This window comes from Clostridium sp. LIBA-8841 (assembly GCF_057782475.1).
On sequence record NZ_CM173488.1, the window covers coordinates 1,059,729 to 1,290,414 of the forward strand.

Below are 230,686 nucleotides of genomic sequence, written 5' to 3' on the forward strand. Positions count from 1 at the left end.
TCCTTAATTAATCCTAATTCAGGAAGATTATCAGAAAAAATTTTATAAAATTCTAAAAAGTGAGTATATTCATCACTTTCAGTAAGAATAAACTTCTGCTTGTCTATATATTCATAAGCCTTAGAAAAGGCTTCTTTTTGTCTAGATTTTTTTATAGAATCAAATTTATGTCTGTCCACGTATTTGAAAAAGTTAGGTGTTATAAACCAATGACCAGTAGAAGACTGGTTCAAAACTCTACCTGAATCAAATAAAATTGCTTTAATTTTTGTTTTATTTAAATTACTCATACGTAAACCTCTCCTTATAATGTCTCATATAGGTAATAAGCATATTTATTATAATTTAATGTTTTATAAAAATTTGAGTAGTTCTAGTCCTTTAGTTAATAAGTATGTTTATTACATTTAAACAACCTTATATGGGTAAAAGAAGTGTTGATTTTTTAGTTTAGAATAGGGTCATATACTTATCTCTAAACAGTAAGGAAAGATTCTGTAAATTTCAGATCTTAGGGAAAATAATCTTAAATTTATGACTAAAAAATCAACACTTTTATAGGAATAGATTAAGAAATAAATGTTCTTAATAACTTTGTTATTATGGTAATATAGGTATTTATTTATTACAATATTTATATATGAATATAAAACTTACTTGAAAAGTTTATGATATTAAGTTGAATGAAATTCAATTAGGTATATTTTTGTGCGAATTATTAAGCATACAATAGCTTTAATAAAAGAGAAAAGAAAGTTTAGTGGAATAATAAATTTTTGGAGGGATGCATTTGAAAAAGGAATTAGATGAAATTAAAAAAATAGAAGAAGATATTGAAGTTAAAATAGAATCCATAAAAAATGAAGATAGAGAAGAAAAGCATGACATTAATAAGGTTAAGGTTTTAAAAAACACTATATATGATAAAACTTCAAAAGTTTTTGTTTATAATTTAAAGAAACTTATTCAACTGGAAGGAACTCAAAAGAGATTAGCAAAGAAAATAGGTGTTTCAGAGGATTTACTTTCAAAATACAAATCTGGAGAGGCTTTTCCGTCAATAGAAACCTTAATGTATATATGTAAAATATATGATTTGAGTTTAGATAAATTTTTAAATAGAACTTTAACTGCAATGGATATTGATAATTTAGAAAATAATCAGGGGATTGATGAAGAAATATTTGAGAAAATATATTATGCATATTTCTTAATAACTAACATAGGAAAAGAAGGGGGAATTCATGAAGGAAGAATTGAGTTTAGAAATGAAGAGGTAATATTTAAAATCCTTTCTATGGGAGAAGTAGTTAAATCCTTTAAAGGAAGCTACATAATTTCAGAAAAACTAATATTTTTTAATTTGCAAAGCAAACATGATGGTATAGCTTATATAAATATGATAAAACCAAACTTAAATAAAAATAAATATATTGGTGGATTAGCTTTAATGATGTTACCATCAGATGCAAATAGCAAACCTTGTGTTCAAAAAATCTTGATTAGCAAAACGAGAATAGATAGAGAAGAGCATAAAGGAGAATTAAAGAACTTTTTAAAGTTCCCTGAAAAGAGTAAGGAACTTGGTAATATAAAAATTTCTCAATGGGAAGATGAAGAGGTTTATGATTTTATAAGTAATTATTAGAGAATATAAATTTTTCTATATAACTAATAAAGGATGAAATGAATTAAGTGAATTTACAAGTTATAGTAGTGAACTGTAAAATCACTTTTTTATAAGAAAGGAGAAGCTACTGGATAAATAAAGATATATCTATTTTATATTCAGTAGCGTTAATATGATATGAAAAAATGGAATAATGGTGCAAAAGATAAAAAGTTTATAGCCTCATATAGTGGAGGGAAAGATAGTACATTAGCTTTATATAAAGCAATGCAAGAAGGAACAGCCGTAGGTATTATTGTAATGATGGAGGAAGATGGAGAGAGATCAAGAGCTCATAGTCTTTTTCCATCTGTGCTTAAGGCACAAGCAGAAGCAATTGGACTACCTCTTTTTACAGCAGCTACAAATTGGAAAAACTATGAAAAAGTTTTTGTGGAAAAATTAAAAGAAGCAAAAGATTTAGGTGCAGAGGTACTTGTAACAGGAGATATTGATGTGCCAGAAGAGGAGTGTTGGCATGAAATAGTTACTAGTGGTGTAGGTCTTGAACTTGGTATGCCTCTTTGGAGAAAAAGTCATAAGGAAGTAGTTGAAGAATTCATTAATTTAGGATTTGTAACTAAGATTGTTACCATTAATCTAAATAAAGGAATGAGGAAAGAAGATTTAGGAAGAACTCTTACTTTTGATTATATGAGAGAGTTAGAGAAAAGAGGAATTGATCCTTGCGGTGAGGCTGGAGAATTTCATACTACGGTTATAGCAGGACCACTTTTTAAAGAGGAATTAAGAGTTAAACATGGAGAAATCATATCAGATGGAGATTATATGTACTTAACTTTGGAATTAGAAGAAGATATATAAATAGCATCTTAGATTGTAATAAAAAAGTAAAGTGCTCTAACACTCTACTTTATAAAATTTTAGTTTTATTAGGTAACTGGTATAATTAAATTTTTAGTTTATAAAAATAGTAGCCTTCCAATTGGGAGAGGAGGCTACTATTTTTTTATATAGTGGTTAGTTTAGTGTTATTTAATAACAAAAGCATCTTTTTTTAGAAGTTAAAAAATCTACAAATTTCTGCTCATAATAATTTAATTTATAATTTTTTCTAAATACAATATAATACTTAAAAGGCATGTCTATATTTTCTAAACTAATTTTCTTAAATGAACCACATCTTAATTCATGAGTTATTGATATTTCAGGCAAGAAAGAGTACCCTTGTCCAAAAGCAATAGAGGATTTTATTGACTGAGGGGAATTAAGAGATAAAACAGAATTTAAGTTATCAATATTAATTCCATTGTCTTTTAATATAGTTTCTAATAGTAGTCTATTTGCAGAACCTTCCTCTCTTACTATTAAAGGTAATTTATAAAGCTCATCAATATTAAGAGATTTAATAGTAGTATCCTTTCCACCAACTAAAACAAGTTTATCTGGCATTAAAGGTAGTATTTCAAAATCATTATTAGGATTAGGCTTACCTTGTATAATTCCCATATTTGTTTCATGATTAGATAGTTTTTTTAGAATATTTGAAGTATTATCTATTTCCATAGAAATATCAGTATTATAATGTATTTCTTTGAATGTATATATACTGCAAGGCATAACATGCTCACCTAAACTTTTACAACAAGAAATAATTAATTTAGATTTAACATTTTTTAATTCATTTAATTTCTTTTGTAAATTATCCTCTATAGATAGCATAGAATCAGCAAATTCAAAGATAATTTCTCCAGCTTCAGTTAGACTTACTCCAGTGTTACTTCTATTCAACAATTTAAAGTTAGTTTCATTTTCAAGTTTTTGAATTTGCATACTAACACCAGGTTGAGTTAAATGCAATTGTTTTGCAGCTTTAGAGATACTATTGCATTTAACTGTGGTATAAAAGGAACGAAGATACGTCAAATTCATATTCTCACATCCTAAATATTATTTTAAGTAGCTAATTTATAGACTATATAGTAATAAATCTATTTTATGTATAAAATTAATTTTACATGAAAACAATTTACTTTTAAATATGTATAGGTATATAAAAATAATAACAATATTTTAATATTAAAAGAAGTTTGTTTATTAAATAATGTATATAACAAACTGTTATTATACATAACATAGTTTTATTATGTGTGATGATGTTTTGTGTGATATTATTACTACGATGTCTTGATTAAGTATATTTTTTTAAGATAAAAATTTAACAATTTAAATTATAAGTTATTTGTTAGGGAAAGGTTGGAAAATAATAATGGGTAAAAAGATAGTTATTGTTGGCGGCGTTGCAGGGGGAGCTTCAACAGCAGCAAGGCTTAGAAGATTAGATGAAAATAGTGAAATAATAATGTTTGAAAGAGGACCACACGTTTCATTTTCAAATTGCTGCTTACCATATCATTTAAGTGGAAAAGTTGCAAATCATGAGGATTTAGTTCTTATGATTCCTGAAAAATTTTATAGTCAATACAGAATTGATGCAAGGATTTATACAGAAGTAACTTCAATTAATAGAAAAGCTAAAGAAGTAACTGTAAGAAATGTTGTAAGTGGAAAAGAATACACTGAAAGCTATGATAAGTTGGTTCTTTCACCAGGTGCGAAGGCTATAGTACCACCGATTAAAGGTGTTGAAAATGTAAACATATTCACAGTGAGAAATGTTGTTGATATAGCAAAATTAAATTCTTTTATAAAAGATAGTAGTAGCAAGAATATATCGGTAATAGGTGGAGGCTTTATTGGTGTTGAAGTTGCTGAAAACTTAAGTGAAGCTGGATATAATGTAACATTAATTGAAGCAATGGATCAAATAATGAAACCTTTTGACTATGATATGGTTCAAGTTTTGCATAAGGAAATATATGATAAAGGCATAAACCTAATTGTTGGAGACAAGGTAAGCTCTTTTGAAAAAGATACTGTAGTATTAGAATCAGGAGAGAAAATAACTTCAGATGCTGTAGTTATGGCAATAGGTGTTACTCCAGAAACTGATTTAGCAAGAGAGGCTGGATTAGAAATAGGGACAACTGGTGCAATAAAAGTTAATCAAAATTACTTGACAAATGATATGGATATATATGCGGTTGGAGATGCTGTTGAAGTTTATAATGCATTAACTAACTCAATAACAAAATTACCATTAGCAGGACCAGCTCAAAAGCAAGCAAGAGCTGTTGCAGATCATATCCATGGAAGATCATCAAGAAATAGTGGATATATTGGATCATCATGTATTAAAGTATTTGATTATAATGGAGCTTCAACAGGATTAACAGAAAGTCAGATAAAAGCTTTAAATTTAAATTTAAACTATGAAGTTGTAAGAGTTATACCTCAAGATAAGGTAGGATTAATGCCAGGTAGTGAGCCGTTACACTTTAAATTAATATTTGAAGTTCCAACAGGAAGAATTTTAGGAGCACAATCAATTGGTAAAGGAAATGCAGATAAGAGAATAGATATAATAGCAACATTAATAAAAATGGGTGGAACTGTAGAAGATTTAAAAGATTTAGAACTTTGCTATGCACCACCATTTGGAACAGCTAAGGACGTTGTAAATCATGCTGCATTAGTTGCTTCAAATCTTTTAGAAGGAGCATTTAAACAAGTTTATGTACATGAAGTGAGAGATTTAGTGGAAAATGGAGCATATATAATTGACGTTAGGGAAGTTGATGAATATAAAGTGGGTCATATTAAAGGAGCTAAAAACATTCCACTAAGTGAAATAAGAGATAGATTAGATGAAATACCAACTGACATACCAGTTTACTTACATTGTAGAAGTGCTCAAAGAAGTTACAATGCATGCTTAGCATTACAACATTTAGGATTTAATAATATCTACAATGTATCTGGTGGATTTATGGGAATAAGCTTCTATGAATATTATAATGATAAGGTTAATGATAGAGAGCCTATAGTTACAGAATATAACTTTAATTAAATTTATAAAAAATCTATGGTGTTTTAGTAAAAACAAATAAAACACCATAGCTGAAATAATAATATTAAATAGTGTTTGCTAATTAAAAGAAATTAATGGGGGAAATTTAAATGAAAAAGTATACGGAATATATTATTGGATTTGTGCTACTTGCTGCAATTTTAATGATAGGAAAGATTAATCTTGGTAGTCCAATGTTATTTTTTAGACTACTAGCAGGTTTAGGATTAGGTTATGCTCTTACAAGATCACTTTTTGGATTTGCAGGAGGGGTAAATAGAAGTTATAGAGCAGGATCTACAAAATTAATGAGAAAATTGATGATATTATTTGTAGGAACTGCAATAGTAAGTGTTTGCTTTTTTATAGGACAAGATCCAACACAATATGATTTATGGGTTAATCCTATCAATTTAGGACTTATACTAGGTGGAATAATATTTGGTTTTGGTATGGCATTTTCTAGTTGTTGTGCATCGGGGGTTCTTACTGATGTAGTAACAGGATTACCACGTGCTTTAATAACTCTAATATTCTTTGGAATGGGTGTATATGTAGGATTCCCACTTCAAAGTATTGATTGGATAAAGAATTCACTAATATCAACTGAGACATTTGCTAATGGAGTATTTTTACCAGACTTATTTAAATGGGACGGATTAGAAGGATATTTAGGAGCAATAATAGTAACAATTGTTTTTGCAGGTATAGCAATTTGGGTTGCGAAAATATATGAAGAAAAAAGAAAAGCTCAAAATACTTATTTGGGCGTAGATACAGAAATTCTTCAAGAAAAAATTCATGAAGACAAAGAGCCATTTAAATTATTTAGCCACAATACTTATGAAAAGTTATTTGTAAGACCATGGACTCTTGGAATGGGAGCAGTTGTAATTGGAGGTATATTCACATTATTAATGGGTGTAACTAAAGCTGGATGGGGAGCATCTACTCCTTATGGATTCTGGTTTGGTAGATTACTTGTAGCATTTGGAGTTTCTCCAGAAAGTGTAGCTAGTTTTGCTGGTAAACCAATAGAAATGTTTACGGCACCATTTTTCTCAAATGGAATGAATGTACAAAACATTGGTATAATATTAGGAACACTTGTTGCATTACTTTTGGCAGGAAGTTTTACTGCGACTTTTAAGGCGGGATTATCAATAAGTGGAAAAGAAGCTTTAATATATATTGTTGGTGGTTTTGCTATGGGATTTGGAACAAGATTATCAAATGGTTGTAATGTAGGAGCTCTTTATACACCAATAGCTAACCTATCTTTATCAGGTTGGATATTCTTTGTTTTCTTAGTAGTAGGTGGAATTTTAGGAAATATCGTTTATAAAAAGCTATTAATGAATAAGAGCTGCAATTATAATTATCAAGAATCTAAGTAGTTTGAAAAAGCTATAATTGGTTAATTTAAAACAAAAACTAATTATAGCTTTTTTCTTTTAGAAAATTTTATTTTTTATATTTAATTAGATTAGTTAAGAATGGAGATAATTATGAGAGAAAATAAATTGAGTAAAATAGATATATTTTCAATAGTATTAGGTGCAATAATAGGCTGGGGTTCTTTTATGTTGCCTGGAACAAAATTTTTAAAAGAATCAGGAGTAGTAAATACATTTTTAGGACTTGCACTTGGTGTTATATGTATAATAATCATTGAAAAAAACTATTTAATAATGATGAAAACTCATGATGAAGAAGGTGGAGAATTTTCTTATACATATAATAATTTAGGTAAGAAACATGGTTTTATTGTGGGGTGGTTTTTAACACTTGCGTATTTTACAATGATTCCGTTAAATGCCACTGCCTTTCCACTTGTAATCAAAAAGATATTTGGTGGGGTTTTAGAGTTTGGCTATTTATATAATATTGCTGGATATGATGTTTACTTAGGAGAAATATTAATGTCCAGTATAATAATAATTGCATTTGCTTCATTAAATTTAAAGGGGATAAAGAAAACAAGTAAAGTTCAAAATGTAATAATTTTTAGTTTAATATTAATGATATTAGTTGTTGGAGTAGGAATGTTAATTAAAGGAGATAGAACTAATTTTGTTAAGACATATATTGAAACATACTCCTTTGACTTAAGCCAAGTATTAAAAGTATTTGCAATAACACCTTTTGCATTTATAGGATTTGATGCCATTCCACAATTAAGTAGGGAATTAAATTTTTCTAAGAAAAAAGCATCAAGAGTTGCAATTGTTTCTCTAGTAATAGGAGCATTAATTTATAATGTATTGAATATTATAACAGCCTTAGCTTATTCACCTGAACAAGCAAGTGGTTTAGAGTGGGCAGCGGGAAGTGCAGTATTAAGTACATTAGGCAAGGGCGCTTTCTTATTATTGATTATAGCTTTAACTGCGGCAGTATGGAGTGGAATAAATGGTTTTATGATTTGTAGTTCAAAATTATTGGGATCTATAGCTAATTATAAAATACTTCCTTCGAAAATTGGTGAGGTAAACAATAATGGAGTTTTTGGAAATGCCATAATCTTTATAACAATAGTTAGCTTAATAGCACCTTGGTTTGGTAGAGAAGCAATAATTTGGATAGTAGATATGTCATCATTAGGGGCTTCAGTTGCATATCTTTATGTGTCTTTAATAGGGATAAAAAAAGCTGAAAATAAAAAGAATAAAATAATAGCAATAATAGGTGTAGTTATAAGTATAATATTTGTCATGTTATTACTTTTACCAATTTCGCCAGCAGCATTAACTAAAGAATCTATAATAGCCTTAATAATATGGTGCATAGTAGGAAGTATCGCGTATTATAGGATTCAACATAAAAAAACAATAGATTTTATTGAAATGTACAATAAGTCAGTGTAAGAGAGAAATTAAAATTTATTTTGATACTAGACATGAAAAGGTGTATTCAAATTTATGGATACATCTTTTGAATATTATGGATAATTTTATTATTGTAATTTATGAAAAATTATATTTTAAGAATAATTTTCTTTTGTTTTATACTTTAAGGAATTATTTTAGCCAACCTAATTTTAGTTAACCTTAAAAACTAGTGGTTTACTAAATGAATTTTTAGTCATTATATTTCAGTTTTAGTTTATTTAAAGTAGTATATATTAAATTCAGAATTAGAATTACTCTTTTAAGTATTTATAATATGATTATAGTTAAATTGAAATAAAATCATGTTCTAAAATTAATAAACAAAAGGATAAAAAGGTTACCAATTATACTATTATGTAATATTATATAGTATAAAAATATGTAAACAAAGGGGTAATTAAAATGAAAAACGATAATGCTGAACGCAAAACCAGAACCTTTAATGTTACAGTACTATCTATACCAATTGTATATGATTTTTTTGGTGACCATGATAAAAATGGATTGATGTATATATTAAAAGAGCATAAGAAGGAGGTAAAAAGGAAAGCTTTAGAAAATTTCTATAGAAAAGATGAAAAGGGAGATCCACTCCCACAACCCACAGAGGAAGTTCAGCCTCTTACAATAAGAGCAAATGTTGGAGATACTATAAAAATAAAGTTTAAGCATAATGAACCAAGAAGATTATCAATTCATATGCAAGGGCTTAAGTACAAAAGTATATTATCTGATGGTGCTAGGGTAGGTTACAATGATGATTCCACAGTTGGCCCTGGTGAAGAGATAACTTATGAATGGTACGCAGATAGAGAAGGTATATTCTACTTTAGTGATATGGGCGATACTAGATTCAGTGAAAAAGGAACTAATATACACGGTTTATTTGGAGCACTTATAGTAGAAACTAAGGGATCATGGTGGACAGATCCTGTAGATGGAAATGAACTAAAAAGTGGTATATTTGCTGATATACACAATCCGAATAAGCCAGACTTTAGAGAATATGCAGTATATTTTCACGATGAACTTGAAATGGTAAATAGATTTGGAGGCCAAATAATAGATCCTCATACTAAGCAACCAATGGGGGTAACTGCTATAAGTTACAGATCAGAACCTATGGTAAATAGAGCTGGTTTTATACCAGAGAAAGATAAAGGTTTCAAGTATTGCAATCCTTGTGATTCCGATGATAATATTAATGAAATAGATATAGCACATCATACCGGGCATATTGTAGATGGAGAAGATGTTTCTATGAGTTCTTGGACTTACGGTGATCCAGCAACTTTTATACCAAGAGCATATAAAGGAGATCCTTCCAAGTTTAGACTTATACACGGAGGTGTAAAGGAAACACATGTATTCCATCTTCACACACATCAATGGAGATTAGAGCCAGATAATCCAGATTCAACAATAATAGATTCTATATCAATAAGTCCTCAAGAAAGTTACACCCTAGATATGTTACACGGAGCAGGAAGTTTAGCTGGATCTATAGGAGATCATATATGGCACTGCCATTTATATCCTCACTTCCATGAAGGAATGTGGAGTTTATGGAGAGTATTTGATAGATTAGAAACAGGTAAAGATGTAGTACTTGAAAATGGGGATATTATACCTGCACGATATCCGGATGGAACTATTATAAAAGAGTTAAAGCCACTTCCTGATAGAAAACCACCTCTTAAAAAAGACGCATGTCATCCAGGATATCCGAATTTCATAGATGGAAAATTTAAGGAGAGACCAAAGCAACCACCTCTAGGAATACTAAATCAAGAGAGTGGAAATAAAATATGTCCAACTCCTATGGAGCGAGCTAACTTTACAGAAAATTTTGATAGAGGAGCTTTATATACTCAACCTTGTCCAGATAAAAAAGATAATTGTTCATGTAAAAAAGCAGATGTTGTATTTGAACTATTTTTATTAGAAGCAAAATTAGTATATAACAATGCTGGTTGGAATGACCCATATGGAAGATTTTATGTTACAAAGGAACAAATAGAAAGATATACAGGATGCAAGGTAACAAATGAAAATAAAGAAAAGTTAGCTAAGAAATATGTAGATGGAGTAGAAAGTAGATGTATTGATGTAGAACCATTAGTCATAAGAGCTAATAAGGGTGATTGTATAGAAGTTAGAACTACTAATTTTTTACCAGAAACATTGCCAGAAACAGAATTCCAACTAAAAACTTTAACTGATAATGCAGGATTTCATATACACTTAGTTAAATTTGACGTTACCGCTTCAGACGGTGGTGCAAATGGATACAATTATATTAATTCTGTTTTTTATGGAGAAACCTTAGTAGAAAGATACTATGCTAATGAAGAATTAAATGCTTGTTTTTTCCATGATCATTTTAATCCAAATTCACATCAACAACATGGAGTTTTTGCAGCTCTTATAATAGAGCCGGAAGGATCAAAATATTATGATCCTAAAACAGGTAAACCACTAAAATATGGAACAAAAGCAGTGATAAAAACTCCTTCAGGTAGAACTTTTAGAGAGTTCGGATTATTTGTTCATGATTTTGCATTACTATTTGATAAGAAAGGAAATCCATTAAACAAACCTCCATTCCCAGGATCACATGATGACCCAGGTGTTATGGGTATAAATTATAAATGTGAGCCATTAAGAGAAAGACTAAAAGGGAAAAAGCTAAATGATGATGATTCAGCTTATGTATTTAGTTCTAGAATTCATGAAGATCCAGTAACACCAATATTAGAAACCTATCCTGGAGAAGAAATTGTAATAAGATTATTAGATGGAGCCCAAGAAGAACAACATGCATTTAATATAAATGGAATGAAATGGAGAAAAGAAATAACAGATAAAAAGTCACCATTAGTTCAAGCTCAAACAATGGGAATATCAGAGGCATTTAATATAAGAATAACAGATGACTATAAAGCAGGAGATTATATTTACTATTTTGGAGGTCAAGATGATCTTTGGCTAGGATTATGGGGAATAATAAGGGTTTACAAAAAGAAAACTGAAAAATTAATTCCTATAAGCTATTCAGAGGATTGTTATAATGAAATAGATTACTGCAAAGGTAAAAAAGTAAGAGAGTTTCATATAGCAGCTATACAAAAAGATATCAAATATAATAATTTTGGAGATCATGATCCTGATGGATTATTATTTGTACCATATGAGTACAAGGATGATATAATAAGTGGTAAAATAGAACCAACTCCATTGATATTAAGAGCTAAAAAGGGTGAATGTATAAAAGTAAAATTAACTAATTGCTTTACTGAACCAATACCATATTACGATTTTCCAGGAGTACCAGTTGATAAAGAAGTTACACCATCTATGAGAGTAGGAATTAGCCCACAATTCTTAAGATTTAATCCAATAACTAATAGTGGTATAAATGTAGGATACAACAATATAGAACAAACTGTAAGACCTGGAGATAGTAAAACTTATTTATGGTATGCTGATGAAGAATACGGAACTTGCTTATTATCATCTTTTACAGATATAAGAAATCACAGATATCATGGTTTATTTGGAGCAATAATAATAGAACCAGAAGGATCAAAAATAGAGAGTGACAATATTTATGGAGAGCAAGTAACTATAGCTGAATCTAAGAGAAAAAAATTTAGAGAATTTGTAATTTTTATGCACAATGGAATAAGACTTTTAGATGAAGAGGGTAAGTTAATAATGACTAATCAAGAAGTTGAAGGTGGGGAAGAAGGAGAAGAACCTGAACCAGTAGATTTTGAAGATAGAGGTGAAAAAGGATTTAACTATAGATCAGAAAGATTCTTCAATAGATTACAGGGTGGACATGTTATAGCAGATGTATTTAGTTCTGATGTTCACAAAGATCCAGCTACACCAATATTTGAAGCTTCACCAGGGGAAAGAGTTATTATAAGACTTCTAATGCCAGGAGATAAACCTAGAAATACTTGCTTTGTACTTCATGGTCATAAATGGAAAGCACAACCAAGTGACCCATTCTCAAATATTATATCAGCTCAAGGAGCTATGAGTGTAGGAAATGTATTTAATATAGAACTATTAAATGGAGCATCTACTATACCAGGGGATTATCTATATAGATCAGGTATTATAAGATGGGATATAGAATCCGGTATGTGGGGAATTTTTAGAATTAAAGATAAAGACGATGACAAAGATAATAAAGACAATGATAATGACAAATATAGTAAAGATAAAGACAATGATAATGATATGAATACACCATAAGTAAATAAGGTTTTTACTAAAATAAAATTATAATGAGATACTCATAGAATTTTTATTCTATGGGTATCTTTATATTTTAATAGTAAGTAATATTTTTTATTATATCTAAAAGTAAAATTTTACTTTAGAAATTTATCATAATTATGTAGAATATATACAAAGAATAAAATGGAAAATATATTTATAAGTAAATAGTGTTATGTTATTAACCATTTTTAAATTATAAATATAAATGAAAAATAATGTGTTTAATACATATATTATAAATAAACTTTAGTGTAGCAGAGGAAGAAAGCCATGGATGAATTATTTATTTCTTTAGACAGTATTGATATTTTAGCTTGGGTTTGCGAAAACAATAACTTAGTTTTTGTAAATAAAACTTTTAAGAAAGTTTTAAACATTAAAAATATAGAAGAAATTGATAAAAATTGTACAGAAGATGTTAAAAAAATATTTGATGTTGGATTAAATGAGAAAAGTAAATATTTTAAGGAGTTTAACATAAACAATGAAAATTACTCTAGAATATTGATTAACGTAAAAAAGGGTGTTTTTATTGGAATGCTTATTAAAAATATAAATAATAGTTATAACAGCAATAAAGTTGGACTATTTAAATTATTAATAGATAGTATTCCAGAAATTGTTTTTTTTAAGGATATAGATTTAAATTATACTATTATAAATGAAGAGTGTAGAAAATTTTATAATAGTAGAGGTATTAATAATATAATTGGTAAAACAGATTTAGACTTTCCTTTAGATAGAGAATTTTTAGAAACATGTAATAACCATGATAAATTTGTTTTAGAAACAAAGAAGCCTTTATATATTGATGAAAAGGTACCTATACCAAATAGCGATAAGTTTGCAGTTTATCAGACAATAAAAACTCCTGTCATAGATAAAGAAGGAAAAGTGCATGGCTTATTAGGTTCGGTTAGAGATATTTCAAGTCAAAAAGAAATAGAGGAAGAATTAAGAAGGTTAAATAAAGAGTTAGAGGAAAGAAATAAAATTGATCCACTGACTGGAGTTTATAATAAGGAGTACTTAAGGTCAATAAAATTAGAATACTCAGAAAGAGAAAAAATAATAACTGCTATAATGATTGATATAGATTTCTTTAAATTATACAATGATAACTATGGGCATATACGAGGTGATAATGTAATATTACAAATTTCTAATGCTATAAAAAAGACTTTAAGTAAAGATTTAGTCTTTAGATATGGCGGAGAGGAATTTCTTATAATATCAACTAGGAGTAAGAAGTATATTATTAATGATGTTGAACTTCTTATGAAAAATATTTATGACATGAATATCTCTCATAATTATTCTAAAGCTTTAGATAGAGTAACCATAAGTTTAGGAATTGCTACTGAGATGGTTAAATCAATTGAAGATATGGAAAATTTAATAGAGAATGCAGATATTAAGCTTTATGAATCTAAAAAAAAGGGTAGAAATACTTATAGTATTTAAATATTAAGTTAGAAGCAGACTAATCCTAAAAGTTTATAATATATTATTTGAAAATTATCAACTGTTCATACAAAAAACAGTAGGTAATTTTGTTTTTTACGCAAAATTAGCTACTGTCCTTATAAATTCACTATTTTATGTTATTAACATCCTTTAAAAGTTTTTCAAGTTTAGACCTTGATGTAATTCTCTCATTGCACTGTTCACTATCTAAGCAAATATCAAAACCGATACTTCTATAAGTGCCTTGTTCTGGATTAGATGTTTTACAAACAGCAGATACAAAAGCTACTTCAGAATTAGTGCCTATATGATTACATAGGGTACAAATATGATTATTATTTGAATTATAGCTAGGTATTTTACATGATATACCAGAAAGTTTGCCATTTAAATTATAGGCTATAAATAATTTACGACTTCCTTCATCAATCCAACCTAAATATACTTTTTTTGAACTTTCAAAGTCTAAGTCAGGAATCTTTAGTTTCTTTTCTTTTCTAAATAACTTAGTAAGTTGAGTGCTTTTTACTGGTGCCATTCCATATACATATTCACTTAAATCTTCTAGATATTTATCAATATGTAGTGGATCAGTTATTTTATTAATATCAATTAAGTTTCTTTCTTCATCAGATATATCAATAAATCTATTTAATATTTTTTCATTTATATATGCTTTATTTGTTTCTATAATATTAGGGTCAACACAGTTTATTAAAGTACCATGTAAATCAGTTGTACATTTTCTTATAAAATTAAAATCTTCTTTCTTTATAAAAGGTTTCATTAAAACATACCTCCTTTTCAAAATAAAAAATGATTATTATCACTCAGATTAGAGTAATAATAATCATCTATATTTAAAACATAATATATTCATAATCATATTGTCTTTAAAGCTTGTTTTAAATTTAGATGTTATCACTTTGACTAATGCTTTAATGAAATAATAACATCTTTTAAAATAAGGGTTCAATCTAATAATTAATTCTGTAATGATTATGAGCATAATTTCTTTTTATCACTTATAATTCTTCTTATACTTTTCTCTGAAAGAAAGTACTCTTTCGCGAGAGTATTTATGGAGATTCCATCTTTATACTTCTTAAAAATCTCAGTGTTTCTAGCATTAAGACTTTCTCTTATGCCACTATTTTCTCCCCAAGCCTTTTGATTTTCATCTTTTCTTGGAATATAAAGATACTTTCCATCTACATATTTTTGTAGTATTTCAATGATTTCCTCTGGTAACACATCCTGTGCTTTTACATATTTCATTTTCCTTGCTCCTTTACCTTACGTAATAGTATTAAAGCAAAGAATACTAAAAAAGCTATGTGTTACAGAACCTAAATAATATTCAGCTAACTTAATATCTTAGGCTCCAAACAAAGCATAGCTTACTTTTGGTAATCTTTGCAAGGAGCAAGATAGTTTGTAGCTGAATGTATCATGTACTTTCAAGAAAAACACCTCCTTTATTTAATGTGTATTATATCATAATTAATGTAATTTTGAATATATGATTTAGAGGTCATTGTTAAAACTATATTATTTATTTAGACAAGTACTTATATTGTTATATAACTATAAATATCTAGGTGAATAATTAGTATTTTATTTTATATTTTGGAAATTAGAGTAGTAACTAAAAAGTGCCTAATTGCAGGTAAAAAGCTAATTATATAAAATAAAGACAAGTTAAGAACAAGAATAATTCATTAAGGAGAGTTGTTACATGAACGAAAGATATGATATAGCAATAATAGGAAGTGGACCAGCTGGATTATCAGCAGCACTTAATGCACAAATAAGAAAGAAATCATTTATTATTTTTGGTACTAAAAACTTTAGTCCAAAGATCGGAAGAGCACCAAAGGTAAATAATTATTTAGGATTACCTAATGCAAATGGACAAAAGTTAGCAGAAGCTTTTAGAGAACATATTAATACAAATGGAATTGAAATAACTGAAGAAAGAGTTAATACAGTTTATTCTATGGGTGATTATTTCAGCATTATGGCTAAGGACAATGTTTATGAGGCCAAGTCTATAATAATAGCAACTGGAGTAGAGTTTTCAAAGCCATTAGAGGGAGAATTAGAATTCTTAGGTAAGGGAGTTGGATATTGTGCTACATGTGATGCTCCTTTATATAAAGGAAAAACAGTTGTTATAGTATCATCGAATGAAGAGGGAGAACAGGAAGCAAACTTTGTAAGTGAAATAGCATCAAAGGTTTATTATGTTCCTTTATATAAAAATGATTATAAATTAAATGATGAAATAACAATAGTTAATGAAAGACCTATAAAAATTACAGGTAATAATAGTGTAGAAAAAATAGTTTTTAAAGAGAGTGAAATTGAAACAGATGGAGTATTTTTATTAAAGGATGCAATCCCACCTGCTCAGTTGGTTCCTGGACTTCAAGAAGAAGAGGGACATATAAAATGTGATAGATTAATGAAAACTAATATTCCAGGATGCTTTGCAGCTGGTGATTGTGTTGGTAAGCCATATCAGTATATAAAATCCGCTGGTGAAGGTAATATTGCATCTTTAAGTGCAGTTTCATATTTAGACGGAAGAAAGTAAGAAAGATTTAAAAAGGTTAGTTAATCAACAATGTGGTAACTAAAAAGTGCCTGATTGTTAAAAAAATATAGATTGATATAATAAAAACAAGTTAAGAAAAGAAAGTTTTTTGGAGGTATTACAAATGGTAAAACATATAAATGAAAATCAATTTGAAAATGAAGTATTAAAAGAAGAGGGGATTGTTGTAGTAGATTTCTTTGCAACTTGGTGCGGACCTTGTAAGATGTTAGCTCCAGTGTTAGATGAAGTCCAAGGTGAAATGAAAAATGTAAAAATAGTTAAAATAGATATAGATGAAAATTCAGATAAAGCAGCAGAATATGGTGTTAAGAATATACCAACAATAAAAATATTCAAAAATGGAGAAGAAGTTACTACAAATGTAGGTTTCTTACCTAAAGAATCATTAAAAGAAATGATAGAGAAGACATTATAATTAGCCTCTGTTTTAGGTGAATGTTGATTTAAAAGGTAGTCAATTAAAAAATAATTAGTTTAGTTATTAAATAGATGGCTTTGTTTTAGTATGGTGTTAATTTTTGATAGATATGAAATTAACAAAGAGCTAATTCAAGGCCATATATAATGTGTAAGGATATTGATAAAAATACATAAAATTTACATAGATATTATGTAAATTTAATATAGGATATTTAAGGAATTTAGGAGGTTAAGATGTATAAAGTAGATAATGATACGTATAATTGTCCAGTGGAAGCATTGTCAAACATTTTGGGTAGAAAATGGGTTGCTGAGATAGTATGGAGCATTAAAGAGGAAAAAGTAAGATTTGGAGAATTACAAAGATTATTAGACGGATGTAGTAAAAAGATGTTAAGTCAACAGTTAGATTTACTAATTGAGAATAACATTATAATTAATGATAAAAAAACTAGCAATAACATAGTTGAATCAACCTATTATTTAAGTAAATCAGGATTATCATTATTACCTATTTTAGAAGTAATGATAAATTGGGGAAATTTAAATCTTTCTTGTGAAGGGTAGTTGTTTAAATAGTATTAAATAGTGGCTTGAAAGATTCTTTTATTTAGTACTATTTTTAGTTTTTTGAAAGAAAAGTTAGCAATTTAAAAATAGCTTTAATCTGATATAAAGTTAAAATTTATAAATAATTATTAAGGGGGAAAAGGTTTAGTGGAAAATATCAATTTCTTTATTGTTTTCGTGGAGGGAATTCTATCGATTTTCTCACCATGTATATTGCCAATACTACCGATATATTTGAGTATGTTATCTAATAGCAGTGTAGAAGATATGAGAGATTCTAAGTTTAAGAGCAGTATTTTAATAAAAAATACAATATTCTTTACTTTAGGAATTTCTACTACATTTTTTATATTAGGATCATCAATAAATGCTTTAGGTTCCTTTTTTAACGCTAATAAGAATATCATAATGATTTTAGGTGGAGTCATAATATTATTTATGGGATTATTTTATTTAGGAATAATAAAATTAAATCTACTAAATAGAGAAAAAAGATTAAATTTTGAATATAAGTCTATGTCTCCAGCATCAGCATTTATATTAGGATTTACATTTAGCTTTGGATGGACACCATGTATTGGACCTATATTGGCATCAGTACTTGTTATGGCATCAAGTTCACAAAATTTTGTAATATCTAATTTACTGATATTAACTTATACAATTGGTTTTATATTGCCATTTATAATAGCATCATTATTCTATAGCAAATTATTTAAAAAGTTTGATAGTATAAAGAAACATATGGATTTAATTAAGAAGGTAAGTGGTATTTTCATTATAATAGCTGGATTAATTATGCTTATAGGTGGAGTTAGAAATGTAAATAAAGAAGCAAAAATTTATAATGAAAATCAGACAACAAAGGCTGAAAGTACCAATGAAAACAAGGATGAAAGCAACAATGAGAACAAAAAAGGTGAGAGTGAGCAGCAGAAAATAGCTCCAATAGATTTTACTTTATATGATCAATATGGAAATAAACATACACTTAGTGAGTATAAGGGAAAGACTGTATTTATAAATTTCTGGGCAACATGGTGTCCACCATGTAGAGGAGAGATGCCACATATAGAGGAACTTTACAAAGAGTATAATAAAAATCAAGATGATGTAGTTATCCTTGGAGTAGCATCTCCTAATGTAGGAAGAGAAGGATCAGAGAATTATATAAAAGATTTCTTATCAAAAGAAGGTTATAGTTTCCCTGTTGTATTTGATGAAAATGGTTCTATGGTTTATCAATATGGTATAAATGCGTTTCCATCAACATTTATAATAAACAAAGAAGGATATATAACTAAATATATACCTGGTGCGATGAATAAAGAAACTATGAAAAATCTTATTGAAAGTGAGAGATAAAAAGAAATTTACTGAAATTTATGTTGGATTATGGTAATTATAATCAACATATTAAATAAAAATCTTAAAAAATGGCCAATATAATTGATTTAATTAAACAAAGAAAAAATATAGTAAGAAAAATTAAAGAATATTTAGTCAATTAAATCTTAAACTAAGAAACCATGTAGGAAAACATCCTACATGGTTTTTTAGTGTATGAAAACTATTTGCTATGCAAATATGCTCGGAAAAGCTTTAATTAATAATTTTATGATAAATGTTAACAAATAAGAAAATATTAAATAACTTATTTTCATTTAGAAGGAAAAAGGAGCTTATGCGAAAAATATTATATGGTATGTCGAAATAAATAGAGTGTATTTTAAAATTTGGCTTTGCTTTAGATGAATGTTGATTTTTAGCTAGTCCTTTAGTTCTATTTAAAAATCAACACTAGTTTAAAACATAGTTCAAAAATTAAATAATTCTCTAAATAAATAGGAAATGAAAGAGGTAGGAATGAGAATATTACTAGTTGAAGATGATTTAAAACTACAAAAATATATATGTGAATATTTAGAAGTATATGATTTTGAAGTAAGTACAATACAAGACTTTGATTATGTTATGGAAACAGTTCAGGAAGTAAGTCCAGATTTAATACTATTAGATATAAATTTACCTAAATTTGATGGATTTTATTTTTTAAGATTAATAAGGAAAGAGTATAAAACTCCAGTAATAATTCTTTCTGCAAGAAGTGATGAAGGTGAACAAATAAGAGGAATGGAATTTGGAGCAGATGATTATGTTACAAAACCCTTTGTAATAGGAATATTAGTTGCTAAAATAAATGCTTTATTAAGGAGAAACAAGGAATACAATCAAGAGAGTTTTAAAGAAGAAGAGGAAGGTTTGTCATTAATGCATGATAGTATGAAATTAAAATATAATGACGAAGTCCTTGAATTAACAAAAAATGAATATAGGATTTTAAATATATTATTAAAAAATAAAGGTAAAGTAGTAACAAGAGAAGAAATGCTAGAAGCACTTTGGGATGATATGACTTTTGTGGATGATAACACATTGACAGTTAATATGACTAGAGTTAAAAAGAAGCTTAGTGATTTAGCAATAAATGATGTTATTGTAACGAAACGAGGTGTAGGCTATGTGTTTAATGGACTTGATAATTAAAGTAGCCAAGAATAAGTCAAGAGATTTGATGATTTTAATAATAAATACATCTGTCATTATATTATTTTATTATTTATTATTTGAAAATAGTGAAGTCATATATCCATTAATCTTAAGTTTGTTTGTAATAGGAATATATTTTGTTATAGAAGTAATTCAATATATTAGATTTAAAAAAATTTTATCAGATAGTCAAAGAAGTCCAGATTACAATAATACTAATTTAAGTGCAAGTGAAGAAGAAATATTAAATGTAATAAAAGAAATACATAAGGATTATCTAGATAAAATATATTCTTTGAAACAAGAAGTAAATAATAGAGAAATTTTATTTTCACAGTGGATTCATAATATGAAAACATCAATAACAGTAATAGATTTAGCTTGTGATAAAAGTAGTATTAGTGGAGAAAACAATCAATGCATTTTAGATATAAGTGAAGAAAATAAGCTTTTAAAGAAAAACTTAGAAGAATGTTTAAATGTATTGAGGATAGATGAGTTTTCAAGAGATTATATTACTAATAGTTATAATTTGAAGGAATTGACAATTAATTGTGTTAATTCAAAGAAAAGAGATTTTATATATAAGGGTGTATTTCCGAAAGTGGATATAGATGAAAATATCTATGTCTATACTGATAAAAAGTGGTGCTCTTATATGATAGAGCAAATATTATCCAATGCAATAAAATATTCAAAGGATAAAGAGTCAAAAGGCATAGAGATATCATCAGTTATTAGAGCGGAAGAAAGTGAATTAATAATTAAGGATTATGGAATAGGTATAGAAGAAGAGGCATTAAATAGAATATTTGATCCTTTTTATACTGGAGAAAACGGTAGAAAGGAAAGAATGGCTACAGGCATAGGATTGTATATGGTTAAATTAATCTCTAATAAACTTGGTCATAAGATAAAAATAGAATCAGAGGTTAGAGAAGGAACTACTGTAAGGATAATATTTATGAACAATAAAAGTTAATAATTTACCTTTCAAAAATGTAAGGTTATGTAAGGTGAATCCATTAGAAAACTTTGGATTTCCTTTTATAATAAGGATATAAGTTAAGAGTTAGTTTTAAGATATATTGATTTTTAGCTAACTCTTCAGACTTACTTAAAAGAGAATTTAAGAAGAGAGGTAAATATATATGGAAATTTTAAGGGTAAATAATTTAACTAAGGTTTATAGTTCATACAAAGGAGCAAAAGAAGTTAATGCTTTAAAGGGATTAAATTTAACTGTAAATAGGGGAGAGTTTGTTGGAATAATGGGACCTAGTGGTAGTGGGAAAACAACATTATTAAATATACTTTCAGGAGTTGATAAGGCGACATCAGGAAAGATTGTTATTAAAGATAATGATATAAGCAAGTTTAAGAAAGATAAATTAGCTTTATTTAGAAGAAAAAATGTAGGATATATATTTCAAGATTTTAATCTTTTAGACAGCTTAACATTAGAAGAGAATATTGCACTACCTTTAATATTGGATAAAAAAAATCCAAAGGAAATGGAAAAAAGTGTAGATGAGCTTATGAAGTTCTTTCATATTGAGGAATTAAAGAAAAAATATCCATACCATATTTCAGGTGGACAAAAGCAAAGGGTTGCAGCTGCAAGAGCTTTAATAAATAATCCAGCTATAATATTTGCAGACGAACCAACAGGAAATTTAGATTCAAGATCAGCTAATAGCATAATGGAAACCATAAAGAAAATGAATGAAGAAATTGAAAGCACAGTTTTAATGGTAACTCATGATCCTTTTGCAGCATCTTTTTGTAAGAGAATTATATTTATTAAAGATGGAACTATAAAAATGGAAATTACATCTGATGGAAACAGGCGAAAGTTTTTTGATAAGATTTTAGAAGTACAAAGTGTTATAGGAGGAGAGAACTAATGAAATTTTCTTCTATAATACAAAAAAACTTTATGCATAACTTAACAAAATATATATCATTTTATTTTGTTAATGCCTTAATTATAGCAATGCTTTTTATGTATGGAAGCTTAATTTTCAATGATGCTATTATAGCTGAGATAGGTAAGAGTTCATTATATGAAACGGTTAATATGGCATTATTAGGAGTAGTTTTATTTTCTATAGTTTTTATTACTTATACAAACATGTCATTTCTTAAAAATAGGGGTAAGGAATTTGGAATGTACTTAACTTTAGGAATGACAACAAAAGATTTAAGTAAATTAGTGTTTATAGAGAATTTGGGTATAATGATAGCTTCATTAATTACGGGAGTATTAAGTGGTGCGTTATTTTCAAAGCTATTTTATATGGGATTAAATAAAGTTTTAGTAGGAACTGATATTCCATTTATATTAAACTATAAAAGTTTTTTACTTAGCATAGGTATTTTTTCAATAATATTTATAGGTAACTTTATCTTCAATATGCTTTATATAAGAAGAGTATCTATAATAGATGCTATAAAATCCTCAAAGAAAAAGGAAGTTGGAAAGTCAAATATATTAGTTGGAATTCTATCATTAATAGTATTTGCTATAGCTGCCTATTGTTTACCAAAGACATTATTAAAAGAAATGTTTAAAGAACAATCATTTATGATAGGAGTATTTGTATTTTTAACTTTAATATGTCCATATATGATAATAGGATCTCTTATTGGGGTTATTAAAGTTGTATTTTCAAAGTTTCCTAAATTATATAATAATAACTTACTGGTATTATCAAATTTATCACATAGATTTTTAGGATATAAGAATTTAATATATATGCTTTCCTTATTAATAGCAGGATCAATGTTCTTTGTAGGGTTTAGTTATTCAGTTTATTCTTCAACAAGAGATATGGTAGATTTAGAAAATCCTTATGACATTATGTTTATTGAAACTGAAAAGTATAATAAGGTTTCAAAAGAAAAAATTGAAGAGGCTATAGCTAGCAATAAGGGAGAAGTAGAAAATTATAAAGTTTTAGAATATATTGAAGCGCCTATGTTCAGAGCGGAAGAAGAAAATCAAATCTCTCTTTATGATGATAACCAAAGTATTATAAGTGAAACAAATTATAACAAACACATGGGAACTAATATTGATGTAAAGCCTGGTGAAGTAATATATGCAACTGTATATAACGAAACCATGAATTATACTCCACAAACAGTTACTTTTAGTTTAATGAATGAAAATGAATTAGAGAAGGTTAGAGAGGTTTCTGAATTAAACGGATATATATTATCAACAGAAGAGTTTAAAAGTTTATCTCAAAGTAATATTAATTTAGAATTTAATGGTGAAAAAATAAAGTGTGAAAAGGGAGTGCCTTTTACTAATATTAGACATTCTAACTATTATGGATCTGGAAAAGCCTATATAGTTGATGATAAAGAATATGAGATATTAGAGTCAAAGGTATCAAAAGAAGATTTTAAGAAATTTCATTTAATGAATGTAAAAAACGGAGACAAGGAATTTCAAGGGGTAATTAAATATTTAAAAGATGAGAATGGGTTAGATGATTCTTATTGGAATCAAGGAGACTTATGGGGAAAATATGAAAAGGGTGAAAGAGGAGAAAGAGAAGCATATAGACCAATCTATAAAGAAGAAATAGTAAGAATGAGATTAGATGAGAATGGTATGATGCTATTTACGATGATATTCATAGGAATTTTATTTGTAATAGCTAATGGTATAGTTTTATATTACAAAGTCTTATCAGATATTGGAGAAGAAAAAGAGAGAATCACTTCATTAAATAGAATAGGAGTTCTTTCTAAGGAGATAAAATCAATTATAAGCAAAGAGCTTGCAATAACTTTCTTTATGCCAATAATATTTGGAGGAGGATTAGGTTTATATTACTTATATGTAATGAATTCTAACACTGAGATTGTTTGGTTGCTTATGAAAAAGTGTTCATTAGTATTAATTATAATATGTATTTTACAATTAGTATTTTATTTTATCAGTAGAAGAAGATTTATAAAGGAATTAAATGTTTGGATGTAAATATTATTTTAAAAAGAACTATACCTTAAATTAGGTATGGTTCTTTTAGTATTAGTAGTGATTTTATCCATTAAATGACTAATTACTACATAATTCTAAATAACTTTACAAAATATAAGAACAAATATAGTGAATGTTTTCATAACATATAGTAAGAGATTTTTTAGCGGAATTTCTTAAATATATAGTATGTAGGAGATATTTAAAATGGGTTATCAAAATTATAAGTGTCAAAGAGATTATAATGACTGTAGAGATGATAATGACTGGAGAGATAATAACGAATGTTGTGTGAAATGTTGTATGAGATGTTGTAATGAAGAAAGACAGACACATGTTCATGAATTTGAACAAAGTGTTAAATTAGCAGAAGAAGGCGATGATAGACATAACCATCGTACTGCAGGAGTTACAGGTGAGGTTATACCAATACATGGTGGAAAAAACCATGTTCACAAAATTAACACTAGGACAGACTTCCTTGATCATTTTCACCAAATATGTGTTTTAACTGGTCCTGCAATTAGAATACCAGGTACTAATAAGCATGTCCATTTGGTGTGTGGAAGAACTAGTTGTAATGATGGTCATTTTCATCAGTTTCTTTTCACTACTCAAATTGAAGCACCTTTAGTATAAACTTCATTAAAATATATAAATATTTATTATGTCTAAAAATATGATTGTTTATTTTATAAGGTTATATTAAGGTTAATAATAAAGATTACTGAGGATTATGTAATTTATTACATAATCCTCCCTAAATATACTTAGTATTTATTAGTTATTTAAATTTTTCAGGAAACTGCTTTATTATTCCATCAGTAAGTATATCTGCAAACTTAATCATGTGATCTTCACCTTGGTCAAAGGCTGTAATGTCTGCATTCCAATCTTTATTTAATCTAGCTACAACTTGAGTTGCAATAAAATCCAAATGTTCATGGAGCATATCTTTTAGAGTTTTATTTGAATAGTTTGGATTAGCGGAACTTAAAAAATCAGCTATTTGGTCAGCATTTTCATACCATAACTTATTATATTTTTCAAAATCAGCTTCATTTCCACTTTTAGCGGCACCAACAACTTGTTCGGCAAGTTTTATATGTTCTCTCAATAGAGTGGCAAGTTTATTTCCAGCTTCTTCTCCATAGTAAGGCTTAATTGAATTTCCAATATCATCTTGGTTTTTAAAAAGTCTTTCTGATACAGCACTGCTATCTTCAAGTGAAGCTAAGGCACTTACAATATCACTTCTAGTCCATAGAACATGATCTATCCAAAGTCTTCTTTCTGCCATTCTTAAATCACAAGTAGCTTTGTTATAAGGTATATCTTTACATTCTTTATTTTCTAAAGCCTGAACTTTAACTGGTGCTAAGATTAAAGAAAATAAAAATAATGGGAATAATAAATTTTTAAAAAGTTTCTTCATTAATACATACTCCTTTATTCAGTTTATTTCGATTTTATTTTGTTCAAGGTAGTATATATATATACATAAGTAGTATTTATTTTATTTAAATAGAAACCATAGTTTTATAATATTCATTAAGTATTGTAAAAAGAAAAATAACTTAAATTGCGAAAACATAGAAATTGAAAAATTAGAAGAGATAATTGAAAATAAGTAATAGTTTTGATTTAAACTAAAGAAATAAAAAAAGAAATCCTTAACTTAGGATTTCTTTTTTTTATATAAAGTGAAAATTCCCTTGGTAGCAATTGCTATTATTCCTATAAAAATAAATAAATAACCAATAGGTATTAAAAAGAAGTATGGTTCATAAAGAAATCCATCTGGTAATACTGTACTTGGTGCTAAAGAAGAACCTATAAAGCAAAATATTCCTAAAATAAATGGTAAGATATAAAATAATTTTTTCATTGATAAAATCTCCTTTCAATTTATAACTATATAATAAATCACAATCGAAGATAAATCAACAAAATTTTATTGTTTTTCGATAAAAATATATTATTAATAATAATTGAGCATAAGTTAAACGTTGATGTGGTTATAATGATATAGTATAATTAGATGCAAAAAAATATGTTTGGAGTAAATATTATGTCATTAGAAAAGATGTTTGAAAAAGAACTTATTAAGAAATGTGAAATAGCAGAAAAAGAGTGTGCTTGCACTCAAAAGAGACTTTTATTAACAATAGAAAAGTTTGGTGGAGTAAGAACAGTTCAAGAGATTTTACGTAAAGGTAGGGTTTCAGATGGATTTGATAAATTACAAAAGGCAAACCGTTTAGATCTTACAATGGAAGCTACTATTGTTGAAAGTAAGTATAGTGAACTTTTTACAGACGATGAAGTAAATAGTTGTCACGAGCTACTTTGTGAATATGGATATTATAAATAAAGGCTCTTTAGGTTGGTGTTAATTTAAAATAGCGCCTAAATAAAAAAAGAGACCGCATAAAAACTTATTAATAAAACTTATAAAATAACTACAATGTAGCTAACGTTCCATTGTATAAGTTCAAGAATCTAAAACAAAATTTAGACTTTCACTTAAAATTCAGTAATTCTCTGAATGTATTTATAAGTTCTATTAAGTTATTTGGTGCGGTCTTTTTTGTTTATTAAAAGCTTTGAATATTTACTTGGTTTATACCATTAATTATTTGAACAAGTTCACTAGGAGACTCGGGTAAACTATTTTCTAACCAAGTTTCAATAATTGAAATACAACCTCCAACAGAATATCTCATATAGTAGTTAGCAATTGTCTTATTAGTTAGACTAGGATTATTAATTATTTGCCCTATATCTATTTGATTTGCAATATTTAAAATACGATTCAATATGCTACTGTCTCTTTGATTACAAAATAGCACTTTACATAAATCTTTATTTTCTTTAATTAATTCAAGTACTTTAAGAAGTAATAAACTATTATATTCTTCTACTGGAATTTCTTTTATGTATCTTAAAATTTGATCAAATAATTCATCTTCCATAGACTGAAGTAAATCAAAAGCATCTTTGTAATGAGTATAGAATGTTCCTCTATTAATATCTGCTTTTTTGCATATATCAGTAACAGTAACTTGATGGATTTCTTTAGTTTTAAGTAATTCTATTAAACTTTCCTTAATCACTTTTTTTGTATATAAAGTTCTACGATTTCCCTTAACACCTGCCATATTATAAATCTCCTTTTAATTTATATATTTTAAGAAGTTGTTTGTCTTAAGATAAAAATCAACACTCACTTAGAATATAGTTTGGATAATTTAATGTTAAATGTTATTAAATGAACAAATTAACCTGTAATGTGTATTTAATAACGTTAAGAATTTATGTGATTATTGTTAATAAATCCTTCTTAATTTATACTATTTATTGTAATATTAAATGAACAAAGTGTCTATTTAATAACTTTAAGTATATAGTAATTTTTTAAAAATGCAATAGATAGTTATTGGAGGTATAAGATGGCATATATAGATGTAATTGATGTATATAAAAGATATAAAATTGGAGAAAACACCGTTGTAGCTAATAATGGCATTAACTTTTCTATTAATAAAGGAGAGTTTGTTGTTATTTTAGGACCAAGTGGTGCAGGAAAATCGACTACACTTAACATTCTAGGCGGAATGGATAGCTGTGATGAAGGTAAAATAGTTATTGATGAAACTGATATATCTAAATTTAGTAATAGAGAACTTACTAAGTATAGAAGATATGACGTTGGTTTTGTATTTCAGTTTTACAACTTAGTACAAAACTTAACTGCAAAAGAGAATGTAGAACTTGCCACTCAAATTTCAAATAATGCATTAGATGTAGATAAAACTTTAGAGATAGTAGGGCTTGGACATAGAAAAGATAACTTCCCAGCACAATTATCTGGTGGAGAACAACAAAGAGTTTCTATTGCTAGAGCCATTGCAAAAAATCCAAAACTTTTACTTTGTGATGAGCCAACAGGTGCCTTAGATTATAGTACAGGTAAGCAAATTTTAAAAATACTACAAGACACATGTAGAAAAATAGGAACTACAGTTATAATAATAACTCATAACTCAGCAATAGCACCTATGGCTGATAAGGTTATTAAGATTAATGATGCAAAAGTGAGAAGTGTTGAGGTTAATCCTAATCCAATCTCAGTTGAGGAAATAGAATGGTAGGAGTGAATTGTTTTAGATGAAGGCATATAAAAAATCTATAGTAAGAGAAATTCTATCATCAAAAGCCAGATTCTTTTCTATAATGGTAATTATCTTTTTAGGTGTTGCCTTTTATTCTGGAATAAAATCAGCAGGTCCAGACATGAATAGAACTATAAATAGTTTCTATAGTAGTCAAAATCTTATGGATAGTAAGATTGTATCAACCTTAGGATTAACTGATAAAGATTTAAATCTACTTAAGAATAATGACAAAATATTAGATTATTATGGTACTCATAGCATAGATGCCAATCTTACTAACATGAGTAATGTAGTTAGATTCATGGAGTATGATGGAAAAAGTAATATAAATAACTTTGTTGTTTTAGAAGGTAGATTACCAGAAAAAAGTGGTGAAATAGCTTTAGATGAAAGAGCATTTAAGTTAAATAAGGACTTAAAAATCGGTGATGAGTTTGTAATTGACACTGATGAAGATACAATGAAGAACTTTAAGGAGAATAAGTTTAAAATTGTTGGAATTGTAAAAAGCCCAATGTATATTGAAAAAGAGTCAAGGGGAGCAACCCCTGTTGGAAAAGGAACTATTGATTATTTTGGAGTATTAAATAGCTCTGACATAAAAATGAATGCTTATACTGAAATATATGTAAGATTTAAGAATGTACAAGGTCTTGATGCTTATGGAAATGAGTATAAAAATTTAATGGAAGAAAACAATAATTACCTTGAAGATTTATATTCTAATAGAGGAGTAGAAAGAGTTGAAGAAATAAAAGCAGAGGCTCAAAAGGAATTTGACAAGGCTTATGAAGAGTTAAATGAGAATGAAAACTTGCTTTTAGATAAAGAAAAAGAATTACAAGATGGAAAAGCACAGTTAGCTGAAGGGAAAAAACAATATAATGAGAAAAAGTTAGAGTTTGAAAATGGAATTAAATCTGGAGAAGCAAATATTCTAACTGGTGAAAAGAAAATTGAAGAAGGGCAAGCTGAGATTAACAAACAAAAAGCCAATATTCAAGAGGGAGAAAGTCAGTTAAATAAGGCTAAGGATACCATTGATAATAGTAGACAAGAATTTTTAAATCAGGGAATTAATCCAGATGAAAGTACAAGTGAATTACAAGGTAAGGTAGAAAATCTAAAAAAACTATCTGGAACAATGACTTTACTTTCTAGTGATATAAAAAATACAGTTAAAAACCTTCCAGAAAATGAACCAATACCTGCTGAGAAAATTCAGTATTGGAAAGGGATAATAGCTAACTTAGGATCAAGTGAGTTAAGTGGAGCATTAGAAGGATTAGAAAAGAATCCTGAAAACAAAAATATTGCTATGGGAATTGCTGCTTCCTTAGATGAAAGTGTTAAATCAATTAATGATAATACTTCAAAATTACAAGTATTATTAGGTGGAATCACTAAATATCAAGAGGGAAAATCACAGTATGAGAATCAATTAGCAGTATTTAATGCTGGAAAAACTAAGCTTGAAGAAGCTCAAAAGCAATTAGATAATAGTAGAGCTGAATTAGCTAAGGGAAAAAAATCTCTTGAAGAGGGAAAAGTTACAGGAGACAGAGAGCTTAATAAGGCAAAGACTAAGTTAGATGAATCAGAAGCTAAGCTAGCAGAGGGTGAAAAAGCCATAGCTGAAAATAAAGAAAAGCTAGCTGAGGGAAGAAAAGAAATTGAAGAAAAAGAAAAGTCAACTTTAAGTGATTTAGGTGAATGTAACTATTATGTATTTGATAGAACTGACAATCCAGGATATTCAGGATATAAGGATTCAATTAATAGTTTAGATAGCATTGCATCAGTGTTACCAGTATTTTTCTTTATAGTAGCAGTCTTAATTTGTTTAACAACAATGACAAGGATGGTAGAAGAAAAGAGAATAGAAATAGGTACTATGAAGGCTTTAGGATATGGTGATTTTAAAATATCTTTAAAATTTGTAATATATGCAGCATTAGCAAGTATATTAGGATGCATACTAGGAATATTAGTTGGAAGTAATATTTTACCGAATATAATTAGTAGTGCTTATGAAAGTGTATATAACTTACCAAAAGTAACTACATATTACTATCCATCTTATATAATTCAGGCCTTAGTAATATCAATACTATGCACAGTTGGAGCAGCCTTATTTGTTGTAAGAGTTGAATTAAAAAACAAACCATCTAACCTTATGAGATCAAAGGCTCCAAAGTTAGGTAAGAAGATATTAATAGAAAGAATTACACCATTATGGAAAAGATTGAACTTCAATCAAAAAGTAACTCTTAGAAATCTTTTCAGATATAAACAGCGTATGCTTATGACTATCTTTGGTATTGCTGGATGTATGGCACTTCTTGTTACTGGATTTGGACTTAAGGATTCAAATAGTGGAATGGTAGAAAAACAATTTGATAAGTTATGGAAGTATGAAACTATGGTAGTCTTTGGGGATAATCCTACTGAGGCAGAGATTCAAAAGTATAACGATACTTTAAAAGAATTACCTGGATATGAAAGTAACTTAAGAATGCACCAAGAGTCAGTAACCTTTAGTAAGGAAGGCATGAATAAGCAAACAGTTAGTCTTTACGTACCACAAAATAAAGATGAATTAGATCAGTTTATAGTGCTAAATGATAGGGTTTCAGGTGAAAAATATGAGGTGCCAAATGAGGGCGTTGTAATAAATGAAAAGTTAGGAAAACTTTTAGGAGTATCTGTAGGAGATACAATAACATTTAAGGATGATGATAACAACCCTCATGAGGTTAAAGTAGAAGCAATAGCAGAAAATTACCTTATGCATTCAATGTATATGTCACCATCATATTATGAAAAAGTATTTGGAAAGAAACCTGTATATAACACAGATCTTTTAAACTTTGATAAAGATAAAATGAATAAAGATGAAATCTCTTCAAAACTTATGGAATGTGAAGATGTTGTAAATGTAACAATGACATCACAAATAGAAAAGACAACAGAAGAGTCAGCAGCTAACATGAACGTAGTAATGTTAGTAATAATCTTATCAGCAGGATGTCTAGCTTTTGTAGTACTATACAATCTAAACAATATAAATGTATCAGAGCGTATAAGAGAACTATCAACAATAAAAGTTCTTGGATTCTTTGATGATGAAGTAACAATGTATATATTAAGAGAGAATATAATATTAACCTTATTAGGAATACTGGCAGGTTCAGCCCTAGGAAAGATGCTACATGCCTTTATAATAAGAACATCAGAAACTGATACAATGATGATGTACCCTAAGATATTTATAACTAGTTATATATTTTCAGCGTTAATAACTATACTTTTCACAGTGATAGTTATGATACTTATGCATGTTAAGTTAAGAAAAGTTAATATGATTGATGCATTGAAGTCAAATGAATAAGGATTTAGTAAGTCATAAGCTATCTAGCTTATGGCTTATTTTTATTTAAGAATAATTTATTAGATCGAATAATTTAATTAATAGTAATAAAATATTAATTAAAGATATTAGAGTAAAGTATAAAGAAAAGGATGGAAGAGGTATGAGTGGTTATATAGATATACAAGGCAAAAAATATCTTTATAAAGTTGATTATAAAGGTAATGAAATATTGAGAAATAGTTTTAATGAGTTGGCTGAAAAAACATTTGGTATTAATTTTGAAAAGTGGTATAAAGAAGGCTATTGGAGTGAAAGTTATATACCATATTCTTTAGTTTACAATAACAAAGTTGTTGCTAATGTTTCTGTAAGTATTATGGACGTAATGATTCAAGGAAATGAGAAAAGATATATACAAATAGGAACCGTTATGACAGATGAGGAATTTAGGAATAAGGGATTAAGTAGATTTCTTATGGAGAAAATCATAGAAGAATGGGAAGATAAATGTGATTGCATACATCTTTATGCAAATGATAGTGTTCTTGATTTTTATCCTAAGTTTGGATTTGAAAAGTATAATGAGTATCAATATTCAATAAATAGGGTTAAAGAAAAATCAAAAGAAAAGGTAAGAAAACTAAATATAAATGATACAAGTGATAAAGATATTTTTACTGAGATTATTAATAATAGAATTTCTATATCCAAGCTTCATGTTAAAAATAATAGTTTTCTAATAATGTTTTATTGTTTAGATTTCATGAAAGAAAATATATACTATATTGAGAATTTTAATACTGTTGTTATATGTGAATATGATAAAGATGTATTATATGTGCAAGAAATATTTTCAACACAAGAAATAGATTTAGATAAGGTTATTAATATGTTAATGAAAGAAGAAACTAAGAAAATAGTTTTAGGATTTACCCCTAATAATACAGCTTGTTATGAAGAGAACTTAGTAAATGAAGAGGATACTACATTATTTATAAGAGCTAAAAAAGAAGCTCCATTTAAAACAGAAAAGTTGATGTTTCCAATATTATCACATGCATAATAAGAAAGGTATAGATTAAATTCTATACCTTTCTTATTTATGTTTAGTTGATATTTTTACGATAAGTGTTAACAAATAAGAAATATTAAACAAATTATTGTTACTCAAAAGGAAAAATGAGTACTATAAAGAAATATTATGTAGACATAGAGATTAACATAAAATAAATTCTAATGGTAGATAGGAGAAGTTATGAGAGATGTAAAGATAGAAGTAAATAAAAATCTTGAACTAATGAATATAATTCTACTTACAAGCAGATATAAGGAAATTTTAAGTGAAAAGTTTGGTTTTAATGTGGATTTTGTAGATCACTCTAATGAAAAGTATATAAGGGATATAAAAGATTACTTTCAAAAATACTCTAATCATGAGATTTATAAAAAGTTAGAAGAAATGATTCAGAAAGGTTTTTTCTTGGGAAGACCTATGGTATTTTCTTTGGCTTTAGATGATGAAAAAGAGTCAGAATTTAAGTATGAATTGAGTGATTTCAATATAGAAATGAGTGGGGGAAAAGATAACTTAGAAGAGTTTAGAGTTTTATTTAATTCTTTTAAAGAAACTACAAAATTTGATGAGTTTTTTTCTAGAATTGAAGACTACTATAAAGATGATTTAGAATACTTTAGAAGTATTTTAGAAAAATATCATTTTATTAAGAAAATAGAAGAATTTACAGGAAAGAAAAATACTAACTATAATTTTGTTATGAGTAATTTATCTAAATATAACTTTGGTTTAGATTTAAAAAAGGATGAAGAAAAGTATATAAATGTTGTATTCAATTTAAGTATTTGGTTAGGAGATACGATTTTTGTTTCTAATGATTATGATATATGTAATCTGATTTTTCATGAGTTAAGTCATCCTATAGTAAATCCCCTAACTGAGAAAAACTTAGAATTAGTGAATGAACATAAAGGAGTATATGAAGAACTTGAAAAATATAAATCTACATTCTGTGGTTATGGTGATTGGGAAGAGTGTGTAAATGAACATATAGTACGAGCCATAGCAATACATTTAAGCAAAAAATACTTTAAGGATGATTTCACTAATAAAAGAATTGAATATGATTATAACTTAGGATATAGGTATATTAAAGGTATGATTAAAAAGTTAGATTATTATGAAGAAAATAAGAGCCAATACAAATCAATAGAAAGCTTTTACTCAGAGTTATTAAAAGCTTTTTTAGAATAATTAACAATGATTCGTATCATACTAAAATGAGTTTTTTATAAAGTTATTAGTATTACTGGAGTAGTAGCTATTTATTTCAGAAAGTACAGGACCATAAGCAATACTTAAGTATTAAGGAAATTAGATTCAATAAATATAATTATAATTGATAATTAGTAAAATATATAAGTAAAGAAGTATTCTAATCAGTGTATTAAATCTGGATATTTCAATATAGAAAGTATTGTTAACAATGAAACTGTACTTAAAATAAGGTAAAGATAATGTAGTTAAAGACAAAATATTGTTTTAATTTCAATTATTTATAAAAAATAATTGAAAAAAGGTTGCAATTAATTAAATACTATGTTATTATAAAATAGTAGCAGAGTTGCTAACAAAAAAGTTTCATTTAGGTAAATAGTTTCTCAAAAATTAGAGATTATTATATCAATTTAGAATCTTTAATTTTAGGAGGAATGTTTATGTCAGATAAAACATTAAAATGCAGAGATTGTGGAAGTGAATTTGTATTTTCAGTAGGAGAACAAGAATTCTACAAAGAAAAAGGATTTGAAAATGAGCCAACAAGATGTATATCTTGTAGAAGAGCTAAGAAAGAGCAAAATAGAAGATAATTTTAGGTTGTTATAGGTTGTAGTTTAAACTACAACCTTTTTTAGTATAAAAAAATAAAATAACTATTGTAAAAACCTTACTTATAATACGGAGAACCGTATCATAAGTAAATGAGGTTTATAGTCTTAACTATTGATATTACTTGGTTAAGACTATTTTTATGTATGAAAATAACGTGTCATAAGTAACAGGAAATAATTAGTGTTAAGAGTGGTTCTTATAGTAGTTAATTAAATGTGTATTATATAATTTAGATAAGATTATTAGTATATTAAGATTATAGAATATTGGAGTTGTTATTAAGAAAAAATATAATATTAATATATAGACTTAATGAATAGAAAATATTTATATATTTAGGAAAGAAATTAGAATTTGACGGAGGTAAAGTCATATGAAGAAATTCAACTCGTTTATGCTGTTTGGCATTTTTCTTTTGCTGTATGCTCTTCTGTGTTCTTATGCATTGATTTTCAAGTATGTTTCACCATTAGAACTGTTCAGCTCAAACAGAGAGTATATTCGAAGCGCTAATGTAATACCATTTCACACTATATACAGCTATTTGTCAGGTATGCTGAACGTTCCTCCAATTGTTGTTGTAAGTAATATACTTGGAAATATCATATTGTTTGTCCCTCTAGGAATTTATTTACAGTTATTAAAGAAAAATAAAAAAATATGGATAAGCATAATGATTGTATTCTTAATTGCCTTGTTTGTTGAAATGTTTCAGCTTATTTTGGGACTTGGTGCTGCTGATATTGATGATGTTATTCTTAATTGTTTAGGTGGCTTAATTGGAATATTAATATATATAGGGTTGTGTAAATTCTTAAAAGATGAGGAAAAAGTTCGTACAGTTATTGTATTGTTAGGGTTTATTGTTATTTTAATTCCGATTTTGGTTACAACTATATTGGGTTTTCGGTTTCGATTAGGTTAATATTTTTTATGAAATATGTTTTGACCAAAATAAGTATAATGTAAGGTTATAGATTTTAGTTTAGATAATAGATAAATATAATTAGAACATTAAGAAACATCACTTACTACTATTACGGAGAACCATATCACAAGTACGGATATATTTTATATAAAAAATATTTAAGATAGTCTTAGCGGTCTAATACACGAGATATTTGAAGGAGAATATTTGAATGGAATTAAAACTACGTAAAGCTAAAGAAAATGAAGCAACATTTTTACAAAATTTTGCAAAAGATATTATCAATAAAAATTATAGAACTTTTCTTGGAGATGATGCAGTAGACTACTTTATTGAAAGTGGAGCATCAGATGAGTATATGTTAGAAAACATAAATGATACAATAGTAGCTTTATTGCAAGATCAGATTGTTGGAATATGTATATGTAAGGAAAATCTCATTGATTTAATAATGGTTCATAGTGAAATGCATAGACAAGGAATTGGAAGTGATTTTATGAATAGAATTAGTGAGGAACTTTTAAAAACATATGATAAAATTTACTTGGAAAGCTTTGAAAATAATTTGAAGGCAAATAGTTTTTACTATAAGAATGGGTGGAATAAAGATAAAATTATATTTGATGAAGAAGTTGGAGCTAATAAAATATATTATTCTAAATATTAAAGAGGTTTTATTAATATTGATATTATCATAAAGAGGAATTTCAAGATATTTAAAGATTTTTTAGAATAATAAATGTTAAAGCGTATCTGATGAGAACTAAAATAAGTAAAAAGAATAATTAAAGGCCAAAAATAACTAACTTTTTAGATGAAGAAGATATAAATGAAAGAATCATTGAAAAGGTACAAGCTTACAAAGGTGATGGTCATAATTCCATAGGAATAATAACAAAAAATATTGAAGAAGCACATAGAGTATACAATCATTTAAGGAATAAAATTGACGTTAAAATGATTGTAAATGAGGATGATGAATATATTAATGATATTTTAGTTATTCCAGCATACCTTGCTAAGGGGTTAGAGTTTGATGTAGTTATGATATATAATGCTAGTGACTTAATGTATAAGGATGAAGATGATAGATTGCTGCTCTATACAGCGTGCACAAGAGCACTTCATATTTTGGATGTATTTCACTTAGGAAATATATCACCATTATTAAAATATTAAGCTATTATTAGGGGGAAATATGGGAAACTTAGTTTTTAAGGAAGATTTTATTCCAAGAGATAAAGATATATTATATTTATATAATGATGTTGGGTGGAGTTCATATACTAAAGATATAGATACATTAATGAAATCAATTGAAAATTCATTAAAAGTAATAACCGTTTGGGACAAGGCTTTATTAGTAGCTCTAATAAGGGTTGTAGGAGACGGACATTCCATAATTTATATTCAAGATATTTTAGTATTACGAAAGTATCAAAATAAGGGAATAGGAAAAATATTGGTAGAAATTATTCTAGATAAATATAAAAATACTAGGCAAAAAGTACTTTTAACAGATAAGCAGATAAGACTATTTCATTTTATAAAAAGGTTGGGTTCTCTATGTCAGAAGAATTTGGATGTGTGGCATTTGTAAAATTCAGTAAGTAAATTCTTTTTCATAACAAGTCCGTTTCATTAAAGACTAAATTATATCAATATACTTATTTGATTATTTTGTAACAAATATTAACAAAGAAAAAATGATGAAGTGATATAGAAGGAAAAGAGTTGTAATAAAGAAATTATATATATAGATATTAATATAAAATAAGTGTAAATGTAAAAAGAATAATATAAATGCTCTTGAACTTAGTTAATAAATATTATTTCTGAATTATAAAATAGGGGGCTAAAATGTATACAATTGGGCAAGTTGCAAAGTTTTTGGGGATATCACGGGATACTTTAAAGTTTTATGAAGAGAAAAATCTAATTAATCCAATGCAAGATGAAGAGAATGGATATAGGAAATATAATGTTATTGATATTAATGAAGTAATAACAATTAATTTTTATAGAGATATAGATATAGAAGTTAAAAAGATACAAGAAATTAAAAAAAGTGAGAGCTTAGATACAATAGAATCTATATTAGATGAGAAACAACAAAAGCTTAAAGAAGAAATAGAGTATAAGCAAGTACTTCTAAAACGTATAGAGGGTATTAAAGAAAATTTTGAATCTATAAAAACAAGCTTAAATAACATGAATATCAGAGAAATGAAGCCAATAGTAATAACAAGTGAAATAAATATGAAAAAGGACGTTGCAGAGACTTATGGTGAAATATTAAATAAATATGATTATTCTATAAGATTAAAAAAAGCTGTAAGTTTATCTGGAATTTCAAGAATAGTTTATTTTAATAATGAAGCGATAACAAAAGAGAGATATGTTTTCTATGAGAGAGTGTATGAGAATGTAGATGAGACAAGAGAAGTTATTTCTTATCCAAAGTGTTTATATATAGTAATAGCAATTCCTATAAACCATGAAGAAAGCACAGATAATATAGATGAAAAGATGGGAGCTGCTATTTTTGAAACGGCTAATGAACTTGGATATAAAGCTAAAGGAGTAGCTTTTATAAATTTATTATTTAATGGATATAAAGATAAAGGAAACATTCAATATTTAGAAGTATATGCACCAGTTGAGTAAAAGTGGATTTATGCCACTTTTATTTTTTTGAAAAAACTATTGACCTAGGAGTTACCCCTACCTTTAAACTAAAAAATGTAAAAAGAAATATTCAAATTAATATAAGGAGATAGTTATTGATGAATATATTAGAGGTTAATGGTTTAAAGAAAAAATATGATGATAAATATGTAGTTAAAGGGATTTCATTTGAACTAAAAGATGGAGAGATATTAGGTTTCTTAGGACCTAATGGAGTGGGAAAAAGTACAACAATAAATATTATTTCAACAGCATTAAGAGCTACTGATGGGCAGATAAAGTTTATGGATAAAGATATATTAGAGAATAAATTAACTTATAAATCTGCAATGGGAATTGTGCCTCAAAGCTTAGCTATATTTGAAAATATAAGTGCAATTGAAAATGTAAAATATTTTGCAAGTTTTTATGGGTTAAAAGGAAAAGAATTAAGAAAAAAATCAGAAGAAGCATTAGGTATGGTAGGCCTTTTAGATAGGGCAAAGGATTTACCAAAAACTTATTCTGGAGGTATGAAAAGAAGGTTAAATATAGCCTGTGCCTTAGCTCATGAACCAAAGATTTTAATTTTAGATGAACCTACAGTTGGGATTGATCCACAATCAAGAAATCATATTTTAGAGTCAATTAAGAAGTTAAGGGAAAAAGGAACAACTATTATATATACAACTCACTACATGGAAGAGGTTGAAGCCATATGTGACAGAGTTCTTATTATGGACGAAGGAGTAATAATAGCTGAAGGAACCTTAGATGAGTTAAAAAACAATATAGAAGAAGGTATTGTTTATAGTATATCTGGAGATGAAATTGAAAATATAGAAAAAACAATATTTGATTCAATGGAAGGAATAAATAATGTTGAAGTGAAGGAGTCATTATTAATAAGCACCATGAAGGATTCTAATAACCTAGATAAAATAATACTAAAGCTTATTGAAGAAAATGTAAAAATTAAAAGTATATCAACAGAAGAAGAAAGTTTAGAAACTGTATTTCTAAAATTAACAGGAAAATCTTTAAGAGATTAGGTGAATGATATGAATATGGTAAATATGATAAAATTTCAACTAAAATTGATATGTAGAAAACAAGTAATGTTTATGACATTTTTTATATATCCAGTATTATTAACAGCAATTATAGGATATTTAACCCAAGGTAGTTTTGGTGGAGGCTTATCATCTTATGAATATTATTCAATAGGAATGATGATATTTATATTTACAAGTTCAGGACTTGCTAGTTCATATAATTTCTTTGATGGAGATGTAAAAGCAGGAAATGTAAGAACTATGTTTACTCCAGTTAAGAATCTAGAAATATATCTTTCACAAATAATAAGTGGAACAATTTATTCTTCTTTTGCTGTTATAACAACAATGATAATTTTTAATCTTTTATTTGGAGTAGATTATAGCGGAAATGAAGTTTTAATATGTGTTTCATTTATAATACTTTCTTTTATGTCAAATGCATTAGGAATGTTTCTATGCACAGTGATGAATAGTATTGGATTAGTAAATGTTGTTTTTAATATAGTACAATCTGTTTTATGTGTAATTGGTGGAGCATTTTTCTCTTTAGAAGCTTTAGGGGAAGTACCTGCTATGATATCAAGAATATCACCAGTAAAGTGGCTTATGGATGGACTTCTAAATAGTATGTATGACAATAATAATTTTCTTCTTTTTATAATAATGGGAGTTAATATTCTTCTATCAATAATATTAATTGGAGTGCTATCTAGAACTTTTAAAATTGATAAATATTTATAATGGGGTAATGGGTATGAGAAATATTTTATTAATAGCAAAAAATAATTTATATAGATTTACAAAAGAGAAGGTAATGATGATAATGGTAATTATAGTAATGCCAATAATAATTTGCTTAGGGGTGTATTTTAGTAGTACAAATGATATAAAAGGTAAAATAGCTGTTGTAGGAGCTACTATAGAAGAAAAAGAGATAATAGAAGCTAATATGAATGATAATGAAAAAGTGAAAATAGAGTTTATGAAGAACTCTCCAAGTAAAACTGATCTTATAAAAGGAGTTTATTTAGCAGAGATAAACTTTGATTCAGATGAACCTAATGTAATATCTTATGGAAAAGAAGAAATAAGAAAGACTTTAGAAGTAGGATTAAATGGAGAGGTTTATGAGAAAGTAGATGATAGAACAACAGTTCAAGGAAAGGTAATTGGATTTCTAATAATGTTTCTATTTATGGGAGCTACTACAATGATAATGGACTTTTTCTTAAGTGATAGAGAAAATGGCACTTACACTAGAGTATTAAGTGGAAAAATATCTTACTTTGAATATATTGGTGGACAAATATTATACTCTATAATAATTTTAAGTATTTCAAGTACAATTTGGTCAGTTTTAATATTGAAGGTTTTAAATGTGAATTTAGATATAAGTTATTCATTATTTATGTTTTTAGTATTATTAGTTGGAATATTAAGTAGTAGCCTTGGAATGTTTATAGCCACAATTTTTAAAGATAGAGTATCAGCATCAATGGGTGGATCAATAATAGTTATGATAACTTGTCTTTTAGGAGGATGTTTAGTAAATATTGATAACACGAATAAGGTTATGGGATTTATAAGAAATGTTTTACCTCAAAAAAGAATGATAGATTTAGCTAATAACTTTAATAATGGAGATTTAATCTTTGTAATTTGCTCTATATTGATTTTTATTTTAATAAGTGTAATCTTAGGAAAAAGACAATATGAAAATGGGACTTTTAAATAATGTAAATTAATCTTCTTGACTTTACCCTTACAGGAATGTGTATGATTAAATAAAAATAGCAATTAGATTTTAAAGGCTTTAATTCTAGCAAATCTTTTTCAGTTATATCAACAAAATATTCCATAACACATAACCCCCTTATACAGTTATTTAATTATATAAATATTTTTCCAATAAAGGTTTTAAAAGAAGATTGTTTTAAAAATTTTTAACAATATAAAATAATTTAAACCTCTTATTAAAGATTAAGTATGAAATAGATAATGGTTCCATAAAAAATATTGGCAAAGAGCGAAATTGACAATTTAAAAATTAAAATTCTATAATAAATATAAAACATTGTTAAGGTAAGAGGTATAATTTATTATGGGAAAATTAAAAGTTGGAATGGTGGGACTTGGAGGAATAGCTCAAAAAGCATATCTTCCAATATTATCAAAAACTGAAAAGTTTGAATTTGTAGGAGCATTTACTCCAAATAAAGAAAAAAGAAATCGTATTTGTAATGAGTATAGAATAAAAGAGTTTGAGTCTATAAAGGATTTAGCTAAAGAGTGTGATTCTGCATTTGTTCACACATCAACTGAATCACATTATGATGTTGTTAAGGAACTTTTGGAACTAGGATTACACGTTTATGTTGATAAGCCATTAGCATCTACAGTAAAAGAGGGAGAAAAGCTTATAGAATTAAGCAAGATTAAAAACTTAAAACTTATGGTTGGTTTTAATAGAAGATTTGCGCCTATGTACAAGCAAATAAAAGATGAAGCTGGTGATATTATTTCAATTAATATTTGTAAACATGCATCAAACTCTATTAGAGACACACATTTTAGTGAAACTTTAATAGATGATTATATACATGCCATAGATACTGCTATATGGTTAGCAGATGGAAATGTTGAAATAAGTTATGATGAATTATTAGTAAATGATAATAAAAGCTTAATTTTTGCTAATCATAAATTAAAAAGTAAAAGTTTTTCAATATCAACTTCAATGAATAGATTTGCAGGAACTAAGCTAGAGCAAGTAGAGATGCTTTCTTTAGGAAAAATTCAAAGGGTTAAAAATCTTAATGTTTTAGAAGTTGAGTGTAACAATAATATAACAACAACTACTAGTGGAGCATGGGTTAACATTTTAAAACAAAAAGGATTTGAGGATATAGTTAATCACTTTGTTGATTGTGTTGAAAATGATTTAGAGCCTATTACTAGCGGGGAAGAAGCTTTAAAGGCTCAAAGACTTTTAGAACATATAATTAATTTATATTAAAAGATAAAAATATTTAAAAGCTATTTAGAAAATAGATTAAAATGCTTAAAAAGATACAAATAAAAATTTATATATCGTTAGTAATATTAAATATACTAGCTAATACAGCTAGTATATATTTTTTTATAAAAAGTTAAAATTAAGGTTCTAGTTTAGGAAAGTGTTGATTTTTAATTAAATTTTTAGACGTAACTTAAAAAATAAAGTAAAGAATAATTGTATTATTTTCTAAATTATGGTATGTTAATGTTATTAAGTAAAGAAGAGGTGTTGAAATGATTAAGTAATCTATTTTTGAAGGACATAGTAGAATTTTTACGTATATTGTATACGTTTTATTGTGTTGCCAAATTTAGATTATATCATGGATATGCTTAATTTAAAATTATAGTATATTTTATTTGTGTACGTCTAAAAATCATTTGGCAACAGATGGTTTTTTATTTTTGTATAAATATTTATACAAATAAAAAATATTATCTTTATTATTAAGTTAACTGTTGAAAGGTGATGATAGTATGAAAAACAACATGATAATTGAGTTAGTTGAAAATAAAATTAAGAGTATGAAGGAATTTTCTGGTGTTATTAAAATAAGTAAATCTAAAGGGATAATTTACAAAAAGGCTTATGGTTTTTCGGATATTGCAAATGAGAGGCTTAATAATATTGATACAAGGTTTGGAATAGCATCAGGAGCTAAGTTGTTAACAGCAATTTCTATATGCAAGTTAGTTGAACAAGGAAAACTTAAATTTGATTCATTGTTAAAAGAGTATATAGATTGTGATAATTTTGATGAAAATGTAACAGTAAAACATTTATTAACTCACACTTCAGGGTTACCAGATTATTTTTATGAAGATTTTACTGAAATAATTACTCCTATGTATATGTTGAAAGAACCAAAAGATTTTCTTCCTCTTATGATAATGCAAAAAAGTATATTTAAACCAGGTGAAAAGTATCAATATAATAACGGAGGATATGTAATTTTAGCCTATATAGTTGAAAAAGTAAGTGGAATGAAATTCATTGATTTTGTAAAAGAATATATTTTTGATGTTTTAGGAATGAATTCAAGTGGATATTTTAGTATGGATATGTTGCCTAAAAACTGTGCTTACGGATACGAAGAAAACAGTGAAGGAATGTTAAAAACTAATATATTTTTAATCCCCATAATTGGAGGAGGAGATGGTGGAGTTTTTGTAACAGCTAATGATATAAGTAAGCTATGGGATGGATTATTGAACTATAAGTTATTAAATAAGGACATTACTAATGAATTATTAACTCCACAAGTATATGTTGATAACGATGTATATTACGGGTATGGTATCTGGATAGTAAAAAGAGATGATGGTGTTTATAAATATTATATAAATGGTGGAGACCCTGGTGTTAGTTTTGAATCAACAATATATCCTCATGAAGAAATGGAAGTGACTATACTAGGAAATAGAAAGTTTAATATCTATGAGCTATTAATGTTAATAGAAAATATAAATTAGATAAGGAATAAATTTGTATGAATAGTAGTACTAAAGAAAATTTTTAAGAGAATGAATATAATTAAGATAAATTTTAAATTAATAGGAGTTATATATGGCAATAACTAAATACTATGAATTAGTAGCAAATAAACTTAATAAAAGAGCAAATGATATGGGAATCAGTTCTAGCACAAATAGATTATCAGCCGATGAAAATAGAGAATCAGTAGGAAATTTTTTAACTGATAATATACCTAATGCTTTTAAAGTAGATTTAGGTTATACACTTTCTATGGATGGTGAGTTTTCAAACCAAGAAGAATTGCTTATTGTAGATTATATGTTTAATTCTCCGCTATTTTTAGATAGTAAAAATAAGGTTTGGTTAGCTGAATCTGTGTATGCAATGATAGATGTTAGATCAAAACTTACAGATACAGAATTAAAGGATACAATAGCAAAATGTAGAAAATTTAAGCAAATAAGGAGATATTATCAATCAATTTCATAAATACCTAGAGTTAAAGATTCATTATTTATTATATGGGGACAGGATGGAAGTTCACCTGAAACAATAAAAAGTAACATACTTGAAGCATTAAAAGATATTTCAATAGAAGAACAACCAGATTTTATTGTTGTACCAAATTCAATGATAGTAACTGGTGGATCTTATAGAAAGATGTCACAGTTTGGTCAAGAAGGAAGCCAACTAAACCAAAGAGTAATGTCTGATAACCCAGGAAAAAGTTATCAGGATATATTTGAAATATATGAATTCACAAAATCAGAGAATAGTATTCTGATGTTTTTAACATGGCTAACATCTTGGCTAAAAGTTGCAGGATATAGAAGTGCTCCTATAGAAGCTTATTTAAAAAATTCTGAGATAGCTGGAAATTTGATTTAAAATGAAAGTTGTTTTTAAACTTTCATAAATATAAAACCTATCTGTATATCCATAATAAGCTGATTTTTTTATTAAAAATAGTATAATAGGAGATAACAATTGATTTGAATCGAAGACAAAGAGACATATTAAATATAATAGTATTGAAGAAGGATAAAATTATCAATTGATAGGAGGACTAATAATGAAACTGGCTATTATTGGAGCAGGAATGATTGTTAAGGATTTTTTAACTATTGTACCAAAGTTAGAAGATTTAGAATTAACAGCAATTTATGGTAGAGAAAGCAATAAGGATAATCTAAATGAACTTAAGAATAGATATGGTATTATGGATGTATTTTATGATTATGATGAATTGCTAAGTAGTGATATTGATACTGTATATATTGCATTACCCAATAACCTTCATTTTGAATTTTCTAGAAAAGCATTAGAAGCTAATAAAAATGTTATTATTGAAAAACCAATGACATCAAATTATGAAGAAGCATTAATATTAAATAAATTAGCTAGAGAAAAAAAGTTATTTATTTTTGAAGCTATTACAAATCAATACTTACCTAATTATAAAAAAATCAAAGAGTTACTTCCAAAATTAGGTGAAATAAAAATAGTTCAGTGTAATTATTCACAATATTCTAGTAGATACGATAGTTTTAAAGAAGGTGTTGTACTACCAGCCTTTGATCCAAACTTTTCTGGTGGAGCATTAATGGATTTGAATATTTATAATATTCATTATGTAGTTGGATTATTTGGAAAGCCAAATAATGTTGAATACTATCCTAATATGGAAAGAGGTATAGATACATCTGGAATATTGATATTAGACTATAAAAAGTTTAAATGTGTTTGTATTGGAGCAAAGGACTGTAAAGCGCCAATTGCAAATAATATTCAAGGGGATAATGGATGTATATATCAAGATTCACCAGCTAATGTTTGTAAGAGTTTCAAATTGTTAATGAATGATGGAACTAGTTCTTTAATTAATGTAAATAATTATGAGCATCGTATGGTTAATGAGTTTATTGAATTTATAGATATTATTAAGAAAAATGATTTAGATAAATGTTATGAAATGCTAGAGCATAGTTTAATAGTGAGTGAAGTTCAAACTATTGCAATAAAAAAAGCTGGAATCGTATTTAATGATGTTAATAATAAAGAGATTTAATTTGCATAGCATGTTTTTTAGGGATGGCGAAAGTAATCCTTTTAATATTGAACTAATTATAGCCTTAAATAAAATACTTGTAAATGAGGATAGACTTGAAAAGAAAAAATGAAAGTACGCACTTAAATATATATAGACTAAAGGTTTTAATTACAAAAGAGATCAGAAGCATTTGTAATAACAGACTTAAGTTAATAGAAAGGTACGCCTTTGCCTTCCATAGGGGTAACCTATTATAAAGGAACATGAAAAATAGCCTTAGATATTGATATAATTTGTCTAAGACTATTTTTATAAGTAAAAAAACATATAAATAATTATTTAGCTCCTATTCGATTATTTATTTTAACATATCTAATATTTCCTCTTCTGGAGTTGAGGAATCACAACGAACTGTTATTTCTCCATTTTTATTAACAATAAATCCTGGTACAGTTACAATATTATATTTCTCTCTAAATGAGCTAAGTTCATTATCTGAAAAATTATCACTACTTACATAATAAATAGTTGTGTTAATTTTATTAGCTAATCCACTTAATTTTTTAGCAAACTTACGGCAGTATGGACATGTTGATCGACCAATATAAACAACAGCTAAATCTTCAGTAGATAATAACTTATCTGCTTGTGTAGAAAGTATCTTTTCAAATGATTTTATATCTTCTTCATATGCATTTTTTTCAAACATTTTACTTTCCTCCTAGTTTTTTAGAATATTATACCAAAATTAAATTGCTACATCAAATTAATTACATAGTAACTTATTAATTCTTTCATTTACTGGATAAGCACAAGTATTTGCAATAATCCAATCTAATTCTTGCCCTAATAAGCATTCTAATTTTTTAAATATCACTTTTAAGGTTTTTTCCTATTTTCTTATTTAAGTACTCAATTACAGAAGTATATATATTATTATTTTTTAAGAGTAGTTGTCATAATAAATGTTAACAAAGAAAAAAAGATTAAATAAATTATTGTTATTTAAAAGGAAAACCAGTGATTTTGAATAAATGTTATAGAGAGATAAAGATTAAAATATTAGGGAGATATTAATATGTATACGATTGGACAAATAGCTAATTTTTTAGGTGTATCTAGAGATACATTGAAATTTTATGAGGAAAAGGGGTTAGTAAAGCCTAAGCAAAATAATGATAATGGATATAGAGAGTATAATCAATTTGATATATATGATATTACAACTATAAATTTTTATAGGGAAATAGATATTGAGATTAAAAAAATTCAAGAGATAAGAAAAAGTAAAAGTATTGAGGATTTAGAGTTGTTATTAGAAGAAAAAGAACAAGTAATATTAGAAGAAATAGAATACAAAAAGCTTCTTTTAAAAAAGATTAGATTAGTAAAAGAAGATTGTGAAAATATTAGGAAATATCATGGAGTATATACAATAAAGGAAATGGCACCTATAGAAATAAAAGGAGAAATAAAGTATATTACTAGCTATGATGAATATGAAATTTTAAAAAATAATGTAGATAACTTAAAAAAGGCAGTAACATTGGAATCTTTGAGAAGAGTTATAAGTTTTGATGAAAAAGGTGTAATAGAAGATAGATTCATAATTGTAAGAAGAGTAGAAGAATGTGATATAGAAAGAAGAGAAGAAGTTATTTATTACCCTAAATGTATTTATACTATTATAGAAGATGGAAGATGGTCAACTGGTGGAGAAAATATAGACAATAAGGTAGAAGCTAGTTTAAGAGAATTTGCAATAGAAAATGGATATGAGCCATTAGGAATAGTTTATGTTAACATACTACTTACTACTTATGAAGAAGGAATTGAGCGTGTTTTTTTAGAGGTACATGCACCGATAAAATAATAATATAGAAAATTATTGACCTAGGACTTACCCATAGGTTTAAACTCATTTTATAAGCAACTGTAATTATATTATAGTTACTAAATATTGATTTGAGATGAGGGGTTATTTATGGGAATAAAGCAGAGTTTAAAGGGAACGGTGCCTAGATTTATTATATTGACTAATATAATTTTTTTACCACTTTTTTTATTAGTAGGATTAACTATGATGTTAGGATTACCAACAATAATATCTGATGCTATGTTGTGCATAGCATCTTGGTCATCAACATTTGCATTTATAATATTATTTAAAAGGATTTATTCAAGAAAGAATTTTGTAGATTATGTAAAAAGCAAATTTAGAATTAAGATAAAATTGAGAATAGTTATATTAATTATTATTATGCAAACATTAATAGCTATCTTGACTATATTTATGGTGTCTTCTAGAAGTGTTTTAATAAAGTGGGATTTTACAATATCATCTTTTGGAATGTTAGGATATTATTTTTTAAAGAATTTATTTGCAGGACCATTAGGAGAAGAATTAGGTTGGAGAGGATTTGCTCAAAATGAGCTTCAAAAAAAACATTCACCCTTGAAGGCATCTTTAATAATAGGATTTTGGTGGGGAATGTGGCATTTACCAATATGGTTTACAGTAGGTTATACGGGAACAAATTTAATAAAATATATCATATTTTTTATGATTGCAATTATATCAATTAGTGTCATTATGGCAGCATTTTATAATTTAAATAATAATTTATTGATTCAAATTATTATACATCAATTATTTAATTTTTTTATAGGAATAACTACATTAGAAGTAATAGAACTTATAAAATATTATTCGATATTATATTTTTTAGTAGCAATTATATTAATATTTATAAATCCAAGTAAAGTATTGTATGGAAATAAAGTAGAAGATTCAACTAAAAAGGGAGATTTATAGATGAGAAAATAAGATCAGTAGCTAAATATTTAGAAATTAAAAAAGTATAGAAAAATTCAATATATGGATTGTTAGGACCAAATGAACCATAAATGTATAGATAATAAAAAAATAAAATCTATAATCACATTAAAAAGTCATTTGTATATACAGATGACTTTTTAGTGAAATAAAAAATGTATATTTATGTAGTTAGATTATTTGCTTTAACTTTAGTACGAAGTGATTTATCCCCTGAAATAAAATACAAGAACAGAAAAAGACTAATCAAGAATGTGCTACGCACAACAGTTGGTGGCAAGTTCTTGACAAGGATTTTTCTTTCTTGTGCAGGTAATTAAGAGGATAAAGGGAAAATATGCTTTAGTAGAAAGTATAAACAAAAGAAATGTAGATATGCTGTTTTTCATTGTTGTAATATTTTTACAATGTTATAATGTGAATGTAACAAAAACGTAGACATGAGTTTAGAATTGGGGGATTGAATGAAGAAATATATAGCATCAGTTATTTTATTTTTTATATTTGAAATGCTGGCAGTAACATTATGGATTACTATGGATAATTTGTTTTATATGTTAAATTTTACATATATAGGAGCGTGTATTGCTGTTGGTCTTGTACTATTCGTAAATGAAAAAAAGTATGCAAGACGATTTGTTCAATTTGCTGTGGGCTTTTATATGCTTATTTATCTTGGGGTAATTCAACAAGAAAATATGCAGATAGAGGGTTTTTGGTATTATTTATTTCTTGGAGTTTTTGAAGCGGCTACCATACATTATGCTGTTGCAAAAATATTCGGTCCTTTGATTTTCGGTAGGGGTTGGTGTGGATATGCTTGTTGGACTGTGATGATTTTAGACTTATTACCCTATAAACAGCCTAAGAGTGCAAGAAAAAAATTGGGATTTATTCGGTATATTATATTTGCTTTATCTTTAGTTTTGATAATAGGACTGTTTTTAATGAGAATTGCTAATTTAGAGAATATAATATTCTTGCTTTTCATAGGCGGTAATCTTCTATATTACATAGTAGGAATATCCATTGCCTTTGCTTTTAAAGATAATCGTGCTTTTTGCAAATATATATGTCCTGTTACAGTATTTTTAAAACCGATGAGTTATTATTCTATTATTCGTGTTCATTGCGATGAAGATAAATGTATTCATTGTGGAAAATGTTTGAAAGTATGTCCTATGAATGTCGAAGTGAATAAGGAGTCACGAAAAAGGGTAAATGCTACGGAATGTATCTTGTGCTATGAATGTGTTAAAGAATGTCCATTAAAAGCATTGCGTTAAATTTTTTCAATTTCATACCTACATTTACAAAGCAGTTAATCTTTTATGGTTGGCTGCTTTTTTCAAAAAAAGATACTTGTAAGGTGTCCAAAGTCAAGGAATTAGAAAAAATTATTTGTGTTACAGATAATCTATATATGGATTGGAAATGTGAAGAAATTAGTAGAAATGAGTATGCTAGAATGAAATCGAGGTTTGAAATTAAAGCTGAGGAAATTAGACAGATTATATCTAATATAGAAACTGAAATACAATTATCTTCAAAAGGAGTTGGAGAAGATGATCCATATTTAAAAACATTTTTGAAGTATAAAAATATAAAAGAACTTAAGTAATTCCAATACTTTGATTCTAGCTTATAATCTTGATTAAATTCTTAGATAATTAATTAAATAATAAGTATATTACTTACTATCATCATTATAACGTTTTATAATTTAAATAATAATTTATTGATTCTAATTATTATATAAATAAGAAATAGAATTAAAAACAGACATTATAATATGTCTGTTTTTTTATTTTATTACTCCTTATTATAGACCACAATATTTTGTTTTAGTGTAATATAAAAACAGAGATTAGAGTTATTAAGAAAGCTTTTAGGGAAAAGAGTAACCTCTCTACAATTTTAGTGGATAGGTTAATTATGTTTAATATTGAAATTTTATTACTTATGCGAATATAACAAAAATGTCATATTAATGAAATGTAGTTTCATTGAGGAAGTATATCTAATCCTATAAAATAAGTTACATGAGGTGGAGAACACTAGCTAACTTAAAAGGGGGATTTATAGATGAGAAACATATTGAGTGTAGAAAAAATTGAGAAGTATTATGGGAGTAAAGGTAATGTAACAAAGGCAATAGATAATATCAGTTTTAATGTGGATATGGGAGAATTCATTGGAATAATGGGACCATCAGGGAGTGGTAAGACTACATTGCTTAATTGTATGGCAACTATTGATAAAGTTACTACAGGAAAAATAATTATAAATAATAAGGAAATTACTAGGTTAAGTTCAAAAGAACTAGAGAATATTAGAAAAAATGAATTAGGATTTATATTTCAAGATTATAATCTATTAGATACACTTACAGCTTATGAGAATATTGCTTTAGCACTAACAATAAAGGGAGAAAAAAGTTCTGAAATAGATGGGGAAATAAGATCCGTAGCTAAATATTTAGAAATTGAAAAAGTCTTAGAAAAATATCCTTATGAAATGTCAGGTGGAGAAAAGCAGAGAGTTGCATCAGCAAGAGCCATAGTAACTAGTCCATCTTTAGTATTGGCTGATGAACCAACAGGAGCATTAGATTCAAAGGCAGCAAGATTATTACTTGAAAAATTTGAATGCTTAAATAAGGAATTAAATACTACAATACTTATGGTTACCCATGATTCCTTTACAGCAAGCTATGCCCATAGAATATTTTTTATTAAGGATGGAAAAATTTTTAGTGAATTAGTAAGAGGAACAGATAGTAGAAAAGAATTTTTTAATAAAATTATAGAGGTCGTATCACTTCTTGGAGGTGATGATAACAATGTATTTTAAGATAGCTTTCGCAAACATAAAAAAGAGTTATAAGGATTATACTATATATTTCTTAACATTAATATTAGGCGTTTGTATGTTTTATAGTTTTAATGCTATAGATTCACAAAAGGCACTTATTGATATAAAATCTTCAGGAGCAAGTTACATATCTAAATTAACTGAAATTATGTCTGCTGTATCAATATTAGTATCCATAATATTAGGGTGTTTAATATTATATGCAAATAATTTTTTAATAAAAAGACGTAAAAAAGAATTAGGAATATACATGACTTTAGGAATGGGAAAAAGAAAAATATCTCTGATTTTAGTAATAGAGACCTTTATGGTAGGAGCTATATCTTTAATTGCTGGCCTTATATTAGGAATAGTAATGTCACAAGCCTTATCTATTTTTTCATTAAAGTTATTTCATATTGGCATTGATGAATACATGTTTTCTATTTCAATAAATGCAATAGTTAAGACCATAGCATATTTTGGAATAATGTTTTCCCTTGTTATGATTTTTAATATATTTGTTATTTCTAAATATGAAATAATTGATTTATTAACAGTAGGTAGAAAAAATGAAAATATAAAATTAAAAAGTTCAGCTATATATTTACTATCATTTGTTTTATCGATAGTATCACTTGGGTTTTCATATTCATCCATATTAAAGATAGGATTTGATTCAAGAGATCCAATGTTTAAGTTATCAATTCTCCTTTTAATAATAGGAACAGTAGCATTTTTCTTTAGTTTAGCTGGTGTTATACTATATATAGTAAATAAAAATAAAAAAGTATATTTTAAAGGGTTAAATATATTCCTAGTAAAACAAATAAATAGTAAGATTAATACCAATTTTATATCAATGTCTCTTATATGTTTAATGTTATTTATTACTATACTAACATTATCAACAGGGATAAATATTAAAAAAGAAAGTGAAGAAAGAATTGATAAAGAAACACCCTTTGATGCTAGTATAGTTGTATCAAATAATGGTGAAAAAGAAAACTTAGAAGAGGTATTAAATAAAATTAATTTTAAAACAAGTGAAAATGAAGAATATGTAGCTTACAATGAATATGATTTAGGTATAAGTATAAGTAATTTATTAATGACTAAGGATAAAGATTTTAGTGATATTGGAGTGTCTTTTATTAAGATATCTGATTATAATAAAATGTTAAAGCTTAGAGATGAAAAAGAAATGAGTTTAGATAAGGATGAGGTTTTACTTATTTCAAACTATAATGAGCTGATTAATTCAGTTGATGAAAGATTAAAGAATAGCAATAAAGTTGATATTGAGGGAAAAGAGTATTTAGTTAAAGATGATAAAGTAATAGAAGGAAACCTTGAAACTTTTTTTATGCCACATAAGTTTTTAACTGTGGTTATAAGCGATAACTTTTTAAGTAATTATAAAGAAATTCATAGATCTGTACTTAATGTTATGTATTCAGATAACAATAGAGAAGAAAACAATAAAAAATATAGCCAAATAGATTATAACGTTTTACATGGCAAGTATGAAAGCTTAAATCTTCCTAATGTATATGCCTATTCAAAGGACAATATTTATGATTTGAATATGAGAAAGACAACATCAATATTATTTGTTGGAATATACTTAGGGTTAATATTTTTAATAACTAGTATGGCTGTGTTAGCTATTCAACAATTATCAGACGCTAGTGATAGTATAGAAAGATATAAATCATTAAAAAGAATTGGTGCAACAGAAAATATGATAGATAAGACAATTTTTATTCAAATGCTCATATATTTTAGCCTACCAGTGATTCTTGCATTAATTCATTCAGTTATTGGTATTTTGGTAGTTAATAAGGATATTAGTAGCCTTAATCCAATAGATATTAGATTTTCAGCTCTAATGACAACTCTAATATTTATTGTAGTTTATGTAGGATATTTTTATACAACATATCTAGCATATATAAATATAGTGAAAAATAATATTTAAATTTATATTGGTTAGTAATGGACTGTACTAAAACCTAATAATAAAACTTACAAACATACTACGAGAATTACTAGATTTGACTAAGAATTGTTTGTAAGTTTTATTAAAAGTTATTTTGATACAGCCCATTTTATTTTTAGAATGGAGAAATATTATGAGGAAAATTATTATTATTGAAGATGATGAAGCTATAAGAGAAGAGTTAAAAGAGTTTTTAAAGAAGTATGGATATGAAGTAAAAGCTCCTAAAGAGTTTAATAATATAATAGAATATATTAAAAACGAAGAATCAAACCTTATATTATTAGATATAAACCTTCCTATTTTTGATGGTTATTACATATGTAGAGAAATACGCAAAACTTCAGATGTTCCAATTATAATAGTTACAAGTAGAGACAGTGAAGTTGATGAATTAATTAGTATGAATTTAGGAGCAGATGATTTTGTTACAAAGCCTTATAATTTAGAAATATTATTATCCAGAATAAATAATATATTAAGAAGAGTGTATGGAAATTTAAAGACTAATAGTGTATTAAGTTATAGAAATTTTAAACTAAATCTTTTAAATGCAACTGTTGAATATGAAGATAAATATGTAGAAGTGACTAAAAATGAACTAAAGATTCTTTCTTATTTAATAAATAATAAGGGAAACATAGTGAAGAGAGATTCCCTTATGGAATACTTATGGAAATCAAATTATTTTGTTGATGAGAGCACATTAACAGTTAATGTTAATAGACTAAGAAAGAAACTTGAAGGAATAGGTATAGAAAACCCAATAGAAACAAGAAGAGGGTTAGGATATATAATGCCATGAATATAGGAGAATTTATTAAAGATAAAATAAGTGTGCTAATAGTTAACATATTAATGTTTATTGTATTATTAGGATTTTTGATTACTATAGATGTTAATTTCATTATAATTATATTTGTATTTTGTATTTGGTTTTTACCATTAATTTCTTATGTGGTTTTAGAATTTATTAAAAGTAAAAGTTATTATGATGAAATTAATAGTGTATTAGAAAACTTGGATAAAAAATATCTACTCCCAGAGATAATAAAGAAAGCAAATTTTATTCATGCTGAAAAAGTAAACTATATACTTAGAGAAATAAGTCGTGACATGCATGAAAATGTAAAATATCATAAAGAGATGCAGGAAGATTATAGAGAATATATAGAAACATGGGTACATGAAATTAAGACACCAATAGCCTCTTCAAAACTAATAATTGCAAATAATGAAAATGAAGTGACTAATAAAATTGATTTTCAAATTCATAGAGTTGAGGGTTTTGTAGATCAAGTACTTTATTATTCTAGAAGCAACAATGTTAGTAAGGATTATATTATAAAAAAAGTTAATCTTGATGACTTAGTAAGAAATGTAGTTAAAAGAAATTATAGAGATTTTATTTATAAGAAAATAAAAATAGATATAAAAGATATTAATGAAGTTGTATATAGTGATGGAAAATGGGTTGAGTTTATACTAAATCAAATAATAGCAAACTCTATAAAGTATTCAAGTAATAGAGAACCTGAAATAAGTATCTATGCAACTAAGACAAGCAATTCAGTAATGTTAACTATAGAAGATAACGGAGTAGGAATAGTAGATAAAGATATAAATAGAGTTTTTGACAAAGGATTTACTGGTGAGAATGGAAGAAGATTTAGTAAAAGTACAGGAATGGGTTTATACATATGTAAAAAGCTTTGTTCTAAATTGGGATTGAAAATAAGTATTGACTCTGAGATTAGTAAAGGAACTAAAGTTACATTAACATTCCCTTTATCAGGTATGACAACTTTTACAGAGAACTGTACCATAAGTGAATAAGAAAAAATAGCCTTAGGCATTGATATAACTTGCCTAAGGCTATTTTGTAATTAAATAAAATCATAATTCAGTAAATTTAAATTACGCTATTTCACTAACTGATTTAATATATTTTTGTCCTTCTTCAGCGTTAAATTCCTTTTCCCATTTAGATATAACAACAACAGCTAATGAGTTTCCAAGTACATTGACAAGCGTTCTAGCCATATCAACAATACGATCTATACCAGCAATAAACGCAACTCCTGCTACTGGAATTCCTAAAGAACCAACAGTTGCTAAAAGTACTACAAAAGATGCACCAGGAACTCCAGCCATGCCTTTTGAAGTAAGCATTAACACAAGCACTAAATTAATTTGAGCAGAAAGTGGTAAGTGAATTCCATATATTTGAGCAATAAAAAGTGCTGCAATAGATTGATATAAAGTAGATCCATCTAAGTTAAATGAATATCCTGTTGGAATAACAAAAGATGTAATTGCCTTAGGACAGCCAAACCTCTCCATCTTTTCCATAAGTTTTGGTAAAACTGCTTCAGAACTTGCTGTAGTATAAGCTAAAATAAGTTCATCTTTTAAAAGTTTTATAAGTGATATAATGCTTGTTCCAGCCATTTTTGCAATAAAGCCAAGAACAAAAAATACAAAGAAGAACATGGCACCATAAACAGTAATTATTAACTTTCCTAAAGGAATTAATGAAGCTAATCCAAATTTAGAAACTGTTACACCTATTAATCCAAATACGCCAAGTGGTGCAAGCTTCATAATTTGATTAGTCATCCAAAACATTGAATCAGCTATACCTTGACATATTGCAAGGACAGGTTTTCCTTTTTCTCCAATTGCAGCTACACCTAATCCAAACATAACTGAAAAGAAAATAATAGGAAGTAAATCTCCCTTTGCAAGAGATTCAAAAATATTAGTTGGAACAATATTTATAAATGTATCCATAAATCCATGGTTAGATGCAGCTTCTGCTGTACTCATATATTTATCAATATTAGTAGTTGCAAGAGTACTAATGTTTACTCCGTCTCCTGGGTGAAATAAATTAGCTACGACTAAACCTATTATAATAGCGAATGTAGTTACAATCTCAAAGTAAAGTATTGTTTTTCCGCCGATTTTCCCTAATTTTTTAACATCTCCAACGCCAGCAACACCAACAACAAGTGATGAAAAGACGATAGGTATGACAATCATTTTAATTAATCTTATAAAAATATCTCCAAATGGCTGTAAATATGAAGTAACAACTGGATTACCATAAAAAACAGCTCCTACTATAATACCTAGTACAAGTCCAAGTATAATTTGAAATGCTAGTCCTAATTTTTTCATTTGTTTAATAGCCCCCTTGAGTAGTTTATAACTTAAAAGTCATTTGTTTAAAATTTTGCTGAATTAAATATATGCAAGAAATGAATAATGAAAATTTCATTTTATAGGATATAGTATATCACAAAAAAATAAAATTAGCTTTATATTTTTTAAAAAAATTAATTTAATATATGTATTTATAAATTAAAATTAAAAAAAATTAAGTTGGTATAAAAATAATTGATGGAAATCTTTCGTTTGATTAAAAAAATGCAAGTTTTACATTAATAAATAGAATGATATAACGAATATTATATAAAAAAATAAATATTTTATACGTTTTAATATTAAACCTTAATTTGATGTATTTATGAAGTTTTTATATAATTTTTAATACGAAATTGCAGTTTGATTATATGGAAAATTGCAATTATGATTAAATTATCTAAGCGATTTATTCACTTGTTCTTTTATTAATCCTTTGTTAGACTCTTTCTACAACATATATTCTACTTCTTCTTTTGTTAATTCATAGATTTTTTTATCATATATTATTGTTGCTCACTAATAATTTATGACTTATTTAAAATTACAGAAATAATAAAACCAATAGCTATGGCTTGCATTGTTGAATTACAATCATATCGGTTTAATTTATAATATTTACTAAGTTAGACAATCTTAGTAGTCTAAAGCGTAAGATGTAATTAAATATTTATGACCTCTCTTTTTTTATACCCAAAATAGGTATATTATGCCTTGAAAAGGGCAGAACTATAAAATAGTGTTTAAATATTAAACATCATTTTAATTATATTAATAATTTATGTTAGGGTGAGAAGTTTATGAAAGAAGTATTACATTTAGGAGTTGATATAGGATCAACTACTATTAAGCTTGTATTGTTAGATACTAATGACAATATTATTTATAGTAAGTATGAAAGACATTATTCTAATATAAAGGAGACTACAGCTTCATTTATAAAAGAAGTTTTTAAAAAATATAAAGATTATGACATTAAAGCAATGATAACAGGATCTAGTGGATTATCGCTGTCAAAGGTTTTAGGGTTATCTTTTATTCAAGAGGTTATTGCTTGTACAGAAGCTGTTGAAGTTTTTATAAATAATGCTGATGTAGTAATAGAGCTAGGTGGAGAAGATGCAAAAATAACATATTTTGAAGGTAGTCTAGAACAACGTATGAATGGAGTTTGTGCTGGTGGTACAGGCGCTTTTATAGACCAGATGGCTACATTACTTGAAACAGATGCTAAAGGATTAAATGAATTAGCTAAAAATTATAAGATAATTTATCCAATTGCTGCAAGGTGTGGAGTTTTTGCAAAAACAGATATTCAATCTCTTATAAATGAAGGAGCTACCAAGGAAGATATAGCAGCATCTATATTTCAGGCTGTTGTAAACCAGACTATAAGTGGGCTTGCTTGCGGAAAGCCAATAAAGGGAAAGGTTGCATTTTTGGGAGGTCCTTTATACTTTTTATCAGAGCTTAGAAAAAGGTTTATTGATACCTTAAAATTAAAGCCGGAGGAAATATTATTTCCAAAAGACCCTCAATTATTTGTAGCTATTGGTGCAGCTATTGAATCCAAAAAAGAGAAAATTATAAATTTTGAACAATTGTTAAAAGCTATTGAAAGTTTAGATAACAATATATCTACTTCAGATACATTAGAGCCATTATTTGAAAATGAACAGGAATTACAAAGATTTAGACAAAGGCATTACAGTTACAAAGCAAAGACAAGGGATATAACTACATATGAGGGAGATGCTTTTTTAGGGATAGATGCAGGTTCAACAACTACTAAAGCTATATTAATAGATAATGAAGGGGCTATATTATATTCTTTTTATGGTAGCAATAAGGGTAATCCTATGCAAATTACTATAAACATATTAAAAGATATATATAGTAAAATTAATGGAAAAATAAAAATTGCTAAAGCTACTGTTACTGGGTATGGAGAGGCTCTTATAAAGTCAGCTTTAAATATTGATATTGGAGAAGTTGAAACCATTGCACATTATAGAGCAGCAAAACATTTTTTAAAAGATGTGGACTTTATTCTTGATATAGGTGGTCAAGATATGAAGTGCATAAAGATAAAAGATGGAGTAATAAACTCTATTCAATTAAATGAAGCTTGTTCATCAGGTTGTGGTTCTTTTCTTGATGTGTTTGCACAATCTTTAAACATGAACATTGAAGAGTTTGCAAAAGAAGGATTATTATCAAAAAGTCCAGTGGATTTAGGGTCAAGATGCACTGTATTTATGAATTCTAAGGTTAAGCAAGTTCAAAAGGAAGGTGCTGATATTGGATCTATATCTTCTGGGTTATCTTATTCTGTAATTAAAAATGCTCTTTATAAAGTTATAAAGATAAGAAAACCTGAAGATCTTGGAGAAAAAATTATAGTTCAAGGAGGAACTTTCTATAATGAAGCTGTTTTAAGAGCCTTTGAGAAAGTTACTGGCAAGGAAGCTGTAAGACCTGATATTGCTGGCCTCATGGGAGCATTCGGAGCTGCTCTTATTGCAAAGGACAATCATAATGAAAATGAGATTTCTAATATTTTAGGGGAATCTGATCTTGAAAAATTTGGAGTGTCAAATGAATTTAGGCATTGTGGATTATGTAGCAATAATTGTTTACTTACTGTAAATAAATTTTCTGATGGTAGAAAATTTATTTCAGGGAATAGATGCGAAAGAGGGGTAAGAGGTACTAAAAATACAAAAAAAGCAGCAAATTTATTTGATTATAAATATAAAAGAATTTTTGGATATACACCTCTTTCAATAGAAGAAGCAACAAGAGGAGAAGTAGGCCTACCGAGAGTTTTAAATATGTATGAAAACTATCCTTTTTGGTACACTTTTTTTACAGAACTAGGTTTTAGAGTAGTATTATCTCCAAATTCTACAAAGAAAATTTACAATGAAGGTATTGATACTATATCATCAGAGTCTCTTTGTTATCCTGCTAAAATTGCTCATGGACATATAGCAAGTCTTATAAAGAAAGGCTTGAATTTTATATTTTATCCATGCGTTTCTTATGAGAGACTAGAAGGTAAAAGTGCAGATAATCACTATAATTGTGCCATAGTAAATTCTTATCCAGAGGTTGTTAAAAATAATATTAGCTTTTTGAGAAGCAAAGACATGATATATAAAGATCCATTTTTGAATTTTAATGATATAAAGTCAATGAAAAAGAACTTATATGATGAATTAAAGGAATTTAATATAAGTCAAAAGGAAATAAACATTGCAGTTGATAAAGCTTATGAAGAAGTTAACAATGTTAAAAAAGATATAAAAAATAAAGCGTTAGAAATTCTAGAAGACTTAGATAAAAATGGTGGAAAAGGGATTGTGTTAAGTGGCAGACCATATCATTTAGATTTAGAAATAAATCATGGTATAGCAGATATGATATCACAAGAAGGATTAGCGGTGTTTACAGAGGACTCTGTAGCAGATTTAGTAGAACTTTCAAGACCATTAAGAGTACTGGATCAATGGACTTATCATTCAAGAGCATATAGGTCAGCACAGTTTGTAGGGACTAGAGAAAACTTAGAGTTAATCCAATTAAACTCTTTTGGATGTGGATTAGATGCAATTGCTACAGATCAAGTACAAGAAATATTAGAGGGCTGTGGTAAAATATACACACTACTAAAAATAGATGAAGTTAATAATTTAGGGGCAGCTAGAATCAGAGTACGTTCTCTTAAAGCTGCTATGGATGATATAAATAAGTTGAGAGTTTCCAATTCAAATTCAAAAATCACCAAACCCTATGATAAAATTATATTTACAAAAGAAATGAGAGAAAAGCATACAATACTTTGCCCACAATTTTCTCCAATACATTTTGAATTGCTAGAAGCCGCTTTGAAAAGCTCAGGATATAATTTAAAGGTATTACCTACAGTTAATCGACAGACAATAGAAGAAGGATTAAAGTATGTAAATAATGATACTTGCTATCCTGCCATTGTAATAGTAGGTCAAATTATAAATGCACTTAAGTCTGGGGAGTATGATTTAAACAATACTTCTGTAGTGATTTCTCAAACAGGAGGCACTTGTAGAGCATCCAACTATATTGCTCTTATAAGAAAAGCATTAAAAGATTCAGGATATGAAAAAATACCAGTTATATCTTTAAGTGTTCAAGGAATAGAGAAGAATCCAGGGTTTAAAATAACATTGCCATTGATTAATAGAGCATTAATGGCATTAGCTTATGGCGATATGCTTTTAAACATGACAAATAGAGTACGGCCTTATGAAAAAATAAAAAATTCAACAAATTTACTTTATTTAAAATGGTTGGGTATATGTAAAAATAGTATAGCTAGTGGAAGCTTTAAGAAGTTTAAAAATATTACAAATGAAATGGTAAATGAATTTGATAGCTTGGAAATGAAAAACGTAATTAAGCCAAAGGTAGCAGTAGTGGGAGAAATTTTCTTAAAGTATAACAGTTTAGCTAATAACAATATTATAGAAATACTAGAGGAAGAAGGAGCAGAAGTAATAATACCAGATTTAGTATATTTTCTATTATATTGTGCTTATAATCAGAAATTTGAATATGAGAAGCTAGGCGGAAACTTAAAAAGCTTATTAGGTGGTAGATTGGCTACTAAATACATAGAATTTTATGTAGAACAAATGAGAAAGGCACTAAGTAATAGTAAAAAATTCATGATACCACAAAGAATTGAAAAATTAGCTAAAGAAACTGATGATATCTTATCTATTGGTAATCAAGCTGGAGAGGGATGGTTATTAACCGCAGAGATTATTGAGTTGTTGAAGTCTGGAGTTAGTAACATGATTTGTATACAGCCTTTTGCATGTTTACCAAACCATGTGAATGGAAAAGGCATGATTAGAGAAATTAAAAGAAGACATCCTTATTTAAATATTACTCCAATAGATTATGATCCTGGTGCCAGTGAAGTAAACCAATTAAACAGAATAAAGCTTATGCTTTCTACTGCAACTAAAAATATGGAAAAAGTAGAAAAGGGTAAAATAGATATAGAAAATTAAGGAGTTAGTCAATAGGATTAATAAATATTCTTTTATTATGAGAATTCAATAAAAGAAGTATAATTCAAAATGATTTTGTATATAAAGAAATCAAGCTACGTATGGTAATGTAAAAATAATCATATCATAAATAAATAAGTCTTTATAAATATTTAAAAGGTATAGATTTAGATTTAATTCTATACCTTTTTGCTATTATTTATGAATTAAGTAGTAAAGATTTTAGTTCATCAAAGCTAGAAATTTCATAAGTAGGTTTGATTGAAGTTTCATTTTTTATTTTATTAGGATTGTACCAACAAGTATCTACACCAAAGTTTATTCCACCTTGAATATCAGAAGTTAGGCTATCTCCTACCATTAAAACTTTACTCTTATCAGAGAAATTCATATGTTTTAATGTATGTTCAAATATTTTAGGATCAGGCTTTGCTATTAGTATTTCTTCAGATATTACTATGGTATCAAAATATTTTGCTATAGTAGATTTTCTGATTCTCTTATCTTGAACAGAAGTAAGACCATTAGTTACTATTGAGAGTTTATAAGATTTATTTAGATTTTCTATAAGATCTATACTATCATCAAATAAAAATGATGCATCAGCTAAATGCTCCATATATGATTTAGCAAAATTAATTTCATCAAATTTTATATTTAACTTATCTGATAATCTTTTAAATCTTTCTATCTTTAATTTTTCTTGTGTAATAAGTCCTTGCTCAAACTCTTTCCATATGCCAGTATTTATTTCTTTATATATTTTCAAATGATAATTTTCATCATATTTTATATCAAATTTAAGCATTGTGTTTTTAAAAGCTTCTCTTTCAGATTTTTTAAAATCAAATAAGGTTTCGTCTGCATCAAATATTATAACTTCATATTTCATAATATATCCTCCAAATTTTATATAATAGCTTAATTTAAAATTAACTTAAAAATTTTTTATTTATGTATTTTATAATATTTTACATTAACAAGAATACTTATTAAAGTGATTTTTAAATTCTTTAAATTATTTATAAATCTACATAGATAAAATAACATATTTGAAAAAATTAAGTATATAAATAAGATTAGTTATTTGTAATGGAAGTGTAATATGGGTAATAAAAACTTAACTTTAGAACAAAAGAAGCTTGATACTGATATATGGATTATCGCATTAATAACAATGGGTGCATTTTTATTATATATGGTGTTTGGAAATCAGATGATGGAGTATATAAAAAATTCTAACAACTCTATTATTTTACGTTTGTTACTTAATGCAGGTGTTCAATTTGGTATTGCTGGATTAGGAATTACAGTAGTATGTATTTTTAGAAAGGAAAGATTTTCTGACTTTGGATTAGTGAAAAGAAATACAATTAAAACTATTTTATATTCAATTATATGTTTTGTGCCATACTTAATATATATTTTTTTATCAGGGCAATATAAAGGTTATGGACCATTCAGCATTATTCTTACCAATGATGTATTAAAGAGTAGTATTCCAATGAATATTTTAGGAATGATATTAATTATTATAGTATGGGGATTTTTTGAAGGATTTAATTATGTTGTTATTAGTGATAAATTGAACAGTAGATATCCATCTAAAAATAAATGGTTTAATGTTGGCGCCATTGTTTGTGCTATAATATGTATTTTATTTCATCCATTAAGCATATCATTTTGGGGTATTGTTGAAATAATCACTACATCCATAGCTATTTATGGGATGCTTATAGTAAAAGGACAAACTAATAATGCATGGGGATGTGTATTTGTGTTTTGTTTCATATGGAATGCTTTCTAAATTCCACTTTAATAGTACGTAGGATATGCAGAAGCTCTAAATAATCTCTATAGGTCCATAAAAATAGGCTGTGTTTTAAACAAGTGTTGATTTTAGATAGAACTGTAAGAGCATCTTAATAGAAACTCTCGGCGAAATTAAGTAGGTCTGAAGGGCTAGCTAAAATCAACCTTTACCTAAAGCAGAACCTAAAAATAAAAAAGATGATTTAAATTAATAGATATGCATTTTTAAGTAAAATTGTTTTGAAATTATTTATGATGGAGTATAATTTTAAGGGATATGATCTTAATAAGAAATGAAGCTTTATATGATTAAGATTGTTAGGTAAAGAAAATTAGAAAGGTTGGAATAAATATGATAAGACCAGTTGTTAGAGATGTATTATTTTTAGGGCAAAAATCAGAACCTGCCACTCAAGCTGATATAGAGGTTATTGATGATTTAATAGATACTTTAAGAGCAAATTTAGAATGTTGTGTTGGTATGGCTGCTAATATGATAGGAGTAAAAAAACGCATACTTGTATTTAGTGTAGGAAATATTATAGTCCCTATGGTTAATCCAGTTATATTAAAGAAAGAGAAAAGTTATGAGACTGAAGAGAGTTGCTTATCTTTAACTGGTTTCAGAAAAACTACTAGATATGAAATAATAGAAGTAGAATATTTTGATAGAAATTTCAAGAAGCACAAAGAAACATTTACAGGATTTACTGCACAGATTATTCAGCATGAAGTGGATCACTTTGAAGGTATAATAATATAGTGAATTTTAATAATAGACTATGTTTAGTTGAGTGTTGATTTTTATATAGTATTATAGTTCTATCTAAAAATCAGCACTAATTTGAAACATAACCTAATAATAAAACTTCAAAAGAGGTAATGTTAACTTAAAAAGAAAAATATGAAATTTATAAGTTTGTAAAGTTATTTATTAGAGTCAAGATAAAAAGAGAATAACTGATTTTATGTAAAAACAAAATCAGTTACTCTCTTTATTATTTATAATATTTAACTATTAGATATGTTTATATTTTTATTAAATATATTTTTAAGAATTATTTTTACAAACTCTTCATTACTAACATTTTCAAGAGAGTTGTTAATATTAAGAATCTTATTATTTGAAACAAAAATAAATGATTTTATATTATTATCCAATGAGTATATTTTTATGCCATCTATTATTACAGGTTCTTTAATAACAAAGTTAGGATTATCTTTTTTTTCAAATCTAGTTTCAAACTTAACTGATGATTTTTCCATAGCAGATATTACAAAACCATAATCACTTTCAAATAATGAATAATTTAAATGATTATCACCTATATAATCAGAGTAATAGATTTCTTTTGCTATGATACTGCTATCTTCATTTATATATAAATCATTAGATTTACTGTTAGATAGTTTGAAATCACTTAATGTTAAAGGTAAGTTAGTTTCGGATATATCATTCTCACCTATAAAGCCATCACCTGCTATTCCCATAACAGTATTTAATGTAACGAAAATAACTAAGAAAAAAGATAAAATAATACTTCCAGACCTTATAAGAATATTGGTTTTTTTTGAATACTTAGCTTTTTGTAGAAATTTTCTAGTTAATCTATCTACTATAAATATTGTAAGAATCATCAATAGAGCTAATAGTATTGATGTAGAGGTATCTAAAAAGTTACTTTTGTCTATAAGCAAAATAATTAAAAAGAAAAACACCATACTTATATTAATTATTTTAGTTATTACATTTTTTCTTTTAAATTGCTTAAGTGTATTATAAGGAATAGGGAACCCATTGTTTATTGCTATTTTTGCTTTTATGCTCCAGTTAATAAATGATATAACTTCAACAGTATTCATTACAATTAATATGAATAGTAAGACTACTGACAATAGGCTAAGATTGGATGTTAAAATATATGATATATTACCATTGAAAACTGAATTATATATATTAAAAGATAAAAGCAATATAAGCAATAATTTAAGTGATATTTCAAATAAGGATGATTTGAAAACAGATTTAAACTTTTCATTTTGATCTGTGTGAATTGGTAGTAAATCAGAGTTTTCTTCAGAGTAGAATATTTGTAATTTTCCTTTTTCACATATATATTTCCACCCAGTAGCTTCACAGTATTCTCTGTATTCAAGAGCTGTATTTGAATCTGGAGTATCTAATGTAGATACTTGATAAACAGGTTCTACTGAATATTTTAGATTTTTAGGTTTAATCTTATTAAACTTAAATCTAGATTCACTTATGGATTCTAAGAACCAACCTTCACGTGCCATTTCTTCTAGATATTCTTCAATGGCAGTACATTCATAGGTTGAGAATACAAAAGTTTTACTTTTCTTATCTTTATTTATCATAGTTTTCCCCCTGAATAAACAATTCTCCATCTTTAACTAAAGTATTTAATCTTTTGTATTCAGCATGCAAAACTTCTTTGCCATAATCACTAATAATGTAACTTCGTTTTCTTCCTTCTATTGAGGTCTCAATAATTATTTTTTCTTTCTCAAATTTACTAAGAAGAGTGTATAGTGTTCCAGGTCCCAGTTTAATATGTCCATTAGAAATTTCCTGTACTGAATTCATAATATCAACTCCACATCTTTCTTGAAGTAGAGAGAGTAGTATATAGTACATTTGTTCAGTTAAGGTTTGAAATTGCTTTCGTGGCACTAAGGTCCCCCCTTTATAATCATTTATAAAGAATAATATCGTTAATCGATATTTCTACTATCAGTGTAATATCGTTATATGATATTGTCAAGAATATTTTTACAGTTATGCTTTATATTACAAGCAGTGAAGAAGCAATTTACTTTTAGGTTTTCAAATAGTGGATATAAAAAAATAGTAGATAATTTTTTGTGGAAAATTACCTACTATTTTATATCGATAGTTTAATTTTATATATGTTTATATAGAGAGTTTAATCTTATACATGAAGCTAAATTAAATCATCTAAGCCCTTAACTGTAGATTGTTCATCATCACTAACGGGAATAACTGTATAAGAATGTTTTAATATTTGATTCCATAGTTTTTATATAAACATTTTTTTCTTCTAAGCGATTAAAACCTTGGCTTTCATAAAATCCATAATTACATCTAGTATCTGTAAATAAATAGAGAGAAGAAGTACCCACAGAATTCATATATTTGAGAGAATAGCTTAACAAAGTTTTGCCAATTCCAAGTCCTCTAGCTTCTTTGGATACAATAAATAAATTAATAGAGCTATCAAAAAGAGATTCTTTTCCTTTTAATAGTTCATAATAAGCATCTTTTATTTTAAGAAACTCATTGGTTTCATTTTTGTCTTTATCATTTTTTATAGGGAGAGTAGTAGGAAAGTTCTCTTGATTTAAATGGATAAAAAGATGATTATAGTTAGTTGAGTCTTTAGTGGCATTACATAATATAACTCCTAAAACTTTATCATCTTTAGATGCAACTTTAATAAAAGAGCTTTCAGCAATGGTTTCTTCAAGATAAAGAGTTGTTATCATATCTAAAAGTTCTTTATTATGAATAAAGTTGTTAAATCCAAAGGCATCTCTAATTAATTCTTCAATTTCTTTTAAATCTTCTTTTTTTATATCTCTATATATTACATTTTTCATAAATCATATCATCCTTTCAAGAGGTGTTGTCTACAATTAATAATTATAAACAATAGAGTAACTCTAAGGTCAATAAGCAATTGAAAATATATGCATTTGAGTAACTCCATACTATATAATTGGATATATAAGATTAATGAGAGGTGACAAATATGAAACTATCTATAGGTACTGTAGCAAGATTATTTAATATAAGTAAGGACACTTTAAGATACTATGATAAAATAGGGATTTTAACACCAGAGATCAATGAAGAAAATAGTTATAGATTTTATGATATGAGACATTTAGAACAATTAGGGTTAATCTTGGGAATAAAATATTTAGGAATATCATTAAGTGACATAAAGGAGGTTATAGAAAGTGGAGAAATAGAAGATTACTATAATCTAATACAAAGACAAAAGGAAATAATAGAACAAAAGGTTTTGGAACTTAAAAAATTAGAGGCATCATTAAATATCAGTGGAGAGATAATAAATAGAATAATTAATTTTAAAAATGAGTATGACTTTTCTAATTTGAATATAGAAAATATAAGTTTAAAGCTTTATGAAGTAAAGTTAAAAAGTGCTCTAAGTTTAGATAATGACTCTAAATTAGAAAATAGGTTAATAGATTTAAAGGATGAGGCTTATTTATACTTTTATAAGATACATGATGATAAAGAGATCATTGAAGAAGAAAATATACTTTTTATAAAGTCGAATAAGAGTATAGATGAATTTTTAGACGAATCAAAGAATAAAGATAAAATTGTTTGCAAAAACATAGATGGAAAATTTGTTGTAACAGATTTTTATGGAACAGTAGATGAAATTAATAAGTATATATTGAGTATTAATAAGTATTTTAAATGTAATAAAGACAACTTTGTTTTTATAGAATATGAATTTTATTTACCTAAGAAAAACAAGGAAGTAAAGTATTTTGTAAAAATATATTTAAAAACAGAAAAATAATTATTGACCATGGACTAGCTCTAATGTTTATAATCAAAAATAAGTTAGGTGGCCACCTTAACTAAGTAAAAAATAAAAATATATTTACAAGGTTGAAGGGAGAGTATAATTATGAACTTAGGGTGTAGTAGTTTTACATGGAAAACAAATAATAACAAACATTTATTAGGAAGAACTTATGATCAATTTGGAACTTTAGATAGAAATAAAATTATTGTTGTTCCAAAAGGATATGAGATTTATTTAGATAATGAAACAGTAGAGGAGAATAAAGTTTTTGTTAAACATCCATTTGTTGGAATGGCAATATTAGGACTAAAAACGCCAATATTAGTTGATGGAGTAAATGATAAAGGACTTATGGGAGCTTTACTTCATTATCCACAGTTTGCAAAGTATGATAGGAACAAAGTTCATGATGCAATAGATATTAATCCAGGATTTTTTATAAGCTATATATTAGGGGGATGTTCTAATATAGAAGATATAATTAAGATAGTTAAAAAAATAAATTTAAAAGATGAAAATGTCTTTGGAGAACCTATACCAGTTCATTATATATTTTCTGATAGAAGTGGAGAAACAATAATAATTGAGCCAGATGAAGATGGACTAACTGTTCATAGAAAAACTATTGGAGTTATGACTAATAGCCCTAATTATGTTTGGCATAAACAGAATTTAAATAATTATTCTTGGGTAAACAACGAAGCTATTGAATCTAAGGTGATTTGTGGAGAAAATTTTAATCAATATGAGATTACAGGAATGGTTATACCAGGAGATTATTCTTCACCATCAAGATTTATAAAGGTTGCATTAATGAAAAACTTTGCACCATTAGGAGAAAATGAGATAGATGGAATAACAAGAATGTTTCATTGTTTTTCAACGGTAGATATACCAGATGGCATAAAGGCAGTTAATGTACCAAGTGGGGACTATAAGGGAACTTATTATGAGAAAACCTTATGCATGTCAGCTATTTGTTCTGAAAGTTTGACATATTATTATACTGTTTCTACTAATAGAAGAATTTGTGCAATTAACTTAAATTGTGAGAAGAAAAATAAAGACATAAAATATTTTGATTTAGAAGAAAAACAAGATATTTTATACTTAAATTAAAATATTACAATATATCAATGAGATTAAAATATTAGGTTCTGTTTTAGGTGAATGTTGATTTTTAGCTAGCCATTCAGACCTAACTTAATTTCGAAAAGTATTGCTATCATCTACTCCAGAATAATAGCTAAAGCTTTTAAACTCGATCCGCTCAAACATAAAAAGCTTCTTAACGCTATTATTCTTACGTAAATGATGCAATACTAACTACTCATTAAGATGGTCTTACAGTTCTATCTAAAAATCAACACTAGTTTAAAACATAGCCAAATACAAAAGTTAACCAAGATATGTAATGATAAAGATATAACATATTAAAGATAAAATAGTAGATAATTTTCGAAAATTATCTACTATTTTTAATATAAAAGATTAATATTAGAACTGAAAAGAAATAATATAATTTTACTTATTAATTTAGATAATCTAAATTAAATCATCTAAGCCATTGACTGTAGCTTGTTCATCCTCATCAACAGGAATAACTATACATTTTTGACCATCAATTATTTGAGATTTTATTTGAGGTATTTTTTCAGGTTTTACTTGAAGCACAACATCATATTCATTGTTATTAATGTCATCTTCTAGATTAATATCTGAAATTTCTTCAGAATCAGTTTCTAGAGATTCATCTGAAACTATGCTATCATCATCAACTTCTGTAAAATTATCAACTTCTTTATCTATAGCAGCTTCCTTTTTTACTTCTTCAAGTCTAGTTTTAAGTACTTCCACTTGTTTTTCAAGACGTTCTTCTTTTTTTCTTTGCTCATTTGCTTTAAGTGTTTTTGTATCAAGTAAGCTTTCTGCTAGAGGAAGATCTTCACCAAAGTTTTCTAAATAAGATTTTTCAATCTGAGTAGTAACATCTTCAGAAATACCACTTTCTATTAATATGCTTTGAATATCTTTCTCTGTTAAAGCTATAGGCTCACTGTCTGGAGTATCTTCATACATAGAATTATGTTCTTCTATCATATTATTTAAGTTTTCTTGTACTTCCATAAAGACTTTTTCAGCTTTTTCTTCATCTAAAAAAGAATCCTTGATAATTGATTGGAATGTTTGTTTTTGTATAGTAGCAGTTTGTCTTGAGGCACAGCCTAAGACATTTTCCATTAATTCTGGGTGAGTATCCTTGGCATTTTTAGTGTAGTACATAACAGAGTTAACATCTGAACTACGATCAATAAACGCAGGGAATACAAAGCCATTAGCAGGGGCTTCAACTACCCAATCTCTAATACGTGCTTTTATTTGGTTTTCTTCCTCAAAGTATCTAAGACCAGGACCTGAAAGGGAAACTGGACATACTGCACATAGGATGTATTCATATACTTCTTCAGATTCATCTACCTTAAGATTATCTTTAGTTTTAGTGATAACATCATAAGCATCATGGAAAAGAAGTATTAAAAAGTTACCTGTATAATCATAATTATCTATAACTAATTTATAAAAATCATTAAGAAGTTCATCATCCTTTAATTGACTATTTTTTAATTGCATAAGAGAAACCTGTCTTTCGTTCACAAGATCCTCATTTAGTGGAAAGTTAAGTTCTAGAATGTTATTTCCAATAGTTCCAGACATAACTTTTTTAGCAATCTCTAAGTATTTAAAGTATTCATCTTCATCTAAATTTAGAAAAGTTTCTCTAAAATTTAAAATAATATGTTTTTCTCCATTAACATAGCAACCACACATTTTAGTAAAGGTGCAGTGATCTTTTTTAAAACGCTTTTTTAATTCAAGTATATCTTTTTTTCTCATATATAAACTCCTCAATCTAATCTAATTAATATGTTGTCATTATTAAGTATATTATTTTTTTAAAACTAATTAAAGATTTTATTATGTAAAGATAAAGTCTTTTTAGTTAAATAAGATTTTGCTAGAAGAATTTTAAAAAGTAGATTTTTTTCTTTTTTTATTATTTAACTAGATATAAATTAGATGATAATTTAGAAAATTAAGGAAGAATTAAGGTGAACAAAAAGAGGGTTTAAGCTTGTAATAATATAATTTTCATGAAGTTTAATGTAGGAGGAATAACATGGGAAATTATATAGTTGAAACTATAGATTTAAGTAAAGAATTTAAAGGGTTTAAGGCAATAGATAATATTAATTTAAAAATAGAGGAAGAAAAGATTTATGGATTCTTAGGATCTAATGGAGCAGGAAAATCTACTACTTTGAAGATTTTACTTGGATTAGTAAAGGCTACTAAAGGGCAGGTAAAAATATTAAATATGGATATAAACAAAAACAGGGAGGAGATTTTAAGTCAGATAGGTGCATTGGTAGAAAGTCCATCTTATTATGGACATTTAACGGCATATGAAAATTTAGACATTGTAAGAAGAGTATTAAAGCTAGAAAAAAAATCAATAGAAGAAGTATTAAAGACAGTAAGACTATGGGATGTGAGAAATAAAAAGGTTAGAGAATTTTCTTTAGGGATGAAACAAAGGCTTGGGATTGCGGAAGCTCTTATTGGAAACCCTAAGTTGCTTATTTTAGATGAACCAACTAATGGATTAGATCCAGCAGGAATTTTGGAAATTAGGGAGCTTATAAAATCTCTACCTAAGGAAAAAGGTATTACAGTTATTATATCTAGCCATATTTTAAGCGAAATTGAGCTTATAGCAGATAATGTTGGTGTAATAAATAAGGGAAAATTAATATATCAAGGGACATTAGAAAAATTAAAAGAAAAAGGCACAGATAATGTAGTTTTAGGATTAGAGGATTTTAAAAATTGTAAGAAGGAAGTAAGAAAAATATTAACTTCTAAGAATTATAGAGTAAATGAGAATGAAGATAAGTTAATTGTTTCAGGTAATAAAGTATTAGCTAGTAAAATATGCAGAATGATTATATTAGCAGGCTATGATGTAAATTATTTAAGTTGTGAAAGCAACTCTCTTGAAGATATATTTTTAGCTTTAACTAAGGAGGAAGAGTTATGATTTTCACTTTAGTTAAAAATGAGTTTTTAAAGGAAAAAAGAAATTTATTATTATTAATGATGATGCTTTTACCTATTGGAATAGCATTTCTTTTAGTCTTCGATTTGTCAGTAAGGTATGAAAGTTGGCTTTTACCTAATGCTGCTGGAAAGGAACTAACATCTTGGAATATATTAATTAAGGAGCAAAGAATACTTTATTTTAATGATTTTATGCCTTTATTTGCTGCTATTATCTTAGGACAATTATTTGAAACAGAATACAAGAACAATGGTTGGACATTGACTTTAACTAAGCCGATTAAAATGTGGCAAATATTATTTTCAAAATATATTACAGCTTTAATAATATTAATTATGATGTTAGTAATTAATATAATAGCATTAATTATGGTAGGAAAGGTATTTAACTTTCCAGAAGCTATTCCATGGGACTATTTTTTAAACATGATGGCAATACAATTAGTAGCAAGTTCTGCTGTGATGATAATACAATTATTTTTCAGTATAAAAAATAAGAATGTATTAATATCATTTGGAATTGCAGCATTGCTAAGTATTTTATCATCAAATATATATTATAATGAAAATCCAATAAGATATTTTAACCCATATAACTATGCAATGTTTTCCATAACTCAAGAGAGGCAAGAGATTATTTATGTTTCGGGTGGTTCAGCAATAGTTATAGTAATAGGCGCTTTTATAATCTGCAAGTATTTTAAGTTTAAGAAAATATATTAAGGGGAGAGGTATTATGGATTTACTAAGAATAGAATTTTTGAAAATTAAAAAGTTTAATCTTTTTTTATTAGCGGTTATAACATCTTTGCCAGCAATATCTATAGCAATAGGATTATATAATGTGGTTAGAGATAAAATAGATTCAACTGCAATAATGGAAGTTGTTTTTGGATTATCATCATCGGTTTATATAGGGATGCTATTGAATTTATTAATAATTTATTTGGTTTGTACCATAACTAAAATAGAAAATGCTGATAATGGTTGGAGGAGATTATTAACACTACCTATAAAGAGATGGAAAATATATATTTCAAAGATATTCACAATATTTATATTAATAGGAATTTCACTATTGGCATTTTTAATTTTCACTATGTTAGTTACAGTTTTTTTAGGTGGAAGTATAAATTTTTCAATACTTATAAATCTTATTTTAGTGTTTTTAACAACTATGCCTATAGTCTTATTACTTTTCGTAGTAGCAAGAAATTTTATTTCAGTGATTGCACCTTTAGTATTAGGGCTATTTTTTTTGATAACTGGGTTTTTCATTGTACAAAGTGATTATTGGATCTTTGCACCATGGACATATTCCTTAGTTGTATCATCTGGAACTTTAAATAATTGGCAATTAGTTTTTGTAATAATCTTATCAATTATTTTATCAGTATTAATCTTTTGTCTAGATTTAATAAAGTTTACTTCTGAAGACTTGGCAGTTTAATTTAAAATTTGAGGATGCTTATTTAAGAATATTTATCAAGAGATTAGGGTTTTTATAAGCTAAGTACCTCATTAACTAGCAATAAGAAATTATGATAAAATAAATGTGAAGTTTAAAAGAAAAATGGGGAATAAGATGATAGATGAAAGTATTTTTTTAGATAAGAAAATTTTATTAGTAGATGATGAAAAACAGTTATTAGATCTTTTAAGAGAAGTTTTAAGTAAAGAAGGTTTTAAAAATATATATGAAGCCACTAATGGCATAGATGGAATATTGATGGCAAGGGATTTAAATCCTGATATTATCATTTTAGATGTAAGCTTACCTGATATAGATGGCTATAGGGTTTGTGAAAAAATTAGAAGCTTTTCATTTTGTCCCATAATATTTTTAACTGCAAAAGATGAGGATAATAATAAACTTCAAGGATTAGAGTCAGGAGGAGATGATTATGTTACAAAACCTTTTAATTTAAGAGAGGTAGTTTTAAGAATAAAGGCTCAAATTAGAAGAAGTAGTTATGTCAAAGTAAAGAGTAAAAGTGAATTAATAATATTTGGAGATGTTGTTATAAATGAAGATGCTGGAGAAGTTAAAAAAGCAGGAGAGATAGTAAACTTAACAGCTAAGGAATATACTCTTATATTATTTTTAGCTAAAAATAAAAATAAAATATTTAGCAAAAATACCCTTTGTGAAAAGATTTGGGGTTATGATTATGATGGTAATGACAATACTATAATGGTTCATATAAGACATTTAAGAGAAAAGCTTGAGGACGATTCAAGTAATCCTGAATATATAAAAACTCTTAAGGGGTTAGGTTATAAGTTGGTGGTAAAGTAAAATGAAGAAAAAATTAATATTTATGTTTCTTCTAAGTAATATAATTTTATTTCAAATAGGGTTTTTAATTTTTGGATTAATGAATGTTTTTACAATGAAAAACAATATTTCTTTTGGAGAAGAATTATTTAATACAAGCTTTAATGTCAATGAATTCACAGAAGCAACTAAGGGTGATATTAGTTTTTTAGATGGTAAATATGTTATTAATAATAATAGAAAAGACTTATTAATTAAAAATAATATATGGTTGCAGATTTTAGATAAAGATAATAAGCAGATATTTGAAGTAAATAAGCCAGAAAGTGTGCCTAATAAATACACAACGGTAGAGATTGTTGATTATAAGACATATCCTTGGAATTATTCCCACCCAGCCACTTTAGCTATAGATGAAATTAATGAAGTAGATTCTAATAATACTTTAGTTATTGGCTTTCCAATAGATAAAGTATTTAGTCACAAATTTACATTTACTGATGAAGGTTTTAAGTTTCAAATTATTTATATGGGAATATTAGCAATAGCCTTAACTTTAGTTATAGGATATTTCTTTAGTAAGATATTAGTTGAACCTATTGGAGATATAATGGATGATATTGAGACATTAAAGGAAGGTAAATTTCTTAAGAGAAGAAGTAGGGATTTCGTATATAAAAATGTAGATGAAAATATACACAGCCTTTCTGAAGCTTTAAACAGAAATAAAATTGAGAGAGAAAAAATAGAAGAAGCAAAGGAACAATGGATTGCTAATATCGCTCATGATTTAAAAACACCTTTAAGTTCTATAAAGGGATATTCAGAATTATTATCCTCTAAGGATTATGAAATAACTATTGAAGAGGCAAAAAGATATGGTGAAATAATGGAAGATAAAGCAGAGTACATGCAGAGCCTTATAGATGATTTATCTTTAATTTATAAGCTTAGAAATAAAGTCTTACCTTTTAATATGAAAAAGAATAACATTGTAGATATTACAAGAGAGGTAGTTATTGATATATTAAATTCTTTAGAGTTTTCAGATAGAGAGATAAAGATTGATTATATTGATGAAGATATAAATATTTTATGTGATGAGAAGTATATAAAGAGAGCATTAAATAATTTTATTATTAATGGATTAGTTCATAATTCTAAAGATACTATTATCAATATTAAAATTGAAAAGATAAAGGAAGAGGTAGTCATTAATATTAAAGATAATGGACAAGGAATATCAAAAGAAAACCTTGAAAATATTTTTAATAGATATTATAGAGGAAAAAATACTATTGAAGGAATTAAGTCTTCAGGTCTTGGTATGGCTATTAGTAAGGAAATTATTGAAGGACATGATGGGGTTGTTAATGTTAATAGTATTATAGGTATTGGTAGTGAAATAAGCGTAATATTTAAAACTATTTAGTTAAAGTAGAGTAGATATTAAACTTATAAATAAAAAACTTAAAATACATTGATAAAGTAAATAATTAAATTACAACATTATTTAAAAGGATTATAGTTATATAAGCTATCAATTATTAATTAAAAATTTTTTTGAATAATTTTTTAAAAAAGTATTGCAAAAAAATAAATAGCATGTTATTATAAATGAGTAGCAGAAATGCTAATAAAAAAGAAAAAAGTTTTAATTAGATAAATAGTTTCTCGTAGATTAGAGATTATTATATCAATTTAGAATCTTTAATTTTAGGAGGAATATAATATGACAGATAAGACATTAGTATGTAGAGATTGCGGAAGTGAATTCGTATTTACAGTAGGAGAGCAAGAATTCTACAAAGAAAAAGGATTCGATAACGAGCCAACAAGATGTTTAGCTTGTAGAAGAGCTAAGAAACAACAACAACAAAATAGAAGATAATTTTAGATTGTTATAGGCTGTAGTTTTAAACTACAGCCTTTTTTATATTTCATTATAAATTCAAAATATAAATTATATTATAATTCAGAGTTTAAAGTTTATAAATACACTCTATATTTAATTAGGAAATATAAATCAATATTTTAGAAACTTAATTCTATTTGATTATTAACAAAATTTTGTAATAATATATACGAAGATTAAGAAATCGATTTCTTTTAAGTGGTTTAATTAAACGGGTATTACAAAGATTTTATTAGTAAAATATAGAGGTGATGGTTTGAATACACTAAGAAATAGACAAATTGACAAAAGTGATGATGTTTCTATAAAGACTTTACTTACTTATAGTATGGGAAGTTTAGGAAATAATATGATATATGCATTGATTAGTTCCTATCTTTTAATTTTTTTAACAGATAGTTTTAAAGTAGGAGCGGCTGCCATAGGAACATTATTTCTGGTGGCAAGGGTTATAGATGCAATAACAGATCCTATAATGGGGGTTATAGTTGATAATACTAATACTAAAATTGGAAAGAGTAGACCTTATCTGTTTGTTGTTCCTATTTTCATGGGAATAGCAACAATCATGTGCTTTTCAGCACCAGATTTAAGTTATAGTGGTAAAATTATATGGATATACATAGCATATATATTTTGGGGCATATCTTTTACTGCTATGGATATACCATATTGGTCATTATCTGCCAATATTACAAGATCTTCTGAGGGAAAAACTAAGATTGTTACATCAGCGAGAACAATAGCGTATGTAGGTAATTTTATAATTCTAACACTTACTATACCTCTTGTATCAATTATTGGAAGTTGGACAACTGTGACAATAATATATGTTTGTTTTGCTACTATATTTACTTGGATTACTGCCTTTGGAATTAGAGAAATTAATGATAAGGCTGCTAAGAAAAAAGAAAAACAAGGGTTTAAACAATTTATAAATCTATTAAAAACAAATAAGCCTTTAAGAATAGTTTTATTATCAATGTTAGTGTTAGAACTAAGTGGATCAATAAAAAATACAATAGCTATATATTATGTAAAATATAATTTTAATGCAGAAATGATGATTCCAGTAGTTAGTTCAGTTGGTATGGGAGCAAGTATATTAGGTGGAGTAATGTCACCATTTTTAACAAAAAAGTTAGGTAAAAGAAATACTGCACTTTTAGGATTATTAGCTGGTGCAGCTGGATCATTTTTAATATTTTTACTATCATATTCTTCATTACCTTTAATGATAGTTATAAACTTTATAAGTGGAATTTTTGATGGAGCAGGATATATAACTCTAACTTCAATGGTTGCTGATTGTGTTGAGTATGGTGAATGGAAGACAGGAAAGAGATCAGAGGGAATGATATTCTCTTTAAATATATTTAAAAGTAAAATTGCTAGTGCTATTGGGGGATCCTTATGTGGATACATATTAGCATATATTGGTTATACAGCAGATTCAACTCAATCTACATTTACTTTAAATGGAATTCATTTAATACAGACTTTGGTTCCATGTGTTATTGTAATAATAAGCTTTATGTTATTAAGAAGATATAATTTATCAGAGGCAGAATATGAAGCAATAGTTGATGATTTGAAAAATGGTATTACAAGAGTAAGTTAATAATAGGTTTAAAGAAAAGTATAAATGAAGTTTTAGTTAAGCTTCATTTATACTTTTTATATTTTAAGTTTTTGATAGATTTTAAATTAGTATTGATTTTAGATTTATATAAGAAATTATTTTCAGCTATTTTTAGATTTTGTTTTAACTTGTGTGATTTTTAATCTAAAAGGTCAGTTCAAAATCAATATCTATATAAAAAATAACATAAAACTATTACTTAACTTTATTCATTTGGTTATTTCTGTAATGTAATGGAGACATTGAAAAATGCTTTGAAAAAGTTTTTGAGAATAATAAGGAATCACTATATCCTATACTGTTGGCAACTTCTCCTATAGGTAGTTTAGTGCTTTTTAATAAAAGAGTTGCTTTATACATTCTAAGATTTATTAAATATTTTTGAGGAGAAATTCCAAGGTTTTTTATGAACATTTTATATAAATAGCTTCTACTTAGGTTTACATAATCAGCAATTTCTTGAACAGTTATACTATTCATATAATTAGAATTAATGAAATTAAGAGCATCTTGAATATATGTATGTAATTCTTTATCTTTGTAATCAAAAGGCTTTGGGAATTCTTCTATAAGTGTGTACAATAATGAATAAAGTTCCTTTAATAATAGTATGTCATCGGAACATGAGGGATTATAAGTCTTTGATATTTCACACATATTTAATATTATGTGGGAGATTTTTGAATTTGATTTACAATTAGCAACATAAGAGTTAGTAATAGAAGTTCTATTTAAATATTCATTAGCATTTGAACCACTAAATCCTATCCAGTAGTATTCCCAAGGATCATCTATGGAGGCTACATATTCAACATTCATCCCTTTTAGCAGTATAAATATATCACCTTGTTTTAAATTATATACTTTACCATTAAATTTAAATGTACCATATCCTTTAGTTACATAATGTATAACGGCATTTTTAGATACTTCATATTTATAGCCTAAGCCTGGGATACCTTGTTCTATACCACATTCATCTACATTCATTTCAAAGTTTTCTTTTGTATATTTTTTCCACAGTATTTGCATTTGTACCTCCTAAACCTATAAAACTAGCTAATTTTATATTAAGTTTTTATATCAAACATATAAATAAAGTCTTGATACAATAATATATTAATTATCTATAGTGTTTGAAAAAATCTGAATTTAATAAGAAACATTATAACATATTTTAGAACTTTATAACTATTTTAAAAGATTAATTTACATATTAATATTAAATTATGGGTGAAAAATATTTTTTTAAATGATTTATATGGAGTTATGTTTCATAAATATATAATTATGATTCATAAGTACATAATGATGCTAAATGTATTAGGAGGGTAAAATGATACTAAAAAATGAATACCATGAAGATATTTCTAAACTACATGTAAATATGATGCCAAGAAGAAGTTATTATATTCCATTTGTAAACACTGATGAGGCTCTTAATATTAAAGATAGAAGTAAGCAAGATAATTTTTTTTTACTTAATGGTAAATGGGAATTTAGTTATTTCGATAGCTTACAAAAAGTAAAAGAATTTAAGGATATAAACGAAATTAGTTTTAAAGACAATATTGATGTGCCTTCTCTTTGGCAATTAAATGGATATGATTATAATCAATATACTAATGTTAAATATCCTATTCCTTATGATCCACCTTTTGTTCCTATAAATAATCCATGTGGAATTTATAAGAAAGATTTTGAAGTTGAGATACTTCCTGAAAAGTATGATTATAATATAAATTTTGAAGGGGTTGATTCATGCTTTTATTTTTGGATAAATGGAATGTTTGTTGGATATAGTCAGATATCTCATAGCATATCTGAGTTTGATATTACGGAGTTCTTGGTAAATGGTAAAAATACAGTTACAGTCTTAGTTTTAAAATGGTGTGATGGTACTTACTTTGAGGATCAAGACAAATTTAGAATGTCTGGAATTTTTAGAGATGTGTATATATTGAGAAGAGCAAAGTCAAGAATTGTTGATTATAAAATAACTCAAAGTATAGATTTTTTAGTTAAAGAAGGAAAGTTAGATATTGAGATTTTATCTACGATAGAAAATCCAGAAGTTAAATATTATTTGTTAGATCCTAAAAGTAATATAGTTTCATCTGGAAATATAGATAATAATAAAGCAGAAATAAATATTAAAGATATAGAACTTTGGAGTGCTGAGATACCTAATTTATATACTTTGTTAATTGAAACAGAGCATGAGGTTATAAAAGAAAGAATAGGTATGAGAGAAATTAAAATAGAGAATTCTATTTTAAAAATTAATAATACTCCAATAAAGTTAAGAGGAGTTAATCATCATGACAGCAATCCAACTAAAGGATATGTTATGACATATGATGATATGATTTTGGATTTAAAAATAATGAAAGAGTGTAATGTCAACTCTATAAGAACTGCTCATTATCCTAAATCTCCAATTTTTTATGAGTTATGTGATGAGTACGGCTTTTATGTTATGAATGAAGCTGATATTGAAATTCATGGAGTTGTTGAATTATATGGATTAGGATATTTAGATAATTATAATATGATAGCTGATGATGAAGTTTATGAGAAGGTTATTATTGATAGAGTTGATTCATCTATAGTTCCTTTTAAGAATAGATCTTGTATTTTTATGTGGTCTCTTGGAAATGAATCAGGATTTGGATGTAATTTTGAAAGAGGATTAGAATATGCTAGGGAATTAGACCCTACACGTCCACTTCATTATGAAGGTGCATATTATGCTAGTAAAGAAAGAAAAAATGATTTTACTAATATTGATGTTATTAGTCGTATGTATATAGGTATAGAGGAAATTAAGGATTATTTTGAAAAAGGAATAGACAAGCCATTAATATTATGTGAATATGCCCACGCTATGGGAAATGGTCCTGGTGGATTAAAAGATTATGATGAAATGATTCAAAAATATGATCAGTTTGCAGGAGCATATGTTTGGGAATGGTGTGATCATGCAATACTTATTAAAGAGGATATGAAGGGCAAAAAAGCATATGGATATGGAGGAGATTTTGGAGAGAAAAATCATGATGGAAACTTCTGTGTTGATGGTTTAGTTTATCCAGATAGAACTCCTCATACTGGATTATTAGAATATAAAAACATTAATAGACCTATAAGAGCATTAGAATTTGATCAAGTTAATAGAAGAGTTAAATTAAAAAATATGCTTGATTTTAAGAATGCTGGTGAATTTTTAGATGTTACCTATAAAGTACTTTTAGATGGAGAGATAATTTTCTTAGATAAGATAAGTTTAGAAAGTTTAAAGGCAAAAGAGGAAAAATGGTATGATTTAAATATATCAGGATTACCAAATGCAATTATCACTATATTATTTGAGTATAAAATAATATATAATAACTCTCTTTATGAACAGGGGGTTGTACTAGGGCATGACCAGTTTATAATAAAGAATGAAGTAGAGAAGATCGCATCTGTTAATAAATTTATAAAAACTACTATTAATGAACAAAAGTTTTATATAGAAGAAACAGTTAATAAAATTAGAGTTATAAATAATGAGTTTAATTATAATTACAATAAGAATACAGGAACTTTTGATTTTATTGAATCATTAGGAGAAGTATTTATAAGTGATCCAATGGAGTTTATTATTTGGAGAGCACCTACAGATAATGATAGAAAGATTAAAAATCAATGGATTGAAGCTGGTTTTAATCAAATTACTACACGAGTATATAATAGCGAAATTAAGGAGTTTTCAAATAGGGTGGAGATAACTAGTGATTTAAGCTTGATACCACCATATAGAGAAAGAGTCTTAGATATTAAGGTAACATGGAGTATTTATTCAGAAGGATTAATTAAGTGTCATGTTAAAGGTAATAAAAATATGAAAACACCTTATTTACCAAGATTCGGTGTGGAACTTAAGCTAGACAAGTCCTATGAAGAAGTAAGTTACTTTGGATTTGGACCATATGAAAATTATATAGATAAAAACTCATCTTGCTATTTAGGGAGATTTAATTCAAAAGTTTCTGAAATGCACGAAGATTATATAAGACCTCAAGAGAATGGTAGTCATCATTTTTGTAGAGAAGTATCTATTAATAATGAAAAAAGTAAAGTTTATGTTTTATCAGAAGATGACTTTGCTTTCAATGTTTCACACTTTTCTCTAAATCAATTAACTAATGTAGAACATAATTTTGAGTTAAATGAAGAGGAGGCAACTTATTTAATTATAGATTATAAGCAAAGTGGTATAGGCTCAAACAGCTGTGGTCCTGATTTAGATGAAGAATATAGACTTAATGAAAAAGAATTTTCTTATGATTTTTACTTGAAATTTGTAAAAGATGATATAAAAAATAATTAAATATATGGTAAGTATATTGCTGTCTCATAGATTATTTAAAAATAATTTGTGTAGACAGCAATATGTTAAAGCAAAATGGTAGAGATATAGTTATAATAAGTGCAGCTAAAAGAGCAAGTGGTAATACAAATTTTATATAACTTATAATAAAAATTTGATAGCATTAATATATTTAATAATTGAATTATGCTAAAGTATAGCATATAATAATACTAATAAATTTTAGGAGGATAATTATGAGAACACTTAATATGATTAAAGAAAATAAAATACATCATCATTACTAGAGACTTGGTCCGGATGGGATACAAGTCTATTTCAAGTAGGCTTGTATCTTACTCTGGTAATGATAAATTAAGTGTAATCATAATTTATTAAGCCATGTAGGATATTTTGCCTACATGGCTTTTTATTTTATTATTAGTTAAGTAAATTACTTATTGATGTACAGTTTTAAATCAGTATTGATTTAAAGATAAGGCTCTGTTTTGAACTAGTATTGATTTTTAGGTATAGCTAGAAATCAACACTCACTTAAAATAGAGTTAAAAATAAAAGTAAGTTTTAGTTGAAAATAAATTTTAAATGTAGACTTTTATTAATAAGATTTTGAATGGAGTGATAAAGATGAAGAAGAATATAATTAAACCAAGTATATTACCAGGATTTATGGAGTTATTACCAAGAGAACAAGAAATATTTAATGATATAGTAAATAAAATCACAAATGTTTATGAGAAAAATGGATGTCTACCTATAGATACACCAATAATAGAAAAGGCAGATGTATTACTTGCTAAAAGTGGAGGAGAAACAGAAAAACAAGTATATAGTTTTCAAAAAGGAAAGAATAACTTAGCATTAAGATTTGATTTAACAGTTCCTTTTGCTAGATATGTTGCTCAATACTATAATGAATTAGCTTTCCCATTTAGAAGATACCAAATAGGTAAGGTTTATAGGGGAGAGAGGAATCAAAGGGGAAGATATAGAGAATTTTACCAATGTGATGTTGATGTTATTGGAAAGGAAAGCTTAAGTTTAAGAAATGATGCGTGGGTTATTAGTCTAGCCTTTAAAGCTTTTAAAGAGATTGGATTAAAAGACTATAAATTTCAAATAAGTAATAGAAAAATATTAAAAGGAGTATTAAATGAACTTGAAATTGAAAATTTAAATGAAGTAATGATATTAATTGATAAGTTTGACAAAATAGGAGAGGAAAATTTTCAGTTAGAACTAAATGATCTTATTGGCAAAGAAAAAAGTAATTATTTAAGTAATATATTAAGCACAAAAGGAAATAGCCAGGATATATTTAATAAGTTAGATGGGCTTAATATTAAAAATAAATATTTTACTGATGGAGTAGAAGAATTAAAAATAGTTATATCAACTTTAAACTTATTAGGTGTAACTGAAAGTGAGTTTGATATAAATTTAAGAATAATAAGAGGGTTAGATTATTATACTGGAACGGTTTTTGAAACATTGCTATTAGGAAATGAAACTTATGGATCTATTTGTTCAGGAGGGAGATATGATAATCTAGCAGAGAATTACACTGAGAATATATTGCCAGGAGTGGGTATTTCAATAGGAATAACAAGATTGTTTTTTGTTTTAAAAGAAATTGGTTTTATAGATGATTATAGCTTTGAGAGTGATAAAGATTACTTAATAATACCTATAGGAGAGACTATAGAGTATAGTTTGAAAGTTATGAATTACCTGCAAGAAAAAAAATATAATGTATGGATTTATTTTGAAGAGGATTCTTTAAAGAAAAAAATGAAGTATGCCAATAAATTAGGAGTAGAAAATGTAATCTTAATTGGTGACGAAGAGGAGAGAGATAATAGTATTAAGATAAAAAATATGAAATCAGGTGAAGATAGAGTTGTTAGAATTTCTAATATGTAATTAAATTAATAAATAATATTCAATAAAAAAAGCATGTAGATTAAATATTCTACATGTTTTTTTATATAATTTTTCTAATGTGACCCCAGTCATATTTCAAATTAGTACTTTGAAATTATAATAGCATCATAAGAGAGAGGCAATAAGCCAATAAGTAACGAGGAAATTTTATTTTATAGGAGGAAGTAATTAGCATAAATTAATGTGCTATTGAAATTTATATATGGAAAATAAAAAAATATTATTAAAAAATGGACAAACAAAGGTTATTGATTCTGAAAGAATCAATATGTTAACAGATTTCTTAAGAAGAATAAACAAAGATGGAATAACTCCAGAATTAAAAGAAGAAGGATTAGATATTGTAAAGGCAATAGATCCATTAGAACTATCAATTGCAGAGCAAAACTTAATAGATGATGGAATGGAACCTAGTGAATTAAGACATTTATGTGATATACATATGGAAATACTTAAAGATGAACTTGAAAAGTTAAAAAGTAATATATCAAGGGGCCATGTCTTAGATACTTTAGTTGAAGAGCATACAAAGATATTAGGTTTATTAGAAGAGCTTGAAGTAGTTACTAATAAAATAGTAAAGATGGACAAGTACAGTAAAGAAAGTGAAGATTTCTCAAAGGCTTTAGAAATAGTACAAGGTATTTTAGATGCAGAACTTCATCATAAGAGAGAAGAGGATGTGTTATTCCCAGAGTTAGAAAAAAGAGAAATTACTGGACCAACAAGAATAATGAGATTAGAACATGATCAATTAAGAGAGAAAAAGAGAAGATTAAAAGAATTAATAAAAGTAGTTGAATATCTTGATTTTGAAGACTTTAAAGATAATATGCAATCTTTATCTAAAGAAATTTGCTTTGAACTTAAGGATCATATATTTAAAGAAAATTATATTTTATATCCAACAGCTTTAGAAGCTATAAAGGATGAAAATCTTTGGAAGAGTATGAGAGAAAAATGTGATGAGATAGGATATTGTCCATTTACTCCAAAAGAATGTATAGAAAAATAGGTTTAAGATAAAAAGATGTTAATGAAGAATTAGGAGGAAAGTACTATGGAAAAATTAATTAGAAAAGACTTTAGTTTAGGAGAGGTTGTTACTGTTTACCCAGCAGTTGTTAAAAAATTTAATGATATGGAATTAGACTATTGCTGTGGTGGAAGTGAGAGCTTAGAATCAGCTCTTAAGAAAAAAGGTATTGATACTGATAAATTTGTTGAAGAATTAAATAAAGAGTTTAAAGAATTTAAATTTGAAAATTCTCAATATGTAGATTGGAGAGAAGAATCTTCAGAAGCGTTAATAAAACATATAGTTGAAACTCATCATGCAACTACTTTTAGATTATTAAAAGAGATAGATCCATTAATGGTTAAAGTATTCAGAGTTCACTTTTCACATGGACCAGAGCTTTTAATGAAAGTTCATAAACTTTTTGGACAATTAAAATGTGAATTAGAAGAACATTTACTTAAAGAAGAAGAGATTTTATTCCCATTAATGATGAAATATGATCAAACAAATGATAAAAAAGAAAAGAAAGAAATAGAAGAAGATATAAGAATGATTGTTAGTGAGCATGAGGCTGCTGGTGATATATTAAAAGAATTAGCAGAAGTAACTGATGATTATAAAGTTCCAGAGTGGGGATGTGTAAGTTTCAAATTATTATATGATAATCTACATGACTTAGAAAAAGATTTATTTATACACATTCATAAAGAAAATAATATATTATTCCCAAGATATTAGTATTGTGTATAAACATGTATAAAGTTAAGTTAGTTTATAATAATACCAGGTTGAAAGTATAATATTTACTTTCAACCTGGTATTTGTTATATATTAAAATTGTTAATTTCTAATATATTTTCTTATAATGTATATATAGTTATGTAAAAACTGAAAAGGAGAATGATTATGGAAATTAGAGAGGCTAATAGAGCAGACTTAGAAGAAATCATAGTTATTGAAGGTGAATGTTTCCCAGTAGCAGAAGCTGCAAAGGAAAAGGATATTCGTAAAAGATTTGATGCTTTTAAAGAAAATTTTATTGTTGCAGTTAAAGATGGAAAGGTAATTGGTTTTATTAATGGATGCACTACAGATAAACCTGAATTACCAGATGAACTGTATCATGATACTAAATTACATAATCCAAATGGAGATTACCAAACTGTATTTGGACTTGATGTACTACTAGAATTCAGAAAGAATGGCGTTGCAGAAAAACTATTAAATCGTCTTATAGAATTATCCAAAGAGCGTGGGAAAAAGGGAATGGTGCTTACTTGTAAAGACCATTTAGTACACTATTATGAGAAGTTTGGATTTAAGAATCATGGAGTTTCAGATTCTTCACATGGTGGAGCAAAATGGAATGATATGATACTATTATTTGATTAGAGGTATATTAAAGATATAGAATAAGTTAAAGAATAATAAGGAGCGGGTAAGAGTATGGAGAAATCATGTAATTGTGGCTCATGTAAAGAACCTTGTGCTAAGAATATAGCTATTTTTTCAACACTATCTCATGAAGAGTTATTAAAAATAGTCAATATGACTGAGCATAAAAGCTTTAAAGAAAATGATGTTTTATGTAGAGAGGGAGAAAAATCAGATAAACTTTTCCTAATTAGAGAAGGAAGGGTAAAGATATGTAAAATTACTAAAGAAGGAAAAGAGCAGATAGTTTATATATTATCTAAAGGAGATTTCTTTGGAGAAAATAATCTTTTTACAAGTGATAACATTAGTAATTTTTCAGCTTATGCAATAACAGATGCAAAGTTATGTATTTTAAAAAAGGAAAATTTAGAAAAAATACTTCTAAAAAATCCAGAGATATCATTAAAAATAATACAAGAAATGGCTAATAGAATAAATTCAGCTGAGAATTTAGCACAGACTTTAGCAACTAAGGATGTTGAAGCAAGGCTAGCAACAGTATTAATAGAATTTATGGATAAATACGGTCAGAAAAAAGAAGAAGGGATATACATAAAATTGCCACTTAATAGAGAACAAATAGCAAATTATTGTGGTATAACAAGAGAAACAGTAAGTAGAAGGCTTTCTAAATTTGATAAGATGGGAATAATAAAATTAAAAGGTAATAAGGGGCTTATTATTAAAGATAAAGAAGCCTTATTAAGCTTAGCTGAGTAAAGTAAAAGAGCTATATCAAATGATTCAAAACTTTTTAAATAGAATTAGAGTATTTATAAGTTTTGAGATTTGATATAGCTCTTAATATTATTCAACTTTAGAAAAATGAGTTTTATCTAATTTACAAAGTGGACATACCCAATCATCTGGAATATCTTTAAATGCAGTACCAGGTGCTACACCGTGATCAGGATCTCCTACAGCAGGATCATAAATATATCCACAAACATCACAAATATATTTTTCCATAATTAAGACCTCCTTAAATTTTATAGTAATCATATTATTTTAGTATGTTTAATTATTAAATAAATTATGTTTTAAATAGAAGATTTAATATCTAATAAATATAATTTATTTAATGTGACACCAATCATATTTCAAATTAATTATTCTGGATATAATAACCTTGTAATAGAGAAGTAAGAAACTAAGAAGTTCATATTACATATTATTAGTATATGGGCACAAATTAATAGCTTAATATGTATAATATTTAAAGCTTAATAAGTTTATAATTTTAGTTTCTATTTTTATTAAACCCTGAAAAATGTATAAAACCTATAAATTAAGAATTTCGATGTACAAATTTAAAGTAATTTAGTTCTTACTTATCTATTAAGCTTAGAATACAATAAAAAATATGAAGTTAAAATTATGAATTTAATTGTAAGTAACAGTATATGGATTTATATCAAATATTCAATTAAATCATATATTGTTGCTTATTTTATAAAATGACTTAGAAACTCAGGATAAAGTAGATGAGGTGATAATATGGAAAATGTTTGGAATGGATTTAGACAATTAGAGATATTTAAAATAGAAGAAGCGGCAAAAGATATAAAATCATTTTATTTAAGAGCCACTGATAAAGAAACATTAAAAGAATACAAATGTGGTCAATTTTTACCACTTAAAATAGAAACAGATGATGAAGTTATAAAAAAAGAAATGAGAAGATATAGCTTATCAGGTGATCCAAAAAAGGATTATTATAGATTAACAATAAAAAAAGTACCTAATGGAAAAGTAAGTGGATATTTTCATGAATCTATTAAGGTGGGAGATACAATATTAGCAATGCCTCCATTTGGGAAGTTTACATTAACAGAAGATAGTGATAAGCCTTTAGTTCTACTATCAGGAGGGATAGGAATAACTCCTATTTTATCAATGCTGTATGGAGCTAGATATCAAAATAGAGAGGTTTATTTTGTTGAAGCTGTCTTAAATTCAGAAAACTTGGCTTTAAATTCAGATGTACAAGAAATTAAGAAAATAAAAAACTTTAAAGAAATCAAGTTTTTTAGTGATCCATTAAAAAGTGATATTAAGGGTAAAGATTATGATGAAGAAGGTTTCATAACAGAAGAGTGGATTAAAAATAACTTACCTTTAAATGGAGAATTTTTCTTTTGTGGACCAACTTTATTTATGAAGAGTATAAATACTAGTTTAAAGAATTTAGGGGTTAGTGAGGAGAATATTAACTTTGAATTTTTTGGGGAAGAAGAGTTTTAACAATTATTTTTAAGATTTCAATAGATAAATAATTTATTATATTTTAGAATTTGATAAAATATTAAAAGTAAAGTAGTTAGTTTTTTAGCTAGCTACTTTTTTTATGAATTTATATAAACTTATAGTAATTTAATTAAATATGTATTGTAAATAATTTGTATCATTTGTTAAAATTAATATAGAATACCAAAAGATAAAAGGAGAGTATATAGTCGTGATTAGAATTTGTAATTGTGCAGTTGATAAAGGACCTTGTGCTAGGAATATAGCTATTTTTTCATCCTTATCTGATGAAGAGTTATTTAAAATAGTTCATATGACAGAACATAAAGCTTTTGATGAGGATGATGTTTTGTGTAGAGAAGGTGAAATATCAGATAAGCTTTTCTTAATTAGAGAAGGAGAAGTAAAAATATGCAAAATTACTAAAGAAGGAAAAGAACAGATTGTTTATATATTATCTAAAGGGGATTTCTTTGGAGAAAATAATCTTTTTGTTGATGGTAATATTAGTAATTTTTCGGCTTACGCAATAACTTCAGGTAAAATGTGCATATTAAATAAAAAAAGCTTGGATAAAATACTTTTAGAAAACCCAGAAATATCAATAAAAATAATACAGGAAATGGCTAATAGAATAAACTTAGCAGAAAATTTGGCACAGAATTTAGCTACTAAGGATGTGGAAGTAAGAATAGCTAATGTATTAATAGAATTTATGTATAAGTATGGCTGTGAAGTTGAAGAAGGAGTGTATGTAAAGTTGCCACTCAATAGAGAGCAAATGGCAAATTATTGTGGTATAACTAGAGAAACTGTTAGTAGAAAACTATCAAAATTTGATAAAACAGGAATAATAAATCTGCAAGGAAATAAGGCTATTATAGTTAAAGATAAAGAAGCTTTATTAAGTTTAGCCGAATAAAGTAAAGAGACTAATAAACCCTAGAGATTTATTAGTCTCTTTAATAATATAATACTATTCAGTTTCAGAAAATTGTGATTTATCTACTCCACAAAGAGGACATACCCAATCGTCTGGAATATCATTAAATGCAGTTCCAGGGGTTACACCATTATCAGGATCTCCTACTGCAGGATCATAAATATATCCACATACATCACATATAAATTTTTGCATAATTAATTCCTCCTAAAATGTAATTATTATATTATTGAACTGATATAATCAGCAGCTCTTACAACTTCTTTTTCTGATTCCTCATTTAATGAGAATCTAATTCTTACTGGGAAATGAACATCAATCATACCAGTAGATTTTATTATTGATGAAGTATTTAAAACATTACCGTTTGTAGAATTTAAATAATCTTGTATTATCTCTATAGGTTCACCACTCCAGCCAAATGAACCGAAGGCACCTAAAATTTTGTTACTTAAATCTAATTTAGGTAATTCTTTTAATATATCTTCAATAGAACCTATTAAATCTCCATATTTAGTTGAAGTACCAAATAATATGGCATCTGATTCTTTTATTGAGTTTAATATATCTTCTTTATTAGTTTTATCTGCATTAAAAATAGCAACTTCAATATCTTCATTTTCTAATTCAGCTTTGAATTTTTCGGCTATTCTTTTTGTTGCATTTCTCATTGTAGTATAAACTATAGTAGCTTTTTTACCTTTTTTTGTTTCCTTACTATATTTATCATATATATCAATATACTTTTGAATATCTTCATCTAGTATATAACCATGAGATGGAGCAATCATTTCTATATCTAAATTTTTTACTATATCAATCATTGGTCTAACATATTTTCTATGTGGTGCCATTATAAGCTTATAGTAAGTTATAAAGTCATCAGTAATATCTTCTTTTGCCTTACTTGAGAAATGTTCTTTTGCAGTAAGATGAGTACTAAAAATATCACAAGGGAATAAAATTTTGTCTTCTATACAGTATGTAATCATTGTCTCTTCTGTGTGTAGATATGGAGTCATTTTAAATAATAATGTCTTTCCGCCTATATCAAGGGTATATCCATCATTTACTACTATGAATTCTCTATCATGTAATTTATATAATTCTTTTAGGTGATAGACAGCCTTTTCACTACAAACTATTTTAGCATTAGTAGCTTGTCTAGCTAGTCCACCTAATGCACCTGAATGATCAGGTTCAGTATGGTTAATTACTATGTAACTTATATCTTTTAAATCAATAATTTCTTTCAAATTATTTAAAAAATCTTTTGTATATATTAAATCTACTGTATCAATAATTGTTGGTTTTTTAGTATTTAATAAATAACTATTATATGTAGTTCCTTTTTCTAATATTAATCTGTGAAATGGAACAGGTCTATCATCTATAACACCTACTGAGTAAATATCATTTTTTAACTTAACTTCTGTATTCATAAGCATCCTCCCTATTAAATTTATCTTCTGAAAATCTACAACTTTAGTTTAAAACATAATAAAATAACTGAATGTGATTAAAAACACATGGTAAAAAATTATTCGATTTATTATAAAAACATAAAAAATACCCTTAACAATTTAATTCTGTTAAGGGTATTTTTATATATTTAAGTTAGTAATTCTGTTCTAAGTGAAAGGTTATTTTGAATAGTTTTCCAGACCTAACCTAATTTATCTTTTAAAATTCTTTAATTCTTTAAGTAAATCGGAGTATTCATTTTCTAATAAACTTTTTTTAGTGCTATCAGTTTCTACTGAAAGTAAAGAGATTACATTAGAAAGTCTAGTTTCTAGTAAAAGAATATTATCTTTATTTTCTCTTTCTTTTAAATCTAACTTAGGTTTATTCTTAAAGTTTATATATTCATCATAGGTACCAGAAAATTCATGAACAACATTATCTTTTATTTCTAAAATATGATCACATACATTAGAGATGAATTTTCTATCATGAGAAACTATGATCAATGTTTTATTACAGCTCATTAGTGCTGTTTCTAGTGATTCCATAGATTTGATATCAAGATAGTTTGTTGGTTCATCTAAAATGATTAGATTATTATCAGATAATAATATTTTACAAAGTGCTATTTTTACCTTTTCACCACCACTTAAGGAGGAAACTTTCTTAAAGACAGTATCTCCTTTAAAACCAAAACCATCTAAGTTTATTCTCACAAAGCTTTCATCATAAGAGCAGTCTTCAAGGATATTTTTTAGTATTGATTCATCATCTTTTAATATTTGTTGAGATTGATCAAAGTAGCCTATAACAACATTTTCTAAGACTTTTATATTGCTTTCTCTTGAAATAATATTTTTAAGTAAGGTACTTTTACCACAACCATTATTACCAATAAGAGCTACTTTCTTACCATTTTTTATCTTAAATTTAGAATCTTTAAGTAGTAGTTTATTACCTACAAATAATGTAAAATCTTTAGCTTCTATAAGATTTTTAGAAGCTATTTTCAAATTATCTTGAACTCTAATTTTAATCTCTTTTATGGTTTTAGGTTTCTCTTTAGCCTCAAGTTGATCAATTCTACTTCTTAAGGCTTTTATATTATTATCTAGATTTTTCTTTGCTCTTTGAGGTCCCATTTTGTGTAGTCTAGCTTCAGAATTACCCATTCTTTTAGGGGTTTTTCTAAGACCATCTTTTAAGTTTTGTTTATTAAGTATAGCATCATCAAGATGTTTTTTTTCATTTATATAAGAAGTGTACTCAGTTTCAGCTCTTTGTCTTTCTAAAGATTTTAATTCTAAGTACTTAGAATAATTTCCTTTATAAGCTTTGATTTTTCCATCTTCGATTTCAATAATAGTGTTACATAATGAATCTAGAAATCTTCTATCATGAGATACTAAAAGTAGTGCACCATTATAGTTTTTCAGCATATTTTCAAGAGTTTCAATACTGTGTTCATCTAAGTTTGCTGTTGGTTCATCAGCAATAATTAAATGTTTATTTTCACTTAGCGCTTGTGCTATCTTAAATTTGACCTTTTCTCCACCAGATAAAAACTCATGGTATTCAAAAGGAGCATTAAAGACATTTTTAAAGTTATTATTTAAAGTTTCTTCATTAGAATTTTCACTTTGACTTATATAAGCAAAGCTTTTAGTTAGAAATATATTCCCTTCATCAATAGGGAGTAATCCAAGTAAAGATTTAATAAGTGTGGTTTTACCTGCACCATTAACTCCAACTAATCCAATCCTATCACCATCTAAAATTTCTAGTTTATCTATATCTAGAATTAATCTGTCGCCATAATATTTTTTTACTTTATTTAACCTTGCTAAAGACATAAAAAAATCCCTCCTATAAATTACAGGAGAGTACATATAGTCATAAAAAAGACAAAAATATACCTATCTCACTATAATCTACTCTCCATAAAGTTAAACACAACAAAAAAAGCTTAAAATAAATCATTTTTAAAGCTAAAAATAACTGCTTTTTGTTGTAATTAAAATTTGAAAAATAGATTATATTTCCATTGTTGAAACTACCTTCGCCTTTCTTAAATTTTTAAGTTTATAAATATATTATATCATTATTTGCTATAAGTATCCAATAAGTAGATTTATAAATTAAATAAAGAGATTATATTTTAAAAAAACTTATAAATATATTCAGAGAATTTTGTATTTAACTAAGTATTTATAGCTAGTACTTTAATCATTCTCTTCGTATTATTTATAAGTTTTTTTATTTAATATAACTAAGAAATCTTATTAGAATCACCTTTAATTATAGAGCAGACAGCAGAAAATGCTCCAAAAAGTATGCCTACAACAGGGAATATAACCCATGAGATTTGCCAATTTCCGAATACAAAGCTTGTTACTAAGTAAATGCATACAGTTAGTGGCCAGACTACTGAAGCGACGGCAGCTACAACTTTATTTTCTTCACGCTTTTTAGGAGAAAAGTCACCTATTTTTAATAAAGCCTGTAAGTCACTTTTGTGGGTTCCTATGTGTGTGAATATGAAAACTGCTATTGCAACTATTAGTATTATTAATGAAGTACAATATACAGCAGTGCTTTCACTTATAGCTGATCCTATAAATAGTATTAATGGTGAGATTACACATAAAGAAACACCTATTATGCAGCCTAATGTAAATTTTGGTTTAAATAATGATAAAGAATTTTCTAGGTAATACTTAGCATCAAGTGTTATATCAAATTCTCCTTTTTCTACATATTTATATTTTTCTCTTTGAAATCCTGAATAGATAAACAGACCAATTGCAGGTACCAATAATATAAATAAAGGAATTAATGGTACTATTTCAGTAACTCTTAAAGGAACATTTGGTAAAATTACCTTATCTTCAATAAGCTGATATACCGATATAAGCAAAGAAATGCCAACCATACATAAGGCAACTCCTATGCTAATGAAAAGAGTTGTTTTCTTTTTTATATTTAAGAATTCTTTTACATTCTCTGTATTTAAAGTTGGGAATTCGCTATTTTCATTATTTACTTCAATATCTAGTTCACTAATTAATTCATCAATATTACCAAACTCAGATATAACAATTCCAATGGATTCATTTTCACTTTTTCCTTGTTTTTTTAGTTCGTTATATTTATCTTCCATAGTATCTAAAATATCTTCTTTAAGCTTATCTAATTTATTGCTTTTAGGAAATGAAGAAAAAATATTAAAGACATAATTTCTAATGGTTTCCATTATTTCAGCTCCTTTATAAATTTATTTATCACATCTTTTGTGATACTCCATTCTGAACATTTTTCTTTATAATAGTTAATTCCGTCCTCAGTAATTTTATAATAGGTTCTCTTTTTACCGAAGGTTTCGTTACCTGGAAAAGAAGTAATAAAATTATTTTTTTCGAGCCTATTAAAAGCAGAATATAATGTGGTTTCTTTTATTATATAAACATCATTTGTAATGGTTCTAACTTTTTTGGAAATCTCATAGCCATAAGATGGACCATCTAAGAGGATACTCAAAATAATAGTATCATTATATCCGCGAATAATATCGCTACTTATCATAAACAAACCTCCTTATAATTACTTTGTCTGTCGTAGTAATTATATGATAGCATAATTACTACGACAGGTAAAGTAATTTGTTTGATTTTAATATCATAGTAAGAAATTGTTGATAACTTAAGTTCTTTTCATAAAAAAGTATTAGGTTTATAAAGCTAAAGTGAGTTGATAAACTGACTTATAGAGAGAATTGAGAAAAATGAAACTTGAAAAAATAAGTGCTTTTTAAAAAGGGAGAGAAGAGAGGAACGTAGTATGAAAATAAAAGACTATAATAGAGATTTAAAAGAAAATGTTCTTAATATGAATTGGGAAGATGACTTTGTAAAAAAAGATGTACTAGATTGCTTAGAGGAATGGCCTCAATGTGGAGTTATTATTGAAGGGAATAAAAAGATTTTAGCAGTAGGAGTTTTTACTGGAATTGCTAAAGAGACAAGTTTTACATTATATGTGGATCCAACAAATAGGGGGAAAGGACTAGGCAAAAATCTTCTTGAGGTTTTAGAAAAGAAGATGATTAATGAGGGTGTTTTAAGTGTTATATGTGATTTTAAAGTAGATGAAAAAATAGAAAAGTTTATATATAAAAATAGTTATAGACTAGGGTTTTATTCTAATTATATGGTTTATAGTGGAGAAAAATTGCCTGTTAATACTTATGAAATTATTCATTATGAAGATAAATATTATGAAATAAATAGCAAGATATATAGTGAAGCTTTTTACAATATGAGAATCTTAGTTGGAATAGAAGAGAAAAACAATAACTTAAGTGAAGAAAAAAAGGAAAAAACTAAGGAAGAAAAATTAGAAATAAAGAAGCAAAGAAAGAAAACTTATGAAAATAAAGAAAATATCTTTTTACTCAAGGATAGAGGAAAAGTTTTAGGTTCAATAACTTTGAGTGGGAATGAGATAGATGCAGTAGCGGTAGATGTAATGCATCAGGGAAATGGATATGGAAAAGAATTAGTTAGCTTTGGTATCAATAAAATATTAGAAAGAAATAATGATAGTGTGACCTTATGGGCTGTAGAAGGAAATCCAGCAAAATACTTATATGAAAAGCTTGGATTTAAAACTTTAAGACTTCATGAGTTTGTAAAAAAGAGTTTTGAATAAGATAATATAGAGTTTCAAAATAGTTTTAAGGATTGTAAGTTAGAAAAAATAGTAGCTAATAAGATGATAAGTCTTATTAGCTACTTTTTAGCTTGTTTAAGTTAGTAAGATAATTACAAAGTATAGTATAATAAAAAAAGTTCTATAATTAATACTTATATATGATTTAAAAGTTATAATATTTTAATAGTAAATGGAGGAGTTGTTATGTCTGATAACAATGATAAACTTTTTAAAAAGTTTAATATAGATTGTGAAAAATGTTTTGGATTTTGTTGTGTTGCACTTTATTTTTCAAAGTGTGATGGATTTCCGACAGATAAGATAGCTGGAAAGCCATGTATTAACTTAAAAGATAATTTTACTTGCAAAGTTCATAAAAACCTTAGAAAAAAAGGTCTTAAGGGGTGTACCTCTTATGATTGTTTTGGTGCTGGACAAAAAGTAGCACAAGAAACATATGATGGGAAAAGTTGGGTAGAATCATCAAATTTAGCTAATGAGATGTTTGATGTTTTTCTAGTTATGAGACAGCTTTATGAAATGCTTTGGTACCTTAATGAAGCATATATTCTTGATGTTACATCTCAAATAAAAGGTGAGATTAGAAGCATGATTGAAAAAACTGAAAAATTAACAGAATTAGATCCAAAGGGGTTATTAAATCTAGATATAGAAGCGCATAGAGATAAGGTTAATATGGTATTAAGAAAAACTAGTGATTTAGTTATGAAAAAATATAATACTTTAAATAAAAAGAAAAATAGAGATTTTATAGGTAAGAAACTTAGTAAAACGAATCTAAGAGGAATAGATTTAAGAGGAGCTTTATTAATAGCTGCAGATTTCACTGGAAATGATTTAAGTGGAGTGAACTTCTTGGCTGCAGATATGAGAGATGCAAATTTAAAAGGAGCTGATTTAAGAAAATCTATATTTCTTACTCAATCTCAAATAAATACATCAATTGGGGATAATAATACAAAATTACCTGTTCAATTAAGTAGACCATCATATTGGGAAAAATAATTATTTAATATAGGAATTAAAGAGATAGAGAACAAAAATCATATCTTTTTAATTCTTATTTTTTTATTTTTAATTTAATATACAAGCTGTATTACTGTATAAAATTCTGCAAATGTTTCTAAATTGTTAATTTAGTACAATTATTTGTTATATTTTTAACTTTTATGTCTTAAATGTATTGCAATTTATATTTATATTGTGATATATTGATAGCGGAAAGTTAGTTGTACATACAAATAAGGGGAGAAATCATAATGATTTCGCAATGAAAACAATTAACTTTAGGGAAGTTACTAGTAATTTATTAAAAAGACAACTTCATACAATAAAAAACGATAAAATTCAAAATGATAAAAAATAAACAAAGATATAGAATAATAATTTTTTTTAGAGCAATAATATTTAATATATTTTGTATCGTTATGGATTTTAACTAACAAAAAATTTTATAATAGGAAGAAGAGAGATATGGCACAGAAGAATATTTCAAAAAAAGACAAGTTAACACCAAAAGATTATTTAAACAAAGTTTTGGCAGGAACTGCAACTGGAATAGTTGTTGGTTTAATTCCAAATGCAATTTTAGGATCAATATTTAAAAGCTTAATAGATGTTTCACCTATATTTGCTACTTTTTATAATGCTGTAAACATAATGCAGTTTATAGTACCTGTACTTGTAGGTGTTTTAGTCGGTTTACAATTTGAATTTAATCCTATGCAATCAGTTATAGTTGGAGCGGCAGCATTTTTAGGATCAGGAGCTTTTAAAGTTACTGAAGCTGGCGTACAGATGGTTGGTATTGGAGATCTAATAAACGTAATGTTAGTTTCATGTATAGCTGCATTAGTTATTAGATTAATTGGAAACAAGCTAGGATCTTTAACAGTATTACTTTTACCAATTATAGCAGGAGCTGGCGTTGGTATTATCGGAATGTTTATGTTACCTTATGTAAGACAAATTACTATATTAATTGGAGATTTAATGAATAACTTTACAACTTTACAGCCATTATTAATGTGTATTTTAATTAGTATTTCATTCTCAATTTTAATTATTTCACCAATTTCAACTGTAGCAATAGGTATTGCAATAGGAATCACAGGATTAGGAGCTGGAGCAGCTGCTATAGGAGTTACTGCTTGTACAGCAGTTTTAGTTATTGGATCAATGAGAGTAAATCAAAGTGGAGTTACATTATCAGTATTATTAGGAGCTATGAAAATGATGATGCCAAACCTAGTAAAATATCCAATAATAGCAGTTCCAATAGTAGCAAATGGTATCTTAAGTGGAATAGGTGCATATCTGTTCAATATATTAGGTACACCTAATAGTGCAGGATTTGGTATAGTTGGTTTAGTTGGTCCACTAGCGGCTATAAATGCATCAACTACAGGCGCTATTTTTGGAGTAGTAATGTCATTCTTTGTAATACCTTTCGTAGGAGCCTTTGTTATTGAATGGTTCTGTAGAAAAGTGCTACACTTATATGATGAAAATATTTTTAAATACATTTAATTAAAAATTTAATATTTAATTTAAATTTCGGATAAAAGAGGAGAGTTGATTTAAATGAAAATTGCAATTGTTGGAGCAGGAGCTATGGGCTCACGTTATGGATATATGTTACATGAAGCTGGAAATGAAGTTTTTTTAATAGATGGTTGGAAAGATCATGTAGATACTATTAATAGAGATGGATTAACAGTTGAAGAAAATGGAGAAATTAAGAAGGTAAAAATACCAGCAATGTTACCTGAAAATGCTACAGAAGTTCCAGATTTAATCATCCTATTCACTAAGTCAATGGGATTAGAACCAATGTTAGAGTCTATTAAAAATATTTTAGGAGAAAATACTAAAGTATTATGTTTATTAAATGGATTAGGACATAATGAAACAGTTGCAAAATATGTTGATAACAAAAATATCCTTATGGGAGTAACTTTATGGACAGCTGGATTAGCAGGTCCAGGACATGTTGTTTTAACTGGAGATGGAAGTTTAGAGGTTCAAAATATTGATCCTAGTATGGAAGCTGGAGCAAAAGAAGTTTGTGAAGTATTAAGTAAAGCTGGATTAAAAGCTCACTATAGTGAAAATGTAGTATTCTCAATATGGCGTAAAGCTTGTGTAAATGGAACTTTAAATAGTGGTTGTACAATTCTAGATTGTAACATCAAAGAATTTGGAGAACTAAAAGAAGCACCACAACTTATTCGTAACATTATAAAAGAGTTCGCAGATGTTGCTACTAAATATGGAGTAGAATTAAACGTTGAAGAAGTTGCAAGAGGAATAGAGGCAATATATGATCCAAGTCAGGCAGGAGCTCACTATCCATCAATGCATCAAGACCTAATTCAAAATCATCGTCTTACAGAAATTGATTATATAAATGGATATGTATCTAGAAAAGGTAAAGAATTCAACATAAATACACCATACAATGATTTACTTACTACTCTTGTTCATGCAAAAGAACAATTACTTATTAAATAGAAATAGATAATAAATATAGTTTGTTTTAAAGAAAGTTGATTTCTATCTTTTATAGGAATCAACTTTTTTGTATTTATTGTTAAGATAATTATTTAACTATATTAATAATAAAAAAACGATATAATAAAAAATACCTCAATGGGAAATGATGGATTGGATTTTGTTGCAAATTTTAAAATTTATCTTTAATATAGTATATGGACAAGATTTAAGAGTTTAGAATGGAGGATATAATGCTTGAACAAAATTTTTGCGGTTGTTTATTTTTTACTGCAACTAGATTAAAAAAAATAGCAGCTAAAATAGCTGAAGACGAATTGAAAACATTAGGGATGTCTCCGACATATGTATATATACTTCTTGGCGTAAAGTTTAAACCAGGAATAACACAAAAAGAATTATGCGAAGAGCTACATTTAAAACCATCTACAATAACTAGACTTATAGATAAATTAGTTATAAAAGGTTTAGTAGAAAGAAGAGCAGAAGGTAAGTTGTCCCATATATATTTAACTGAAGAGGGAGAAAAAATTCAAGAGGATATACAAAAATATAGATTAAAGTTACATAATCGTTATAAAGAAATATTAGGAGAAGAAGAATATAATCTTCTAACTAAAATAACAAATGATTCTGCAAGAATATTAGAGCCTAAATAGATATATTTTTGAAAGAAAATTTTATACAGTTAATTATGTAATGATATCATAATTAATATTGGGGCAAATTCTTAGAGTTTTTAATTTATATTAAAATAAGTAATAATCCACAACTTCTTGGAATTAAAAAATAAGAGGTTGTGGATTATTATTATATAAAGTTACTTATTTAATATTAATGATGATATAATAAATTTATTATTTTAAAAATAATACTGAATTGTTATTTTACCATATTTAAAAGGAGCGATATACATGAAAGAATTAAAAATAAAGAAAATGACTGAAGAAGAGTTTAAAAATGAGTTTAAATTAGGAAGTATAGATGAAATTAAAGCTTATGAATTAAGTGAATTAGGGAATATTATTGAAATTTCAAGTGAAGAGGAAGTTTATTTCTTAGTTGATAATAAATTATATGCTACACCTAAAGCTACTACTTGTGATGAAGAAATTTCTCAATCAGATATTGAAACTATAGAAAAATTAAATGAAGAATTTAGAGACTCTTTAATAAGTTTAAGAGAATTTTTATATCATGGAAATGGAAAGCTAGACTCAGCAGAAGCAGTAGCTATTCAAGTTTCTATGAATAATAATATAAAAGCTGCTAAAGAAATAGTAGTTAAGCACAGCATAATTGATAAAGATGAAATGAAAAAATTAAGTAAAAAATACTTTATGCCAGACTTCTTAAATGGTGTATTTGGAAATGAAGAATATAACTTTGAAAATGAAGTTGAAATAGACTGTGGACTATAATAAAAAGCTATATCAAATCCTTAAGTGATTTGATATAGCTTTTTTATATGAGTAATTGTATTAAAAATAGTCTAATTATGTATTGAGCTTTAAATTTTATTTTCTTGATTCATATATTTCTTTTTCAACATCTATAAATATTTTAGCGATAACACCATAAGTATTTCCCCATGCTTCTAAAACTTCATCAGTTGCAGCATCACCTAAAACTTCTTTTATAGCTATTAATAAATTAGAACCTACTATTGGATAGTGTTCTTCTTTTATTTGACGATCACAATGCTTTTCTCCAATTTTTTTAACAGCAGGTAATAAAATTTCTAAATTATCTATGTTTTGAGCTGCTGCTAAAATAGTCATGGCTAGCGCTTTAGGTTGTTCACCAGAAGCTTGTCTATCCATATTAAATAATGGTTTAACTTCAGGATTATTTTCAAACATATTCTTATAAAAAGTTGTTGTTATTTCTACTCCATGTTCCTTTAATGCTGGTACGGTACTTTTTACTATATCTATTGTTTTTTGATCTAACATATTTCTACCTCATAAATCTTATTAATTAATAATTATTATCTTTAATAGATTGAATATACCATTTCAAAATAAAATGTGCAAGTAAAATGCATATTAAATTTAAAAAATATTGTTTTTTTGATATAATTATTTAAATAAAAGTTGGGAGTGGAGTTTTATGCAATTATCAAAATTTACAGATTATGCTTTTAGAACACTTATATACTTAGGAAAAAATAGAGAAGATATGGTTATAGTGAGTGATTTAGCAAAAGAACTTGATATTTCAGAGCATCACTTAAAAAGGTAGTAAATAAACTATCTAGAAATGAATATATAATTTCTACAAAGGGAAGAAGTGGAGGATTAAAATTAGGTCTTGAACCAGAAGAAATAAATTTAGGAGAAGTTGTAAGATTAACAGAAGAAAATTTAAATTTAGTTGAATGTATGAATGATCCTAAGTTATGTCCTTTAATGAATAATGGGTGTAAGCTAAAAGGAATTATCTCAGTGTCATTAAAATCATTTTTAGAAGAAATGGGTAAGCATACTCTTAATGACATCTTGTAAAGTGGTTTATTAGATTTTATTGTTTAATTAAAGAGATTAAGAATTAGGTAGTAAAATAATTTAGGAAAATAGCTATGTACCATGGAGATAATTGTGTGTTTTTAACTCATTTTATAAAAATACTTATAAAAAAATTTAGCTAGGAAAAGAAGAAATGAATATTATGAATTGAAATAAAAAAACTCTTTAAAACTATTAGTTTTTTACATTGCTTAGTAGTTTATTAATAAATAAGTGGATATAAATTTTTTTTATTAAATTAATTATAAACTTATTTGTTGACAATATCACTAATTAGTGATAAGTTTTATATATGGATAAGATAAAAGCTTTAATTAAAGAAAATGAATTAACATTATCAACTTTGGTTGTCTTTACAAGAGCTGAACATAAAATTCATAAAAAAGAATTTCAGACAATTAAAGAAAGTGGATTGACAATAGCTCAATTTGGAGTTTTAGAGGCTCTATATAATAAAGGCGACTTAAGAATATTTGAAATAATGGAAAAGATATTAACAACATCAGGAAATATAACAGTAGTTATAAAAAATCTAGAAAAGGATGGGTTGATTAAAAAAAATGCAGATCCAGAAGATAAGAGATCTTGTATAATATCATTAACAGATGAGGGAAGAAAGGTAATAGAAGATATTTTACCTAATCACATAAACAACATTAAAAATATTTTTGAAGTTTTAACTGATGAAGAAAAAATAACTTTAAAAAATATATTGAAGAAATTTAAAAATATATAAGTAATTAAATTAAAAATAAAAATTTTTAGATATTTATCACTAATTAGTGATAAATATAATTTGAGATAAAAGGAGTTGAAGCAAATGAAAAACTTTAGAACTATAGAAAATATATTTAAAGGACCAGAACCTCATATGGTTGGAGATGGATTTAGAGTATCTCAGTATATACCAGCAGGAATAGAAGATATGGAACGTTTATCTCCATTCTTATTATTAGATTATAATGCACCACATTATTTTGCACCATCAGAAACTAGATTAGGTGTAGGTGCACATCCTCATCGTGGGTTTGAAACAGTAACAATTGCTTATGATGGTAAGGTTGAACATCATGATAATAAAGGAAATCATGGAGTTATAGGACCTGGAGACGTTCAATGGATGACTGCAGCGTCAGGCATTATGCATAAAGAATATCATGAAACTGAGTTTAGTAAAAATGGTGGTATTCTTCATATGGTTCAACTTTGGGTTAACCTTCCTAAAGATAAAAAAATGATAGCACCTAAGTATCAGCCTTTATTAAAAGAAGAAATGGGAGTTGTTAAACTTGATGATAATAAAGGTGAAATAAGCATAATTGCTGGAGAAGTTAATGGAGTAAAAGGACCAGCTAGTACTTTTACTAATATTAATCTTTATAATGTAAATCTAAAGAATTTTGGTAATACTATATTACATGAACCAGGAAATTTTAATACAGCAATACTTATATTAAAAGGTGAAGTTAAAATAAACGAAGAAAAAGTATGCAAAGAAAGAGATTTTATCATATTTAATAATATAGATGGAGATATTTCAGTTGAGTCTTTAACAGAGGAATCTTTATTTCTTGTATTAAGTGGAGAACCAATAAATGAACCTGTTGTTTCTCATGGACCATTTGTTATGAATACATTAGGTGAAATATGTGATGCATATGAAGACTTTAGAAATAATAAATTTGGAACAGAAAATTTTTAAAAATTTATATATAAATTAGAAGGAGTAAATATTATGAGTAAAGTATTATACATTAAAGCAAATATAAAAAATGAAGGAGAATCAAGAACTTTTAAAGTATCTGATAGTTTCGTAGAGGAGTATAAGAAAAATAATCCTGAAGATGAAATAATAACATTAGATCTATATAAAGAAAATATAGATTTCTTAAGACCAGATGACTTAGGAAAAATATTTGGACCTAAGAATGAAGAGAGTAAGAATAATCCTATATTAAAATATGCATATCAATTTGCAGAGGCAGATAAATATATATTTGCAGCACCTATGTGGAATTTAAGTTTTCCAGCAATACTAAAGGCTTATATTGATTATGTAAGTGTTTCTGGAATAACATTTAAATATACTGCTGAAGGTCCAGTAGGCCTTTTAAACGATAAAAAAGCAGTGCATATAGTATCTAGTGGAGGAATTTATGATAATTCACCATATGAAATGGGAGATAGATATTTAAGAACTATCCTAGGATTCTTTGGAATAAAAGAAGTTGAAACTATAGCTGTAGAAGGTTTAGATATTATGGGTGTAGATGTTCAAGGAAAAGTTGAAGAAGGAATAGAAAAAGCTACTGAACTTGCAAAGAAATTTTAAGTTTAAGCAAAAGAATATATGAAAATTAACATTCATTTAAAACAGAGCCAAGTAAAAATATAGATAATTAAAAAAATATTACTGAAAATGAAGTTTTTCATTTTCAGTAATATTTTTATTATGTATATAAAAATTGCGTAAAACTTTTTAAGATTTTATTATTGAAGGTATAAATTATAATTTTCCTTCGTTTAGCATATTAGTTAAATCATCAAGCATTAAGTTTGCTGATTTTATTCCACCAGCAGTATTCCATATAAAGTCATTTACTTTATAAACTTTGTTATTTTGTACTGCATTTAAAGATTTAAATAGAGGATCTTGCATCCATTCTTCCTCTCTAGCAGTAGCTTTACCATCACCAAGCTCATAAGTAAAGTAGAACATTACATCTCCATCAGCTTCTTTTAATCTTTCCTTACCAATCTCAAGAGCAAAGTCATCACTTTGTTGAGCTGCAGGTCTCTTAAATCCTATTTCTTTTAGTATAGTACCAGCAAAAGTATTTCCAAGATATATTCTAGTTTTTCCAGGCATAAATCTAACAAGTGAAATTTCTGTATTTAGCTTGTCTTTATAATTATTTTGAATATAAGCAATTTTATCATCATATTCTTTTAAAGCTTTTTCAGATTCAGCTTCTTTGTTTAAAACTTTTGCGTAAAATTTAAAGTTATCCTTCCATGCGCCTCTTATAGTATCAGAGTAAACAGTTGGTGCTATTGCACTTAATTGAGAATATATTTTTTCATGTCTCATTTTATTTCCTATTATTAAATCAGGTTTTAAAGCAGCAATTGCTTCTATATTAGGTTCTCTTTCCATACCAATTTGTTTTACACCTTCAAGTTCATTTTTAGTATAATCGTACCAATCACCAGTAACCCCAGTAACAGCACCAACTGGCTTAACGCCAAGAGCGAGTAGGGCTTCAGTACCTTCGCTGGTAAGAATTACAACCTTTTTTGGATCCTTAGGTATTTCTGTAGTACCCATTGCATGCTCTATAGATACCGTATTTGTTGATGATGATGTGTTTTCTTTATCCGTTTTATTAGAACAACCTATAAATAGGCTTGCGACTACTAAGCTTGATAAAGCTATAGATAGTAATTTTTTTTTCATGTTTAAAAACCTCCAAATAATTATTTTGTCGAATAATGTAGAAATAGCAGTGAGTTTATGATATCATAGATGAGAAATATTATCAATAATAAATGAGAATCTTTTTCTTTTAGAATGGAGGAGTTATATGAAAAAAAATATAAATAGTAATAAGATGAAATTCGCCTTACTTTTATTGTTAATAATATTAACAGGAATTTTATGCTATTTAAGTATTACTAAAGGATTTATAAAAACTAATTATGAAACAGTTATAGATGCCTATAAAAATTTTAATGGTTCCCAAGAGCACATAATTATAAAAACATCTAGAGTTCCTAGAACATTAAATGCTCTTTTAGTTGGAGGAGCTCTTGGTGTTGCAGGACTTTTAATACAAGCCTTAACGAAAAATAAGCTTGCTTCTCCTAGTATATTAGGTATAAATTCGGGAGCAGTATTTATTTTGGTTATTGCTATAACATACATACCACAAATATCTAATATGGGACTTGCATGGTTAGCTTTTGCTGGAGCATTAGGAGCTACTATATTGGTATATGTATTATCAGGTGGACTTTCTGGAGAAGTACGGACTATGGATTTAACATTAGGTGGAACAGCTTTAGGTGCATTACTATTTTCTTTAACTCAAGGAATCTTATATAAAAATGATATTGCTTTAGAAGAAATTATATATTGGATGACTGGTTCCGTAGAAGGTAAAAAAATAGATATGATACTTCAATTTTCTCCAGTAATAATAGGTGCAATAATTATAACATTATTTCTTTGGAAAAAGCTTAATGTATTTTCCTTAGGAGAGGAAATGGCAAGGTCATTAGGGGTAAAAACTCTGTATTTAAAAATATTAATAATAGCTATAGTTTCAGTTCTGTCTGGAGTATCTGTAGCTCTTGCAGGACCAATTGCATTTGTTGGATTAGTAACTCCAAGTATTGTACATAAATTTATTGGTTCAGATTATAGATGGCTTATTCCTTTTTCCGTATTTACTGGGTCTTCTATATTATTATCAGCGGATATATTATCAAGATTTATAATTTATCCAAAAGAAGTGCCAGTTGGAGCATTAACTGCTCTTATAGGAGGACCATTCTTTATATATATTGCTAAAAGGAGGAGTAAGTAATGATAAATATAAGTAAAAGAACTATAAAAATAAGTGCAGTATTATTAGTGATTACTCTTTTAATGTTTGGAATTAATTTAAGTTTAGGGGAAGTTATGATAAGTCCCATAGATGTGTTAAAAAGTATAGTTGGGATAGATACAGGATTTTCTTCTATATTAGTAATGAACATAAGATTACCAAGAGTTATTATTGCCTTCTTTATTGGAGGATCTTTAGGTTTGGCAGGGGCTATCCTACAGGGAGTAGTTAAAAACCCATTAGCATCTCCTGAGATATTAGGTATATCAAATGGAGGGGCTGTTGGGGCATTAGTATTTTTAACAATTTTTACTGACCCTAATAATAATTCTTTGACAACATCGATATTGTATATGCCTATATTTACTTTTATATTTTCTTTTTTAGCTGTAGTGATTATTTTCTTTATTTGTGGAAAATCTACATCAACAAAAAAATTAATTATAATAGGCGTAGGAGTTTCAGCAATATTTAAAGCATTAACTAATATTTTAATAATAAATGGACCTATAGTATTTATGAAGGAAGCTACAACTTGGTTAACAGGAAGTATTTATGGAGCGAATTGGACTCATGCAGCCATAATAACAGTAATATTTTTTGTCTTTACAATAATAACAGTAATATTTATAAAAGATTTAAATCTTCACCAATTAGATGATGAAGTTATAACAGTCCTTGGAAATAAGGTTCATAAAAGTAGAATAATATTATTAAGTATTTCAGCAGCATTAACAGCTGGAGCTGTAACTATTGGAGGAGGAATTCCCTTTGTTGGATTGATAGCTCCTCATATTTCTAGAAAACTTGTAAATTCAAAATTTGAGAATCTTATACCATTATCCATATTTATTGGTGGAATAATCACATTATTAGCTGATTTTGTTTCAAAGTGGCTATTTTATCCACAAGAGTTACCTATAGGGATATTTACAGCATCCATAGGAGCTCCATATTTCATATATCTTTTAATAAAAAATAGAAAGTCTACGAATAGGTGATGAAAATGATAAAAACAAATAATTTAAAATTATGTTATGATGAAAAGATAATACTAGATGATATAAATATAGAAATAGAAAAGGGAAAAATTACAGCATTAATTGGACCTAATGGATGTGGTAAATCTACTTTAATAAAAGCTATCGCTAAGGTACTTACTCCTAAAAATGGTGAAGTACTAATGGGGGAAAAAAATCTTCTTAAAATGCCACCAAAGGAATTGGCAAAGGTACTAGCCATGCTACCTCAAAGTAGTAGTGCACCAGAGGATTTAACTATTTATGATTTAGTCAAACAAGGAAGGTATCCTTATCATAATTTATTATCATTTTGGAGTAAAAAAGATGAAGAAATAGTGTTGGAATCGATTAGAAAAATGGGATTAGTAGAGGAAAAAGATAGGACTTTAGAAAATCTTTCTGGTGGACAAAAACAAAGAGCATGGATTGCTTTATCATTATCTCAAGATACAGAAATTATACTTTTAGATGAACCTACTAATCATTTAGATATAAAGTATCAGCTAGAGATTTTAAATATTTTGAAAGAGCTTAATAGGAAAGAAAATAGAACCATAGTAATGGTAATTCATGATATAAACCATGCTTTAAGATATGCTGATAATATAATAGCTTTAAAGGATGGAAATATATTTGCTCAGGGAAGTAAAGATAAAATTATAAATGAAGATCTTATAAAGAACGTGTTTGATATTAAATGTAAGATTATAGACTCTCCAATTGATAATAGTAAGATGTGTGTACCTTACATATAAAATAAAAAAGAAATCATATTAATTATAATAAAGAATGATTTAATAACACAAAAGAAATGAAATTTGAGGAGGATGAAATAGATTTACTTCTAAAAGATTTAGAGGTAAAATAAAATTAAGAAAGTTAAAGTATAGATAATTATTAAGAGAGTTTATTTAAAATATAAACTCTCTTATTTTTTATATTTATGGAGAGATTAATTTTTTTAAAAGGGGTGAAAATATGTATTTTAATAAAACTCTGGGAATAAAAGAAGTAGATAAGGATGAAAATGTATTTTATAGAGTTGCAATGAGAGCTATTATTTTAAAGGGTGATAAAATACTCATGGTAAAGTCTAATACAGGAGACTATAAATTTCCAGGTGGAGGAGTTGAAAAAAGTGAAACTCCAGAGGAAACTTTAAGGAGAGAAGTTACGGAAGAAACAGGATACATATTAAATGAGGTTAAAGAAGAATTCGGAGTAGTAATTGAAAGAGATAGAAGAAGGAGAATGGGTTGTACACTTTTTGAAATGACTTCTCACTATTATATTTGTAATGTAACTGAGGAAAAGATAAAACAATGCTTAGATAAGTATGAAGAGGAATTAGGATTTCTTCCAGTATGGATTTCTTTAGAAGATGTAATTAAAGAAAATGAGAATATTCTTAATCAGAATGGAAAGATTAATCCATGGGTAAAAAGAGAAACATTTGTACTTAATAAAATTAAAGAATATATAGATAAAAATTAATTAAAAAATATAAAAAAGACTGTATCAAAACTTTTTACTCTTTTCGATACAGTCTTTTTCTATTGAAACTCTACAGTTTTAGTCTGTTTAACTAATTTGTTTAGAATTGGTATATGTTTTTCAACTGAAAAATAAATTTTTTGAACACTTTTACTTAAGAACTTAACATAGATTACGTTCATTATAATTACTATTACAAATGAAGCAACTACATGTTGAGGGTAATGATGACCAACATATACTCTAGAAATCCCCATTAATATAGATAAAAGAACTCCTATTGTTCCAAGAATTTTATTATATCTATTTAATCCTAAGGCTATACTCATACTACCAATTGAATGATCGCTTGGAAAAGACGAATTTGGTTTATGAGGATATAGTAAATTTGCATTAGGATCATTTACGAATGGTCTTGGAGCATAGTAAAAATGACCTATTATCATTGAAATTAATAAGTTTATTACAGTAAATACAACTGTGTCAACAGCTATTCCTCTAGCTTTTTTCTTCTTACCTATAACCCCCATTAAATAAACAACAACTACTGTAGCTGCAAAAATGTAAGGTAATATTTGAGAACAAAAAAGCATTATTGAATCTAATAAATGATTTTTACCTGCTAACCCATTAATGGAGTTAAAGATGGTATCCCAAAAATTCATATGTATTTCTCCTTAATATATTTTTCTGATGTAATATTTATAAAATTTTTATGGTGCTTGTACACAAATTTAAAATTAATTATACATATGTTAATTTTTTAAATCAACCTTGTAAAAGTTACAGATTTAATTCAATAAGGTAATAAATAGTTGTTTGTTAAAAAATAACTATTAAAATGCAAACAAAATACATTAAAGTTTATTTATATGTAGACAATGCTAAAAATAAAGCATATAATAATTAAAAAAATTTAATTTTTATTAGAGGATAAAAGGGAGTTGAGAATTATGAATGAATCAAATAAAGAGTTATTTTGGGATTCAACTATTGAGGAAGTAAAAAAAGGTTATATTGAACAAGAAGAGGAATTAAAATGCATAATTTGTGGAGAAGAATTTATAAAAGGAAGAATATATGAGGTAGAATCTTTACTTTACGATGCAAAAAAAGCTACTGAGTTGCATATAGAAGAAAAGCATGGTTCAACTTTACAATATTTACTAAATATGAATCCCTCATTTGTAGGAATATCGCAAGTACAAAGAGAAGTTTTATTGTTGATGGCAGATGGATTAAGTGATAAAGAAATAGCACAAAAGTTTGGGGTAGCACAGTCTACCATAAGAAATCATCGTTATAAATTAAGAGAAAAGGAAAAGCAAGCACGCTTATTTTTAGCTATGATGGAATTATTATCATCAAATACACAGAAAAAAGTTAATAAACTAGATAAAGAGACTTTATGTGATGCTCATAAGACAGCAACGACATTAGATGATAGATATAATATTACGGATAAAGAGATAAAAGAAATAATTAAGAATTATATGGATGAAAGTGGAGCAATAAAGATATTTCCTTCTAAAGAGAAGAAGAAAATAATATTATTATCTCAAATAGTAAAGCATTTTTCTAAGGGTAAAAAGTATTCTGAAAAAGAAATTAATAGGATTCTAGGAAGAATATATGACGATTACGCAACTATAAGAAGAGCTTTGATAGAATATGGTTTTGTTGAACGTTCTAATGATTGTAGTAGTTACTGGGTAAAGGAATAGATATTTATAGTTGGCGATGCTTCATGTGAGTGTTGATTTTTAGATAGTCCTTCAGACCTAATTTAATTTCGCAAAGTATTACTATTATTCTTACGTAGATAATGCAATACTAGATGCTCATTAAGATGATCTTACAGTTCTAGCTAAAAATCAACACTAGTCTAAAACATCATTCTATAGTTAAATGGTGATTTAAATGAATAATAATGATTTAAAAATAAGAGAAATAGAGGATTTAATTAAAAAAAACTATAATATCGGAAATATTAAAGAGATAAATAAAGTTTTGGAAGGTGCTTCATCAGAATGCTTTCATATAATTACAGAAAATAAAGAATATATTTTGAAAGATGTTGAGATGATATTTAAGAATCATCCCGAGGATGAACCTTTAATTAACAATATACTATTAAAAAGAGGAGTATGTGTATCTGAGTTTTATAAAAATAAGGAAAATAAATATTTGTTGGAATATCATGGTCACACATTTCATTTACAAAGTTTCATAAGAGGTAAGATATTAGAAGTAAATACAGCACCGCAATGGTTCATGAAAGAAAGTGCTGAAATACTAGGAAAAATTCATAAAGCATTAGAAGATATACCAGTGTTAAGTAGTGGAATTGGAAAAGAATTTTTTAGCTTTATAACTCCAGAATCTGCTAAGATATCTTATGAAAAATCTCTGCAAAGAGCTATAGAAAACAATGAAAGTCAAAATATTATTGATTTAAAATATAGAATTAGTTTATTAGAAAAAATAAAGGATATCAAACTTGAAATGAACAAGTTTACTTATAAAAATACTCATGGTGATTATTTTATAAGTCAAATAATATGTGGTGAGAATTCTATTAATGGAATAATTGATTTCACTTCAGCATGTATTCATCCTGCTTGCTGGGAAGTTATAAGATCATATTCCTATGCAGATCCAAAATGTATTGATGGAACAATAGATTTTGATAATTTAGTGAAGTATATAAAGGATTATATGAAATATAGTAGCCTCAATAAATATGATATAAAGATGATGCCGTATTTGTATTATTATCAGCTTGCAGTAAGTGATTATTTTAGTCAGTACTATGAATCTAATAATTCGAATAAAGAAGTACTAGGTTATTATGCTCATTGGTCAACTATCATTTGCAGATGGTTTGAAAAAAATATTGAAGAATTAACAGGGAATTTAGAGAAAGTATTTGGATTATAGAAATATGAAAATTTATTTAACAAGTCAGGAAAAATGTTTTATTTTCAATAGGTGAAAATAGTATAAAATATACTTAAGATATGTTTATAATAAGCTAAAGATAGTTAGTTAAGTACAAGAGAGGAGTAGGATTTAAAGTATGGTTTATAAATTTGAGGCTGTAATTAAAAAGCATGATGGTAAAGATGCTACATTTATAGAAATACCATTTGATGTTGAAGAGACTTTTGGAAGTAAGAGAGTTAAAGTAAAAGCAAAATTTGATGGTTTTGAATATAGAGGTTCTATTGTAAAAATGGGATTACCTTGTTATATGATAGGTATAACCAAAGCTATAAGAAAGGAAATTGGTAAGGAAGCTGGAGATTCTATAATCGTTGAGGTAGAAAAAGATGAGGAAGAAAGAGTGGTTGAATTACCAGAGGACTTCAAATTAGCTTTAGATAAAAATAAAGTAGCTAAAGATTTTTATGAAAGTTTATCCTATTCAGTTAAAAGAAAATATGTACAGTGGGTAACTAGTGCAAAGAAAATTGAAACTAGAGAAAAGAGAATTAATGAGGCCGTTATAAAGTTAGAAAATAATATAAAAATATAAAGTTGATTTCCAATTTTAAAATAAGTAGAATTATGATGAAATGGTATAAAAAGGAGGAGTTTTTTATGATGGAACCTGCTAATAATGCATAGCAAGGCTATTGCATTTTGAATAGAAAATATAAATAGCCTTTGCTAAACCTAAATTAATTTTTATATTTAGGAGGAGCATTATGTGCTATATCACGGCTAAAGAAGTATTACCTAAAGAAGTAATTGAGTTAATTCAAAAATATGTAGATGGTGAATATATTTATATCCCTAGAAAAGAAACTAATAAAAGAGAATGGGGAGCTAAAACATCCACTCGTGGAGAGATTAAGCTAAGAAATGAAAGTATTTATGCTGAATATATGGACGGATTAAGCAGACAAGAACTTGCAGAGAAATACTTCTTATCTAAAAAGAGTATAGATAGAATAATATTGAAAGAGAAATCTAAATAATTTAAATGAGCCACAAGCTATGAGTTAGTTTTGGCTCATTTTTATTTCATAAAAATTTTATAGGTTTAATATGAGAACTTTACATAGTAGTATAGTTATTAATAAGAGAAAAGCAATTTTAAAAAAGGGGAAGAGTATTTTGGAGAGAGATTTAATAAAAAATAAGGAAGAATTACAATCGTTATTAGATATATGGGTAATAGATAAAAATTTAGTTATTAAAGAAGAAAATATATGCTATGAAACCAATAGAGAGCCTCATATATGGACTGTAGGTGAGGATTATATATTAAAAATGACTAATAGTGAAAATGAAATGAAAAATAATGTGAATATTTCTAGGCTTCTTTTAAAAGGTGGTGTTCCAGTTCAAAAAGTAGTTGAAACATCAAAGGGAGAATTTTATATTTCTTTAAATAATAAATATTATGGATTGTTTACTAAAATAAAGGGAGAAGTACTTAAGGATTATTTTGAAGGAGATTATGTTAAGAGAGGATTTTATTTAGGAAAATGTGCAGCAGATATTCATAAAGGATTAAAAAACATAACTGAAGAGGTAAAGAAAAACAATAAAATATGGGACAATAATATGATTGAAGAATTAAATGGATGGGTTAAGGAGGAAATAGATAAATATTTACCACAGTGTAATTTAAGCAAAGAAGAGATAGATTCTTTCAATAATATTAGGAGAGATTTATGTGAAAACTTTGAGGAATTGTATCTAAAGCTACCAAGACAGGTTATTCATAGAGATTTTCATGGAGAAAATATGATATTTGAAAATAAGGAGTTGGTAGGATATATAGATTTTGATTTAACTCAAATCAATGCAAGGATATTTGATGTATGCTATTTATGTACAGGTTCCTTAGCTTCAATTTTTCAGAATGAAGATAAAAGAAATAAATGGATAGACTTTTCAAAATCAGTTATTAAAGGCTATAAAAGTAATGTTGATATCACAGTTGAAGAGGAGAAAAGCCTAAAATATATGATTATCTCAATAGAGCTAATTATGATTGCATTCTTTGCAAAGGATGGATATAAAGATATAGCAGATACAAATATTAAGATGGTTAACTGGATAGATTCAGTTTGGGACAAATAAATGCTTAACAGAATTTGTTTTCATTCAAAGATATAGTTAAGTAAATAGACCTTCAGAGGGAAAAAATAAAAGATTAATGAAATATCATTTAGAGGATAGACTTTGATTAAGTCTATCTTATTTTGAATGGATATAGTATTTATATGAAAGTTGATGAAATTTTCTATAAATATTTAAAAATACATCTAATGATTATGGTAATAGAGCATTGTAGTTGGTCAAATGAGAAAGCGAAAGATTATTATATAGAGAATATTGAGTTTTTAAAGAAAATCTTATAAATATTAGTATAGAAAACTTATATTAAAGTAATGTTTTATAATAAGGTTCTTAATGATTAGTAACATTAAAGAAGAGAGTTTAATAAAATATGGTAAATGGTATGATTACAACGTATTAATTCTTTTTCTCAAAGTATATATTTAGCAAGATATTAATTAAAACTTTGGAGATAAATAGGGGGATAAATATGAGAAAATTCTTTTACCGTATTTTAAGAAGAATAAAAGTATGTTCAATTAAAGCAGTAAATTCAATAAAAAGAAGTTCTAAATCAAGGCAATTGGATTACGAAGTTGAAGTTATAGCTGAAAGGTTATCTATACCATGGGCCATAGATATAAGCCAAGAAGGCAAAATTTATTTTACTGAGCGTCCAGGGAGAATTAGAGTTGTTGAAAATGGTAAACTTAATCCAGAACCTCTAATCACATTAGGTTCACCATTCATAAGTCAAGGAGAGGGAGGATTAATGGGAATTGCCTTAGATCCAAATTTCTCACAGAACCATTATATATATGTTATGCATACATATATGGAAGTAAATCAAATGTATAATCGTGTTATAAGATTAGTTGAAAATAATAATAAAGCATCTATTGATAAAATTATTTTAGATAAAATTCCAGGAGGAAGAATTCATAATGGAGGAAGAATAAAAATAGGGCCTGATAAAAAGTTATATATAACAACTGGAGATGCAGGAAATTCTAATTTAGCACAGGATTCTGAAAGTACAGCTGGAAAAATACTTAGAATAAATTTAGATGGAAGTATTCCTAGGGATAATCCTATTTCTGGTTCACCAGTTTATACCTTAGGACATAGAAATCCGCAGGGAATTGCTTGGAATTCAAAAAACATATTATATTCATCAGAACATGGACAATCAGCACATGATGAAATAAATATGATAGAGCCAGGATCGAATTATGGCTGGCCTCTTGTTCAAGGAGATGAAGATTTAACTGATCTTAATCTTAAGAAGCCATTGATACACAGTGGAGAAGAAACTTGGGCTCCTTCAGGAATTGCATTCATAAATCAAGGAGCAAGAAAAGATAATTTATTGGTTGCTACTCTTAGAGGACAAAAGTTACTTGTTATGTCTTTTAATGGAAGTGGAGCTAAAGCAACTAATGTAGAAGTACTATTTGAAAATAGTTACGGACGTTTACGTGAAGTTGTTGTGGGGAAAGATGGGGCTATTTATCTTTCAACTAGTAATAGAGATGGAAGAGGAAATCCTGCTATAAATGATGATAGGATTATTAGAGTAGTTTTAAAATAACACTTATTAGAGAATAGAATATAAATAACTTCTTTTTGAAAATATGTAACTAAAAATATGATTTGAAGATAAAAAAATACAATATAATTGTTATAAGTTAAGGTATGTTTGGAAATATATAATTTAAGGTTAGGTAGAGAAATCAAGTATAGAAATTTATAAGAACTATACTTGATTTTTTAGGTTTTTAGTAGTTAAATATTATGATTAAGAGAGAATTTTTGATATATTTAGTTTAGAAAATAAATTTTTAATATGAATACTGTAAATAAAAAATATGAAATCAAAAGATTGATTAAACTTAGATGATGATATAAATATATTTATTTTGGAGATGTTAATATGAAAAAAACTTTATATGATTATGAAGAAGCAATTAAAAAATTACCTTTAAAAGATAAATACACAAAAGAAGAACTTCTAATAGATGATTTTCTTATTGAGAAAGAAGGAAATATTGAAATTTATTATGCACCACACAATGAGTATATAAATCCTAGGGCAAAAGTTTTTATTGTTGGTATAACTCCAGGCTTTAATCAAATGAGCACAGCTATAGCAGAAGCAAGAAAGGAGTTAGAAGTAAGTGATAATATTGAAGAAATTCAATATAAATGCAAAGTTGCAGGCCGTTTTAGTGGAAGTTTAAGAAAAAATATTATTAGTATGTTAAATGAGATAGAACTTAATAAGGTTTTAGAAATAGAGGATTGTGGAGAGCTTTTCGGAGAAAAGGATTATTTATTACATACAGTATCTTTAATTCCTTACTCTGTATTTGTTAAAAAAGCAAACTACACAGGACATACTCCAAAATTAATAAAGAGTGATTTCTTAATGAAGTATGTTTATGATAATTTTCTTTCTGAAATTAAAAGTTTAGATGATTTTGAAAATATATTACTAATACCTTTAGGAAAAGCGGTAGAAGAGGTTTTATGTAAATTGCAAGAAGAAGGTTTTATAAGTGAAAGACAAATTATTAAGGGGTTTCCACATCCATCAGGTGCAAATGTCAATAGAATACCTCAATTAAATGAAAATAAGGACAGAATGATTAAAGAAATTAGAGTTTTTTGTAAATAAAGATAATTAATTTTAACTAAATATTAGAGGATTTTTCAATCTTCCATAGTCAAGAGAGAAATGGTCTATATGGAACGTTACTGGTAACTTTAATGGTGATTAGTTCACCTTATGTAAAATACTGTGGTAAAATAATTAGGTGAATTAAAGTATTTTATTGAGAAGGAAGTATATGATGAAGAGTGTTAAAATGAGATACCCAATATATCTTAAAGAGTTTAAATGTATTGGGGGAGAATGTGAAGATAGCTGTTGTATAGGCTGGGATGTTGATATTGATAAGTTTACTTTTGAGCAATATGAAGGAGTTCAAGATAATGAAATGAAAAATATTCTTGAAAGTAACCTTATTAAAAATAAGAATCATCAATGTGATGAAATTGATTTTGCAAAAGTTAAGTTAGGAGAAACTAAAAGATGTCCTTTCTTAAATTGTGAGAATTATTGTATTATCCATGCCAATCTTGGAGAGGAATATCTTTCAAATGTTTGTACATCTTTTCCTAGAGTAACTAACAAAATTGATGGTATTTATGAAATGTCACTTGCCGTAGCATGTCCAGAGGCAGCTAGAATACTTTTACTTAAGGAAGAAGGAATTGATTTTTCAGAAGGTGATGAAACTTTAGGAAAACACATAATATCAAGTGAAGTTAATATTGAACTTGGTCAAGGGGAATGGCTTCCTGTAGAGTTTCTTAAAGAGATTAGAGAAGTAAGTATAAAGATAATGAAAAATAGAAAGTTTTCTTTAGATAAGAGACTTTACATATTAGGTGAATTTATAAATAGTTTAGAGGATGAGTATGAATATAATCATGATAATACATTAAATTTCATAAAGGGATATGATATAAATTCTATCCAAGATCCATATGAAGAAAACCCTATGAACTATATTATTCAAGTTGATTTCTTTAAAAAGTTACTTACTATGCTTCGTGTAGAAAAAGATGTTGATAGTGAAAGATTTAAGGAGTACTCAAGAGAGGTTATAGAAGGACTTAATCTTAATGAGGAAAACTATTTAGCTAAAAATGCTCAAATGTATATAAAAGCTTTTCAAGATTATGAGAAAGAGTTTTTAAAGAAAAATGGCTACATATTTGAGAATTACATAGTTAATTTTATATATAGTAATCTCTTCCCATTTTGCGAAATAGAATCTATCTTTGACAGTTATATAATGCTACTTGTAAGATATACATTTATGAGATTTTATTTAGTTGGAATGTACTTATATAATGAAAATAGAGAAGAAAATAAGGCACTTTCTAAAGAAGAAGTAGTTAGATTTATACAATGTTTCTCAAAGGTTGTGGAACATCACAAGACTTACCTAGTTGACCTATTAAACTACATAAAAGAACATGATTTCAATAACTTAGAGTTTGTAAAAACATTATTACCAAAATAATAGTTTATTGAGTTAATAGTATTAAACTGAATTTTTATTATTAGCTTATAAAAGTATAGTATTACTTTAAAGTATTAGTTTTAGGATATATTATGGTAACTAAATGAACTGAAGAGATATATGAATTAGAATTATTATAAATTAAAAAAAGTATATTTGTTTAAGAGTTTATTTATAAATTTTTAGAGATTATTAGTTTTTTATAATATCTTTTATAATATTTTTTATGTTTTTATATAAAATATATAATGAACTGTTTTTACACATAAATAGAAAAGTGATATATTATAATAAATCCATTGATAAGGAGTAGTAATTAAATTTAGCTTTAATAAAGAGAGTTAGGGATGGTGGAATCCTAGCAAGAAGAGATTTAATGAATGGACCTTTGAGGAACAAAGAGAAATCTTATTTTGAGAGTATCGGAGTGGTGTGCCGCACCTTATAGCGGATAGAGTGTGATAGTACTTGAAGTTGAGAGGCATATTTTTATATGCAATTTAGGTGGTAACGCGGAAGATATCTCCGTCCTATTTATTTAGGGCGGAGTTTTTTTATTTTAATAGAGTCTCTATTTTAAGTAAATGTTGATTTTTAGTTAAGTCTTTATATCTATTTACTTATTAAGGCGGTTTTATGGATTTATCTAAAAATTAATACGAATTTTAGAACAGAGCATAAGTAGAATTAAATATATTTAAATTATAGAAGCAATTTAAAAGATTAGGAGGAGAAATTCATGAAAAAAGAAATAATTTTAACAGGAGATAGACCAACAGGAAAATTACACATAGGGCATTATGTTGGTTCTTTAATTAATAGGGTACAATTACAAAATAGTGGAGAATATGAAAGTTATATAATGATTGCTGACCAACAGGCATTAACAGATAATGCTAGAAATCCAGAAAAGATAAGAAAAAGCTTAACTGAGGTTGCTTTAGATTATTTAGCTGTTGGAATAGATCCAAGTAAATCAACTATATTTGTTCAATCACAGATTCCAGAGTTAAATGAATTAACTATGCATTATTTAAATCTAGTTACAGTTGCAAGATTAGAAAGAAATCCAACAGTTAAGAATGAAATAAAAGAGAAAAACTTTAACACGAGCATACCATCAGGATTTTTAATTTATCCTGTAAGCCAAGCTGCTGATATAACAGCATTTAAGGCAACTGTAGTTCCAGCAGGAGAGGATCAATTACCTATGATTGAGCAGACAAGAGAAATAGTGAGAAGTTTTAATTCAATATATGAAAAAGAGGTATTAGTTGAGCCAAGAGTTATCTTACCAAAGGCAGGTTTAGGAAGACTACCTGGTATAGATGGAAATGCTAAGATGAGTAAATCTTTAAATAACGCAATATATTTATCTGATGAACCAGAAGTTATAAAGAAGAAAATAATGTCAATGTACACAGATCCTAATCATATTAGAGTTGAAGATCCAGGACAAATTGAAAATAATACTGTATTTACCTATTTAGATGCTTTTGCTCAAGATAAAGCAAAGGTGGAAGAAATGAAGGAGCATTATAAAAGAGGTGGTTTAGGTGATGTTAAGGTTAAAAAATATTTAAATGAAGTATTACAAGCAGAACTAGAACCTATAAGAGCAAGAAGAAAAGAGTATGAAAAAAATATTGATTATGTATATGAAATGTTAAAAACAGGTAGTGAAAAAGCAAGAGAAAAGGCAAGTAATACTCTTCATGAAGTTAGGGAAGCTATAGGAATAAACTATTTTAATAACCTATTATAATTTCAAAATAATTATTTTATAAATTCTATGGCATTAATAGGGTAATTATTTTTATGTTAGAATGAATTAATTATATTAAAAGAAAAGATGACAATGTGCAATTTATAATACACATTGTCATTTTTATTTTATGGTTATATGAAAATAGATTAATAGAATAAATTAGATTTTAAAAATAAGTAAATATAGTAAGATTAGCAGGTATTTAAAAAGTTAGTATGATAATATATTCGTATGTATAAGATTAACATTTGTATATAATTATGGAGGATAAAAAATTGAATATTTTAATTGTTGAAGATAACGTTGATATAAATAACCTTATTTCTAGAATACTTGAGAAAGAAGGGTACTCAGTAAGAGGCGCATATTCAGGTTCAGAAGGAATGATGTGTATAGAGCAGTTTGAGTATGATCTTATAATTCTTGATTTAATGTTACCTGGAATTAGTGGAGAAGAGCTTATAGAAAGGGTTAGGAATAAGAGTGTGGTTCCAATAATAGTTATATCTGCTAAAGAAGGAATTGACAATAGAATAAATGTACTTAAGCTAGGGGCTGATGATTTTATAAGTAAACCTTTTGATAATGATGAGGTGCTTGCTAGAGTAGAAGCTCAGCTTAGAAGATATAAAAAATTTTCTAAAAAAGAAATTAAAAAGACTAAATTTACATTCAAGAAGTTGGTTCTAGATTCGGAAACTAGACAAGCTTTTATAGGGAATAAAGAAGTACCTTTAACTGCAAGAGAATTCTCTATAATAGAACTTCTAATATCAAATCCTAAGAAGGTTTTTACAAGAGCAAATTTATTTGAATCCGTATGGAATAATGAATTCATAGGGGATGATAACACAGTAAATGTTCATGTAAGCAATTTAAGGACAAAGCTTTCAAAATTAGATCAAGAGAATGAATATATAAAAACCGTGTGGGGGATAGGCTTCAAATTAGGTGAAGAGAGTAATTAGCAAATATAAAGCCATAATAAATTTGCTATGGATTATTTAACCAAATTTTAGAGTTCTTAATAAAGTATTTAGTTTATATAAGGCGAAATTAATTAGTTATTGAAGTCTAGCTACAAAATAAATATCTTAAGAGAGCTAAATAAAAACTTAAGACTTTCTTAATCTTTGATTTATGATATCTTATAAAGTTCTCTATAGAATAAGGGTATAAGATATCAGGAGGGAATTTTAAATGAGAGATTTAGTTTTAAAAACACATGGCATAACTAAAAAATACGGAAGTCAACTTTCAAATGATGATATAAATATCAATGTTAGAAAAGGCGATATCTATGGATTAATAGGAAAAAATGGAGCTGGTAAAACAACTTTAATTAGAGTTATAACAGGCTTGGCTCATAGAACAAGTGGACATATTGAGCTATTTGGTAGAAGTGGGGAAAGAGAATTAAATGATGCTAGAACTATGATAGGCAGTTTAATTGAATCTCCTTCTTTTTATCCTAATATGACAGCAAGGGAAAATCTAGAGGTTTCAAGAATATTTAGAAATATAGCAGGCAAAGAGTGTATTGAGGAAGTTTTACAGTTGGTTGGATTAAGTGATACAGGAAAAAAGAAAGTTAAAAACTTTTCTTTAGGTATGAAACAGAGATTAGGAATAGCAAATGCTTTACTTGGTAATCCAAAACTACTTATATTAGATGAGCCTATAAATGGATTAGATCCAATGGGAATAGTTGAAATAAGAGAACTTCTTAAAAAGTTAAATAGGGAAAAAGATATGACCATAATAATATCAAGTCATATTTTGGGTGAGCTTTCAGAACTTGCAACTTGCTATGGGATTATGAGTGAAGGGAAGCTTATAGAAGAGATTTCAGAAGAAACTCTTAATGAAAAATGTAGACAGAATATAGAGATTAAGGTTGATGATAAGGATAGAGCTGTTGCTTTAATTGAGAGGGAAATGAAAATAAAAAATTATATAGTACTAGAAAACAATATTATAAAAATTTTCGATAACTTAGACCAAGTTGGTTTAATAAATTCAACACTTTCAATAAATGGAGTTTTAGTTGAAAGTATAGGGTTAAAGGGAGAAAGTTTAGAAGAATATTTTATGACACTAGTTGGAGGTACTAAGTAATGAATAGATTGATTAAAGCAGAAATATTTAAATTAATGAAAAATAAAGCTTTTAAGGTATTATGCGCGATTTGTATTATATTAGCTTTTATGAGTATATTTTCAGCCTCAGATACAATGAATAGTTTAATGAAAGATGCCATGTCTAATATACCTGAGGAGATACAGGTAATTGCTCAAACAAATGAAGCTAATGGAGCAATTGTTACTCCAGGAAGAATAGGCTTTAATATGCCGAAGGGAAATAGCCCATTAGATGTTTATTATGTATCCTTTGGAGTAGGTGTCATTGAAATTTTAATAGGAGTTTTAGTTGGAGGATTCTTAGCCAAGGAATATTCGGAAGGAACTATGAAAAATATATTAGCTTATGGAAAGAGTAGAACAAAATTTTATTTATCAAAGTTTATAGCTATGATGGTAGGAGTTTCTATATTAACCTTAATTCTAACTTTAATATCTTTTATAGGAACAGGTTTTATGAATGGTTTCGGAGATATAGCATTAGCTGATTTAGGTAATATGGCAATGACATTCTTAGCCTCAATCATAGCAAGTTCAGCAGTAATAGCTTTAATTATGATAATAAGTTCCCTGGTAAAAGGAAATGGAGCAACAATAGGAATTACAGTGGTTATATTTGTTTTAATTCCAACAATAATAAGTATATTCTATGGAACTTATCCTACATTTGATTCCATATATGAAATGACTCCATACTATAATAATGCTTTAGCAACATCGCAGAATGCAGAGCTTAGTGATTTAATGAAATCTATAGGAATTTCTTTAGCAACAATAGGTCTTTCTTTAGGAATAGGGACGAAGATATTTAATAAACAGGATATAAAATAATATTTTTACTAAATTAAGGTGGTTCTTTTAGGAGTCACCTTATTAGTGCTTTAGGGGAGATTAGTATGTTTATAAAGGGAGTATTGATTTTTTTTATTATATATTTAATATTTTACACAGTAAGGATGAAGCTGGAGATTAAAAATATATCAAAACAGATAAGGACATGGAATGGAGAGAATATTAATATAAGAACTAATGCTATAAATAATGAAATAGAAGAACTTGTAAGGGATATAAATAGTATTTATGATGAGAATCAAAAGGTTAGAGCAGAAAATAAAAGAATTGATGAGGAGCTTAGAAGAAGCATATCAAATATGTCACATGATTTAAGAACACCTCTAACTTCTATTAGTGGATATATACAACTTATAAAAAATGATAAAAGTAGTGAAGAGGAAAAAAAGGAGTATCTTGATATAGTAGATAAAAGAGCAAGAAGCTTACAAGGATTAATTACAAACTTTTATGATTTATCAAGGTTAAACAGTAATGACTATATATTTAACTTTAAGAATATAAATCTAAAGAATATTTTGCTTGAAAATATAGCTACATACTATGGTAGCTTTATAAGCAATGATATTGAACCTAGCATTGAAATTCAGGATAAGGTTTCAAATATAATTTCTGATGAGAACGCTGTAAATAGGATATTTTCAAACCTTATTGGAAATATGATAAAGCATGGAGGGAAATTTATAAGTATTAATTTAAAAGAGGAGGAAAATTTTATAGTAACTGAGTTTATCAATTCTGTTGAGTATAGTGAAGAGATACAAGTTGATAAGATATTTGATAGATTTTATATAGGGGATAAATCAAGAACAAGAAATAATACAGGCTTAGGATTAGCTATAACAAAGGCACTTGTTGAAAAGCTTGGACATAGTATAAAAGCTAAGTTGGATAATGATAAGTTATACATTCAAATCTTTTGGAAAAAATTAAAGTAACTAGATTTAATAGATTTAGTTACTTTAATTTTTTTATTTAATAGTTTATTTTCGCTTTGGTAATTTATTGGCAATAAGTGGTTGTTAAGATTTTATTAAATAGAAAATAAGTTTTTAGTGAGGGGTTATGATGATAAAGAAAAAGGATATTACTATTGGTATTGTTGCTATAGGAATCGTTTTATTAATGGCTTTCTTAGGAATTGCTAGAAAAGAAATAGTTGATTATAGAAATAGAGGAGTAGATGTTACAAGTGATGAAAGTATTAGAGTTCCAATAGAAAATTTGGCTAAAGAATTTGTTTATTTAGGATTTAGTAAAGAACCTGTTAATTGTAAAGAAATAATATGTAATGAGGAATTTACTGATAATTATAATTCTATATTTAATTCCACAGTAGAATATAATTTATATCAAGACATAGATAGCGTAAATGTTGATATAAATAAGATAGTAAAAGAATATGATGATGATTATAAGATTAATTTTCATGTTGAATATATGTTTTCATATACTGATGGGAGTAATAATAAAGGGGTAGGAACAGATGATTACACAGCTTATATAGTTGAGAAAGATGGAAAGTTTTATATAGATAGAATCATTGATAATGTTAATCTAGGACAGTTTAAGCATGAAAAAAGTAAATTAACAAAATTATTTATTTCAGAGGAAGAGATTTATAATCAAGCTATGAATTTTGAAATAGAGTCTAGAAAACTTTATGATGAATATATGAAAGAATCCAAATAACACATTACTTTTATTAATATCTATGGAGATAAAGAGAGAAATAGGATTTATTTTCAAAAGGATTAACAATAGTACTAATATAACACTAACAAGCAAATATACTTATATCTTGTCTATCTTTTATAAAGATTTTTAAAAGAGAATATGTTTCTAAAGAAACATTTGCTTTTATAGTTACATTATGTGAGAAGTTTACTTCTTCAATTAAATCATTATTATCTTCAATCAAGCCTTTTATTGCTTCATAGGAGCTATAAGAGGCTTCTATGAATATAGAAAGTTTTTCTTCCTCATTTTCTAAAGCACTTTCATCTCTATAATTTGCTCTGCAAGAGCTTTGATCTTTTGTTTCTAAGACATATACTCTAAGCTTATTACTTCTAGGAAATTCGATTTTTTCTATACTTCTTAAAAGCTTTTTTAACTCTTCTTTAGAAAGCTCTAGAAATTCTCTTTTTTCATAGCCATCTTCATAAACATTAAAAGTATTTTCAAGCTTTTCAATAACAACTTTTCTATTTTTCTTGTAGGATCTTATATCTAAACAGTTATATGGCTTTAATTCATTTAATTTTCTTATAGAATCAAAAGCAAAATTATCAATTGTAAACATAAATTTTCACCTCACTTTAAGAAAAAGTATTTTCCTAAAGTATAGCATTTTTTTGTTTAAACTAGAATAATTTCACTTATTGGATTTTTTTATGATTATTATAAATTTTTTATAATATTGACTAAAGAGTTTTTAGAGAATGAAAAAATGATTATATTGTTAGAATTAAAACAATAAAACCTATAAATATTATTAAGAAAGTATTTAGATTAAACTTGTATTTTTATTGATATGAGTTTATAAATGGTTATGTTAAGTTTGAAAAATATTATACAGCTAGTAGAAACAAAGAATAACATAGGACTACAAAGCAAAATACTAATATATCCATAGTAAAAACTCCTTTCTTAAATTTTAAATTGTTTAAGTAAATTTATATATGGAAATCCTTAAATATTTTGATGTAAAATAAGATTTATAGAGTTAAGATCTAAAAAGTATATTATTTTATTATATGAAATAAATTTTTAATTTAGAACTATAGGGGAGTGGATAACATGGGTAAGTATAAATATATAATCTTTGATATAGATTGTACACTTTTAGATACTGAAGGAATGAACATTAGAAGTTTAATGAGAATTATAAAGGAAGAGTTAGGCATAGAGAAGTCTTATGAAGAACTTATTACTTATATGGCTTTTCCAGGAAGACTTACTTTAAAAAAGCTTGGTGTAGATAATATTGATGAAGTTTATCCAAGATGGGTTTACTATGTAAATGAGGATGAGACAGGTGCTATACCTTATGAAGGAATGAAGGAAGTTTTAGATAAGTTAAAGGAACAAGGATATATCTTAGCTGTAGCTAGTTCGAAAACAAAAGAACAATATGGTATAGACATGGTTAATAATAATTTTCATACATACATGAAGGTTAATGTTCTAGTAGATGATGTTGAAAATACAAAGCCACATCCAGAACCATTAGAAAAGGCAATTAGACTTTTAGAAGCTGAACCAGAGAAATGCCTTTATATTGGAGATACAAAATCAGATTATCTTTGTGCAAAGGCTGCTGGTGTTGATTTTGCACTAGCCCTTTGGGGATGTAGAAATAAAGAAGGAATATATGCAGATTATGAACTTGAAAAACCAATAGATTTATTGAAGACCTTATTTTAGTAATTAATCTAGGGTGATTAATATTTGGACTAATGGTCAAAGACTTAGTTTAATATATTAGTAAGATTAATTTACCAATAAATGTTTATGTTTGTTTACAAGGAATGTTTAAATTGATAAGATTTATATGGGAATTTGAAATACTGGAGGAGAGTATGAAAAAATACGAAAGAAAACTGAAGATTGAGATTATTACTATTTTTGTAATGATTGATTATTTACTTATGTACAGAAGAGCAAGTAGTAATTTAGAGAGTTTTATTTTACTTGGTATAGCACTTTCGTGGATACTTTTTGCTTTAGGATATCATATTTGGGATATAAAAAGTAGAAAATTAACTTTAAAAGGATGGTTTCATAGTTTTATTGAAAGATTTAAAAAAATTGAAGGTAATAAAATTTACCTGAAACTTTGGAAATATAGTACAATATTACAAGTGATTTTGGGAGTTCTTTTAGTTTTAATAACAGTTGGAGCTTATGTCATAATGAAGGCACCAATAGTTGAATATATTCTTACTTTAGGGGTATTAACTACTGTGCTATTAGGAATTGCAGAGAGTTTTGCTTTTGTTATGGCTGGTATTTTAAGAGCTAGCGAAAATAAAAATGAATAACTTTATCTATAAAATGCTTCACAAGATTGTGGAGCATTTTTATACTATTTAGAGAATCTTTTGTTAAAAAATATATTTTTAAAGGGGGATGAAAACATGAAATTAGGATTTGAATTTCAAGATAAGTATGTAGAATTTGAATTAATACGTAGCAAAAGAAGAACTATGAGTATAGAAGTTTTGGCTGAAGGAGAGGTGAAAGTAAGAGCACCTATTAGTATTCCAAAAGATGTTATACTTGAACATATTAAGAAAAAAGGAGAATGGATAGTTGAAAAACAAGAAAACGCTAGGATCATTAGCTCTAAAAGAGTTAAGAGAGAGTTTATAGACGAAGAATTATTTATGTATTTAGGTAAAGAGTATCCATTGAAAATAAGATATAATCAGTTTTTAAAAGGAGTTTCTGTTAGTTTAACAGGGAAAAAGCTGATTGTTGATATTTCTGAATATGATAGAGAAAAAATAAAAAAAGCAATTGAACTATGGTATAGAGAAGTAGGACTAAAAGTAATTAAGGAAAGAGTAGAGTATTACTCTAAGTTTTATCTAATAAAACCTAGAAGTATAAAAGTTAAAGAACAAAAAAGAAGATGGGGAAGTTGTACCTATTATAACGACTTGCTTTTTAATTGGAGGTGTATAATGGCACCTATAGGAGTACTTGATTATATAGTTGTCCATGAGATGACTCATATGATTCATAAAGATCATTCTAGGAACTATTGGGAAGCTGTGGCCAAGGTAATGCCAGATTATGAAGATAAAAAGAGGTGGTTAAAAGAAAATGGAATAAAGATGGATATTTAATAGTTTAATCTGCAATTTATGATGTTGCAATAGTTGCAATAGAAGTAAATTATATTATACACTTCATAATTAGAGGAAAATGCAGATATAAAAGATAAAGAATAAAACTAAAGGAGGATATAAATTTTTTAATAATATGAGTAAAGAGTTTAATTTTAAAAATAAAGATGGACATATTCATACACAGTATTGCCCTCATGGAAGTAAGGATAATATGGAAGAGTATGTTGAAGAAGTAATGAAATGCGGTTTAGATGAGATGAGTTTTACAGAGCATTTGCCACTTCCAAAGAACTTTGAGGATCCTTCACCTTTAAAGGATAGTGCTATGGGAATAGAAAGAATAGAAGAGTATTTAAAAGAAGGACAAGTATTAAGAGAGAAATATAAAGATAAGATAAAAATTAATATAGGTGTAGAAGTAGATTATATTGAAGGATATGAAGAGGAAATAAAGGAGCTTTTAAATAAATATGGCACATTCTTAAGCGATGGTATTTTATCAGTACATATGATTAAAGGAAATAAGAGATACTATTGCATTGATTTTAGTGTAGAAGAATTTGGAAAAATCATAGATGACTTAGGTTCTATAGATGAAGTATATAACAAATATTATGATACCTTAATTATGGCTTTAGAAAGTGATTTAGGAACTTATAAACCTAAAAGAATAGGTCATTTAAATTTAGTAAGAAAGTTTAATAAAGAAGTTCCTTATAATTATGAAAAACACCTTCCAAAGATAGAGAAGATATTAAATATAATAAAAGAAAAAGGATATGAGCTTGATTTTAATATTGCAGGCTTAAGAAAAGAAGAGTGTGGAGAACTTTATATTGAAGGTAAGGTGTTAGATATGGCTATTGAGAAAGAGATACCTATGGTTTTAGGAAGTGATTCTCATTCATCTAAATATATAAAGTGTCTAAAAGAATTTTTATAAAATATATGGATTTAATAGTACCAACAATTTAATTGTTGGTACTATTTTTTATCTTAAATTCTTCTAGAAATATATATTCATCTGCATAGTTAACCATAGTATGAATAGCTAATTCTAGATTTTCATCAATTCCAGTGAATTCTATTATATATTCATTTTCTTTTTCTGGATTAGCGTAGATTTTAGGGTAATGAATTTTTAAACCATTATTAGAATGAGCTGTAATACTAGTTAATAAGGTTATATCTTGAGAAGAACCATTATAATAAAGTTTAATGTTATCATCTGTTCTTTCTAACTTATAAAAATCCCCTTTACGTCCATCTAAAAATTTAATATTTTTAGAGTAGGTAACATTATTTTCTGTTATTGTATTCGATTCATCATTATTGGCTTCAATAATTTCTTGATTTTCTTTAGAATCATATAGATTAAGTAGTTCTTCATTATTATATTTAGATTTAAAGGCGCTTAAGGTTATTTTTTCAGCATTTCTAAATTCATCAACCTTTAATCCATCAAAAATGAAAGAGCCATCTCCAAGAATTAGTTTGCCTAGACTAGTAACACCAAAAGAGGCAAAACTTCCGTATATTTTACCATCTATATTTAATAGGCAATATAAATTATTAACATCTTCATGATATTCTTTTTCTGAGTTATTTATGGCTTTTATATCTCCTAAAATTTGAGTGCCCATAATACTTGAATTTATTTCTTTGAATTTTAAACCATAGGAGTCTAACTTAGCTTTTTTTATTGGTAAAGAGGCAAATTCATCATAGCTTTTACCAAAGTCAACTTTAAATTCAAAGTTTCCATGTCCAAGGGTAGCAGGATTATCTTCTGTTGACATTTCATGAATAGATATATTTATTGTTGATTTTTTAGGGATTTTAGATGAATATCTAGATTCTATTACTTGAACCATATTATAATCATCTATTTTATGAATACTTGTAGTTGCTGAAGAAAAGTAACTTCCTCCAATTAAGGAGGTGGACATAAAGCCCATAGTATTTTCTTTAAGTGGTTCATTTCCTGTAATTCTAATAGCAAATAAAGAACTATAAGGTGTTACCATTATTTCTTCTAAGGTATATGTTCCTCCTTCAACGTCTATAGATTGGCCAACATATTGACTATAATCAATGTATTCATCATAAACACCTAGCATTTCATATATACTGTTTAAAACAGGAATATTGCTAGCTCTAACTGGAGAAGAAAAAAAGGCTCCTGTAGAGATCATAATACTTAATCCAGCAACTATAGCTATTTTTTTAGGTAGGGATGATTTATTTCTAATAGCTTTTCTATATTTACTTCTTATACGCTTTTTTTCCAAGTTATTTAATTCTATATTAACATTATCAAATTCAGATTCATCAATATCTAAATTCTCTAAAGCAGCTAAAAGGTCTTTATTATCCATTTTAAAATCTCCTCTCTTTTAAAAACTCTGAAAGTTTAAACTTACCTCTACGTATTCTATTACTTATAGCATTTTCACTAATCCCAATAGATTTGCTTATTTCTTTAATGGAGTAGTTTAAGAAAAAACGTTTTATAAAAATTTCTCTATTTTCTTTATCAAAAGTTTTTATCATAGAAAGTATGTTTTCTTTTGTTTCTTTGTTTTCAAGAAATGATTCAAGACTAGTATCTTCTTTTTCATAAGAGTCTAGATTTATGACATTATCATGTTTTTTTTCTTTTCGTAAAATATCTATGGAAGTATATTTTGTCATGACTATTATCCAAGCTTTAAACTGTTCATCTCCTTTATTGAAGGAGTCTATGTTGTTCCAAATCTTAAGTAACACATCATTTACACATTCCTCACTAAGTTCCCTATTGTTTAAAACAGAATAAGCCACTTTAAAGATTAAATTCCCGTAGTTCTCAAAAACATGGTCTAAAGCTTTAGGATTTTTCTTTTTTAGCTGGCTTATAAAATTATTCTCTTTCATAAGAGATTATCCCCCTTTATTTCTTGTGAAAGTACCTTCATAAAATAAGTCGTAAGATTTAAATATAATCTTTCGCGATTTTAAAATTTTTATTGAAAATAAAATCATATTATAGATTATCATGTGGTTTAAAGTGAAATTGTAAAATTATTTAATTTTACAAGGCTAAATTAGGGAAGAAAAATAAGAAAAAGTAAAATAATAAGTGGGTTTAGTAAGTTAAAAGAAAGTTAACATAAGTTCACTTGGGTAATTTTAAAAAATAAGGTATTCTAAATATATGGAAAATATTTACAAAGGAGTTGAGGATATGATAGAAAAAAGAAAAGTTAAGCTAAGAAAACAAAAAGCGCGAGATATGAGAATTTTTGTTTATGGACTTTGGATTTTAATTTTCGCCTTAGATATGCTTTTTAAAGTTAATAGTCCTATTATGAGCTTTTTTATAAATAGTGCTTTAATAGGGATTCTTATATATATAGAAATGTATTCAAAAAAATATTAAATTTGAGATTGTTTAATTAGAGTTATTAAGGTTATATAGTATTTAAAATAATAATGATAGATATACTATGAAAATTTTATTGCTAAAGTCGGAAACGGTTTAGGTAAAACTCTTGTGTTAAAGGATTACACCATAAGTTATAATAAATTTATAATATAGAAAATTGCAATTTTTTAATATTAAATCTATATACCTAAAAGGAAGAGATTTATGAGTAAAAAAATTAAAATGATTTGTATAGCACTTGGAATTACTATAGCACAAGGAGTTGTTACTTTACCTATTTTCCCTAACATGGAGACAGTGTATGCTGCTGAAAAGTATTCAGATGATGCTTCAGTTGATAATAAGGTGAACTTTGCTACTGATGTTATATATCAAATTGTAACAGATAGATTTTATGACGGAGATGCATCCAATAATCCTAAAAACGGTATGTATGATGCAAACAAAGAAAATCTAAAAAAATACTTTGGTGGAGACTGGAAGGGAATAACCGATAAGATAAAGAGTGGTTATTTAAATGATATGGGAATAACAGCTCTTTGGATTTCACAGCCAGTTGAAAATATTTATAGTGTATTCCCAGATGGAAGTACTTCTTATCATGGATATTGGGCAAGAGATTTTAAAAAGCCAAATCCTGCATTTGGTAATATGGAAGACTTTAAAGAATTAGTGAAAACAGCTCATGACAATAATATAAAGGTTGTAATAGATTTTGCACCTAATCATACATCACCTACAAGTAAAGGAGCAGAGGATGGAGCGCTTTACGATAATGGAAATCTCATAGCAACTCATTCTAATGATCCTAATGGAATATTTAATCATAATGGTGGAACTGATTTCTCAACAATAGAGAATGGAATATATAAGAACTTATTTGATTTAGCAGATTTAAATCATGAGAATGCTACTGTTGATACATATCTTAAACAAGCTATAGATATATGGCTTGATACTGGAATTGATGGTATAAGAATGGATGCAGTTAAACATATGCCAGAAGGGTGGCAAAAGAACTTCATGGATAGTGTTTATGACCATAAGCAGGTATTTACTTTTGGTGAATGGTTCTTAGGAAAAGGAGAAAATGATCCTAAAAATGTAGAGTTTGCAAACAATAGTGGAATGAATTTATTAGATTTCAGATATGCTCAAAAGGTTAGAGAAGTATTTAGAGATGGTTCAGATAATATGTATGGATTAAATCAAGTTATTAAAGATACAGCTAATCAATATGACCATGTAAATGATCAAGTTACATTTATTGATAACCATGATATGGATAGATTCCAAACTGAAAATGGAGATAAGAGAAATGTTGATGAGGCTTTAGTTTGTACATTAACTTCAAGAGGGGTACCAGCTATATATTATGGAACAGAACAATATATGACTGGTAATGGAGATCCATATAACAGAGCAATGATGACCGGATTCGATCAAAATACAACAGCTTATAAAATAATACAAAAGCTATCAGCTTTAAGAAAGACAAATCCAGCTATAGCTTATGGAACTACTGAGCAAAGATGGATTAATAATGATGTTTATATTTATGAAAGAAAATTTGGTGATAATGTAGCTTTAGTTGCTATAAATAATAGTGAATCAAATAGTGTAGATATAACAGGAGCTATGACAGCTCTATCACAAGGAACTTATGAAAGTCTTCTAAATGGAATAACTACAGATAATAATATTGAAGTAGATGGTAATGGAAATATTAAGAATTTCACATTAAAGCCAGGAGCAACAGCTGTATGGAGTTATGTAGCTAAAGAAAATAATCCTATAATAGGACATGTAGGAAATTCTACTGTAGAACCAGGAAAAACCATAACAATTGATGGTAGAGGATTTGGTAATTCTAAAGGAACTGTTAACATTGGAGATAAACAAGGAGAAGTTATTTCTTGGAACGATAAAGAAGTAAAAGTTAAGGTTCCTGATGTGACTCCAGGTAAGGTAAATGTTAGTTTAACAACTTCTAATGGAGTAAAATCAAATGAATATAAGGATATAAATGTTTTAACAAGTAAACAAGTATGTGTTAGATTTGTAGTTAAAAATGCTGAAACATTAATGGGAGAAAATATATATTTAAGTGGTGATGTAGCTGAACTTGGAAATTGGGATCCAAATAAGGCTATTGGGGCAATGTACAATCAAATAGAATACAAGTATCCTAACTGGTATTTTGATGTAAGTGTTCCAGCAGGAAAAGAAATAAACTTTAAGTTTATTAAGAAAAATGGAAATCAAGTTATATGGGAAAGTGGAAATAATCATGTTTATAAAACACCAACTGATTCCACAGGACTTGTAACAGTAGATTGGCAAAATTAGAAGTAGATACAATAAGATTTAATGTAAGGTGAATTTTATTATTTAATTATGGTTATGGTGGTATAGATTTTAAAACATAGCCTAAAATAATTATTTAAAGTAATTTAAACTGTATGCTTAATTTAAAAGTAAGCATGCAGTTTTTTTATTGATAATATCAATATAGTGTAATTTTATTTGAAATATAGTTTGAGAAAAACTCGGAAACGATTCCGTTAATTAAAATTATAAAAACTTATTGAACGTTTTCATCAATAGGAATATAATTACATACAAGGTAACAAATTGTTAAAAAATGAAATAATTTTAAAACTATGTTTACTATATATACATAAGTTTTTGTATCTATTAAAAATAATAAATAATTAAATAGTTGTTTTTACTTCAATTGTTTTAGTAGGATTTATCTAAGTAAATAGCAATAATATTAAGCAGAGCTTAAAATAAGTTTTGAGATTTAGATTTTACTTGATAAATTATAATTATGCTTATTGTTACAAAAGGGGAGAAGTTAAATTGACTACAATTAAAGATATATCAAAAAGATGTCACGTATCTATATCTACAGTATCTAGAGCTTTAAATGGATATGATGATATAAATTCTTACACTAAGGAGTTGGTATTGAAAGTAGCCAAGGAATTAGATTACGTACCTAATAAACATGCAAGAGCTCTAGTTAAGAGAAATAGCAATAATTTAGTTATAATAACAAATAGTTTAAATGAGCACGACTCAGTATTTGATATATTAAGAGGATTATATAGATATGGTGAGGAAGAAAATTACTCCATATCAATATTTACATCTTCAGTATCAAAAAAGCATGGAAAGTCCTATTATAAGTTTTGCAGAGAAAATGATATTGCAGGGGCAATGCTATATGGTTTAGATAAAAATGATGAACATGTTATAGAATTGATTGGCAAAAACTTTCCTATAGTAACTGTTAATTCGGATATATCTGGAGAAAGTGTTGCTAGCATAAGTATAGACAATTTTAAAGCTGCTTATGAAGCTGTTACAAGTCTAATAAATAGTGGTTGTAAAAAAATAGCTACAATCCAAGGGAAAAAAGATTTGTATGTTACTAAAGAAAGAATAAAAGGATATATTGAAGCTTTAGCTAAAAGCAATCTTGAGATAACAGATGAATTAATTTATTGTGGAGATTTTTCAAAGGAATTTGGTGAAGAAGCAATAGAAGAATTAATTTCTAATAATGAGATTGATGGGGTATTTTGTGCTTCAGATAATATTGCTATTGGAGCTTATAAAGGATTAAAAAGACTTAAGATAAACATTCCAGAGAGTGTTTCAGTAGTTAGTTTTGGAGATAAGGAAATAGCAAAATATTTAACTCCTACATTAAGTTCAGTTAAAGAAGATATGTATAGGCTTGGATATGAAGGAGGACAACTTTTGGTAAATCTCATAAAGGGAAAAAAAGTTGTATCAGGAATTAATGTAGATTATGAATTTATAAGAAGAAATTCAATAAAGTAGTTAAATTTATAGTGTGAATAAGTTTTTTTAAGAGAAAATTGGAAACGTTTCTGAAAAATTATTGAATGTGATTATTCATTACTTTAGAATAAAATCAGACTTGATTCATTTAGGTTATTTGAAATATGAATTTTAGTGAATTTATCTGAAGGTATATTGATTTCTAAAATTAAATTTGTTGAAGCTAAATTTTATGATTAGTGGCTGTAAGATAAAAAATGTAAAAATATTTATGAAGGAGTAAGGATTTATGGGTAGTAATAAAATTACAAGAGAGGCAATACATCATATAGCACAGAGTAATTATTCTTATGGATATGATGATGAAACTTTACATTTAAGAGTTAAAACGAAAAAAGGTGAAGTTAAAAATGTTGATATAAGGATTGGAGATCCATATATATGGGATGAAGGTGGCTGTGATGGAGGAAACATGAATGCCACTGGAGGAGGAAGATGGATAGGTGGAAAAAGCTATCCTATGAGAAAAGAATGTGAAACTAAGTACTTTGATCATTGGATAATAGAGTATAAACCAATAACAAAACGTTCAAGGTATGGGTTCATATTGTATGGGGAAGAAGAAACTCTTTTATTCACAGAAAAAAGAATAGATGAATTAAATGGAGATAATGATGAACTAAAGCTAAGTGCTATAGGGAATTTTTATTGTTTCCCATATTTAAATAGTATAGATGTTGCTAAAACACCTCAGTGGGTGAAGGATACAGTTTGGTATCAAATATTCCCAGATAGATTTTGTAATGGAGATAAGTCAATAGACCCTGAAAATGTTGAACCATGGGGAACAGAACCAACTAATAAAAACTTTATGGGAGGAGATTTACAGGGGGTTTTAGATAAATTAGATTATTTATGTGATCTTGGAGTTAATGGATTATATTTTTGTCCAGTATTTGAGGCGACAGAAAACCATAGATATGAAACTATTGATTACTTTAAAGTAGACCCAGCTCTAGGAGGAAATGAAGTATTTAAAAAGCTTGTAAGTGAGGCTCATGAAAGAGGAATGAAAATAATGCTAGATGCAGTATTTAATCATATTGGTTATTTTTCACCTCAATGGCAAGATGTATTAAAGAATAATGAAAAATCAAGATATAAAGATTGGTTTTGTATAAAGAAGTTTCCTGTTCTAGAAGGAGGTTTAGAAAATGTTGATGGAAATAATTTAAACTATGAAACCTTTGGAAGAATAGCTACAATGCCTAAATTAAATACTGAAAATCCAGAGGTTGTAGATTATTTATTAAAGGTTGCTGAGTTCTGGGTTAAGGAGATAAACATTGATGGCTGGAGACTAGATGTATGTAATGAAGTTGACCATGTATTTTGGAGAAAATTTAGAGAAGTAGTAAAAGGAACTAATAAAGAAGTTTATATCTTAGGAGAAGTTTGGCATGATGGACTTCCATGGCTTATGGGAGATCAATTTGATGCTGTTATGAACTATCCTGTAACAAATGCAGCTAAAGAATATTTCTGTTTAGATCAGTCTAATACAGAAGATTTTAAATATATGATAGAAGCTAACAAGGTTAGCTATTTAAGACAAATAGGAGAGACAATATTTAATCTATTAGATAGTCATGACACACCAAGAATATTAACTGTTGCTGGAGGAAATAAGGATAAGATGAAATTAGCATATCTATTTATGTTTACTCAAGCAGGATCTCCATGTATATATTATGGAGATGAGGTTGGTATGGAAGGTGACCAAGGAATGGGCATGGAATTCCATAGAAGATGTATGATTTGGGATGAAAATAAGCAAGACAAAGATATGCTTCAATTCATGAAAAAAATCATAAGAATCAGAAAGGAAAATAAAGAATTTAATTTACTAGATAATAACTGGATAAGAGCAAATAGTGAGGATAATATACTTATCTACTCAAAGGGTAACATAGTTGTTGTAATGAATAATTCTGATAAAGAAGAAAGAGTATTGTTACCTAAGGAGCTTAGAAATAAAAAGGTTAAAGAGTTATTTAATAATGATATAGAACTTTTAGAAGAAGATATTAAATTAAAGCCCTTCGCATTTAAGGTTTATAAAGAATTTTAAATGATAAAATAAAATCCCTCAGCTAAAGCAAGTTTTAAATTTAATAAAATTTGCTTTAGCTAGCCTTTAAAAATTGGCTCTTAAAATATCGATTTTCTTTTAAGTAGTATTGATTTCTAGAGCCAGTTTCAATTAAAAATATTTATATAAAACTTTTAAATAAAGAGTTAGATTTTCTTAATAATTTAAATTAATTAATGGAAATATGTGTGTCACCTAATGTAAATGTTTACAAAGATTTTAATTAATAATTAAAATAAAAACTATAGTATAGAGTTTTGGGAGGTAATTAAAAATGATTAAGAAAAAGTTATTAGCAACATTATTAACTGGTGCATTAGTAGCTACTATGTTTATGGGTTGCTCTGGTAGCAGTGAAAAAACGGCTGGAGCATCAGAAAGTGGTACTGAATTAACAATTTGGACAAAGCTACCTGAGCAAGAAGTACCAGTCTTAAAAGATGCTGCAGATAAGTGGGCTAAGGAAACAGGAAATAAAGTTAATGTTGTAAGAGATGATGGAGATTTCCAAGCATTCTTACAAGCTGCTAACTCAACAAAGGGACCAGATATATACTTTGGATCAGCACATAACCAATTAGCAGCATATCAACAAGCAGGAATATTAACAGAAGTTCCATCTAAGTATGTTAAGGAAGATGAATATGTAGATAAAGGTGTTTGGGATGCAGTAACTGTAGATAATAAAAAATATGCTATTCCAATATCTGTAGAAACAACAGCATTATACTATAATAAAGATTTAGTAAAAGAAGCTCCAAAAACAATGGACGAGCTTGTAAATGAAGCACTTAAAAAAGGTGATGGTGCTTTCCAATTTAATATAAATGATCAATACACTGATTTAGGATTCTTATTAACAAATGGTGGATACATATTTGGTAAAAAAGATGGTAAATATGATGTAAATGATATAGGTCTTAATAATGCAGGATCTGTTAAAGGACTACAAATGCTTCAAGACTTTGTTGTTAAAGATAAATTTATGCCAGCAGATATAAGTGGAGATATAGCTTTAACAAACTTTAAAGAAGGAAAATCTATGTTCTATATATCAGGACCTTGGGATATACAAGGATTAAAGGATGCTAAGCTTAACTTTGGTGTATCTAAAATTCCTTCAATAGATGGTAAAGACTTTAAACCAATGTCAGGAGTTCAATGTGCTTTTGTTAGCGCAAAATCTAAAAATGTAGATTTATCATGGGAATGCTTAGATTACTTAGTAAAAGAAACTCAAGAAGGATTATATCAAAAAGGAAAAATTCCAGTAACTAAAGCTATGTTAGATAAACAAGAAGTTAAAGATAATGAATATGTTCAAGGATTCTTAGAATCAGTTAAACATGCAGAACCAATGCCAAATATTAAAGCTATGGATGCTGTTTGGGAACCATTAAAGAATATTCAAAGAGTACTTCAAGGAGAAAATCCACAAGAGGTTGCAAATGAAATTGTATCTGGAGTTAAAAAAGGAATAGAAGTACAAAAACAATAAGATAGAGATATTAAGGGGGAAGTAATTCCCCTTTTTATCTAGAATTTAGAATTAGCATTGAGGTGAGAAATTTATGGTGAGAAAGAAAAGTAAGAATAAAGACAATTTAACTGCTTCAAAGTTTTTAGCACCAGCACTTATAAGTATGCTTATATTGTCAATAATACCCATAGCATTAACAATAATAATTGCATTTACTAACTATAATATAGAAACTGTAAATACTGGTTGGAAGTTTGTTGGTTTAGCAAACTTTAAGAGTGTTTTAACAGGTCCTTTAAAAGAGATTTTCTTACCTGTTTTTGGATGGACAGTAGTAGCTGCAACAGTGATAACCTTTGGAAGTTTTGCTTTAGGATTGATCTTTGCAATGGTTTTATCCAATGAAGATATGAAAGAATCATTTATTTATAAGGGTTTATTAATATTACCTTGGGCATTGCCTGCAACAATTATAATAATAGCATTTCAAGGTTTATTAAATAGCCAATATGGGGCTATAAATCAAGTTTTACTTCAATTACATATTATAAAAGAGCCAGTTATGTGGCTTACGAAAGTAGGTCCAGCAAGATTAGCTTTAATCTTAGTTAGTATTTGGATTGGGTTCCCATACATGATGAATGTATGCTTAGGAGGGTTATCATCAATTCAAGATACATATTATGAAGCTGCTGATATTGATGGCGCAAATGAATTTCAAAAATTCTTTAAAATTACACTTCCATGTCTTACAAGAACAGCTTATCCATTATTAATTGGTTCATGGGCAATGAACTTTGGTAACTTTGGAGTAGCATTCTTACTATTCAAAGGTGGTCCAGTTAGACCAGAATCACCATTTGCAGGATATACGGATATTTTAGGATCAGCGGCATATAAGATGTCAACTCAGTTTGGTAGGTTTGAATTAGCTGCAACATTATCAATATTAATGTTTATTATTGTTGGTGGTATTTCATTTATTCAAATGAGAGCATCAGGACAGTTTAAAGAGGTGGATTAATATGAGTAGCAATGTTATAAGAAATAATGAAGTAGCAACACCATTAGTTTATAAGAAAAAAATAAGTAAAAAGAGAAAGGTTAAGCTTTGGGTAAGTAGAGTATTTTTATGGATATCTATCATTATAATAATTTTTCCTATATGGGCAATAATATCAGCATCTTTATCACCTGGAACAAGTTTTTATGAGAATGGAATAATTCCTAAGGCTGTAACTTTTGATAATTATAGACATATCTTTCAGGAAACAGATTTTTTAATTTGGATCAAGAACAGTTTAATAATATGTTTTTCTGTATCAATAGTACAAGTTATTATGACACTTCCAGCAGCCTATGCTTTTAGTAGATTAAAGTTTGCCGGTAAAAAGTATGGTCTAATGACACTTTTAATACTTCAAATGTTCCCTGCAACAATGGCAATTCCAGCTATATTATCAATAGCTTATAAATTACCATTTGGAATGGATAATATTCCTTTTTTAATCTTGGTTTTATGTGGTTCAAGTGCATATAATATATGGCTTATGAAGGGGTTTGTTGATGGAATTCCTAAGGAATTAGATGAATCAGGATATGTTGATGGAGCATCTCATTTTAAAATATTTATGAAAATAATTCTTCCATTATCAGTACCTATGCTTATAGTAATCTTCTTCTTCTCATTTATAGGAGTATTTGGAGAATTCATGATATCAGCGGCACTTTTAAAAGCTCCAGAGGTAAAAACATTAATGCTTGGATTAAATGGTATGATGAATAGTGGATCTACTACAAGTTGGCCTATATATGCAGCCACCTCAATAGTTTCAACAGTTCCTATAATGATTATATTCGTATCAATTCAAAAATTTATAGCAAAAGGTTTAGTAGCTGGTGCTGTAAAAGAGTAGAGAGATTTAGGAGAGTTTATGCAAATTAAGGATATAGCTAAAATAGCAGGAGTTGGTGTTGGAACTGTTTCAAGAGTAATAAATAATTGCTCAGATGTAAGCGATAAAACTAGAAGAAAAGTAACTAAAATAATTGAAGAGTATAATTATGTTCCTAACAATAGTGCTAGACTTTTGAAGATGAATGATACACGAAATATATGTGTATTTGTGAGAGGAGTATATAATCCGTTCTTTTCAGAGATTGTTAACTATATTAGAGAAGAAATTTCAAAAGCGGGTTACTTTATGATACTCCAACAGGAAGAATATAAAAATGAAACTGAAGAAATAAGGAGCATGTTGTCTTTAATTAAGGAAAATAAGCTTAAAGGAATAATTTCTTTAGGAGCTCAGCTTTATAACGTAGACAGCAAGCTATTTAATGAAATAAAGGTTCCTATAGTTTTCACTTCAGCAGATGTATTAATTGATGAACATATAGATTCAATTTCTACTATAAAGGTTGAAAATAGATACTCTGCTTATAAGGGTGTAAAGTATTTAATTAATAAGGGACATAAGAATATTGCTATATTATTAGGAGATGAGGATGACAAAGGAATAAGTATAGAAAGATTTAATGGATATAAGAGAGCTCTTTTTGAGGAGAAGTTTTTAGTAAGCAAAAAGTATATAAAGTATGGTAAATATGATTGTAAACATTCATATAATAAAACTTTAGAATTACTAGAAGAAAGTAAAGAGGTAACTGCTATATTTGCAATTTCAGATATTATGGCAGTGGGAGCAGCCAAGGCCATAACAGATAAAGGCCTTAAAGTTGGAGAAGATATAGCCTTACTTGGCTTTGATGGTATGGATATAACAAAATATTATTTTCCAGGGATTTCAACCATAGAGCAACCAAAGGAAAGGTTAGCAAAAGAGAGCATAAATCTATTATTAGATTTAATAAATAAAAAAAGTGAAAATAAGAATATAACAATAGAGACAAACTTATTAGAGAGGGAGTCTACAATTAAAGAGTTTGGAAAAGCACTTAATTAACTTTTAAAATTGATGAAAGTTTTAATGGGTTTTAATAAATTATATAAAAATAAAATTAGTTTATACAGAAACTTAGATCAGTGACTACAATATAAATTGAATACAGAAGTGGAGAATGGTTATATCAAGTAATATGATAAAGAGCGTTAATCTTGTCATAAATTTGATGTAACCTTTTTTACTTAAAACATAGCTATTAATTATTTTTTTAAATAAATAGAAAAAGAGCTCTGTAATTGATTACATATAAACTCTTTAAGTGATATAATTAATATGTAAATTAAATGGGATGAAGGTGAGAATATGAGAGAATTATACTTAAAAACACTAAAAAAAGAAGTAGTGCCATCAGAAGGATGTACAGAACCAATAGCAATAGCTTATGCAGCATCCATAGCAGCAGAACATTTAAATGGAGAAATAAAAGAGGTAAATATTTATTTAAGTACAAACGTAATAAAAAATGCATTAGGAGTTGGAATACCTGGAACAGGTGGAGTTGGAATAGAAATAGCAGCAGCTTTAGGAATCTCAATTCAAAAGTCCTATAAGAAGTTAACTATATTATCTAATTTTACAGAGGATGAACTTAAAAAAGCTAAGAAAATTGTAGAGAGCAATATAATAAATATAAAGCAAAAGGATATTGATAAAGCTCTTTACATAGAAGTAGAGCTTTGTTCAGAGAATTCAAAATCTACGGTAATCATAGAAGATATTCATACTAATGTAACCTTAGTTAAGTGTGATGATAAGGTTATAGTTGATAATAATAGTGAGGAATCCAATGAAGAGCTTGAAGAGGATTATAAATTATTTAGAATAGAGGATATATACAATTTTGTTAAAGAAGTTGATTTTAATGATATAAAATTTATTTTAGAAAGTGCAAAGATGAATGAAAAGGTTTCAGAAGAAGGGCTAAATGGTTATTATGGTCTTCAAGTTGGAAGTAAAATACTTGAAAGAGGAAACTTCAACTTATTTTCAAATGATGCATCAAATAAAATAATTGCAGCCTCAGCAGCGGCTTCAGATGCCAGAATGGATGGATGTGCAATGCCTATAATGACAACTGCGGGAAGTGGAAATCAAGGTATAGCCTGTTCAATACCAGTTGCCCAAACAGCAAAGTTTTTAGGAAAATCTGAAGAAGAATTAGCAAGAGCTTTAGTTTTAAGTAATTTAGTTACAATTAGAATAAAAAAACATATGGGAAGACTTTCTCCTTTATGTGGTGCAGGACTTGCAGGGGCAACAGGAGCCTCCTGTGGAATAACTTATTTACTTGGAGGAAGTTTAGAAAATATAAATTATTGCATAAATAATATGATTTCAGATCTTTCAGGAATGATATGTGATGGAGCAAAGGAAACTTGTGCCTTAAAAATTGCTACAGGAACAAACGCAGCAATTCAATGTGCAAACCTGGCTATGAATGGAATATCTGCAACATCTAATGATGGAATAGTTTCTAAAGATGTAGAAAAAACTATTGAAAGTATAGAAACTTTAATTCAAAAGGGATTTAAAAATGTTGATGATACCATACTTAACATAATGCTTGAAAAGAAAAAGAATAATAAATAAAAATAAGGCTGTATCAAAACTTTAAATAATAAAACTTATAAATAGTATGAAGAGAATATCTAATAATTCTCGGAATATATTTATAAGTTTTATTTTAAGTTACTTGTGATACAGTCTTGTATTATTTAGAAGCGTGTATATGTTTAAATAAGTTTTTTCTTGCAGCTAGTTTTACTAATAAAGCTACTATTAGTAAAGCTAGTAGTAAGATAATTAAAGGATTTATTCCTGTTATTTCTATTAATTCATCTAGTTCAGTATGTAATCCAAGATCAGTAAATAATGAAATGAAAGGATAGAATATTAAGTATATTGAAATACTTAAAACTGAACATAGGAAAAATATAAGGGTAAACTTATGGTATAAGCCATTTCTTAATGAATTATTAAATATAAGTACTAGAGCAAATAAAAATAATACAGGTATTAAAATACCAATTATAAGATTAATTACATAAGAAAAGTTTCCGTAATTAGCATTTACCACAGAAATTCCATGACTAAATTGTAATTTCCCTCCAAAGATTAAACCAACAATACCCTTTGAAATATTATGTAATAGACGAATTATTAAAAATGATAAAACAATCATAATTAATGTTGAAATAGTGTTTTTAAATTTGTTTGTTGTATTCAATTTTTTCAACTCCTTATTATAGATAAATATTGTATATGAAAAATATATTTTATAATTAACAGCTTAAAGTTTAGGTTTTATTGTACAATTTTGAATAAAGTGTTAACTAATCCTATATTAATATAAACTTTTTATGAACACAAGTAAAGAGTTAAATAGAAAAGTTGTGAATTTATCAGTTTGTAGGAATAGACAATATACAATTTTAAAGATAAGGGATAAAGTAAAAGTGAAATGTATATTTTATGAAAGAGTGAAATTAAAGGGGGGGAGAGATTGCTATAATTTTATAGGCTTTATAGCAATTGATTTATATGAGTGAATATATGGTAAATAGGATTTTAGGAAAAGACTTTGGTTTTTATAAGAGTCATGAGATTCCAAAAGAAGGCTTACTTGAGTTTGATGTTTTTAGTGATATTCATATTGTTAGTGATAGCATGGAAGATGAGTTAAGTGTCAAGTGGAATAAAACAATTGAATGTGTTAAAAATGATTTTAAAAAATCTTCTGGAATTATGGTTTGTGGAGACTTCGCAGAAGCTGGTGAGGAATATCAATTTAAAACTTATTTTGATATATTAGATAAGCATAATAAAGATTTTAATATTTTAACTGCCATAGGAAATCATCAAGTCAGATGGAAAGATACTTGGAATGAACCTTATAGTTTATATATGAAATACAATAGAGAATATATGGGAGAAACAGAAGGAAAGATATACTTTGATAAGTGGATTAAGGGATATCATTTTATTTTTCTTAATACTGAATGGCATATTAAAGATCGTTCATATATTTCACAGGAACAACTTGATTGGTTAGATAAAGCTATGGGAGAAAGAGAAGAGGAAGGAAAACCAGTATTTCTATTTTTACATCAAGCTTTAAGAGATACTTATTGGAATAGTAATGAATGGGATGTGGGTGTTCAAGATTTTGCCTTAAAAGAAGTTTTAAGAAAACATCCTAAATGCATAATGTTTACTGGTCATATTCATAATGGATTAGGAAAGTTAGATGTTTTAAAAACTGAATATGGAATAATGGTTGATGTACCGGGATTTCGTTCAAATGATTATGGAGATTCTAGAGGAGAGATTGGATATCATATAAGTGTTAATGAGGACAAAGTTCAAATAAGTTTATATGATTATAGAGAACATAAATGGATGGAGGATTATAACTATATAGTTGATTTAGATTCTAAGTTCTATAAAAAGGCAAAGGTTTTAGATATTGATTTTGATGGTGGTTCTTTAGTAGATAAATCATCTTATAATAATAGTTTGGTTAATATTGAAGGAGAGTTTGTTCAAGGAATTAATGGAGGACAAGCTTTAAAAGTAAAAAATTTAAAAGAACTAATTAATAAAGGTATTTTTAAAGAGGAAAATTTAATAGCTTCACTTGGAGAAGATGAATTTACTTTATTATTTTGGAGTAAGATTAATTATGAAGAGTGGTACCAAATAGGGGTAACTAAAAGCAATGAAAGAAAATTAAGGTTTTATATTAATGGAGAGTTGGTTCATGAAGAGGAACAAAGTCAAAATGAGATATCTTTAAACAAAACTTTTATAAGTGGAATTTTAAAATCAACTAACCTTAAAGAAGAGGCGATAAAGGAACTATTAATTGATGAGCTTAAGATTTATGAAAAAGTATTAGGAAGTGCTGAATTAGAAACAGCCTATACTCCTTTTAGAATAGAGAGGGAACCTAATAAAATAATAATTTCTTGGAAGGACTTTATAGATAAGGAAATAGAGCCTGCCTATATAGTTTTAGATGGAGAAGAATATTGTAAGATTGACTTAAATGAAAGAAGCAAAGAAATAACCGGATTAGAACCTAATAAGGAATATACAGTAGTTATTGTTGATAGAGAAAAAGATAATCATAGAAACTTTAGAAATGCATATTCCTTTACTTGTTAAAACAGAAATTTAAATTATGAAAATGGAGAAAAAACAGTTATGTATTTAATTACATAGCTGTTTTTTTATTTGATTAATATTTAATTCAGCTTATTTAAATAGAGAATTATAGCATAAAAAAGAAAAGATTTATGTTAAGAAGGCATAATATATAGGTTAAATAAATTTAACTGCGAAAAAATAATAAATACTGATAATTTAATATAAGTATAATAGAAGGTTAGGCTTACAAATTTTAATTGAGTTTTCTTACAGTTTCAGGTAAAAATCAACACTAGTTCAAAACATAGATATTTTAAAAAATTCTATATAAACGTTTTCAAGAGTGTGTTATAATGAAGATGAATAAAATGTTAATAAATTGATATATTTGTATATATTTGAATGTGGAGATGAGGAGATGAAGAGGTTAATTAAAATTTTATTGGTTATTGGATGTTTTGGATTAGGGGGATGGGCTATATCTGAGCATTACACAAATTTAACAGAAGAAAGATTTAATAATATTATAGAGAATGCAAATAAGGCTATTGATAATAAAGAGTATAAGACAGCTGAAGTATTATTGGATAAAGCCAAGATTATGGATCACAAATCAACTATAGTATGTGAAAAAATAGATGAAATGCAATTTGATAAGGAACAAAATGAACTTTATGATAGGGGTTTGGAATTAAAAAGAGCAAGAAGATATTCAGATGCCATAGATGTTTTTAGTGAAATTACTGATGAATCAGGGGATTTGAGGAGTAGGAGTAACAAAGAAATAGAAGAATGTAAGGAATATATAATAGAAAATTTTTCAGATAAAGCCAATGAAGCTATAAGAAGAGGTGATATGGAAAAAGCTAAATACATTGTAGTTAAAATAGAAAGAGTTGATGAAAATAGCCCTGAAATAAATATATTAAAGACAAAAATAGATAATTTTAAAGAAGATAAGTAAATATCAAGATTTTACTTGATATTTACTTATCTATTTTATTATTAGGTTTATTTTAAACTATTGTTGATTTTTAGATATGTATTAAGAGGTAGCTAAAAATCAACATTAATTTAAAATATAAGATTATTATTAAACAATATCTTTAGCATCTAAAAATGTCTCTTGTAAAAGTAATTTAATCATAGCGGGAAACTCTCTAATCATATATTGAACTCTAAGGACTATAGGTGTTTTTGAAGGAAGCCCTTCATTTTTAATACCCAAGTAATCTGCAATTTCCATAGCTCTAAATAGGTGGAAATCACTTGTTACTATTAATACCTCATCTTTACCAGCATTTCTTTCATCAAGAATTTTGTCACTGAATTCTAAATTTTGAAAAGTGGATTTAGATTTATCTTCCTCTATAATTCTATTAGGATTAATTCCTTTACTAACAAGAAAATCTTTCATAGCCTCAGCTTCAGGGATTAACTCATTACTTCCTTGACCACCAGAAACTATTACTTTGGTGTCAGGGTGTAGGTTAAGATACGCTAATCCTTCATCTAGTCTTTCTTGAAGAATAGGACTTGGCTTGTCTCCATCTAATCCAGCACCTAAAATTATTTCATAGTCTACGTCCTTAAGTTGGCTTATATTTTTAAAAGTTATCATTTTATATGTTAAAAAAACTTCAAAAATAATGAAGGCTGCAATAAGCAATCCTATTACAACAGCTATTCCAGTAAAAATCTTTTTTTTAATCAATCTATCACTTCCTTTGTTTTTACCTTCTAATAATGTAATATTTATCCTTAAAAATATTTTCTCATATAGAACTTACAGAGTTATGATTTAAAAGTGAAAAAAATATTACAATTTAATAAAACCAAGTTATAAAGATTAGTTAAAGGAGTGAGAAATTAGTCTAAATAAGTTTTTAAGGAACATTCATATATAATTAATTAAAATATTTTATATAAGTTTATAAAGAGAGAATTAATTATAATGAATGTTCCTTGTATAACTTAATTAAAAGCCTTATTTTAATATTTTAGAGAATGACCATCTTTTGTATATCAACAAATGGAGGTTCTCTCTTCCCACCATTCAAAGGAAACAATAGCATTTATTTCACAAGTATTCCTAATTTCTCTTAAAGAAACAACTATAGAATCCCCAGGCCCAAGGATAATTTGGCTTCCATCAATTATTAAAGTTGAAAATGGTTGAATAATCCTAGTAAATACAGGAATACCGTCAATAGGAGGAGTAATATTAGTTGAATATTGAATTACTCCTTTAGGCGTTGGTTCTGGGGTGATAGCTAGGTTTGAAGGACTTACAAGATTACTATTATTTCCTGAAGCACTTGATTTAAGATAAAATAAGCCTGAAATACTATTACGTGAACGGTTAGTTAATGTTATAGCATTTAAATAAATATTAATCCCTGAATTAGAAGGATTCTTTAGTAATCCTATTACACGTCCAGCTCTTCCAGTCAATATTGGAGTTTGACCTATAAAATAGTTTCCTCTTCTTGATTGGGATAAAGCATATGGGATTAATGTATTATTATTATCGATTCTTTTACATGGCATAATAATCACCTAAATTATAATATATTTTAAAAAGGATTTTCCACTAATATGATATGTTTAAGTTTTCATCAAGGTTACATATTTTAGTTTTGTTTAGTTAGTCTTATATTTAAAAGGAATAATTTTGAAATAAAACTTTAGATTATGTATAGCATTTATTTCTTTAAAGCATAATTTATTTTTTAAAGAATATAAATATAAAGTAGTACATTTTTACTACAACTTATGTTTTAAGGGGGAAAAGGAAGGATGAATTTTAAAGGTATAATGAGTAAACGATTACTATCTGTGCTATGTTTAGCATCAGTAACAACATCCTTATTTACTTTAGGAGCACCTAAGGAAGTTAAGGCTTCTCAAAACACTCCATATGACCAAAAGGAGTCATTAGCTCCACTTGGACAAGGGTATAGCATTGATGATTTATTAAATTGGACGCCAGAGAGTGATCCAGATGCTAAATATAATAGAGCTAGTATTGAAAGAAAAGATAGATTTATGGGTAACATAGTAAATCAAAATGCTCATCCAGAGGCTAGAATAATGAATTGTGCTTTAACTAATCCGCTAACAGATAATGCACCAGTTCAAGGAACAGAATCAATTAATGCTTATGTATTTTCATATTGGCAATATATAGATTCTTATGTTTATTGGGGAGGTTCTAGTAAGGGAATATTCTTAATTCCAACAGCAGATGTAATAGATGCTGGGCATAAGAATGGAGTTCCTGTTTTAGGTACTATAGGATTCCCATGGGGAACTGGAGCAGGACATGTTGAGCAAGTTAGAGAGTTTATTCAAAAAGATGAAAATGGAAATTTCCCAGTAGCAGATAAAATGATAGAAATGGCTAACTATTATGGATTTGATGGATACTTCTTTAACCAAGAATCTTATGGATGTAATAAAAATGATGCAGATTTAATGATAGAAATGCTTGAATATATTAGAGAAAAAGATCCTAATATAGTTATTGGATGGTATGATTCTATGGTTTCTACAGGTAATGTATCTTATCAGGATTCATTAAATGATAGAAATGCACCATTTTTCCAAAATGGAGATGTTAAGACTACTGACCAGTTTTTCTTAAATTATAACTGGAGCAAATGGAAGATTGATACTACTGTTGATACAGCTAGAGGGCTAGGAAGAAGTCCTTATGATGTTTATGCAGGATTAGATGTTCAACAAAACGCATATAATACAAACTTTAGAGTTGATCAATTATTAGATGAAAATAATAAGCTTAGAACTTCTTTGGCTATGTATTGTCCAAACTCTACATTCTCAATGGCTAAAGATGCTTATGATTTCTATAATCATGATCAAAAATTCTGGGTTGGACCAACAGGAGATCCTTCAAAGTCAGATACTAATTCTTCTTGGGTTGGTTTAGCAAACTATGTTCCAGATAGATCAGCAGTTAATGATTTACCATTTGTAACAAACTTTAATTTAGGACATGGAGAAGATTATTATATAGATGGAGAAGTTTCAAGAGATGAGGAGTGGAATTATAGAGCGCTTCAAGAATATCTTCCTACTTGGAGATGGATTGTTGAGTCTAATGGGTCAAAGCTTACTCCAGAATTTGATTTCAAAACAGCTTATAATGGAGGTTCTTCTTTAAAAATTCAAGGAGATTTAGAAGCTGAAAATCCAAATCATATTAAGCTTTATAGTACAGATTTAGCCTTAGAAAAGGACTCAACAGAATTATCAATTGTTTATAAAACAGATTCAGCTCCTAATATGAAAGTTGGATTATGTTTTGGAGAAAATTATGATTATGAAAACTTTACATTCTTTGATGTTACTGAAAATAGCAATGGGGAATGGACAGAAGTTAAAATTCCTTTAGGAGAGCATGTTGGTAAAACTATTTCTGCAATATCTTTAGGATTTGAAAGTCAAACTGATATAGAAAACTTTAATATAAATATAGGTCAATTATCTATAGAGGATACAGAAGCAAATAATAAGGGGTTAAAAACTGGTAAAGTTGTTTTAGAAGAATCAATGGTTCACCATGCTAATAGTGCAGAGGCAAGAATTTATTGGAATGGATTAGAGAATGGAAATGAAGAAGACTTAGCATTCTATGAAATATATAGAATTAAACCAGATGGATCAAAGGAACTTATGGGAGCAACTCCAAATGATGCTTATTATGTTCAAGATTTTGAAAGACATGGAGAAGAAATGAGTTTTGAAATAGAAGTAGTTCCTGTTGATGTTAATTACAATAGAGGAACAGGTCAAAGTATTACTTTTGATTGGGGAATAGCTCATGATGCTACTGAGGTTCCAGATAATACTGAACCTGTTAACTTTGCATTAAATAAACCAGTAACAGCAAGTAGAGAAAATAGTGGAGAACCTGCTATGAAAGCTGTTGACGGCACTGTAGAAAATAATAGTAAATGGTGTGCGACTAATGCTTATTCAGGATGGTTAAATGTTGATTTAGGAGAGCCAAAAACTGTTCAAAGATGGGTTGTTATGCATGGAGAAGCAGGTGGAGAGGCCAAGGATACTAATACAAATGATTTTGCCTTAGAGGTTTCATATGATGGTGGAAAAACTTATGAGCCAGTTGATACTGTAAGAGGAAATACTGATGCCATTACTGATAGAAATTTAGTAGAGCCAGTAACTTCTCAACATTTTAGGTTAAGAATAGATGATTCAGGAAATTCACCATGGGGTGCAATAAGAATATATGAATTCCAATTATTTGAGGATACTTACACAGAACAAGTTGATTATATTCCTATGAGATTTGTAAGTGCTAAGAATAATCTTGGAGCAGAGGATTATGTAACTATTACAAGAGGAAAAGAAGGACAAACAGTAAATCTTTATAAATCAATAGGAGATGAGGAGCCTTTTGCAACTAAGACTATTGATGGAAATGGAGAGGCTAAGTTCGAGGATTTAGATTTAGGTAGTGAAGAAGGAAGAGTTTATTATGCTATAGCTGAAGATGGAAAAGAAGAAAGCTTAAGAATGAGCGTTGAATATGAAAATGAAGCTTGGGATGAAACTAGTATTCCAGGAAACTATGAATTAAGACCATATGTAGCGCCAGGAACTACTGTGGAATCATCAAACTATGGGACATTAGAAATAAAAGGATTAGGTGAAGGTGATATAGTAAGTCTATATTCAAGTATGGATTCACTTCTTCCAGAAAAGACTTCAGTTAAAGTTGGCTCAGGAGAAAGTTCTGCAATATTAGATAGAATAGAAGTAAATAAGGATGGAGGCTCTTTTATATTAGAAGTTAAGAGTCCAGGTAAAAAGGCTGTTAGATATGAAGTTAAGTATAATGGTTTTGGAGAATTTGAAATGGAAGTAAAAGTTGAAGCACCAAGAAATCTAAAAGACTTAGATGTTCAACAAAAAAATGTAAAGTTAGGATGGGAAGCTCCAGAATCAACTTATGGATTAGAAGGTTATGTAATCTACAAAGATGGTAAAAAGATTGCAGAGGTTGAAAAAGATGTTACTGAGTATAATGTTGAAAAGTTAAATAGACATACAATATATAACTTTAAAGTAGCAGCTAAATATTCAAATGGAGAGCTGTCACAAAAAGAATCATTAACTTTAAGAACAGCTAGATAAAGTGAAAAATAGTTATTAAATAAAAAAACTAATGTTATTTAATATAACATTAGTTTTTTTATTTTATCTTTAGTAGTAACTTAAAAATAGGAAATTTTAAGTTTATTTTTAAAAGTATACAAGTGGATATTAAGTATTAAATAATAATGGATTTTATTTGCGATTTAATAAAAAAATGGGTTGTTTTTTAACTTAGTTATAAAAATATGAAAAAGTAAGTGAATTTTATATGAAAATTGTAAATAATATGCTATTATTTCCTTACAGAAAATTCAATAGGCAAACTTAGAGAAATCTAAGGACGCAAAGCTATAGGGACTAAAGTTTTAAATAACAATGTTAGCCAGTTGCCAAAAGGTATATATTTATTATACATTTTGTTTTATTAATATTTAATAGTTTTAAGTATGATTTGCTTATTTCTATGTAATTTTATGCATTTTTGGCTACTCATTTAGGAGTAGCCTTTTTTGATGTATTCTTTTTGGATAACCAGCTAAAAAAGTAGGGGGTAAAACACTTATGTTAAAGAAAAAAATTTCATTAATTATTGTAGCGGCAGTAATATCGAGCTTTTCTACACCAGCTATCATAACTTTGGCAGACGAAGTGCAAAAGGAAAAGGCGGTATTAACTGAAACTCAAGGAACTGGAGAAGAAAATTCAACAGATGCTACAGTCAAAAAATTTGACTTGCTAAACAATGAAAACATTGAAGGGTATAACAAAGTATTCAAAATTGAAAGAGAAAAAATTAAGTCAATAACTAATAATGGGGGACAATATGGAAGTTCATCAATTAACAAAGCTATAGACGGAGACCTTAAAACACATTGGGAAACAGGAACTCCAAATAGAACAGACTTCAAGAATGAAGTTATAATTGAGTTAACTGAACCTACGATGTTAAACAGAATAGTTTATGGTGCAAGACGTGATTCTGCCATGGGTAAAGGATTTGCTAGAAAGTTTAAATTGTATGCTTCAACAAGTGAAAGTGGAGATGATTTCACATTAGTATGTGATGGAGATTATTCAAAATCAAATAGTGATATAGTTCAAATAAAATTTAAACCTACTGAGTTTAAACGTTTAAAATTTGTTTTTGATGAGGCAAATCAAGATTGGGCAAGTGCTGTAGAATTCATGCTTTATAAGCCTGATGATGTTTTAGATAAAATGAATAGATTATTTAAAGATGATACACTAAGTCAGGTTAGTGAAGAATTTAATACAGTAGAAAAATTAGATGCTTTAGAAGAGGAAGCAAAAACACACCCTTTATATAATTCCTTTAAAGAAGACATAGAAAATGCAAAAAGAATACTTAAAAGCAGTAAAATCGAAGCTGAAGAAGCTAAAGTAGAGAAGTTTAATTTACAAGATAATGAAGAATACAATAAACTTTTTGAAATAGATAAAAGTAATATAGAGTCAATAAGTAACAATGGAGGCCAATATTCTTCTCAAAACGTAAAGAATGCAATAGATGGAGACTTAAAAACTTATTGGGAAACTGGAAGAGCAAATGGAAATAACTTTAATAATGAAGTAGAAGTTACTTTTAAAAACAATGTTAAATTAAGTAGAGTTGTGTATGGTGCAAGACCTAGTGATAATAAAGGATTTGCAGAGCAATTTGATATATATGGTTCAACTACATCTAAAGGAGACACATATCAATTAGTAGCAACAGGCTCTTATTCTAAAACTAGTGGCTTTATAGAAGCGAAATTTAAAGAAGCTGAGTTTAAGAGATTAAAGTTTGTGTTTAAAAAATCTGATCAGAATTGGGCAACTTTATCAGAACTTAAATTTTATAAGAATGATGAGTTAGCAGATAAAGTTGAAAATATATTCACTGATAAAACTTATTCAGATTTAAAACCAGAATTTAAAAATAGTGAATACATAAATAATTTAGAACAAGAAGTTCAAAATCATCCTTTAAAAGATGAATTAGCATCAAGATTAAATATAGCAAAAGACATATTAAACAATAAAATTGATTCTGAAAATACAAAGTTTGTTGCTACTCAATATGGAGATTTAGCAAGATACGGCAGTGAAGTTTTAAGCATGTCTAGTATGGGAGAAAATTTCCAAGTAACAGGACTTTATGCCTTACCAGGAGATAAATTAAAAGTTTATGTCAATGCTGAAGCAGGAAAACCAATGCCAAGATTAATCTTTTCACAAAATGAGGGAAGTTATAGTAGTTGGAGAAAAACTGTTAATTTACATACTGGAATTAATGAAATAACTGTTCCAACAGTAAATAGGGATGGAAACTATAAGAGTAATCCTAAACCAGGTGGGTCTATATACATAGAAAACCCATATACTCCAGAGGAACAGGGACAAGCACCTATTATAAGGATTGAGGGTGCTCAAAGATTTCCTTTATTTAAAAAGGGTGATAATGAAGAGGAATTTAAAAATTTCTTAGTGGAATATAAGAAAAAGCTAGATGAAGACAATGCAGCTGGAACTAATAAAGTTCTTGATATAGCTGAGGTTGACTCGGATAGAATGACGTTATCAGGAACTACAACTGGAGCCTATGATGCATATATAAATCAAGGAGTAAAACCTAGTGAGACTACAACTTTCTGGGATCAAACAATGGCGGAGCTATTTAAATACTATGGATTTGATGGAAGTAGTGAAGTTAATAATCCTAAAAATATAAAAGAGCATATGAGATTAGCTCAACCTTTTGGAGCAATGTATGCTTCTGGAGATCATGTTGGAGTTCAAAAAAGTGCTATGAGTGCTATGTTAAATCCAAATTCTATAAAAGGTGGTTATTGGGGATTTATACACGAAATAGGACATAGAATGGATACTAATGGACGCACTTGGGGAGAGGTTACTAATAATATGCTTCCTATGCATATGGGTGTACAGTTTAACAACATAGATAATAGAATACCTTATGAATCAGAGATTTATCCAAATGTTGCACCAAATGAAAGAGATGAAGAATTTGTGCATGGTCATTACTTTGAGAGCTTAGGATTATTCTGGCAATTACAAATGTATGATGAGAATTATTGGCCAAATTTAAATAAGCTTTATAGAGAAAGAAAACCATCTCCAAAGAATGAACAAGAAAAGAGAGATATATTCGTTGAATATTCATCTGATGCATTAAACTTAGATTTATCAGAATATTTCAGACGTCATGGTTTTGTGGCTAGTAAAGAAACTTTAGATAAGTTAGCTAAGTATAATAAGCCTTCTAAAAAAATATGGTATTTAAATAATAGTTCTATAAATTATAAAGGACCTTCAATTGATGAAAGTGCTAAACCAGTTATGAATTCTGAAATAGAAGAAAATAATTTTAGACAACCAGAAATAAAGTTCTCTTCAGATATACCTAATGATGAATTATTAGGATACGAAATAACAAGAAATGATGAAGTTATTGGATTTACTACTAAAACTTCATTTACAGATAAAACAGCAAAAGCTAATACTAAATATGAATATAAAGTGAGAGCTTACGGAAAGGATTTATCTACTTCAAGTGAGAGTGAGCCAGTTAATTACGAAATACAAAGAGCTTATGTAGGCTTTGATAAGAGTAATTGGGAAGCTAAAACTAATTATCTAACAGTAAGTGGAATGGAAGTACCTAAAGCAATTGATGAAAAGTATTCAAAGTATGGTGTTTTTCAAACAAGAAGGGTAACTGATGATGAAATAAAAAAAGGAATAACTAATCCTATGGAAAGTCCATATTTATTAATAGATATGAAAGAAAATAAAGACTTTGATGGATTTGAATATTACAATGCAACAAGTGATAGTAACGGAAAAGGAATGGTTAAAACTTATAATCTTTATATAAGTAATGATGGCAAAAACTTTACTAAAATAGTAGATAATGAGGATATACCACAGGCTTCAGAAAGAGGAAGAAAAGAAGTTTTATTGGATAAAACTTATAATGCTAGATTCATAAAGTTTGAATGTGTACAAAGTGCTCAAAAAGATGGAATAATGACAGTTTCAGAGTTTTCACCTATTAATAAGGAAAAGGATATAGAGGTATCAAACATTGAAATAGTTAGTGAAAATAATAAAAAAGAGATTAATGGACTTGATGAGAGTATAAAATTAACTGCAAAAACAAAACCAATAGGTGCCACTCTAAAAGAAGTAGAATGGAAGGCAGTTGATTCTAAAACTGGTGAAGAAAGCAAAGCTGTTAAGTTAGATGTATCGGGTGAAAATGTTATTGTAACACCAAATTCAACAGGAAAAGTAGAAACTGTTAAGGTAGTAGCTACTTCAAAGTACAACAAAGAGGTAATGAATGAAATAACTATAACTTCAAATGCTTCACAGCTTGCTGAAGAAGGAACTTATAAAGATATAGAAAAGAATAATTGGACAGCTGAAACTAGTGCACCTACTGATTGGAGATATGCACCTAATAAGGCCGTAGATGGAAAAACAGGAGAGTATGATATATTCCAATCTGCTAGTCAAGAAGGAACTAAATATTTAACAATAGATATGAAGAATGAGTTTAGCTTTAATGGATTTGCTTATCATAATAAAGCTAATGGAAACTCAACAGAGGGACAAGTTAAGAGATATAATTTATATATAAGTGATGATGGAGAAAACTTTACAAAAATAGTTGATAATGGTGTAGTTCCAAGAGCAGACGTTAAAGAGCGTAAAAATATATTACTAGATAAAACTTATACTGCAAGGTATATAAGATTTGAGTGTTTAGAAACTCAGTTTGGTGACAATAAGATGGCCGTTTTAGAGTTTAGTCCATTTACAACTGAGAAGAACATACCTGTGAATAAAATGGAGGTTACATCTAAAAATGGAACACAAGAGATATATGAAATAAACACAATTGGAGAAGGTATTGACTTAGATGCGAAAATTTATCCTGAAAATGCTACTGATAAAGATGTTATGTGGAAAGTTGTTGATGCAAAAACTAATGAACCTGTAGACGAGTATGTAACAATAGATGAAAATGGTGTCTTAAAAGGAACAGGAGTGGCATATGATGGTGAAATTAAAATAATAGCTACTTCAAAGGCTGACAATAAAATAGAAGCTGAAGCTAAAGGGCTTGTTGTAAACAACACAGATTTAAATACAATTTCAACAATGAGCAAGTTTAATCTATTAAACAATGAAAGCTTACCTAAATATGATAAAAAATATAAAGAAAATATAGTGGCTATCAGTAACAATGGAAGACAGTATGGTTCAAGCTCTATAGATAAAGCAATAGATGGAAATAGAAATACTCATTGGGAAACAGATACTCCAAATAGTGATAACTTTACTAATGAAGTTATATTAACTATGGAAAATGGTAATGATGTTGTAGATAGATTAGTATATGCTACTAGACAGGATGGAGCAAGAGGAAAGGGATTCCCACTTGAGTATGAATTATATGCTTCAAATACTGAGCCAGGAAATACTTTTAGAAAAGTAGCTGAAGGTTCTTATAGTGGAAACACTGGAGATTTTGTTGAAATAAAATTCACTCCAACTAAAGCAAAGAGATTTAAATTTGTATTTAAAAATGCTAAAGATGGCTGGGCAAGTGCATCAGAATTCTGCATGTATAAAGAAGATAAGTTAAGAGCTACATTAGATGATTTGTTTGTTGATTCATCTAAAAATGAATTAAAAGAACAATATAAAGATATAAGCAAAATAAACGAACTAGAAAATCAGCTTGAGAACTATGAATTAAAAGATTACTACAAAGAAGACGTTGAAAAGGCTAAGGATTTAATTTCTAAGAAACCTGAAATAAAGGTTGAAGATAGCACAATAATTCATATTAAAGATAGCTTTAATGCAATGAACGGTGTTAGAGGAATAGATAATGAAGATGGAAATATAACTGATAAGATTGTTGTTAAAGAAAATAATGTTGACACTTCCAAAGCTGGAGTTTATAAAATTCTTTATGAATTAACTGATAGCTCAGGACGTAAGACATCTAAGGAAAGACGTGTTATTGTAACAACAGAAGAAGAGTATTTAAGTGATATTGACTGGACAAAAGCTACATCAGGATGGAGAACTGTACAAAAAGATAAGAGTGTTCAAGGAAACAAATTAACTTTAAAAGGAACAGATGAAAATAAGAGTTATGACAAAGGAATTGGAACACACTCAAATTCAGAAATAGTCTATGATTTAAGTGGAAAAGATTATTCATATTTTATGGCTAAAGTTGGAGTAGACCAAGAAGTTTCAGGTAACTCAGCTTCATCAGTAATATTCCAAGTATATTTAGATGGAAATAAAGTATATGATAGTGGCATGATGAAATCTGGAGATCTAGAAAAGGATGTATTTGTTGAAACTAAAGGAGCAAAGGAATTGAAGTTAGTAGTAAATGATGGAGGAAATGGAAATTCTTCTGACCATGCAGACTTTGCAGATGCTAAATTATTAGTTATGAATTCTAAACCAGTTTTAAAGGTTGAAGAGGATGCAGTGACAAAGGTAGGGCAACCATTAGAGAGCATAACTGGGAAATATACAGCTACAGATGTTGAAGATGGAGATTTAACTTCAAAGGTTGTTATTGGAGGAAATGTAGACTTTAATAAAGCTGGTATCTATAGAGTAACTTACTCTGTAGAAGATTCAGATGGAAATACTACTGAAGCAACAAGAACAATTAAAGTAATTGATATGAAAAATAGCACATATTTAAGTGATATTGATTGGATATCAGCAAATAATACTTATGCAAAAGCTAATAAGGATATATCAGTAAGTGGTAATCCATTAAGATTAACTGATGAAAATGGACAAAGTGTAACTTATGAAAAAGGTATAGGAACACATTCAACATCAACAATAAAATATGATTTGACTAAAGGAAATTATGGTTATTTCTCAAGTTATGTTGGAGTTGATAGACAAATGTATGGTACTGTTGGATCAGTAACTTTTGAAGTATGGCTTGATAATAAGAAAGTGTATGATAGTGGATTAATGAATTCTACTTCTACTCAAAAGTATATAGAAGTAAATCTTAAGGGAGCAAAAGAGCTTAAGATTATAGTTACAGATGGTGGCAATGGAAATGGTTCAGACCATGCTACTTTTGGAGATACAAAACTTTACTATGTAGAATAAATTTTATTATATAGATAGAAGTGTAGAGGAGATAATCCTTTATACTTCTATTTATTTTTAGTCGTATTGATTTTTAGAAGTTTTTATACTTAATTTAAGATTTAGTGAAATACTTTATTCTTAGTGATTTATAAGAAAAGAGAGAGTTTTATTTTAGATATGGAAAGATATCAAATAACTTTAGTTATATTGTTAAATTTTGGAATGATAGAAAAATATATTGACTAAATAAGATTAGATGCTATAATAAATTTGTGTTTTAAATGATATTGAATATCATTAATATATATTAACGAGAATCAAAAAAGAAGTTGGAGGACAAATGATGAAGGGATTTAAAAGATTAGCAGTTTTAGGACTTGCAGTACTTACAGTTGGAATGTTTGTTGGATGTTCAGGTAGTAAGACTAGTGAAGGAAATAGTAATAATGGGGAAAAAAGAGTTGTACAATCTGTAAAGGGAGAAGTTGAAATACCAGCTAATCCACAGAGAATAGTTGATATTTCTGGTAGTACAGAAGAGTTAGTTCTATTAGGACATACTCCTGTGGCTACAGCAAATGTGGATTCATACAAAACGGATCAAGTGCCATCATACATGGCAGATAAATTAAAAGATACAAAGATAGTTGGTCATTCTATGATGGATACAGCTGATATAGAAGGGATATTATCAGTAAATCCAGATTTAATAATAATGTCACCTAGACAAGAAAAAATATATGATCAATTAGCAGAAATAGCTCCAGTGGTTGTGATTAATGATAATTCAAATGACTGGGAAGCCAAGTTTAAAGATATAGCAAAGTTATTTAATCAAGAAGATGAAGCTCAAAAGTGGTTAGATGATTACTATAAAAAAGCAAAAGAAGTAGGAAATGAAATTAAGAAAGCAAATGGAGATGGAACTTACTTAACTGTTTTAGCTAATTCAGGACAATTTATGGTATTTACTGAAGGTGGAATAGGAACAATCTTAAAGGATGATATGGGATTACCTCAACCAAGTAAAATGCCAAAACAAGATAGTATAACATTACCTACAGTTACTCTTGAAGGACTTACTGAAATAGATGCAGATCACATAATAGTTTTAGGAACAGAGTCAGATAAGGCTAACTTAGAGTCAAGTAGTGTTTGGAAAGAAATGAGAGCGGTTAAGGATGGAAATGTAACAATGCTTGATGTAAGTCCATACTTTACTCAGGCTTACAACCCAATGGGAAGAGAACTTTTATTACAATCAATTAAAGATGAGCTTGTAAAATAGTACATATTTTTAGTAGGTGTAAGATTTAAAATTTTGCACCTACTATTTGAATTTTAGTAGAAGATTTTTAGTAAAATAATTATTTAACTCAGGTGATACTTTAAGGAGGACAACTTATGAAAATACAAAAGAAAAAGACTTTAGCTTATTGGCTAATGGCTATAGGGCTGGTACTTTTGATTAGTGGAATTATTTTATCCATATCTATAGGAGCAAAGGATATTGATTTCTCTATGATAATAAAGTCTATTTTCACAAATGATGCAGATGTAAATATTAAGATAATTAGAGATGTAAGGATACCTAGAGCTCTTGCGGCCGCTTTAGTAGGTGGTTTTTTAGCTGTAGCTGGCGCTATTATGCAAGGAATAACTAGGAATCCAATTGCAGAGCCTTCTGTAATGGGAATAACTCAAGGTGCTACATTTATGATAGCTGTGGCATTTGTTCTTCAAAGAATATATCCTAATTTAGTAATAAATAGCTTTGCCCTTATGATATTTGCCTTTTTAGGGGCTAGTATAAGCGGTCTTTTAGTATATTTCATAAGTTCAAGATCCTCTAGAAAAGTTGATCCTGTAAAGTTAGCTCTTGCAGGTACAGCCTTAGGAACTTTACTTATATCTTTAGCTATGGGTATATCAATGTATTTTAATTTATCTCAACAATTAAGTTTCTGGGTATCAGGAGGATTAGTTAGTGCTAAGTGGGAAGGTGTAATCTTATTAGCTTTAGTTGGAGGAATAGCTTTTATTGGAGCTATGATTATATCACCTAAAATAACAATTTTAAGTTTAGGAGAAGAAGTGGCTATAGGTCTTGGGCAAAAAACTAATCTTGTAAGATTTATAGCTATAATGATAGTTATATGTTTAACTGGAGCCTCTGTTTCTGTAGCCGGTAATATTGTCTTTGTAGGTTTAATAGTTCCTCAAATATGTAAGGCAATAGTAGGATCAGATTATAAATATATAATACCAAGTTCTATGATATTAGGAGCTGTTTTATTAGTATACAGTGATATATTAGCTAGAGTTATAAATCCTCCTTATGAAACACCAATAGGATCTTTAACGGCTTTATTAGGAGTTCCTGTGTTTATATACCTAGTTAGAAAGGAAGGTAAGTAAATTATGAATATAAAAAAGAATCATAGATTTATTTTAGTTACGGGAATTTTAATAGGATTAATCTTTATTACCTTCTTAATAAGTTTGAACATGGGTTCATTATCAATAGAACCAAGTGAAGTCATTAAAACATTAATTGGACAAGGTACTAAAAGTAATGAAATTGCTATCTTTAAGTTAAGACTGCCTAGAATACTAATAGGAATATTAGTAGGAACAGCTTTAGCTACAGCAGGAACTATTTTACAAGGGGTTACAAAAAATGATTTAGCTGATTCTGGAATACTTGGTATAAATTCAGGTGCTGCTTTATTTGTTGTAATTTATATGTACATAATGAATGGAAATGTATATGATGGAGTGAGCAATTTAACTATATTTACTATGCCTATAGTGGCTTTAGGTGGAGCAATTTTTGGGGCATTTTTAATTTACATATTAGCATGGAAAGATGGAATAAATTCATCAAGATTATTATTAATTGGTATAGGAATAAATATAGCTTTTACATCATTATTAACAATATTTCAATTAAGATTTACTACTCAAGAATTTAATAGGGTTATGGCTTGGATATCAGGAAGTATATGGGGAGCAAGCTGGAAATATGTTTTAGCAATACTACCATTCATAATTATATTTATGGCTTTAACTATATATAAATCAAGATATTTAGATGGATTAAATTTAGGTGATGAAGTTGCCACAGGAATAGGCATAGAGGTTGAAAAGGAAAGAAGAAAACTAATAATATATGCTGTTATATTAGCAGGAGTAGCAACATCTGTAGCCGGTAGCATAGGATTCTTAGGTCTAGTTTCTCCTCATATTGCAAGGAAGCTGGTTGGACCTAAGCATAAAAAATTAATTCCAACAGCGGCTCTTATTGGGAGTTTAATATTGTTAGTATCTGATACTATAGCTAGAAATTTAATTGCGCCAATGGAAATGCCAGTAGGAATAATAGTATCCATAATAGGTGTTCCATATTTTATTTATTTAATGTTATCAGAATAAATTTTTTGAGTGTTAATAATTAAAGTTTTACGAAAGCAGAGGAGATAAAGATGTATTGTATAACTACAGATAGTTTAAATATTTCATATGGAAGTATAGATATAGTTAAGGATTTAAATTTAAAAATACCAAAGGGAAAGATAACTACCATAATAGGTTCTAATGGATGTGGAAAGTCTACAGTATTAAAGACAATAGCTAGAATTTTAACTCCTAAGAGCGGGGATATATATATAAATGAAAAAAGTATAAAGGAACAATCTTCTAAGGAACTAGCAAAAACCATGGCTGTATTACCTCAAAGTCCTCAAGCACCTAATGGTCTTACTGTAGAGGAATTAATAGGTTATGGTAGATTTCCTCATCAAAAAGGTTTCGGTAAATTAAAGAAAGAGGATAAAAAAGTGATTCAATGGGCACTAGAAGCTACTGGTTTAATTGAATTTAGAGAAAGAGATATAGAAGACTTATCTGGAGGACAAAGACAAAGAGCTTGGATTGCAATGGCTTTAGCACAACAAACAGATATACTTATACTTGACGAACCAACAACTTATTTAGATTTAGCGCATCAATTAGAAATTCTAAACTTACTAAAAGAGTTAAATGAAAAGCAGGGTACAACAATAGTTATGGTTATTCATGAACTTAATAATGCTGCTAGATTTGCTGATTATATGATAGGTATGAAAAGTGGAAAGATAGCTTGTGAGGGAACTGCATACGAAGTTATGACAAAGGAAAATCTTAAAGAATTATTTAATATAGATGCAGAAATCGTACAAGATCCAAGAAACAACAAACCTGTATGTGTAACTTATGATATGTTATAAGGATATATTAAAAAATATCAAATATATTTCAATATAATTTAGATAAATAAGAGACTGTGAAAAATCTTAAAATAATATTATTTTAAGTGTTTTCACAGTCTCTTTTGTTTTATAAAAAAGAATTGATTAGTATATTTATCTTTTAAAATTAATTTTTTAGAATATATTACTAGCTTTATTAAATCAGGAAATTGATTTTATTGATTTAAAAATTAAAAGTGATGAAAGTAAGAATATAAAAGATATTATTGATTGAAATAAATTTATTGCAAGCACATCTATAAAAAATATAGAAATTAAGCTTGTTGAAATATTGATGAATAAATGTATTAAAGAAACCTGGATTAAGTTTTTATTTTTAGTATATATTACAGCTAAAAATATACCAGCTGAAAAAGTAAATAGTAAGATTAAGAGTGATTTAAAGTTAAAAAGATTGCCGTAAAGAATGGGGCTTATTAAATGAATAATGGAAAAAATAAAGCTTGAAATAATTATTTGTTTTTTAAAACTAAATTTTCTTAGTTCATAAAAGGCATAAAATCTGAAAACAATTTCTTCTTGAAAAGCACCAGTTATTAAATAAAGTAAATTAGTGAAAAATGCAATCCAATTAGGGTTATTATATGGATTAAATGGAAATAAGATTGCTGCAAGAGTAAAAAATAAAACAATTATAAAAATTATATAAAGAACAGTGCTTATAAGAATATGTTTATTTAAATATAGGGTTGGCTTAACCATTGAAAATTGTTCTTTTAGAGAAGTTCTTTTAAATATAAGTAAGTATATTGATAATGAAATCAATATTAAAGGTAAAATGTGAATATTGATAAATTTAAAAGTTAAATAACAATTAATAAAAGAACATAAAGTGAGTATGAAAAATAAACTGCAGAATTTTTTGATAATATAATTATTATTCAATCAAGGACCTCCTTATTAAATCTCTATATTTTTACAGACTATTATAAAAATTAATTAGAGGAGCTATTAAAGTTTTATCCGTAAAGTTTACAACTTGTCCGTAGGTTTCTAACATCATTTTTGTTTCTTCATCTCTTTTATCTTCAGTTATTCTATCTAGAGATTTTTTTAACATGGCCATCATAGATCGATGGATAAAGTTTAATTTTTTATAGTCAATAGCACCTCTAAAATGAAAAACTTTAATTTTGCTTTTCATTTCTTCAGATAAATTTTTATTTAAGATAGGAGTAAATTGTTCTTTATTATCTGGATTTGCTAATCCTACAGTAAATAATATTATATTTTTATCTTTCAGTTTATTAAAGGTTTTTCTTATTAAAGAAAAACCAGCAATTCCACTAGCATAAAGGCCTCCACCATATATTATGGTTTTATATTTTTCTAAATCACTGGATTTAATTTTAGAGCTTTCGAAAATATCTGCATTTAAAGTTTTACTAATCCATTGAGCATATTTTTTAGTAGAACCATATCTAGATTTATAAATAACCACTGTATTATTCATTTGAATCCTCCTAATTTAAAAGTATATTAGATAACTATGAGATTTTAGCTAAAAGATATTTTAAAAGCACGATTTTTATAAGTTATTTGTACTATTAATTGGTTTAAATTGGAATTGAATATATAATAGCATATTTATAGAGAAGTAGATATATGAAAAGATATGTTTCTAATTAAAAAGAAATATTGTTAAATAACTTAAAACTTAAAACTAGATAAAAGGTGGTTAATAAATAGTGTGGAATAAGATTAATATAGAAGAAATCAAATAGACAAAAAGTTAAAATTCTTATCTATATTTTTGTGGAGGGTAAAATAGTGGATTTAAATATTAGGGAAGCTAATATTAATGACTTTAAAGAAATTAGTAATATTAGAAAGATGATAGGAGTTAGAGAGAACATACTTTCAAATAATGATGAAAAAGCAGAAAAAATTAAGGAGAGAATTCTAAATAAAAGAAAAGAGGAATATTGGTATGTTGCTGAACTAGGAGATAAAGTTATAGGGTTGGCTATATTAAATGGTCATTGTAATCCAAGAAAAAAACATGTTGCATCAATAACATTAATGGTAGATAGTAGCTATCAAAATAAAGGTGTTGGAAAAATGCTTATGGATAAGTTAATAGATTTAGGTGAGGAACTTAATATTATAAGATTAGAGTTAAGTGTATTTAGGGATAACTATAAGGCTATAAATTTATACAAGAAGTTTGGCTTTTTAGAAGAAGGAATAAAAGTAAAGTCAGCCCTGAAAAATGGTGAATATACTGATGAATTGATGATGGCTAGAATAAAAAATAGTTAACAAATATTAAGATATATTAGGAGGAGAGAAAAATGTATGAATATAAGTTTGTAAATGTTCCGGTAGATAAATCTTTTAAGACTAAAAGAGGATATTCCTTTGAAAAATGCAAAGAGATTATAAGAGAAGAGGCTAAAAATGGGTGGAGATTGAAGCAAATAGTTACACCAATTAATGAAAAGACAGGAGTTAATGTTACTTATGCTTATGAAATAATTTTTGAAAGAAAAATAAGCAATGAAATTTAATAAAATGAACTTAAGAACTCTAATAATAGTTTTAATAGTTTTAATTCCTTTTATATGGGGAACTAATTTAGCTGCAATATGGTTTAGTGACATGGGAACAAGAGAAGTTTCTATTATTAATAGAATAGGAATTTCATTTTTAGTATTGGGACCTTATTGGATAATTTTTATAGTTGGAGTATTTAGAAATTTAAAAAGAAAACTAATAAATTATAAAGCGTTTAATATAATGTTCTTTGTAATTTATTGTTATTACTTCTTTTTAATAAATATGATTGTTAATAACTTGATGTTACAGGTAAAAAAGATTTAATTATGCAGTTTGTAATTAAAAGAGACTTAAAACTAGATTTTAAAAATATTAATAATATTGCACTTTATAATCAAGCTTATGATGAAGTGAAAATGAAGACAAGATAATATAAGGTATGTATAACAAAAAAAGAGTTGCTAATAATGACAACTCTTTTATTATTTAAATATTACTCAGATAATTTTTTATTAATTGCAAACATTTCGATTAGGTAGTAAATAAAACAACCTCCTACTGGAATTAGTAGATAAACATATTCAAATTTAAAAACAAAAAATGTAAACTCTGTTATTACTAGAATAGCACCAATAATTATAAAGGTCATGCTTATCAACTCTGTAATATAATCTTTATTTTTAATTTTGCTTTCATCACAATAGTTTTCAATTCTTTTAAAGTAGAAAAGATAATATCCAAGTTTAAATTTCTTATTTTTAAATATATAAAGACCTGTAAATAAAAATATTAACCCGACAATAAGAATAAGAATTAAAACCATAATATTCTCTCCTTTCACACTTACTTTTGATTACTAAATTTTTATTTTTTATATAAATAATTTTTAGCACTAAAAAATAAGTGTACATCTCATATCTTTTGTTTAATAGTTGTATAGATTTTTTAACATTCATAAATTTAGCATTAATTTTATAAGTTTATTTAATTATTTAGGTTAAATGAAAAATTAAGTTTAATTAGTGAAATTTATCTAATAAGTAATATTTAAACAATTATATACTAATAATTATAATACAATTTTGAACCAATTTAAACACGTATAAATAATATTTTCCAAGAAAGTGGGATTAGATTAAATATTATAATTTTTAAAGAAAAAAGCGGTTGAAGAAGAATTATTTTATTTGATAAATTTAGAGATTTAAACAATTAAGATTCCTTTTTTAGACTTAATCAATTCTTATTTGAAAATTTTTTCTGAAAAAAGTTTTATTTTTTTGTCATATTATGTGATTTTGCTGAATATACATATAAAGTCATAAAAGTAATACTAGATTTTTTGGGGGGATAAAAAAATGAGAAAAAGAGGTATCATGAGTAAACGTTTGCTAGCTGCTTTATGCATGGCATCAGTAACAACATCATTATTTGGTTTTGGAGGAGTTGAGGTTAAAGCTTCACCAAATATTCCATATGACCAAAAGGAATCATTAGCACCATTAGGAGAGGTTTACAGCATTGAGACTTTATTAAACTGGAATCCAGAAAGTGATCCAGATGCGAAGTACAACAGAGCAAGTATTGAACTTCAAGACAGATTTATGGGGGACATAGTAAATGAAAATGCTCACCCAGAAGCGAAAATAATGAATGTAGCTTTAACTAATCCATATGTGGACAAGGCACCATCACAAGGTAGTGATTCAATGGATGCATATGTGTTCTCATATTGGCAGTATGTAAATTCATATGTTTATTGGGGAGGATCAAGTAGAGGGATATTTGCACTTCCAACTCCAGATGTAGTTGATAATGCACATAAAAATGGTGTCCCAGTTTTAGCTACAATAGGCTTTCCATGGGGACCAGGAGAAGGATATGCTGAGCAAGTAAGATCATTCCTTCAAAAAGATGAAAATGGAAACTTCCCAGTAGCAGATAAAATGATTGAAATAGCGGAATACTATGGATTTGATGGCTATTTCTTCAATCAAGAGTCTTATGGTTGTGTAAAAGACGATGCAGATAGAATGATAGAAATGCTTGAATATATTAAAAAGAAAGCTCCAAATATGGTTATAGGCTGGTATGATTCTATGACTGTTGATGGAAATGTTAAGTGGCAAGATGCATTAAATAGTAAGAATGCTCCTTTCTTCCAAAATGGAGAAAATAGAACGACAGATGAGTTCTTCTTAAATTATAACTGGACTCCAGAAAAAGTAGAAACTTCAGTTAGTACTGCAGTTGGTTTAGGTAGAAGTCCTTTTGATGTTTATGCAGGCTTAGATGTTCAGCAAAATGCATATAATACACCATTTAATGATGATTATTTATTGGATGAAAATGGAAAACTCAGACTTTCATTAGCTATGTATACTCCAAATTCAACATTCTCAATGGCTAAGGATGTTTATGATTTCTATAATCATGATCAAAAATTCTGGGTAGGACCAACAGGGGATCCTTCAAAATCAGATACAGAACAAGATTGGGTTGGATTAGCTAATTATGTTCCAGATAGATCAGCAATAAACGACTTACCATTTGTGACTAACTTTAATTTAGGACATGGTGAAGATTATTATATAGATGGGTCACTTTCAAGAGATGAAGAGTGGAACAATAGAGCAATGCAAGAGTATTTACCAACATGGAGATGGATAGTTGAATCAAACGGTCCTAAATTATCACCAGACTTTGATTTCAAAACAGCTTATAATGGAGGAAGTTCATTAAAGGTTGAAGGAAATTTAGAGGCTGCAAATCCAAATCATATAAAACTTTATAGCACAGACTTAGCTATAGAAAATAATTCAACAGAATTATCAATTGTTTATAAAACTGATTCAGTTCCTAATATGAAGGTTGGATTATGTTTTGGAGAAAACTATGATGAGGAAAACTTTACATTCTTTGATGTAAATGCAGTAAGTAATGGGGCATGGACAGAAGTTAAAATACCTTTAGGAGATCATATAGGCAAAACAATTTCTGCAATATCATTAAAGTTTGAAAGTCAGGAAGATATTGAAAACTACAAGATAAATGTAGGACAAATATCTATAGAGGAAACTGCTGAAAATAATAAAGGATTAAAAAATAGCAATGTTGTTTTAGAAGAAACAATGGTTCACAATGCAAACAGTGCAGAAGCTAGAATTTATTGGGATGGATTAGAAGCTGGAAATGATGATGATCTAGCTTTTTATGAAATATATAGAATTAAACCAGATGGTTCTAAAGAACTTATGGGAGCAACTCCAAATGATGCTTACTATGTTCAAGAGTTCAATAGATATGGCGAAGAAATGGAATTTGATATTGAAGTAGTGCCTGTAGATGTAAATTACAATAGAGGAGAAGGAAAGAAAGTAACATTTAATTGGGGAATTCCTAACGATGCCACAGAAATTCCTGAAGAAGAAAATCTTGTGAATTTTGCATTAAATATGCCAGTTAAAGTAAGTGCAGAGGGCGCTGCAGAGCCAGGAATTAAAGCCGTTGATGGTACAGTAGATAATAATAGTAAGTGGTGTGCAGCCGGAGTAAAAGAAGGATGGCTGGAAATTGACTTACAAGAGCCTAAGACTATTCAAAGATGGGTTGTTATGCATGGAGAAGAAGGTGGAGAAGCTAAGGATACTAATACAAAAGATTTTGCTTTAGAGGTTTCATATGATGGTGGAGAAACATATGAAGAAGTTGATGTTGTAACAGGAAATCAGGATGCTGTTACTGATAGAAACTTAGCAGAACCAATAGTGGCTCAACATTTAAGACTTAGAATAGATGACTCAGGTGATTCACCTTGGGCTGCAATAAGAATATATGAATTCCAATTATATGAAGATACATTTGTAGATCAAACAACTGAAATTCCAATGAGATTTGTAGATGCTAAAAATAATAAGGGTGCAAATGACTCTGTATTAGTTACAAGAGGTAAAGAGGGACAAACTGTTAATCTTTATAAATCATTAAATGATGAAACTCCTTTTGTAACTTCTACTATAGGTGCTAATGGTGAAGCTAAATTTGAAGGCTTAGACTTTGGCAAAGATGGTGGCAGAATTTACTATGGAATAGTTGAAGAAGGTAAAGAAGAAAGCTTAAGAATGAGTGTTCCTTTTGAAGGAGAAGAGTGGGAATATTCAAAAGCTCCAGAAAACTTTGAGTTAATTCCTTATAAGGCTCCAGGAATGAATGGAGAAAATCCTAATTATGGTACTTTAAAAATAGAAGATTTAGAAGCTGGAGATGTGGTAAGTATATTCAGTAGTGCTGATTCAATATTCCCAGATAAGGTTAGTATACCTGTGGCTAAAGGTGGAGATACTGCTATATTAGATAGAATACCTGTGAATCAAGAAGGTGGAGTATTCATATTAGAAGTTAAAACAGAAGGCAAAAAAGCTAGAAGAATTGAAGTTCCATATTCAGGATTTGGAGAAATTACAATGGCAATAGAGGAAGGTGCACCAAAAAATCTTAGAACAATTGATGTTCAAAAGAAGAGTGTAAGTCTTGCTTGGGATGTACCAGAAAATACTTATGGATTAGATGGATATATAATTTACAAAGATAATAAAATGGTTGGAGAAGTTTCAATGAGTGAAACTGAATTTACAGTAGAAAAATTAAATAGACACACAATCTATAACTTTAAGGTTGCTGCTAAGTACTCTAATGGAGAAATTTCAGAGAGAGAGTCAATAACAGTAAGAACAGCTAGATAGATAAACTAAAAAGGTTAACAATAATGATATTAGACAGGTTCATATATCCTTTGGATTCTGTCTAATATCATTTTTTTTATTAACTTTTGATTATTTAAAAAAGTTTATATTTTTAATTCTTTATTAATAGCCTAGCTTCTTTAATTATTAATATTGTTATTGAATTTAAGGACTTTATGTTAATATATGCTTGAAGTTTTGGAGGGAAGATAGGTTCTTAATAATATTATTGTAGATAGATAATATGAGTTATAGAATAGATTATATTTGTTATATATTTAAATTAAAAATAAGTTTTTTAAAACTTTAAAGGAATTTGGTTGTATTAGAAGAAATAATTAAGAAACTGATTTAAATATAGGAGGGGAAAATGGAAAGGCAAAAAAGTGATTTGTATCCAAAAAAGAAAGAATCTTTTATACAAATAATAATAGGAGTGTTATTTGGAGTATTAGCTTTCTTTGTATTTCTGTTATATAGCAAGGATATTTTCAATATTAAGACATTAACAGAAAATATACCTTTGTGGGTAAAGATAGTAATATTCATAGTTTCATATATATCTTCTGTAGCATTACATGAATTAGGACATTTTATTGCTTTTATAAAAAATGAAATAAAGATGAGAGCTTTATATATAATGTTTTTATTGTTTATAAAGAATAAAGGGAAGTGGAATTTTAAATTTAGATTTAATGCTGTAATGCTTACAGGAGGTATAGCTATTCCGTATATTCCAGAGATAAAAAGTGAAGAGGAATTAAAGTATTACCAGAAAGCTTTTGCTAAGTCAATTATAGCAGCGCCTATAGTTACAATATTAATACCAATAGTTTTTGGATTAATATCTTTTGGAATAATATCAATTTATCCTAATAATACCCTAAAGGGAATTCTTATATTTATAACAACTGCTTTATTTATTATAAATATATTCTTAGCTTTGTCTTGTTTAATAAAAAATGAACTTGCTATTGGAGATTTTCCTGCTTTTAAGATGTGTAAAGAGGATAAGTATTTTATGGCTATTATGCTTCAACAGTATAGAACTATTCAGGGAGAATATGAATCTAAGAATAGCTATTTAAATAGAATTCTTAATGAGTATATCAAAGAAGAGTTTAAGGAGAAATCTATTAATATATTTACGCTTGGAGTTATAGATAACTCTTTAACTATATCATTAGCTAATAAGGGAGAAGCTCTAAGTAATATAGAGGATTATCTAAAATATTTTGAAGAGAATCCATATGTTTTATTAAATAGCAAGTTAACAAGTGTAAGGATAGTATTATTTAGTGTGATAGAGTATTTAGCTATTGAAAAAGGTGAATTTGATAGGGCTAAATTATTATATGAAAAAGTTAGTGATAAGTTAAATAAAGATAAAAAGAATAAGATTATAGAATATCATATAAAGCAGTGCGAGCATTTATTTGGAATTAAGGATAATAGAGCATTTTTATTAGATAGAAATAATATTAAGGTATCTGAAGAATGGCCAATATGGAGTATATTTGAGGAATATTATGAAGTTGAAGACGAAATAAATGAGAAAATCTTTAAAAGTAGAGTAGTTAATTAGTATTTACAACTCTTTAGAAAGGCATTTTTAGGCTTTTTTCAAGAGTATTTATTTTTTGAGATAACTCCTGGATATCTTTCTTGGCAAGGTGAGTATTGGCTTGTGCATTGCAATGATTTATGTGAATATATAGGTCCTATTGGTACAAAAGAATTAGAAGATATGGGGATACTAAAAGAAGTTTTAGAAGATTATCATGAAAAAGAGCCAATAATGGATATTGAGTATTTTAAAAAACATTTAAGTAAAGATGGAGGTATCGCAGGATATTTATTTAGATGTCTACATTGTAAAAAGTATATAATATGGGTTGATATGTCATAGCGCTAAACCACTATTGTGTAAATTTTCAGCTTAGGTGGCTCTTACCTTTATATATTATAATCTTATAATAATATTATAGAGTAAAGATTTTAGTTATTTATAATATTTATATTTGGAGGATAGTAATATGAAGGTCGGAATAATTATGGGAGGAATTTCTTCAGAGAGAGAAGTTTCTTTAGTAAGTGGAGAGTCAATTTTTAATCATATAGATAAAGAAAAGTATGAAGTAAGTAAAATTATAATAGATAATAAAACTGATATTATAGAAAAAGTCAAAGACATAGATTTTGCTTTATTAGCTTTACATGGAAAGTTTGGGGAGGATGGGACTGTTCAAGCCTTCTTAGATATAATGGATATACTATATTCAGGTTGTGGAGCTTTAAGTAGTGCTTTATGTATGGACAAGAATTTAAGCAAGAAGATATTAAGAGATGAAGATATAAGAACAGCTAAATGGACGACTGTTAAGTCAATAGAAGATATTGATTATGAGAAAATTGAAGAAATAGGTTATCCTGTCTTTGTTAAACCTAATAGTGGTGGATCAAGTGTTGCTACATTTAAAATTCATAAAAAAGAGGATATAGAAGAGGCGGTTAAGGAAGGCTTAAAGTATGATGAGGAAGTAATGATTGAAAAGTTTGTAAGAGGAAGAGAGATTACTTGTCCTATACTAAATAATGAACTTTTCCCAATACTTGAAATAAAGGCTAAAACAGAGTTTTATGATTATGAACAAAAGTATTCAGTAAATGGAGCAGAACATTTACCAGTAACTTTAGAAAAGCCTTTATATGATGAGGTTAAAGAAATGGCATTAAAAGCTTTTAATGCTTTAAAATGTGAAGTGTATGCTAGAGTTGACATGATAGTTTCTGAAGAGGGAGTTCCATATCTATTAGAAATAAATACATTACCAGGGATGACAGCCACAAGTTTATTCCCTCAAAGTGCTGAGGAAAGAGGAATGACATATTCTCAGTTTATAGATTCTATAATAGAAATATCATTGAAGAAGACTAAAAAATAATAGAATAAATATTTATAATAGTTAATAAAATTTAGAAAGTATCAAGTTTTTGATACTTTTTTATTTAGGAATAAATGGAAAATTTTGTTTAAAACACTTTTTTATTTAGGTATAATTAATATATATATATATATAAATTTTTAGATATAAAGTTATTAGAGGGGGATTAAATAACTTAATAATTAATGGTGTGAGGGGATATTTATGAGATATAGAGATTTGTTACGTAAATACAATGAGTATAAAAGTGATGATAAAAAATTTGAATATAAGTATATTTATGATGAAAATTTAGAAAAAATAAATTTAAAATACAGTATTAAGAGTATAGCTGGAGTAGGAAATGAATTTTCACAAATAAAGAATGTAATGACATGGGTACATGATAGTATTAAACACAATGGAGAAGTAGTTATTCCTAGTGAAAATTTAAATATAGATGGAATAATAGAAGGAGGAAGGGAACAAGGTGGAACATGTTTTAATTTAGCTATTGCTTTATCAGAAGCCTATTTATCTTTAGGTTTTAAAAGTAAATATGTTAGATGCAGACCTATGAATTACGAAGATAATCATTGTCATGTTGTCGTGCAAGTTTACTTAAAAAACTTAAAAAAGTGGATAATGATGGACCCTTCTTTTAATTCTTATGTTATGGATTCAAATAAAAATATATTAAATTTGCAAGAAATCAGAGATGCTCTTATTAAGGGAGAGGAGCTTCTAGTTAGTGATGAGATTAATTTGAATGGACAAGTATTTAAAAAAGAAAAATATATAGATTATATAAGTAAAAATATTTTTAGGTTTGAGACTACTCAAATTAGTGGATATAATTCAGAGAATATAAGAGAAAATAAGTTAGTAGAATTAGATCCATTAAATTATGATGGAAAAGATAATAACCTAAAAAAAATATCCTGTGCAGAAAAATATATTAAAGAAAATTTTATAGATGATGAGGATCTTGTTGAGTTTTATAATAATATAAAAGATAGAGCTTTAAATGAAACAATATACACTAATGATAAGGAAATGTTTTGGAATATTTAAATGAAATTAAATAGAGTTTTGAGAGAAGAGCCTATTTAATATAAGCTATGTATAAAATTTATTAGCTTATATTTTAAGAAGGCTTTTTTTGTATATAATAATCAGTATTATAAATATTTATAGACTATTTTAATAATTATTTAAAATGAATTTAAAAACATGTTTAGTTTTTTTATAATTATTAAATAAAATTTTTATATCTAAAAAATCATCTTTCTTAGATGGATAAGATTTATTTCAAATTAAAAAAATTACATTATACTTATATGTAGGAGATGGTTTTATGAAAAAAATGTTAAGCAAAGTTTTTTCTTTAAAATTATTAAATTTATCTGCATGGTTAACAGTAATATTAACTATAATATCAAGAGCTGGGGTTAATTTTGAAGGATATAGAACCTTTGGATTTCCTTATAAATATATAACTCTTGTTCATAGCGGTTCTGACTTTAAATCTAGCTTACTTTTATCATGTCATATAAATTTATTCGCATTTTTAATAAATATAATAACGATGTACATATTAGTTTTAATTGTAGAAATAGTAATAAAGATAATAGATAAAAGAAGAGCAAAAGAAAAATCTATTACTAATTCAGTGTCTAAGGAAAGATGATTAATAGTGTTTAAAGAGTCAATTATTGAAGGGTAATCTTTATTAATTGACTTTTTTTCTTTAGTTACTTTGAATAATATTTAGATATGTTGTATATTAGATGAAAAAGGTAATTAATGTTTATAGCATTAGGAAAAGAGGTAGTAAATGGATTTATTTGTTTCAGATTTAGACGGAACTTTATTAAATAAGGATCAAATTATATCAGACTATTCAAAGAGAGAACTTAATAAATTAATAAACACAGGAGTTAATTTTGCAATTGCAACAGCTAGGAGTCCAGCTACTGTTTCAGAAATTTTAGAAGGAATCAATATAAAAACGCCTGTTGTACTTATGAATGGTGTTATGATTTTTGATGTTGAAAATAAAAAGTATATAGATGTAAAAGAAATAGACAAGGCCAGTGTTAAAGAGGTAATTAAAATACTTGAAGAGTATAATAAGACATTTTTTCTTTATGGAATAAAAGATGATTATTTATGGGTTTATCATAAAGATTTTACTTATGATTTTGAAAAGGAATATTATGAGGAGAGATGTAATAAGCCTCTTAAGTCATTTAAGAAGGTTGAAAGTTATTTAGATGTTTTAGAAGATAATCAAATAGTAAATTTCGTGTTTTTTGAAAATGATGAAGCTATAGCTAAAGAATTATTTGGGAAGATAATGAATGTACAAGGGGTTACAGGTAACTGCTATAAAGATATATATAATGATGGAGCTTTCTTCTTAGATATTTATAATAAAGATGCTTCTAAAGCTAATGGAATAAAGTTTCTAGCAGATTATGTAGAACATAGTAAGGTTATAACTTTTGGTGATGGAGAAAATGATGTTCCTATGTTTGAAATAGCAGATGAATGTTATGCTTTAGAAAATGCTTCAGATGATTTAAAGGCTATAGCAACAGAAGTTATTGGTAATAACAATGATGATGCTGTTGTTAAGTTCTTAATTGAAAGATTAAAATAGACCATAGTGTATCTATTAGCAACTTTAATTATAAATAGCTAATAGATATTGTTTTTTATTATATTTATATAAATAGGAGGAAAAATGAGAGCAGATTTTGATTTGCCTATATTTGATAAAGAGAAATTAGAAAAGGTAGAGAAAATTATTGATGGAATATGTTAAAATTGTAGTGATTATATATTATGGCCAGGAAAATGTCGGGTTAATGAGAATCTTACACCAAAAGAGTTAGCTAAAAGAATACTTAAAGATTCAAAAGAAAAAATAATATATCTATAAAAAATAACTTATATTTGTAGTATAAAAGTAAACAAAATTTAGTGTAAATAAGAATATCTAATAAATTCGAAGGTTTAGGCTTTCTATAGAGGTTTGATTGAGAAAATATAGAGGAGTATAATAATTTTAAGGTACATAATTTAATTATGTATTAAATCTTTGCTTAAAGGATATAAATATAATAATATATTTATACTTAAGGGGGAGAATATTATGTTTAAAGAAAAACTCAAAGATTTATTAACTCAATGTGGTACTGTAGAGTTAGTTCTCCATGATGATGAACTAAATTTATATGCCATGACACTATGTGAAGAGTGCCAATGCGATGTAATAAAAGAGCTAGGTATAAAAGGAACTGGAGTAGAAAATTTAAAAGATATAGTACATTCTTTAGGATATGATTTTGTTTCCTTAAAAGAATATTATGAAACTGGAACTTGTGATGAATATGGCAATAAAATGACTTGTTGTTGTAATGATGATTCTTATAAGATTGTTAAGGTTAATTTTAACAAAGACAATGAAGATGATTATTACATGGCATGGGCAACCATCTAAAAGCTGCTTAATTAGTGGCTTTTTTTATTTGTATCCAGTTTTACTCAAAAAAAGACCAGTTATACATAAAATATTGTTTAAGGTATTTTGGTGAGTTAGCATTTTATTAGAAGTGTTTAAAAAATACTTTATTAATTTATAATTTTTGCTATATGTTTTTTCTCAAGAAAACTTTAATCTTTAAAATATAGTAAAAAAGTCAAATAATTTTAAACTATTTGTTTCTGTTTTGTACTTTTTACAATTTTTTATTTTTGTAAAATTAACTTGTACAATTAAATTGAATGGGGGATAAACTTATGAGAAAAGGAGTAAAATTTGGCCTTTTTTTTAGTGTACTTATATGCTTAGGTACTTTTGTAGGCTGTAAGTCATTAAATGAAAAACATGTTGAAGCAACGGAGAGTAAAGAAGTTACAAACATTAAAGGGTCAGATGATGAAAAGACTAATGAGAAAAAAACAAATGAATTGGAATACTTATCTTTTGAGGAAGATCCAAATGCTGAGGATGCTAAAGTTGTATCAGAATATACTAATGGTCTTTTAAAAGGAACATTACAGTATCCAGTAAGAAAAGATGGAAAGAAAGTAGCATATTTAACTTTTGATGATGGACCATCAACAACTAATACACCAGAGGTTTTAAACATATTAGATAAATATAATATAAAAGGAACCTTTTTTGTAACTGGAAATTCTATAAGTGCTGGTGATAAATCAAAGGATTTATTGAAGCAAATCGTAAAAAATGGACATGCTATAGGAAATCATACATATAGTCACGATTACAAATACCTTTATCCTAATAGAAAAATGAATGTTAATAATATAATTTCAGATATAAATAAAAATAATGAATTAATGAAAGAAGTATTAGGAAAAAACTTTTCAACAAGAGTAGTTAGATTTCCAGGAGGATATTGGTCTTGGCAAGAAAGAACTCCTATGAAAGAGAAAATGATGGAAGTGGGAATTCAAAATATTGATTGGAATGCTTTAAATGGAGATGCAGAAGGAAAGAAGAAAAATTCTACTGAGTTAGTGGAATTTGCTAAGAAAAGTATAGATTCTTTAGGACCTAATGCAGATAATGTAGTAATTTTAATGCATGATACTTATGGAAAAGAAGAAACTGTTAAAGCATTACCAAGCATAATAGAATATTTACAAAGCAAAGGTTTTGAGTTTAAAAGCATTAAATAAATATAGAATATATTTTCAGAAGTATTTTAAAAACTACTAGAGACTGTAGGGAAATCTGTGTAAAAACAAATTTCCCTACAGTTTTTTTGAATACTTATATGGAGAGTTTGGAACAATATTCTTAATGTTTTTAAAGAGGAATTCAAGTGAGTAAAGAAATTAATTAACAAGAAGAAATTAAAAAGTGTAAATCTGTTGAAGATTTAGTGGGTAAGAATGGATTAATGCAATTTAAAAAGAATATTTTTTATAATTTAGTAAAAAAATATGAAAATAAATTGACATGATAAACTATAATTAGTGATTAATTATGATATGTAAATTAAGTGAGATTAAAAGAGAATTATTTAATATTAATATTGTTTCGACTACACTAAATAAAGAAAAAATAAGTAGCGATGAAAAAACTTTTTGTGATTTTGAAGTTGTATAGAGATGAATTATATAATTTTTTATTTTTAGAAAATATTTGAAAATAACTCAAAAAATTAGTATAAGTGTAGAAAATACTCTTTATTTAGCATAAATCCATATTTTTAGGTTTTATCCATTTAATAAAATTTGTATTTAAATATAAAAAGTTGTAAAATTAATGAAAAGCTTGTAAAATTAATTTAAGATAAAATAAATAAATTTTATCGCAAAAAATAAAAAAATAGGAGGTATATATATGGTAGGAATTATTCTTGCTAGTCACGGAGAGTTTGCTAAAGGAATACTGCAATCTGGCTCAATGATTTTTGGAGAACAGGAAAATGTAAAAGCGGTTACATTGATGCCTAGTGAAGGACCTGATGATATTAAAGCAAAAATGAAAGAAGCAATTGCATCCTTTGACAATCAAGATGAGGTTTTATTCTTAGTTGACCTATGGGGAGGAACACCATTTAACCAAGCAGATAGTCTAGTTGAAGAACATAAAGATAAATGGGCAATCGTAGCTGGTATGAATCTACCAATGGTTATTGAAGCCTATGCTTCACGTTTTTCAATGGAATCAGCACAAGAAATTGCGGCTAGTATCATAAAAACAGCTAGAGAAGGAGTTAAAGTTAAGCCAGAATCATTAGAACCTGCGGATTCTGATAAACCTGTTGAAGATTCTGCTCAACAATCTAATGTAGGTGCACCTGGATCATTTGAATACGTTTTAGCGCGTATTGATTCACGTTTGCTTCATGGTCAAGTAGCAACTGCTTGGACAAAAACTGTGCGTCCAACAAGAATTATAGTTGTATCAGACGATGTAGCTAAAGATGAACTTCGTAAGAAATTGATTCAACAAGCTGCTCCTCCAGGGGTTAAAGCTCATACTGTTCCGGTTAGTCAAATGATTAAACTTGCAAAAGATGATAAACATTTTGGAGGACAACGTGCATTGCTTCTTTTTGAAAATCCAGAAGATGTACTTAGAGCAGTAGAAGGAGGAGTACCTCTAAAGACAATTAATGTTGGTTCTATGGCACATTCTCCAGGAAAAGTTCAACCAAATAAAGTACTTGCTTTTAATCAAGAAGATATCGATACTTTCAATAAACTTAAAAAAGCTGGATTAGATTTTGATGTTCGTAAAGTTCCAAATGATTCAAAAGGAAATATGGATGAAATTCTTAAAAAAGCACAAGAAGAATTAAAAAAATTAAAATAATATAAATTATTTTAATAGAAAAAGGAGGATTAACAATCGTGGATCTAAATATATTTCAAGTAATATTAGTTATTATTATTGCATTTTTAGCTGGGATGGGAGGTATCCTAGATGAATTCCAATTCCAACAACCTCTAGTTGCTTGTACTTTAATCGGATTAGTTACAGGTAACTTACTACCATGCTTAATCTTAGGTGGTAGTCTTCAAATGATTGCCTTAGGTTGGGCAAATATAGGTGCTGCCGTAGCACCAGATGCAGCCTTAGCATCTGTTGCAGCTGCGATTATTCTAGTTCTTAGTGGAGAAGGTCAAGCAGGAATTCCTTCAGCTATCGCTATAGCAATTCCACTAGCAGTTGCAGGATTATTACTAACAATCATTTGTCGTACAATAGCTACAGCATTTGTACATTTTATGGATGCTGCCGCTAAAGAAGGAAATATAAGAAAAGTTGAAATGTGGCATATTATTGCTATTTGTATGCAAGGTGTACGTATAGCACTTCCAGCTGCATTAATCTTACTAATTGGCGCTGGTCCAATAAGTTCATTACTTGCTTCTATGCCTGCTTGGTTAACAGATGGTTTAGCAGTAGGTGGTGGAATGGTTGTAGCTGTTGGTTATGCAATGGTAATCAACATGATGGCAACAAAAGAAGTATGGCCATTCTTTGCAATTGGTTTTGTATTAGCAACTATTCCTCAAATTACACTTATAGGATTAGGTGCAATCGGTGTAGCTTTAGCTCTTATTTACTTAGCACTTAGTAAAAAAGGTGGCTCAGGTAATAGTGGATCAAATATGGGAGATCCTATAGGCGATATTATAGATAGATACTAAGGAAGGAGATAAGACGAAAATGGAAAAAAAATTAAAGTTAACAAAAAGAGACCGTCTTTCTATTTGGTGGCGTTCAACTTTCATTCAAGGATCTTGGAACTATGAAAGAATGCAAAATGGTGGTTGGGCATATTCATTAATTCCTGCCATCAAAAAATTATATAAAACTAAAGAAGAAAGATCAGCAGCATTAACACGTCACTTAGAGTTTTTTAACACTCACCCATATGTAGCATCACCTATTATTGGTGTAACATTAGCATTAGAAGAAGATCGTGCAAATGGAGCACAGGTAGATGATGTAACTATTCAAGGGGTTAAAGTTGGTATGATGGGACCTTTAGCTGGTATTGGAGATCCTGTTTTCTGGTTTACTGTTAGACCTATATTAGGAGCATTAGGTGCTTCACTTGCTATGGCAGGTAACATATTGGGGCCAATTATATTCTTCTTAGGTTGGAATATTATTCGTATGGCATTTACTTGGTACACACAAGAGTTTGGTTACAAAGCAGGTTCTCGTATTACAGAAGATTTATCAGGTAATTTATTACAGGATATTACAAAAGGGGCATCTATACTTGGTATGTTCATATTAGGGTCATTGGTAAATAGATGGGTATCCATTAAATTTACACCAGTAGTATCATCTGTTCAGTTAAGCCCAGGTGCTTATATTGATTGGAATAGTCTTCCTGCTGGAGCAGAAGGGGTTAAACAAGCTTTATTGCAACAAGCTTCTGGATTATCATTAACTCCTGATAAGGTTACAACATTACAAGGTAACTTAGATTCATTGATTCCTGGACTTGCAGGATTATTATTAACATTCCTTTGTATGTGGTTACTTAAGAAGAAAGTATCTCCAATTGTCATTATTCTTTCTTTATTCGTAATCGGTATTGTTTTCCATGTAATAGGTTTAATGTAATATTTTTATTTAGCCTAGGTTAATGTAATATTTTTTACTTAGCCTAGGCTTTTCTTAAACATAAAGAAGCTAAAGTAGAGTAAGAAAAATAATTTTTGTGATATTATAGAATGGAAGAATAAGTACTTAAATTTAAATTCTAATTAAAAAATAAATAAAGTTAGTATTAAATTTAATGAGCACATTAATTATATTTATCTGATTTTTTTGTTAATGGCTTTTTAATTCTTTTAAGAAATATATAGATAAAATAAAATTGTTATACTAAGTAGAAAGAGGTAGAACGTATGATTCAATCACTCAATACAAAGGTGGATCTAGTAGTTGATGCAACAGCTTTTACAGGCCTTGCGGATTATGGGAAAATAATGATTGGTGACAAAGGTTTTGAATTTTATAATTCTAGTGATTACCAAAAATTCATTCAAATTCCTTGGGAAGAGGTTGATTATGTCATTGTGTCAGTAATACTAAAAGGAAAGTGGATTCCACGATATGCAATAAAAACAAAGAAAAATGGTACATATTCTTTTGCTTCTAAGGAAACAAAGAAAGTACTTCGTACTGTTAGAAAATATGTTGACCCAGATCACATGGTTAAGTCGTTAAGTTTTTTTGATGTTGTCAAAAGAGCGGTAAAATCATTATTTAAGAAGAAATAATATTAAAGAGTTTTGTATTTGGTATAACAAAATAGATATAAAACAGAGAACCAGATGGGTCTAGATCTATATCAATATTTTGGATACAAAAATTCAAACTTATATATTGGTATTGTAACTATTAGTGTGAAAAAAATGAAGATGGTCATTACAAGCTCTTTTAATATAATATATACGAAAAAAATAAAAAACCTAAAAAGAAGTAGCTTTATAAGAAAATTAAAGGCTACTTCTTTTATATATATATAGTGAACATATGAAAAAACAAGAAGAAATATATAAGTTTTTAGTAGAATTTATAAGATGAAAGGGGGTTCCTCAAACTGTCAGCGAAATAACTCAAACATTAAATATAAAATCAATTTTAACTCTTTATAGACATTTAGAAATATTAGAAAAAAAGAACTAATAGATTGTGGAAAAGAACCAAATAAAGCTAAAAAAGAGCTATAAAAGGTATAAGTCTAAATGTATATTTAAGTTATGATAATATAGTAGCATTAATTTTTAAAAACATTCTTTTAAATTAATATCTTTTTCAAATTTTTTACCATATATATTTTCCCAAGAGAATTTTAATTTATAATTTTTTAATTTACTAATAATATCATTATCAGTAGCACCGTTGAGTAGTATAACTTTTTTATTTTCTGAATATTGTCCACTGTAATTTTCAGAAATGCTACTACCACCTCCACCTATAGGTTGAATATTTGAATTGTAATCAAAGAAATCAAGCAATTTATCTTTTTCTACTTTAAAGTTTTTTATAAATAAGGGAAAACTTTTAACTGATATTGAAATATCTACATTTCTATAGTTAGTACTATCTTTTGCATTCCAATTTTCATCAACAAAATTATTAGCATACATATCTTCTTCTGTTAATTTAGATATTGAAGCATCTACTTTTATCTTTGGTGAAAATAAATTTAGGCTAAGAAGTAAGAGGATACTTAGAATAAATAAAAACAGAGTTTTTAAATATGGAAATTTTTTATTAAGAGCCTCAAAGTCGTTTAGATTCATTTCATAAAAGTTTATCAAGAAAAACACCTCTTTTCTTAAAATTACCAATTAAGCAAATTATAGCATAAAACCTAGAGAGATTATTCTTTAAATTTATTAAATAGTATTTGGAAACAATAATTATATATTAAATATTAGAGAGGAGGATTTAGTAAGAGGTCAGTACTTTTACTAAAGCACATATATGTTTGTTCCAAAGAGAGTTATATTTGAAAAAGGATCTTTAGATTATAAGTTAGGAAAAGATATATATAGATTTTTTAAAGAAAAACCAGTAGAAATTATAAATTTAACATCTAATAGAGCAAAATCATCTATTCCAGGTGAAAATCTTCATGAGCAGTATAGAGAAGGAAAGAAAACCTTAGTTGTAGGAGTTAAAAAGAGTATGAAATTTCAAAGTTGTAAGCCTTCTGCTCATTATCAATTACCTTTAGTTTCAGGATGCATGGGACAATGTGAATATTGTTATTTAAATACTCAGTTAGGGGATAAACCTTTTGTTAGAGTACATGTTAATATAGATGAAATTTTAAAGCAAGCTGATAAATATATTAAAGAGAGAAAGTACGATGTAACAATATTTGAAGGGGCAGCAACTTCAGATCCAATTCCTGTTGAACCATATACTAAATCTTTGGCTAAATGCATAGAGTATTTTGGAAAAGAAGAGTTTGCTAGATTTAGGTTTGTTACTAAATATAATGATATAGATAGCCTTTTAAACTTAAATCATAATGGTCACACAGAAATAAGATTTAGCATAAATACAGATAAAGTAATAAATGATTATGAACATGTAACTTCTTCAGCAAAAGTAAGAATTGAAGCTGCTGGTAAGGTTGCAAGGGCAGGATATCCTTTAGGATTTATAATTGCACCAGTATTTTTATATAAAAATTGGAAGGAAGAGTATAAGGAGCTTTTAGATATGCTAAGAAGCGAAATTCCAATAGAACAAGATAAAAATTTAGGTTTTGAAGTCATAAGTCATAGATATACCATAAAGGCTAAAAATAGAATAATTGAAATATTTCCAGATACCTCACTTCCTATGAATGAAGAAGAAAGAAAATTTAAATATGGTCAATTTGGTTATGGCAAATATGTTTATAATAAAGAAGATATGCAAGAAATAAAAGAATTTTTTAAAGAAGAAATTGAAAAGCGTTTTCCTTTAAGTGTAATAAGGTACATAATATAATTAATCATACAAATAGGCCTTTAAGGGAGATAAGATAAATATGGTATTAATTTTTGAGAGGTTAATAAATAATATTAACTCATATTTTGACAATAAAATTGAAAAGCATAAAAAATACAAGAATTAAATTAAAATTGGTGCTAATAGTATTTTTAGTAGCTACATTTATTGTACTAATTAAATATGAAGATTGTTTTTATCATAGATATAATTAAAAATTAGGCTAAATAATAGGATAGGTCTTTTAAAAAGTTCCTATCCTAAATTTTTTAGTAAAATAAAAAAACTAAAGTAATATATTAACATAAATTCTAAAATAAGTGATAAAATTATAGGAGAAGAGAGAGGGGGAAATGAAAAATATAAGAAGAACTATAGTGATATTTTCAAAGTTTGAAAATATAAAAATTATTGATGATATAAGAAAAAACATGACTCTTTAGAGAAATATAAATCTGTATGGTTAAATGATAATATCCACAAAAAGAGGTCTGGGATATTTTTTAATAATATTAGGAAATTATAATTTAAATTAATTTCATAACTTATGAATTTACATCTTTATTATAGGATTAGGTAATTATAGAGTATAAAGATGTTAAATTTCTTATATTAATTATTGATAATTAATATAAGGTTTTATAATAGTTTTAATAATTTTGGGAAAAGGGGGATAGAATGCTACCTTAACTTTGTATTGTTATTAAAATATTTCAATAAATATAGGTAGCAGAGTGGTTATGCTTAAAGAGTTAAATGAAAAAATAAAAGAGTGCCGTGAAAATATAGCTTTAAAAGAAATTCTTGAAAAGAAGAGTTTAATTCTTAATGAGGATTTAAATAATAAAGAAAAAGAACTATTTGAGCTTGAAAAAAGTCTGAAAAAGGAATTAAAGGATGTTCAAAAGCTTAAGACGCTTTCATTTTCAAATTTAATGGCTAGTTTACTAAGAAATAAAGATGAAAAATTAGCGAAAGAAGAAAAAGAATATTTAGAGGCAAAGCTTAAATATGATAGCTTTAAGTCCAAGGTTGAGAATTTGAAACATGATATAGAAAGTACTAATGAGAGATTAGGTTATTTAATCAATATTGAAGGAAGATATAAAGATCTTATAAGTGAGAAAAGGGAATTAATTAAAAAATTAAATTTAAATATAAGAGATGAGATAATTCATATTGAAAATGAAATAAAAGAATTATTAAGTAGCAAAACTGAAATTTCAGAGGCTTTAAGAGAGGCTAATAATTGTTTAATGATTAGTAAAGAAGTTAAAGACTCTTTAGATAGTGCTCATAGTTGGGGAACATATGACATAATCGCAGGAGGAATGATTTCCTCTGCAGTTAAACATAGTAGAATTGATGATGCTAAGACTTATATGGAAAGGCTTAGTTATGCTGTGGAAAGACTTAATAAAGAACTAGGAGATATTGATGTTTCAGTATTTAGTAAAAGATTAAATATAAGTGGACTTTCATATACCTTTGATATTTTCTTTGATAACATATTTACTGATTTTTCTGTCCAAGGAGAAATAAATGATTCTTTATATAAGATTGAAGACTTTCAGAATAAGATGATAAAGTTAATAAATAGATTAGAAGAAAAAGAAAATATTATAAATGTAAAAATTAATACTTTGAATGATAAATTAGAAAAAATTATTGAGAAAAATTAATTAGAAATAAAATATATGTATTACTTTAAATTAAACTATAAATTTTACGTTGCTGAATAAAGTAATACATATATTTACAATAAGTTAGGGGTATGCTATATTCAGTTTAATAGGGAACAATTAAATTTTGATGAAGAGGAGGAGAAGTTGCTAATAATTTTAAAAACTTATGATTTGTAATTTTTTAAAAGTGTTAGTAATAGAAGAGACATGCAAATGATTAAAGAAATAGATGAAAAAATCAAAAAGTATAGAAATAATAAGGTACTTAAAGAAGCTTTGGAAAATAAAATTTCATCAATAGAAGAAGCTTTAAGCAATAAAGAAGATGAATTGAAAGTTTTAGAAAAAAATTTGATTAAGGAAGAAAAAGATGTAGAAAGGCTAAAATCATTTTCTTTCTCAAACTTAATGGCAAGTATAATGAATAATAAAAAAGAAAAATTAAACAAGGAAGAGAAAGAGTACTTAGATGCTAAATTGAAATACGATAATTTAAAATCAGATATTAAAAACTTAAACAATGATTTAGAGGAAGAAAAGAAAAAGTTAAGAGAGCTACAAGTAGAGGATAATCAATATGAAGCTCTTATAATACAAAAAATAGATATATTAAAAAGAAGTAATTTAGATGTTAAAGATGAGATAATTAAATATGAAAATGAAATCAGCTCTCTTTTAAATGAAAAAGTTTTGGTTTTAGAAGTTTTAAATAAAGCAGAAAATGCTCTCATGATAGCTGATGAAATAAAAAGCGCTTTAGAAGGTATTGAAAATTGGGGACCATATACTATTGTAGGTACAGGGATAATAAATTCCATAGAAAATAGTGAAAAAATAGATTATATAAAATCTACTATGGAAAGATTAAGTTATTCTGTTGAGATGTTAAACGAAGAATTAAAAGCTGTTAGAAAAACAATGTCTTTAGAAGATAAGGATATTAGTGGAACTGCTTATATTTTCGATCACTTCTTTAATTGTATGCTTAATGATTTTTCAGATAAAGAAGATACAAAAGGCTCATTGTATGAAATTTATGAACTTGAAGGTGAAATAAGAAGAATAGCGGAAAAATTAAAAAATGAACAAATAAGAGTTAATATGAAAATTAAAGAATTAAATGAAAAGTTAGAAAATATAGCTAGAACAGTAAGTTGATTAATATATATATATTAATCATATAGTTTTACAACAATAGCTTTTTAAAAGTACTAAGAAAATTTAAGATTTAATATAAAAAAAGATATTTGTGTGACTTAGTCACATAAGTATCTTTTTTTTAGAATTATAATAAGGTCATGAGGAAGATTAAAAATTAATTTCTTTAATAAAAGGAAATATTGATTTATATAAAGAGATTAAATCTAAATAAAATATGGTATGAGAAGCGGAGGAAAAAATTATGTTTTCATTTTTAAGAAGAAGTTCGGCAGAAAGTATAAATGTTAATGATTTAGATTCTATGTTAGGAAAAATAAATTTAATAGATATAAGAGAACCATATGAATATAAATTAAGAGCTTTAAAAAATTCTAAAAATATTCCTATGGGAGATATATTAGGAAATCCATCAAAATATCTAGATAAAGATAAGAAATATTATATAATGTGCCAATCAGGAGGAAGAAGTTCAAGAGCAACAAGTACTTTAAGTAAAGAAGGATACGATGTTGTAAATGTGTCAGGTGGTATTGGTTCATATGTAGGTACAAAACTTAAGTAGTTTGTAAGATGTATTTTATGAAGAAAAATTATTAGAGTGTTCGATAAATTTTAGAGAAATTTGGAGGTATAAATATGAGAAGAAAGATTTTAATAGTTGGAGGAGTTGCTGGAGGCGCTTCTGTAGCAGCAAGACTAAGAAGACTTAGTGAAGAAGATAAAATTATAATGTTTGAAAAGGGACCTAATGTATCATTTTCAAACTGTTCACTTCCATATAATTTAAGTGGAACCATAGGAGAAGCCAATAGACTTATTCTTATGAGTCCAGAAAAGTTTTTAGCACAATATAACATTGAAGCTAGAGTAAATAATGAAGTTGTTTCTATAAATAGAGATAAAAAAGAAGTTACTGTAAGAAATCTTGTTACAGATGAAACTTATACAGAATCTTACGATAAATTGGTATTGTCTCCAGGGGCTAAGCCTATAATTCCTAATATTTCAGGAATAGAGAAGGTTAATGTATTTTCAATAAGAAATGTTGTAGATATAAATAAACTAAATACTTTTGTTAAATCAGATGGTGTTAAAGATATTACTGTAATAGGTGGAGGATTTATTGGAGTTGAGGTTGCTGAAAATTTAAAAGAAGCAGGATTTAATGTAACTTTAATAGAAGCTATGGATCAAATATTAAAATCTTTTGATTATGATATGGTTCAAATTATTCATAAAGAATTATATGACCATGAAATTAATCTAATATTAGGACAAAAGGTTACATCATTTGGTGAGAATGAGGTTATACTTGAGTCTGGAAAGAAAATAAAGGCTGATGCTGTTATTATGGCAATTGGAATAGCGCCGGAAACTGAGCTTGCAAGAGAAGCAGGATTAGAAATAGGAGTAACTGGTGCTTTAAAAGTGAATCAAAACTATGGAACAATAGATGAAGATATTTATGCTGTAGGAGATGCTATTGAAGTATTTAATGCATTAACTCAATCACAGGCAAAGATTTCATTAGCAGGGCCAGCTCAAAAGGAAGCTAGAAATGCGGCTGACCACATAAACGGATTACCAGTTTTAAACAAAGGATATATTGGTTCATCAGCAATAAAAGTCTTCGATTATAATGGAGCATCAACAGGATTAAATGAAGGATTAATAAAGGCTTTAAAAATGAATATAGAATATGGAATAGTTAGAGTTATACCATCAGATAAGGTTGGAATAATGCCAGGAAGTCATCCAATTCATTTTAAATTAATTTATGAGGTTCCTACAGGAAGAGTTTTAGGAGCACAAGCTATAGGAAAAGGTGATATAACTAAGAGGGTAGATGTAGTTGCAACTGCTATAAAATTTGGAGCGACAGTGGATGATTTAAGAGACTTAGAGCTTTGTTATGCACCACCATTTGATACTGCTAAGGATGCTGTAAACTATGCAGGTTATGTAGGATCAAATTTATTAAGAGAATCATTTAAACAGGTAAATGTAGATAAAGTAAGAGAGTTAGTAGAATCAGGAGCTTATATTATAGATGTTAGAGAAGAAGGAGAATTTGCAAGAGGTCATATAAAAGGAGCAAAAAATATTCCTCTTAGCCAATTAAGAGAAAGAGTAAATGAAATTCCAAAGGATATACCAGTTTACGTGCATTGCAGAACTGGTCAAAGAAGTTATAATGCAGCTTTAGTTCTTCAAAACTTAGGATATAGTAATATAACTAATATAGCAGGAAGTTTCTTGGCACTTTCTTTCTACGAATATTTTAATGATAAGACAATGAATAGAGAGCCAATAGTAACAGAATATAATTTTAATTAATATTAAATAAGGAATTAAAAGTTTTATGAGTGGTGTAAGGTTTATGCCACTCATAATTAAATTTAGCTACAGGGTATCCTTAATTTCTGTAGTTTTAATACTTTCATTGTTTTTAGATAAGTCTTTTTTTAGTTCATCAAGCTTAGTTATAATTAGTCGTGTGCAATGTATTACTACTGTTAAAACAAGAATTAATGATGCCAATTCAATTGATGGTAGCACTAAAGAAATTAAAAATAAGCCTGCAATTGAAATGATTATGGATAAAAATATTGATTCTAATAATTCTTTCATATAAAACCTCCATATTTTTACATATAACATAAGTATATCATTAAAAAGTTAGAAAAAAATATGTGTATATTTAATTAACGAAATTTTTAAAGTTATATTTTAAAGGACAATATTTTCATAATAGAATTATTAATAACTTGTAGTAAAAATTAATTAAAAAGAAAAATTAAAATTTTATATAATTCATTTAATAAGCTAATGATTAAAGATGTATTAAGAAAGTTTAAATTAATATTCCCTTAAATTGTTTTTTCATAATACCTATGATAATCTGTTGAAGAATAAATTTAATGTTAAGTGTATTCTATTAATATTATTAAAGCTAATTGTAAAATTAAAAAGATAATATAGGTTAAAGGGGAATTAGTGTGAGAAAAAAGAGAATAAAAATTGTTATTATTACGGCTACAGTTATTTTATTGGTAGGAACAACCGGGATAGTTGTTTCTGAAGCTAGAGAAAGAGCAAAATATAATAATTTAATTTCAAAAGCATTAGCTGAATTTGAAGCTAATAATTATGAAGAGGCTAAAAATCTATATATAGAAAGTACGAAAATAAAAGAAAATACAGAAGTTAATAAGAAGCTTGAAGAGATATCTGATATAGAAGTTCAAGAGGAAAAGATTAAATTAGCAACTGAAATTTATGATGAAGATAAGCTAGATGAGGCCTTAGATATATTAAATACAACCAATGAAGGCACTGTAGAAGTTATAAACACAGAATTAAATAGCTTAAAAGATAAGATAAACAAAGAGATTGAGAAAAAGAAGGAAGTTGAAAGAATAGCAAAAGAAAAAGAAGAAGAGGAAAGAAAAAAAGCTGAAGCTGAAAAGAAGAGAATTGAGGAAGAAAAACAAAGAGTAGAGCAAGAAAAAACAGCTAAGAAGGAACAAGAATTAAAAGAAAATGAAAACAAGCAGGCTAGTTTAAAAACATACTATTATAAAACAAATATCTCAGAGAATGAGAGAGGAGAAAAGCCAGGATTTCCATACATAACTTATGGAGAAGCCGAAAAGGTTATTGCAAAGGCTTATTTTAAACGCTATCCGGAACATTCAGGAGAGAACTTATTTATGTATATAACTCCAGCAGATGGTTCTTTTTATGGTAATATATTTTTCAATGGAGAACATACTAGAACCTATGAGCTTAATGCTTTAAATGGAGATATTCATCAAGATCATAAACTTCCTGATTATACTTATGAATACCCAGAAGGAACACCTAGAAATAATGCATCAATAAAATTTTAATAAAAATAGAAGGTTTCAGAGGTTATATAAATAGTATTACTTTTAATTATAGTAGAAGGAATATTATTGATAAATAGGTTGAAAAGAAAATGAACTGAAATTATTTGGGGAGTATATAAGTTTGATATACTCCCTTTTAAAGTTTTTAGATAGTTAATTAAACTAGTGATTCATTGCTTATAGACTTTTTATTAAGGCTTATTTTAGCAATTATTAATGTGCATATGAATGCTAGGAAGTCTGAAATAGGGAAGGCTATCCATATACCCCATATGTCAAGGTTAAATAATAATGGTAGTATTATTGAAAGTGGAATAAAGAAAATAAATTGTCTTAGTAAAGATAAAATTAATGATTCTTTTCCTCTTCCTGTTGATTGATAGAAACCAATAGATGTTAGGTATATGCCTAGTACTGGATACATAATTATATTACTTTTCAATACCTTACTTCCTTCAGTTATTAGAATAGCATCTGTTGTGAATAATTGCATGAATATATCAGATTTTATTAATATTATTAAGGTGAAAATTGTAGCAATACAAGTTGATATTATTAATGTTAATTTAAATGTATTCTTAACCCTAGTCGTGTTTTTAGCTCCAGTATTAAAACCAACAATAGGCTGCATTCCTTGAACCAGTCCAGATAAAGGCATTTGTATAAACAAGGTAAGTTTGTACACTATTCCATATATGGATAAGGCAAGATTTCCACCATATTTAACTAAGGAATGATTTAGTAGTAATGTAACTAGACTAATAGATACTTGAGTTATGAAAGCAGAGGAACCTATTGCAATAATTTCTTTAAATATTGAAAAATCAAATTTTATATACTCAAATTTAATTTTTACAGAGGATTTATTTAATAAATAATAAACTAAATATGAAAAGCTTAGTGATTTAGAAATTGATGTTGCTAAACCAGCACCAACTATTCCCATATTAAATTTGCATATGAACAAATAGTCTAGAATTATGTTTGCAACCATTCCAATACTCATACAGCACATAGCATCCTTTGCACTTCCTTCAGCTCTTGTTATATTATTAGCTGCTACACAAATTGGAAAAAATAAAACTCCAGGAAGTATTGACTTAGCATAATCCATTGCATAAGGTAAGACTTCATTACTAGCACCAAGAAATTTTACAAGTTCCTCCAAAAATATAAATCCAAATACTAATGTAAATATTGAAAAGGAATATACTAATAAAATTAGATTACCAAAAGCTTTATTAGCTCCCTCTAAGTCATGTTGTCCAATTTTTCTTGAGAAAATTGAAGCTGTACCAATACCAATTAATGCTGCCAGTGACATCATAATCATTTGTAAGGGAAGGTATATGGATACACCTGCAATTCCTAAAGCACCAACTTCACGACCTACAAAGATTGTATCAACAATGTTATATATAGCATTAACAAGCATAGCAAGGGTTGCTGGAATGCTTAATTTCATTAAGGCAGTTAGAATTTTTTCTTCGCCTAAAATATAATCATGATTCATCTAATATCTCCTATAATAGTTGCTTTATACAACTATTATATTTAATTAAGTTGTAAAAGGAGATTGTTTTATTTTGTAATTTTATTTGCTACTATAAATATAGAGAGTTTTACTAGGAGGAAATGCTGTGAAAATCTTATATGATGATCAACTATTTGGAAAATTTATAACTGGAATATATAGAAATAATGTTTATTATATAGGTAAAAATCTTGAAAGATTTAATATAAATAAAAGTGAGTATATTTATCTTATTAAGGTTTATAACAAAGAAGGTATATGCCAAGATGAAATTGTTAATCTTTTAAAGGTAGATAAATATGAGGTTGCTAAAGGTGTTAAATCTTTAATTGAAAAAGGGTATTTATATAAAGAAAAAGATGAAGTTGACAAGAGAAAGCACAGGCTTTATTCAACAGATAAGGCAAAGGAAATAGAAGAGGATATTAGAAATGTTCTCCGTAATATGTCAGAAATACTTACAGAAGGATTTAATAAAGAGGAAAAAGAGTTAGCTTTAAAAATATTAAAAAAAATGGATATGAATATAAGAGAAGAGGTAAAAAAAATAAAACCTAGTAGATAAATAAGTTTGGTAGTGAGAAAACCTAGAAACAATGCATAAATAAGATTTTAATAAAAGCTATGTTTTAAGTGAATGTTTATTTTAAGCTAGCCCTTCAGACCTAGCTTAATTTCGCAAAGTATTGCTCATTAAGATGGTCTTACAGTCATATCTTAAAATCAACACTAATTTAAAAAGAGCCTAAAAAAATAAAAAGGAGTGAGTTTTAGATATGAGCAAGAATATAAGTATAAAATTAGACTTACTCTATGAGATATATCCAGTATTAAAGGATATAAATAAGAAGAGTCATGGTGCTTTTGAAGAAAAAATAATATTAATAGAACTTGAAAGTGGGGAATTCATTAAGTCAAGTGAAGAAAAAAGTTGTGCAGGTTTTCCTTTAGTAATTAAAGGAGAATTAAAAATTCAAAGAATAAATGAAGAGGGAGATGAGACTAATTTATATACTATAAAGAAAGGTGAATTATGTCATGAAGCTCTTGGATGCTTTATGAATTGTCTTCCTCTTAACATAGAAGGGTATGCTATTCAAGATTTAGAAATGTTTATAGTTCCACCAGAAGTATTAAGCAAATATTTATTTAATAACTTAGAGTTTTTTCAACTATTATATAAAGATTTATATAGAAAGTTCAGAGGAATAATAGATAAAAACGAAAATATAATACATGAGCCAATCGATACTAGACTTGCTAAGTTTTTAAAAGAAAAAGGTACAAGTAATATTTATATTACCCATAATGAGATTGCAAAAGAAATAGGATCTTCAAGGGAAGTTGTTAGTAGAAAACTTAAGAAGTTAGAAAACGAAGGTGTTTTAATCTTATCTAGGGGAAAAATAACATTAATTAAAAAATTATAAATGCAAATTAGAACACTTTGAACATTAATAAGGAGTTTTATTTATCTTGTTATGTTTAAAGTGTTTTTATATTGAACAAATTTAAATTATTTGTTAGAAATTTTAATTGTTAAAAGAAAGTTCATAGAGAAAGCGTGTATAATATATATGGTAATAATTTACTTGGGATTTACGTAGAATTAATCGTAAAATTAGGAGGGGAATTTATGAGAGAAATAATTCATATCAATAATCAATGGTTTTATGCAAAGGATTACAATAAGGAGTATTTAAAAAATGAATTTGATTTTAGTAGTTTTGAAGGAGTAGATTTACCTCATACGAATATAGAGTTACCATATAACTATTTTGATGAAAAAGCATATCAGTTTATTTCTACTTATGCTAAAACATTAAGATTCGATGAAGGGGTTAAAGGGAAAAAGGTATTTATAGACTTTGAAGGGGTTATGATAGCAGCAGAGGTTTATCTAAATGGAATTCATGTTGGTGGACATAAGGGTGGTTACACTAACTTTTCAGTAGACATTACAGAGGCCATAAGAATAAATGAGGATAATATATTAAAAGTTGTAGTTGATTCAACTGAAAGACCTGATATACCTCCCCATGGATATGTTGTTGATTATTTAACTTATGGAGGAATATACAGAGAAGTTTCCTTAAGAATAGTTGAACCTACATTTATTAATAACTTATATGCAAGAGCATATGATTGTCTAAAGGAAGAGAAAAAATTAGAACTTGATATAGAAATAAATAACTTTGAAGAAGACAGAAATGATTTAGAGATAGTTGTAGAGTTTGGTGATGAAACTTTCGAAGAAGTTTTAAAAATGAGTTTGCCAATAGAAAAAGGGGTAAGCGTTAAAAATATAGAAATAGATGAATTAAATATGGTTGAATTATGGGATATAGAAAATCCTAAACTTTATGAAATAAGAGTAAAACTATTAAAAGGATCAGAAGTTATAGATGAATATAAAGATACCTTTGGATTTAGAGAAGCAGAGTTTAGACCAGATGGTTTTTATTTAAATGGAAGAAAAGTAAAACTTGTAGGATTAAATCGTCATCAGTCTTATCCATATGTAGGATATGCTATGCCTCAAAGGATTCAAGAAAAAGATGCTGAAATTCTAAAAGATGAATTAGGACTTAACATAGTTAGAACATCTCATTATCCACAATCAGTACATTTTTTAAGAAAATGTGATGAAATTGGATTATTAGTTTTTGAAGAAATACCAGGATGGCAACACATAGGGGATGAGGCATGGCAAGCTGAATCAATTAAAAATGTAGAAGAGATGATTAAAAGAGACTACAATAGACCTTCTATAATTTTATGGGGAGTTAGAATAAATGAGTCTCAAGATAGTCATGATTTTTATATGAAAACTAATGCTATGGCAAAAAGTTTAGATCCTATTAGACAAACTGGAGGAGTTAGATATCTAGAAAATAGTGATTTCATAGAAGATGTATACACTATGAATGATTTTATACACAGTGGTGGAGAAAAGGTATTAAGAACTCAAAGTGAAGTAACAGGACAAGCTGAAAAAGTTCCTTACTTAGTAACTGAGTATAATGGTCATATGTATCCAACTAAAAGTTTTGATCAAGAAAGTAAGAAGGTTGAACATGCATATAGACATTTAAGAGTTATTAATAAGTCTTTTGGATTAGATGAAATAAGCGGAGCAATAGGATGGTGTGCTTTTGACTATAATACACATAGCTCCTTTGGATCAGGAGATAAGATTTGTTATCATGGAGTTTCTGATATGTTTAGAAATCCTAAGTATGCAGCTTATTCATATGCTAGCCAAAAAGATAATGAAAATGGAGTTGTTTTAGAGCCTATTACTTTAGGTGCTAAAGGAGAAAGAGATGGTGGTGCAATACTTCCATTTACTGTTCTTACAAACTGTGATTATATAAAGCTATTTAAAGATGGAATATATATTGATACTTATCACCCCAATAAGGAGAAATTTCCTAATTTACCACATCCACCAATAGAGATTTCACACATTCTTGCTATGGATTTAGAAATACCTCTTAGTGAGGATGCAAAAGTTGAAATCAAGGAGTTTGTATTAAATAAATTAAAAAATTCAAATTTAACAAATTTAGCTGAAGAGGACTATAAATATATAGAAGAATTCAGTGAAAAAGTTAATGTACCAGTATTTAAGATAATGTCTTTAGTTTATAAATTAGCTGGAGGCTGGGGTGATAAAGAAAATGCTTTAACTATAAAAGGTTTCATAAATGATCAAGAGGTTGCTTCAAAGGAAATTGGTGAGTTAAGAAGTATGAACAAGCTTCAAATTACACCAGATGACTTAGAACTTTCTTTAGATAAGTCAAGTTATGATGCTACAAGGATTGTTGTTAAACTTTTAGATAATTTAGGCGAGGTTCTCTTCATAAATAATGATTTTATTGAGGTTGAAATAGAAGGACCTTTAAGTATAATGGGCCCAAGTAAATTTGGAATTTCTGGAGGAGCGACAGCCTTTTGGGTAAGAACTCATGGAGAAGTTGGACTTTGTAAAATAAAGGTTAAGAGTATGTATTTTGAAGAAGAAGTTACTATAGAAGTTAAGTAAAGTAGTATTTATTCTAAAGTACTTTAGAAGAGCTTATTTAATAAATCTTTTAATATAAAGTTTAAAACTTATAAATTGGATAATTAAATATTTAAGCAAAAAGGGTTATATTATATTATATTAATTTTAAAAGTCATTATAGAGTATCTTATTATGATTTCTATAATTTCATGTAATTAATAATGATATAACCCTTTTTTATGTAACTTTGAAAGGACGACATCTGTCGAAAATATAATTTTTCAAAAAAAGAAATAAGAGGATCCAATAATATTATTAGCTAATATATGAAAAAATATCATAGAGATTTTATATGCTTTATACTATAAAAATAGGATTAATATGAATAATTTAATAGTATAGAATCATTTTTACTGTATACCCAAAAACAATATTGGTAAAACATAGGTGAAAAAGTGGATATTAGCTTAATAGTCATATATAATTCAGTTAAAGTCTAGATAAAAGACTTTGATATCAATTGATTCCTAAGTTAGAGAAGAAGTGTTAATCTTAAGTTTACAGAAAAATGTAAGAGCCAAAATGACTTATACATATGAGTAGTTAAGATGTAACACTTTTTTATTTAATAGCTAAATAATTCTTAAATTATATTTTACTTAATATATAATTAAAGCTTTCAATAATATTGTCTCTACATATGAAGCTTTATAAGAATTATGGTTAGCTTTCTTAGGAAAAACAAAAGATAATTGGGGGGAAAAAATATGAATAAAAAAATAATTTCTGTAATAGTATCTTTAGGAGTAGTTGCTGGTAGTGCTGGAATGGCATATGCTAATACTATAAGTACAACAAATCCTAAAAGCTTAGAAGCTAGTAATAATGTTTTAACTGAGACTAACAAGAAAGCAGAAGATGGACAAGCTTCTGTTGAAAATACTAAGGCAACTACTGAGAGTAGCAATCCTTTTACAAAAGTATGTGAATCTGTAGCTAAAACATTCTGTAAAGATCAAGGACAAGCTAATAAAGAAGAAGGACAAGCTAATGCTGAAAAAAATAATAACATAAATAATTCTTCACAATGTGATGAAGGAAATGCAGCATGTAATGGAGCTAATGATCAAGCTTGTGAAAATAATAATGATTGTGCCAATGACAAAGGAATAAATTGCAAGGATCAAAATTGTGACAATAGTAAAGAAATAAATGATAATGGATTTTCAATTTTTGGATTTAAAATTCCATGTTTTAATAATGGGACTTTAAATAAAGGAAATAGTTGTTCAGAAACTGGTAACTCAAATAAAAATGATTCAGTTGAAGCACCAGCAGAAAAACCAACTAATGACAAGCCTGCTGAGAATCCTATTGTTAACAATCCAACAGAAAAACCAGAAAATAAACCTGTTGATAAGCCAGTAGAAAAACCTGCAGATAAACCAGTTAACAAACCTGCAGATAAACCTGAAAATAAGCCAGCTGACAAACCAGCAGAAAAACCAGCAGAGCAACCAAGTAACGATAGTGCTTATATAGCTCAAATTGAACAAATGATATTCAACAAAGTTAATGAGGAAAGAGCTAAAGCAGGGGTAGCGCCTTTAAGCTATAATAATACAATGCAAAAATATGCAAGAATTAAGTCAGAAGATATGGGAGTTAAAAAGTATTTTTCTCATGAAGATCCAAATGGACAATTAATAACAGCTAAAATGAAAGCTGATGGAGTTTCTTATAATTCATGGGGAGAAAATATAGCATATTTAAGTGGATACTCAGGTGACGCGAACATAGCTAATCAGTTTATGACAAACTGGATGAATTCATCAGGTCACAGAGCTAACATATTATCTTCAAACTTTACTTCTATGGGAGTTGGAGTTTATAAAGTTGGAGATACATACTATGCTACACAAGAGTTCATGAAATAATAGAGCTTTTCAGGCAGTTTTTAATATGAAGTTATAGTTAATAACTATAACTTCATATTTTCTTATATAACATGTTTAAAATATAAAGTGATAGACATAGGTAACTTAATATTTTTTAGAAATAGACTGAAAATAAAAATAATAAATTTAAAAGAATTTGTTTACAAAACATGGTATTTAGTATATACTAAAAATATAAATAGGTTTATATTTTTTTGAAGTTTAACGTAACAATGTTTCGTTAGTAAGTTTTAAATCTAATTTTAAATTAGTATAAACTATTATTATTTTGATATATAACGTAACAATGTTATATTGAAAGAAGGGTGATGAAACAATGCTTAATAATATAGATATTTCAGGAATGGGGAAAATTGCTGGAGGTGAATATAACAATATCAACATATCAGGTATGGTTAAAATTTTGGGTGATATAAAAGCTAACAATGTTGGAGTATCAGGAAAGGGAGACAGTTTAGCTAATATAGAAGCTAACTCTATAGACATTTCTGGAATGTTTAAAGTTTTAGGTGAGGCTAAAGTTATTGAATCAATTAACTCATCAGGAAGTTTTAAAGTCTTAAAAAATATTACTGCAAACAAAGTAAATATATCAGGTGCTTTAAAATGTTTAGAAGGAATAAACTTTGATTTGATTGAGCTTTCAGGATGGTTAAAATGCAAGAATGATTGTGAAGGAAGAAAAATTTATGGCGAAGGAAAAATAAATGTTGAAGGATTATTATCTGCCGATGAAATTGATATAAAACTATTAAGTAGATCTAATGTTAATGAAATAGGTGGAGAAAATATAAAAATTAAAGCTGGAGAGGAAAATTTCTTTAAAATTTTTATTTTTAATTATAAACAAAAAAATGAATTAGTTTGTAATCTTATAGAAGGTGATAATATAGAGATCGAAAATACCACTGCGAAGATTGTTAGAGGAAATAATATAATTATAGGTAGAAATTGCAAAATAGAGAAGATTGAATACTCAGGAGAATTGAGTGTAGCTGAGGGAAGTTGTGTTAAAGAAAAAATTTTAATTTAGTTGAATGAAATATTAGTTTGTAAGTAGATAAATAGTTTTTATAAAAGGAGATAGTAGTCTTATGGAAAATAAAGAAAACTTATATGATGTTAAAATAGCAGGTTCAGGAACAATTTCACCAGGAGAATATAACAATGTTAAGGTATCAGGCTCTGGTCAAATTTTGGGAAATATAAAGGCTAATGCAGTGAAAACAAGTGGAAGCACAGATGTTAAAGGAGATATAATTACAAAAGAAATTAAGTGTTCAGGTAGTGTGGTATGCGATGGAAATGTAACATCAACAGAAACATTAAAAGTAAACGGATCAGGAATATTTAAGCAAGATTTAAAGGGGAAAGAGATAGTTTTAAATGGAGGATGTTCAATTCGTGGTAATGTAAACTTTGAAAAGATGATAATAAGAGGTGGATGCAAAATTGATGGGGAATGTGAGGGAGAAGATTTTTATAGTATTGGAAATATATATATGGAAAATCTTTTGGCAGCTGATAAAATAACAATACTTCCAGAGGGAGAGTCATATATAAAAGAAATTGGAGGAGAAGAAATTACAGTAAAAGCTGAATATAGGAAAAAATTTATGTTTTTTAAATTTTCTATTAATTCAGATGGATTCTTAACATGTGATATTATTGAAGGAGATAAAATATCCTTAGAAAACACAAAATGTAAAATTCTTAGAGGAGATGATATTACTATAGGAAAGGGATGTGAAATAGAGAAAGTAGAATATACTGGTGAATTAAAAATAACAGATGAAAAAAGCACAGTAGGTGATAAGGTATGCATGAAGAATTAATTTCAAAAAAAGATTTATTAGCTTTAATGGGAATATCATATGGACAGTTATATAGATGGAAGAGAAAAAATCTAATTCCAGAGGAATGGTTTATAAAAAAGAGTGTTTCTACTGGACAAGAGACATTTTTCCCAAAGGAGAAGATCATAGAAAGAGTAAATACCATAATAGAACTTAAAGATGATGCCTCTCTAGATGAATTGGCAGAGAAGTTCTCTAATGAGATCAAAAATATTTACCTAAGACGAGAGTATATAGTGGAACGTAACATTGTTTCAGAGACAATTTTAAACATGTTTGATGCTTTTGCAGGAAGAGAAGAAAATTATAATGAAGTTACTTTGTTTACTTTATTAATATATAAGGACTTAATATTGAGTGGTCTTATTAATGGAGATGAAGCAAAAAATATTGTTCTTGCCCTAAAAAGGGAGTATGGAAGAATTGAAGATGAAATGACTTTAATAATAAAAAGAAAGTTAGGGGTGTGTTTTTATTATTTAGTCAATGAGGGCAAAGAGATAAACCTAGATGAAATAGCTGTGGTAATACAAAAAATAAATTTAGATAGAGTAAAGGATATGGTTAAAAAGTATAGTTTGATTAATTAAATTTATTGTAAAAATTCTAGATAAAGTTAAAAAATTTAATAAACCATAGTATTTTACAGAAAAATCAAGAAAGAATGATAAAATATATATAGAGTATTTGGAATAAAAAGGTATTTGGAGGGTGAGAATTTATGAGTGGTCATAAGAAGAAGGGTACTCTTATGAGTAATTTAAAGTATGTCTTGCAATATGCTTGGCAACAGGATAAAATAGTATTTTTACAATGTGCTATTTACACTATTCTAGCGCCAGCAGTTACTTTTTTAGGTATATTTTTACCTAAATTTTTGATTGATGAACTTATGGGTCAGCAGAGAATAGAAGTTATCTTAATAATTTTAGCTAGTTTTTTTGTTCTATCATCAATAGCTAATTTTATTGTTACATGGCTTGGAAATGCATATTATCCAAGAGTTGTTAAGCTTAGGATGGATTATGTCTCAAGGATAAGTGAAAAAGTAATGAGAATGGATTTTAAAAATACTGAAGATCCAGAGGTATTAAATAAAATAAAAAGTGTATATAATGCGGTTAGTAACAATAATACTGGGGTAGAGGGAATATATCATTTATTGTTAGGGCTTTGTGGTAAACTTACTGCTTTTATTGGATACATTTCAATATTATTCTTCTTAAGCCCATGGATTTTATTATTTTTAATGTTAAACGTTTTAATAAGTTATTATTTAACATTAAATGTTAAGAAATATGAGTATAGTCTAAAAGATGATGTGGCAGATAAGGATAGAAGAAGTTTTTATGCCTTTGATACTATGTATGATTTCTCATATGGAAAAGATATAAGAATATATAATTTGAAAAATCTTTTAGTTAAAAAGTTTAAAAAATTTAGAGGTGCGAGATTAGATATTTCTAAAGCTTTAAGAAAAAAAGAAATAAAAGCTAAGTTAGCAGATGTTGGGCTTATTGTAGTAAGGGAATCTGTTGTTTATGGTTATTTAATATATAAGGTATTATTTGCTGCTATGACTATTGGAGATTTTACAATGTATTTTTCAACAATAAGTGGCTTTGGAGATTGGATGAAAGGTATATTAGAGGATTTTGCTAATATCAAGGCTCAGAGCATGTATTTAGATGATATGAGAGAATTTCTAGAGATGAAGGATAGTGCTGAAGTAGAAAATCCAATAGAGGTTCCAAAAGATGATTCTTATGAGATAGAATTTAAAAACGTAGCATTTAAGTACCCAAGAACAGAGAGATATATTTATAAGAATCTTTCTCTAAAAATTAAAAAAGGACAAAGACTTGCTATTGTTGGAATTAATGGAGCAGGAAAAACGACTTTTGTTAAGCTTTTATGTAGACTTTATGAGCCCACAAGCGGGGAAATATTAATAAATGGAGTTAATATAAAGAATTTTTCAAAGGAAGAATATTTTAAGATTTTATCTGTAGTATTTCAAGAAATCAAGACATTTGCATTTAGTGTTTCAGAGAACGTATCTTTAAAAGAGGCAAAAGATACAGATAGGAATAAGGTTTTAAAATGCATAGATAAAGCTGGAGTTAAAGAAAAGATAGATTCACTTGAAAAAGGCATAGATACTTCTCTTTTAAAAATATTAGATGAAGAGGGAGTAGAACTATCAGGAGGAGAAAATCAAAAGTTAGCCTTAGCAAGAGCTTTATATAAGAATGGGAAAATAGTAATTTTGGACGAACCAACATCAGCCTTAGATGCTGTAGCAGAATATAATATCTATAAGGGTTTTGATGAGTTAATAGGAGAGAAAACAGCAATTTATATATCACATAGGTTAGCAAGTACAAAATTTTGTGATGTTATAGCCTTCTTTGAAAATGGAGAGGTTGTTGAATATGGAACACATGATGAACTTTTAAGTGAAAATGGAAAGTACAGTGAGATGTTTAACATACAGTCTCAATATTATAAAGAAGAAAGTGAGGCTTTAGCATAATGAAAAGGAAAGAAAAGTACACTAGTGATTTATATATAATAAAATATTTCTTGAAAACAGCACATGGCATGTCAAAAACTTATTTGCCTACATTGTTCTTTTCATCATTTTTTGCTGCGGCAGTTCCTTTCTTAAATATAATAATGCCAAAGTATATTATAGATGAATTATTAGGGGCTAAAAGAATAAAGGTACTTGTTTTTTTAGTATTGGCAACAGTAGTAGGTAATGGAATATTAAATGCTATAAATAGAATCTTAGAAAATAAATGTGCCTTTAAAAATGAGGAAATAGTTGCAGGTTTTGATTTGCTAATAGGAAAAAAGGTTATGGATATGGATTTTGAAAATATAGAAGATCCAGAAATGCTTAATTTGAAAGAAAGAGCCTTATTTCCAATAAGAAATCAGGGAGCTATTTGGCAACTTATATTTACTTTATCAAGTATATTAACTGAAATGATTAAAATCGTAGCTTTAATAGGATTAATCTTAACTTTAGACTGGATTATTATAGTAATAATAGTTGGAATAGTTCTTTTAAATACCTTTGTTTATAAGAAATCTCAAAGATTACAACACAAGTTTTATGATATGTTAATTCCACTAAACAGGGAGTATGGATACTATATAAATACAGTAAATGATTTTGGAGCAGCAAAGGATATAAGACTTTATAATGTAGCACCTCTTTTTGTTAATAAGATAGATAATTTCAATAAAAACAGCATGAGCATTTGGTCTAGAATGTTTAATAAACTAGGTGTTTTTGAAGGATTTAATCAAGTAGTAGTACAATTACAAATGCTTATAGTTTATGGATATATAACTTACAGAGTTTTAAATAAAAGTATAGGTATTGGTGATTTTGCAATGTACACAAATGCAGCTATAAACTTTAGCACATCAATTTCTAACCTTTTTAAAAACTATGTGACAATAAGACAAATGTGTAGATACCTTCAAGCTTATATGAAATTTGATAGTGTAGAGTCAAAACAAGTTAAGAATGGTAAGCATATTGAAAATTTAGAAGAGGCAAATATAGAATTTAAGAATGTTTCATTTAAATATCCAAGAAGTAAAGAATTCACTTTGAAAAATGTTTCAATTAATATAAAAGAAGGTGAAAAGCTTTCAGTAGTTGGATTAAATGGAGCCGGTAAAACAACTTTTATAAAACTTTTAGCAAGGCTTTATGATCCAACAGAGGGAGAAATTCTACTAAATGGAGTGAATATAAGGGAGTATGATTATGATGAATATATGAAACTTTTATCTGTGGTATTCCAAGACTTTAAGCTTCTATCATTTTCAATTAAAGAAAATATAGCATTAGATAAGGTTGAAAATGTTAAGGATGAGGATATAGAAGAGGTTTTAAGGAAAGGTGGATTTGAAAAAGATTTAGAAAAGCTACCTAAGGGAATATATACACCTATATACAAAAACTTTGATGAGGGTGGTATAGAATTCTCAGGAGGACAAGCACAGAAATTAGCCATAGCTAGAGCTATTTACAAAGATGCACCAATAGTAATCCTTGATGAGCCAACAGCAGCCTTAGATCCAAAAGCCGAGCATGAGATATATAGTAAGTTTAATGAGCTTATAGGAAAGAAAACTACAATATATATTTCACATAGATTATCTAGCTGTAAATTCTGTGATAAGATTGCAGTGTTCCATAAAGGAAGACTTATTCAATATGGTACACATGATGAGCTTGTAAAAGATAAAGGCAATGAATATGAGGTTATGTATAGTGCACAGGCTCAATATTATATTTAAATAAGGCCTTAAAAATATATAGAAATTTAATGTTTAAGACTGTATCTAAGATATAGAACTAATTTTATAAAAGTTAGTCTATTACAATAAATGCAGTCTTTTTATTCAAATAAATAATTAGGTTCCTTTCTTAAGCTTATCTTAATTTTTTTAGGTTAAAATTGACTAAGTAAATTCTATATGATATTTTAAGGAAAAGTTAACAAATTTTATAAAATTTAAACTTTTTAATAAGTTGTCATAAAAATAAATACGAATAAATTAAAAAGGGGGATGTTAATGAATAGAAAGCTTAGTAATAAAGCAATTAAATCTTGGGTAATATCTAGAAGTATTGCTCTAATAATATTATTAATTATATACATAGTAGCAATGGTTATTCTGCCTAAGTTTAATTTTCAGGGATTTAATTGGTTTATAAATAAATTTAGTACACCAATAAATATAGTAAGTTTAATAGTAATATTATTAACTGCTGTAAGTGCATTTATTGAGCCATTTTTTGAGTATAAGCAATGGAGCTATAGAATAAGTGAAGATGAAATATTTTTTACAGAGGGAATCTACTTTAGGAAGAGTGTAACAATACCTATTGTTAGAATACAAAATATAAATTTAAGTGAAGGACCAATTAATAGTTATTTTAATTTAGCTACTGTTAAGATAGGAACAGCTGGTGGAAGTTATGATATTCCTAATATCGATAAAGATGAAGTGGAAAAGATTAGAGCGTTTTTAAGTAAAAAGATAAATGAAAATGTAAGGGAGGAACTTAAGGGTTAATTATGAGTGAAGAGTTGAGTAGTAAAAAAATAAATCAATCTAATAATTATGAAAATCCTTTACATAATAGAGAAATAAAAATAAAAAATAATTGGAAAAGTTTGATTTATAGCTTGCCTAAATCAATAATAAATATTTTAGTTTTTTGTTTAGTAACAATAGCATTTTCTAAAAATAAGGCTTGGTATATTATTGGCATTGTTATCTTACTTGATTTAGTTTTTATGATAATTGAGTGGAATAAAACTTTTTTAGTTATATCAAATGATGAAGCTAAATATCATAAAGGCATATTATCAAAGAAGACTCTAATAATACCTAGAAAAAATTTGAAGTCAATGGATATATCTCAGAATCTAATAGAAAAAATTTTAGGTTATAAGGTACTTAAAATAGAAAGTTCAGCTAAGAATGCAGGATTAGAAGAAATTAAGTTTATGTTTTCTGATAAAGAAATAGAAATTTTAAAGAACTTTGCTTTTTCAGGAGATAATGAAATTTATGATGAGAAATTAGAAATTTCTGAGGCGAGTTTAGTATTAAATAAAAAAGAGCCTATAGAAAATAGTAATTGTAATAATACTACATCTGAAAAACAATACGAAAGAAAGTTTGAAAATAAAAAGCTAATACTTTTTGGTTTTACTAGCTTTAATTTATTTGTAGCATTAATATTTATTTTTAATGGAATAGACTATTTAGAAAAGATAGTGACTGTTAATTTTTTAGATAGTTTTTTCTCAAGAGTAGAGCAATATACTTTTTCTGCTGGAATCATAGTAGTTGGATTTATAAGTTTAGTTGGAATATTATTAGGACTTAAACTTATAGCAACAATATATTATTTTATAAAATATTATAATTTTACTATTTCTAAAAGTGGTGAGAACATAAAAATAAAGTATGGGTTACTAAGTACTAAAGAATTTTCATTTAAAGAAGATAATATTAAAATGATAAAGATAAAATCTAATCCAATTAGACAGCTTATTAAAAAGTATGAAGTGAATTTAACTTTAAAAGGATATTCTGGAGACGGAAAAGATCGTGTTTTATTATATCCATTAGGAGATTTAGAAGAAGTACAAAATTTAATTGAAGAACTTATACCACAGTGGAAAGTAGAAGGTGATGGAGAAGGAATAAAACATGGTAGAATAACCATGATAATTAAGCCAGTATTAGGTATTCTTTTTACATCAGTCATTGCTTTATTAATTTTTAAAACACCATGGGTAATGTTAATAAATTTACTTTTATTAATAGTAATACCTTCTGCAATTTTGAAAGTAAAAAATACAAATTTAAAAGTTAAAGACAATAAGGTACGGGCAGTTACTGGTGGATTCTTTAGAACTATACACATATTAAAGGCAAGAGATATACAAGCTGTGAGTTTCAAAGATAATCCTATACAATCAAACTTAGGAGTAGGAAAAATTATTATAGATTACTATAGTGAAATAGTTGAGGAAGTAAAGTTACCTTATATGAAAAAAGAGTTCGTTAATGAAATATTAAATGAATCATACAAGAAGTCTTTAAAAGTAAATGAAGTAAAGGATGCTAATTAGCATCCTTTTTATTATATTAAAATAGGCTCTGTTTTAAGTGAGTGTTGATTTTAGCTGGCCCCTCAGACTTACTTAATTTCGCAAAGAGTTTCTATTATCTATTCCAAAATAATAGCTAAGGCTTTTAAACTCGCTATCGCTCAAACAGAAAAAGCCTCTTAACGCTATTATTTTTCCATAGATGATGAAACTCTAAATTGCTCATTAAGATAGTCTTACGGTTCTATCTAAAATCAACACTAGTTTAAAATATAGCCAAAAATAAAAGGTGACTATATGTTTAATTATATTGAACAATATTAATATGAATTTATTTAGTTATACATCTATAAATATAGATGTATTATTATTATTATAGTGTGTTGTGATACAACTTATATTAATAAATTATATTGACATATATCGATATTTATAAATATAATGAATGAAGGATTACTTTGTGTTAGGATGTGTATAGTTATGGAAGATAGATTTGAAAAGAATTCAAGAGTCTTCAAAGCTTTAGGAGATTCAAATAGATTAAGAATATTAAATTTATTATCAGATGGAGAAAAGTGTGCTTGTGAAATACTTAAATGTTTTGATATTTCTCAGTCAACATTATCTCATCATATGAAGATTTTAAGTGAATGTGGGTTAGTTAAATCTAGAAAAGAAGGAACTTGGAATCATTATAGTCTTAATTTAAACAATGCCAATAGAGCAATACTATTCTTTATGGATGTAATAACTTATTCAGATATGGAAAAATGATGTGGGATAATATAATGAAAATTTGGAATTAACAATGTTTTTAAGTATTTATATTTAATAGAAGAAGATTAAGGGGGATTATTATTATGAAAAAAGTAGCATTTGTATGTGTTCATAATTCTTGTAGATCTCAAATGGCAGAGGCCTTTGGAAAGGTAATTGGATTAAATGTTTTTGAAAGTTATTCTGCTGGAACAGAAGAAAGAGATAAGATAAATCAAGATGCAGTTAGAATAATGAAAGAAATAGGAATTGATATGGAGTTAACTCAAAGACCTAAATTATTAGGTGAAATTCCAGAAGTAGATATAGTTATAACTATGGGATGTAATGTTCAGTGTCCAACTTTACCTTGCAAACATAGAGAAGACTGGGGATTAGAGGATCCAACTGGTAAAAGTGATGATGATTTTATATATACAAGAAATAAAATAAAGGAAAAAGTTGAAGAGTTAGTATATAGAATAAAAAATGGACAACTTTAATAAAGAGGTATTTATGAAAATAAGTATTAAGCTTTTGGTTCATAAAAATCTATAAAGTATGTGAAGAGAATATCTGTATGAGCTTTAGAATTTAAGTAATCATGGAAAGAAATTTATGTTAAGAAGCTGAGACTGTTTGACCGAAGGAATTTCGAAGCTTTAATAAATTTATTGTAATGATTTCTATAAATTCTTAGTGAAATACAGCTGATTCTCGGAACATATTTATAGATTTTATAATTATAAAAAGCTTAATAAATTTTTAGGAGAGTAATATGAAGAAAGTAGATTTAACTAAGGGAAAGGTGTTAAGTGTACTTACCACTTTAGCACTTCCAATTATGGGGAGTTCATTTCTTCAGTTTGCATATGGACTTATAGATATGTTTTGGGTTGGAGGTTTAGGAAGTGGTGCTGTAGCAAGCATTGGTTCTTCAAGCTTCTTTTTAGGACTTGGATATTCTATAAATGCTTTAGTAGTGACTGGGACTGGAATAAAAGTTTCTCATGAGGTAGGAAGAAAAAATGAAATAGAAACAGAGGATTATATAAGAAATGGTCTTATTATGAACTTTGTTATAGGTATAATATATACTTTAATATTAGTTATATTTGGAAAGGGATTTATAGGTTTTTTAAATTTAAATGATCCAATAGTAGAGAAGGACTCATATATATACTTAGCTGTAAGTGCTCCAGTATTATTCTTTAGCTTTTTTAATTATCTTTTCACAAGAATATTAGCTAGCTTTGGTAATAATAAAGTAGCTTTAAAAATAAGTGCTATTGGAATAATTCTAAATATGGTATTGGATCCGATTTTAATATATATATTTAAAATGGGTGTCTTTGGTGCAGCAGTTGCAACATTATTAGCTAATATGCTTATGTTCTTTATGTATCTGTATCATGGAAAAGGAATATTCAAAATAGATTTAAAGAAGAAAATAAATTATGAAAAAGTAAGAGAAATAGCTAGACTAGGATTCCCTATGGCATCTCAAAGAGTACTTTTTACTTTAGTAAACATTATTTTAGCTAGAATAATAGCTAGTTTTGGGGCTGATGCTATAGCAGCTCAGAAAATAGGATTACAAATAGAGTCAGTAAGTTTCATGGTTGTTGGAGGATTAAATGGAGCCATAGCAGGCTTTACAGGGCAAAATTACGGAGCAAAGAAATTTAATAGAGTAAATGAAGGATATAAGAAGGCTTTATTCTTAGGATCAATATATTCAATACTTATTTCGGCTATATTTATATGTATTCCTGGAGCTTTAGTAAGGTTATTTGTTAAAGATGAGGCTACAATTATAATTGGAAGTAGTTATTTAAGAGTTTTAGGTATAGTTCAAATATTTAGTAGTTTTGAAATGATATCAAATGGAGTTTTCTCAGGATTAGGGCTTCCTAAAATACCATCGGCTATAAGCATAATATTCACCATGTTAAGAATACCTATAGCTTTAGTTTTAGTTAACTTCTTAGGTATAAATGGAGTATGGTGGAGTATAGCCATATCAAATATATTAAAAGGAAGTATATCTTGTTTAATTTATAGATTTAGGATTTATAAAAAATATATTTTATGTAATGAAAAATAATGTTTTGATATTTAGATATGTTTTAAACTAGTGTTGATTTTAGACAGAATTGCTCATTAAGTTAGGTCTAAAAATTTAGCTAAAAATCAAAATTTACTTAAAATAGAGTCTATTATTTAAATTGAACTGTATTAAAGTATTTATTTGTTAAGATGCTTTGATGCAGTTTTTTTAATATAATGTAAATAGAAATTATATTAAAAAATATAAAATTACAAATAATAATTAAAATAAAGAAGAAGTTTAAATAAGATGAAGCAAGAGAGAGTTTTAAAATTTGAACTTTTTGTGATATTCTAAGCTTATAAATAAAGTGGAAGGATGAGTTAAATGAAGAAAATTCTTATAATTGAAGATACAGATACAATAAGAGAAGAGCTTACAAAACTTCTTACTAGATATGGATATGAAGTTTTAGCTCCAACAGATTTTGAAAACATATTAGAATATGTTAAAGAAAATAATGCAGATTTAATATTATTAGATATAAATTTACCTTATTTTGATGGATATCATATCTGTAGAGAAATAAGAAAGGATTCTAATGTACCTATAATAATAGTTACAAGCAGAGATAGTGATATGGATGAAATTATGAGTATGAATTTAGGTGCTGATGATTTTATAACAAAACCTTATAATACTCAAATATTATTAGCTAGAATAGCATCTTTACTTAGAAGAACTTATTCGCTAGCAGAACAAGAAGTTTTAACTTACGGAGATTTAAAGCTTAATTTATCTAATGGAACAATTTCTTGTAAAGGAAAAAATGAGGAATTAACTAAAAATGAACTTAAAATATTAGCGTGTCTTCTAAAAAATAAAGGAAATGTTGTTTCAAGAGAAGATCTTATGGATTATATGTGGAACTCTGATATTTTTGTAGATGATAATACTCTATCAGTAAACGTAACAAGACTTAGAAAGAAGCTAGAGGAAGTTGGAGTAAAAGGTGCTATAGAAACTAGAAGAGGATTAGGATATATTATGCCATGAAGCTAAGAGAATACTTTGAAGATAAATTATTTTTTATAATTTCAAACTTTATAATTTTTGCTACTATAGCAGTTTTATTGTTCATAGGTAACATTGGCTCAGGAATAATATTTTTAATATCATGTTTTTGGTTTATTCCCCTTTTTACATATATAATTTTAGATTTTTATAAAAGTAAAAAATTCTATGATAATATAACTAATGCTTTAGATAATTTAGATAGGAAATATTTACTACCAGAAGTAATAGAAGAACCTAATTTTTATCATGGAAAGTTCTTATATGAGGTATTAAAGGAAACTGATAAGGATATGCATGAACAGGTTAAGAAATACAAACTTGAACAAAAAGAATATAGAGAGTATATAGAAACTTGGGTTCATGAAATAAAAACTCCAATAGCATCTACAAGGCTTATTTTAGAAAATAATGAAAGTAAGATGAGCGAAACTATTAAAAAGGAAATTAAAAAAATAGAAGAGTATATAGATCAAGCATTATATTATGCAAGAAGTACAGATGTTAGTAAAGACTACATTGTAAGAGAATTTTCTTTGGGGAAAAGTGTAAGAAATGTAATCAAGAAGAATTCTAGAGATTTTATAAATAAGAGAATTGCTATAGATTTAGAGGACTTAGATTATAATGTTTATAGTGACGAAAAGTGGGTTGAATTCATAATAAATCAAATTATAAACAATGCAATAAAGTATAGTTCAGAAAATAGTAGAGTTAAGGTATCAGCGAATGAGTTTAAAAACAGTATAATTTTAAAGATTAAAGATAGTGGTGTTGGAATACCTAACAGAGATTTAGGAAGAGTTTTTGAAAAAGGTTTTACAGGAGAAAATGGAAGAAGATTTACTAAATCTACAGGAATGGGATTATATCTATGTAAGAATCTTTGTGAGAAGTTAGGGTTAGGTATTAAAATAAATTCAGAAGAGAATGAAGGAACAGAAGTAAGTATAGTCTTCCCTGTAGGAAATGCTTTAATGGCAAAATAAAATATGTGTTTATTAAATTTAGCTTTGTTTTAAGTTAATTTTGAGTTTAAGATTACATACAGATTTAAAAATGCTATAAAGAAATCTAAAACTTATAATTTAATTAAGTTTTAATTTAAGAGTATGATTAGTTTAAATATAGAAAGCTAATTATACTCTTATTATTTATATATTATTGATAACTGCAATAAAATTTTTATATTAATTTTATTTTAGTATAGAAGTCTTACAAAATTGTAATGTATATGAAAGATAAATAAATATGTGATTTTCATTAAAGAAGATAAAATAACATTGTAAGATGAAATGAGGAGGAACAAGATATGAAAAATATTTTAAGTGTTGAAAATATAGAAAAATATTATGGAAATAAAGATAATGTAACAAAAGCTATAGACAATATAAGCTTTAAGGTTGATAAAGGTGAGTTTGTTGGAATAATGGGACCATCAGGAAGTGGTAAAACAACATTACTTAATTGTATATCAACTATAGACAATGTTACTACAGGAAATATAATTATTAATGGAAAAGATATTACAAAATTAAAATCAAAGCAATTAGAAAAGTTTAGAAGGGATGAGTTAGGATTTATATTCCAAGACTTTAATCTACTAGATACATTAACATCATATGAAAATATAGCTTTAGCATTAACTATACAAGGTAGAAAACCAAAAGAAATAGATATTCTTATTAAAAAAGTTGCAAAAAGCTTAGGGATTGAGGAAATATTAAATAAGTTCCCATATCAAATATCAGGTGGACAAAAGCAGAGAGTTGCTTCAGCTAGAGCAATAGTGACAAATCCATCATTAATATTAGCCGATGAGCCAACAGGAGCATTAGATTCAAAATCAGCAAGAATGCTTCTTGATTCCTTTGAAAATTTAAATAAAGAGTTAGAAGCTACAATACTTATGGTAACTCATGATGCTTTTACAGCAAGTTATGCTCATAGAATTTTATTTATAAAAGACGGAAAGATATTCAATGAATTAGTAAGAGGAACAGATTCAAGAAAAGAATTCTTTGACAGAATTATTGAGGTTATAACACTTCTTGGAGGGGATGATAGAGATGTATTTTAAGATAGCTTTAAACAATGTTAGAAAGAGCTTTAAAGATTATTCAATATACTTTCTAACATTAACTCTTGGAGTATGTATATTCTATGCATTTAACTCCATAGGAGATCAAAAAGCCTTTACAGAATTAGGATCAAGACAGGCAGAATATATAAAAGTATTACAGAGTTTAATATCTGGAATCTCTGTATTTATATCTTGTGTTTTAGGTGGATTAATTCTTTACGCAAATAACTTTTTAGTTAAGAAGCGTAAAAAAGAATTAGGTATATATATGACACTTGGTATGGGGAAAAATAAGATTTCAAAAATACTTACATATGAAACAGCTTTAGTAGGAATTATATCTCTAGTTGTAGGTTTAGGAGTAGGTATAATAGTTTCTCAAGGAATATCTGCTTTTGCAGCTAAGTTATTTGAAGTTCCACTAAGTAATTATAAGTTCTTATTATCAACTGATGCTATTATAAAGACTGTTTTATATTTTGGGATAATATTTATCTTAGTTATGCTTTTTAACACTGTTGTAATTTCAAAGTATAAACTTATAGACATGTTAACAGCAGCTAAAAAGAATGAGGATATGAAAATCAAAAATCCTATATTAACAGCAATAATCTTTTTATTATCTTTAGGATTATTAGGTAGTGCCTATGGGTTAGTAATTAAAGTTGGTTTAAATCCAACAGATAGTATGTTCTGGGGATCAATAGCTTTAGGTGTTTTAGGAACATTACTATTATTCTTTAGTTTAGCAGGATTTGTTTTATATGTTGTTCAAAAGAACAAAAATGTTTACTTAAAAGGATTAAACATCTTTGTATTAAGACAAATGAATAGTAAGATAAATACTAACTTCTTATCAATGACAGTAATATGTCTTATGTTATTCTTAACTATAGGAACATTATCAACTGGTTTAAGCTTCAAAAATGCTTTAGAAAAAGGATTAGAAGCTACAACTCCATTTGATGCATCAGCTCAATATTTTCCAGATAAGGCTGGTAATATAAAAACTGCTGAGCAATCAATAAAAGAGTTAGGATTTAAATTTAATCCAGAGGATAAGATTGTTTCATATAATGAATATGATTTAAAAGATACTAATTTAGGAAACTTATTAGATAAAAATGCAGAAGATAAAAATACAAAAAGTTTAGTGACAACAGTTAGTGATTATGGAGTAAATGCTATAAGTATAAGTTCATATAATGACATAAGAGCTTTAAAAGGAGAAAAACCATTAAACTTAAATAATAATGAAGTATTAATATCATCTAATTTTACTAAATTAGAAAATACTTTAAAAAATATAATTGAAAATAATAAAAAAATAGATATTAATGGTAAAGAATATACTATTGCAAATAGTTCATTAACAGGGAAAAATCAGGCTATAGAGGAATCTCTTGAAAGCACAGGAATGGCAAGTAATTTCCTTACTTTAATAGTACCAGATGATGTTGTTTCTAATTTAGAGCCTTTTTCAAGTAAAATTAATATAAACTTCCCTAATAATTCAAAAGAAGAAGAAAAAAGAGTGCAAAAATTATTCAGTGATTACAGAGATGGAATTATTGATACAGACCAATATGGCTTTGTAAATGGATATACAAGAGATCGTATATATGAAGAAAATAACGGTGTGACAAATACAATATTATTCATAGGAATATATTTAGGAATAATATTCTTAATATCAAGTACTGCAGTACTTGCACTTCAACAATTATCAGAAGCTAGTGATAGTGTTGTAAGATACAAATCTTTAAGAAGAATTGGTGTATCTCAAAAGATGATAAATAAATCAATATTTACACAAGTAAGTATTTATTTTGGATTACCATTAGTTGTAGCTTTAGTTCACTCAGTAGTTGCAATAAAAGTGGTAAATGGATTCCTAACTATGTTTAATAAACCAGATATAGGAGCATCATCATTAGTAACTGCTTTAATAATGGTAATTGTTTATGGTGGGTATTTCTACGCAACATATACCGGGTATAAAGCAACAGTAAAGAATGCTCTAAAACAAAAATAATAAGAAAAGCCAATAAACTTACTTATAAAATAAAGAAGCTTGAATTGTTTAATTTGAGCTTCTTTTTATTTTGTGAAAATATATTATTTATATCCAAAATTGTAAAAGAATAGTATATAATAAGAAGAGATTTAAAAAATATATTTGATTGATTATAATTTGTTTATTTTAGGTAAATTTAATTTAAAGGTTTGAGAGGTAAGTTTATATGGGGAAATTTAATAGTTATGCTTTTTCTATGAAGGAAAATGAATTCTGGTATGGACCAATTGTTAATGATGGGGGAAAGTATCCATTGAGTTTTAACTCAAATTACGAAGCTAATATATATCCAAATGAGAGTCCTAACCAAGTAAATACATTGCTTATTTCAAATAAGGGGAGATACATATGGTGCAATTCTGGATTCAAATTAAAAGTTTCTAAGGGTGTTATAGAAATGATTACTGAAGAGGAAATACCACAATTATATGAGGTAGGAGAAAATTTAAAGGATGCTTTTTTACATGCTTCTAAAAATTTTTTCAATGCTAATGGTAAAGTACCACCTAAAAATTTCTTTACTAAACCACAATATAATACTTGGATTGAGCTTTTATATGATCAAAGAGAAGAAAAGATATTGGAATATGCTAATTCTATAATTAAAAATGGTATGCCTACGGGAATAATAATGATTGATGATGGATGGAGCGACTATTATGGAAAATGGAGATTTAATGGTGAGAAGTTTAAAAACCCTAAGAATATGATAAAGAAACTACATGAATTAGGGTTTAAAGTAATGTTATGGACATGTCCTTTTATAACTTCAGATACACAAGAATTTAGATTTTTAAGGGATGAGGATTGTTTAGTTAAAAATAAAGATGGATCTGTTGCAATAAAAAAATGGTGGAATGGATATTCAGCGGTTTTGGATTTGACAAATCCAAAAGCTGTCAAATGGTATTGTGATCAAAATGACTTCTTAGTTAAAGAATATGGAGTTGATGGTTTTAAATTTGATGCTGGGGATGCGAGTTTTTATAGTAATGATGATTTAACATATAGAGAAATAGAGGCAAATGAGCAAAGTAAGCTTTGGGCGCTTTTAGGGTTAGATTATGAATATAATGAATTTAGAGCTTGTTTCCAATGTGCAGGATTACCTTTAGTACAAAGGTTAGCGGATAAAAATCATAGCTGGGAATATAATGGAGTCTCTTCACTTATTCCTAATCAATTAGCGCAAGGAATTTTAGGATATGCATACACATGCCCAGATATGATTGGGGGAGGCGAGTATCTTAATTTCTTAGAAAATAGTGATAATCTAGATGAAGAATTGTTTGTAAGATATGCTCAATGTGCGACACTTATGCCAATGATGCAATTTTCAGCAGCACCATGGAGAGTACTATCTAGAGAAAATTTTGAACTATGTAAAGATGTAGCTTGGAAACATGTGAAATATTCAGAATATATTTATAGCTTAGCAGAAGAATCTAGCAAAACTGGAGAACCAATAGTTAGGTATATGGAGTATGAATTTCCTAATGAAGGTTTAGAAGGAATTCAAGATCAATTTATGTTAGGACCCAAATACATGGTGGCTCCAACTATTAAAAAAGGGGTAATAAAAAGAAGTGTGAAATTCCCAAAAGGGAAGTGGAAAAGAGAAAATGGTGAAATTATCATAGGTCCTGTAATTAAAGAAATGACTTCATCTATAAAAGAGGTTTTAATTTTTGAGAAAATAGATTAAATAAAAATCCCTTAGAATTATAATTGAGATAACTTATAATTCTAGGGGATTTGTTTTATATTCTTTAAACTTCGTAATCAACAACAACCCTTGAGCTTGCTACTTTTTTTACGAAAGAACCTGCTTTTACATGATCAGGATTCTTTTGATAAGAGTCTAAATCCTCTAAAGAATTAAATGTTGAGTATAAAACGATGTCGTAAGCTTGTTCTGATTTATTAACATCTATTCCAACTTCAAGAGCAACTATTTCCTTAATTTTTCCTTGTAAGTCTTCTAAAGAATCTTTTATTATTTTAGCATTTTCAGCCTTTGAATTTCCTTCAGCATCATCTTTTAGTTTCCACATAACAATGTGTTTTATCATAAAATCAACTCCTTAAATATATGGTTTATTTGCTAAATAAAATAATTTTTAATAAGTTAATTATATAATAATCTTCATTAGAATAAAAATATATAGTGATATTGTGTTATAAAGGGGGAAATTAAAAATTGAATAAAAAGAGAATTGGTGCGATTTTATGTGGTGTTTTTATGATGAATATTTTATGTGGAACTAATATTAGAATTGCAAAAGCCAATGAAATAAAAAATTCAAGTAATGTTTCAAATGTAAATCTAGCTTTGGGAAAATCAGTTGAAGTTTCTGGCGTAGAGTCATCAAGTAATTGGCAAGGTGATAAGGCCGTAGATGGAGATTACATTACAGAAGATTCTAGATGGTCTAGTGCAGAAGTAACATCAGTTCAACCACAATGGCTTATGGTTGATTTAGGAGAAGAGTATGTTATAAATAATATTAATATACGGTGGCAGAATTTTGCATATGCAACAGAGTTTAAGATACAAACATCTGCTGATAAGGAAAATTGGAGAGATATAACAGAAACATTAACTAATCCAGTAGGTAAGAATGAAAACGATAAAAATAAGGTTAATAAAGCTAGTTTTGATAATGAAGAAACTGCAAGGTATGTAAGAATATTTATTACTAAGAGAAATCAGTGGACAAGTGTTAGTATTAGAGAGTTTGAGGTTATGGGATATAAACTTTTTAAGGGAAATGTAGCTGAAGGGAAAGAAACAAAGGCATCAGCTGTGGAAAATAATAATTCAGAGTGGACTTCTAACAAAATAGTTGATGGAGATACTACTTCAGATGATTCAAGATGGTCTAGCCCTACAATGACTGTAGAGTCCTCAGAAGATAGTCATCAATGGGTATATGTTGACTTTGGAAAAGTTTTAGAGATTGAAAGTGCCAAAATACATTGGTACAAAAAAGCTTTTGCAGAGGATTATAGTATAGAGATTTCAGATGATGGTAAAGAATGGACAGAGATTAAAAGAGTAAAGCATAATCCTAGCAATGATGTGAATAAAGTGGATGAGATTGTTTTTGATAATAAGGAAAATGCTAGATATATAAGAGTTTATATAAGGGAAAGAAATGCTAATGCATATAATAATGTTTCTATAAGAGAGTTAGAAGTACAGGGAACAGAAAAAATAATACCTGATTTTGATCCTTCTTTAGAACAGGTTGCAAATTCAATAACTTCTTTGTCAGAAGTAACAGTAAGTGATGAGATGATTAAGTTCCCAGAAGTGCCAGAGGGCTTTGGTATTAGGTTAAGAGGAAGTGAGTTTAAAAATGTAGTAAGTAATGAAGGAGAAATAACAGATTCTAATATAGAAGATAGAGATGTTAGTTTGTTGTTTGAAATTTATAAAGAGAAAGAGCCAGAAAAGACTGTTGAAAAGAGTTTAAATTTAAATGTTCCAAATAAAGCTTCTTTAAATGAAGATTTATTCCCTCCAGTAGAGAAGGGAAATGAAGAACCAAAAGTAATTCCAAGTCTTCAAGAGTGGTACGGATTAGAAGGTAATTTTACTTTAACAGAAGAGTCAAGAATATTAATTAATGATAGAAATAATGTAGGTTTAATGAAGGTAGCTAAGCTATTTAACGAAAACTTAAAGGACTTTAAAGGAATTGAGCTTGATATAGTAGAAGTTTCATCAGATTCAGAAGTTAAAAAAGGAGATATTTATATAGAGTCTCAATTGGAAGATCAATATGAAGTTGGAGAAGAAGGATATTTTACACAGGTTCAAGATTCTATAAAGATATACTCAAGTTATTACACGGGAGCATTATATGGAACAACAACCTTACTTCAAATATTATGGCAGGATGAAAATCATGATGAGATACCATGTGGAGTCATTAGAGATTTCCCTAAGTATGAAATTAGAGGAGCTATGCTTGATGTAGCAAGAATGCCTATGAGAATGGAGTTTTTAGAGGATTATTCCAAGATATTGTCATGGTATAAGATTAATGAGTTCCATATACATTTAAATGACAATCAATGGGCTCCATCGGGGACAAATTATAATAAGCCAGAAAGTTGGGATTCAGTTTATAATGCCTTTAGATTAGAAAGTAAGAATCATCCAGGATTAAAGCCTAATAATGATGATTTAAACGATCCTTATTATACTCAAGAAGAGTTTATCAACTTACAATTAGATGCTATGGACAGAGGTATGGAGGTTGTACCAGAAATAGATACACCAGCTCATTCACTTCCTTTTACTAAGTATAATAGGGAGAAGGGTACACCTATACATTCAGAAAATTATTGGTTTGATCACATAGATATAGATAATCCAGAGGGAGCTAAGTTTATAAAAGAATTATTTGATGAGTTTTTAAATGAGGAGAATCCTGTTTTCTTAGGAGATACAGTTCATTTGGGAATAGATGAGTATGATACAAGGGTAGGAGATAAATTTAGAAAATATGCAGCAAATATGTCACAATACTTAGTGGATAAAGGAAAAACACCAAGAGTTTGGGGATCTTTAAAACCTTTTGCAGGAGATACAATACTTCCAAAAGAAACTGTTATAGATGTATGGAGTTTAGCTTGGGAAGATCCTAAGGCGAGAATTGAGGAAGGATACAAGGTTGTTAATGTTCCACAGCCATATACTTATATAACTCCTTCAAGATGGCATAAGGATTTTATGGATACTCAATATGTTTATAATAATTGGGAGCCAAATCAGTTTAATGCAAATACATTTGTGCCATTAGGAGAGCCAAATCTTTTAGGGGGAAAAATGGCTATTTGGGGAGATGAATCCATGGAAGGAATAGTAGAGGCTGATTTACATGAAAGACTATTACCAGCTGTTGCTACTATTAGCGAAAAGATATGGAGAGGAAATAAAGCGGATAAAGATTATACGGAGTTTATGAAGACATTTAATAAATTAGATGAAGGACCAAACACTGAGGTTTCAAGAGAAATTGAAAGTAATAGTGATGTGGTTATAGAATATGACTTTGAAAATGAGGAAAATGTCTTAGATAAGAGTGGTAACGGATATGATGGAAATATTCAAAATGGAGAAATTAAGGAAGAGAATTCAAATAAATATTTAAACTTTAATGGTAATACAGTGATAGAAACTCCACTTAAGGCTCTAGCTTATCCATATACAATTTCTTTTGATGTTAAGGTTGATGAACTTGGAAAGGTTATGAATCTTTTCTCAGGATATGAAGGAGAATTGAAAGTTTTAGAGGATGGAACTTTAGCTATAAGAAGAAGTTTTTATGAGCAAAATTTTGATTATAGATTGAAAGAAGGAGAATGGACAACTATAACCTTAGTAGGAACCTTTGAAAACTTATCTTTATATGCTAATGGGGAGTTTATACAACAACTTCATAGTTATAGAAAACATGATAATAGCATTATAAGTGGACAAGAATTCCTAACCTCCTTTGTTTTGCCTTTGGAGAAGATTGGAGAAGGTTTAGTAGGTAGCATGGACAATATTAAACTTTATAATAGAGTCTTAGCAGATGAAGCTATTGCTGGAGATGAGAGTTACAAGGTGAATCTAGCTTGTGGAAAAGATGCATATTCTTCTTCAAATGATTTATTATACACCAATGAATGGAGAGCAACTGATGGTAATATTAAAAATGAGGGTTCTAAGTGGGTATCTAAGAATTCAGATAACCAATGGCTTATGGTTGATTTAGGAGAAGTAAAAGAAATAAATGAAATATTAATAAGATGGGGAAATCCAGCAAAAGAGTTTTCAGTTGAAATATCAGAAGACGGATATCAGTGGAATAAGATTTCTACACTAAATAATAATTCGGAAAATTTAAATTCCATAACATTTGGAGAAAAAATGGCTAGATATGTGAGAGTTAATTGCTCTAAGAGAAATAATAATTCTTCATATTCAGTTCTTGAATTAGAAGTATATGGACCAGAAAAAGAGAAAGGTTTACTAGGAGATTTTAATAAAAATGGAGTAATAGATTTAGGCGATTTAGCATTAGCTTCTAAATATTATGGACAAGAGAAAAAAGAGTGGGATTTAGATGGAGATAATATTATTACAGAGTATGAGATTAATTTTATATCAAACAAACTATTAAATTAGGTTGAACTGAATTATAAAAGATTAGTCAATTTATCTTAATAAGATAAGTCTTTGAGGCTGGGATCAAATCATTAAATAAATTTTATGAATATATCTAGAAAGTTACTTTAGATATTTTTATAGTATTTGTTATTGAATTTTGACACAGCCTCTTTTTATTATATTTTTTAATTTTAATAATCTTAATATTAGGCTATGTTTTATGTGAATGTTGATTTTAGCTAGTCCTTCAGACCTAACTAAAAATCAATACTAGTTTAAAACAGCGCCTAATATTAAAAAATATAAGTTTGTATCGGTATAATTTGAAGTTTTCATATGATATGGTATTTTATAAATATATAAAATTGAGAACTTATTGGGAGGAATAAATCATGAACTGTAATAAGATAATTTATACACCGGGACCTACTAATTTAAGTGAAAATACTAGAATGGCTAGAGCTTTAAAAACTACTAATCCAGATGTGGATTTAGAGTTTGTTGAGTTTTATAAGGAGACATGTGATAGATTTGGAGAAATTATAAATACAAAAAATGATTGCTATATACTTTGTGGAGAGGGAATTTTAGGACTAGAAGCAGCATGTGCATCCATAACTGAAAAGGGAGATAGGGTTTTAGTACTTGATAATGGATTATATGGAAGATGGTTTGATGGATTTGTAACTATGTATGGTGGAGAAGTAACTTATTTTTCAGGAGACTATACTAATGAGATTGATGTTGAAGCTTTATCTAAATTTTTAAAGGAAAATAATGATTTTAAATATGCTACTATTGTTCATTGTGATACTCCAACTGGTGTTTTAAATCCAGTAGATAAGATTTGTCCTTTACTTAAAAGTTATGGAATTTTAACTGTTGTTGATTCTGTTTCTGGAATGGTAGGAGAAGAGTTAAGGGTCGATGAGTGGAAGATTGATATAGCCTTAGGAGGTTCACAAAAGGCATTTTCAGCAGAGCCAGGATTGACTATGGTAAGTATAAGTGATGATGCAAGAGAAGCTATGGAAAATAGAGAAACTCCAGTGGCTGGATTTTATTGTAATTTAAATATATGGAAAAATTACTACAAAGATAAATGGTTCCCATATACAATGCCAACAAGCGATATTATATCACTTAGAGTTGCTATAGATAATATTTTAGATGAAGGAAAAGAAGAGATTATTGAAAGACACAGAAAAATTGGAGAGGCAACTAGAAAAGCACTAAAAGAATATGGTTTAAATTTATTCTTAGAAAATGGATATTCAAATACAGTTACAGCTGTTGAAATACCAGAAGAAATAGATGCTTTAAAATTAAGAGATTATTTAAACAAAGAGTATAATGTATTAATGTCAACATCCTTAGATAAATATGAGAATAAGTTATTAAGAATAGGACATATGGGAGAAAATGCAAGAATTGAAAGTATAGCTATAGTCTTAAATGCGATTGATAATAGTTTAAAGAATTTAGGTTTTTATAGTGATAAAAGTTTAGTAGATTTATTTATGAGTAATATATAAAAATTATGGGTTGTCTTTATTTAAGAAGAATTTTGTTTGAATTTAGCTAAAAATTTTAAGAGGGAATTTAGAATATAAAACCTCAAAAAGGGAAAAATTAAATTGTATTTATGTTTATTAGAAATGGAAATTAATAAACTATAAAATTTAATTTTTGAGGTGAAATTTATGGAGCTAAAAGGAAGTAAAACAGAAAAAAATCTTTTGACGGCTTTTGCTGGCGAGTCACAAGCAAGAAACAAATATACCTTTTATGCAGAAAAAGCTAGAAGACAAGGGTATAATAAAATAGCTGATATTTTTGAAGAGACTGCGCATAATGAAATGGCTCATGCAAAGATTTGGTTTAAGTTTTTACATGATGGTACAGTTGGTGAAACTGTAGATAACTTAAAAGATGCAGCAGGTGGAGAAAACTATGAGTGGACAGATATGTATGCTCAATTTGCAAAAGAAGCAAGAGAAGAAGGCTTTAATGAAATAGCATTCATACTAGAAAAAGTAGGAGAAATAGAAAAGCATCACGAAGAAAGATATCTAGAGTTACATAATCTGTTAAAAGATGGTGAAATATTTAAAAAGGATGAAAAAGAGTTGTGGAGATGTCAAAACTGTGGATTTATTTTAGAAGCAACAGAAGCTCCAGAAAAATGTCCTGTTTGCCATCATCCAAAATCATATTTTGAAATAGTTTGTGATAAATTTTAATTATAGTATTTAACAAGGATTAAATTATATAATTTTATAGAATTAACTTCTTCCGCAAATTAGTATTAACTATAAAATGCTTTTTTTAATCCTTTTTAAATAAATTGAGATCAAGGTTTAGGTTCTAAAATTTTCCCTAACCTTGGTCTTATTTATTTTATATTTAAATATATTTTTGTACAAAATTTAACTATTAAAAATATGAACCATAAAACTAATATTTGTCCACTTTACACTTAATTGCTTATAAGATATCTTTAAAATATAGAATATAGATGAATCTAAAGAAAAGAAGCTCATTAATTTTGGTTATTAATGTACAGCTCTAAAGATTTATTTTATAAGTTTTAAATTTATCAAGGGGTGAGATGAATGTTATTTCAGATAAATGAACGTAAGAATATTGTAAACGGTTTGTGTGAGAAGTTAGAGAAGGCAATATATAATGTGGTTGCACCTTTAGACATAGATATGTATATCACTAAGGAACCAGTAAGTTATGAAAATAGATTAACTGGAGAGCATAAAAAAGGAGTTATAGGAGAGTCTTGGGGAGAACTTTGGGACTGTGGTTGGTTTAACTTCAAGGGAGAAGTACCAGCAAGTTGTGAGGGAGAAAAGATTGTTCTTTTAATAGATGTAAGTGGAGAAGCCTTTGTTGTAGATGAAAAAGGAGCTCCTATGAGAGGTCTTACAACTTTAAATTCAGAGTTTGATTTAAGTCTGGGAATGCCTGGTAAGAGAGAAGTTCCTATGTTTGATAGAGCTCTTGGTGGAGAAGTCATTGATGTATGGGCAGATTGTGCTTGTAATGACTTATTCGGTAAATATAGAGACAATGGAATTATAAAAGATGCATATATTGCAACTTGTAATGAAGAAGTAAAAGCTCTTTACTACGATATAGAGGTTTTACATGAACTTATGAATCAACTTCCAGAAGAGAGTGCTAGATACCATACTATATTAAATGCTCTTTATGAAGCATCAAAGGTATTAAGTATTAAAACTGGAATGAGTGGATGTGATTTCTTAAAGGATGGAGTTGTTACTCAACAAGAGGTTACAATCCTAAATGAAGAAGAAGTTAAAAAAGCTAGAGAAATATTAAAGAAAGAATTAGATAAAAAAGGTGGAGATCCTTCACTTTCAGTTTCAGCTATTGGACATGCTCATATAGATTTGGCTTGGTTATGGCCAATAAGAGAAACTATAAGAAAAGGTGCTAGAACATATTCAACAGTTTTAGCTAATATGGAAAAATATCCTGAGTATGTATTTGGAGCAAGCCAACCTCAAATTTATGAGTGGATGAAGGAATACTACCCAGATTTATATGCAAGAATTAAAGAAAAAATAGAAGAGGGAAGATGGGAAGCTCAAGGAGGTATGTGGGTTGAACCCGATACTAACGTTCCATCAGGAGAATCTTTAGTAAGACAATTACTATATGGAAAGAGATACTTTAGAGAAGAGTTTAAAAAAGAAATGGATACTTTATGGCTTCCAGACGTATTTGGATATTCAGCAGCTCTTCCACAAATTCTTAAAAAGAGTGGCGTAGATTATTTCATGACAATTAAATTATCATGGAACAATCACAATCAATTCCCACATCATACATTTTTATGGGAAGGATTAGATGGAAGTAAGGTATTATCACATATGCCACCAGAAGGAACTTATAATAGTTCAGCCGCACCAAGAGCAGTTGCTAAATCAGAGAAAGCTTTCTTAGATAAAGGTTTATCAGATGAGTGCTTAATGCTATTTGGAATTGGTGATGGAGGCGGTGGTCCTGGAGAGGAACACTTAGAAAGATTAAGAAGAGAAAGAAATATAAATGGAATAGCTCCAGTTAAGCAAGAGCCTTCAAGTAATTTCTTTAAGAGAATAGAAAAAGATATAGATAAATATAGCGTGTGGAGTGGAGAACTATACTTAGAGAAACATCAAGGAACTTACACTACACATGGTAAAAATAAAAAGTATAACAGAAAGATGGAAATAGCTATTAAGAACTTAGAATTAGCAGCAATGCAAGCTAAGGTTTTAGGAAAAGGAGAATATCCTCAAGCTGAAATAGAAAAAGTTTGGAAGGAAGTTCTTTTATATCAATTCCACGATATTCTTCCAGGTTCATCAATAGGTAGAGTTTATGATGAGTCAGTAGAAGCTTATGAGAAGATGCTTGCTAAAGTAGAAGGTATGACTGAAAAGTTATATAGAGATATTTTAGAAAGTGCAGATAGTAAAGAAGAAGGAGCTATATTAATCAACTCATTATCATGGAGCAGAGAACAATGGATCAAGCTTTATGACAGATGGACAAAGGTTCAATTAAACTCTTTAAGTGGAGAAATAATCAGAAAAGAAGAAGTTGAGCCATATTGTGAAATTTCAACTTTAAAAGTTTCTGAGAATAACTTAGAAAATGGATTAGTTAAAGTTGAGTTTAATGAAAATGGAACAATTTCAAGAGTTTTCGATAAAGAATTAAATAAAGAAGTTTTAAGAGATGAAAAAGGAAATGAACTAAGAGTTTATGAAGATAATGGAGATGGCTGGGATTTCTCAGGTGTTTATGAAGATAGACCATCTCAAATATTTGAATTAGTAAAATCAGAAGTTATTGTAGATGGACCAAAAGCTACAATTAAACAAAGCTACAAGTATGGAGAGTCTACTTTAGTACAAGAAATAAGTATTTTAGAAGGTAGCAAGAGAATTGACTTTAGGACAAAGGTTGATTGGAAAGAAAATGGTAAGATGCTTAGAACATCTTTCAATACTAATGTTTATACTAGAGAAGTAGATTGTGAAATCCAATTTGGTACAATAAAGAGACCAACTCATGGAAATACTTCATGGGATATGGCTAAGGGAGAAATCTGTGCTCAAAGATGGGTAGATTTATCACAAAGAGATTATGGAATTGCTTTAATAAATGATTCTAAGTATGGACACAATGTTTCAGAAACTAAGATAGACTTAAATCTATTAAGAAGCCCAGGATATCCAGATCCAAATGCAGATAGAGGAGAGCATGAGTTTACTTATTGCTTATTCCCACACAAAGGTGATTATATTGAAGGAAATGTTGTTCATGAAGCTCATGAAGTTAATGCTCCAATTCAAGTAATATACAGTGAAAACTTAGGTGAAAATCTAGTTAAAGAAGCAATGGCTTCAATAGATTGTGAAAATGTAATAATTGATACAATTAAAAAAGCAGAAGATAATGATGACATGATAATCAGATTATATGAGTGTCACGGTGAAGATGCTAAAGTTAAGGTTAATATAAATGTTCCATATGCTAACGTAGAAATGGTTAATTTAATAGAAGACATCATAGATGGAAAAGAATTAAACAAAGAAACAATGGAACTTACGTTTAAACCATTTGAAGTTCATACTTTAAAAGTAACATTAAAATAACTAAGAATTTAAGTAATATTTATATAGAAGATGATACTAACAGTAACAATAAGGGAATTAAAAGAACACTTCTTATTACTTAAAGAAGATAGCAAGCAATAGCTTGCTTAGGGAAACTAGGTATTATGAAAAGGCAACCTTTAAGGGAGGGTTGCCTTTTCTATTTTTAGTAAAAATCAATAATTAAAGTAGAAGTATTAAAGAAATTTACAAATTTTAAGTTTAACTAATAAATAGGGGGAAGGGTATGAGAAAAATAGTAGCAATAGATGTAGGTGGAACATTTATTAAACATGGAATAGTAAGAGAAGATGGAGAAATTATTAAAGCTAATAAATCAAATACAAATAAATTAAATATTGAAGAATTTCTCAATACTTTAATAGGAATAGTACATGAATATAAGAAATAAGAAAACATAAGTGGAGTTTCTATAAGTATTCCTGGGTTTGTCCATAATAAAAAAGGAGTAGTGAATAATTGCACAGTATTTAGGTTTATTGAAGGATATCCTTTAAAAGAAAATTTAGAAAGGCTATTAAATATTCCAGTATTAATTGAAAATGATGCTAATTGTGTTGCGCTAGCTGAAAAATTCACAGGAAGTGCAATGAATTGTGACGATTTTATTTGTATAACTATTGGAACTGGTATAGGTGGAGGAATATTTCTAAATGGGGATTTAATTCGAGGAAAAGAATTCAAAGGGGGAGAATTCTGTTACATGATTACAAAAGATGAAGAAGGATATATGACTTTAAGTGATAATTCTTCGTTTACAGCACTTTCAAGAATGTATTGTGAGTATATGGGTTTAGATTTATCTATAAATGTTTTAGGAACTAATATATTTGAAGAAGCTAAAAATGATGTGAATGTAAGCTTAATAATAGAAAAATGGTACGGAAATATTGCTAGAATGATCTATAATTTATCATCAATATTAAATCCAGAAAAAATACTTATTGGTGGCGGAATAAGTTTAAGAGAAGATTTATTAGAAAGATTAGAAAATTCATTAAATAAAATACCAAAGTGGAAGTTTGTAAAATGTAATATAGACCTTTGCAAGCACAAGAATAATGCTGGTATTATAGGCTCAGCTTATAATTTCTTTTCTGAAAATATCAGTTAAATTTAAGTGCTAGATTAGGGGAGAGACTTGAGTATTACTTAAGCAGATTAAGTTTATAGTAAAAAGTTTTGAATTTATAGGGGGATTTTTTATGAAGTATGGAGTAATAACAACTTGGAGAATGGGTATAGACGGAATAAATGAAATTGAATCAGATATGAAGAGCGGGCTTAGTGCAGGTGAGGCTGTTGAAAAAGTCATAAATGTTGTTGAAGATTTTGAGTTTTTTAAATCAGTTGGATATGGAGGTCTTCCAAATGAATGTTGTGAGGTTGAACTAGATGGAGCTTATATGGATGGAGATACCTTAGATGTGGGAGCTGTTGCTTCAATTAATAATTTCGCAAATCCAGTGTCTATAGCAAAGAAATTAAGCGAAAGAAAAGTGAATTGTTTCTTAGTTGGACAAGGAGCTAATGAGTATGCAAAGGAAGAGGGCTTTGAAGAAAAAGATATGCTTACAGAAAGAGCAAGAGAGTTTTATGAGGAAAAGAAGAAGCTAATATTAGAGAAAGGATTAAGCCCATATGATGGACATGATACTATTGGCGCAATTGCCTTAGATCAAAATGGAAAGATGGTTGTTGCTACATCTACTAGTGGATTATTTATGAAAAAGAGAGGAAGAGTTGGAGATTCACCAGTTATAGGCTCAGGGTTTTATGTTGATAGTAAAGTTGGAGGAGCAACGGCTACTGGTTTAGGGGAAGACTTAATGAAGGGATGCATTTCCTATGAAATAGTTAGACTAATGGAAGAAGGCATCACTCCTCAAGAGGCTTGTGATAAGGTTATTATTGATTTGAATAGAAAACTTATTGAAAGAAGAGGACAAGCAGGAGATTTATCTGTAGTTGCTATGAATAAAGATGGACAATGGGGTGTTGCAACAAACATAAAAGAATTTACTTTTTCAGTTTTTACTCATGAAGAGGAACCAACAGTTTATATTACAAACTTAGATGAGAATGGAAAAACACTATATTCAGTTGCTACAGAGGAATGGCTTAATAAATATTTAGAAAGAATAAAATTGCCAGTAAAGAATTTAGTTACAAATTAAAGAGCAAGATGATTTTAGTATATAACTAATAGGACATGTAGATATTGTTTTGTAAGGAGAAGGGTGGATTTTTCCACCCTCTAATTTAATAGAAAAAGATATAAGTATTTAAAATTATAAAGAAATTTTTGTGAAATTATAAAAATTTGTAATTTTAATATTTTTTATGCTTCTAAAATATTAATTAATAGAAAGATAGAAATATTATATTAGAAAAATACTAGTAAATTTAAATTTTACTAATATTTTAATTTGTTTTTAAAATTTATTATTCATTAAAAAAGTTTTATAATGAACGAAAAGAAATTTATTGGGTTATTGTGAAAAAAATACTAAATATTACAAGAGTATTAGCTATTTTGAATTATATGAATTTTATATTGTAAATTAAAAATTATAATAAGTTTTGCTTTAGGCAAGTTAATCAACGATATTAATGATTTAA

Annotated in this window: 198 protein-coding genes, 1 pseudogene, 1 riboswitch and 1 other annotated feature (1 of these 201 running past the window's edge); of the genes and pseudogenes, 162 read left to right on the plus strand and 37 right to left on the minus strand. The window is 27.5% G+C overall.

The window, feature by feature from the left end; translation table 11 throughout:
• Positions 1–290 carry the 5' end (the start) of an HAD-IA family hydrolase gene (locus AC2A4K_RS04515; RefSeq protein WP_322504157.1) on the minus strand. Its footprint begins 439 nt before the window's first position, so the window shows 290 of its 729 coding nt (coding positions 1–290); it begins with the start codon at positions 288–290; the stop codon falls past the left edge of the window.
• A gap of 500 nt (positions 291–790) precedes the next feature.
• On the opposite strand from AC2A4K_RS04515, the gene AC2A4K_RS04520 reads away from it, so the two are divergent.
• Both AC2A4K_RS04520 and AC2A4K_RS04525 read left to right on the plus strand, forming a co-directional pair.
• Positions 791–1,648, plus strand: coding sequence for a helix-turn-helix domain-containing protein (locus AC2A4K_RS04520; protein ID WP_322504156.1), 858 nt, complete (start codon positions 791–793; stop codon positions 1,646–1,648).
• A 159-nt stretch (positions 1,649–1,807) separates the two neighbouring features.
• The gene (locus AC2A4K_RS04525; RefSeq protein WP_322504155.1) at positions 1,808–2,494 is read left to right on the plus strand and encodes a Dph6-related ATP pyrophosphatase; all 687 of its coding nucleotides are present in this window, start codon (positions 1,808–1,810) and stop codon (positions 2,492–2,494) included.
• Between the two features lie 171 nt (positions 2,495–2,665).
• Here the strand turns inward: AC2A4K_RS04525 and AC2A4K_RS04530 are convergent, their stop codons facing one another.
• On the minus strand, positions 2,666–3,562 hold the full coding sequence (locus AC2A4K_RS04530) for a LysR family transcriptional regulator (RefSeq protein ID WP_322504154.1): 897 nt from the start codon (positions 3,560–3,562) through the stop codon (positions 2,666–2,668).
• Positions 3,563–3,899: 337 nt separating this feature from the next.
• On the opposite strand from AC2A4K_RS04530, the gene AC2A4K_RS04535 reads away from it, so the two are divergent.
• The 5 genes from AC2A4K_RS04535 (at position 3,900) to AC2A4K_RS04555 (ending at position 14,251) form a co-directional block, all read left to right on the plus strand.
• Positions 3,900–5,600, plus strand: coding sequence for an FAD-dependent oxidoreductase (locus tag AC2A4K_RS04535; RefSeq protein WP_322504153.1), 1,701 nt, complete (start codon positions 3,900–3,902; stop codon positions 5,598–5,600).
• Between the two features lie 110 nt (positions 5,601–5,710).
• Entirely contained in the window at positions 5,711–6,997 is a 1,287-nt protein-coding gene (locus AC2A4K_RS04540) for a YeeE/YedE family protein (protein ID WP_322504152.1), read from the plus strand.
• Between the two features lie 111 nt (positions 6,998–7,108).
• Positions 7,109–8,467, plus strand: coding sequence for an APC family permease (locus AC2A4K_RS04545; RefSeq protein WP_322504151.1), 1,359 nt, complete (start codon positions 7,109–7,111; stop codon positions 8,465–8,467).
• Positions 8,468–8,893: 426 nt separating this feature from the next.
• Positions 8,894–12,760: a multicopper oxidase domain-containing protein gene (locus AC2A4K_RS04550; RefSeq protein ID WP_322504150.1), complete on the plus strand. Its 3,867-nt coding sequence runs from the start codon at positions 8,894–8,896 to the stop codon at positions 12,758–12,760.
• A gap of 297 nt (positions 12,761–13,057) precedes the next feature.
• Positions 13,058–14,251: a sensor domain-containing diguanylate cyclase gene (locus AC2A4K_RS04555; protein ID WP_322504149.1), complete on the plus strand. Its 1,194-nt coding sequence runs from the start codon at positions 13,058–13,060 to the stop codon at positions 14,249–14,251.
• A gap of 130 nt (positions 14,252–14,381) precedes the next feature.
• Here the strand turns inward: AC2A4K_RS04555 and AC2A4K_RS04560 are convergent, their stop codons facing one another.
• Both AC2A4K_RS04560 and AC2A4K_RS04565 read right to left on the minus strand, forming a co-directional pair.
• Positions 14,382–15,041, minus strand: a complete 660-nt coding sequence (locus AC2A4K_RS04560) for a FusB/FusC family EF-G-binding protein (RefSeq protein ID WP_322504148.1) — start codon at positions 15,039–15,041, stop codon at positions 14,382–14,384.
• A 212-nt stretch (positions 15,042–15,253) separates the two neighbouring features.
• Positions 15,254–15,532: a CD3324 family protein gene (locus AC2A4K_RS04565; protein WP_322504147.1), complete on the minus strand. Its 279-nt coding sequence runs from the start codon at positions 15,530–15,532 to the stop codon at positions 15,254–15,256.
• A 460-nt stretch (positions 15,533–15,992) separates the two neighbouring features.
• Here AC2A4K_RS04565 and AC2A4K_RS04570 point away from each other — a divergent pair, with 460 nt between their 5' ends.
• From AC2A4K_RS04570 to AC2A4K_RS04610, 9 genes and pseudogenes are all read left to right on the plus strand, one after another.
• On the plus strand, positions 15,993–16,853 hold the full coding sequence (locus AC2A4K_RS04570) for an NAD(P)/FAD-dependent oxidoreductase (protein WP_322504146.1): 861 nt from the start codon (positions 15,993–15,995) through the stop codon (positions 16,851–16,853).
• Between the two features lie 97 nt (positions 16,854–16,950).
• Positions 16,951–17,292 (plus strand): annotated as a pseudogene (gene trxA / locus AC2A4K_RS04575) (thioredoxin); the annotation flags it as partial.
• Between the two features lie 239 nt (positions 17,293–17,531).
• The gene (locus tag AC2A4K_RS04580; RefSeq protein ID WP_322504145.1) at positions 17,532–17,864 is read left to right on the plus strand and encodes a winged helix-turn-helix transcriptional regulator; all 333 of its coding nucleotides are present in this window, start codon (positions 17,532–17,534) and stop codon (positions 17,862–17,864) included.
• 150 nt (positions 17,865–18,014) lie between these two features.
• The gene (locus AC2A4K_RS04585; protein WP_322504144.1) at positions 18,015–19,232 is read left to right on the plus strand and encodes a cytochrome c biogenesis protein/redoxin; all 1,218 of its coding nucleotides are present in this window, start codon (positions 18,015–18,017) and stop codon (positions 19,230–19,232) included.
• A gap of 501 nt (positions 19,233–19,733) precedes the next feature.
• Entirely contained in the window at positions 19,734–20,414 is a 681-nt protein-coding gene (locus AC2A4K_RS04590; protein ID WP_322504143.1) for a response regulator transcription factor, read from the plus strand.
• Positions 20,389–21,399 (plus strand): sensor histidine kinase, encoded by a 1,011-nt coding sequence (locus AC2A4K_RS04595; protein WP_322504142.1) that lies wholly within the window; start codon positions 20,389–20,391, stop codon positions 21,397–21,399. The genes AC2A4K_RS04590 and AC2A4K_RS04595 overlap by 26 nt, the downstream gene beginning before the upstream one ends.
• Positions 21,400–21,568: 169 nt before the next feature.
• On the plus strand, positions 21,569–22,324 hold the full coding sequence (locus AC2A4K_RS04600; protein WP_322504141.1) for an ABC transporter ATP-binding protein: 756 nt from the start codon (positions 21,569–21,571) through the stop codon (positions 22,322–22,324).
• Complete coding sequence (locus AC2A4K_RS04605) at positions 22,324–24,414, plus strand: ABC transporter permease (RefSeq protein WP_322504140.1); 2,091 nt, start codon at positions 22,324–22,326, stop codon at positions 24,412–24,414. The genes AC2A4K_RS04600 and AC2A4K_RS04605 overlap by 1 nt, the downstream gene beginning before the upstream one ends.
• Positions 24,415–24,717: 303 nt before the next feature.
• Positions 24,718–25,053 carry a YmaF family protein gene (locus tag AC2A4K_RS04610; RefSeq protein ID WP_322504321.1) on the plus strand — a complete coding sequence of 112 codons (336 nt, stop codon included), beginning with the start codon at positions 24,718–24,720 and terminating at the stop codon, positions 25,051–25,053.
• Positions 25,054–25,198: 145 nt separating this feature from the next.
• Here the strand turns inward: AC2A4K_RS04610 and AC2A4K_RS04615 are convergent, their stop codons facing one another.
• Together AC2A4K_RS04615 and AC2A4K_RS04620 are read right to left on the minus strand one after the other, a co-directional pair.
• Positions 25,199–25,849: a glycosyltransferase gene (locus tag AC2A4K_RS04615; protein ID WP_322504139.1), complete on the minus strand. Its 651-nt coding sequence runs from the start codon at positions 25,847–25,849 to the stop codon at positions 25,199–25,201.
• Positions 25,850–26,092: 243 nt separating this feature from the next.
• Complete coding sequence (locus tag AC2A4K_RS04620; protein ID WP_322504138.1) at positions 26,093–26,302, minus strand: DUF3955 domain-containing protein; 210 nt, start codon at positions 26,300–26,302, stop codon at positions 26,093–26,095.
• Positions 26,303–26,485: 183 nt separating this feature from the next.
• Between AC2A4K_RS04620 and AC2A4K_RS04625 the strand changes: the two genes are divergently transcribed.
• Complete coding sequence (locus AC2A4K_RS04625; protein ID WP_322504137.1) at positions 26,486–26,788, plus strand: hypothetical protein; 303 nt, start codon at positions 26,486–26,488, stop codon at positions 26,786–26,788.
• Between the two features lie 223 nt (positions 26,789–27,011).
• On the opposite strand, the gene AC2A4K_RS04630 is transcribed toward AC2A4K_RS04625, so the two are convergent.
• Entirely contained in the window at positions 27,012–27,575 is a 564-nt protein-coding gene (locus tag AC2A4K_RS04630) for a TetR/AcrR family transcriptional regulator (RefSeq protein WP_322504136.1), read from the minus strand.
• A 291-nt stretch (positions 27,576–27,866) separates the two neighbouring features.
• On the opposite strand from AC2A4K_RS04630, the gene AC2A4K_RS04635 reads away from it, so the two are divergent.
• The 13 genes from AC2A4K_RS04635 (at position 27,867) to AC2A4K_RS04695 (ending at position 41,261) form a co-directional block, all read left to right on the plus strand.
• Positions 27,867–28,568, plus strand: a complete 702-nt coding sequence (locus AC2A4K_RS04635) for an ABC transporter ATP-binding protein (protein WP_322504135.1) — start codon at positions 27,867–27,869, stop codon at positions 28,566–28,568.
• 16 nt (positions 28,569–28,584) lie between these two features.
• A complete protein-coding gene (locus AC2A4K_RS04640) occupies positions 28,585–31,983 on the plus strand; it encodes an FtsX-like permease family protein (RefSeq protein ID WP_322504134.1) in 3,399 nt (1,132 codons plus the stop codon).
• A 142-nt stretch (positions 31,984–32,125) separates the two neighbouring features.
• The gene (locus AC2A4K_RS04645; protein WP_322504133.1) at positions 32,126–33,028 is read left to right on the plus strand and encodes a GNAT family N-acetyltransferase; all 903 of its coding nucleotides are present in this window, start codon (positions 32,126–32,128) and stop codon (positions 33,026–33,028) included.
• Between the two features lie 192 nt (positions 33,029–33,220).
• Entirely contained in the window at positions 33,221–34,234 is a 1,014-nt protein-coding gene (locus tag AC2A4K_RS04650) for a DUF4932 domain-containing protein (RefSeq protein ID WP_322504132.1), read from the plus strand.
• A gap of 464 nt (positions 34,235–34,698) precedes the next feature.
• Positions 34,699–34,851, plus strand: coding sequence for a zinc-ribbon domain-containing protein (locus AC2A4K_RS04655; RefSeq protein WP_003479686.1), 153 nt, complete (start codon positions 34,699–34,701; stop codon positions 34,849–34,851).
• 395 nt (positions 34,852–35,246) lie between these two features.
• Positions 35,247–35,798, plus strand: a complete 552-nt coding sequence (locus AC2A4K_RS04660) for a VanZ family protein (protein ID WP_322504131.1) — start codon at positions 35,247–35,249, stop codon at positions 35,796–35,798.
• Between the two features lie 214 nt (positions 35,799–36,012).
• A complete protein-coding gene (locus AC2A4K_RS04665; RefSeq protein WP_322504130.1) occupies positions 36,013–36,468 on the plus strand; it encodes a GNAT family N-acetyltransferase in 456 nt (151 codons plus the stop codon).
• A gap of 290 nt (positions 36,469–36,758) precedes the next feature.
• Complete coding sequence (locus AC2A4K_RS04670; protein WP_322504129.1) at positions 36,759–36,980, plus strand: ATP-binding domain-containing protein; 222 nt, start codon at positions 36,759–36,761, stop codon at positions 36,978–36,980.
• A gap of 19 nt (positions 36,981–36,999) precedes the next feature.
• On the plus strand, positions 37,000–37,401 hold the full coding sequence (locus AC2A4K_RS04675; RefSeq protein ID WP_322504128.1) for a GNAT family N-acetyltransferase: 402 nt from the start codon (positions 37,000–37,002) through the stop codon (positions 37,399–37,401).
• Between the two features lie 260 nt (positions 37,402–37,661).
• Positions 37,662–38,468: a MerR family transcriptional regulator gene (locus AC2A4K_RS04680; RefSeq protein WP_322504127.1), complete on the plus strand. Its 807-nt coding sequence runs from the start codon at positions 37,662–37,664 to the stop codon at positions 38,466–38,468.
• A gap of 116 nt (positions 38,469–38,584) precedes the next feature.
• On the plus strand, positions 38,585–39,520 hold the full coding sequence (locus AC2A4K_RS04685) for an ABC transporter ATP-binding protein (RefSeq protein ID WP_322504126.1): 936 nt from the start codon (positions 38,585–38,587) through the stop codon (positions 39,518–39,520).
• Between the two features lie 9 nt (positions 39,521–39,529).
• Positions 39,530–40,267: an ABC transporter permease gene (locus tag AC2A4K_RS04690; protein WP_322504125.1), complete on the plus strand. Its 738-nt coding sequence runs from the start codon at positions 39,530–39,532 to the stop codon at positions 40,265–40,267.
• 13 nt (positions 40,268–40,280) lie between these two features.
• Positions 40,281–41,261 carry an ABC transporter permease gene (locus tag AC2A4K_RS04695; protein WP_322504124.1) on the plus strand — a complete coding sequence of 327 codons (981 nt, stop codon included), beginning with the start codon at positions 40,281–40,283 and terminating at the stop codon, positions 41,259–41,261.
• Here AC2A4K_RS04695 and AC2A4K_RS04700 read toward each other — a convergent pair.
• Positions 41,254–41,385: a hypothetical protein gene (locus AC2A4K_RS04700; protein ID WP_488458839.1), complete on the minus strand. Its 132-nt coding sequence runs from the start codon at positions 41,383–41,385 to the stop codon at positions 41,254–41,256. The two genes, AC2A4K_RS04695 and AC2A4K_RS04700, sit on opposite strands and share 8 nt — an antisense overlap.
• Before the next feature lie 242 nt (positions 41,386–41,627).
• Here AC2A4K_RS04700 and AC2A4K_RS04705 point away from each other — a divergent pair, with 242 nt between their 5' ends.
• The 5 genes from AC2A4K_RS04705 (at position 41,628) to AC2A4K_RS04725 (ending at position 46,128) form a co-directional block, all read left to right on the plus strand.
• On the plus strand, positions 41,628–42,542 hold the full coding sequence (locus AC2A4K_RS04705) for a Gfo/Idh/MocA family protein (RefSeq protein WP_322504123.1): 915 nt from the start codon (positions 41,628–41,630) through the stop codon (positions 42,540–42,542).
• Between the two features lie 518 nt (positions 42,543–43,060).
• A complete protein-coding gene (locus tag AC2A4K_RS04710; RefSeq protein WP_322504122.1) occupies positions 43,061–44,056 on the plus strand; it encodes a serine hydrolase domain-containing protein in 996 nt (331 codons plus the stop codon).
• 94 nt (positions 44,057–44,150) lie between these two features.
• Positions 44,151–44,549, plus strand: coding sequence for a DUF6602 domain-containing protein (locus AC2A4K_RS04715; RefSeq protein WP_322504121.1), 399 nt, complete (start codon positions 44,151–44,153; stop codon positions 44,547–44,549).
• A gap of 171 nt (positions 44,550–44,720) precedes the next feature.
• Positions 44,721–44,948, plus strand: coding sequence for a hypothetical protein (locus AC2A4K_RS04720; RefSeq protein ID WP_322504120.1), 228 nt, complete (start codon positions 44,721–44,723; stop codon positions 44,946–44,948).
• Positions 44,949–45,132: 184 nt separating this feature from the next.
• The gene (locus AC2A4K_RS04725; RefSeq protein ID WP_322504119.1) at positions 45,133–46,128 is read left to right on the plus strand and encodes a Gfo/Idh/MocA family protein; all 996 of its coding nucleotides are present in this window, start codon (positions 45,133–45,135) and stop codon (positions 46,126–46,128) included.
• Between the two features lie 340 nt (positions 46,129–46,468).
• Here the strand turns inward: AC2A4K_RS04725 and AC2A4K_RS04730 are convergent, their stop codons facing one another.
• On the minus strand, positions 46,469–46,819 hold the full coding sequence (locus AC2A4K_RS04730; RefSeq protein WP_322504118.1) for a DUF6568 family protein: 351 nt from the start codon (positions 46,817–46,819) through the stop codon (positions 46,469–46,471).
• 369 nt (positions 46,820–47,188) lie between these two features.
• On the opposite strand from AC2A4K_RS04730, the gene AC2A4K_RS04735 reads away from it, so the two are divergent.
• The 8 genes from AC2A4K_RS04735 to AC2A4K_RS04770 all read left to right on the plus strand — a co-directional run bounded on the left by AC2A4K_RS04735 (position 47,189) and on the right by AC2A4K_RS04770 (position 55,637).
• Positions 47,189–47,983, plus strand: a complete 795-nt coding sequence (locus tag AC2A4K_RS04735) for a MerR family transcriptional regulator (protein WP_322504117.1) — start codon at positions 47,189–47,191, stop codon at positions 47,981–47,983.
• A gap of 111 nt (positions 47,984–48,094) precedes the next feature.
• Entirely contained in the window at positions 48,095–48,925 is an 831-nt protein-coding gene (locus AC2A4K_RS04740; protein WP_322504116.1) for a CPBP family intramembrane glutamic endopeptidase, read from the plus strand.
• Between the two features lie 485 nt (positions 48,926–49,410).
• On the plus strand, positions 49,411–50,232 hold the full coding sequence (locus AC2A4K_RS04745) for a 4Fe-4S binding protein (RefSeq protein WP_322504115.1): 822 nt from the start codon (positions 49,411–49,413) through the stop codon (positions 50,230–50,232).
• 137 nt (positions 50,233–50,369) lie between these two features.
• Positions 50,370–50,567 (plus strand): hypothetical protein, encoded by a 198-nt coding sequence (locus AC2A4K_RS04750; protein ID WP_488458840.1) that lies wholly within the window; start codon positions 50,370–50,372, stop codon positions 50,565–50,567.
• Positions 50,568–51,031: 464 nt separating this feature from the next.
• Positions 51,032–51,799, plus strand: coding sequence for an ABC transporter ATP-binding protein (locus AC2A4K_RS04755; protein ID WP_322504113.1), 768 nt, complete (start codon positions 51,032–51,034; stop codon positions 51,797–51,799).
• The gene (locus AC2A4K_RS04760) at positions 51,789–53,780 is read left to right on the plus strand and encodes an ABC transporter permease (protein ID WP_322504112.1); all 1,992 of its coding nucleotides are present in this window, start codon (positions 51,789–51,791) and stop codon (positions 53,778–53,780) included. The genes AC2A4K_RS04755 and AC2A4K_RS04760 overlap by 11 nt, the downstream gene beginning before the upstream one ends.
• A 154-nt stretch (positions 53,781–53,934) precedes the next feature.
• A complete protein-coding gene (locus AC2A4K_RS04765; protein ID WP_322504111.1) occupies positions 53,935–54,606 on the plus strand; it encodes a response regulator transcription factor in 672 nt (223 codons plus the stop codon).
• The gene (locus AC2A4K_RS04770) at positions 54,603–55,637 is read left to right on the plus strand and encodes a sensor histidine kinase (protein ID WP_322504110.1); all 1,035 of its coding nucleotides are present in this window, start codon (positions 54,603–54,605) and stop codon (positions 55,635–55,637) included. The genes AC2A4K_RS04765 and AC2A4K_RS04770 overlap by 4 nt, the downstream gene beginning before the upstream one ends.
• An 81-nt stretch (positions 55,638–55,718) precedes the next feature.
• Here AC2A4K_RS04770 and AC2A4K_RS04775 read toward each other — a convergent pair whose 3' ends face one another.
• Complete coding sequence (locus tag AC2A4K_RS04775) at positions 55,719–56,984, minus strand: cation:dicarboxylate symporter family transporter (RefSeq protein ID WP_322504109.1); 1,266 nt, start codon at positions 56,982–56,984, stop codon at positions 55,719–55,721.
• 824 nt (positions 56,985–57,808) lie between these two features.
• Between AC2A4K_RS04775 and AC2A4K_RS04780 the strand changes: the two genes are divergently transcribed.
• Positions 57,809–62,068: an acyl-CoA dehydratase activase-related protein gene (locus AC2A4K_RS04780; RefSeq protein ID WP_322504108.1), complete on the plus strand. Its 4,260-nt coding sequence runs from the start codon at positions 57,809–57,811 to the stop codon at positions 62,066–62,068.
• Positions 62,069–62,267: 199 nt separating this feature from the next.
• Here AC2A4K_RS04780 and AC2A4K_RS04785 read toward each other — a convergent pair whose 3' ends face one another.
• Entirely contained in the window at positions 62,268–62,960 is a 693-nt protein-coding gene (locus tag AC2A4K_RS04785) for a YjjG family noncanonical pyrimidine nucleotidase (RefSeq protein ID WP_322504107.1), read from the minus strand.
• Positions 62,961–63,173: 213 nt separating this feature from the next.
• Between AC2A4K_RS04785 and AC2A4K_RS04790 the strand changes: the two genes are divergently transcribed.
• A complete protein-coding gene (locus tag AC2A4K_RS04790) occupies positions 63,174–63,875 on the plus strand; it encodes a hypothetical protein (RefSeq protein WP_322504106.1) in 702 nt (233 codons plus the stop codon).
• A gap of 357 nt (positions 63,876–64,232) precedes the next feature.
• Positions 64,233–64,643, plus strand: coding sequence for a peptide deformylase (locus AC2A4K_RS04795; protein ID WP_322504105.1), 411 nt, complete (start codon positions 64,233–64,235; stop codon positions 64,641–64,643).
• Positions 64,644–64,891: 248 nt separating this feature from the next.
• On the opposite strand, the gene AC2A4K_RS04800 is transcribed toward AC2A4K_RS04795, so the two are convergent.
• The 3 genes from AC2A4K_RS04800 to AC2A4K_RS04810 all read right to left on the minus strand — a co-directional run bounded on the left by AC2A4K_RS04800 (position 64,892) and on the right by AC2A4K_RS04810 (position 67,522).
• A complete protein-coding gene (locus AC2A4K_RS04800) occupies positions 64,892–66,259 on the minus strand; it encodes a DUF2812 domain-containing protein (protein WP_322504104.1) in 1,368 nt (455 codons plus the stop codon).
• Positions 66,249–66,575, minus strand: coding sequence for a PadR family transcriptional regulator (locus AC2A4K_RS04805; RefSeq protein WP_322504103.1), 327 nt, complete (start codon positions 66,573–66,575; stop codon positions 66,249–66,251). The genes AC2A4K_RS04800 and AC2A4K_RS04805 overlap by 11 nt, the downstream gene beginning before the upstream one ends.
• Before the next feature lie 317 nt (positions 66,576–66,892).
• On the minus strand, positions 66,893–67,522 hold the full coding sequence (locus AC2A4K_RS04810; protein WP_322504102.1) for a GNAT family N-acetyltransferase: 630 nt from the start codon (positions 67,520–67,522) through the stop codon (positions 66,893–66,895).
• 152 nt (positions 67,523–67,674) lie between these two features.
• Between AC2A4K_RS04810 and AC2A4K_RS04815 the strand changes: the two genes are divergently transcribed.
• Together AC2A4K_RS04815 and AC2A4K_RS04820 are read left to right on the plus strand one after the other, a co-directional pair.
• Positions 67,675–68,484, plus strand: a complete 810-nt coding sequence (locus tag AC2A4K_RS04815; protein WP_322504101.1) for a MerR family transcriptional regulator — start codon at positions 67,675–67,677, stop codon at positions 68,482–68,484.
• Between the two features lie 111 nt (positions 68,485–68,595).
• Positions 68,596–69,612, plus strand: a complete 1,017-nt coding sequence (locus tag AC2A4K_RS04820) for a linear amide C-N hydrolase (protein ID WP_322504100.1) — start codon at positions 68,596–68,598, stop codon at positions 69,610–69,612.
• A gap of 426 nt (positions 69,613–70,038) precedes the next feature.
• Here AC2A4K_RS04820 and AC2A4K_RS04825 read toward each other — a convergent pair whose 3' ends face one another.
• Entirely contained in the window at positions 70,039–71,388 is a 1,350-nt protein-coding gene (locus AC2A4K_RS04825; protein WP_322504099.1) for a DUF4317 domain-containing protein, read from the minus strand.
• Positions 71,389–71,671: 283 nt separating this feature from the next.
• Here AC2A4K_RS04825 and AC2A4K_RS04830 point away from each other — a divergent pair, with 283 nt between their 5' ends.
• The 7 genes from AC2A4K_RS04830 to AC2A4K_RS04860 all read left to right on the plus strand — a co-directional run bounded on the left by AC2A4K_RS04830 (position 71,672) and on the right by AC2A4K_RS04860 (position 78,426).
• Positions 71,672–72,592 (plus strand): ABC transporter ATP-binding protein, encoded by a 921-nt coding sequence (locus AC2A4K_RS04830; protein ID WP_322504098.1) that lies wholly within the window; start codon positions 71,672–71,674, stop codon positions 72,590–72,592.
• A complete protein-coding gene (locus tag AC2A4K_RS04835; RefSeq protein ID WP_322504097.1) occupies positions 72,589–73,335 on the plus strand; it encodes an ABC transporter permease in 747 nt (248 codons plus the stop codon). The genes AC2A4K_RS04830 and AC2A4K_RS04835 overlap by 4 nt, the downstream gene beginning before the upstream one ends.
• Positions 73,336–73,348: 13 nt before the next feature.
• Positions 73,349–74,062 (plus strand): ABC transporter permease, encoded by a 714-nt coding sequence (locus AC2A4K_RS04840; protein ID WP_322504096.1) that lies wholly within the window; start codon positions 73,349–73,351, stop codon positions 74,060–74,062.
• A gap of 135 nt (positions 74,063–74,197) precedes the next feature.
• Complete coding sequence (locus AC2A4K_RS04845) at positions 74,198–74,911, plus strand: response regulator transcription factor (protein WP_322504095.1); 714 nt, start codon at positions 74,198–74,200, stop codon at positions 74,909–74,911.
• A gap of 1 nt (position 74,912) precedes the next feature.
• The gene (locus AC2A4K_RS04850; protein ID WP_322504094.1) at positions 74,913–76,322 is read left to right on the plus strand and encodes a sensor histidine kinase; all 1,410 of its coding nucleotides are present in this window, start codon (positions 74,913–74,915) and stop codon (positions 76,320–76,322) included.
• Between the two features lie 300 nt (positions 76,323–76,622).
• Positions 76,623–76,781, plus strand: coding sequence for a zinc-ribbon domain-containing protein (locus tag AC2A4K_RS04855; protein ID WP_322504093.1), 159 nt, complete (start codon positions 76,623–76,625; stop codon positions 76,779–76,781).
• 280 nt (positions 76,782–77,061) lie between these two features.
• Positions 77,062–78,426, plus strand: a complete 1,365-nt coding sequence (locus AC2A4K_RS04860) for an MFS transporter (protein WP_322504092.1) — start codon at positions 77,062–77,064, stop codon at positions 78,424–78,426.
• A 216-nt stretch (positions 78,427–78,642) separates the two neighbouring features.
• Here the strand turns inward: AC2A4K_RS04860 and AC2A4K_RS04865 are convergent, their stop codons facing one another.
• Entirely contained in the window at positions 78,643–79,479 is an 837-nt protein-coding gene (locus AC2A4K_RS04865) for an AraC family transcriptional regulator (protein ID WP_322504091.1), read from the minus strand.
• 304 nt (positions 79,480–79,783) lie between these two features.
• Here AC2A4K_RS04865 and AC2A4K_RS04870 point away from each other — a divergent pair, with 304 nt between their 5' ends.
• The 6 genes from AC2A4K_RS04870 (at position 79,784) to AC2A4K_RS04895 (ending at position 87,944) form a co-directional block, all read left to right on the plus strand.
• A complete protein-coding gene (locus AC2A4K_RS04870) occupies positions 79,784–82,822 on the plus strand; it encodes a glycoside hydrolase family 2 TIM barrel-domain containing protein (RefSeq protein WP_322504090.1) in 3,039 nt (1,012 codons plus the stop codon).
• 627 nt (positions 82,823–83,449) lie between these two features.
• Positions 83,450–84,745 carry a histidine--tRNA ligase gene (hisS, locus tag AC2A4K_RS04875; RefSeq protein WP_322504089.1) on the plus strand — a complete coding sequence of 432 codons (1,296 nt, stop codon included), beginning with the start codon at positions 83,450–83,452 and terminating at the stop codon, positions 84,743–84,745.
• 223 nt (positions 84,746–84,968) lie between these two features.
• Positions 84,969–85,781, plus strand: a complete 813-nt coding sequence (locus AC2A4K_RS04880; RefSeq protein WP_322504088.1) for a DUF438 domain-containing protein — start codon at positions 84,969–84,971, stop codon at positions 85,779–85,781.
• A 45-nt stretch (positions 85,782–85,826) separates the two neighbouring features.
• Complete coding sequence (gene ric, locus AC2A4K_RS04885; RefSeq protein ID WP_322504087.1) at positions 85,827–86,525, plus strand: iron-sulfur cluster repair di-iron protein; 699 nt, start codon at positions 85,827–85,829, stop codon at positions 86,523–86,525.
• 168 nt (positions 86,526–86,693) lie between these two features.
• Positions 86,694–87,179, plus strand: coding sequence for a GNAT family N-acetyltransferase (locus tag AC2A4K_RS04890; RefSeq protein ID WP_322504086.1), 486 nt, complete (start codon positions 86,694–86,696; stop codon positions 87,177–87,179).
• 54 nt (positions 87,180–87,233) lie between these two features.
• Positions 87,234–87,944 carry a Crp/Fnr family transcriptional regulator gene (locus AC2A4K_RS04895; protein WP_322504085.1) on the plus strand — a complete coding sequence of 237 codons (711 nt, stop codon included), beginning with the start codon at positions 87,234–87,236 and terminating at the stop codon, positions 87,942–87,944.
• Positions 87,945–88,031: 87 nt separating this feature from the next.
• On the opposite strand, the gene rd (AC2A4K_RS04900) is transcribed toward AC2A4K_RS04895, so the two are convergent.
• Complete coding sequence (gene rd, locus AC2A4K_RS04900; RefSeq protein WP_322504084.1) at positions 88,032–88,193, minus strand: rubredoxin; 162 nt, start codon at positions 88,191–88,193, stop codon at positions 88,032–88,034.
• Between the two features lie 528 nt (positions 88,194–88,721).
• On the opposite strand from rd (AC2A4K_RS04900), the gene AC2A4K_RS04905 reads away from it, so the two are divergent.
• Together AC2A4K_RS04905 and AC2A4K_RS04910 are read left to right on the plus strand one after the other, a co-directional pair.
• Complete coding sequence (locus tag AC2A4K_RS04905; RefSeq protein WP_322504083.1) at positions 88,722–89,468, plus strand: FAD-binding oxidoreductase; 747 nt, start codon at positions 88,722–88,724, stop codon at positions 89,466–89,468.
• A 214-nt stretch (positions 89,469–89,682) separates the two neighbouring features.
• Positions 89,683–90,393, plus strand: a complete 711-nt coding sequence (locus AC2A4K_RS04910) for a Crp/Fnr family transcriptional regulator (protein ID WP_322504082.1) — start codon at positions 89,683–89,685, stop codon at positions 90,391–90,393.
• 54 nt (positions 90,394–90,447) lie between these two features.
• Here AC2A4K_RS04910 and rd (AC2A4K_RS04915) read toward each other — a convergent pair whose 3' ends face one another.
• The 5 genes from rd (AC2A4K_RS04915) to AC2A4K_RS04935 form a co-directional block, all read right to left on the minus strand.
• Complete coding sequence (gene rd / locus AC2A4K_RS04915; RefSeq protein ID WP_322504081.1) at positions 90,448–90,609, minus strand: rubredoxin; 162 nt, start codon at positions 90,607–90,609, stop codon at positions 90,448–90,450.
• Between the two features lie 26 nt (positions 90,610–90,635).
• A complete protein-coding gene (locus tag AC2A4K_RS04920; RefSeq protein WP_322504080.1) occupies positions 90,636–91,856 on the minus strand; it encodes an FprA family A-type flavoprotein in 1,221 nt (406 codons plus the stop codon).
• Between the two features lie 234 nt (positions 91,857–92,090).
• A complete protein-coding gene (cplR, locus tag AC2A4K_RS04925) occupies positions 92,091–93,734 on the minus strand; it encodes an ABC-F type ribosomal protection protein CplR (protein WP_322504079.1) in 1,644 nt (547 codons plus the stop codon).
• Positions 93,735–94,150: 416 nt separating this feature from the next.
• The gene (locus AC2A4K_RS04930; protein WP_322504078.1) at positions 94,151–95,134 is read right to left on the minus strand and encodes a permease prefix domain 1-containing protein; all 984 of its coding nucleotides are present in this window, start codon (positions 95,132–95,134) and stop codon (positions 94,151–94,153) included.
• Complete coding sequence (locus tag AC2A4K_RS04935; protein ID WP_322504077.1) at positions 95,134–95,463, minus strand: PadR family transcriptional regulator; 330 nt, start codon at positions 95,461–95,463, stop codon at positions 95,134–95,136. The genes AC2A4K_RS04930 and AC2A4K_RS04935 overlap by 1 nt, the downstream gene beginning before the upstream one ends.
• 255 nt (positions 95,464–95,718) lie before the next feature.
• On the opposite strand from AC2A4K_RS04935, the gene AC2A4K_RS04940 reads away from it, so the two are divergent.
• From AC2A4K_RS04940 to AC2A4K_RS04965, 6 genes are all read left to right on the plus strand, one after another.
• Complete coding sequence (locus AC2A4K_RS04940; protein ID WP_322504076.1) at positions 95,719–96,588, plus strand: GNAT family N-acetyltransferase; 870 nt, start codon at positions 95,719–95,721, stop codon at positions 96,586–96,588.
• A 207-nt stretch (positions 96,589–96,795) separates the two neighbouring features.
• A complete protein-coding gene (locus AC2A4K_RS04945) occupies positions 96,796–97,617 on the plus strand; it encodes a pentapeptide repeat-containing protein (protein WP_322504075.1) in 822 nt (273 codons plus the stop codon).
• 468 nt (positions 97,618–98,085) lie between these two features.
• A complete protein-coding gene (locus tag AC2A4K_RS04950) occupies positions 98,086–99,141 on the plus strand; it encodes a PTS sugar transporter subunit IIC (protein WP_322504074.1) in 1,056 nt (351 codons plus the stop codon).
• A gap of 54 nt (positions 99,142–99,195) precedes the next feature.
• Positions 99,196–100,125 (plus strand): 2-dehydropantoate 2-reductase, encoded by a 930-nt coding sequence (locus AC2A4K_RS04955; RefSeq protein WP_322504073.1) that lies wholly within the window; start codon positions 99,196–99,198, stop codon positions 100,123–100,125.
• Between the two features lie 233 nt (positions 100,126–100,358).
• A complete protein-coding gene (locus AC2A4K_RS04960) occupies positions 100,359–100,784 on the plus strand; it encodes a MarR family winged helix-turn-helix transcriptional regulator (RefSeq protein WP_322504072.1) in 426 nt (141 codons plus the stop codon).
• Between the two features lie 255 nt (positions 100,785–101,039).
• On the plus strand, positions 101,040–101,546 hold the full coding sequence (locus AC2A4K_RS04965) for a hypothetical protein (RefSeq protein WP_322504071.1): 507 nt from the start codon (positions 101,040–101,042) through the stop codon (positions 101,544–101,546).
• Positions 101,547–101,642: 96 nt separating this feature from the next.
• Here AC2A4K_RS04965 and AC2A4K_RS04970 read toward each other — a convergent pair whose 3' ends face one another.
• Positions 101,643–102,080 carry a globin domain-containing protein gene (locus tag AC2A4K_RS04970; protein ID WP_322504070.1) on the minus strand — a complete coding sequence of 146 codons (438 nt, stop codon included), beginning with the start codon at positions 102,078–102,080 and terminating at the stop codon, positions 101,643–101,645.
• Between the two features lie 157 nt (positions 102,081–102,237).
• Between AC2A4K_RS04970 and AC2A4K_RS04975 the strand changes: the two genes are divergently transcribed.
• The 5 genes from AC2A4K_RS04975 to AC2A4K_RS04995 all read left to right on the plus strand — a co-directional run bounded on the left by AC2A4K_RS04975 (position 102,238) and on the right by AC2A4K_RS04995 (position 104,985).
• Positions 102,238–102,369, plus strand: a complete 132-nt coding sequence (locus AC2A4K_RS04975; RefSeq protein ID WP_322504069.1) for a hypothetical protein — start codon at positions 102,238–102,240, stop codon at positions 102,367–102,369.
• 29 nt (positions 102,370–102,398) lie between these two features.
• Positions 102,399–102,632: an RrF2 family transcriptional regulator gene (locus tag AC2A4K_RS04980; RefSeq protein WP_488458852.1), complete on the plus strand. Its 234-nt coding sequence runs from the start codon at positions 102,399–102,401 to the stop codon at positions 102,630–102,632.
• Positions 102,633–102,945: 313 nt separating this feature from the next.
• Positions 102,946–103,389, plus strand: a complete 444-nt coding sequence (locus AC2A4K_RS04985) for a MarR family winged helix-turn-helix transcriptional regulator (RefSeq protein WP_322504068.1) — start codon at positions 102,946–102,948, stop codon at positions 103,387–103,389.
• A gap of 84 nt (positions 103,390–103,473) precedes the next feature.
• Entirely contained in the window at positions 103,474–104,355 is an 882-nt protein-coding gene (locus tag AC2A4K_RS04990) for a pirin family protein (protein WP_322504067.1), read from the plus strand.
• A 33-nt stretch (positions 104,356–104,388) separates the two neighbouring features.
• Complete coding sequence (locus AC2A4K_RS04995; protein ID WP_322504066.1) at positions 104,389–104,985, plus strand: FMN-dependent NADH-azoreductase; 597 nt, start codon at positions 104,389–104,391, stop codon at positions 104,983–104,985.
• Between the two features lie 174 nt (positions 104,986–105,159).
• Here AC2A4K_RS04995 and AC2A4K_RS05000 read toward each other — a convergent pair whose 3' ends face one another.
• Positions 105,160–106,110, minus strand: a complete 951-nt coding sequence (locus AC2A4K_RS05000; RefSeq protein WP_322504065.1) for an ABC transporter substrate-binding protein — start codon at positions 106,108–106,110, stop codon at positions 105,160–105,162.
• 127 nt (positions 106,111–106,237) lie between these two features.
• Here AC2A4K_RS05000 and AC2A4K_RS05005 point away from each other — a divergent pair, with 127 nt between their 5' ends.
• The 4 genes from AC2A4K_RS05005 (at position 106,238) to AC2A4K_RS05020 (ending at position 109,779) form a co-directional block, all read left to right on the plus strand.
• A complete protein-coding gene (locus AC2A4K_RS05005; protein WP_322504064.1) occupies positions 106,238–107,242 on the plus strand; it encodes a FecCD family ABC transporter permease in 1,005 nt (334 codons plus the stop codon).
• The gene (locus AC2A4K_RS05010) at positions 107,242–108,264 is read left to right on the plus strand and encodes a FecCD family ABC transporter permease (RefSeq protein WP_322504063.1); all 1,023 of its coding nucleotides are present in this window, start codon (positions 107,242–107,244) and stop codon (positions 108,262–108,264) included. The genes AC2A4K_RS05005 and AC2A4K_RS05010 overlap by 1 nt, the downstream gene beginning before the upstream one ends.
• A 5-nt stretch (positions 108,265–108,269) precedes the next feature.
• Positions 108,270–109,040 carry an ABC transporter ATP-binding protein gene (locus AC2A4K_RS05015; RefSeq protein WP_322504062.1) on the plus strand — a complete coding sequence of 257 codons (771 nt, stop codon included), beginning with the start codon at positions 108,270–108,272 and terminating at the stop codon, positions 109,038–109,040.
• Between the two features lie 223 nt (positions 109,041–109,263).
• Entirely contained in the window at positions 109,264–109,779 is a 516-nt protein-coding gene (locus AC2A4K_RS05020; protein WP_322504061.1) for an NUDIX hydrolase, read from the plus strand.
• A gap of 59 nt (positions 109,780–109,838) precedes the next feature.
• Here the strand turns inward: AC2A4K_RS05020 and AC2A4K_RS05025 are convergent, their stop codons facing one another.
• Positions 109,839–110,444, minus strand: coding sequence for a phosphatase PAP2 family protein (locus tag AC2A4K_RS05025; RefSeq protein ID WP_322504060.1), 606 nt, complete (start codon positions 110,442–110,444; stop codon positions 109,839–109,841).
• 288 nt (positions 110,445–110,732) lie between these two features.
• Here AC2A4K_RS05025 and AC2A4K_RS05030 point away from each other — a divergent pair, with 288 nt between their 5' ends.
• The 14 genes from AC2A4K_RS05030 (at position 110,733) to AC2A4K_RS05095 (ending at position 125,402) form a co-directional block, all read left to right on the plus strand.
• Positions 110,733–111,503: a DUF2087 domain-containing protein gene (locus AC2A4K_RS05030; protein ID WP_322504059.1), complete on the plus strand. Its 771-nt coding sequence runs from the start codon at positions 110,733–110,735 to the stop codon at positions 111,501–111,503.
• Positions 111,504–111,699: 196 nt separating this feature from the next.
• Positions 111,700–112,719 carry a phosphotransferase gene (locus AC2A4K_RS05035; protein WP_322504058.1) on the plus strand — a complete coding sequence of 340 codons (1,020 nt, stop codon included), beginning with the start codon at positions 111,700–111,702 and terminating at the stop codon, positions 112,717–112,719.
• 139 nt (positions 112,720–112,858) lie between these two features.
• Complete coding sequence (locus AC2A4K_RS05040; protein WP_322504057.1) at positions 112,859–113,317, plus strand: YdeI/OmpD-associated family protein; 459 nt, start codon at positions 112,859–112,861, stop codon at positions 113,315–113,317.
• A gap of 172 nt (positions 113,318–113,489) precedes the next feature.
• Positions 113,490–113,762, plus strand: coding sequence for a CD3324 family protein (locus AC2A4K_RS05045; RefSeq protein WP_322504056.1), 273 nt, complete (start codon positions 113,490–113,492; stop codon positions 113,760–113,762).
• Between the two features lie 139 nt (positions 113,763–113,901).
• Complete coding sequence (locus AC2A4K_RS05050; RefSeq protein WP_322504055.1) at positions 113,902–114,876, plus strand: phosphotransferase enzyme family protein; 975 nt, start codon at positions 113,902–113,904, stop codon at positions 114,874–114,876.
• A gap of 469 nt (positions 114,877–115,345) precedes the next feature.
• The gene (locus tag AC2A4K_RS05055; RefSeq protein WP_322504054.1) at positions 115,346–116,446 is read left to right on the plus strand and encodes a PQQ-dependent sugar dehydrogenase; all 1,101 of its coding nucleotides are present in this window, start codon (positions 115,346–115,348) and stop codon (positions 116,444–116,446) included.
• A gap of 342 nt (positions 116,447–116,788) precedes the next feature.
• Positions 116,789–117,532: a hypothetical protein gene (locus tag AC2A4K_RS05060; RefSeq protein WP_322504053.1), complete on the plus strand. Its 744-nt coding sequence runs from the start codon at positions 116,789–116,791 to the stop codon at positions 117,530–117,532.
• A gap of 175 nt (positions 117,533–117,707) precedes the next feature.
• Complete coding sequence (fliB, locus tag AC2A4K_RS05065) at positions 117,708–118,949, plus strand: flagellin lysine-N-methylase (protein ID WP_322504319.1); 1,242 nt, start codon at positions 117,708–117,710, stop codon at positions 118,947–118,949.
• A 290-nt stretch (positions 118,950–119,239) separates the two neighbouring features.
• Positions 119,240–119,485 (plus strand) — a binding site (T-box leader).
• Positions 119,486–119,688: 203 nt separating this feature from the next.
• Positions 119,689–120,714, plus strand: a complete 1,026-nt coding sequence (gene trpS, locus AC2A4K_RS05070; protein WP_322504052.1) for a tryptophan--tRNA ligase — start codon at positions 119,689–119,691, stop codon at positions 120,712–120,714.
• Positions 120,715–120,977: 263 nt separating this feature from the next.
• Positions 120,978–121,685 carry a response regulator transcription factor gene (locus AC2A4K_RS05075; protein ID WP_322504051.1) on the plus strand — a complete coding sequence of 236 codons (708 nt, stop codon included), beginning with the start codon at positions 120,978–120,980 and terminating at the stop codon, positions 121,683–121,685.
• 232 nt (positions 121,686–121,917) lie between these two features.
• Complete coding sequence (locus AC2A4K_RS05080) at positions 121,918–122,835, plus strand: ABC transporter ATP-binding protein (RefSeq protein ID WP_322504050.1); 918 nt, start codon at positions 121,918–121,920, stop codon at positions 122,833–122,835.
• Positions 122,835–123,689: a DUF2705 family protein gene (locus AC2A4K_RS05085; protein WP_322504049.1), complete on the plus strand. Its 855-nt coding sequence runs from the start codon at positions 122,835–122,837 to the stop codon at positions 123,687–123,689. Before AC2A4K_RS05080 ends, AC2A4K_RS05085 begins: the two co-directional genes overlap by 1 nt.
• 65 nt (positions 123,690–123,754) lie before the next feature.
• Positions 123,755–124,648 (plus strand): sensor histidine kinase, encoded by an 894-nt coding sequence (locus AC2A4K_RS05090; RefSeq protein ID WP_322504048.1) that lies wholly within the window; start codon positions 123,755–123,757, stop codon positions 124,646–124,648.
• 127 nt (positions 124,649–124,775) lie between these two features.
• The gene (locus AC2A4K_RS05095) at positions 124,776–125,402 is read left to right on the plus strand and encodes a hypothetical protein (RefSeq protein WP_488458841.1); all 627 of its coding nucleotides are present in this window, start codon (positions 124,776–124,778) and stop codon (positions 125,400–125,402) included.
• 85 nt (positions 125,403–125,487) lie between these two features.
• On the opposite strand, the gene AC2A4K_RS05100 is transcribed toward AC2A4K_RS05095, so the two are convergent.
• The gene (locus AC2A4K_RS05100; RefSeq protein WP_322504046.1) at positions 125,488–126,015 is read right to left on the minus strand and encodes a hypothetical protein; all 528 of its coding nucleotides are present in this window, start codon (positions 126,013–126,015) and stop codon (positions 125,488–125,490) included.
• Between the two features lie 497 nt (positions 126,016–126,512).
• Between AC2A4K_RS05100 and AC2A4K_RS05105 the strand changes: the two genes are divergently transcribed.
• The 4 genes from AC2A4K_RS05105 (at position 126,513) to hisJ (ending at position 129,512) form a co-directional block, all read left to right on the plus strand.
• Positions 126,513–127,139, plus strand: a complete 627-nt coding sequence (locus tag AC2A4K_RS05105; RefSeq protein ID WP_322504045.1) for an HAD family hydrolase — start codon at positions 126,513–126,515, stop codon at positions 127,137–127,139.
• Between the two features lie 155 nt (positions 127,140–127,294).
• Entirely contained in the window at positions 127,295–127,756 is a 462-nt protein-coding gene (locus AC2A4K_RS05110) for a hypothetical protein (protein ID WP_322504044.1), read from the plus strand.
• Between the two features lie 96 nt (positions 127,757–127,852).
• Complete coding sequence (locus tag AC2A4K_RS05115; RefSeq protein WP_322504043.1) at positions 127,853–128,566, plus strand: M48 family metallopeptidase; 714 nt, start codon at positions 127,853–127,855, stop codon at positions 128,564–128,566.
• Between the two features lie 136 nt (positions 128,567–128,702).
• Positions 128,703–129,512 carry a histidinol-phosphatase HisJ gene (hisJ, locus tag AC2A4K_RS05120; protein WP_322504042.1) on the plus strand — a complete coding sequence of 270 codons (810 nt, stop codon included), beginning with the start codon at positions 128,703–128,705 and terminating at the stop codon, positions 129,510–129,512.
• Between the two features lie 28 nt (positions 129,513–129,540).
• On the opposite strand, the gene AC2A4K_RS05125 is transcribed toward hisJ, so the two are convergent.
• Both AC2A4K_RS05125 and AC2A4K_RS05130 read right to left on the minus strand, forming a co-directional pair.
• Positions 129,541–130,947 (minus strand): DUF4179 domain-containing protein, encoded by a 1,407-nt coding sequence (locus AC2A4K_RS05125; RefSeq protein WP_322504041.1) that lies wholly within the window; start codon positions 130,945–130,947, stop codon positions 129,541–129,543.
• Position 130,948: 1 nt separating this feature from the next.
• A complete protein-coding gene (locus AC2A4K_RS05130; RefSeq protein WP_322504040.1) occupies positions 130,949–131,485 on the minus strand; it encodes a sigma-70 family RNA polymerase sigma factor in 537 nt (178 codons plus the stop codon).
• Between the two features lie 310 nt (positions 131,486–131,795).
• Here AC2A4K_RS05130 and AC2A4K_RS05135 point away from each other — a divergent pair, with 310 nt between their 5' ends.
• The 9 genes from AC2A4K_RS05135 to AC2A4K_RS05175 all read left to right on the plus strand — a co-directional run bounded on the left by AC2A4K_RS05135 (position 131,796) and on the right by AC2A4K_RS05175 (position 144,000).
• Entirely contained in the window at positions 131,796–131,990 is a 195-nt protein-coding gene (locus tag AC2A4K_RS05135) for a hypothetical protein (RefSeq protein ID WP_322504039.1), read from the plus strand.
• A 210-nt stretch (positions 131,991–132,200) separates the two neighbouring features.
• Positions 132,201–134,345 (plus strand): alpha-amylase family glycosyl hydrolase, encoded by a 2,145-nt coding sequence (locus tag AC2A4K_RS05140; protein ID WP_322504038.1) that lies wholly within the window; start codon positions 132,201–132,203, stop codon positions 134,343–134,345.
• Positions 134,346–134,861: 516 nt separating this feature from the next.
• Positions 134,862–135,851, plus strand: a complete 990-nt coding sequence (locus tag AC2A4K_RS05145; protein ID WP_322504037.1) for a LacI family DNA-binding transcriptional regulator — start codon at positions 134,862–134,864, stop codon at positions 135,849–135,851.
• Positions 135,852–136,101: 250 nt separating this feature from the next.
• Positions 136,102–137,943, plus strand: a complete 1,842-nt coding sequence (locus tag AC2A4K_RS05150; RefSeq protein WP_322504036.1) for a glycoside hydrolase family 13 protein — start codon at positions 136,102–136,104, stop codon at positions 137,941–137,943.
• A 295-nt stretch (positions 137,944–138,238) separates the two neighbouring features.
• Complete coding sequence (locus AC2A4K_RS05155) at positions 138,239–139,462, plus strand: sugar ABC transporter substrate-binding protein (RefSeq protein ID WP_322504035.1); 1,224 nt, start codon at positions 138,239–138,241, stop codon at positions 139,460–139,462.
• Positions 139,463–139,535: 73 nt separating this feature from the next.
• The gene (locus AC2A4K_RS05160; protein ID WP_322504034.1) at positions 139,536–140,468 is read left to right on the plus strand and encodes an ABC transporter permease subunit; all 933 of its coding nucleotides are present in this window, start codon (positions 139,536–139,538) and stop codon (positions 140,466–140,468) included.
• A gap of 1 nt (position 140,469) precedes the next feature.
• Positions 140,470–141,360, plus strand: coding sequence for a sugar ABC transporter permease (locus AC2A4K_RS05165; RefSeq protein WP_322504033.1), 891 nt, complete (start codon positions 140,470–140,472; stop codon positions 141,358–141,360).
• 18 nt (positions 141,361–141,378) lie between these two features.
• Positions 141,379–142,410, plus strand: coding sequence for a LacI family DNA-binding transcriptional regulator (locus AC2A4K_RS05170; protein ID WP_322504032.1), 1,032 nt, complete (start codon positions 141,379–141,381; stop codon positions 142,408–142,410).
• A 303-nt stretch (positions 142,411–142,713) separates the two neighbouring features.
• Positions 142,714–144,000 (plus strand): L-cysteine desulfidase family protein, encoded by a 1,287-nt coding sequence (locus tag AC2A4K_RS05175; RefSeq protein WP_322504031.1) that lies wholly within the window; start codon positions 142,714–142,716, stop codon positions 143,998–144,000.
• Positions 144,001–144,121: 121 nt separating this feature from the next.
• Here AC2A4K_RS05175 and AC2A4K_RS05180 read toward each other — a convergent pair whose 3' ends face one another.
• On the minus strand, positions 144,122–144,637 hold the full coding sequence (locus AC2A4K_RS05180) for a hypothetical protein (RefSeq protein WP_322504030.1): 516 nt from the start codon (positions 144,635–144,637) through the stop codon (positions 144,122–144,124).
• Positions 144,638–144,963: 326 nt separating this feature from the next.
• Between AC2A4K_RS05180 and AC2A4K_RS05185 the strand changes: the two genes are divergently transcribed.
• Together AC2A4K_RS05185 and AC2A4K_RS05190 are read left to right on the plus strand one after the other, a co-directional pair.
• On the plus strand, positions 144,964–146,577 hold the full coding sequence (locus tag AC2A4K_RS05185) for a metallophosphoesterase family protein (protein WP_322504029.1): 1,614 nt from the start codon (positions 144,964–144,966) through the stop codon (positions 146,575–146,577).
• Positions 146,578–146,977: 400 nt separating this feature from the next.
• On the plus strand, positions 146,978–147,523 hold the full coding sequence (locus tag AC2A4K_RS05190; RefSeq protein WP_322504028.1) for a hypothetical protein: 546 nt from the start codon (positions 146,978–146,980) through the stop codon (positions 147,521–147,523).
• A gap of 129 nt (positions 147,524–147,652) precedes the next feature.
• On the opposite strand, the gene AC2A4K_RS05195 is transcribed toward AC2A4K_RS05190, so the two are convergent.
• Positions 147,653–148,273 (minus strand): YdcF family protein, encoded by a 621-nt coding sequence (locus tag AC2A4K_RS05195; RefSeq protein WP_322504027.1) that lies wholly within the window; start codon positions 148,271–148,273, stop codon positions 147,653–147,655.
• A 311-nt stretch (positions 148,274–148,584) separates the two neighbouring features.
• Positions 148,585–149,109 (minus strand): DUF6143 family protein, encoded by a 525-nt coding sequence (locus AC2A4K_RS05200; protein ID WP_322504026.1) that lies wholly within the window; start codon positions 149,107–149,109, stop codon positions 148,585–148,587.
• A 249-nt stretch (positions 149,110–149,358) separates the two neighbouring features.
• On the opposite strand from AC2A4K_RS05200, the gene AC2A4K_RS05205 reads away from it, so the two are divergent.
• The 6 genes from AC2A4K_RS05205 to AC2A4K_RS05230 all read left to right on the plus strand — a co-directional run bounded on the left by AC2A4K_RS05205 (position 149,359) and on the right by AC2A4K_RS05230 (position 164,153).
• Positions 149,359–152,745, plus strand: a complete 3,387-nt coding sequence (locus AC2A4K_RS05205) for an endo-beta-N-acetylglucosaminidase (protein ID WP_322504025.1) — start codon at positions 149,359–149,361, stop codon at positions 152,743–152,745.
• Positions 152,746–153,013: 268 nt separating this feature from the next.
• Positions 153,014–153,100, plus strand: a riboswitch (cyclic di-GMP riboswitch).
• Between the two features lie 167 nt (positions 153,101–153,267).
• A complete protein-coding gene (locus tag AC2A4K_RS05210) occupies positions 153,268–159,903 on the plus strand; it encodes an NPCBM/NEW2 domain-containing protein (RefSeq protein WP_322504024.1) in 6,636 nt (2,211 codons plus the stop codon).
• Between the two features lie 325 nt (positions 159,904–160,228).
• A complete protein-coding gene (locus tag AC2A4K_RS05215; protein ID WP_322504318.1) occupies positions 160,229–161,173 on the plus strand; it encodes an iron-hydroxamate ABC transporter substrate-binding protein in 945 nt (314 codons plus the stop codon).
• A 116-nt stretch (positions 161,174–161,289) separates the two neighbouring features.
• Positions 161,290–162,303: a FecCD family ABC transporter permease gene (locus tag AC2A4K_RS05220; RefSeq protein ID WP_322504023.1), complete on the plus strand. Its 1,014-nt coding sequence runs from the start codon at positions 161,290–161,292 to the stop codon at positions 162,301–162,303.
• 3 nt (positions 162,304–162,306) lie between these two features.
• Positions 162,307–163,320: a FecCD family ABC transporter permease gene (locus AC2A4K_RS05225; RefSeq protein WP_322504022.1), complete on the plus strand. Its 1,014-nt coding sequence runs from the start codon at positions 162,307–162,309 to the stop codon at positions 163,318–163,320.
• A 50-nt stretch (positions 163,321–163,370) separates the two neighbouring features.
• Positions 163,371–164,153 (plus strand): ABC transporter ATP-binding protein, encoded by a 783-nt coding sequence (locus tag AC2A4K_RS05230; protein WP_322504021.1) that lies wholly within the window; start codon positions 163,371–163,373, stop codon positions 164,151–164,153.
• 183 nt (positions 164,154–164,336) lie between these two features.
• On the opposite strand, the gene AC2A4K_RS05235 is transcribed toward AC2A4K_RS05230, so the two are convergent.
• Positions 164,337–165,080 (minus strand): CPBP family glutamic-type intramembrane protease, encoded by a 744-nt coding sequence (locus AC2A4K_RS05235; protein WP_322504020.1) that lies wholly within the window; start codon positions 165,078–165,080, stop codon positions 164,337–164,339.
• A 31-nt stretch (positions 165,081–165,111) separates the two neighbouring features.
• The gene (locus tag AC2A4K_RS05240; protein WP_322504019.1) at positions 165,112–165,648 is read right to left on the minus strand and encodes a flavodoxin domain-containing protein; all 537 of its coding nucleotides are present in this window, start codon (positions 165,646–165,648) and stop codon (positions 165,112–165,114) included.
• A gap of 317 nt (positions 165,649–165,965) precedes the next feature.
• Between AC2A4K_RS05240 and AC2A4K_RS05245 the strand changes: the two genes are divergently transcribed.
• From AC2A4K_RS05245 to AC2A4K_RS05255, 3 genes are read left to right on the plus strand one after another with little or no spacing between them, the layout of a single operon-like run.
• The gene (locus AC2A4K_RS05245; RefSeq protein ID WP_322504018.1) at positions 165,966–166,457 is read left to right on the plus strand and encodes a GNAT family N-acetyltransferase; all 492 of its coding nucleotides are present in this window, start codon (positions 165,966–165,968) and stop codon (positions 166,455–166,457) included.
• A 32-nt stretch (positions 166,458–166,489) separates the two neighbouring features.
• Positions 166,490–166,705 (plus strand): DUF4177 domain-containing protein, encoded by a 216-nt coding sequence (locus AC2A4K_RS05250; RefSeq protein WP_322504017.1) that lies wholly within the window; start codon positions 166,490–166,492, stop codon positions 166,703–166,705.
• A complete protein-coding gene (locus AC2A4K_RS05255) occupies positions 166,695–167,018 on the plus strand; it encodes a hypothetical protein (RefSeq protein ID WP_322504016.1) in 324 nt (107 codons plus the stop codon). Before AC2A4K_RS05250 ends, AC2A4K_RS05255 begins: the two co-directional genes overlap by 11 nt.
• A gap of 169 nt (positions 167,019–167,187) precedes the next feature.
• On the opposite strand, the gene AC2A4K_RS05260 is transcribed toward AC2A4K_RS05255, so the two are convergent.
• Complete coding sequence (locus AC2A4K_RS05260; protein WP_322504015.1) at positions 167,188–167,517, minus strand: hypothetical protein; 330 nt, start codon at positions 167,515–167,517, stop codon at positions 167,188–167,190.
• Between the two features lie 535 nt (positions 167,518–168,052).
• Here AC2A4K_RS05260 and AC2A4K_RS05265 point away from each other — a divergent pair.
• The 13 genes from AC2A4K_RS05265 (at position 168,053) to AC2A4K_RS05325 (ending at position 183,156) form a co-directional block, all read left to right on the plus strand.
• The gene (locus AC2A4K_RS05265; protein WP_322504014.1) at positions 168,053–171,436 is read left to right on the plus strand and encodes an endo-beta-N-acetylglucosaminidase; all 3,384 of its coding nucleotides are present in this window, start codon (positions 168,053–168,055) and stop codon (positions 171,434–171,436) included.
• A gap of 370 nt (positions 171,437–171,806) precedes the next feature.
• On the plus strand, positions 171,807–173,021 hold the full coding sequence (locus tag AC2A4K_RS05270) for a site-2 protease family protein (RefSeq protein WP_322504013.1): 1,215 nt from the start codon (positions 171,807–171,809) through the stop codon (positions 173,019–173,021).
• Between the two features lie 60 nt (positions 173,022–173,081).
• The gene (locus tag AC2A4K_RS05275) at positions 173,082–173,345 is read left to right on the plus strand and encodes a CbrC family protein (protein WP_322504317.1); all 264 of its coding nucleotides are present in this window, start codon (positions 173,082–173,084) and stop codon (positions 173,343–173,345) included.
• Between the two features lie 127 nt (positions 173,346–173,472).
• The gene (locus AC2A4K_RS05280; RefSeq protein ID WP_322504012.1) at positions 173,473–174,381 is read left to right on the plus strand and encodes a D-alanine--D-alanine ligase; all 909 of its coding nucleotides are present in this window, start codon (positions 173,473–173,475) and stop codon (positions 174,379–174,381) included.
• A 204-nt stretch (positions 174,382–174,585) separates the two neighbouring features.
• Positions 174,586–175,434: a transglutaminase-like domain-containing protein gene (locus AC2A4K_RS05285; RefSeq protein WP_322504011.1), complete on the plus strand. Its 849-nt coding sequence runs from the start codon at positions 174,586–174,588 to the stop codon at positions 175,432–175,434.
• A gap of 283 nt (positions 175,435–175,717) precedes the next feature.
• Positions 175,718–176,050 (plus strand): hypothetical protein, encoded by a 333-nt coding sequence (locus tag AC2A4K_RS05290; protein ID WP_322504010.1) that lies wholly within the window; start codon positions 175,718–175,720, stop codon positions 176,048–176,050.
• A gap of 147 nt (positions 176,051–176,197) precedes the next feature.
• A complete protein-coding gene (locus tag AC2A4K_RS05295; protein WP_322504009.1) occupies positions 176,198–177,025 on the plus strand; it encodes an HAD family hydrolase in 828 nt (275 codons plus the stop codon).
• Between the two features lie 495 nt (positions 177,026–177,520).
• Positions 177,521–177,868 (plus strand): hypothetical protein, encoded by a 348-nt coding sequence (locus tag AC2A4K_RS05300; protein WP_322504008.1) that lies wholly within the window; start codon positions 177,521–177,523, stop codon positions 177,866–177,868.
• Positions 177,869–178,167: 299 nt separating this feature from the next.
• Entirely contained in the window at positions 178,168–179,073 is a 906-nt protein-coding gene (locus tag AC2A4K_RS05305; RefSeq protein WP_322504007.1) for a polysaccharide deacetylase family protein, read from the plus strand.
• A 670-nt stretch (positions 179,074–179,743) separates the two neighbouring features.
• On the plus strand, positions 179,744–180,721 hold the full coding sequence (locus tag AC2A4K_RS05310; protein ID WP_322504006.1) for a mannose/fructose/sorbose PTS transporter subunit IIA: 978 nt from the start codon (positions 179,744–179,746) through the stop codon (positions 180,719–180,721).
• 38 nt (positions 180,722–180,759) lie between these two features.
• The gene (locus tag AC2A4K_RS05315; protein WP_322504005.1) at positions 180,760–181,563 is read left to right on the plus strand and encodes a PTS mannose/fructose/sorbose transporter subunit IIC; all 804 of its coding nucleotides are present in this window, start codon (positions 180,760–180,762) and stop codon (positions 181,561–181,563) included.
• Positions 181,564–181,582: 19 nt separating this feature from the next.
• Positions 181,583–182,494, plus strand: coding sequence for a PTS system mannose/fructose/sorbose family transporter subunit IID (locus AC2A4K_RS05320; RefSeq protein ID WP_322504004.1), 912 nt, complete (start codon positions 181,583–181,585; stop codon positions 182,492–182,494).
• Positions 182,495–182,781: 287 nt separating this feature from the next.
• Entirely contained in the window at positions 182,782–183,156 is a 375-nt protein-coding gene (locus tag AC2A4K_RS05325; protein WP_322504003.1) for a DUF956 family protein, read from the plus strand.
• A gap of 507 nt (positions 183,157–183,663) precedes the next feature.
• On the opposite strand, the gene AC2A4K_RS05330 is transcribed toward AC2A4K_RS05325, so the two are convergent.
• Positions 183,664–184,203, minus strand: coding sequence for a hypothetical protein (locus AC2A4K_RS05330; RefSeq protein WP_322504002.1), 540 nt, complete (start codon positions 184,201–184,203; stop codon positions 183,664–183,666).
• Positions 184,204–184,369: 166 nt separating this feature from the next.
• Between AC2A4K_RS05330 and splB the strand changes: the two genes are divergently transcribed.
• The 7 genes from splB to AC2A4K_RS05365 all read left to right on the plus strand — a co-directional run bounded on the left by splB (position 184,370) and on the right by AC2A4K_RS05365 (position 192,128).
• Positions 184,370–185,389 (plus strand): spore photoproduct lyase, encoded by a 1,020-nt coding sequence (gene splB / locus AC2A4K_RS05335; protein ID WP_322504001.1) that lies wholly within the window; start codon positions 184,370–184,372, stop codon positions 185,387–185,389.
• A 740-nt stretch (positions 185,390–186,129) separates the two neighbouring features.
• Positions 186,130–187,071 carry a hypothetical protein gene (locus tag AC2A4K_RS05340; RefSeq protein WP_322504000.1) on the plus strand — a complete coding sequence of 314 codons (942 nt, stop codon included), beginning with the start codon at positions 186,130–186,132 and terminating at the stop codon, positions 187,069–187,071.
• A gap of 216 nt (positions 187,072–187,287) precedes the next feature.
• Positions 187,288–188,232: a coiled-coil domain-containing protein gene (locus AC2A4K_RS05345; RefSeq protein WP_322503999.1), complete on the plus strand. Its 945-nt coding sequence runs from the start codon at positions 187,288–187,290 to the stop codon at positions 188,230–188,232.
• Between the two features lie 244 nt (positions 188,233–188,476).
• A complete protein-coding gene (locus AC2A4K_RS05350; RefSeq protein WP_322503998.1) occupies positions 188,477–188,797 on the plus strand; it encodes a rhodanese-like domain-containing protein in 321 nt (106 codons plus the stop codon).
• 74 nt (positions 188,798–188,871) lie between these two features.
• Positions 188,872–190,572: an FAD-dependent oxidoreductase gene (locus AC2A4K_RS05355; RefSeq protein ID WP_322503997.1), complete on the plus strand. Its 1,701-nt coding sequence runs from the start codon at positions 188,872–188,874 to the stop codon at positions 190,570–190,572.
• Between the two features lie 43 nt (positions 190,573–190,615).
• Positions 190,616–190,870: a hypothetical protein gene (locus tag AC2A4K_RS05360; protein WP_322503996.1), complete on the plus strand. Its 255-nt coding sequence runs from the start codon at positions 190,616–190,618 to the stop codon at positions 190,868–190,870.
• A 364-nt stretch (positions 190,871–191,234) separates the two neighbouring features.
• Positions 191,235–192,128 carry a hypothetical protein gene (locus AC2A4K_RS05365; RefSeq protein WP_322503995.1) on the plus strand — a complete coding sequence of 298 codons (894 nt, stop codon included), beginning with the start codon at positions 191,235–191,237 and terminating at the stop codon, positions 192,126–192,128.
• Positions 192,129–192,285: 157 nt separating this feature from the next.
• Here AC2A4K_RS05365 and AC2A4K_RS05370 read toward each other — a convergent pair whose 3' ends face one another.
• Positions 192,286–193,641, minus strand: a complete 1,356-nt coding sequence (locus tag AC2A4K_RS05370) for an MATE family efflux transporter (RefSeq protein WP_322503994.1) — start codon at positions 193,639–193,641, stop codon at positions 192,286–192,288.
• 127 nt (positions 193,642–193,768) lie between these two features.
• Here AC2A4K_RS05370 and AC2A4K_RS05375 point away from each other — a divergent pair, with 127 nt between their 5' ends.
• The 19 genes from AC2A4K_RS05375 to AC2A4K_RS05465 all read left to right on the plus strand — a co-directional run bounded on the left by AC2A4K_RS05375 (position 193,769) and on the right by AC2A4K_RS05465 (position 217,895).
• Complete coding sequence (locus AC2A4K_RS05375; protein WP_322503993.1) at positions 193,769–194,227, plus strand: MarR family winged helix-turn-helix transcriptional regulator; 459 nt, start codon at positions 193,769–193,771, stop codon at positions 194,225–194,227.
• A gap of 211 nt (positions 194,228–194,438) precedes the next feature.
• Entirely contained in the window at positions 194,439–195,092 is a 654-nt protein-coding gene (locus tag AC2A4K_RS05380; RefSeq protein WP_322503992.1) for a Crp/Fnr family transcriptional regulator, read from the plus strand.
• Between the two features lie 206 nt (positions 195,093–195,298).
• Entirely contained in the window at positions 195,299–197,713 is a 2,415-nt protein-coding gene (locus AC2A4K_RS05385) for a glycoside hydrolase family 2 protein (RefSeq protein WP_322503991.1), read from the plus strand.
• Between the two features lie 728 nt (positions 197,714–198,441).
• Positions 198,442–199,611 (plus strand): CAP domain-containing protein, encoded by a 1,170-nt coding sequence (locus AC2A4K_RS05390; protein ID WP_322503990.1) that lies wholly within the window; start codon positions 198,442–198,444, stop codon positions 199,609–199,611.
• 337 nt (positions 199,612–199,948) lie between these two features.
• Positions 199,949–200,665, plus strand: coding sequence for a cell shape determination protein CcmA (locus tag AC2A4K_RS05395; protein WP_322503989.1), 717 nt, complete (start codon positions 199,949–199,951; stop codon positions 200,663–200,665).
• Between the two features lie 61 nt (positions 200,666–200,726).
• Entirely contained in the window at positions 200,727–201,467 is a 741-nt protein-coding gene (locus tag AC2A4K_RS05400; protein WP_322503988.1) for a bactofilin family protein, read from the plus strand.
• Positions 201,452–202,078 (plus strand): DUF4004 family protein, encoded by a 627-nt coding sequence (locus AC2A4K_RS05405; RefSeq protein WP_322503987.1) that lies wholly within the window; start codon positions 201,452–201,454, stop codon positions 202,076–202,078. Before AC2A4K_RS05400 ends, AC2A4K_RS05405 begins: the two co-directional genes overlap by 16 nt.
• A gap of 131 nt (positions 202,079–202,209) precedes the next feature.
• A complete protein-coding gene (locus AC2A4K_RS05410) occupies positions 202,210–204,024 on the plus strand; it encodes an ABC transporter ATP-binding protein (RefSeq protein ID WP_322503986.1) in 1,815 nt (604 codons plus the stop codon).
• A complete protein-coding gene (locus AC2A4K_RS05415) occupies positions 204,024–205,814 on the plus strand; it encodes an ABC transporter ATP-binding protein (protein WP_322503985.1) in 1,791 nt (596 codons plus the stop codon). Before AC2A4K_RS05410 ends, AC2A4K_RS05415 begins: the two co-directional genes overlap by 1 nt.
• Before the next feature lie 279 nt (positions 205,815–206,093).
• On the plus strand, positions 206,094–206,597 hold the full coding sequence (locus tag AC2A4K_RS05420) for a PH domain-containing protein (protein ID WP_322503984.1): 504 nt from the start codon (positions 206,094–206,096) through the stop codon (positions 206,595–206,597).
• A gap of 2 nt (positions 206,598–206,599) precedes the next feature.
• Positions 206,600–208,171: a PH domain-containing protein gene (locus AC2A4K_RS05425; protein ID WP_322503983.1), complete on the plus strand. Its 1,572-nt coding sequence runs from the start codon at positions 206,600–206,602 to the stop codon at positions 208,169–208,171.
• A 459-nt stretch (positions 208,172–208,630) separates the two neighbouring features.
• A complete protein-coding gene (locus tag AC2A4K_RS05430; RefSeq protein ID WP_322503982.1) occupies positions 208,631–208,924 on the plus strand; it encodes an ArsR/SmtB family transcription factor in 294 nt (97 codons plus the stop codon).
• An 86-nt stretch (positions 208,925–209,010) separates the two neighbouring features.
• Positions 209,011–209,409, plus strand: coding sequence for an arsenate reductase ArsC (locus AC2A4K_RS05435; protein ID WP_322503981.1), 399 nt, complete (start codon positions 209,011–209,013; stop codon positions 209,407–209,409).
• Between the two features lie 275 nt (positions 209,410–209,684).
• Complete coding sequence (locus tag AC2A4K_RS05440) at positions 209,685–211,013, plus strand: MATE family efflux transporter (RefSeq protein ID WP_322503980.1); 1,329 nt, start codon at positions 209,685–209,687, stop codon at positions 211,011–211,013.
• 330 nt (positions 211,014–211,343) lie between these two features.
• A complete protein-coding gene (locus AC2A4K_RS05445; protein WP_322503979.1) occupies positions 211,344–212,012 on the plus strand; it encodes a response regulator transcription factor in 669 nt (222 codons plus the stop codon).
• Positions 212,009–213,019: an ATP-binding protein gene (locus AC2A4K_RS05450; RefSeq protein WP_322503978.1), complete on the plus strand. Its 1,011-nt coding sequence runs from the start codon at positions 212,009–212,011 to the stop codon at positions 213,017–213,019. Before AC2A4K_RS05445 ends, AC2A4K_RS05450 begins: the two co-directional genes overlap by 4 nt.
• 323 nt (positions 213,020–213,342) lie before the next feature.
• Positions 213,343–214,110, plus strand: coding sequence for an ABC transporter ATP-binding protein (locus AC2A4K_RS05455; protein WP_322503977.1), 768 nt, complete (start codon positions 213,343–213,345; stop codon positions 214,108–214,110).
• Positions 214,100–216,148, plus strand: coding sequence for an ABC transporter permease (locus AC2A4K_RS05460; protein ID WP_322503976.1), 2,049 nt, complete (start codon positions 214,100–214,102; stop codon positions 216,146–216,148). Before AC2A4K_RS05455 ends, AC2A4K_RS05460 begins: the two co-directional genes overlap by 11 nt.
• Before the next feature lie 208 nt (positions 216,149–216,356).
• Positions 216,357–217,895, plus strand: a complete 1,539-nt coding sequence (locus AC2A4K_RS05465; RefSeq protein ID WP_322503975.1) for a glycoside hydrolase family 31 protein — start codon at positions 216,357–216,359, stop codon at positions 217,893–217,895.
• 64 nt (positions 217,896–217,959) lie between these two features.
• Here the strand turns inward: AC2A4K_RS05465 and AC2A4K_RS05470 are convergent, their stop codons facing one another.
• Complete coding sequence (locus AC2A4K_RS05470) at positions 217,960–218,262, minus strand: Dabb family protein (RefSeq protein ID WP_322503974.1); 303 nt, start codon at positions 218,260–218,262, stop codon at positions 217,960–217,962.
• Positions 218,263–218,390: 128 nt separating this feature from the next.
• On the opposite strand from AC2A4K_RS05470, the gene AC2A4K_RS05475 reads away from it, so the two are divergent.
• From AC2A4K_RS05475 to AC2A4K_RS05505, 7 genes are all read left to right on the plus strand, one after another.
• On the plus strand, positions 218,391–222,377 hold the full coding sequence (locus AC2A4K_RS05475) for a discoidin domain-containing protein (RefSeq protein WP_322503973.1): 3,987 nt from the start codon (positions 218,391–218,393) through the stop codon (positions 222,375–222,377).
• 374 nt (positions 222,378–222,751) lie between these two features.
• Complete coding sequence (locus AC2A4K_RS05480; protein ID WP_322503972.1) at positions 222,752–223,894, plus strand: pyridoxal-phosphate-dependent aminotransferase family protein; 1,143 nt, start codon at positions 222,752–222,754, stop codon at positions 223,892–223,894.
• Positions 223,895–224,062: 168 nt separating this feature from the next.
• Positions 224,063–224,602, plus strand: a complete 540-nt coding sequence (rbr, locus tag AC2A4K_RS05485; protein ID WP_322503971.1) for a rubrerythrin — start codon at positions 224,063–224,065, stop codon at positions 224,600–224,602.
• Between the two features lie 372 nt (positions 224,603–224,974).
• Positions 224,975–228,043: an alpha-mannosidase gene (locus tag AC2A4K_RS05490; RefSeq protein WP_322503970.1), complete on the plus strand. Its 3,069-nt coding sequence runs from the start codon at positions 224,975–224,977 to the stop codon at positions 228,041–228,043.
• 247 nt (positions 228,044–228,290) lie between these two features.
• Entirely contained in the window at positions 228,291–228,455 is a 165-nt protein-coding gene (locus AC2A4K_RS05495) for a hypothetical protein (protein WP_322503969.1), read from the plus strand.
• A 6-nt stretch (positions 228,456–228,461) separates the two neighbouring features.
• Positions 228,462–229,178, plus strand: coding sequence for an ROK family protein (locus AC2A4K_RS05500; RefSeq protein WP_322504316.1), 717 nt, complete (start codon positions 228,462–228,464; stop codon positions 229,176–229,178).
• Positions 229,179–229,269: 91 nt separating this feature from the next.
• The gene (locus tag AC2A4K_RS05505; RefSeq protein ID WP_322503968.1) at positions 229,270–230,241 is read left to right on the plus strand and encodes a glycosylasparaginase; all 972 of its coding nucleotides are present in this window, start codon (positions 229,270–229,272) and stop codon (positions 230,239–230,241) included.
• The last annotated feature ends 445 nt before the right edge of the window (positions 230,242–230,686 follow it).

Excerpts from the sequence above, each read along its gene's own strand:
- AC2A4K_RS04660 (WP_322504131.1), top strand. The coding sequence starts at position 35,247 with ATGAAGAAATTCAACTCGTTTATGCTGTTTGGCATTTTTCTTTTGCTG.
- AC2A4K_RS05025 (WP_322504060.1), bottom strand. The coding sequence starts at position 110,444 with ATGAATTTTTGGGATACCATCTTTAACTCCATTAATGGGTTAGCAGGT.
- AC2A4K_RS05005 (WP_322504064.1), top strand. The coding sequence starts at position 106,238 with ATGAAAAAAAATATAAATAGTAATAAGATGAAATTCGCCTTACTTTTA.
- AC2A4K_RS04570 (WP_322504146.1), top strand. The coding sequence starts at position 15,993 with ATGAACGAAAGATATGATATAGCAATAATAGGAAGTGGACCAGCTGGA.
- AC2A4K_RS05285 (WP_322504011.1), top strand. The coding sequence starts at position 174,586 with ATGAGATATAGAGATTTGTTACGTAAATACAATGAGTATAAAAGTGAT.
- AC2A4K_RS05495 (WP_322503969.1), top strand. The coding sequence starts at position 228,291 with ATGAGAAAAATAGTAGCAATAGATGTAGGTGGAACATTTATTAAACAT.
- AC2A4K_RS05250 (WP_322504017.1), top strand. The coding sequence starts at position 166,490 with ATGTATGAATATAAGTTTGTAAATGTTCCGGTAGATAAATCTTTTAAG.
- AC2A4K_RS04880 (WP_322504088.1), top strand. The coding sequence starts at position 84,969 with ATGGAAAATAAAAAAATATTATTAAAAAATGGACAAACAAAGGTTATT.
- AC2A4K_RS05205 (WP_322504025.1), top strand. The coding sequence starts at position 149,359 with ATGAATTTTAAAGGTATAATGAGTAAACGATTACTATCTGTGCTATGT.
- AC2A4K_RS05345 (WP_322503999.1), top strand. The coding sequence starts at position 187,288 with ATGATTAAAGAAATAGATGAAAAAATCAAAAAGTATAGAAATAATAAG.
- AC2A4K_RS04630 (WP_322504136.1), bottom strand. The coding sequence starts at position 27,575 with ATGGCAGGTGTTAAGGGAAATCGTAGAACTTTATATACAAAAAAAGTG.
- AC2A4K_RS05185 (WP_322504029.1), top strand. The coding sequence starts at position 144,964 with ATGGTAAATAGGATTTTAGGAAAAGACTTTGGTTTTTATAAGAGTCAT.
- AC2A4K_RS04945 (WP_322504075.1), top strand. The coding sequence starts at position 96,796 with ATGTCTGATAACAATGATAAACTTTTTAAAAAGTTTAATATAGATTGT.
- AC2A4K_RS05505 (WP_322503968.1), top strand. The coding sequence starts at position 229,270 with ATGAAGTATGGAGTAATAACAACTTGGAGAATGGGTATAGACGGAATA.
- AC2A4K_RS05150 (WP_322504036.1), top strand. The coding sequence starts at position 136,102 with ATGGGTAGTAATAAAATTACAAGAGAGGCAATACATCATATAGCACAG.
- AC2A4K_RS04820 (WP_322504100.1), top strand. The coding sequence starts at position 68,596 with ATGAACTTAGGGTGTAGTAGTTTTACATGGAAAACAAATAATAACAAA.
- AC2A4K_RS04770 (WP_322504110.1), top strand. The coding sequence starts at position 54,603 with ATGAATATAGGAGAATTTATTAAAGATAAAATAAGTGTGCTAATAGTT.
- AC2A4K_RS04665 (WP_322504130.1), top strand. The coding sequence starts at position 36,013 with ATGGAATTAAAACTACGTAAAGCTAAAGAAAATGAAGCAACATTTTTA.
- AC2A4K_RS05175 (WP_322504031.1), top strand. The coding sequence starts at position 142,714 with ATGAGAGAATTATACTTAAAAACACTAAAAAAAGAAGTAGTGCCATCA.
- AC2A4K_RS04890 (WP_322504086.1), top strand. The coding sequence starts at position 86,694 with ATGGAAATTAGAGAGGCTAATAGAGCAGACTTAGAAGAAATCATAGTT.
- AC2A4K_RS04765 (WP_322504111.1), top strand. The coding sequence starts at position 53,935 with ATGAGGAAAATTATTATTATTGAAGATGATGAAGCTATAAGAGAAGAG.
- AC2A4K_RS05450 (WP_322503978.1), top strand. The coding sequence starts at position 212,009 with ATGAAGCTAAGAGAATACTTTGAAGATAAATTATTTTTTATAATTTCA.
- AC2A4K_RS04830 (WP_322504098.1), top strand. The coding sequence starts at position 71,672 with ATGGGAAATTATATAGTTGAAACTATAGATTTAAGTAAAGAATTTAAA.
- AC2A4K_RS05160 (WP_322504034.1), top strand. The coding sequence starts at position 139,536 with ATGGTGAGAAAGAAAAGTAAGAATAAAGACAATTTAACTGCTTCAAAG.
- AC2A4K_RS05045 (WP_322504056.1), top strand. The coding sequence starts at position 113,490 with ATGTGCTATATCACGGCTAAAGAAGTATTACCTAAAGAAGTAATTGAG.
- AC2A4K_RS05110 (WP_322504044.1), top strand. The coding sequence starts at position 127,295 with ATGAAAAAATACGAAAGAAAACTGAAGATTGAGATTATTACTATTTTT.
- AC2A4K_RS04870 (WP_322504090.1), top strand. The coding sequence starts at position 79,784 with ATGATACTAAAAAATGAATACCATGAAGATATTTCTAAACTACATGTA.
- AC2A4K_RS04560 (WP_322504148.1), bottom strand. The coding sequence starts at position 15,041 with ATGAAACCTTTTATAAAGAAAGAAGATTTTAATTTTATAAGAAAATGT.
- AC2A4K_RS05030 (WP_322504059.1), top strand. The coding sequence starts at position 110,733 with ATGAATGAATCAAATAAAGAGTTATTTTGGGATTCAACTATTGAGGAA.
- AC2A4K_RS05460 (WP_322503976.1), top strand. The coding sequence starts at position 214,100 with ATGTATTTTAAGATAGCTTTAAACAATGTTAGAAAGAGCTTTAAAGAT.
- AC2A4K_RS05095 (WP_488458841.1), top strand. The coding sequence starts at position 124,776 with ATGATGATAAAGAAAAAGGATATTACTATTGGTATTGTTGCTATAGGA.
- AC2A4K_RS04985 (WP_322504068.1), top strand. The coding sequence starts at position 102,946 with ATGGATAAGATAAAAGCTTTAATTAAAGAAAATGAATTAACATTATCA.
- AC2A4K_RS04795 (WP_322504105.1), top strand. The coding sequence starts at position 64,233 with ATGATAAGACCAGTTGTTAGAGATGTATTATTTTTAGGGCAAAAATCA.
- AC2A4K_RS05405 (WP_322503987.1), top strand. The coding sequence starts at position 201,452 with ATGCATGAAGAATTAATTTCAAAAAAAGATTTATTAGCTTTAATGGGA.
- AC2A4K_RS05210 (WP_322504024.1), top strand. The coding sequence starts at position 153,268 with ATGTTAAAGAAAAAAATTTCATTAATTATTGTAGCGGCAGTAATATCG.
- AC2A4K_RS05425 (WP_322503983.1), top strand. The coding sequence starts at position 206,600 with ATGAGTGAAGAGTTGAGTAGTAAAAAAATAAATCAATCTAATAATTAT.
- AC2A4K_RS04835 (WP_322504097.1), top strand. The coding sequence starts at position 72,589 with ATGATTTTCACTTTAGTTAAAAATGAGTTTTTAAAGGAAAAAAGAAAT.
- AC2A4K_RS04790 (WP_322504106.1), top strand. The coding sequence starts at position 63,174 with ATGGGTAATAAAAACTTAACTTTAGAACAAAAGAAGCTTGATACTGAT.
- AC2A4K_RS05190 (WP_322504028.1), top strand. The coding sequence starts at position 146,978 with ATGAAGAGGTTAATTAAAATTTTATTGGTTATTGGATGTTTTGGATTA.
- AC2A4K_RS04620 (WP_322504138.1), bottom strand. The coding sequence starts at position 26,302 with ATGAAAAAATTATTTTATATCTTACCATTTATTTTAGGAATATTTTGC.
- AC2A4K_RS04745 (WP_322504115.1), top strand. The coding sequence starts at position 49,411 with ATGAAGAAATATATAGCATCAGTTATTTTATTTTTTATATTTGAAATG.
- AC2A4K_RS05125 (WP_322504041.1), bottom strand. The coding sequence starts at position 130,947 with ATGGATAATAAAGACCTTTTAGCTGCTTTAGAGAATTTAGATATTGAT.
- AC2A4K_RS05455 (WP_322503977.1), top strand. The coding sequence starts at position 213,343 with ATGAAAAATATTTTAAGTGTTGAAAATATAGAAAAATATTATGGAAAT.
- ric (WP_322504087.1), top strand. The coding sequence starts at position 85,827 with ATGGAAAAATTAATTAGAAAAGACTTTAGTTTAGGAGAGGTTGTTACT.
- AC2A4K_RS05480 (WP_322503972.1), top strand. The coding sequence starts at position 222,752 with ATGAACTGTAATAAGATAATTTATACACCGGGACCTACTAATTTAAGT.
- AC2A4K_RS05200 (WP_322504026.1), bottom strand. The coding sequence starts at position 149,109 with ATGCCATGTAAAAGAATCGATAATAATAATACATTAATCCCATATGCT.
- AC2A4K_RS05385 (WP_322503991.1), top strand. The coding sequence starts at position 195,299 with ATGAGAGAAATAATTCATATCAATAATCAATGGTTTTATGCAAAGGAT.
- AC2A4K_RS04755 (WP_322504113.1), top strand. The coding sequence starts at position 51,032 with ATGAGAAACATATTGAGTGTAGAAAAAATTGAGAAGTATTATGGGAGT.
- AC2A4K_RS04825 (WP_322504099.1), bottom strand. The coding sequence starts at position 71,388 with ATGAGAAAAAAAGATATACTTGAATTAAAAAAGCGTTTTAAAAAAGAT.
- AC2A4K_RS05240 (WP_322504019.1), bottom strand. The coding sequence starts at position 165,648 with ATGAATAATACAGTGGTTATTTATAAATCTAGATATGGTTCTACTAAA.
- AC2A4K_RS04760 (WP_322504112.1), top strand. The coding sequence starts at position 51,789 with ATGTATTTTAAGATAGCTTTCGCAAACATAAAAAAGAGTTATAAGGAT.
- AC2A4K_RS04680 (WP_322504127.1), top strand. The coding sequence starts at position 37,662 with ATGTATACAATTGGGCAAGTTGCAAAGTTTTTGGGGATATCACGGGAT.
- AC2A4K_RS04930 (WP_322504078.1), bottom strand. The coding sequence starts at position 95,134 with ATGGAAACCATTAGAAATTATGTCTTTAATATTTTTTCTTCATTTCCT.
- AC2A4K_RS04950 (WP_322504074.1), top strand. The coding sequence starts at position 98,086 with ATGGCACAGAAGAATATTTCAAAAAAAGACAAGTTAACACCAAAAGAT.
- AC2A4K_RS04780 (WP_322504108.1), top strand. The coding sequence starts at position 57,809 with ATGAAAGAAGTATTACATTTAGGAGTTGATATAGGATCAACTACTATT.
- AC2A4K_RS04640 (WP_322504134.1), top strand. The coding sequence starts at position 28,585 with ATGAAGGCATATAAAAAATCTATAGTAAGAGAAATTCTATCATCAAAA.
- AC2A4K_RS05310 (WP_322504006.1), top strand. The coding sequence starts at position 179,744 with ATGGTAGGAATTATTCTTGCTAGTCACGGAGAGTTTGCTAAAGGAATA.
- AC2A4K_RS05165 (WP_322504033.1), top strand. The coding sequence starts at position 140,470 with ATGAGTAGCAATGTTATAAGAAATAATGAAGTAGCAACACCATTAGTT.
- AC2A4K_RS05370 (WP_322503994.1), bottom strand. The coding sequence starts at position 193,641 with ATGAATCATGATTATATTTTAGGCGAAGAAAAAATTCTAACTGCCTTA.
- AC2A4K_RS04720 (WP_322504120.1), top strand. The coding sequence starts at position 44,721 with ATGTCACAGTTTGGTCAAGAAGGAAGCCAACTAAACCAAAGAGTAATG.
- AC2A4K_RS04595 (WP_322504142.1), top strand. The coding sequence starts at position 20,389 with ATGTGTTTAATGGACTTGATAATTAAAGTAGCCAAGAATAAGTCAAGA.
- AC2A4K_RS04700 (WP_488458839.1), bottom strand. The coding sequence starts at position 41,385 with ATGGAATATTTTGTTGATATAACTGAAAAAGATTTGCTAGAATTAAAG.
- AC2A4K_RS05215 (WP_322504318.1), top strand. The coding sequence starts at position 160,229 with ATGAAGGGATTTAAAAGATTAGCAGTTTTAGGACTTGCAGTACTTACA.
- AC2A4K_RS05320 (WP_322504004.1), top strand. The coding sequence starts at position 181,583 with ATGGAAAAAAAATTAAAGTTAACAAAAAGAGACCGTCTTTCTATTTGG.
- AC2A4K_RS05470 (WP_322503974.1), bottom strand. The coding sequence starts at position 218,262 with ATGATAAAACACATTGTTATGTGGAAACTAAAAGATGATGCTGAAGGA.
- AC2A4K_RS05260 (WP_322504015.1), bottom strand. The coding sequence starts at position 167,517 with ATGGTTTTAATTCTTATTCTTATTGTCGGGTTAATATTTTTATTTACA.
- AC2A4K_RS05360 (WP_322503996.1), top strand. The coding sequence starts at position 190,616 with ATGCCACTCATAATTAAATTTAGCTACAGGGTATCCTTAATTTCTGTA.
- AC2A4K_RS05060 (WP_322504053.1), top strand. The coding sequence starts at position 116,789 with ATGAAAAAAACTTTATATGATTATGAAGAAGCAATTAAAAAATTACCT.
- AC2A4K_RS05155 (WP_322504035.1), top strand. The coding sequence starts at position 138,239 with ATGATTAAGAAAAAGTTATTAGCAACATTATTAACTGGTGCATTAGTA.
- AC2A4K_RS04810 (WP_322504102.1), bottom strand. The coding sequence starts at position 67,522 with ATGAAAAATGTAATATATAGAGATATAAAAAAAGAAGATTTAAAAGAA.
- AC2A4K_RS04865 (WP_322504091.1), bottom strand. The coding sequence starts at position 79,479 with ATGCAAATACTGTGGAAAAAATATACAAAAGAAAACTTTGAAATGAAT.
- AC2A4K_RS05410 (WP_322503986.1), top strand. The coding sequence starts at position 202,210 with ATGAGTGGTCATAAGAAGAAGGGTACTCTTATGAGTAATTTAAAGTAT.
- hisS (WP_322504089.1), top strand. The coding sequence starts at position 83,450 with ATGAAGAAGAATATAATTAAACCAAGTATATTACCAGGATTTATGGAG.
- AC2A4K_RS05355 (WP_322503997.1), top strand. The coding sequence starts at position 188,872 with ATGAGAAGAAAGATTTTAATAGTTGGAGGAGTTGCTGGAGGCGCTTCT.
- AC2A4K_RS04600 (WP_322504141.1), top strand. The coding sequence starts at position 21,569 with ATGGAAATTTTAAGGGTAAATAATTTAACTAAGGTTTATAGTTCATAC.
- AC2A4K_RS04955 (WP_322504073.1), top strand. The coding sequence starts at position 99,196 with ATGAAAATTGCAATTGTTGGAGCAGGAGCTATGGGCTCACGTTATGGA.
- AC2A4K_RS04775 (WP_322504109.1), bottom strand. The coding sequence starts at position 56,984 with ATGAAAAAATTAGGACTAGCATTTCAAATTATACTTGGACTTGTACTA.
- AC2A4K_RS04920 (WP_322504080.1), bottom strand. The coding sequence starts at position 91,856 with ATGAATACAGAAGTTAAGTTAAAAAATGATATTTACTCAGTAGGTGTT.
- AC2A4K_RS04655 (WP_003479686.1), top strand. The coding sequence starts at position 34,699 with ATGTCAGATAAAACATTAAAATGCAGAGATTGTGGAAGTGAATTTGTA.
- AC2A4K_RS04670 (WP_322504129.1), top strand. The coding sequence starts at position 36,759 with ATGATTGTAAATGAGGATGATGAATATATTAATGATATTTTAGTTATT.
- trpS (WP_322504052.1), top strand. The coding sequence starts at position 119,689 with ATGAAAAAAGAAATAATTTTAACAGGAGATAGACCAACAGGAAAATTA.
- AC2A4K_RS04895 (WP_322504085.1), top strand. The coding sequence starts at position 87,234 with ATGGAGAAATCATGTAATTGTGGCTCATGTAAAGAACCTTGTGCTAAG.
- AC2A4K_RS04525 (WP_322504155.1), top strand. The coding sequence starts at position 1,808 with ATGAAAAAATGGAATAATGGTGCAAAAGATAAAAAGTTTATAGCCTCA.
- AC2A4K_RS05040 (WP_322504057.1), top strand. The coding sequence starts at position 112,859 with ATGGTTTATAAATTTGAGGCTGTAATTAAAAAGCATGATGGTAAAGAT.
- AC2A4K_RS04800 (WP_322504104.1), bottom strand. The coding sequence starts at position 66,259 with ATGATAAATAAAGATAAGAAAAGTAAAACTTTTGTATTCTCAACCTAT.
- AC2A4K_RS04715 (WP_322504121.1), top strand. The coding sequence starts at position 44,151 with ATGGCAATAACTAAATACTATGAATTAGTAGCAAATAAACTTAATAAA.
- AC2A4K_RS04965 (WP_322504071.1), top strand. The coding sequence starts at position 101,040 with ATGAAAGAATTAAAAATAAAGAAAATGACTGAAGAAGAGTTTAAAAAT.
- AC2A4K_RS04625 (WP_322504137.1), top strand. The coding sequence starts at position 26,486 with ATGTCATTAGAAAAGATGTTTGAAAAAGAACTTATTAAGAAATGTGAA.
- AC2A4K_RS04590 (WP_322504143.1), top strand. The coding sequence starts at position 19,734 with ATGAGAATATTACTAGTTGAAGATGATTTAAAACTACAAAAATATATA.
- AC2A4K_RS04815 (WP_322504101.1), top strand. The coding sequence starts at position 67,675 with ATGAAACTATCTATAGGTACTGTAGCAAGATTATTTAATATAAGTAAG.
- AC2A4K_RS05435 (WP_322503981.1), top strand. The coding sequence starts at position 209,011 with ATGAAAAAAGTAGCATTTGTATGTGTTCATAATTCTTGTAGATCTCAA.
- AC2A4K_RS05130 (WP_322504040.1), bottom strand. The coding sequence starts at position 131,485 with ATGAAAGAGAATAATTTTATAAGCCAGCTAAAAAAGAAAAATCCTAAA.
- AC2A4K_RS05400 (WP_322503988.1), top strand. The coding sequence starts at position 200,727 with ATGGAAAATAAAGAAAACTTATATGATGTTAAAATAGCAGGTTCAGGA.
- AC2A4K_RS05340 (WP_322504000.1), top strand. The coding sequence starts at position 186,130 with ATGCTTAAAGAGTTAAATGAAAAAATAAAAGAGTGCCGTGAAAATATA.
- AC2A4K_RS05100 (WP_322504046.1), bottom strand. The coding sequence starts at position 126,015 with ATGTTTACAATTGATAATTTTGCTTTTGATTCTATAAGAAAATTAAAT.
- rbr (WP_322503971.1), top strand. The coding sequence starts at position 224,063 with ATGGAGCTAAAAGGAAGTAAAACAGAAAAAAATCTTTTGACGGCTTTT.
- AC2A4K_RS04850 (WP_322504094.1), top strand. The coding sequence starts at position 74,913 with ATGAAGAAAAAATTAATATTTATGTTTCTTCTAAGTAATATAATTTTA.
- AC2A4K_RS05390 (WP_322503990.1), top strand. The coding sequence starts at position 198,442 with ATGAATAAAAAAATAATTTCTGTAATAGTATCTTTAGGAGTAGTTGCT.
- AC2A4K_RS04960 (WP_322504072.1), top strand. The coding sequence starts at position 100,359 with ATGCTTGAACAAAATTTTTGCGGTTGTTTATTTTTTACTGCAACTAGA.
- AC2A4K_RS05265 (WP_322504014.1), top strand. The coding sequence starts at position 168,053 with ATGAGAAAAAGAGGTATCATGAGTAAACGTTTGCTAGCTGCTTTATGC.
- AC2A4K_RS05280 (WP_322504012.1), top strand. The coding sequence starts at position 173,473 with ATGAAGGTCGGAATAATTATGGGAGGAATTTCTTCAGAGAGAGAAGTT.
- AC2A4K_RS04605 (WP_322504140.1), top strand. The coding sequence starts at position 22,324 with ATGAAATTTTCTTCTATAATACAAAAAAACTTTATGCATAACTTAACA.
- AC2A4K_RS05080 (WP_322504050.1), top strand. The coding sequence starts at position 121,918 with ATGAGAGATTTAGTTTTAAAAACACATGGCATAACTAAAAAATACGGA.
- AC2A4K_RS05325 (WP_322504003.1), top strand. The coding sequence starts at position 182,782 with ATGATTCAATCACTCAATACAAAGGTGGATCTAGTAGTTGATGCAACA.
- AC2A4K_RS04845 (WP_322504095.1), top strand. The coding sequence starts at position 74,198 with ATGATAGATGAAAGTATTTTTTTAGATAAGAAAATTTTATTAGTAGAT.
- AC2A4K_RS05490 (WP_322503970.1), top strand. The coding sequence starts at position 224,975 with ATGTTATTTCAGATAAATGAACGTAAGAATATTGTAAACGGTTTGTGT.
- AC2A4K_RS04695 (WP_322504124.1), top strand. The coding sequence starts at position 40,281 with ATGAGAAATATTTTATTAATAGCAAAAAATAATTTATATAGATTTACA.
- AC2A4K_RS05255 (WP_322504016.1), top strand. The coding sequence starts at position 166,695 with ATGAAATTTAATAAAATGAACTTAAGAACTCTAATAATAGTTTTAATA.
- AC2A4K_RS04740 (WP_322504116.1), top strand. The coding sequence starts at position 48,095 with ATGGGAATAAAGCAGAGTTTAAAGGGAACGGTGCCTAGATTTATTATA.
- AC2A4K_RS05085 (WP_322504049.1), top strand. The coding sequence starts at position 122,835 with ATGAATAGATTGATTAAAGCAGAAATATTTAAATTAATGAAAAATAAA.
- AC2A4K_RS05380 (WP_322503992.1), top strand. The coding sequence starts at position 194,439 with ATGAGCAAGAATATAAGTATAAAATTAGACTTACTCTATGAGATATAT.
- AC2A4K_RS05440 (WP_322503980.1), top strand. The coding sequence starts at position 209,685 with ATGAAGAAAGTAGATTTAACTAAGGGAAAGGTGTTAAGTGTACTTACC.
- AC2A4K_RS04940 (WP_322504076.1), top strand. The coding sequence starts at position 95,719 with ATGAAAATAAAAGACTATAATAGAGATTTAAAAGAAAATGTTCTTAAT.
- AC2A4K_RS04855 (WP_322504093.1), top strand. The coding sequence starts at position 76,623 with ATGACAGATAAGACATTAGTATGTAGAGATTGCGGAAGTGAATTCGTA.
- splB (WP_322504001.1), top strand. The coding sequence starts at position 184,370 with ATGTTTGTTCCAAAGAGAGTTATATTTGAAAAAGGATCTTTAGATTAT.
- AC2A4K_RS05445 (WP_322503979.1), top strand. The coding sequence starts at position 211,344 with ATGAAGAAAATTCTTATAATTGAAGATACAGATACAATAAGAGAAGAG.
- AC2A4K_RS05395 (WP_322503989.1), top strand. The coding sequence starts at position 199,949 with ATGCTTAATAATATAGATATTTCAGGAATGGGGAAAATTGCTGGAGGT.
- AC2A4K_RS05300 (WP_322504008.1), top strand. The coding sequence starts at position 177,521 with ATGTTTAAAGAAAAACTCAAAGATTTATTAACTCAATGTGGTACTGTA.
- AC2A4K_RS04675 (WP_322504128.1), top strand. The coding sequence starts at position 37,000 with ATGGGAAACTTAGTTTTTAAGGAAGATTTTATTCCAAGAGATAAAGAT.
- AC2A4K_RS05020 (WP_322504061.1), top strand. The coding sequence starts at position 109,264 with ATGTATTTTAATAAAACTCTGGGAATAAAAGAAGTAGATAAGGATGAA.
- AC2A4K_RS05220 (WP_322504023.1), top strand. The coding sequence starts at position 161,290 with ATGAAAATACAAAAGAAAAAGACTTTAGCTTATTGGCTAATGGCTATA.
- AC2A4K_RS04540 (WP_322504152.1), top strand. The coding sequence starts at position 5,711 with ATGAAAAAGTATACGGAATATATTATTGGATTTGTGCTACTTGCTGCA.
- AC2A4K_RS04730 (WP_322504118.1), bottom strand. The coding sequence starts at position 46,819 with ATGTTTGAAAAAAATGCATATGAAGAAGATATAAAATCATTTGAAAAG.
- AC2A4K_RS04615 (WP_322504139.1), bottom strand. The coding sequence starts at position 25,849 with ATGAAGAAACTTTTTAAAAATTTATTATTCCCATTATTTTTATTTTCT.
- AC2A4K_RS04750 (WP_488458840.1), top strand. The coding sequence starts at position 50,370 with ATGGATTGGAAATGTGAAGAAATTAGTAGAAATGAGTATGCTAGAATG.
- AC2A4K_RS05350 (WP_322503998.1), top strand. The coding sequence starts at position 188,477 with ATGTTTTCATTTTTAAGAAGAAGTTCGGCAGAAAGTATAAATGTTAAT.
- AC2A4K_RS05135 (WP_322504039.1), top strand. The coding sequence starts at position 131,796 with ATGATAGAAAAAAGAAAAGTTAAGCTAAGAAAACAAAAAGCGCGAGAT.
- rd (WP_322504081.1), bottom strand. The coding sequence starts at position 90,609 with ATGCAAAAATTTATATGTGATGTATGTGGATATATTTATGATCCTGCA.
- AC2A4K_RS04840 (WP_322504096.1), top strand. The coding sequence starts at position 73,349 with ATGGATTTACTAAGAATAGAATTTTTGAAAATTAAAAAGTTTAATCTT.
- AC2A4K_RS04725 (WP_322504119.1), top strand. The coding sequence starts at position 45,133 with ATGAAACTGGCTATTATTGGAGCAGGAATGATTGTTAAGGATTTTTTA.
- AC2A4K_RS04710 (WP_322504122.1), top strand. The coding sequence starts at position 43,061 with ATGAAAAACAACATGATAATTGAGTTAGTTGAAAATAAAATTAAGAGT.
- AC2A4K_RS05055 (WP_322504054.1), top strand. The coding sequence starts at position 115,346 with ATGAGAAAATTCTTTTACCGTATTTTAAGAAGAATAAAAGTATGTTCA.
- AC2A4K_RS04530 (WP_322504154.1), bottom strand. The coding sequence starts at position 3,562 with ATGAATTTGACGTATCTTCGTTCCTTTTATACCACAGTTAAATGCAAT.
- AC2A4K_RS04705 (WP_322504123.1), top strand. The coding sequence starts at position 41,628 with ATGGGAAAATTAAAAGTTGGAATGGTGGGACTTGGAGGAATAGCTCAA.
- AC2A4K_RS05230 (WP_322504021.1), top strand. The coding sequence starts at position 163,371 with ATGTATTGTATAACTACAGATAGTTTAAATATTTCATATGGAAGTATA.
- AC2A4K_RS05170 (WP_322504032.1), top strand. The coding sequence starts at position 141,379 with ATGCAAATTAAGGATATAGCTAAAATAGCAGGAGTTGGTGTTGGAACT.
- AC2A4K_RS04550 (WP_322504150.1), top strand. The coding sequence starts at position 8,894 with ATGAAAAACGATAATGCTGAACGCAAAACCAGAACCTTTAATGTTACA.
- AC2A4K_RS04690 (WP_322504125.1), top strand. The coding sequence starts at position 39,530 with ATGAATATGGTAAATATGATAAAATTTCAACTAAAATTGATATGTAGA.
- AC2A4K_RS05105 (WP_322504045.1), top strand. The coding sequence starts at position 126,513 with ATGGGTAAGTATAAATATATAATCTTTGATATAGATTGTACACTTTTA.
- AC2A4K_RS05015 (WP_322504062.1), top strand. The coding sequence starts at position 108,270 with ATGATAAAAACAAATAATTTAAAATTATGTTATGATGAAAAGATAATA.
- AC2A4K_RS04905 (WP_322504083.1), top strand. The coding sequence starts at position 88,722 with ATGGAAAATGTTTGGAATGGATTTAGACAATTAGAGATATTTAAAATA.
- AC2A4K_RS04610 (WP_322504321.1), top strand. The coding sequence starts at position 24,718 with ATGAGATGTTGTAATGAAGAAAGACAGACACATGTTCATGAATTTGAA.
- AC2A4K_RS05270 (WP_322504013.1), top strand. The coding sequence starts at position 171,807 with ATGGAAAGGCAAAAAAGTGATTTGTATCCAAAAAAGAAAGAATCTTTT.
- AC2A4K_RS04650 (WP_322504132.1), top strand. The coding sequence starts at position 33,221 with ATGAGAGATGTAAAGATAGAAGTAAATAAAAATCTTGAACTAATGAAT.
- AC2A4K_RS05420 (WP_322503984.1), top strand. The coding sequence starts at position 206,094 with ATGAATAGAAAGCTTAGTAATAAAGCAATTAAATCTTGGGTAATATCT.
- AC2A4K_RS04580 (WP_322504145.1), top strand. The coding sequence starts at position 17,532 with ATGTATAAAGTAGATAATGATACGTATAATTGTCCAGTGGAAGCATTG.
- AC2A4K_RS04565 (WP_322504147.1), bottom strand. The coding sequence starts at position 15,532 with ATGAAATATGTAAAAGCACAGGATGTGTTACCAGAGGAAATCATTGAA.
- fliB (WP_322504319.1), top strand. The coding sequence starts at position 117,708 with ATGAAGAGTGTTAAAATGAGATACCCAATATATCTTAAAGAGTTTAAA.
- AC2A4K_RS05000 (WP_322504065.1), bottom strand. The coding sequence starts at position 106,110 with ATGAAAAAAAAATTACTATCTATAGCTTTATCAAGCTTAGTAGTCGCA.
- AC2A4K_RS04995 (WP_322504066.1), top strand. The coding sequence starts at position 104,389 with ATGAGTAAAGTATTATACATTAAAGCAAATATAAAAAATGAAGGAGAA.
- AC2A4K_RS04975 (WP_322504069.1), top strand. The coding sequence starts at position 102,238 with ATGCAATTATCAAAATTTACAGATTATGCTTTTAGAACACTTATATAC.
- AC2A4K_RS05115 (WP_322504043.1), top strand. The coding sequence starts at position 127,853 with ATGAAATTAGGATTTGAATTTCAAGATAAGTATGTAGAATTTGAATTA.
- AC2A4K_RS04535 (WP_322504153.1), top strand. The coding sequence starts at position 3,900 with ATGGGTAAAAAGATAGTTATTGTTGGCGGCGTTGCAGGGGGAGCTTCA.
- rd (WP_322504084.1), bottom strand. The coding sequence starts at position 88,193 with ATGGAAAAATATATTTGTGATGTTTGTGGATATATTTATGATCCTGCT.
- AC2A4K_RS05290 (WP_322504010.1), top strand. The coding sequence starts at position 175,718 with ATGAAAAAAATGTTAAGCAAAGTTTTTTCTTTAAAATTATTAAATTTA.
- AC2A4K_RS05295 (WP_322504009.1), top strand. The coding sequence starts at position 176,198 with ATGGATTTATTTGTTTCAGATTTAGACGGAACTTTATTAAATAAGGAT.
- AC2A4K_RS05305 (WP_322504007.1), top strand. The coding sequence starts at position 178,168 with ATGAGAAAAGGAGTAAAATTTGGCCTTTTTTTTAGTGTACTTATATGC.
- hisJ (WP_322504042.1), top strand. The coding sequence starts at position 128,703 with ATGAGTAAAGAGTTTAATTTTAAAAATAAAGATGGACATATTCATACA.
- AC2A4K_RS05090 (WP_322504048.1), top strand. The coding sequence starts at position 123,755 with ATGTTTATAAAGGGAGTATTGATTTTTTTTATTATATATTTAATATTT.
- AC2A4K_RS04555 (WP_322504149.1), top strand. The coding sequence starts at position 13,058 with ATGGATGAATTATTTATTTCTTTAGACAGTATTGATATTTTAGCTTGG.
- AC2A4K_RS04545 (WP_322504151.1), top strand. The coding sequence starts at position 7,109 with ATGAGAGAAAATAAATTGAGTAAAATAGATATATTTTCAATAGTATTA.
- AC2A4K_RS05465 (WP_322503975.1), top strand. The coding sequence starts at position 216,357 with ATGGGGAAATTTAATAGTTATGCTTTTTCTATGAAGGAAAATGAATTC.
- cplR (WP_322504079.1), bottom strand. The coding sequence starts at position 93,734 with ATGTCTTTAGCAAGGTTAAATAAAGTAAAAAAATATTATGGCGACAGA.
- AC2A4K_RS04990 (WP_322504067.1), top strand. The coding sequence starts at position 103,474 with ATGAAAAACTTTAGAACTATAGAAAATATATTTAAAGGACCAGAACCT.
- AC2A4K_RS04635 (WP_322504135.1), top strand. The coding sequence starts at position 27,867 with ATGGCATATATAGATGTAATTGATGTATATAAAAGATATAAAATTGGA.
- AC2A4K_RS04785 (WP_322504107.1), bottom strand. The coding sequence starts at position 62,960 with ATGAAATATGAAGTTATAATATTTGATGCAGACGAAACCTTATTTGAT.
- AC2A4K_RS04735 (WP_322504117.1), top strand. The coding sequence starts at position 47,189 with ATGTATACGATTGGACAAATAGCTAATTTTTTAGGTGTATCTAGAGAT.
- AC2A4K_RS05225 (WP_322504022.1), top strand. The coding sequence starts at position 162,307 with ATGAATATAAAAAAGAATCATAGATTTATTTTAGTTACGGGAATTTTA.
- AC2A4K_RS05075 (WP_322504051.1), top strand. The coding sequence starts at position 120,978 with ATGGAGGATAAAAAATTGAATATTTTAATTGTTGAAGATAACGTTGAT.
- AC2A4K_RS05430 (WP_322503982.1), top strand. The coding sequence starts at position 208,631 with ATGGAAGATAGATTTGAAAAGAATTCAAGAGTCTTCAAAGCTTTAGGA.
- AC2A4K_RS05035 (WP_322504058.1), top strand. The coding sequence starts at position 111,700 with ATGAATAATAATGATTTAAAAATAAGAGAAATAGAGGATTTAATTAAA.
- AC2A4K_RS04645 (WP_322504133.1), top strand. The coding sequence starts at position 32,126 with ATGAGTGGTTATATAGATATACAAGGCAAAAAATATCTTTATAAAGTT.
- AC2A4K_RS05140 (WP_322504038.1), top strand. The coding sequence starts at position 132,201 with ATGAGTAAAAAAATTAAAATGATTTGTATAGCACTTGGAATTACTATA.
- AC2A4K_RS05415 (WP_322503985.1), top strand. The coding sequence starts at position 204,024 with ATGAAAAGGAAAGAAAAGTACACTAGTGATTTATATATAATAAAATAT.
- AC2A4K_RS04935 (WP_322504077.1), bottom strand. The coding sequence starts at position 95,463 with ATGATAAGTAGCGATATTATTCGCGGATATAATGATACTATTATTTTG.
- AC2A4K_RS05010 (WP_322504063.1), top strand. The coding sequence starts at position 107,242 with ATGATAAATATAAGTAAAAGAACTATAAAAATAAGTGCAGTATTATTA.
- AC2A4K_RS04970 (WP_322504070.1), bottom strand. The coding sequence starts at position 102,080 with ATGTTAGATCAAAAAACAATAGATATAGTAAAAAGTACCGTACCAGCA.